Raw genomic sequence first — 230,686 nt, 5'->3', positions numbered from 1 at the left:
CAGGGACTTCTTCAGCCGTTCGGGCGGGAACGCCGCCACGTCGGCGATCGTGCCCAGCCCGAGCCGGCGCAGGTGCTCCTCCGTGCGGGCCCCCACTCCCCACAGCGCCGACACCGGCAGCGGGTGCAGGAACGCCAGGGTCTCCGCTGCCGGCACGACGACCATGCCGTCCGGCTTCGCCATGCCCGACGCCAGCTTCGCGACGAACTTGACCTTCGCGACGCCGACCGAGCACGTGATCCCGTGCTCGGCCTCGACCCGCGAGCGGATCCGCGCCCCCAGCGACGCCGGGGTCGCGCCCAGGCGCCGCAACGCCCCGCTGACGTCCAGGAACGCCTCGTCCAGGCTCAGCGGCTCGACCAGCGGTGTCAGCTCGCGGAAGATCTCCATCACCCCGCGGGAGACCTCGCTGTAGAGCCCGCCGGTCGGCGGGATGTTGATCAGGTGCGGGCAGAGCCGCTTCGCCGTCGAGAACGGCATCGCCGAGCGCACGCCGAACTTGCGCGCCGGGTAGTTCGCCGCCGCCACGACGGCCCGCGGCCCGCCGCCGGACACGACGACCGGTTTGTCCACCAGCTCGGGCCGGGTGCGCAGCTCGACCGACACGAAGAACGCGTCCATGTCGACGTGCAGCATCCCGCAGCCGGTGTCGTCCGGCGGCGGTTCACCCGGCCGGACGCGGAACCGGCCCATCCCGCCTGGCAGCTCAGCATTTCGCCCCACACCCCAGGACGCTACCGGCCACCACCGACAGTTTCGGATCAAGCGCGAGCGCGACGGCCGGAACCCGCCGGAAAGAGGTCAGGCGAGGCGCGCGACCGCGTGCAGCCGGCTCGCGACGTCCCGCAGCGCCGGCACCCCGGCCGACACCCGCTCGAACTCGGCCAGCTCGTCTTCGCGGACGTCGCCGCCGACCAGGTCCGAGATCACCCGGTCGCCCTGAAGCAGCGTCACGTCCAAGCCCGCGGCCACGAGCTGGGCGCGCAGCCCCTCGGCGTCGAACCGGCGCAGCACCGTGTCGCCCGGGACGATCCCGTCCGTGCTCTCGAGCAGCCGCTGGGCCTCGGAGACCCGGCCCGACAACGCGCGGTAGAGCACCGCCGCGTGCCGGTTCGCGACCAGCACCGACACCGCCCCGCCCGGCGCGACCGCCGTGGCCAGCGCGCCGAGCACCGCGGCCGGGTCGTCGACGATCTCCAGCAGCCCGTGCGCCAGCACCAGGTCGGCCGAGCCGGCCTCGACGTGCCGGCCGAGCGCGTCCGAGTCGTCCGCGACGACCGTGATCAGCTCGGAGACGCCTTCCTCCTCGGCCCGGCGCTGCAGCGTGGCCAGTGCGTTCGGGCTCGGCTCGACCACGGTCACCCGGCAGCCCGCCGCCGCGAACGGCACCGCCCAGCCGCCGCTGCCGCCGCCCACGTCCACGACGCGGGGGTGCTCGGCGCCCCGGGCGCGGGCGGCCTTCAGCTCGGCCTCGAGCACCCGGCGGACGGCGCCCGAACCCCGGGCCGCCACGGTCTCCGTCTTCATGCCGCACAGGGTAGTGCCCGCCCCGGCCCGCCTCCCCGGCTCCTCCCTTCGAGTGAACGCCCCTTGCCCGGCGGCGCGCCTCGCCCGCACCCGTAGGCTGGTGAACGTGCACACGGTCGCCGTACTCAGCCTCAAGGGAGGCGTCGGCAAGACGACGGTAGCTCTCGGTATCGCGTCCGCCGCCCTGCGTAGGGGCACCCGGACGCTGGTCGTGGACCTCGATCCGCAGGGCAACGCCACGACCTCGCTCGACCCGCCGTACACCGACGCGACCCTCGCCGACGTGCTCGAGAACCCGACGCGCGAGACGCTGGAAAGCGCCATCGCGCCGAGCGTCTGGAGCGAGGACGTCGACGTCCTCGTCGGCACCGAAGAGCTGGAACTGCTCAACGACCCCGACGCCGACAGCGAGCGGCTCGCCAACTTCTCCCGCGCGCTGGACGAGCTGCACCGCACGCCGCTGCGCGAGACGCCGTACGAGCTGGTGATCCTGGACTGCCCGCCGTCGCTGGGCCGGCTGACGAAGTCGGCGCTGGTCGGCGCGGACAGCGCGCTGATCGTCACCGAGCCGACGATGTACGCCGTCGCCGGCGCGAACCGGGCACTGGAAGCGATCGAGAAGATCCGCAAGGAGCTCAACCCGGACCTGCGCGCGATCGGCGTCCTGGTGAACAAGCTGCGCGTGCGGTCCTACGAGCACCAGTTCCGGATCGCCGAGCTGCGCGACAACTTCGGCTCGCTGGTGATGCCGACGGCGATCGCCGACCGGCTCGCGGTGCAGCAGGCCCAGGGCGCGTGCAGCCCGATCCACGAGTGGCACTCGCCGGGCGCGCAGGAGATCGCGCTGACGTTCAACATGGTGCTGGCGAAGATCCTGCGTTCCAACCGGGCGGGCCGCCACCGCATCGCCGGCGAAGAGCCCGAGGGTCCGGACTGGCCCGAGGGCCCGGCCCCGGAGACGCCCGAGGCCCCCGCCGAGGTGTCCGAATCCGCGGGGTGAGCCGTGCCCGAAGGTGACACCGTGTACCTCGTCGGGAAGCGCTTCGACCGGGCGATCGCGGGGAAGACGTTGCTGCGCGGGCAGTTCCGCGTACCGCAGCTGGCCACTGTGGACCTCACCGGCCGCGAGGTGCTCGGCGTCGGGACGGTCGGCAAGCACCTGTTCACCCGCTTCTCCGGCGACCTCACCCTGCATTCGCACCTGATGATGGACGGCATGTGGGACGTCTACCCGGCCGGCGCGAAGTGGCGCCGGCCCGGTCACCACGCTCGCGTGGTCCTGACCGCCGCCGACGTCCAGGTGATCGGCTTCCGCGTCCACGACCTCAAGCTCGTGGCAACGCCGAAGGAACGCGACCTCGTCGCCCACCTCGGCCCGGACCTGCTTGATCCACAGTGGACGGACGAGCACGCGGCCCGCGCGACGGCGGCGCTGGCCGCCGATCCCGGGCGCGAGCTGGGCCTCGCACTGCTCGACCAGCGCGTGATGGCGGGTGTCGGGAACCTCTACAAGTGCGAGATCGCCTTCCTGCTCGGCGTGACGCCGTGGACGCCGGTGTCCGAAGTGGACGCCGGCCGCACGGTCGCCCTCGCGCGCAAGCTGCTGCTGGCCAACGCCTCCGCCGGGCGCTTCGACCAGAGCACCACCGGCCACCTCGACCGCAACCGCAAGAACTGGGTGTACGAGCGCACCCGTCAGGGCTGCTTCCGCTGCGGTGGCAAGGTCCAGGTGCGCACCCAGGGCCACGACGTCCAGCGGCGGCCGACGTGGTTCTGCCCGAAGGACCAGCACGGCCCGGCTCCGGCGCAGTAGACTCGGCGCCGTGACGTCGTTCAAGCTCCCGCTCTACGGGGCCGACACCGAACGCGGCGACCTCGCTCCCTGAGCCGCCCGCGCGCTTTCCGTCACCCTTCTTCCGCCCCCCAGGGAGCACAGTCATGCCCGGAATCCGCCCCGGGCGGGCGCTGCGCGCGTTCGCGCACGCCCTGCCCAAGGTCGAACTGCACGTCCACCTCGTCGGCTCGGCGAGCCTGCCCACCGTCCGGGAACTGGCCCGGCGACGGCCGTCCGCCGGCGTCCCCACCGGTGAACGCGAGCTCGCGGAGTTCTTCACCTTCCGCGACTTCGCCCACTTCCTCACCGTCTACCTCGCGGTCACCTCGCTCGTGCGCGACCGCCACGACGTCCACACGCTCGTGGCGGGCCTGGCCGCGGACCTCGCCGCGCAGAACTGCCGCTACGCCGAAGTCACCGTGACGCCCTACAACCACCTGCTCGACGGCGTTCCCGGCGACGACCTGCTCGCCGGGCTCGCCTCCGGCCGGGCCCGCGCCGCCGAACTGGGCGTCGAACTCGCCTGGTGTTTCGACATTCCCGGCGAAAAGGGCACGAAGGCCGGGCAGGAGACGCTCGTGTTCGCGCTGCGCGAACGCCCCGAGGGCTTGGTGTCCTTCGGCCTCGGCGGCCCGGAGCTCGGTGTCGGGCGCGCGCGGTTCGAGCCGTTCTTCACCCGGGCCAGGGAAGCCGGGCTGCACAGCGTCCCGCACGCCGGGGAAACCACCGGCCCGGCCACGATCTGGTCCGCGCTGCACGACCTCGGCGCCGAGCGCATCGGCCACGGCACCAGCTGCGCCGCCGACCCGGCCCTGCTGGAACACCTTGCGGCACACCGGATCCCGCTCGAAGTCTGCCCGACGTCGAACGTGCGCACCGGGCAGGTCCCGAGCGTCGCCGCGCACCCGGTGCGGCGGATGCTCGACCACGGCGTCGTCGTCACGCTCAACACCGACGACCCGCCGATGTTCGGCGCCACGCTCACCGGCGAGTACGTCGCCGTCGCCGAAGCCCTCGGGCTGAGCGCGGCCGAACTGGTGCTGCTGGCGGAGAACGCCGTCGACGCGTCGTTCCTCGGCGAGGAGCGCAAGGCCGGTCTGCGGAGTGAGATCGGAGAAATGACATTGCCGGACACCGGGAACTTCGCCTAGCGTGGCAGTACACAAGAGAGGAGGTGGTCCTAAGTTGTATTCCAACAGGACTTGTGAGGTGGCTGTCCGCTAGCGGATGGCACGTGGAGGACTTTGAGCAGCGTTACAGCTGAGCCACCTTCGGCTCATCGCCTGCTCCACGTGATGCCTGATAGCGAATACCAGGCAGTCACCGTGCCCCCGGGGTTTCCGAGCACCAGTCCGGCTCGGGCTCAAGCGTTTGACGGCGCTTGAGAGACACCCCGGGGGTTCCTTAATGCGCTCATTTGTGCAGGTCAAACCGTCTGCCGACGCCGGACGACCGCCCGGCGATCCGGGCCCGGATTCGCTGAACGCAGAATGCCGTTCCGTCCCCCGGACGGCTGAAGGTCGCTAGCCTGGAAGCATGCTCCGGCCCGACTACCCGGTCACCACGGAACGCCTGCTCCTGCGCCCGTTCACGCCCGGCGACCTCGACGCGCTGAACTCCTTCCAGTCCCGTGCCGACGTCGCCCGCTACCTCTACTGGGGCCCGCGCAGCCGCGCCGAATCGGCCGCGGCGCTGGCGAAACGGGTGCACAGCTCGACGTTGACCAAGGAAGGGCAGTTCCTGGCCGTCGCGGTCGAACTGGCCGCGAACGGGCAGCTGATCGGCGACCTGAACCTGGAGTGGCTCAGCAGCGAGCACCGGCAGGGCGAGATCGGGTTCGTCTTCCACCCGGACCACCACGGCAAGGGCCTGGCCGCCGAGGCGACCACGGAACTGCTGCGGCTGGGCTTCGAAGACCTGGGGCTGCACCGCATCATCGGCCGGTGCGACGGCCGCAACGAAGCCTCCGCCGCGCTGATGGAACGCCTCGGGATGCGCCGGGAAGCGCACCTCAAGGAGAACGAGATCGTCAAGGGCGAGTGGACCGACGAGCTGGTCTACGCGATGCTCGAAGACGAGTGGAAGGACCGCGACTAGTGGTCCCGTTCACGCGGGGGTGACGCTCCGGTCGCGGCTTCCGCGCGGTTTGGCAGCATGGGGGCGTGTTCTTCGACAAGATCGTCCGCCCGGCGCTGTACCGGCTCTCCTACCACGACCCCGAGCTGGTGCACGAGCGCACGATCGGCGTCCTGGCCCGGCTCGGCAAGCTCGCCCCCGCGGTCGGCGGCGCCCTGCGGGTCGACGACCCGGTGACCGTGCTGGGCCTGCGGTTCCCCAACCGCGTCGGCCTCGCCGCCGGGATGGACAAGAACGGCCGCGCGCTGCCCGCGTGGGCCGCGCTGGGCTTCGGCTTCGTCGAGGTCGGCACGGTGACGCGGCTGGCCCAGCCGGGCAACCCGAAGCCGCGGCTGTTCAGCCTCCCCGCCAGCGACGCGGTGATCAACCGGATGGGCTTCAACAACGAGGGCGCGGAAGCGCTTGCGGCCAAGCTCGCCCGCGACGGGAAGCCGAGCGTGCCGCTCGGGGTCAGCATCGGCAAGTCGAAGGTCACGCCGCTCGAGGACGCCGTCGAGGACTACCGCTTCTCCCTGCGTGCGCTCTACCCGTACGCCGACTACTTTGCCGTCAACGTCAGCTCCCCGAACACGCCGGGGCTGCGGCAGCTGCAGGACCGCGCCGCGCTCGGCGAACTGCTCGGAGAGCTGCGCACGACGACCGCGGAGCTCGCCGGATCGGCCACGCCGACGCCGATCCTGGTGAAGGTCGCGCCCGACCTGACCGACGACGCCCTCGCCGAGCTGCTGGAGGTCGCGCTCGAGCACGGCGTCGCCGGGATCATCGCCACGAACACGACGCTCGCCCGCGGCGGCATCGCGCCCGCGGAGAGCAGCCTGGCCGGACAGGGGGGAGGCCTGTCCGGCCGGCCGCTGACCACCCGCGCGGCGGAGGTCGTGCGGTTCGTGCACGACCACACCGGCGGGAGCCTGCCGATCATCGGCGTGGGCGGGATCATGGGCCCGGACGACGCCATCCGCTTGGTGGACGCCGGGGCGTCGCTCGTGCAGCTCTACAGCGGGTTCGCGCTGCACGGGCCGGGCCTGGTGCGCCGGGTCAGCCGGGGTCTCGCGGCCCAGCGGTCGAGGTGAACCGGACGTAGCCGCGCCAGGATTCGTAGCGGTCCAGACCGGTCCCGCCGGTCGTCGCGGCGCACCGGACCGCGAGCGGCCGCGACCCGTCGTCGAGCTCGACGCGCTCCAGCACGAAGGGTTCCTTCAGCGTGGTGACGAACCGCTCGAACGCCGCCGGGGACAGCCGCCAGCTTTCGCCGTCGAGGCTGCTGCCCTCGGCGTGGTCCAGCACGCCCGGCTGCGGCGGTTCGGTGTCCAGCAGCACCATCCGGTAGCTCTCGGTGGTCCGGACCGGCCGGGTGAACCGGGCGCCGAGCTCGGTGAGCCGGGAGTTGAGCGGCTGGCCGCGCAGGTGCGCGCCGAACACGACGACGTCCTCACCCGCTTCCGGGTACGGCGTCATGGGCTCGTCGGTGCAGACCGTCGCGAGGTCGAGACCGATCTGGTCCTCGAACGCCCGCGTCAGGAAGGTGACGCCGAACGGGCGTTTGTCGCCCGGCAGCACCGGGACAGTGACCGCCGCCAGGTCGAGCAGGTTCGCGAAGGCGGTGCAGCCGGCGAGACGGTGGTTGACGGCGGCCGGGTCGGCCAGTGCCTCGGCGAGCTCCGGGTGGTCCGGCACGGTGGGCAGGAGGAGCGCGTCGAAGCCGTCGGGCACCCCTCCCGAGACGGTGACCGGTTCGAGGACGACTCCCGCTGCGGTCAGCCGCTTCACGGTGTTCTCGAACGCGATGGCCGCGGCGGGGCCCAAAGGCAGGTCGCGCGCGTACGCGACGCGCGGGTGCTCACCGGCGCCGAGGCGGGTGTCGGCGGGCCAGGTGCGGGACGGGGAGATGCCGTCCGGTCCGGTCATCAGGGCGAGCGCGCGGCGGCCGGCGACCAGGCCGTCCGTGTACACCGAGACGGCGTCGGCGGAGCGGACGCCGGTCATGGGCAGCAGGCCGCGGGTCGGCTTGAGCGCGACGACGGCGTTCAGGGCCGCCGGGACCGCGCCCGCGGTGCTCAGCGCCAGGTCGACGATGCCCAGCGCGACGGCGACGGCGGCACCGCGGCCGCCGGTCTTCGTCCGGTCCCAGGCCGAGGCCACGGTGGCGCACCCGGTCTTGCCCAGCACGACGGCGCCGGCGGCGGTGAGCCGCGAGACGACCGTGGCGCCGGTTTCGGGGACCGACCGGCCGGACGGCTGCCCGGCGACGTCGATCAGCTCCGGCACGGCGAAGACGGTGCCCGCCAGCGGCAGGTCCTCCCCCGCCTGGACGCGCTCTTCGACGGCCTTGGCGTCGACGAGGACGTCTTCGACGGCGCGGAGGGTGGACCAGAGTTCGGGACGGTTGGCCTCGGTGATGCGTTCGAAGGCCGCGATGACGCGCTGCGAGGCTGTGGGCGGGGTCGGCGGGGTGGGATCCGGGTCCGGCGGGAGCGTGTTCACGGGGCGTCCTTCCCTCGGCGATCGAGAAAGTCCACTGTGTACGGTCGGCACCGGCGATCCTCAAAGCACGGCGGGCCTCCCGGCGAGTGACACCTCTACATGCATGACAGAAACGTTAGGTGGTCGACGTTTCCGTAGCCAGCGGTTTCCGATTACGCGCGGGTTTCGGGACCAAGGGGTGAACAGGGCGCGAAGCCGGGGTGAAACGCACGATCACGCACGCCGGGTGACGAAGGGCGGAAACCGCCGGATCCGGCACCCGAACGGCCGAGTTTCAAATCCCAACGGCCCAGCGACGCCCGAATCCGCGTGATCAGGAGGTCGACACGCGTGATTGGGCGGTCGACACGCGTGATTCGGGGGTCGACACGCGTCATTCGGCCGTGTCGACCCTTCAATCACGCGTGTCGACCCGTCAAGCACGCCGGGGGTGGGTCAGGAGAGCTCGCGCAGGGCCATGGCCAGGCCGGCCAGGCGGTCGGTGGCGTCGGTGAGGGCCTGTTTGGACGTCACGAGGCCGTCGCTCGACGCGGCGACCGTGTGGCCGGCCGCGGCGACCAGGCCGCGGTAGCCCTCGAGGCCGTCTTCGAGCTGTTCGCGGAGCTTGCCGACCGCCGAGTCCAGGGCCGCCTGCTCGCGGGCCGGGGCGGAGTTGCGGCCGCGCTCGATCGCCTGGATGCGGCCCGCCAGGCCGCGCAAAGCGGCCGCGGCTTCGGTCGCGGTCTGCCCCGCGTCCGCGACGGACACTTCGGACACCGGCACCGTGCCCACCGAGGACGGAACGGAGAGCTGACGCAGCAGCTCACCCAAGGAGGCCTCGCACTCCGCCAGCCGTTCCATCGGCTCGCGCGCGGCGGACCCCGCGGGCGGCAGCGGCGGCGGGCCGGCCGGTGCGGCCGGGAGCGGGGTGCGCTTCAGTTCACGCAGCTTGAGTCCGCTTCGGACGCCGAACGTGCCGAACACGACGGCTCCGGCGAACGCCATGATCGCCTGCGGCATCATCGCGGCGCCGGTCGCGCTCATCCAGCCCAGCCCGGCCGAGACCGCGAGGACGCCGCACAGGATCGTCAGCAGGATCCACAGCGTCATCGCGCGCGACGTCCGGCGCTTGCGACGCTCGTGCTTCGCGGCCGGGTGGTTCCAGCGGTCCCACTTGGCCCGGGCCTCGGCGAACGCCGGGACCTGGTTCGCCATCGTCGAGAACGTCGCCGACACGTCGGGCCGGCGCACCGGCGGCCGCTGCAGCGGGTTGGGCCGGGGCCGCTGGGGTGCGGGCTTCCCGCCGGCCTGGTCGGCCGGCGGGAAGTACTTCTGCACCTTTTGGAGCTTTTCCTGGGCGCGCACGGCGTAGTCGGGCAGCTTCTCGATGTGCTTCTCCAGCTTCGCGCTGAACTCGCCGAAGTCGCGTCGTCTGCCCTGCTGCCCCATGCTCGCCCCCTTCGAACTCGCTACCCGCGTCAGGCCGGGTTCTTGCCCTGTTCGGCCTGCACGCGCGCCTGGATCTCGCGCTGGATGTCGGCCGAGCTGCTGGCCGGCTGCTGGGCCGCCTTGCCGCCGTCGGTCACCTGGGCGACCGAGTCACCGCGCATCGACGAGCGGATCTGCTCGAGCCGCGAGTGCCCGGCCAGCTGCGTCGTGGAGGCCTGGACCTCCATCATGCGCCCCTGGACCGAGTTCTGCGCCAGCTCCGCCGAGCCCAGCGCCGTGGTGTAGCGCTTCTCGATCTTGTCGCGGACCTCTTCCAGCGACGGCGTGTTGCCCGGCGCCGCCAGCTGGCTCATCTGGTTCAGCGAAGCGGAGACCTGCTCCTGCATCTTCGCCTGCTCCAGCTGCGAGAGCAGCTTCGTGCGCTCGGCCAGCTTCTGCTGCAGCATCTGCGAGTTGCGCTCCACGGCCTTCTTGGCCTGGGCCGCGGCCTGCAGCGACTGGTCGTGCAGCGTCTTCAGGTCCTCGATGTTCTGCTCGGCCGTGACGAGCTGCGTCGCGAAGCTCTCCGCGGCGTTCTCGAACTCGACGGCCTTCTGCTCGTCACCCTTGGACCGGGCTTCGTCCGCGAGGACGAGGGCCTGCCGGGTCGAGGCCTGCAGCTTCTCGACGTCGCCGAGCTGCCGGTTGAGCTTCATCTCCAGCTGACGCTGGTTGCCGATCACGGAGGCGGCCTGCTGCGTCAGCGCCTGGTGGTTGCGCTGCGCCTCCTCGATGGCCTGCTGGATCTGTACCTTCGGGTCGGCGTGTTCGTCGATCTTCGACGAGAACGCCGCCATCATGTACTTCCAGAACTTCACGAACGGGTTGGCCATCTCCTCCGCCTGCCTTCTTGCGTCCCACGGGCCTAGGTACTCGGGGTGTGGGGCGTCGCTCCCCTGCACATGCAACGCACCGACCCCGGCGTTGGGTTCCATCGTGTCAGGTCGGCCACGTCCGTTCCAGGCGACCCCGGGGGATTTCAGGGTTCGTCCCTGATCACCCCTGGTGGTACTGGGCCGTTCGTTACCAATCCGACCGCAGCCACGGCGGAAACCGACCGGTCGCGGAACGCGTCCGCCTGCCTCCGGTCGGAGTGATAACGCAAACGGCCCCGGGCGGGTTGCCCGGGGCCGTCTTCGCGTTCGATGCGCCCTACGCGGCGATCGTCGAGGCCATTTTCGGCTGCCCGATCGTCGTGCGCAGGGTCGTGTTCATCCGTGGCGCCGGGGAAACCCGCAGGTCGGCCAGGTCGTTGCCGATCAGCTCCGACATCAGGCGGCCGCCTTCGATGCCGGCCGAGGCACCGCGCTCGGGCACCTTCTCCCGGGGCGCGCCCTCACCGATCCGCTCGCCGACCGGTGCGACCTCGACGTTGTCGAGGGCCGAAACGTCCGCTGCCACTTTGTGCAGCAGTTCGCCGAGCGGAAGGTCCAAGGCCTGGCAGATGGACGCGAGCAGCTCGCTCGACGCCTCCTTCTGGCCCCGTTCCACCTCCGAGAGGTAGCCGAGGCTGACCCTGGCGGCGCGGGAGATGTCGCGCAGCGTACGACGCTGGTTGGTGCGGGCATGACGGAGCCGATCACCGATCGCCTCACGCAACAGCACGGTCATCACGCGCCTCCCTTCCGTACAAGTACCCCCTACGTTACCCAGAGCGGCGCCCCGAGCGCAGGAGTTGGTGTGCCCGTACGCCAAGGGCGAACGCCCGATTCACGTCAGATGTTCCCCGAGCAGGGAAAACGCCGCTCGGACCGAGTGGGTTCTGATCAAGTCCCGGTCGCCGTTGAGGGCCAGGGTACGGACTGTACGTGTTCCCGGCCCGGCGAGCCCGACGTGCACGGTCCCCGGCGCGACCCCGTCCTGGGCGGCCGGCCCGGCCACACCGGTGAGCCCGAGGCCCCAGGTGGCCCCGCACCGGTCGCGCGCGCCTTCGGCCAGCTGCGCGGCGACCTCGGGGTGGACGGCACCGTGCTCGGCCAGCAGCGCGGCGTCGACGCCGGCCAGCGCGGTCTTCAGCTCGGTGGCGTAGACGACGAGGCCGCCGCGCAGGGCGGCGCTCGCCCCGGGCACGCGGGCGAGGGTGGCGCAGACCAGCCCGGCGGTCAGCGATTCGGCGGCCGCGACGGTCTCACCCCGCCCGGTGAGAGCGGCGATCAGCGCGGCGGCTTGCTCGTCGCCTGGGCTCACGGCGGGTCGCGGAGGGGTCATTCGTGGGACTCCGGCCGGGGCGCCGGGCGTTTCGGCCCCGGTCTTCGGCTCGGCTTCGCCGGCCTCCGAACCGGCCACTTCGGCCACCTTCAGCTCCCGGTGACGCGGCGCCCGGCCGCGCGCAACCGCACGGCCCGGACCAGGTAGTCCACGCCCGTCACCACCGTCAGCACCAAAGCTAGCCCCATCAGCGCCCACCGCACCGGATCCGCTCCGGCCGGCAGTGGCAGCAAGTACGCCGTGATCGCGGCGATCTGGGCCATCGTCTTGGCCTTGCCGCCGCGGCTGGCCGGGATCACGCCGTGGCGGATCACCCAGAAGCGCAGCAGTGTGACGCCGATCTCGCGGACCGCGATCACGATCGTGACCCACCAGCCCAGCTCGCCCAGGATGCTCAGCCCGACCAGTGCGGCGCCGGTCAGCGCCTTGTCCGCGATCGGGTCGGCGATCTTGCCGAAGTCGGTGATCAGGCCGTACTTGCGGGCCACCCAGCCGTCCAGCTGGTCGGTCGCCGAGGCGATCGCGAACAGCCCGGTCGCGATCGCGCGCCAGGTGGTGTCGTGGCCGTCGCCGACGAACAGTGCCGCGATGAACAGCGGCACCAGGACCAGCCGCGACAACGTCAGCAGGTTCGCGAGGTTCAGGGTCGGAACCGGGGTCGGTTCGGGAACTTGCGCGGGTGCGTCGCCGGTGGCGTGGGTCAGGCCCTCGTCCGCGGCGTCGCTCGGGAGCGCACTCACCGGTCGGCGTCCGGTACCGCGCGGACGACCAGGTCCACGCCCGCCGAGTCCACGACCTCGCAGCGCAGGAAGTCACCGACCTGCACCTTCTCCGGCGCGTCGAGGATGACGCACTCGCCGTCGACCTCGGGGGCCTGGTGCGCGGCGCGGCCGGTGAGCTCGCCGTCGTCGTCCAGCTCGACGAGCACGTCGACGAAGGTGCCGATCCGGTCCTCGGCGCGCTGCGCGGTCAGCTCCTCGACCAGCGCGGAGATCCGGGTGACGCGGGCGGCGACCTCGTCGGCGTCGAGCTTGCCGTCGAAGCCCTCGGCCTCGGTGCCGTCCTCGTCGGAGTAGCCGAAGACGCCGACCGCGTCGAGGCGCGCGCCGGTGAGGAAGCGTTCGAGCTCGCTCAGGTCGTGCTCGGTCTCGCCCGGGAAGCCGACGATCACGTTGGTGCGGATGCCCGCCTCGGGCGCGTACTCGCGGATCTGCTCGGTCAGCGCGAGGAACGAGTCCGTCGAGCCGAACCGGCGCATCCGGCGCAGCACCTGCTCGCTGGAGTGCTGGAACGACAGGTCGAAGTACTCGGCGACCCCCGGGGTGGTCGCGATGGCCTTGACCAGCTGCGGGCGCGTCTCGGCCGGCTGCAGGTAGGAGACGCGGACGCGCTCGATGCCGTCGATCTCCGCCAGCCGCGGCAGCAGCCGCTCCAGCGCGGTGGCGCCGTCGCGGCCGAAGTCCTTGCCGTAGGACGTCGAGTTCTCGCTGACCAGGAACAGCTCCTTGACGCCGTGCTCGGCCAGCCACATCGCCTCGGCGACGACCTCGTCCGGCTGCCGCGAGACGAAGGAGCCGCGGAACGACGGGATCGCGCAGAACGAACAGCGCCGGTCGCAGCCGGAGGCGATCTTCAGCGCGGCCACCGGCGCGTCGTCGAGGCGCGTGCGCAGGACCCGCGGGCCCCAGCCGTGCTGCGCGTGGCCCGGGACCTCGACGGTCTCGGCCGCGGCGGGCCGCTGGACCGGGCTGATCGGCAGCAGCTTGCGGCGGTCGCCCGGGGTGTGCGAGGCGAGCTTGCGGCCCGCGACGACGTCGTCGAGCCGGTCGGAGAGCTCGGCGTAGTGGTCGAAGCCCAGCACCGCGTCGGCCTCGGGGAGGCTGTCGGCGAGCTCGTGGCCGTAGCGCTCGGCCATGCAGCCGACCGCGACGACCTTCTTGCCCGTGTCGGACGCCGCCAGCAGGGTGTCGACCGAGTCCTTCTTGGCCGACTCGACGAAGCCGCAGGTGTTGACCACCACGACGTCGGAGTCCTCCGGATCGGCCGCCAGCTCCCAGCCGCCGGCCGCCAGCCGGCCCGCCAGCTCCTCCGAGTCGACCTCGTTGCGGGCGCAGCCCAGGGTCAGCAGGGAGACGCGTCGGGTGGCGGCAGGGTCAGTGGCAGGAGAAGGCACGACGTTCAGGGTAGCCGCCGGTCCCGGGCGGGCCGACGACGGCGTGGCCCGGTCGCGACAACCGGGGCCGGGAGCTTCGCCGCCCGGACCCCCGAAAAGCAGTTGTGCCGGAGAAGCCGGCGCCGCGCGATGTGGCAGGGTTGACGATCGTGCCGTCCGCCTCCCCCGCCGTCCGCCGCGCGCGGATCGCCGACGTCCGCAAGATCAAGGCCCTGGTCGACTCGGACGCGGGTCGCGTCCTGCTGGAGAAGGACCTGGTCACGCTGTACGAAGCGGTCCAGGAGTTCTGGGTCGCCGAGGTGGGTGACGAGGTCGTCGGCGCGGCCGCGCTGCACGTGCTCTGGGAGGACATCGCCGAGCTGCGCACGGTGGTGGTCGACAAGGCCGTCCGCGGCCAGGGGGTCGGGCGCGTGCTCGTGGCCCGCCTGATCGACGAAGCGCGTGAGCTGGGTCTCAGGCGGCTGTTCGTGCTGACGTTCGAGACGAGCTTCTTCCTCGGGCACGGCTTCGTGGAGATCCAGGGGACGCCGGTCTCGCACGAGGTCTACGAGGAGATGCGGCGCTCGCACGACACCGGCGTCGCCGAGTTCCTCGACCTGCCGTACGTCAAGCCGAACACGCTCGGCAACTCGCGGATGCTGCTCCAGCTCTGACCACACGGGCGTCAGTACCACCCCTACTGCGCCCGAACTCTGAAAGTTTCCCGACAACATTCTTTCGGGCGGTGACGCGCGCCACCCGAGAGCCGATGCTGATCACGCACATCCGTCCCCTGATCAGCAAGGAAACAACACAACGATGCGTTCGACACTGCGGAACCTGGGGGCCACCATCGCGGTGGCCGCGACTGTCGGCGGAGGTGCCCTGCTGGGCGCCGGTACCGCGGCGGCCGTCGACATCCCGACGGTCACCGACCAGTACCTCTTCTCGACCTCGCTCTCGAACTTCGAGACGATCCGGGGACAGGCGCCCTACAACGGCCAGCTCGACTGGTCCTCGGACGGCTGTTCGTGGGCGCCGGACAACCCGTTCGGCTGGAAGTTCCTGCCGGGCTGCCACCGGCACGACTTCGGCTACCGCAACTACAAGAAGCAGGGCCGCTTCTCCGAGGCGAACCGCCTGAAGATCGACGACAACCTGTACTCGGACCTGAAGAGCGTCTGCGGCTCCAACGTGGCCTGCAAGGCCGCCGCCTGGACGTACTACCAGGCCGTGCGCAAGTTCGGCAGCTGACGCCCGGCGGCCCGGGCCGCGCGACCGGCCCGGGCCCGTCAGGATGGGTGCATGGACATCGACCACCTGCTCAGCACGACCCGCGCGGTCCGCCGGAAGCTCGACCTCGACCGGCCGGTGGAACCCGAGGTCATCGAGGAGTGCCTGAACCTGGCGCTACAGGCGCCGACGCCCGGCAACGTCCAGGCCTGGCGCTGGCTCGTGGTGCGCGACCAGGACGTGAAGAACCGGCTCGGCGCGATCTTCCGCGAAGTCGGCGAGGCCTACCTGGCGGAACGGGCGAGTGCCGCGCCTTCGCGGGCGCTGGCCTCCGGGCGGCACCTGATCGACGTGATCGAGCGCGTCCCGGTGTTCGTGATCCCGGTCGTGGCCGGCCGCCCGGCCGGGGACAACGCCGTCGACGCGGCCTTCTACGGCGGCATCTTTCCGGCGGTGTGGAGTTTCCAGCTGGCGCTGCGCTCGCGCGGGCTGGGCTCGACGCTCACGACGTACCACCTGGCGCGGGAGGCCGAAGCCGCGGAGATCCTCGGCATCCCGGACGGCCACACGCAGGTCGGGCTGCTGCCGGTGGCGTACACGACGGTGCCGGACTTCAAGCCGGCGCCGCGCACACCATTGTCCGAAGTGGCCTTCCTCGACCACTGGGGCACGCCCCTCAGCTGACCCGGACCGTCGTCGTCAGGCCGTCCTCGCTCACCGACACCAGCTCGACGCGGTTGGCGGCGAACGAGGTCGCCTGGGGGCCGGTGCGCGGGCCGCTGTGCAGCTCGGCCGTGGTGCTTTCGCCGCGGCCGGGCTCGCTCAGCAGGAAGGCGAGCGTCGCCTCGCCCTGCCAGATGCACGTCATATCCGGGCGGCACCGCGAGTCGCTCACCAGGCGCGTGTAGCGGACCGACAGGTCCTTCCCCTGGATCGCGGCTTCCTGGCCGAGGCGCAGGGTGACGTCGCCCTCCGGCGCGGTGCTGACGGTCGACGGCGCCGCCGGCCGGGCCGGGACCGGCTGCCCGGAGGCGACCGAGCTCCCGGCGCCCACCGCGACGACGGCGATGGCGAACAGTCCGGCTGCGATGCGCTGCGGGTCCATGTGCTCAGGACGGAACGAAGCCGCCGGCGGGTTGCACTACTCGTCGTCCGGGTCGGCCGGGACCGGGTCGCCGCCGCGGATCATGAACAGGACGCCTTCCAGCTCCTCCGGCTTGATCAGCACGTCGCGGGCCTTCGAGCCCTCCGACGGGCCGACGATCCCCCGGCTCTCCAGCAGGTCCATCAGGCGCCCCGCCTTGGCGAAACCGACCCGCAGCTTGCGCTGCAGCATCGACGTCGAGCCGAACTGGGACGTCACGATCAGCTCCGCCGCCTGCAGCAGGACGTCCAGGTCGTCCCCGATGTCCGGGTCGATCTCCTTCTTCTCGCCGGCCTTCTGCGCGGTGACGCCGTCCTGGTAGTCCGGCTGCGCCTGCTCCTTGGCGTAGTTGACGACCGCGGAGATCTCTTCGTCGCCGACGAACGCGCCCTGGATGCGGACCGGCTTGCCGGCGCCCATCGGCAGGTAGAGCGCGTCGCCCATGCCGATCAGCTTCTCCGCGCCCGGCTGGTCGAGGATGACCCGGGAGTCGGTCAGCGACGACGTCGCGAAGGCCAGCCGCGACGGCACGTTCGTCTTGATCAGGCCGGTCACGACGTCGACCGACGGCCGCTGCGTGGCCAGGACCAGGTGGATGCCGGCGGCGCGGGCCTTCTGGGTGATCCGGACGATCGCGTCCTCGACGTCGCGCGGGGCGGTCATCATCAGGTCGGCGAGCTCGTCGACGATCGCCATGATGTAGGGGTAGGGCCGGTACTCGCGCTCGGACCCCGGCGGCGCGGTGATCTCGCCGGACTTGACCTTCTTGTTGTAGTCGTCGATGTGCCGGACCTTGTTGACCTGCATGTCCTGGTAGCGCTGCTCCATCTCCTCCACCAGCCAGGCCAGCGCGGCGGCGGCCTTCTTCGGCTGGGTGATGATGGGCGTGATCAGGTGCGGGATGCCCTCGTAGGGCGTCAGCTCGACCATCTTCGGGTCGATCAGGATCATCCGGCACTCGTCCGGCGTCGCCCGCGCGAGCAGCGACACCAGCATCGAGTTGACGAAGCTCGACTTACCGGAACCGGTGGACCCCGCGACCAGTAGGTGGGGCATCTTCGTGAGGTTCGCCGTGACGAAGTGGCCCTCGATGTCCTTGCCGAGGCCGATCACCATCGGGTGGTTGTCCTTGACCGTGGTCGGCGCGCGCAGGACGTCGCCCAGCCGGACCATCTCGCGGTCGGAGTTCGGCACCTCGATGCCGACCGCGGACTTGCCGGGGATCGGCGCCAGCAGCCGGACGTTGTCGGTGGCCACCGCGTAGGCGATGTTCTTGGTCAGCGCGGTGATCTTCTCGACCTTCACACCCGGCCCGAGCTCGACCTCGTAGCGGGTGACCGTCGGGCCGCGGGTGAAGCCGGTGACCTGCGCGTCGATGCTGAACTGCTCCAGCACGCCGGTGATCGCCTCGATCATGGCGTCGTTGGCCTTGCTGCGGGACTTCGGCGCGTCGCCGAGCTTCAGCAGATCGGGCGGCGGGAGCTGGTAATCACCTTCGACGGTCCGCGTGACGGCGAGCGGCGGTTCCGGGGCCTTCTTCGGCTTCTTCTCGGGCACCTCGGCCAGCTTGGGGACGACTGTGCTCGCCTTGGGTGGCTTGATCGGCGTCGGCGGCTCGGCCAGCATCGCGTCGATGTCGAGCTGCTCCCCGTCGTGGTCGCCGCTGCTCTGGCGGCGGCGCGACGGCTTGCGCAGGCGCGCGGACTTCGGGTCGGCCTCGGTGACGGCGTCCTCGTCGGTGGCGAACCCGGACTGCTGCTCCGCCTCGGCGATCTCTTCCTCGTCGAGGCCCCAGTTGCGCAGCCTGGTCGGGATCTCCCGCACCGGCGTGCCGGTGAAGACGAGCACGCCGAAGACCAGCGCCAGGATCAGGATCGGGACGGCCACCCAGGTGGTGACGCCCATGGTCAGCAGGCCGCCGGAGAAGGCGCCGATGATGCCGCCGGCGTACATCCGGCCGTCGTTCGTGCCCGGGAGCGCGGTGAAGATGTGCAGCATCCCGAGCACGGACAGGACGACCATGATCGTGCCGATCACCATCCGCGGCCGCGTCTCGGGGTGCGGCTCGGACCGCATCAGCGCGACGGCCACGACGGTGAGGACCAGCGGGAGCGTCACGGCCCCGGCACCGAGGACGGACCGGGTGGCGATCTCGACGCCGGCCCCGATCGGCCCGGCGGCCCGCCACCAGACCCCGACGGCCGCGACGATGGCCAGCGCGATCAGGCCGAGCGCGAGGCCGTCCCGGCGGTGTTCGGCCTCGAGCTCACGGGTGCGGCCGACGGTCCTGGCCAGCGTGCCGATGCCCTTGGCCAGCAGGTTCCAGGTGCCGCGGACGCCCTTGCCGAAGATCCCGGGCGTCTTGCGGCGCGAGCGGGGAGCCGGCTTGCGAGCGGACGACGTCCGTGGCTTCGCGGGTGTACGCGGCTTACGCGCCGCTGCCCCCTTCGCGCCGCTTCCCGTGCTTCGCTTCCTCGTCGCCGACCCAGCCATGCCGTCAACGGTAACTGGCAATGCCAGTTAGTCCCATGCGCCACTCTCGACGCAGGGTGAACTTCTGCCTCACCGCCGTCCGTGAGCGACCATCCGGGTGAACCGATCCGGCCAGTGCGCATCCGGGTGAATCCGGCGTCTGCCATGCTCTGCCCCATGGTCGCGCTGCACTCCGACAACACCTCCCGCCGGGCCCCCGCCATCTGGCGGACCATGCTGAACATCGACCGCGGGCTGGTGAACCTCGTCGGCAGGCTCACCGTCTCCGGCCGGATCCCGGCGCGGCTGCGCGGCAAGCCGCTGCTGATGACCGCGAACCACATCGGCGTGTTCGACGCGTTCGTGCTGATGGCCGCGTGCAAGCGGATCGGCATCAACCCGCGGTTCATGCTGGCCGGTGGCATCCTGGACGCCCCCGTCATCGGGCCTGCGCTGCGGGTCAGCGGCCACCTGCGGGTCGACCGGAAGGTCGCCGCGACCGCCGTCGGGCAGTTCGCCGAGGCCGTCGAAGCGCTCAAGACCACGCGCGAGCCGATCATCGTCTACCCGGAAGGCCGGATCAGCCACGACCCGGGCCTGTGGCCGGAGCGCGGCAAGACCGGCGCGGCGCGGCTCGCGCTCGCCGCGGATGTGCCGGTGATCCCGATCAGCCAGTGGGGCGCGCACGAGGCCGTCTACTGGGGCACCGAGACCGTCAACGGCCCGGCCGACCTGCTCCCGCTCGCCCGCTCCGGGCTCAGCGCTCCCCTGCGCCGGCCTCGCTTCAGGGTCCACTTCGGTGACCCGGTCGACCTGTCGGACGTCGAGCCGGAGCGGCCGGGCGCGGGGGTGCGCGCGCACGCGAAGATCATGCAGGCGATCACCGACGGCCTGGTCCCGCTGCGGGCGGGCGAGCTCGACCGGCCCCGCTTCCACGACCCGACGCGGCCGACGGACACCGTCAGCCCGTGGAAACCTCAGCAGCCCGAGTCCGGATTCTGAGCCGGGGTTTCGCGCACCGGCTAAACCCTTCTTCCCGCCACGGACGTGAGTGCCGCGTTCTCGTCGGCGACGCAAAGACGGCACCGGCGAACGCCGCGGTGTCGTGCTCGGGGACGAAGACCTACGACAGCAGCAGCGGCACCCTCGGCTTGGGCGAGCTGACGATCTACTACAACAGCTCCGACGGCGGGACCAACAGCGCCTGCTTCTACCACCGCGGCGCCACCTACGGTGTGGCCGCGGAGACCTGGGTGAAGATCCAGCGCTGTGTCGAAACCAGCGGCGAAGGTCAGCTGTGCACCCCCGACCGCTCGTCGACTCCGGACACCGGCAACTACGCGTACTACGCGGGCCCCAAAGGTGTCACGGGCACGGCGAACCGCTGCGTGGCCGCCATCGGCTGGGTCTTTTGGCACGAGCAGTACTACGTGATCGACAGCGGCCGCCAGGGCTGCTGACGCCGTCCGGATCCTGGGACACCGGCGCGGGTGCCCCTAGAGTCGGCGGCGTGAGCACACGGATACTCGTCGTCTACTACAGCTCGACCGGGAACACCGCCGCCCTCGCCGAGTCGCTCGCCGCGGGCGCCCGCGAAACCGGGGCCGACGTGCGGGTGCGGACCGTGCCGGAGACGGTGCCCGCCGAGGCGATCGCGCAGAACCCGCGCTGGCAGGCCTGGATCGACTCGGGCCCGCACCACGCGCTGGCCACGCTCGACGACCTCGTCTGGGCCGACGGCCTCGCCGTCGGCAGCCCGACCCGGTTCGGCGGCCCGGCGGCCCAGCTCAAGTCCTATTTGGACAGCACGGGCGGGTTGTGGGCGAAGGGGAAGCTGGCCGACAAGGTCGCGACGTCGTTCACGACGGCGTCCACTCGCCACGGCGGCCTGGAGTCGACGCTGCTGGCGATCAACAACGTCTTCTACCACTGGGGCGCGATCGTCGTCCCGCTCGGCTACACCGACCCGCACCTGATGGAGTCCGGCAACCCGTACGGCGGCTCTTTCGTGTCGCGCAAGTCGGCCGCGCCGGACGAGCTGGCCCTCGGCGCGCTGCACGTCCAGGGGCGGCGGCTCGCGACGATCGCGACGCACGTCGCGACCGGGCTGAAGCAGGCCGAGTAACCGCAAAAAGCGCTTTGGCAGTGACGCGGCGGGCCCTACAGTCGCGGGGGTGACCACCGAGCTGCCCGTCCTCGCACCTGCCCGGGTCGCCCACCGCGGCCGCGGGACCACGCTCGTCCTGCTCGCGGCGCTGTTCTTCAGCACGTCGGGCACGCTGGGCAAGTCCGCGATGTCCGCCGGCTTCAGCCCGGAGCAGGTCGCCGCGATGCGGATCGGGCTCGCCGGGCTCGTGCTGCTCGCCGGGGTGGCGCTGGTGGCGCCGCGCAAGCTGCGGGTGCGCCGGAGCGAGCTGCCGGTGCTGGCCGGGTACGGCCTGCTGGGCGTCGCCGGCGTGCAGCTGCTGTACTTCGTCGCCGCGGGCCGGATCCCCGTCGGCATCGCGATCCTGCTCGAGTTCATCTCGCCGGTGCTCATCGCGCTGTGGGTGCGGTTCGCGCGGGGGCACCGGCTGCCGCGGTCGGTGTGGGGCGGCATCGCGCTGGCCATGGTGGGCCTTTCGCTGGTCGCCCAGGTCTGGCAGGGCGTCACGCTGAACGGCGTCGGGCTGCTGGCCGGCTTCGGCGCGGCACTGTGCTCGGCCGGGTACTTCCTGCTCGGCGAGCGCGCGGTGGCCGACATCGACCCGCTGGGCCTGGTCACCTGGGGCATGGTGATCGGCGCGGCGCTGATCAGCCTGGTCGCGCCGCCGTGGACGTGGCCGGTGGAGCTGCTCGCCGCCGACGTCGAGTTCGGCGCCTGGCACCCCCCGGTGTGGCTGCTGATGACGCTGCTGGTGCTGGTCGCCACCGTGTTCGCCTACATCTTCGGGATTTCGTCGCTGCGGCACCTGCCGGCGTCGGTGGCGAGCGTGCTCGGGCTGGTCGAGCCCGTGATCGTCACGGTCACGGCGTGGGCGCTGCTCGGCGAGGAGCTCACCTGGCAGCAGCTGCTCGGCTCGGCGATCCTGCTGGGCGGCGCGTTCCTGGTGCAGCGGAAGTCGGCGATCCTGACGAGCTGAACTCTTCACGGGATGGCACGCGAGTGCGAGAATTCCCCACCGTGACGTCTCAGGGACTGCGCCCCGAACTGCGCCAGCGGCACGTCCGGATGATCGCCCTCGGCGGCATCATCGGCGCGAGCCTGTTCATCGGCAGCGGGGCGGTGATCCACACCGTCGGGCCGGCGGCCGTGCTTTCGTATGCGCTGGGCGGACTGCTCGTCGTGCTCGTCATGCGGATGCTCGGCGAGATGGCGACGGCGGCGCCGGCACTCGGCTCGTTCATGGAGTACGCGCGCGACTCGCTCGGCGGCTGGGCGGGCTTCACGATCGGCTGGCTGTACTGGTACTTCTGGGTCGGCGTGGTCGCGTTCGAAGCGGTGGCGGGTGCGAAGATCCTGCAGGGCTGGGTTCCCGGCGTGCCGCAGTGGGTGTTCTCGCTGGCGCTGATGCTGCTGCTGACGGCGACGAACCTGGCGTCGGCGCGGTCGTTCGGCGAGACGGAGTTCTGGCTGGCGTCGATCAAGGTCGCCACCATCGTGGTGTTCCTGGCGCTGGGCCTGCTGTTCGTGCTCGGTCTCTGGCCGGGCGCGCACTTTTCGGTCGGCAACATCGGGCTCGACGGTCTCGTCGTGAACGGCGGGTTTTCCGTCGTCCACGGCGTGGTGATCGTGATCTTCTCGTATTTCGGCGCGGAGATCGTGACGATCGCGGCGGCGGAGTCGAGCGAGCCGGAGACGGCGGTCCGCAAGGCGACGTCGACGATCGTGTGGCGCGTGATCGTGTTCTACGTGGGTTCGGTGGCACTGCTGGTGATGATCACCCCGTGGCGCGAGATCCCGAGCGAGACGAGCCCGTTCGCGGCGGCGTTCGGCAGGTTCGGCGTCCCGGCGGCGACGACGATAGTGAGCGCGGTCGTCCTGACGGCGGCGCTGTCGGTGCTGAATTCGGGGCTGTACACGGCATCCCGCATGTTGTTCGCCCTGCACCGCCACGGCTGGGCCCCGGCGTGGGTGGCGGACACGAATCGGCGAGGCGTGCCGTGGAAGGCGATCCTGGTGTCGACGTCGGTCGGTTACGTGGCGGTGGTGATGAGCTACGTGTCCCCGGACAAGATCTTCTACTTCATCATCAATTCGGCGGGCGCGGTGGCCCTGTTCGTGTACGCGATCATCTGCGGCTCCCAGCTCCGAATGCGGCGGCGGCTGGAGACGGAAGCGCCGGAGACGTTGAAGCTGCGGATGTGGGGATATCCGTGGTTGAGCTGGCTGACGTTGGTGCTGACGCTGGTCGTGGTGGCTTCGATGCTGTTCGTGGACGACGACACTCGGGCGCAGCTGTACTTGAGCTTGATCAGCCTGGCGGTGATCTTGGCCGTCTACGCCGTCATCCGCCGGCGATTCGGCTCAATGCCCCGAAAAACACGTCCGTGATCTTCGCCGGGTCCGGGGCCACGAAGGCCTGACCACCCGTGGCCGCCGTCAGCTGGTCCAGCTCCGGTTTGTCCGCGTCCGGGCCGATGCCCACTCCGATCAGCGGGATCGGGCGGCGGGGGTCCTGCAGCTTTGCCAGCTCGGCCAGGAGCTCCGCGCGGGAAATCCCGTGGGGGTCCTCGTTTCTCCCGTCGGTCAGGACGATCACCAGGTTGAGCCGGCCCGGCTCCCACTCGCGACGGGCCGTGCGGTACGTGTCCAGCACGCTGTCGTACAGACCCGTTCCGCCGTCCGCCGTGGCCTTCACCTGGGCGAGCTTGTCCAGTGCGCCACTCGCCAGGTGCTGGGCCACCGAGGCCATCGGCAGCAGCTCGCGGTAGTCCTTGTCGCCGTCCAACCTCGTCGAGAACGCCAGCATGCGCAGCTGGGTCGTCGGCTTGAACAGGTGCAATGCCTTGGCCGTCGCCTGCATCGACAGCTGCATCCGGTTCAGCCCGGTCCCCGGCACCTGCGCGTTCATCGACCCCGACACGTCGACGAGCACCTGCACCCGCGCGCTCAGGTTGATCCCGGACCACTGGTTGAGCAGCTCCTCGACGACCGTGGCGGGTGGGAGGTTCGCGGCCCGGAAGCCGGACGTCGTCACGTGCGGGTCGTCGGCGTGCTCGCGCAGCGCCTGTCCGCCCGCCGCGCGCAGGCCCGTCTTCGCGATGGCGTCCGCGCCCGCGTCGCCGAGTGTCGCTTGCCGCAGCGCGTCGATGATCGGGCGTTGCTGCGGGGTGATCCCGCCCAGCTCGGCGAACGGGTAGTCCAATGTGGGCACCGCGGTCGAGTAGACGGCGACGAGCGGCGAGCTCGCGTCCTCGATGTTGTGGCGCAGCACGGAGTTCTCCGACGCGGGGAACGTCGTCACCGCCGCCGTGCCGCCGGTGCCGCTCGAGCCCGGCAGCCGCGCCATCAGGTCCGTCTCCGCGCCGAGCGTGTTGGCCGAGAACCGCCGCAGCAGCGCGACGTACGCGGCCGCCGGCTCGGTGGCCGTCTTGACGCTCTCCTTGAGGCCCAGCAGCGCCGCGACGCCGACCGAGTCCTGCGCCGGGTCGGACATCCCCGGGACGGCACCCGGCGACCCCAGGACGTCCGCCCAGGTGGCCGTGCGCTCGGGCCAGCCCATGCCCTTCGCGACGCCCTCGGCGACGGCCAGCACGACCGGCGAGCTGGCCACCGACGCCCCGGTCTCGGGGACGTCGGAAGCGCCGAACTGGCGGGCGCGGCGCAGCGCGAGGGTCGAGTCCGGCACCCACACCTGCGGCCGCGGGCTGCCGTCGGACAGGGCGAGCTGCTCGGCCGTGGCGGCCGGCTCCCTGGTCTGGACCTCGACGCTGCCGCACCGGAGGTCGAGACCACGCGCGACGAGCGAGAGCGCGGGCGCGATGTCGGCGGACGCGGTGACGAGGACCTTCGCCTGCTGCTCGCACGGGGGCTGGGCCGGGGTCATCCGCGAGACGGTGACCCAGGTCGCGGCCCCGAGGACGACCACGAGACCGGTCGCGAGGGCGGGCAAGAGCAGCCGGCGTCGTCGTCCGTCCGGCGAGTGACGTCCCATCGGGCGCGGCCTCTCTTCGGCGAGGCGGGGTGGGGATCAAGGCTAGCGCCCGGCAAACCACCGGTTCGTGGTCCGGATGGCCTAACAGCGGGCCTCATACCCGGGAGGGAGGCGAATCCCGTCCCGGAGTCGGATGTCCGCGCCCGATTCGCGCGCGACACTGGGGGCCTGACCGCTTGGGGGTACGCATGAAACCGACACGAGCCGACCAGCGCCGGGCGCGGCGGGCCCTGCTCCGCCAGACCGCCACCGTAGGCCTCGCCCTGCTCCTCACCAAACTGGGGCACTGAACGCACCGAAGGCCACCGTCCGGCGGACCGGATGGTGGCCTTCGGCGGCGGAACCTAGACCGGGATGACCGTCGGGACGATCATCGGGCGGCGGCGGTAGGTGTCGGCGACCCAGCGGCCGACCACCCGGCGGACCGCCTGCGCGATCCGGTGGGTGTCGGTGATGCCTTCGGCCTCGGTGCGCGCCAGCTCCATCTCCACCAGCGGCACGACGGCGGCGAGCGCCTTCGGGTCGTCGGAGAAGCCGCGGCCGGACACCGTCGGGGCGCTGACCGGGCGGCCGGTGGCCGATTCGATCGCGACGCTGATCGAGATGAACCCGCCCTCGCCGAGGACGAGCCGGTCGGACAGGGTCGACTCGCCGACGTCACCGACGGACAGGCCGTCGACGTAGACGTGGCCGACCTCGACGCGGCCGGTGCGGGACGCCTTGCCGTCGACCAGGTCGACGACCACGCCGTCTTCGGCGATCACCACGTTGTCCGCCGCGACGCCGGTGCGGATCGCCAGCTCGGCGTTGGCCTTCAGGTGCTTCCACTCGCCGTGGACCGGCATGACGTTGCTCGGCCGCACCGCGTTGTACAGGTAGAGCAGCTCCCCCGCCGACGCGTGGCCGGACACGTGCACCTTGGCGTTGCCCTGGTGCACGACGTTCGCGCCGAGCCGGGTCAGGCCGTTGACCACGCCGAACACCGCGGTCTCGTTGCCCGGGATCATCGAGCTGGCCAGCACGACGGTGTCGCCCGCGCGGATCGAGATCTGCCGGTGCTCGCCGCGCGCCATCCGCGACAGCGCCGAGAGCGGCTCGCCCTGCGAACCCGTCGAGACGAACAGGACCTTGCTCTCCGGCAGGGTGCTCGCCTGGTCGAGGTCGACCAGCAGGCCGTCCGGCACGTTGAGCAGGCCCAGCTCGGCCGCGATCCCCATGTTGCGGACCATCGACCGGCCGACGAACGCGATCCGGCGGCCGTGCCGGAGCGCGGCGTCGAGGACCTGCTGGACGCGGTGGACGTGGCTGGCGAAGCAGGCCACGATCACGCGCTGGTCGACGCGGCGGATGACGTCGTCGAGGACCGGGCCGATGTCGCGCTCGGGCATGACGAACCCGGGGACCTCGGCGTTGGTCGAGTCGACGCAGAAGAGGTCGACGCCTTCGTCGCCGAGCCGGGAGAAGCCGGCCAGGTCGGTGAGCCGACCGTCGAGCGGGAGCTGGTCGAGCTTGATGTCGCCGGTGTGCAGGACCACGCCCGCCGGGGTGCGGATGGCCACGGCCAGCGCGTCCGGGATGGAGTGGTTCACCGCGAAGAACTCGAGGTTGAACACGCCGACGTCGCGGCGCTCCCCCTCGCGGACCTCGATCAGCTTCGGCCGCTGCCGGTGCTCCTTGGCCTTCGCCGCGAGCAGCGCGTTGGTGAACCTCGAGCCGTAGATCGGCAGGTCCGGCCGCAGGCGCAGGAGGAACGGGACGGCACCGATGTGGTCCTCGTGCCCGTGGGTGAGCACCAGTCCTTCGATGTCGTCGAGCCGGTCCTCGATCGCGCGGAAGTCGGGCAGGATCAAGTCGACGCCGGGCTGGTCGTCCTCGGGGAAGAGGACCCCGCAGTCGACGATGAGCAGCCGGCCGCCGTACTCGAAGACGGTCATGTTGCGCCCGACCTCGCCGATACCGCCCAGCGCGACCACGCGCAGGGCTCCGGCGGGCAGTGCGGGCGGGGCGTTGGTGGGGCCTGGACCTGGGGGAAGTGAGCTCACCGAGGCAGGGTCCCAACGCTGGTGTGCGAGGTCGGCGCCACGTAGGCGGCCCTCGAATCTGCTTGTGCCACCCGCTCACCATGCCAGTCCCGGGCCGCCGTGTCGCCCAGGGGCACGCCGCCTTGCCCCAGATCACCGGCGATCAGGGCCGTCTGGTCGGCCGTCGGCGCGACGATCGGGAGCCGCGGCTCGCCGACGTCGAAGCCGCGCAGCCGCAGCGCCGCCTTGCTGAACGCGACCCCGCCGACCCGCGACATCGCGCGCAGCACCGGAAGCATGCCGCGGTGGTTGGTGCGCGCGGTGGACGTGTCGCCGTTCTCGTAGGCGTCGATCATCGCGCGGATCCGGCCCGCGACGACGTGACCGATGACACTCACCACGCCGGTGCCGCCGACGGAGATCCAGGGCAGGTTCAGCCCGTCGTCGCCGGAGTAGTAGGCGAGGTGGGTGTTGGCGATGACCTCGGAGCCGGCGATCAGGTCGCCCTTGGCGTCCTTGACCGCGACGATCCGCGGGTGCTCGGCCAGCCGCAGCAGCGTGTCGACCTCGATCGGCACGACCGAGCGCGGCGGGATGTCGTAGAGCATCACCGGCAGGCCCGCGCTGTCCGCGACCGCGGTGAAGTGCGCGTGCAGGCCGGCCTGGCTCGGCCGCGAGTAGTACGGGGTGACGACCAGCAGGCCGTGCGCGCCGGCCGCTTCGGCCTGCTTCGCCTGCTCGATGCTGTGCGCCGTGTTGTTGGTGCCCGCGCCGGCCACGATGGTCGCGCGGTCGCCGACGGCCTCGACCACGGCGCGGATGAGCTCCTGCTTCTCCGCGTCGCTCGTGGTCGGGCTCTCGCCGGTGGTGCCGTTGATGACGAGGCCGTCGTTCCCCAGCTCCACGAGGTGCTCGGCCAGCTCCTGCGCCCGCTTCAGGTCCAGCGCGCCGTCGGCGTCGAAGGGGGTGACCATCGCGGTGAGCACGCGCCCGAACGGCCGTCCGGGCGCTGCGGTAGGTGGGTTGGACATGCCCAGACGGTACCCCGTCCCCCCGACGAAAAACGCGCCGACCTGGCCACCTCGGCGGAAGTGCGGAGGATTTCCGGAACCCGGCCGCTCTTCGCGGAACTTCTACTTGACCTTGGTCACGATCGGCGCGGTGATCGGCCCGCCGTCGGCCCGGGCCAGCAGGCAGTAGTACTCGCGGGTGGGGGTTTCCCCGCTTTCGGACGGCTTGCGCTGCCACTCGGCCTCGGTGGGGATCAGCGCGCGGTAGGTCAGGTCCTGCCGCTGGGTCTCGGGCACGATCGACGAGCGGAACGCGGTCGCGCAGGCCGCCTCCGCGCTCGCCTGGATCGCGGTCTGCCCCGGGTAGTCCGCCACCTTCGCGTCGTCGGCGTTCCAGTTCTCGATCGACAGCACGTTGCCGATCTCGAAGATCTCCTGCGCGTGGCTGCGGTTGCACTCGATCTTGTTGTCGTCCTGGCTGATGATCCCGCCGTCCTGGATCGTGGCGTTGTAGCAGCGGTAGTAGTCGGTGATGTCGACGCGCAGCTGGCCGTTGACGCCGAAGGTCATGGTCGGCTGCTTCTGCTTGTCGACCGCGGGCGTCTCGTAGGCCTTGCCGGCGAAGAAGCCGCCGGCCAGTGCCCCGACGACCAGCACGGCGGCCAGGGACAGCCACAGGGCCCGCAGGTTCCGCTTGGGCGGCTGCGACGCGACCCGCGTCATCGGGCCGCCCTGCTGCAGCATCGCGGTGCCGTTCGGCGGCGTCGGCCGGACGCCCTGGGCCGTGGTCAGGAGGTTCTGCGCCTGGGCGGCGGTGAGGCGCGCGTCGGGGTTGGCGACGAGCAGGCCGAGGATGGCCGCGGCGATCGGGCCCTGGCCGCGGGTCAGGTACGGGATCTCGGTCATGATCGCGTGCAGCGTCGCGGCGGTGGTCGCGCGCTCGAACGGGATCGAGCCTTCGACGGCGAAGAACAGCGTCGCGCCGAGGGACCACAGGTCGGACGCGGGTAGGGCTTCGCGGCCCTCGACGCGCTCGGGCGCCATGAACGCGGGCGAGCCGACGATCATGCCGCTGGTGGTCAGCCGCGGGTCGTCGATGGCGTGGGCGATGCCGAAGTCGGTGAGCTTCACGCGGCCGTCCGGCGCGACGAGGATGTTCGCCGGCTTGACGTCGCGGTGCACGATCCCGGCGGCGTGCGCGGCCTGCAGGGCCGCCAGCACCCGCTCCCCCATCAGCGCGGCCTGCGCGGCGGGCATCGGGCCCCGCTGGCGCACGAGGTCGGCCAGCGACGGCGCCTCGACGAGCTCCATCACGATGAAGGTGGTGCCGCCGTCGGTGACGACGTCGTAGACGGTGACGACGGCGGGGTCGTTGAGCCGCCCGCCGGTGCGCACCTCGCGCAGCGCGCGCTCGGAGAAGACGGCGGCGGACTCCGCGTCCGGCAGCCGCAGTTCCTTGACCGCGACCTGCCGGCCGATGACCTGGTCCTGCGCCCGCCAGACGACGCCCATGCCGCCCCGGCCGAGTTCGCCGAGGAGGGCGTAACGGCCGGCGACAACCCGCTGACCAGGCGTGGCGGGCGCCTGCGGTGGGTACGGCCGGGTCTGTTCGTCGGTCACGGTGCTCCTTCAAGCGGCGGTCGCGCAGATGCTAGTCGGACCGTTCCGGAGCGTTCGGGGTTCCGCGGAATTCGTGACTCGACCGGCGACCACGGGACGCCGGGCGGGCCGTCGCTCAGCGGCGTGGGGCGTAGGCCTCGCCGCGGTACGGGATCCACCGGTAGCCCGGGGCGAAGTCGCTGAACGCGGCGCGCTTGCCGGTCGCGCTCCAGATGTCTTCGCTGACCACGAGACCGGGGAAGCGCGTCAGGTCGTTCTCGGCCATCAGCTCGTCGTACGTGCGGAACCGCTCGGTCTCCACCCCTGCCAGCGCGTACCGGTAGACCGGCGGAGCCGTGCGGAGCAGCCAGTAGAGCCGGCGCCCGGCGGCGGTCATGGCCGTCGCGTCCTCGGCGGACTCGATGCGCTTGTCGCCGAGGTCTTCGGGCGCGACCCCGCACCACCAGCCGCTGCCGCCGTCGGAGAAGACGCGGGCGGGGAACCCTTCGAAGTGGCGCGCGAGGTCCCGGGCGTGGGTCTCCCGCCCACCGCATTCGGCGTTGAGGGCGAAGATCCAGGCCATGGCCGCGGCCTCCCTGTTTCGTGGGCTCAACCGGTGAAGGTGAGATAGATCAGCACCAGGTTGAGCGCGATGATCACCACCGCGATCGAGGATGCCGCGATGGTCGTCAGCCTGCGGTTGGCGTCCGCGCCCATCAGATCACGGTCCGCCGTCAGCCGGATCAGCGGTACCAGCGCGAAGGGGATCCCGAACGACAGCACGACCTGCGAGACGACCAGAGCCGCGCTCGGATCGGCCCCGAGGGCGAGCACCACGATCGCCGGGATGAGCGTGACGAGACGGCGCAGGACCAGCGGAATCCGCTTGTGCAGCAACCCTTGCATGATCATCGCGCCCGCGTACGCGCCCACCGAGGTCGACGCCAGGCCCGACGCCAGCAGGCCGATCGCGAACAGCAGCGCGATGCCCGGGCCGAGCGCCACCGCGACCGCGGCGTGCGCGCCCTCGATGCTGTCGACGCCCGCCTGGCCCTGCAGGTTCGTCGCGGCGAGCAGCAGCATGCCCAGGTTCACCGCGCCGGCCAGCAGCATCGCCAGGCCGACGTCGGCGCGGGTGGCGCGCAGCAGGCGGCGGCGGGTGGTGACGTCCGGGAGGCCGTGGCGGTCGCGGACCAGGCCGGAGTGCAGGTAGACGGCGTGGGGCATGACCGTCGCGCCCAGCATCGCGGCGGCGATGAGGATGCTGCCGGAGCCGTCGAACATCGGCACCAGCCCGCCGAGCGTGCCCGACGCCGACGGCGGCTCGACGAACAGGCTGGCCAGGAACCCGACCGCGATGACCAGCAGCAGGCCGGTGACGACCCGCTCGAACGTCCGCTGGCCGCCGCGGTCCTGGACCGCCAGCAGCGTCAGCGAGACCGCGCCGGTGACCAGGCCGCCGGCCACCAGCGGCAGGTCGAACAGCAGGTAGAGGGCGATGGCGCCGCCGACGACCTCGGCCAGGTCGGTGGCGATGGCGACGATCTCGGCCTGCACCCAGTAGGCCAGCCGCGCCGGCCGGGACAGCCGGGCGCGCAGGGCCTCCGGCAGCGACATCCCGCTGACCAGCCCGAGCTTCGCCGACAGGTACTGCACGAGCACGGCCATCAGGTTCGCCGCGACGATCACCCAGACCAGCAGGTAGCCGTAGCGGGCGCCGGCGCTGATGTTGGACGCGACGTTGCCGGGGTCGACGTAGGCGATCGCGGCGACGAACGCCGGGCCCAGCAGGGCCGAGCCGGTGCGCAGGCGCGTCACGAGTCTCGGCCGGACAGCCTCGGTGACCGCCATGAAGCCTGCCTCTCAACCGGATGTCGGGGAACCCAAATCGAAGTTTAGGCGTGCCGAACTTTCGATTTCAAGGGTGACGGCTCCCACTCTCGTCCCCGGGGTACCCCGAACGGCTCAGGGATGCGCGACTTCGTGGCCGGACTCGCGCAGCGCCTTGACGGCGTGGCCGAGGTCGGTGGCGCGGACCAGGATGTGGTCGGTGTCGAACGTCGACATCGAGAACAGCGCGACCCCGGCCGCGGCCAGCTCCGAGGCCAGCGCGGCGATGATGCCGGTGAGCGTGAACTCCAGCGGCCCGCGGACCGAGAGCAGCCGCCAGCCGTCCTCGGACGCCGTGCCGCCGGACGGCTCCCGTCCGGCCGGGCAGATCACGGAGAGCTCTTCGGGCGTCCGGGTCACCGAGACGAACGCGGGCTCGCCGGGAGCGAGGAGCTCGGCGGGCACCGGGGCGTCGGCGGGCAGCCGCACGACGGCGTACTCGCCAGGGCGGACATCGATCGCGAGACGCTTCATCAGCCTTCGAACACCTTCGGGCTCGTAGCGATCTCGGTGCCGTCCGGCAGCGTCGAGATGGTGAAGTCGGCGAACACGTTCGCCGCGGCTTTCTGCAGGTGCCGCAGGCATTCCACGGCCAGTCCCCGGATCTCGACGTCGGCGTGCTCGGTGGCGCGCATCGCGACGAAGTGGCGCCAGGCCCGGTAGTTCCCGGTGACGACGATCCGGGTCTCGGTCGCGTTCGGCAGCACCGCCCGCGCGGCCTGGCGGGCCTGCTTCCGGCGCAGCGTCGCGCTCGGGACGTCGGCGAACTTCTCCTCGAGACCGGCCAGCAGCTCGGTGTAGGCGTCGACGCTCGCCTGCGCCGCGGCGAGGAACTTCTCGTGCAGCACGGGGTCGTTCGCGATGACGTCCGGCTCGACGATCTCGGCGTCGCGCTCGGGCACGTACCGGCGGGACAGCTGGGAGTAGGAGAAGTGGCGGTGCCGGATCAGCTCGTGGGTCAGCGAACGCGAGATGCCGGTGAGGTAGAAGGTCACCGATCCGTGCTCCAGCACCGCGAGGTGGCCGACGTCCATGATGTGCTCGAGGTAGCCGGCGTTGGTCGCGGTGGCGGGGTTCGGCTTGTCCCAGGACTGGTAGCAGGCGCGGCCGGCGAACTCCGCGAGCGCCTCGCCGCCGTCCGCGTCGGTCGTCCAGGGGACGTCCGCGGGCGGGAAGAACTCCGTCTTCGCGATCAACTGCACCCTCGGTGACACGGTTTCGGCCACGTCCGCACTCCCTTCGCAGGCTCCCGTAAGCAGCCTAACCGCGCACGGGCGCCCACTCCCGGGGGACACGTGACAGCACCACTTCCTTGACTGACACCACCGATGACGTCATAGTGGTGTCATGGACCTGACGCCGTACATCGCCAACCTTCGCGAGGACCTCGCGAACACGGCTGCCGCCGGGGACGAGCACACCCGGCGGGCGGCCGCGCTGCTGTCCTCCGCGCTCGAACCCGCCGTCCGCCTCACGCTGATGAATGCTCTCGCCGACCTCGCCGCCGAGGTCACGGCCGCTTTGCCCGGCCAGGTGGTCGACGTGCGGCTGGACGGCCGGGACGTCCGCGTGGTCGTCACCGGAGCCGCCGAAGAGGCGCCGCCACGCGAGACACCACGTGACACCACTCCGCCACCACCGATCGACGGCGGTGACATCTCGCGCATCACGCTGCGCCTGGTCGAGCAGATCAAGGGGCAGGCCGAGCGCGCGGCGCAGGCGCAGGGCGTCTCGCTGAACACGTTCGTCTCCCAGGCCGTCCAGGGGGCGCTGGGGCACGGCGCCCTCGGCGGGGGCGCCAAGCACCACGGCAAGGGCACCCGGCCCGGGTCGCACCTGCACGGCTGGGTCGAAGGCTGAGGGGATCGAAGATGAGTGACGAAGACACGACACCGGCCGAAGAGACGGCCACGCCCGCCGAAGAGCCGGCCGAGGAGCCCGCTGCCCGCGACGAGCTGGTACGGATCGACGAGTTCGAGACCGACGTCCCGCTGGAGCTGGACCTCGGCGTGACGATCGGCCGCGTCGCGGTCGTCCTGGAAGGCGACTCCGGCGCCCGCGTCGAGCTGCGGCACGACCAGGGCGAGCAGCAGCCGTGGGTCGCGGGGGTCAACAGCCTGCTCTCCTGGGTCGGCGAGCGCTTCGGCGACCAGCTGGGCGTCGACCCGTCGGGCGCCGACCCGGCCGAGGCCGTGCGGCAGAGCCGGATCGAGAAGCTCGGCAACCGCCTGGTCGTCCAGGCGCCGAAGGCGTGGCAGCTGCGCAACGTCGCGCTGTCGGTGACCGTGCGCGCCCCGGCGGGCTCGCACGTCGAGGTCCGGGCCGGCGCGGCGGACGTCACGGTGACCGGCTCGGCCGGGCGCGTCGACCTGCTGACCGGCTCCGGCGAGGTCAAGCTCGACCGCGCCGACGGCTCGGCGACGATCCGCACGGGCAGCGGCGGCATCAAGCTCGGCCCGACGCTGGGCGGGCTGCAGCTGCGCAGCGGCAGCGGCCACGTCGAGGCGTCGTCGATCGCCGGCTCCGCGACGCTGGCGACCGGCACGGGCGACGTCTGGCTGGGCGCGGTCTCGGGCGAGGTGATGGCCCGCACGGGCAGCGGCGACCTGTCGGTGGCCGAAGCGGCGTCGGGCACGCTCGACCTGATCACCGGCTCGGGCGAGGTCCGCATCGGTATCCGCGGCGGCACGGCGGCGGAGGTCGACCTGACCTCGAGCGGCGGCAAGGTGTCCAGCGAGCTGGACGTCGCCGACAGCGCCCCCGAGGGCGGCGTGAAGCTGAAGGTCCGGGCCCGCACAGGCTCCGGCAACGCCGTGGTGACGCGCGCGGCCGGCTGATGAAAAGGGGGGTGACGGGCCGTTCCCGGTGGGGGTTACCGGGAACGGCCCGTTTCTTTTTGTCTACTGTGGACGGCGCCCCGCTTCAGTGCACCAGTTTCTTCAGGGCCGGGGCCAAGTCGCCGCGGGCACCCACTGCCACGCCGGACAAGCCGAGCCACTCCGCCATGTGCCGCAGCTCCCCCGCCAGCTCCGGCAGCACTCGCGCCACGTCCGCGCCCTCCTCCGCGAATGCTCCTTGCACCCGAAGCACTCCCGCCGCGCGGTCGGACTTCAGGTCCACCCTCGCCACCAGCTCGCCGTCCAGCAGGAACGGGAACACGTAATACCCGTACACCCGCTTCGGCTCCGGGACGTAGATCTCGATGCGGTAGCGGAACCCGAACAGCCGCTCCGTGCGGGCGCGCTCCCAGATCAGCGGGTCGAACGGGCACAGCAGTGCCCTTCCCGTCACCGAGCGCGGCGTGCGCGCTTCGATGTGGCGGTACGCCGTCGCCTTCCAGCCGTGGACGGACACCGGCTCCAGGACTCCCGACTCCACCAGCTCCGACACCGCCTGGCGCGCCGGGGCCGGGCCAAGGCGGTAGTAGTCGCGCAGGTCCGTCTCCGTCGCCACGCCGAGGGCCCGCGCCGACCGCTCGATCAGGCCCCGCGCGCCCTCCTCCGCGGACACCGACCGGGACAGGACCTCCGGCGGGACCACCCGCTCGGTGAGGTCGTAGAGCCGCTCGAACGACCGGCGCGTGCCCGTGGTCAGCTGGCCGATGCCGAACAGGTACTCGCAGACGCGCTTGACCTCCGAGCGCTCCCACCACGAGCCCGGGCCGCGGCGCTGCGCGTCCGCCGCCACCTCGCGCTCGATGCCGCCGGCGCCGATCGGGCCCAGCTCCTTCACCACGGACAGGATCTCCTCGACCAGCCCCGGTGACTTCTCGATCAGCGGCCCGTAGTGCTTCCACCAGCCGTCGCGCTTCGCGCCGGACCGGATCAGCGGCCAGTCCTCGACCGGGAGCAGGCTCGCCTCGTGCGCCCACGTCTCGACCAGCATCCGGGGCTGGCGGGCCGAGTGCGACCACGCCGCGCCGTCCAGGAGCGCGGGCTCGTACGCGCCCAGCCGCGAGAACACCGGCATGTAGTGCGCCCGGACCGCGACGTTCACCGAGTCGAGCTGCAGCAGCTGGACGCGCGAGAGCACGCGTTTCAGGTGCCGCCGGGACGGCTCACCGGAGGGGCGCGGGTCACTGAAGCCCTGGGCGGCCAGGAAGGTCTTCCGGGCCGTCGGGACGCTGATCGTCTGCATGGTGCCGTCATGGTGCCACCCACCACCGACAAAAACGCGGCCCCGGATATCTTCAGCGCATGAGCGACGCCGCTGTCCGCCCCGCCGACCTGTCCGACGCCGCGGAGATCGCCCGCATCCAGCGCGACACCTGGCACGCCGCCTACGAGGACCTGCTCGGCAAGAGCGCGCTGGCCGAGCTGGACGCCGCCGACCTCACCGGCACCTGGACCGAGACCATCGACTACCCCGGCAGCCAGGTCTACGTCGCCACCGAGGGCGAGTTCGTCGTCGGGTTCTGCGTCGCGGGCCGGGCGCCCGAAGGCGAGGTCGCGGCCGCCGACGGCAGCCTGCCCGAGGACGCCGGCAGCACCGGCCTCGTCGCCACCCTGCTCGTCGAGCCGCGGTGGGGACGCCGCGGGCACGCCGGGCGGCTACTCGCGACGGCCGCCGCGGGCCTGCGGGCCGACGGCGCCGGCCGCGGCATCGCCTGGGTCGCCCAGGGCGACCACGCCTCCCTCGGCTTCTACCGCCGGGCCGGCTGGAACCCCGACGGCACGGTCCGCACCCTCGACACCGGCGACCGCATGGTCCGCGAGGTCCGCCTCACCGGCACCCTCGACCTCGAGCTGGCCTGAGCCGGCGTCCCGGAAGATCACCCACCGCATCACGGTGTACATGAACACGCCCTCGCAGGCGCCCGCGAGCACCCGCGCGAGGTGGTATTCGACGCCCAGCGCCGTCAGGCCCGCGCCCACACCCAGCAAAAACGCCGCGTAATTGACAGCAATCGCACCGATGTAAAGCGCCAGCTGGATTCCGACCGCGGCGTGGGAATGGAAGTTGAACGTCCGGTTCAGAACGAAGCTCAGCCCGAACGCGCACCCGTAAGACAGCGTTATGGAAAGCCAGAGCGGCCAGCCGGCGAGGCCGTGGAAAACGGTCAGCAGCCCCAGGTCGACGCCGAACGTGAACCCGTTGATGAGGCAGAAGCCGAGAAAGGTCGGGGCCACGACCCGCGACAACCCCAGTGGCAGTACCCGCACGATCGCCCGGCAGAGGGCACCGAATCGGTCAGCGGGCGTACGGGATTGCTCGGCGGCCACCCCGTCAGCGTTCCAGCGGGAGGTGACCGGAAACCGTCTTGCAGGTGATCTTCTGGTGCGACCCCCCTACCGCATAGGGGGGTTATCCCCCGTGACTCCAGGTTTCGCGCTGATAACTTGGAGGAACACGATCGAGCGCGGGAGGTGACACGATGAGCTGGATCCTGTTGACACTAGGGGTCGCTTTCGGTTCGGCCATCGTGCCGCTGATCAACGCCGAAGTCTTCCTGCTCGGGCTGTGCGCGAGCCAGCCCGGGCTGCACTGGCTGTGGCTCGGCGCGGCCGTGGCGGTCGGGCAGATCGCCGGCAAGACGCTCTACTTCCTCGCCGCGCGCGGCACGATCAAGCTGCCGAAGCCGCTGCACGACCGCCTCCACCGCGAGCGGCCGATGACGGCCCGGCGGGTGCGCTGGGAACTGCGGACCAAGCGGATCCGCGCCTGGATCGACCGCCTGCGCGACCGCTGCCACCGCCACCCGCACTGGATGGCGGGGACGTACGGAGTGAGCTCCCTGGTGGGCCTGCCCCCGTTCATGGCGACGAGCGTGCTGGCCGGCATGGTCCGGATGCGGCTCGTGACGTTCTTGACCACGGGCTTCGCCGGCAGGTGGATCCGCTTCAGCCTGATCGCCGCTTCACCCGCGGTGTTCGCGGGCTGGCTGCACCACTAGCGGTCGGCCGCTTCCAGCTCCACGGCCTTCTTCATCGTCTCGCGAGCCCGGCGCCGGTCGCCCGCGATGTCGTACGCGTACGCCAGCCTGTACCAGACGCGCCAGTTCTCCTGGTCCGCTTCGACCTCCGCGCGGCGGTCCTGGAACCACGCGTCGGCCGCGTCGCGATCCACGCGGCCCGAAGGACGGCGCGGCAGGTCGGAGACGTCCGGGAGCTCGCCCTCCGCGTCGAGCCGGCGGGAGAGCCGCTGGATCTGGACGCCGTTGCGCCAGGTCACGACGACGATCCAGATACCCAGGATCGGCAGCAGCAGGACCCCGACACCCAGTGCGATGCCCGCGCCCGTTCCCGACGCGAACAGGGCGAACGCCCGGTCGGCGAGCAGGACCAGGTAGACCACCAGCGCCGCCGTCATCAGCAGCGCGATGTTGCGAGCCTTCACAGGTCGAGGACGTTTTCCAGCCCGACCGTCAGGCCGGGCCGCGCCACCACCGTGCGCACGCCGAGCAGCACGCCGGGCATGAACGACGTCCGGTCGAGCGAGTCGTGGCGGATGGTCAGGGTCTCCCCCTCACCGCCGAACAGGATCTCCTCGTGCGCCACCAGACCCGGCAGCCGGACCGAGTGCACCCGGACGGCCTCGACCTCAGCACCGCGGGCGCCGTCGAGCTCGGACGTCGTCGCGTCCGGCCCCGGCGTCACGCCGGCCTCCGCGCGGGCCGCGGCGATCATCCGCGCGGTGTGCGCGGCGGTGCCCGACGGCGCGTCCGCCTTGCGGTTGTGGTGCAGCTCGATGATCTCCGCCGACGCGTAGAACTTCGCCGCCTGGGCCGCGAACCGCATCGCCAGAACCGCGCCGAGGGCGAAGTTCGGCGCGATCAGCACGCCCAGCGAGGGCTTCGGCTCCAGCAAGCCACGCAGCTCGGCCAGCCGCGCGGCGCTGAAGCCCGTGGTGCCGACGACCGCGTGGATGTCGTGCTCCACCAGGTACTTCAGGTTGTCCATGACGGCGTCGGGGTGGGTGAAGTCGACGACGACCTGGGCCTCGGCCAGCGCCGCGAAGTCGTCCCCCGCGTCGAGCGCCGCGACGACCTTCATGTCCGCGGCGTTTTCGACGGCGTTCACCACCGTCGCTCCCATCCGGCCGCGCGCACCGAGCACACCGACGTTGATGGTCATGAAGCGATCACCTCGTGCAGGTCGTCAGGAAGGTCGTCGGCGTGAGCGTACGGCCCGACGACCGCCGCCGCCGAGACCCCGCCCGGCCGCGCGAACAAAGTGCGAGCGAGCGCACACACCTCTTCGGTGGTGACGGCGTCGATGCGCGCGATCGTCTCGTCGACGCCCAGGTAGTGGCCGTAGTTGAGCTCGCTCTTGCCGATCCGCGACATCCGCGACGACGTGTCCTCGAGCCCCAGCACGATCCCGCCGCGCAGCTGGCCCTTGGCGCGGGCCACCTCGGCTTCGGTCAGGCCGTCGACGCCGACCTTGTCGAGGACCTCGCGGATGACGCCGGCGACGTCACCGAGCTTCTCCGGCTGGCAGCCCGCGTACACGGCCATGTGCCCGGTGTCGGCGTAGCTCGCGACCGACGAGTACACCTGGTAGGCCAGCCCGCGCTGCTCGCGGATCTCCTGGAACAGCCGCGACGACATGCCGCCGCCGAGCGCCGCGTTGAGCACCGACAGCGCGAAGCGGCGCTCGTCGTGGCGCGACAGCGAACGCAGGCCAAGCATGACGTGCGCCTGCTCGGTGTCGTCGGTGTGCAGGGCCAGCTTCGGGAGGGTCTTGATCCGGGCGCGGCCCTCGCGCGGCGCGACCGGCGTCGCGTCGCCCGTCAGACGATCGCGAAGCGCCTTGCGCACCAGCCGGAGCACCTGGCTGTGGTCGATGTTCCCGGCGACGGCCAGCACCATCCGCGGCAGCGTGTAGCGGCGCTTGTAGAACCCGCGCAGCGCGGCCGGGGACATTTCGATGATCGACTTCTCGGTGCCCAGCACCGGGCGGCCCAGCGGGTGCTCGCCGAGGATGGCGGTCACGAACGTCTCGTGCAGCAGGTCCTCGGGGTCGTCGTCGCGCATCGAAATCTCTTCGAGGACGACGCTGCGCTCCATGTCCATGTCACGGTCGGTGCAGAGCGCCTCGAACACGACGTCGGTGACCAGGTCCACGGCGAGCGGGAGGTCGGCGTCGAGCACCTGCGCGTAGTAGCAGGTGTGCTCCTTCGCCGTGAAGGCGTTGAACTCGCCGCCGACGGCGTCGATCTCCTCGGCGATCTGCGTGGCGTCACGGTTCTTCGTGCCCTTGAACAGCAGGTGTTCGAGGTAGTGCGCGGCACCGGCGACGGCGACCGGCTCGTCACGGGAGCCGATGCCGACCCACAGCCCGACCGTGGCCGAGCGGGACGCCGGGACGTGCTCGGTGATCACGCGCAGGCCGCCGGGCAGGACGCTGCGCTTGACGACCGCACCGTCCGGAGTGGACTCCAGCGTGCGGGTGGTACCGACGGGCTGCTCGTGCCCGGAAACCTGCCGTGCCATGGGTTCCTTACTTCCGCATGCCGTGAAGGCCCCCTCACCGGCCACAAACGCCGGCGAGGGGGCCTTCACGGACCTACAACGAGCTGTCTTACTTGGCGTCGGCCGTCTCGGCGTCGGCGGCGGGCGCCGGGGCCTCGGCAGCGTCGTCTTCCTGAACGACGATCAGGCTGATCTTGCCGCGGTTGTCGATGTCGGCGATCTCGACGCGGAGCTTGTCGCCCACGTTGACGACGTCCTCGACCTTGGCGATCCGCTTGCCGTTGCCCAGCTTGGAGATGTGCACCAGGCCGTCCTTGCCCGGCAGCAGCGAGACGAACGCGCCGAACGCGGCCGTCTTCACCACGGTGCCGAGGAAGCGCTCGCCGACCTTGGGCAGCTGCGGGTTGGCGATGGCGTTGATCAGGTCGATCGCCGCCTCCGCCGACGGGCCGTCGGCCGCGCCCACGTAGATCGTGCCGTCGTCCTCGATGGAGATGTCGGCACCGGTCTGCTCGGTGATCGAGTTGATCATCTTGCCCTTCGGGCCGATGACCTCGCCGATCTTGTCCACCGGGATCTTCACGCTGGTGACGCGCGGCGAGTACGGGCTCATCTCGTCCGGGCCGTCGATCGCCTCGGCGATGACCTCCAGGATGGTGAGGCGAGCGTCCTTCGCCTGCTTCAGCGCGGCGGCGAGCACCTCGGAGGGGATGCCGTCGAGCTTCGTGTCCAGCTGCAGGGCGGTGATGATGTCCTTGGTGCCGGCGACCTTGAAGTCCATGTCGCCCATGGCGTCCTCGGCACCGAGGATGTCGGTCAGCGCGACGTAGCGCGTCTCGCCGTCGACCTCGTCGGAGATGAGGCCCATCGCGATGCCCGCGACCGGCGCCTTCAGCGGCACGCCGGCGTTGTACAGGCCCATCGTGGACGCGCAGACCGAGCCCATCGAGGTCGAGCCGTTGGAGCCCAGCGCCTCGGAGACCTGGCGGATCGCGTACGGGAACTCGTCGCGCTTCGGCAGCACCGGCACCAGGGCGCGCTCGGCGAGCATGCCGTGGCCGATCTCGCGCCGCTTCGGCGAACCGACGCGGCCGGTCTCGCCGGTGGAGAACGGCGGGAAGTTGTAGTGGTGCATGTAGCGCTTGTGCGTCTCCGGGGACAGCGAGTCGATCTGCTGCTCCAGGCGAAGCATGTTCAGCGTGGTGACGCCCAGGATCTGGGTTTCGCCGCGCTCGAACAGCGCCGAACCGTGCGCCCGCGGGATCACGGCGACCTCGGCCGCGAGCGACCGGATGTCGGTGAGGCCACGGCCGTCCATGCGGATCTTGTCCGTGAGGACGCGCTTGCGCATGACCTTCTTGGACAGCGCCTTGAACGCGGCGCCGATCTCCTTCTCGCGGCCCGCGAAGGCTTCGCCCTCGCCGACGCCGACCTTCTCCAGGACGGCGGCCTTGACCTCGTCGGTCGCGGCGTCACGGGCCTGCTTGCCGGCGATCTGCAGCGCGTTCGCCAGGTCGTCGGTCGCGATCGCGGCGACGGCGTCGAAGGCGTCCTGCTGGTAGGCCAGGAAGACCGGGAACTCGCCGGTCGGCTTGGCGGCCACGTCGGCCAGCTTCTGCTGGGCCTCGCACAGCACCTTGATGAACGGCTTGGCGGCCTCGAGGCCCTCGGCGACCGAGACCTCGTCCGGCGCCTTGCCGCCCGCGGCGATCAGGTCGAGCGTGTTCTCGGTGCCTTCGGCCTCGACCATCATGATCGCGACGTCATCGCCGACGATGCGGCCGGCGACCACCATGTTGAAGGTGGCCTTCTCCAGCTGCGACCAGGTCGGGAACGCGACCCACTGGTCCTCGATCAGGGCGACGCGGACGCCGCCGACCGGGCCCGAGAACGGCAGGCCGGCGATCTGGGTCGACGCCGACGCGGCGTTGATGGCCAGCACGTCGTACGGGTCGTCCGGGTTGAGGCTCTGGACGGTGATGACGACCTGGATCTCGTTGCGGAGACCGTCGGTGAACGACGGGCGCAGCGGCCGGTCGATCAGGCGGCAGGTCAGGATCGCGTCGGTCGAGGGACGGCCCTCGCGACGGAAGAACGCGCCGGGGATGCGGCCGGCCGCGTACATGCGCTCCTCGACGTCCACCGTCAGGGGGAAGAAGTCGAAGTGGTCCTTCGGGTGCTTCGACGCGGTCGTCGCCGAGAGCAGCATCGTCTCTTCGTCGAGGTACGCGACGACGGCGCCGGCGGCCTGCTTGGCCAGGCGGCCCGTCTCGAAACGAACGGTGCGGGTACCGAACTTGCCGTTGTCGATCACGGCTTCGGTCTCGTGCACGGTGACTCCGGTGGAGTCGGTCATAGGGTGTTTCTCCTCTTTAGTTCCTTCTATACGGCGCGAGTCTCCCACCCTGGGACCCATTTCGCCTGAGGACGCTCGAGGAGTGATGCCGGTCTTCGATCGAAGCCCCCGGGACTCTTCCCGGAAGCCACTACCGAGGACCGGCGGACGGGTTCCCCGGGCGCGCTCGCGCCGTTCTTCTCTTAAAGCGAGGGGGAGCGACCGGCGGTCACTCCCCCTCGGGTTCAAGCTATCGGCGCAGGCCGAGACGCTGGATCAGCGCACGGTAACGCTCGATGTCCACCTTCATCACGTAGTTCAGCAGCCGGCGGCGACGGCCGACCAGCAGCAGGAGCCCGCGACGCGAGTGGTGGTCGTGCTTGTGAGCCTTGAGGTGCTCGGTGAGGCCGACGATCCGCTTGGTCAGCAGCGCGACCTGGGCCTCGGGGGATCCCGTGTCCGAGTCGTGCACGCCGTACTCGGCCAGGATCGACTTCTTTTCTTCGGTGGACAGCGCCACTTGTGTTGCTCCTCGAATGATCAGTGCCGTGCGGCCCCGGACGCGGAATGAACGCCGGGAAGTCGGTCACGGCCGCCACGGACTGCAGCCGAACCCGGTCACGACGTTACCAGCCCGCTGAACTGGGCCTTCAGGCGCCGTCCAGCTCGAAGGCACGGGCGACCCGGTAGCGGGTCGCGCCCCGTTCGCGTTCGCTGGTCATCAGCGCCACCTCGGTGGCAGGCCAGCGGCGGCTGGTGAAACCCAGCAGACGTTCGGTCCAACGCCCGGCGAGCCCCGGTTCTTCCCGGGGGAACCGCGCCAGCGTGAGGTGGGGCACGTACGGCCTCGCCTCGGCACCGGCCCCCGCGGCGAGCGCGAGCGGCGTCAGTTCGCTTCCGGCCGCAGTCAACCACAGCACCCCGGGGAACGTCGCGGCCTTTTCCAGCCGGACGTCGACGGCGGGCCGCCCGGCCAGCCGGTCCGCGAGCCACGCGGCGCGAGTGCCCACGTCGTCTTGCCCGTAGTAGGCGAGGGTGACGTGCCAGCGCTCCGGCGGCTCCCAGCGCAGGCCGTCCTCTACGTCACCGAGGGCTTCGGCGACCGCTTCGACGACGTCGTCGGGCGGAACCAGCGCGCTGAACAGGACCGGCATCAGGCGCCGTTGTCGGCCCGGCGCAGCAGGTCGGCGATGGCCGGGAACTCGTCGTCGAGCCGCTTGGCGGCTTCGCCCAGGTCCTCGTCCTCGGCCAGGTCACGCAGGTAGGCGAGGACCTTCGCGTCTTCGTTGACGACCGGGATGTTGTCGCGGCCGACGGTGGGCCGCGAGTCGCGGACGTCCTCCATCGCGGCCAGCATCGCGTCGCGGTTGCCGGCGGCGACCTCGGGCACCAGGATCTTGCGCTCGAGCATGATCATCCTGGCCAGCACGACCGGGTTGCCGATCTTCGCCCGCCGCCCGCTCATCACCTGGCTGAGCATGGGGGCGCTGATCCCGAGGACCTCGGCCAGGAACGCCTGCGAAACGTCGAACGCGACGACCAGCCGGCGGACCCGGTCGCCGAGCGGCTCCCCGTACCACTCGCGCTGCAACGCGATGTTCCGCTGGACGATCTTGTGGTCCTCCACCTGTTCCGCTCCCCTAGACCGCTTCGACCCGACTACCTGCGCGCACCGTCCGTGAGCATCTTGCCATCGCTGCCACGTGCGTGAACGCGAAACCGCCCTATTCGCCCCCGGTCGGGGCGTCCGGGGGCACCTGCAGTGCCTTTCTCGTCTCGACGACGTCGTCGTCGATCTGCGTGACCAGCCCGGCCGAGTCGGCGAACCGCACCTGGTCGCGCAGCCGCGTCACGAAGTCGATCGCCACGTGCTGGCCGTAGAAGTCCTCGTCGACGTCGAGGACGAACGCCTCGACGGTCCGCTCGCGCCCGGAGAACGTCGGGTTCGTCCCCACCGAGACCGCGGCGCGCAGCCGGCGCGACGGGTCCGCCGAGCGGGTGAACCAGGCGCTGTAGACGCCGTCGGCCGGGACGGCGGCGAAGCGCGGCGTCGACAGGTTCGCCGTCGGGTAGCCGAGCTCGTGGCCGCGGCCGTCCCCGCGGACGACGATGCCCTCCAGGCGGTGCGGGCGGCCCAGCGCCTCGGCCGCGGCGACGACGTCCCCGGCGTCGATGCACGACCGGACGTACGTGCTCGAGAAGGTGATCGCCGACTGGTCCTCTTCGGACAGTTCCTTGCCCTGCAGCTCGGCGCCGTACGCGGCGAAGCCGAACCGGCGGCCGAGGGTGCGCAGCATCGCGACGTCGCCCGCGGCCTTGGCCCCGAAGGTGAAGTTGTCGCCGACGACCACCGCGGCCGCGTGCAGCCGGTCGACGAGCACCTCGTGCACGAACTCCTCCGGCAGCAGCCGGGACAGCTCCAGGGTGAACGGCAGCACGCAGAAGACGTCGATGCCGAGGCCTTCGACGATCTCCGCCTTGCGCCGCAACGTGGTCAGCTGCGCCGGGTGGCTCCCCGGGCGCAGCACCTCCGACGGGTGCGGGTCGAACGTCAGCATGACGCTCGGCAGCCCGCGTTCGGCCGCCGCGGCCACGGTCCGGCTGACCAGCTCCTGGTGCCCGCGGTGGACACCGTCGAACACGCCGATGGTGACCACGCACCGGCCCCAGCCGCCGGGGAGGTCCCCCAGCCCACGCCACCGCAGCACGTCGAACTCCCGTCTCTCAGACGCCACCCTAGGCGGGCAGCAACACGACCACTGCCCGGGACACGCCTTCTTCGTCGGCGGCCAGGGCGAGCACCTTGCCGTCGGGACCGAAGAGCCCGTAGGTGCCCTCGACCCCGGCCGCCGGGATGCGCTGGCCGTGCCGGACCGCTTTCGCCGACGCGGCGTCCAGGTCGCGCCGCGGGAAGGCGGCGGCGACGGCGGCGTCGAGGTCGAGGCTCAGCTCGGGCGTCTCCTCGAGCCGGTCGAGGGTCTTCGCCTTGGCCAGGGTGAAGGGGCCGACCGTGGTCCGGCGGAGGGCTTGGAGGTGCCCGCCGACGCCTAGGTCGGCGCCCAGGTCACGGGCCAGCGCGCGGACGTAGGTGCCGGACGAGCACTCGACGACGGCGTCGACCTCGACGTGGTCCTCTTCGTGGCGGACGCCGAGGACGTCGAAGCGGTAGACGGTGACCGGGCGCGGCGGGAGGACGACCTCCTCGCCGGCGCGGACGCGGGCGTACGCGCGCTTGCCGTCGATCTTGACGGCGCTCACCGCGCTGGGCACCTGCTGGATGGCACCGGTCAGCTTCTCGACGCCGTTCGCGACGGCGTCGTCGGTGACGTCCTTCGTGTCCGCCGTCGTGAGGACCTCGCCCTCGGCGTCGTCGGTCGTCGTGCTGCTGCCGAGGCTGAGGGTGGCCAGGTAGGTCTTGCGGTCCAGCGCCAGGTGGCCGAGCAGCTTGGTGGCGCGCTCGATGCCGAGCACCAGCACGCCGGTCGCCATCGGGTCGAGCGTGCCGGCGTGCCCGACCTTGCGGGTGCCCATGATCCGGCGGGCACGGGCGACGACGTCGTGCGACGTCATGCCGGCGGGCTTGTCGACGATCACGAGACCGGGCGGCGGGGCGGGACGGCGGGGCGGTTTGGGGCTCGACACGCGGCAAACCCTAGCGGCCGCTTGTCGTGGTTCGATCAGGCCGCTCGGCCGGGCCACGATGGAGGCGTGACGGAGATCGAAGTCCGGGCCGCCCGGCCCGCCGAGTTCGAAGCGGTCGCCGCGCTCCGGTGGCGCTGGGTGGCCGAGCGGGACGGCCTGCCCGGCGACGGTCGCGAGGCGTTCGTGCGGGAGTTCGCCGCGTGGGCGCGGGAGAACGCGGCCACCCACCGCTGCCTCGTGCTGGTGCGCGGCCGCCAGGTGCTCGGGATGGCGTTCCTGGCCATCACCGCACGCGTGCCGACGCCGTCGGCGCCGTCGCGGGCCGCCGGGGACGTGCAGAGCGTGTACGTCGTCCCGGAGGCCCGCGACGGCGGCCTCGGCGGGCTGCTGATCGAAGGCGTCCTGCGGCTGGCCGGGGAGCTCGGGCTGGAGCGGGTCACCGTGCACTCGTCGGCGCGGGCCGTGCCGGCTTACGAGCGACGCGGGTTCTCGGTGGCGCCGCAGCTCATGCAGGCGCTGGTCAGGCGGCCACGATCGGCGTCTCGGGCAGAGCGGCGTCCCAGCGACGGCGGGTGATGCGCACCGGCAGCTCCTCGCCACGGGCTTCGGCGAGGAACAGCTGGGCGCGCGTCCGGCGCCACCACACGAGCAGCCGGGACGTGCCCAGCGCCAGGATCGCGACGATCGCCAGCAGCGAGAGCCGGAAGCTCCCGCCGGTCCACTGCAGCAGGACGCCGACGAGCAGGGCCGCGATGGTCGTCGCCACGAAGCCGCCGACGTTGACCACGCCGGTCGCCGTCCCGACGCGGGACAGCGGGTTGTAGTCGCGGGCGAGGGCGAAGCCGATCATCGACGCCGGCCCGCCGAGGGCGAGGAAGGCGAACGCGGGCACCAGCACCGCCACCGGCACCTGCCCGGGCCAGCTCAGCAGCACCGCCCAGATCAGCGCGGCCCCGCCGATGTACCCGCCGACCAGCGGCATCCGCAGCGACGGGTACCGGCCGATCACGCCGCCGAGCAGCGGGCCGCCGGCCATCGAGCCGAAGACGAAGACGGTCAGCAGCGCGCTCGCGGTGGCCATCGACTGCCCCTGGCCCTGCACCAGCCAGGGCACGCCCCACAGCAGCGTCAGGGCGTTGGGGGCGAACATCGTGCTGAAGTGGACCCAGAAACCCAGGCGCGTCCCGGGCGTCCGCCACGCCTCGGCGACCTGGTGGGCGAGCTGGCGCGCGCGGACGGCTTCGCGGACCGGCGGTTTCTCCCCGGCCGGGACGTCGCGGACCCGGAGCGTCACGACCACGGTGTACAGGACGGTGACGGCGCCGGCCGCGAGGAAGGTCGGGGTCCAGCCGGCGCTGTCGAGCACCAGCGAGAGCGGGACGGTGGCGGCGAGGTTGCCGATGTAGCCGACGGCCGCGGTGAACGAAGTCAGCAGCGCGTACTGGCGGCCCGGGAAGTGGGCGGCGACCAGGCGCAGCACGCTGACGAACGTGAGCGCGTCGCCGAGGCCGAGGACGCCGCGGGCGACCAGGCCGAGGCCGTAGGAGTGGGCGACGCCGAGCAGAAGCTGGCCGGCGCCGAGCACCAGCACCGCGACGGTGAGGACGCGGCGGGGGCCGTAGCGGTCGACCAGGACGCCGGTCGGGATCTGCATCGCGGCGTAGACACCGACCTGCAGCACGGTGAACGTCCCGAGCGCGGCCGAGCCGACGCCGAAGCGCTCGGCCGCCTGCAGCCCGGCGACGCCGAAGGAGGTGCGGTGGAAGACCGCGAGGAGGTAGACGGTGACGGCGGCGAGCCAGATGAGCCAGGACCGGGCGGTGGCGCGGCCGGTGGCGGGCGGCACAAGTTCCTCCAGGGTTTCGGCGTTCCGATCATACGGACGCCTGCAGTGCCGTCCCTACTACTTGTAGCGCCTAAGCAACGACGAAACATAGCTGTTATCCCGGTGGCGTTCGCCACATGGTTGTATCTGAATGTTCTTCACATTCGGGGGTGGTTTCGTGACCGGGCTGCACGGGGCGCACGCGGTGATCACGGGCGGGTCCAGCGGGATCGGCCTGGCGACGGCGGCGGCGCTGGCCGCGCGCGGCGCGTCGGTGTCGCTGGTGGCGCGGGACGAATCGCGGCTGCGGAAGGCTTCGGTGTCGCTGAAGTCACGCGGTGCCTCGGTCCGGACCGCCGTCGCCGACGTCTCGTCGCAGGCCGAAGTGGAGCAGGCGTTCGCGGAGCTGGTGGCCGCGGCGGGACCGTGCGACGTGCTGGTGACGTGTGCGGGCCAGGCGCGTCCGGGCGAGTTCCTGGAGCTGGACGACGAGGTCTTCCGGCGGATGGTCGAGGTCGACTACTTCGGGACGCTGCACGCGGTCCGGGCGGTGGCGCCGTCGATGGTCCGGCGGCGGTCGGGGTCGATCGTGGCGATCTCGTCGGCGGCCGCGGTGCTGGGGATCTACGGGTACACGGCCTACGCGCCGGCGAAGTTCGCGGTGCGCGGGCTGATGGAGGCGTTGCGGGACGAGCTGAACCCGGCCGGGGTGCACGTCGCCTGCGTGTACCCACCGGACGTCGACACGCCGCAGCTGGTGGAAGAGAACCGCTGGAAGCCGGCGGAGACGGCGGCGATCAGCGGGACGATCCGCCCGATGGCGGCCGAGGCCGTCGCGTCGTCGATCGTCCGGGCGGTGGAGCGGGAGCGGTACGCGGTCTACCCGGACCGGTCGGTGGCCCTGCTCGCGGCGTTGGGTCCGCTGGCCGCGCCGTTCCTGCGCCGGATGGTGGACCGCCGGGTCCGTCACGCCCGCCGAGCCCGAGCCTGAAGGGGCATCACGCGTGATCAGGGAGGCATCACGCGTGTCTGGAGAGGCATCACGCGTGATTGGAGGGGCATCACGGCGATGCCCGCCCAATCACGCGTGATGCCCCGCCAATCACATGTGATGCCCGCTCAGTCACGCGTGAGGCCCGTTCAAGCACGTCAGGCGGGGCGGATGGCGCCGGTTACCGCCCAGTTTCCGGAGCGCCAGCGGACCAGGACGAACGCCAGGCGGAGGACCATGAACAGCGAAAGTCCGGTCCAGATGCCCGTCAGGCCCCAGCCGAAGCCCAGGGACGCCCAGATCAGCGGCAGGAACCCCAGTGCCGCGCTGCCGAGGGTCGCGTTGCGGAGGAAGGCCGCGTCGCCCGCTCCCAGCAGGACGCCGTCGAGGGCGAAGACCACCCCCGCGATCGGCTGCAGTGCCACGAAGAACCACCACGCGTGCGGGATCTCCGCCAGCACCCCCGGGTCGGACGTGAACGCGTGCGGCAGCACCCACGACAGCGCCGCGAACAGCACGCACAGGAAGCACCCCAGCAGCAGCCCGTACCCCGTGATCTGCGCCGCCACCCCCCGTGCCTGCCGCGCCGCGTTCGCCCCCAGTGCCGCCCCCACCAGGGACTGCGCCGCGATCGCCACGGAGTCCAGCACCAGCGCCAGGAACGTCCACAGCTGCAGCACCACCTGGTGCGCGCCGACCGCCTCGGTCGACGTCCGGGCCGCGACGGCCGCCGCCGAGACGAAGCACGCCTGGAACGCCAGGCTGCGCAGCACGAGGTCGCGGCCGAGGCCGAGCTGCGCGCGCATCACCGTGAAGTCCGGCCGCAGGCCGACCTTCTCCCGCACCAGGGCCGCGATGAACAGCGCCGCCGAGATCACCTGCGCGACGACGTTCGCGATCGCCGAACCCTCGAGCCCCAGCCCGGCCCAGTAGACGAGCACCGGGCAGAGCACGGCCGAGATCCCGTTGCCCGCCAGGACGTACCGCAACGGCTTCGCGGAGTCCTGGACCCCGCGCATCCAGCCGTTGCCGGCCATGGTGACCAGGATCAGCGGCGCCCCGAACAGCGCGATCCGGATCCACGACACCGCCGCCGACGCGACCTCGTCGCTGCCCGACAGCACCCGCGCGATCGGCCAGGCCAGCAGCTGCCCGGCGACCAGCACGAAGAGCCCGACGAACACCGCGAGCCACGTCGCCTGCACGCCCTCGCGGACGGCGTCGGCCCGGCGGCCGGCGCCGTGCAGCCGGGCGGTGCGCGACGTCGTGCCGTACGACAGGAACGTCAGCTGGCTCGACACCTGGGCCAGCACGACGCCGCCGAGCGCGAGCCCGGCCAGCGGCAGCGCGCCCAGGTGGCCGACCACCGCGGTGTCGACCAGCACGTACAACGGCTCGGCGGCCAGCACCCCGAGCGCGGGCACGGCCAGGCCGAGCACGCGCTTCGCCGGGATCCGCTCCGCTTCCTCCACGTTCACCACGATCCGGACTCTAACCGCCGGGACCGACAGTTCCGGCCGTCGGGAAGCTCACAGCAGCGGCGCCCGCTCCAGCGCCTCCCGCAACCCGGCCAGGACCTCCTCGGCGGTACCCGCGATCGTGCAGCCCGCGGCCTGCCGGTGCCCGCCGCCGCCGAACTCCGCCGCCACCGCCGAGACGTCGATCCCGATGGAGCGCAAGGAGATCTGCCACTGCGAAGGGTTCGTCAAGTCCTGTTTGAGCACCGCCGCGACGGCCGCCTCGCGCACCGAGCGGACGACGTCGATCACCGACTCGACCTCTTCGGCGCGCACCGTCCGCGCCGCGTCGACGCGGACCACGGCGTGCACGAAACCCTTACCCTGCGCGGCATCCGGTTCCAGAGAAGCCTCCCGCAGCACGGACGAGAGCATCGGCAGCCACGCGAACGGCCGCTCGTCGACGATCTTCCGCACCACCGCTTCGGCGTCGACGCCCGCCTCCAGCAGCCGCGCCGCCATCCGGTGCGTCTCCGGGCTCGCGCGGCGGAACCCGCTCGTGTCGGTGACGATCCCCGCGTAGATCCCGCGCGCGATCGGCTCGTCGAGCTCCACGCCCAGCGCGTCCAGGATCCGGAACACGAGGATCGCGCTGGCCTCGGCGGACTCGTCGACGACGTTGCAGGTGCCGTAGAACGTGTTGGTCGCGTGGTGGTCGACCACCAGCACCGCGCCGGCCAGCTCGACGCGCCCGGCGAGCCGGCCCAGCCGCTTCGGCACCGGCGTGTCGACGCAGACCAGCAGCGCCTCGCTGTCGGGCAGGTCGTCCGGGTGGGTCAGCAGGCCGTCCTCATCCAGCCACCTCAGCGTCTCCGGGGCCTCGTCGGGCTCGCCAAAGGACACTCGGACGCGAGCGCCACGCTGGAGCAGCGCCCGGCCGAGGGCGAGCGCGCTGCCGAGGGCGTCCGCGTCCGGGCGGACGTGGCCGAGCACCGTCACGTCGGTGGCCGACGCGAGCAGGGCGGCCGCGTCCCGGATGTCCTGCGCCAAAGTAGGGGTCACGGTGCGTCACGCTACGCTCTGCGGGATGCCTGAGTACGTGATCCTGGTCCACCCGTCCGCCAATCGGGTCTACGCCGCCTCCTCCCCCGCGCTGCTGCGCGCCGAGCTGGCGGTGTTCGGCGCGGCGCTGTCGGCCGAGCTGTCCGGGATCGAGGAGGTCGAGCTCGGCGGCGTCGGCTACGTGCGCTTCACCAGTTCGGCGCCCCTGGGCGAGCCCGACCTCGCGCTGCTGTCGAACCTGTCGTCGCTGTACGCGCTGTTCGAGCTCGGTGACGGCGTCCTGCGCCCGGTCACCGTGACGCCGCTGGCGAAGGCCGACTCGGACCTGCTGACCATCCTGAAGTACGCGGGCAAGACCAACGAGACGTTCACGAAGCTCCTACTGAACGTGACGCTGCTGGCGACCGCGGACCCGTTCTCCGGCAAGGCCAAGTACCTGCTGGACCCGCTGTGCGGCCGCGGCACGACGCTCAACCAGGCGATCATGTATGGCCTGCACGCGACCGGGCTGGACGTCGACGCCAAGGACTTCGAGGCCTACGAGGCGTTCATCAAGACGTGGCTGCGGGCCAAGCGCGTCAAGCACACCGCCGACTCGGGACAGCTGCGGCGCAACAAGGTCCGCCTCGGGCGCCGGCTCGACATCGAGTACGCGCTGGACAAGGAAGACTACAAAACGGGCGACACCCGCAAGCTCACGTACTTCCAGGCCGACACGCTGACGACCGACGAGGTGCTGCGCGCGAACTCGTGCGACGTGATCGTCACCGACGCGCCGTACGGCGTGCAGCACGGCAGCCACCGCGAAGCCGGTCTGCAGCGCAGCCCGCGCGACCTGCTCGCGGCGGCCGTCCCGGTGTGGACGCGCGTCCTGCGTCCCGGCGGGGCGCTCGGCATCTCGTGGAACACGACCGTGCTGCCGCGCGAAGAGCTCGTCGAGGTGCTGCGGAAGTCCGGGCTCGACGTCCGCGAAGGCGGGCCGTGGGAAGAGTTCACCCACCGGGTCGACCAGGCCATCCTGCGTGACCTGGTCGTCGCGGTGAAGCCCGCCTCCTGAGTCGACAAAGCGCTACTGGGTGAGCTCACCCCGCGCCGGTGCCGGCGCCTGCCCGTTCTCCTCCGGAGCCACCGGGGCCGGCGCGGGCGGCGTGCCCAGCCCGCGCTTCACCGAGTCCAAGATGGACAGACCCTGGCCGACGAGCCCCGCGGCCATCTCGCCGAGACCGTCGGCGCCGTTGAGGATGTTGACGTTCGCGCCGGACAGCCCGCGTCCCGCCTCCTTGACGATCTGCGGCAGCTGGTCGATGAGCATCCGGTCGAGCGCGACGCGGTTGTTCGACGCGGCCGCCTCGGCCTGCACGCGCATCTTCTCCGCCTCGGCCAGCGCCAGGATGCGGATCCGCTCGGCCTCGGCGTCGGCGGGCTTGATCACCTCGGCGACCAGCTGCTGCTGCCGCAGCTCGGCCTCGCGCTGGGCCAGCTCGGTGCGCGCGTCGATGACCTCCTGCTGCGCCTTCGCCTGCGCGAGCGGCCCGGCCTGGGCGGCCTCGGCCTGCGCCGCCTCGACCTCGGCGCGGTACTGCGCCTGCACGATCGACGTCTGCCGGGCGTACTCCGCCTGCGTCCGCTGCGACTTCTGCTCGGCCTCGGCCGCCGTCTGGTTCGCCACCGCCTGGGCGATCTGGGCGTCCCGCTGGATCGCGGCGTTGTGCGGCGCGGCCATCGCGGCGATGTAGCCGAGCTTCATGTCGTCGATCGACTGGATCTGCAGCGCGTCGACGGTCAGCCCGATCTTGGCCATCTCGACCGCGGAGCCGTCCAGCACCTCGGTCGCGAGCTTCTGCCGCTCGGTGATGATCTCCTCGACGGTCATCGACCCGATGATCGAGCGCAGGTGCCCGGCGAAGATCCGGCCGGTCAGCACGGACATCTGGTCCTGGTCGGACAGGAAGCGCTGGCCGGCGTTCACGATGCTCTCGGTGTCGTTGCCGACCTTGAACGCGATCACCGCCCGGACCGTCAGCGCGATGGCCTGTTTCGTGACGCACACTTCGGTCACTTCGGCCTCGCACATGGAAAGCGTCAGGAACCGGACTTTCCGGAAGACCGGCATGACGAACGCGCCGTGGCCGGTGACGACCCGGAACGGCGACGACCCGCTGCTGTGCTTGCCCCCGGAGATGAGCATCGCCTCGTTGGGGGCGGGAACGCGATAACCGAACATCGCTGTCCTTCCGCGAACACTTAGGAAGCAGGATCCGAGGCGTCCCACGCCACGACGTCGACCGTGCGCCGGCCCCGGGCTTCCACGACCAGGACGGTCGTGCCCTTCGGCAGCTCCGTGTCGGACCAGGCCAGGAAGGTTTCCAGCCCACCCCGGATCCTGATCAGCACCTCCCCCGGGCCCCGCTGCCCGCGGGTGCCGACGAGGAGGACTCCGGTCCGGCCGGCCGGCGAAAGGTCGGAGTGCACGGGTGCCCGACCTCCCCTCGGTGGCCGCCTCGGTGCGGGTGAGCCCCCGCTGGTTCCCATTGTGCTCCCGGCGGACGCGGGCGGCGGGCACTGTGAGGTTCCGATCAGGAGGCAACCACGCGGGTCTCTCGCGCGTGGGGACGGATGTCCGGCTTGGCTATACTCCGGAGCGTGACGGTCGAGCAACGCCCCCTGCGCGCGGACGCCCGGCGCAACCGGGAGGCGCTGGTCGCGGCCGCGCGGGAGGTGTTCGGCGCCAAGGGCGTCGACGCCCCGCTCGACGAGATCGCCCGCCGCGCCGAGGTCGCGATCGGCACCCTCTACAACCGGTTCCCGACGCGGGCGGACCTCGTCGAGGCGGCGTTCCTGCCGACGCTCGAAGAAGCTCGAGCCGTGACCGAAGAAGCCCTCGCCCTCGACGACCCCTGGGACGGTTTCGTGCTCTTCCTCGAACGGTCGGTCCTGATGCAGGTCAGCGACCGGGGCTTCACCGAAGTCTGCTCACGGGTCTTCGATCCGGCGTCCGGACTGGAGAAAGCCAAGCACGCCAACGCTTCCCGGATGAACCGGATCATCACCCGGGCCCAGGAGGCCGGGGCGTTGCGACGGGACTTCCGCGGCGAAGACCTGGCGATCGTGTTCGCCGCGGCGACGGCGACCCCCGACTGGCGGCGCGCGCTCGGCATGGTCCTCGACGGGCTGCGCGCGCGATGAGCTGGCTCGCGGACACCCGCACGTCGTACGACACGGTCGCTTCGAGCTACGCGGAATTCGCCTCGGACGCCTTGTCTTCCCAGCCCTACATGCGGGCGGCGCTGACCCTGTTCGCCGCCGAGGTCGACGGCCCCGCGGTGGACGTCGGCTGCGGCCCGGGTCAGTTCACGGCGTTCCTGCACTCGCTGGGCGTCGACGCGTCCGGCATCGACCTTTCACCGGCGATGATCGACATCGCTCGCCGGACGCACCCCGGCCCGCGGTTCGAGGTCGGTTCGATGACGGACCTGGCCCTGCCGGACGCGTCGGTGGCGGGCGTGCTGGCGTTCTGGTCCCTGATCCACGTCCCGGACGACGACGTCCCGGTGACCCTCGGGCACTTCCGGCGCGTCCTGCGGCCGGGCGGCCTGCTGATGATCGGCTACCACGTCGGCGCGGGAACCCGGCTGAAGACCGAGGGCTACGGCGGCCACCCGATGCGGGTGAACGTCCACCTCCGGCAGCCGTGGTGGCTGGCGAAGCGGGTGCGCGCGGCGGGGTTCACGGTCGAGGCGGAGTGGTCGCTGAACCCGGAAAACAAGGTGTCGCAAGCGATCCTGTTCGCGCGCGCGTCAGCTTAGGCGCTGTCCCACGAACTTCAGGACGTCCGGCAGGATCCCGCGCCAGTACTCGTCCTTGTGACCGCCCGGCGAAAACTTCGACACCGCCGGGTTCGCGGCCTTCACCAGCTTGCGGTTCGCGCCCAGGAACGGATCCGCGTCGCCGCACCAGATGCCCAGCTGCTCCGCGCGCAGCTCTTCCGTGTGCAGCAACGGTTCCTCCGCGCGCCAGTTGTCCTCGCCGGAGAACACCTTGCGGCTGCGGGCATCCGGCCAGCTGACGAACAGCGCCGCGCTCGCCGTGGCGACCGCCTTCAGGTCCGGGTGGGCGCGGGCGAAGCGCAACGCGCCGAAGCCGCCCATGGAAATGCCGAACACCGCCGACGCCGGACGCAGGTCGCGGCCCGCCAGCCAACCCGGGACTTCGTCGGTGAGCATCCGCTGCGGGTCGTCGCCGGACCCGACGTCGGCCCAGTAGTGGTCGCCGTCGACCGCGGCCACCGCGAACGGCGGGGTGCCGGCGCGCACGGCCGCCGTCAGCGCGGCGGGGACGCCCAGTTCGAGGAACGTCCGCGCGCGAGCGCCGCGACCGTGCAGGGCCAAGCACACCGGCAAACCCGACGACGGAACGCCTTCGGGGGTGATCAGGACCAGGTCGACGTCCGTGCCGCGGGCGGCCGACGGCATGCGCTGGACCGTCACCGGCTCACGCACCGGGGACGGACCGGTCGGCGCCGGCACCGCGGGCGGGCCCGGCGGCGGCCCGGACGGGGAAGCCGAGCAGCCCGCCAGCAGCGCCAGTGCGCTGCCGGCGAGCAAGCCGCGGCGGGAGAGCACGGGTCAGCCCCGGCTCTCCTTCTCCGCGAACTCGTCGACCTCGACGTCTTCGGTGTCGTCTTCGTCGTCGGCGTCTTCGCGAGGCGCCTTGTACGGGTCGACATCGCCGGCGTGCTGGGCACCGGCCGAGCGACGCGCGACCTCCGCGTCGGCCTCGCGGGCCTTCGCGAGGAGGTCCTCGATCCGCTTCGACTCCTCGGGGATGGTGTCCGCGACGAACGTCAGCGTCGGGGTGTAGCGGACCCCGGTGCCCTGCCCGACCTTCGTGCGGAGCATCCCGCGCGCCGATTCGAGCGCGGCGGCGGCGCCGGCGAAGTCCGGGGGGACGTCCAGCTTCTCGCCGAGCACCGTGTAGTACACCGTGGCGTCGTGCAGGTCGCCGGTGACCTTCGTGTCCGTGATGGTCACGTAGTCGAGCCGGGTGTCCTTGACCTCGTGTTCGATCGCGGACGCCACGATCTGCGAGATCCGCTTGGCGAGCTTGCGAGCCCGAGCCGGATCAGCCATGTCGTTCTCCTAGAAAAGTCAGTCGTCCGGGCCGAGCAGCCGGCGGTGCGCGGAAAGCAGTTCGAACTCCGGCCTGCTCGCCACGTACCGCTCACACGAGTCGAGCACGTCACGCACGTGTTCGCCACCTTCGGCGACCACGGCCACCCCGATGAGGGTCCGGCGGTGCAGGTCGGTGTGCCCGGCTTCGGCCACCGAGACGTCGAAGCGCTTGCGCACCTCCGCCAGCACCGGACGGACCACGGATCGCTTCTGCTTCAGCGAATGGACGTCACCGAGCAGGATGTCGAGCTCGAGGGCTCCGACGAACATAGGCAATGGGTGGTGTCGTAGGAATGGGAAGCGAATCCCCGGGTGTGCGGCCGAAACCGCACACCCGGGGACACACGCCTTACGCGCGCGGCTTCTCGCGCTGCTCGTAGGTCTCGATCAGGTCGCCGACCTTGAGGTCGCCGTACGAGCCCAGCGTGAGACCGCACTCGTAACCTTCACGGACCTCGACCACGTCGTCCTTGAACCGCCGCAGCGAGCTGATCGGCAGGTTCTCCGCCACGACGGTGCCGTCGCGGAGCAGACGGGCCCGGGCGTTGCGCCGGATCTCGCCGGACATGACCAGGCAACCCGCGATCGTGCCGATCTTGGAGGACTTGAAGACCTCGCGAACCTCCGCGCGGCCCAGCTCGACCTCTTCGTACTCCGGCTTGAGCATGCCCTTGAGGGCCTGCTCGATCTCGTCGATCGCCTGGTAGATGACCGTGTAGTACCGGACGTCGACGCCCTCGCGGGTGGCCCGCTCGGTCGCCTTGCCCTGGGCGCGGACGTTGAACCCGAGGACGATCGCGTCGGACGCGGTCGCCAGGTCGATGTCCGACTCGGTCACGCCACCGACACCGCGGTGGACCACGTTCAGCTCGACCTCGTCGCCGACGTCCAGCTGGAGCAGCGAGGCTTCGAGGGCCTCGACCGTACCCGAGTTGTCACCCTTGATGATCAGGTTGAGGCTGTTCGTCTCCTTCAAGGCGGAGTCGAGGTCCTCGAGGCTGACCCGCTTGCGGCGCGACGCGTTGAGCGCGTTGCGCGTGCGAGCGGCGCGGCGCTCGGCGATCTGCCGGGCGACGCGGTCCTCGTCGACCACCAGGAAGGTGTCGCCCGCACCCGGCACCGAGGTGAACCCGATGACCTGGACGGGACGCGACGGCAGCGCCTCGGTGACGTCGACGTTGTGCTCGTCGACCATCCGGCGGACGCGGCCGTAGGCGTCACCCGCCACGACCGAGTCGCCGACGCGCAGCGTGCCGCGCTGGACCAGGACGGTGGCCACCGGGCCGCGGCCGCGGTCGAGGTGCGCCTCGATCGCGACACCCTGGGCCTCCATGTCCGGGTTGGCCCGGAGGTCCAGAGCGGCGTCGGCGGTCAGCAGGATCGCCTCGAGCAGGCCGTCGATGTTGATGTTCTGCCGCGCGGAGATCTCGACGAACATCGTGTCGCCGCCGTACTCCTCGGCGACCAGGCCGTACTCGGTCAGCTGCTGCCGGATCTTGTCCGGGTTCGCGCCTTCCTTGTCGATCTTGTTGATCGCGACCACGATCGGGGCCTTGGCGGCCTGCGCGTGGTTGATCGCCTCGACCGTCTGCGGCATCACACCGTCGTCGGCCGCCACCACGATCACCGCGATGTCGGTCGAGTTGGCACCACGGGCACGCATGGCGGTGAACGCCTCGTGACCCGGGGTGTCGATGAAGGTGATCAGGCGCGGGTTGCCCTCGAGCTCGGTCTCGATCTGGTACGCACCGATGTGCTGCGTGATGCCGCCGGCCTCGCTCTCGCGGACCTTCGTCTTCCGGATCGTGTCGAGCAGTCGGGTCTTACCGTGGTCGACGTGACCCATGATGGTCACGACCGGCGGCCTGACCTGCAGGTCCTCTTCGCCACCGGCGTCGTCGCCGTAGGTGATGTCGAAGGTCTCCAGCAGCTCGCGGTCTTCTTCCTCGGGGCTGACGACCTGAACCGTGTAGTTCATTTCGCCGCCGAGCAGCTCGAGGATGTCGTCCGACACGGACTGCGTCGCGGTGACCATCTCGCCGAGGTGGAAGAGCACCTGCACCAGCGAAGCCGGGTTGGCGTCGATCTTCTCGGCGAAGTCGGTCAGCGAAGCACCCCGCGGCAGCCGGATCGTCTCGCCCTGCCCCTTGGGCAGGCGGACGCCGCCGACGCTGGGCGCCTGCATGTTGTCCATGTACTCCTGGCGCTTCTGCCGCTTCGACTTGCGACCCTTGCGCGAGGGACCACCCGGACGCCCGAAGGCACCCGCGGTGCCACCACGGCCACCGGGGCCACCACGGCCACCGCCGCCGCCGCGGAAACCGCCGCCGCCGGCCGGGGCACCGGTGCCGCCACCCGGACGGAAACCGCCACCGCCGCCACCGGGACCGCCGCCGCCGGGGCCGCCGCGGAAGCCACCGCCGCCGCCACCGCCACCGGGACCGCCGCGGAAGCCACCGCCGCCACCGCCACCGGGACGACCGCCGCCGCCACCGGGGCCGCCACGGGCGCCGCCACCGGGACCACCGCGAGCGCCACCGCCGGGACCGGCCGGGCGCTGCGTGCGGCCCGGCATCATGCCGGGGTTCGGCCGCGGGGGCATGTTGCCCGGGCTCGGCCGGTTGCCACCGGCGCCGCCACCGGGACGGGGAGCCGGACGGTCACCGCCGCCACCGGTCCCGCCGGGACGCGGCGGGCGGTTGTCGCCGCCCTGGCCGCCACCCGGGCGCGGGCCCTGCGGACGCGGCGGGGCGCCGGAACCGACGCCGAACGGGTTGTTGCCGACCCGCGGGGTGCGCGGACCGGGCTTCGGACCGCCGGGCTTGGGGCCCTGCGGCTTCGGCGGGACGACCGAACCGGTGTTGCCCGAGGGCGCGGCCGGGGTCTCCTGCTTGGGTGCGGCGGGCGCTTCGGCCTTCGCGGCCGGGACCTGCTCCTGGGGAGCGGGCGCGGCCGGCTGCTGACGCGGGCCGGGACGCGGACCGGGGCCCGCGGGACGGCCACCCGGTGCGGCGGCCGGCTTCGAAGCCGGTGCCTGCTGCTGCGGGGCCGCCGCGGGGGCGGCCTTCGCCGCGGGCGCCTGCTGCTGGGGAGCGGGCGACGCGGGCTTGGGCGCGGGAGCGCCCGGCTTGGCGGCCGGGGGCCCGGGGCGCGCCGACGGACCGGGGGTCGGAGCGGGCTTCTTGGCGCCCTTGGGCGCGTACGCGTCCCGGAGACGGCGGGCGACGGGCGCCTCGACCGTGGACGACGCGGACTTTACGAACTCGCCTTGTTCCTTCAACTTCGCGAGAACGTCCTTGCTGGTAATGCCGAGCTCCTTAGCGAGCTCGTGTACTCGGGCCTTGCCTGGCACAGCTCTCCTCATCTAGGGGAGGCCAGGCGGAGAACCCGCTGACCTCGTCCTTATTGTCTCGCGTTCATGGCTTCAGCTTCACGGCTGACTCATGACGGGTCGACCTGCTTCCTTGGTTCCTCGCGAAGCCGGGTATGTCCCGGCCTCGTGGTGCGAAGTGGTGCGCCCGACGTGCTCGCCGACCTCGCGAACGTCGAGCGCCCCGGGAGCCCGCAAGGCTCTCGGGAAGGCTCGCCGCCGTTCGGCCTTGGCCAGGCAGTCCGGGTCGGGGTGCAGCCAAGCTCCCCGGCCCGGCAGCCGCCGACGTTCGTCGACGACCACCCGCCCGGCCACCGCGACCACGCGCAGCAGCTCACCGATCAATGCCCGCCGCTTGCAGCCGACACAAGTCCGCACCGGAGAATTCCGGTGGGGCTGGTGCTCGGCTACCCGCCGCGGGCGTTGAACCACTCCTGAGTCTAGCGCTTCGACCTTCACTCAGCCGAACCGGTTGCCGCGGCGGGCCGCGACGGACCGGCGTGGTCTTGATCACCCTCGTCGTCCACCGGTGCGGCGTCGCTGCGGATGTCGATCCGCCAGCCGGTCAGGCGGGCGGCGAGGCGGGCGTTCTGGCCCTCCTTGCCGATCGCCAGCGACAGCTGGAAGTCCGGCACCACGACGCGGGCGGTCTTCGCCCGCTCGTCCACTACTCGTACCGAAACAACCTTCGCCGGGGACAGGGCATTCCCCACGAACCGGGCCGGATCCTCCGAGTAGTCGATGATGTCGATCTTCTCACCGGCCAGCTCGCTCATCACGTTGCGCACGCGCGCGCCGACCGGGCCGATGCAGGCGCCCTTGGCGTTCACGCCCGCCACGGTGGACTTCACGGCGATCTTCGTGCGGTGCCCCGGCTCGCGCGCGACGGCGGCGATCTCGACCGTCCCGTCGGCGATCTCCGGGACCTCCAGCGCGAACAGCTTGCGCACGAGGTTGGGGTGCGAGCGCGAGAGCGTGATCTGCGGGCCACGGTTGCCGCGCGAGACGGTGACGACGTAGGCCTTGATCCGGCTGCCGTGCTCGTACGACTCGCCGGCCACCTGCTCCGCCGACGGCAGCACGCCCTCGGTGTCACCCACCTGGACCACGACCATGCCGCGGGCGTTGGCGCGGGCGTCGCGCTGGATCACGCCGGCGACGATCTCGCCCTCCTTGGTGGAGAACTCGCCGAAGGTCTTCTCGTGCTCGGCGTCGCGCAGCCGCTGCAGGATGACCTGGCGCGCGGTGGTGGCGGCGATCCGGCCGAAGCCCTCGGGGGTGTCGTCCCACTCCTCGTCGGTCTCGCCGTCGTGGGTCAGCGTGCGCGCCAGCACGCGCACCAGGCCGGTCTTGTGGTCGATGTCGATGCGGGCGTGCGACTGGTGGCCCTCGGTGTGCCTGTACGCGGTGAGCAAGGCCGTCTCGATGGCCTCGATCACCGTTTCGAAGGGGATGTCCTTGTCCCGTTCGATCGCCCGCAGCGCGGCGATGTCGACGTTCACTTCTGCCCCTTCTCCGTCTCGGCGGCGATCATGCCGGACGCGTCGTCTTCGAGCAGTTTCAGGTCCTCGGCGGGCGGCTGCTTGAACTCGATCTCCACGACCGCCTTCGCCACGTCGGCGTAGCGGACGTCGCGGATCTTGCCGCCTTCGAGGACGCGGGCGGCGTCCTCGCCCGCGTGACCGACCCGGCCCACGAAGGCCGTGCCCTCGGCCGGGGTGATCTTCACCAGGCGGAACCGCGCGCGCCGCCAGTGCCGCCGCTCGACGAGCGGGCGGTCGAGGCCCGGCGAGGTGACCTCCAGCGTGTACGCGCTCGCGAGCACGTGCTCGTTCTCGTCGAGCGCCGCCGAGACCTTGCGGCTGACCTCGGCGACCTCGTCCAGCCCGACACCGTCGTCGGAGTCGACGACGACCTTGACCAGCTGCCGCCGGCCGGCCTGCTGCACCTCGAACGAATCGAGGTCGAAACCCGCGGCGGTGACGGCTTCGGCCACTATCGGCTGAAGCCGGCTGGCGAGTTCTCCTGGCACGTGGGGCTCTCCTTGTTTCGGAACGCGGTGGCGCGGGTCGGTGGTGGACCAGCTTATCCGGTCGCCCCCTCGGCCCGCGCGAGCGGCGGGGCCACCTCGGGGCCTGGCAGGATGGGCCGACGTGACCGGAAGACCGACCGACCTGACCCGTCGTGCCGCCCTCCGCGCGGGGGCGCTGGCCGCGCTGGCCGTCCCCCTGGCCGCGTGCGGGCCCGGCTACGACGAGAGCCCCGACCCGTTGCAGCCGCTGCTGGCCGCCGCCGAGGCGGACGCCGCCGCCGCGCGGACGCTGGCCAAGGGCGAGAACGCCGACGCCGCCGGCCAGCTCGCCGACGCGCGCGCGGCCCACGCGGCCGCGCTGAAGTCCGAAGTGGACCGGCTGAACCGGCCGAAACCCTCGTCGTCGGCGACGCCGCCGGCGCCGGCCTCGCTGGGTGACCTGAAGGAGCGGCTGGCGACCGCGCGCAAGCAGGCCGAAGACCTCGTCGGCGGGCTGCCGCGCTACCGCGCCGGGCTCGTCGCGGCGGTGGCGGCGGGCTGTGCGGCGCTGCAGCGCACTGCCCCGGCGCTGGGCCCCGGCGAGGACGCCCCGGCGATCGCCGGGACCACCGGCGCGGTGCCGGCGGAGGCGGTGGACCCGCTGCAGACGGCGCTCGCCGCCGAGCACGCCGCCGTCTGGGTGTACGGCCTGGTCAGCGCGTTCCTGCCGGCCGACTTCGCCGAGGGCGAGAAGGCCGGCGCGGCGGAGCACGCCGTGCGCCGCGACCTGCTGCAGACGATGCTGTCCGCGTCCGGGGCGACGCCTGTCGCGCCCGAAGCGGCGTACGTGCCGAAGAAGCCGGTGACGGACGCGAAGTCGGCGTCACTGGTCGTCGCGACGGCCGAGGCCGACTGCGCGTCGGCGTGGCTGGCGGTGGTGAACCACACCGACGACGGGGCCCTGCGCACGACGGCCCTGCACGCGCTGGTGGCGGCTTCGCGACGCGGGACGCCGTGGCGGTCCGAGGCGGGCGAGAAGCCGGTGGCGATCGCGATGCCCGGCCAGGCGAGCTGAGCCCTTGCTGAAGCCGTGAAGGCCTGCTTACCGGCCTTCACGGCTTTCGGGAGAGCGGGTCAGCCCTTGAGGTCGGCCGACAGGCGCACGGCGTCGTCCGCGATGGCCTCGATCAGCTTCTTGTCCTTGTGCTTCGCGTAGAAGTCGGCCAGCACGATCGTCGTGTTCGTGCCGTCCACGCTCGACGCGTACGCCGCGTCCGAGCCGCTCACGCTCGGGACGTCGTCGCCGGTGAACGTCTTGTCCTTCACCAGGTCCGTGACGTTGCCGGTGCCGTCCTGCTCGGTCAGCGTCTTGAGCGCCTTCGCCTTCGTCGAGTCCGGCATCCCGACCAGCACCACCGACACCAGCGCCTTCGCGCCGCCCGACTCCGTCGTGTAGAGCGCGCGGACCAGCGACTGGCACTCGTTGTCCTGGAAGAAGTCGTGCGTCTTGCCGTACGACTTCGTGGCGCACTCGTTGGACTTCGCCGGCCCGGCGACCAGCGTGAACTGGTACTTCCCGGTGTTCTGGACCGGCGGCTGCGCGACCGGCCCGTCGGGCGTCGAGTCGTGCCGGATCAGGAACCACAGCAGCCCGGAGACGACGGCGATCGCGACCAGCCCGGCGCCCCTGATCAGCAGGGACCGGGTGTCGCGCGCCGGCGGTCCGGGCGCCGGGGGCCGGGGCTGCGGGGGAACCGCGCCCAGCGGGGCCGTGTCGGACGGGCCTGGGGTGAAATGCGCACCAACCACGGGGCCATACGGTAGTTCACCGTCCCGGAGCGGTTCACTCGAATGCGGGTAAGACGCGTTCGACGTCGTCAGCGGTGCTGTAGAGGTGGAAGCCGACCCGCACCCGGCCGCCGCGGACGCTCGAGACGATCCCCGCCGCCGCGACCCGCTCCGGATCGGCGTCGAGCGAGACGATCGCGCTGCCGCGCGGGGGCAGCCCGAGCTTCTCGAGCAGCAGGTCGGCCAGGCCGGTGTTGTGCGCCGCGACCTGCGCGAGGTCGAGGCCGCCGAGGTACTCCAGCGCGGCCGCGGCGCCGACCTGGGCGAGCCAGACCGGCGAGAGGTCGAACGCGCGGGCGTCGCCGGCCAGGCGCAGCGGGAGGCCGTAGACGGTGGCCCACGGGTCCTCCCCCGCGTACCAGTTCGCCGCGACCGCCCGGGTGCGCTCGTGCGCGTCCGGCCGCACGGCGAGCCACGCGCAGCCGCGCGGCGACAGCAGCCACTTGTACCCCGCCGCGACCACCCAGTCCGCCCAGGCGACGTCCAGGGGCAGCCAGCCCACGGCCTGGGTGGCGTCGAGCAGCACCGCCGCCCCGGCGGCCTCGGCGGCAGCCCGCAGCGCGGGGAGGTCCACGATCCGGCCGTCGGCGGACTGGACGACGCTCACCGCGACGACGTCGTGGCCCTCGACCCGCTCGGGCAGCAGCTCCAGCGGCACTTCGGTCACCGTGACGTCCTGAGCCGCGAACGGGAAGGTCACGCTGGTGAAGTCGCCCTCGGCGGCGAGCACGCGGGTGCCGTCCGGCAGCGCGGCGGCGACGTTCGCGACCAGCTGCGAGACCGACGCGCCGATCGCGACGCGCCCGGGTTCGACGCCGAGCAGCCGGGCGAACCCGGCCCGCGACCGGTCGACGTACTGGTCGAACTCCCCCGGCCGGGTCGCGCCGGTGCGCCAGCGTTCGACCGACTCGGCCACCGCGGCGGCCACCGGGGCCGGCGGGATGCCGACGCTGGGCGTGTTGAGGTAGCCGGGCGGGACGGCGAAGTCGGTTCCGAAGGCGCGCATGCCTTCGAGCCAAGCAGACCCGCGCGGGACAGTTCACCCCTTACAGCAGCGCGACGACGTCGGCGTAGCCCGGCGGGCTCAGCGGCAGCGCACCGCCGTCGCGGACCGCCAGCGCCGTCTCCGCGGCGGCCCGCAGCGCCATCCGGTAGGGCAGCGAGCCGAGGCTGACCCGCGCGACGCCCAGCTCCGCCAGCCCGGCGAAGGTGACCTTCCCGGGCAGGAACAGCAGGTTGACCGGCAGCCCGGCGGCGACGACCCGCTCGACGTCGGCAGGGTCGGCCAGGCCGGGCACGAAGACTCCGTCGGCGCCGGCCGCCGCGTAGGCCTTCACGCGTTCTTCGGCGGAGTCGATCGAGCGGTCGCCGGACCAGTGGGTGTCCGTGCGGGCGTTGAGGAACAGGTCCGGGACGCGGTCCTTCACCGCCTCGACCAGCGCTATTTGGTGTTCGACCGGCGCGAGCGAGCCGTCCGCACGGCCGTCTTCGAGGTTGACGCCGACGGCACCGGCGTCGGCGAGCTCGGCGGCCAGGTCGGCGACGGCGGCGGGATCGGCGCTGAAGCCGTCGGCGATGTCGACGCTGACCAGGACGTCCAGCCGGGCGAGGCGGCGGGCCAGTGCGACGGTGGCGTCCCGCGTCGACGGCGCGCCGTCGGGCTCACCGGCTGCCGCGGAGACGCCGAGGCTGGTGGTGCCGAGGGCGCGGAAACCCTGCGCGGCGAGGAAGGCGCCGACGCCGAACTCCCACGCGTTCGGCAGCAGCAGCGGGGACCCGGGTACGTGCAGGGCACGGAATTCGTCCATGGCCCGAACCTAGGCGCGCGACGCTTCGGCGGGCGCCGAACTCACGCGCTCGCGGGGGTGTGCTCCGCGTCGTAGGCGTCCCGGGCGTCCTGGACCGCCGTCATGTGCTGCCGGGCCCACTGGTCCAGCATCTCCAGCGGCTCGGACAGGTTGCGGCCCAGCGTCGTCAGCTCGTACTCCACCTTCGGCGGGATCACCGCGTACGCCGTGCGGGTCAGGATCCCGTCGCGGACCAGGCTGCGCAGCGTCTGGGTCAGGACCTTCTGCGAGATCCCGTCGACCCGGTGCCCGATCGCCGTGAACCGCAGCGGCCCGTCCTTCAGGGCGCCGACGATCAACACCGTCCACTGGTCGCCGATGCGGTCGAGCAGCTGACGGGTCGGGCAGTTGCGATCGTACGGGTTCGACAGCACGGCACGTCTCCTTACTTTCCCAGGGAGAGTAACACGCCGTTCAGGCGGTAGCGGCCATCAAGGTGGTGAACAGGAGGCGCAGGTGCCGGCGGCCGCGCTCCCAGCGGGCCTCCAGCTCCTCCTGGTCCCGCGTCGCCCAGCTCGCGATGAGGATGCCGCGCACCACGTCCATCGCCGTGTACACCGCGTGCAGGAACTCGTGGTGCGCCGCGTGCTCCGGCAGCAGCGCGCGGCCGAACTCGACCAGGCTGGACGTCGCGATCGGCTCGACCTCCGCCATCTGCCCGCGCAGCTCCGGGTCCGTGCGGGCGGCGACCCACAGCTCGACCGTCGCCGAGAACACCGGGCCCTGGTGCATCTCCCACATCAGCTGCAGCGCGTCGCCGACCGGGTCGCTGGACGCGCGGAGGCGGTCGAGCTCGGCCATCGCGACCTCGGTGCGCTTGCGGGCGAGGTGCCGGATCGCCGACGTCACCAGGTCGGCCTTAGTCGGGAAGTGGTGCACCTGCGCGCCGCGCGTGACGCCGGCGCGATCGGCCACCCGGGTGGTCGTCGTGCCCGCGTAGCCGTACTCGACGAGGCAGTCGATCGTCGCGTCGAGCAGCCGGACGCGCATCGCCGCGCTGCGTTCCTCCTGCGTGCGGCCGGTCGTTCCCCGTCGTGGCGCTGACATGCGCCCACTTTATGGGGCCGCGCGCACCCCGGCCGCGTCGACCAGCCCGGCGACCACCCGCCCGATGAAGCGGCCGAGGAACCGGCGGTAGAACCAGCCGGTGCCGGGGATCTTCGCGGTGAAGGTCGAGTGCCAGTGGATCTCCGTGCCACCGCCGTCCACCGGGGACAGGTCCACGTAGGCGACGTAGTCCCGCAGCGGCAGGCCGTGGTCGAGCGCGTAGCCGAACCGCCGGCCGGGCTCGAGGGCGACGATCTCCTCGTACGAGCGGAGGCCACCGGTCCGGAACAGCCGGATCGCACCGAGGCCTTCGGGCTCGTCGACACCTTCGCGGACCAGCTCGAACGACCCCAGCGGCGACCAGCGGGGCCAGCTCGCACCGTCCCGCAGCAACGCGTAGACGGTGTCAGCGTCCGCGGTTGTCACCCTGCGAACCGAAATTCTCTGTACCATTTGGTACGTGTACCATATGGTACATGATCGACACAAGCCCGCGCGCGAAGCTCCTCGACGCGGCGATCGCCCACATCGCCCACCACGGCGGGGCGGAGCAGAGCCTGCGGACACTGGCCACCGGGATCGGCACGAGCCACCGCATGCTGATCTACCACTTCGGCTCCAAGGAAGGCCTGCTCACAGCGGTGGCGCGCGAGGTAGAGGCCCGGCAGCGGAAGGCACTGGCCGGCCTAGACCCAGCGGAGTTCTGGCGCCGGCTGACGGCGGACGACCTGCGCGCCAACGAGAAGCTCTTCTTCCAGCTCTACGGCCAGGCCCTAGGCGGCGCCCCAGGGACGGCCGAGTTCCTCGACGGCATCATCGAGGACTGGCTGGGCCCGATCGAGGCACTGCTGGCGGAGCGAGGCGTCCCCGAAGCCGACCGGCCAGCGCAGGCGCGGCTCGCCCTAGCCGTCACGCGCGGGCTGCTGCTCGACCTCGTGACGACGGGCGACCTGGACGCCGTGAACGCAGCGATGGAGCAGTTCGCGGCGCGCTACTAGCAAGCAAGGGTCACGGAGAACGAGGACGAGCGAGAACCCAGACCTCCCCCGCACCCCGATCCGAAGCCAGAACACGGCCGGCAGTGCCGGGTCAAGGCATCTTTCCCGCCTTGACGCGGCGCGGCCGGCCGTAGTCACAATCAAGCTTCGGGGTGCCGGAGACACCGACGGGCAGCCGTTCGACCCCGCGGACGTCGGTCACCATCGGCCTTACAAACCCCGAACACTGGGCGGACGCCGCCCGTACACCGTCCGGCCAGAGTTCTCCTCGTAAGCACGACACGAGGGAGACACCATGCGAGGAACCACCTGGACGCGGCTGGCGCTGGCGGGCGGCGCGAGCGCGGCCTGCCTGCTGGTGGCGGCGCCGCTGGCCTCGGCCCAGACCACGTCGCCGGCGCCGGTCGCGCCGATCACGCTCAGCCCCGAGGAGTCGCAGCAGGTCTGCGGCGACTGGGTGCCGAAGCTGCAGAAGAAGGCCGCCAACCTCGAGAAGCGGATCAACGGCGGCGCCGAGGTCGCCGGCTCGGTCGCCAACCTCAAGGCGCGGGCCCAGGACCAGCGCACCGCGGGGCACGAGGACCGGGCCAAGAAGCTCGACGACCGCGCCACCAAGCGCCAGGGCCGGATCGGCGAGCTGAACACGGCGAAGCAGAAGCTCGACGCCTTCGCCACCGCCCACTGCAAGCCGGCCAAGTGAGGGGCGCGAGGGTCGCGGCGGCGGTCGGGGCCGCCGCGCTCATCGCGCTCGGCTGCTCGGCCTGCCGCGACAACCTGATGGGCTCCCCGGACTCCGGGAGCGCGCCGGCGTCGTCCGAGCTGAGCGGCGTCGAGTCGACACTCAACGGCATCGAGTCGGACATGAACAGCGATGGCTCGCCCTGACCGGCTAGCGTCTCCCCTCTGACAGCGGCGGAGACGGGAGCAGGCATGGGGTCACCGGGGCGCGGCCTCGTCCTCGTGGTCGAGGACGAGGCCGCGATCGCCGAGCTGGCGGCGTTGTACCTCAAGCGCGACGGCTTCGGCGTGCACGTCGAGGCGGACGGCGGGCGGGCGCTCGACGCCGTCCGGCGGCTCAAGCCGGTGGCGATCGTGCTCGACATCGGACTGTCCGGAATGGACGGTATCGAGATCTGCAAGGCGCTGCGCGCGGCCGGGGACTGGACGCCGGTGCTGTTCGTCACCGCCCGCGACGACGAGCTGGACCGCCTGCTGGGCCTGGAGATCGGCGCCGACGACTACCTGACGAAGCCGTTCAGCCCGCGCGAGCTGGCCGCCCGGGTCCGGACGGTGCTGCGCCGCGCGTCGGGGGCGACGCCGGCCGCCTCGGTGCTGACCGTCGGCGGCGCGCGCGTCGACCTCACCAGCCGTCGCGCCTGGGCGGGGGACGCCGAGGTTTCCCTTACTTCGACGGAGTTCGACCTCCTGACGCACCTGCTCCGGCACCCCGGGCAGGTGCTTTCGCGCGACCAGCTGCTGAGCGCCGTCTGGGGGTACGCCGCGGCGGCGGGGACGCGGACGGTGGACGTCCACGTGGCGCAGCTGCGGGCGAAACTCGGCCTCGCCAGTCCGATCAGGACGGTGCGCGGCATCGGCTACGCGGCGGACCCGGCATGAGGTACCGCGGCACCCTGGCCGGGCGGATCACGCTGGTCTGCCTCGCCGTCGCGGGCGTGGCGGTGATCGTGGCCGGGCTCGTCGCGGCCCGGCTGATCCGGACCACGGCGGACAACGTGCTGCAGTCGTCGCTGGCCGCGCAGGCCGACGTCGTCGCGTCGCAGCTCGACGAAACCGGCATCGGGAACCGGCTCGGCGTGGGCAAGGTGGCCGACGTCGTGCGCGGGCAGGGCATCTCCGTGGTGGTCCGGCGCGCGGGCGGGCAGGCGGCCGGGGACGCGGTCGCCGTGCAGGCCGCGGGCAAGCTCGGGCTCGGCGCGGACCACTCCGGGCGCGTCACGGCCGGCGGCGCGCAGTACCTCGTCGAGACGCGGGTGGTCGGCACCCGCGGGGCGGCGTTCGCGCTGGTGCAGCCGGCCCGCAGCGCCGAAGCGACGCAACGCGCGCTGGTGCGCAACATCGCGCTGGCGCTGGGCATCGGGCTGCTGGTGGCCGCGCTCGCGGGCTGGGTTTCCGGCCGGCTGCTGGGCCGTCCCCTGCGCCGGGCCGCGCTCGCGGCGGGATCGCTGCGGGCGGGGCGGCGGGACGTCCGGGTGCCGGTGCAGGGGCCGCGCGAGGTGGCCGAGGTCGCCGGGTCGCTGAACTCGCTGGCCGACGCGCTGGCGGTGAGCGAAGCGCGGCAGCGGGACTTCCTGCTGTCGGTGTCGCACGAGCTGCGGACGCCGCTGACCGCCGTGACCGGGTTCGCCGAGGCGATCGCGGACGGCGTCGCGTCGGGGGACGACGCGGTCCGCGCCGGGCAGACGATCCAGCGCGAGGCCGCGCGGCTGGAGCGGCTGGTGTCCGACCTGTTGGAGCTGGCGCGGCTGGGCGCCGACGAGTTCCGGCTGGACGTCACGTCGCTGGACCTGGGCGCGCTGGTCCGCGACTGCGCCGACGTCTGGCAGCTGCGGTGCGCGCGCGAGGACGTACGGCTGTCCGTTTCGGTGCCCGCGTCCCCGGTCCCGGTGCTGGCGGACGCGCGCCGGCTGCGTCAGGTGGTCGACGGGCTGGCGGAGAACGCCCTGCGCGTGACACCGGCCGGCGCGCCCATGGTGTTTTCGCTGTCGGTGTCCCCTTCGGAGGCGTCCCTGTCGGTCCGCGACGGCGGCCCCGGCCTGGCCCCGGAGGACTACCCGGTGGCGTTCGAGCGCGGGGTCCTGAACGCCCGCTACCGCGACCGCCGCCCGGTGGGGTCGGGCATCGGCCTGGCCCTGGTCCACGGCCTGGTCACCCGCATGGGCGGCGGCCTGACAGCCGGCCCGGCCCCCGAGGGCGGCGCCGCGTTCACGATCACGTTCCCCCTGGCCGCCTCAGCAGCCACAGTCCCCCTCCGCCGCCCCCGAACACCGTGATGCCCCTCTAGACACACGTGATGCCCCTCCAATCACAGGTGATGCCCCTCCGGTCACACGCGATGCCCCGCGGCGCACGAGCACCCGGTGTGCGGAGCCGGGCATCACACGTGATTGGCCGGGCATCACGCGTGATTGAGCGGGCATCACGCGTGATTGGAGGGGCATCACGGGTGGGCCGTAGGGTTTGGGGCATGGAGATGCTGCACCTGCGCTACTTCGTCGCGGTCGCCGAGGAACTGAACTTCTCCGCGGCCGCGCGGAAGCTGCACATGGCCGCGTCGCCGCTTTCCCAGCGGGTCAAGGACCTCGAGCACGAACTGGGGCAGCAGCTTTTCGACCGCAGTACCCACCACGTCACGCTCACCGCCGCCGGGACCGCGCTGCTGCCGCTCGCGCGGGACGTCCTCGAGCAAGTGAGCGCCATCCCGTGGCGGCTGAAGGAGGCGACCGAGCCGCAGCGCAGCACCGTCTTCCTCGGCATGCCCGCCGGGGTGCACCCCGACCTGCGGGATCGCGTCAACGCCCTCGCCGGGCGCGTTCGCGACCGGTACGAGCTCAAGCGCTGGCCCGGGACCACCGCCGACCTCGTCCAGGGTGTGCACGAGGGGAAGCTCGCCCTCACGCTGGCCCGGCTGCCGGTCACCGACCCCGCGCTGGAACAGGTGCCGGTGATGTCGGAACGGCTCGGCGCCGTCGTCCCCGCCGACCTCTTCGCCGGGCGGGACTCGGTGAGCCTCGCCGAGCTGACCGAATTCCCGTACGTCGCCTCACCTGGGGAAATCACGCCGGCGTACTTCGACCAGCTCGATCACCAATTGGCCGAACTGGGCGTCAAGAAACGCATCCGCCTGACCAACACCGGTTACGGCGGGATGTCCGAAATCATTTCCAGCGGCGAGGCCTTTTCCATTTCCATGCTGGACGACAAGAGCCCGATGCACGGCTACCGGCTCGACAACGTCATCGTCCTGCCCTTCACCGACTTCCGCCCCCAGCTGGACACCGGCCTGCTCTGGCGCCGCGATCGGACCGACGGCGACCTGCGTGAGCTCGTCGAAGCCGCGAAAGACGTCTTCAAAGACCCGATCAGCACCTGAAAGAATGGTATGACCACCGCGGTCATACCATTGTGCGCATCATGATCATTCCCTTTTGCCTCGCCCGCGCCTACGTTCGCAAGTAGAGCGAAGAGCGCGAAAGGACGAAATGATGACGGACATCACCACCGGCCCCCTCGACGGCGTTCGGGTGATCGACCTCTCGACCGTGGTCATGGGCCCGTACGCGGCCCAGATCCTCGGCGACCTCGGCGCCGACGTGATCAAGATCGAGTCCCCCGCGGACACCGTGCGGGTGGGCCAGTACCGCACCACGCCGGGCATGACCCCGCTGAACCTGAACGTCAACCGCAACAAGCGCAGCGTGGCCCTCAACCTCAAGGACGAGACCGAGCGCGAGCAGGCCCTCAAGCTGATCGACACCGCCGACGTGCTGATCACCAACATGCGCCCCGGCGCGCTGAGCCGCCTCGGGCTGAACTACGCCGACGTCGCCGAGCGCAACCCGCGCCTGGTCTACGCCCACGCGCAGGGCTTCCGCGGCGACTCCGACCGCGCCGGCAACGCCGCCTACGACGAGACCGTGCAGGCCTCCTCCGGCCTGGTCGACGTCGCCAACCGCGCGCTCGGCGAGCCGGTCTACCTGCCGACGATCATCGGCGACAAGGTGTCGTCGCTGACCATCGCCTACAGCGTGCTCGCCGCGCTGGTGCACCGCGACAAGACCGGCCAGGGCCAGCAGATCGAGATCCCGATGACCGACACGCTGCTCGCGTTCAACCTGGTCGAACACCTCGCCGGGCACACCTACGAGCCGGCCGAAGGCCCCACCGGGTTCGCGCTGTCGATGACGAAGGGCCACGCCGCGGTCCGCACGAAGGACGGCCTCGCCTGCGTCATCCCGTACAACCCGAAGAACTTCCGCGACTTCTTCGCCGCCGCCGAGCGCCCCGACCTGGCCGAGGACCCGCGCGTGAACGGCGAGGCCATCGACCGCGCCGACAACGAGTGGCTGACCGAGCAGATCGCGGCCTGCGCCCCGGCGCTGACCACCGACGAGTGGGCCGAGGTCTGCGCGAAGCACAGCATCCCGATGGCGCCGGTGCTCGAGCTGGACCGGGCCCACGAGGACCCCTACGTCCGCGACGGCCACCTGCTCGACACCGTCGAGCACCCGAGCGAGGGCGCCATCCGCACGGTCGGCATCCCGGTGAAGTTCTCCGCGACGCCCGGCTCGATCCGCCGCCTGGCCCCGCTGGCCGGCCAGGACACCGCCGAAGTCCTCGCGGAACTGAACTGAAAGAAGCAAGACCATGGACGTACGTACCGAGCGGATCGGCAGCACCCTGCTGATCACGATCGACCGGCCCCAGGCCCGCAACGCGGTCAACGCCGCCGTCGCGGCCGGGCTGGCCGCCGCACTGGACGAGCTGGAAGCCGATCCGACGCTGCGAGCGGGCGTCCTGACCGGCGCCGAGAACACCTTCAGCGCCGGCATGGACCTCAAGGCCGCGTTGAAGGGCGAGTCGCCGGAGATCCCGGGACGCGGCTTCGGCGGCCTCACCGAAGCCGAGCTGGCCAAGCCGCTGATCGCCGCGGTCGAAGGGTTCGCGATGGGTGGCGGGTTCGAACTCGCGCTCGGCTGCGACCTGATCGTCGCCGCCGAAGACGCCCAGTTCGGCCTCCCGGAAGTGAAGCGCGGCCTGATCGCCGCCGGTGGTGGCGTGCTCCGGCTGCCGAAGCGGATCCCGCACCACCTGGCGATGGAGTTCCTGCTCACCGGCGAGCCCGTCACCGGCCGTCGAGCCGGCGAGCTGGGCCTGGTCAACCGCGTGACCCCGGCCGGCGACGCCGCCGCCGTCGCGCTCCAGCTGGCCGAGAAGCTGGCGGAGAACGCGCCCCTCGCGCTCGCCGCCGTCAAGAAGATCGTGCGCGCGGCGGATCCGAAAGCCGTGCAGCGCGAGGAAGTCAAGAAACTGATGCAGTCCCGAGACGTCCGCGAGGGCATGACCGCCTTCGCCGAGCGCCGCGCTCCGAAGTGGACAGGCGAATGAAGATCGAAGAAGTCCGCAAGCACGTGACCACTCCCCTGACCGCCCCGGCGTTCGCGCCCGTGGTCCCGAGGTTCACGAACCGCGAGTACCTGAACATCGTCTACCGCACCGACGCCGAGGCGCTGCGTGCCGTCGTGCCGGAGCCCCTTCAGATCGAAGAACCGTTGGTGCGCTTCGAGGTCATGAAGATGGGCGACGTCTCCGGCTACGGCCCGTACACCGAGTCCGGCCAGGCGATCGAGGTCAGCTTCGACGGCGAGCGCGGCGAGTACCTGCACGCGATGTACCTCGACAACTTCCCGGCGACGGCGTCCGGGCGCGAGGTCAGCGCGTACCCGAAGACCATCGGCCGCCCGGACCTCTACGCCGACAACGGTGTTCTCGTGGGCACCTTGGACTACGGGACGCTCCGGGTGGCGACCGCGACCATGGGCTACAAGCACCACGAGCTGGACGTCCGCGAAGCCGAGCGGCAGATCACGGTCCCGACGTTCATGCTCAAGACGATCCCGGGCTACGACGGCGCGCCGCGCGTGCAGGAGCTGGTCCGCACCGAGATCACCGACGTCGTGGTCAAGGAGGCCTACACCGGCCCCGCGCGGCTGCAGCTGTTCCAGCACGTCCTGGCCCCGCTGGCCGACCTGCCGGTGCTGGAGGTCGTCTCCGCGAGCCACATCCTCACCGACCTGACGCTCGCCCCGGTCAAGCCGGTCTTCGACTACTTGAAGGGAGCGCGGTCATGAAGAACGCCGCAGTCATCGGTGCCGGAACCATCGGCCTGTCCTGGACGGCGCTGTTCGCCCACCACGGCCTGACCGTCCGCGTCACCGACCCCCGGCCCGACCTCGCCGACGCCGTCGCCGACGCGCTGGCGAAGTTCGCCCCGCACCTCGGCACGACCGCCGAGGACCTGGCGAGCCGGGTGAGCATCGCCGCCGACGTCACCGAAGCCGTGCGCGACGCGGATGTCGTGCAGGAGAACGGTCCCGAAAACGTCGAGTTCAAAAAGGACTTGTTCGCGAAGCTGGTTGAGGAAGCCCCGAAGCACGCGCTGCTGCTGAGCTCGTCGAGCGCCATCCCCTCGACGGCGTTCACCGGCGAGATCGACGGCAGCCGTGTCCTCATCGGACACCCGTTCAACCCGCCGCACCTGATCCCGCTGGTCGAGGTCGTCCCCGGTGAGCAGACCAGCGACGAGTCCGTGCGAAGCGCCGTCGAGTTCTACACCGCACTCGGCCGGACGCCGGTCGTGGAGCGCAAGGAGATCCCCGGCTTCGTCGGCAACCGGCTGCAGAACGCGCTCAGTCGCGAGGCGATCTACCTCGTCGAGCAGGGCGTCGTGACGCCCGAAGAACTGGACGCCGTGATCACGAACTCGCTCGGGATCCGCTGGGCGACCGTCGGGCCGTTCCTCGGCTCGCACCTCGGTGGCGGCCCCGGCGGCTACCGGCACATGGCCGAGCACATCGGCAAGTCCATGAAGAAGATGTGGGCCGGGCTGGGAAACCCCAGCCAGAGCCCGGAAGAGCAGGAACGGCTCATCGAAGCCGTCGAAAAGGCTTACGGCTCCTCCACGTACTCGGAACTCGCCGAGACGCGCGACCGCAAGCAGCTCGCAGTGTTGACCGCAGTGGAGGAGAACTGACATGGAACCGCTCGAGGACAAGCTGACCGCCGACTTCTACGACTTCGAGGCGCTGCTGCCCGACGACGAGCGCAAGCTGCTCGTCAAGGCGCGCGAGTTCATGACCAACGACGTCAAGCCGCTGGTGAACGAGAACTGGGAAGCCGGCACCTTCCCGAAGGAACTGATCGGGATGTTCCGCGAGAGCGGCCTCGCGGGCCTGCCGTACGAGGGCTACGGCGAGCACAAGCCCGCGGTCAGCCACCTGCTCACCGGCATGATGGCGATGGAGATGAGCCGCACCGACGCGTCCGTGGCGACGTTCTTCGGTGTCCACAACGGACTCGCGATGTACTCGATCTACAGTGGAGGAAGCCAGGAGCAGCGGGACCGCTGGCTCCCGGAGATGGCCGCCATGGACAAGATCGGCGCGTTCGCGATGACCGAGCCGCTCGGCGGGTCCGATGTGGCCGGTGGCATGCGCACCACGGCCAAGCGGGACGGTGACACCTGGGTCCTCGACGGCGCCAAGAAGTGGATCGGCAACGCGACCTTCGCCGACTACATCGTGGTCTGGGCGCGGGACGTCGACGACAACCACGTCAAGGGCTTCGTCGTCGAGAAGGACATGCCGGGCTTCGTGCCGGAGAAGATCGAGGGCAAGATCGCGTTCCGGATCGTCGAGAACGCCGAGATCACGCTGACCGGCGTCCGCGTGCCGGAGGCGAACCGCCTGCAGGGCATCGACTCCTTCCGCGACGTCGCCGAGATCCTGCGTGCCACCCGCGGCGGCGTCGCGTGGCAGGCGCTCGGCGTGGCGATCGGCGCCTACGAAGCCGCGCTGGCCTACGCGCAGGAGCGCCAGCAGTTCGGCCGGCCGATCGCGCGGTTCCAGCTGGTGCAGGACCTGCTCGTGAAGAGCCTCGGCAACATCACCGCGTCGTGGGGCATGCTCGTGCAGCTCGCCCGCCTGCAGGACGCGGGGATCTTCAAGGACGAGCACTCGTCGCTGGCCAAGGCGTTCGTCACGTCGCGGATGCGCGAGGTCGTCGCCTGGAGCCGGGAGATCTTCGGCGGCAACGGGATCGTGCTCGGCTACGACGTCGCGCGGTTCTTCGCCGACGCCGAGGCGATCTACTCCTTCGAAGGCACGCGCGAGATGAACACGCTGATCGTCGGGAAGGCGATCACGGGACAGTCCGCGTTCGTCTGAGCATTCAGCTCACGCAGCCGGCGGCCGCACTGGTCGCCGGCTGCTTCGTGGTGCCTGGCGTCTGCGTCGCGGCGACCGGCTTCACGCCGCCGGCCGTGTCGTCGCCCGAGGCCTGGACCGCGGGTGTGCTGATCGCGGTGCGCACGAACTGCTGCACCTGCGCCGGGTCGACCTTCACCGCGTCACCGTCGGACGGCGTGGCCAGCGACAGGCTCTGCACCGGGATCGTGGCGAACGCGATCGCCCCCGAGCTCATCCCCCGCAGCTGCTGCGCGAAGCTCAGGACGTCCCAGCCCCGGTCCAGCACCACGGACCCCTGCACCGCGTCGACCAGCGCGGACAGCTTCGCCGGGTTGGTGAACGTGCCCGCGCTGAGCACCTTCTGCGCCATCCCGGACAGGAACGCCTGCTGCCGCGCGATCCGGTCGAGGTCGCTGGTCAGGCCGTGGCGCTGGCGGACGAACGCGAGTGCCTGCGGCCCGGACAGCGTCTGCGTCCCGGCCGGGAAGTCCGCGCCGGAGTACTTGTCGTGCACCGGCGCCTTGAGGCAGACCTCGACGCCGCCGACGGCCTGCGACAGCGCGTCGAAGCCGGCGAGGTTGATGGCCGCGTAGTGGTTGATCGTCAGCCCGGTGAACTTCTCGATCGTCTGGATCGAGGTCTTCGCGCCGGCCTCGTTCGCCGCCATCTCCAGCTGCGCGCCGGAGAGGCCCTGGGACCGCAGCCCGGCCATCGCGGCGTTCTTGCCGCGGCTGTACGCCGAGTTGATCTTGTGCTTGCCGTACCCGCCCGCGATGTCCACATAGGAGTCACGCGGGATCGAGATCGCCGTCGCCGCGGCCCCGCCGGCCGGGATGTGGACCACGATCATCGTGTCGGTGGTGTCGCCGCCGTCGTCGCCGCCGCCGGCGTGCAGGGCGTCGAGCACGTTCTGCGGCAACGGGTTGCCGTACGCGTCGGTGCGCGCGTCGATCCCGACGAGCAGGACGTTCTGCGCGACCTTGAGCGGTTCGCCGGGAATGGTGTCTTCGTCCTCGACCTGCCCCGACGGCGAAATGACGTTGGCGGTCACGAGACCGTGGTCGAGCTTGCTCAGCTGCGACCAGGCGTACCCGGTGGCGCCGAGCACGAGCGCCGACACGACGCCGAGCGCGACCCGCACGCCAATGCGACGCCCCCGGGACGACAGCAGCACGACACTTCCCCTTGCTTCCCTGTGGTGAACCTCCGACCCCGCCTTCGAGGATCACCGGGTTAGCTGGGAATCAGCTGAGAAACTTGTTGAAAGCTCGTGACGTTGCCCGATCGGCCGAGCTGTTTCCAGCCGATCGGCCGGTTTCGCGACGGAAAGTACCGGCGCGCACACGAGAACGTGCTGTGGCGGTGGACACAGCTAGCGCGGCAGCCGGCGCCAGACCGCGCGCGGCAGCAAGCGCATTCCGAAGAAGACCGGACGGAGCACACCGGGCACCCAGACGACCCCGCGGCGCTTGCGCAGCGCGGCGACGGTCGCGTCGGCCACCTGCTCCGGCGTGCTGGAGAACGGCGCCGGGCTCATGCCCTCGGTCATCCGCCCGACGACGAAGCCGGGGCGGACGAGCAGGAGGTGGACACCGGAGCCCACCAGGGCGTCGGCGAGGCCGCTCGCGAAGCCGTCGAGGCCGGCCTTCGCCGAGCCGTAGACGTAGTTGGCGCGCCGCACGCGGACCCCGGCGACGGACGAGAACACGACGAGGCTGCCGTGGCCCTGGGCGCGGAGCAGGTTCGCGGCGTGGGTCAGCACGCCGACCTGGGCGACGTAGTCCGTGTGGACGATCGCGGCGGCGTGGGTGGCGTCGGCTTCGGCGCGGGCCTGGTCGCCGAGGATGCCGAAGGCGAGCACGACGACGTCCAGGGGCCCGTGCTCGGCGGCGACCTTCTCGAGGAAGGGACCGTGAGAGGCGAGATCGTCGGCGTCGAACTCGGCCGTCTCGACGGCCTCGGCGCCGGCTTCGCGGAGGGTTGTCTTGGCGGCGGTCAGGTCCGCGCCTGGGCGGGCGGCCAGCACGACCTTCCCGTGGTCGCCGGCCAGGCGTTCCGCCACGGCCAGCCCGATCTCGCTGCGTCCGCCGAGTACCAGCACCGTTCCGCTCACGGGGGCAGTCTCGCAGCCGGCGGTGGCCGCGGTGCGGGCGCCCGCCGGTCTCGGCCCGGAGGTCGACGGCGCGGAGGTCGACGGCGCCAGCGCGGACCTACGCGCGGGAGATCGCCTGCCAGTCTCGGCCCGGGGCGGACCCACGCGCGGGAGATCTCTCGCCAGTCTCGGCCCGGGGCAGACCCCAACCCGGGGAGATCTCCCGCCGGTCTCGGCCCGGAGAGTCCACAGTCCCGGGGCGGACCCACGCGCGGGAGACCTCTCGCCAGTCTCGGCCCGGGGAAATCTCCCCGCCGGTCTCGGCTCGGCGGGTCCACGGCGCCGGGCGGACCCCGCCCGGGGAGGTCTCCCGCCGGCCGGGCCGCGGCGCCCGAACCTCGGTCGCTCGCACCCGGGATCCCCAGCGGCCCGGCGGAACCTCGCGAATCGGGTGGCTGGCAGCCAGCCTGCGGAACCGAGGCCCGGAGCGCGGGAACTGCGCTAGCGTGCCCGGGTGGGTCACGCTCCGGATTTCGAGACGGTCGTCGCGCGGCATCGGCGGGAGATCCAGGTGCACTGCTACCGGATGCTCGGCTCGCTGAGCGATGCCGAAGACCTCGCCCAGGAGACCTTCCTGCGCGCTTGGAAGGCCCGCGACCGGTTCGAAGGCCGGGCCAGTGTGCGGACCTGGCTGTACCGGATCGCGACCAACGCCTGCCTCGACGTCCTCGCCCGGCGGCCGCGGCGGGTGCTGCCCGATCAGCTCGGGCCCGCCGGCGAGCCCGACGGGCCCATCTCCGCCGTCGATCTGCCGTGGCTCGAGCCGGTCCCGGACCGGCTGCTGGACGAGGCCGGGCCGGACGCGCTCGTCGTCGAGCGGGAGACCATCGAGCTCGCCTACCTCGCGGCCGTCCAGTACCTGCCGCCGCGGCAGCGGGCCGCGCTCGTGCTGCGCGACGTCCTCGGCTGGTCGGCCAAGGAGACCGCGGACCTGCTGGAGACGAGCGTCGCGTCGGCGAACAGCGCCCTGCAGCGCGCCCGGGCGACCCTGCGTGAGCGACTGCCCGCGCACCGTACCGAATGGACGGCCGGCGATCCGACGGCCGCGGAAACCGCGCTGCTCAAGCGTTTCATCGAGGCTTACGAACAGGGCGACCCCCAAGCGGTCGCCCGGCTGCTGCACGCGGACGCCCGCGCGGTCATGCCGCCGTACGAGCTGTGGTTCGACAGCGGCGCGGCGATCGTCCGGGCGTTGTCGCTGTCGCTCGACCCCGCGTCACCGCACTGCGTCGGCCGCTTCCGGATGCGGGCGACGCGCGCCAACCGCCAGCCCGCCGTGGCGACGTGGCTCCGGCGCCCGGGCGCGGCCGACTACACCTGGTTCGGGGTGTCGCTGCTGACGATCGAGGACGGCCTGGTCACGGAGCTGGCCGCGTTCGAGTCCGTCCCGGCCGCGGTGTGGGGGCTGCCGGAGATCTGGCGCGACGAGTGAGCACGATGACCCCGGGTCGCCACAACCGTCACCGCGCACCGATGACCGGCGCGTGCATTCGGTAGTGCATCGCGCACCCCGGTCGGGCGTGAAAAAGCCCGGGCGGGTGATTCACGGGGAATCACCCGCCCGGGCGCACACCACTCGGAATGAAATTCTTCCGATTTCGGTGTTCGGCTTCCTGGCCGCCGGGAAGAGGTCACCGGCGGCGGGTCAAGCTGCTCGGTGCCGCTGCGGCGCGGTGCGCGTCAACCGGCGTCGGTCCTCGGCGGTGGTCCCGCCGAAAACACCGTGGTCCAGGCCGTTGTCGAGCGCGTAGCCGAGGCATTCGCCGCGCACCGGGCAGCGCGCGCACACGGCCTTGGCCTGCGCCGTCTGCCGGGCACCGGGGCCCATCGCGGAGATCGGGAAGAACAGTTCCGGGTCCTCGTCCTTGCAGGCCGCGAGGTCCGCCCAGCCCGTCATCGTGGCTTCCATTTCCTTCGTTCACCTCCCTCAGCTTCTACTGTTTCCCATTGTCGTGACGCGTCAACCGACTTGACCGCGGCGGACGCGCGAGCGTATCCGCCTGGGTCAAGGGGGTTTTGGCGTCGGTCCCCGGCTCACCCTCCGGGCAACCAAGACTGCAACACATGAGAGTACGCCTTCCTTCCCGGGATCTCGATGTCGATCACGTCACCCGATCGGCGAGATCGCGCTCCGGCGCGACCCGCGCGAGGGCCGCCCGCCCGTCGAGGGCGACGAGCTCCGCGGCCCGCCCGGCGGGGCGGGCTTCTCCGCACCCCGCAAGGCTTTCCGATCCGGCTCCGGCCGCCGCGGCCGCACCTTCCCGGCCCCGGCGGGTCCGGGTCCCGGCACCTTCGCCGTGAGCCCGGCCGGCGTCCGGAATCCGCCGTTCGCGGCCCGGCGCCCGCGTCTCCGGTCGCCGCCGGCGAGGGCCGCCTCGATCCGGATCGAGAGCGGCGGGCGCCGGCTCGTGTCCCACTGGGTCATCGAACCCCGGGTACCCGAGATACCCGCACCCATTCGTCACCGGCCGTCACCATCCGGAGCAGGCCATTACTCCTCCTGTGCAGTCTTGATCGAATCGTTACACGTAGCGGTCACCTCAGCGCACTTGTTCCAGTGGAGGCGAGGGGTGGTGAGGGGTCCGTGTGCGCTGGCGACGATTTCGACGCGTTCTTCCGCGCCGACTTCCCCCCGCTCGTGGCGTTCCTGTGCAAAGCCGGGTTCGAGGCCGAGCTGGCCCGCGACATCGCCACCGAGGCGATGCTGCACGCGCTCGAGGCGTGGCCGACCCTCGAAGACCCGCGGGCCTGGGTCCGCCGCGTCGCCGGGCGGCTGCTCGACGACGCGCGCACGGACTGGACCCGCGCGGCCGACCCGCAGGACGACGAGAAGCTGGCCGCACTGGTCGACCAGCACGCGGGGCTCATCGACCTGCTCGCCTCCCTCCCCGGCCAGCAGCGGACGGTCCTCGCCTGGTCCCTCGACGGCTTCACGCCCACAGAGATCGCGACGGCGCTGCGCATCGCGCCCGCGACCGTCCGCTCCAACCTCCGCCACGTGCGGGAACGCCTCAGGCGCCACCGGGCCGCTCGACCCGGCGACCAGCGGGACAGGGAAGGGTGAGCACCATGCCGGCAACCGAGTACGGGGACCCCGCGATCACCGAGCTGCTGCGGGAGTCCAACGCCGCGCTGCACGACTCGCTGCGCGTCGGGCTCGACGTGGAGGGCACCCTGCTCCGGGTGCGCAGCCGCGCCCTCGTCCGTGAGATAGCCGCGGCGCAGCCCCCGGAGGCGTTCCCCGCCCACTGGCGGCGCCACGACGAGCCGGTCGCCGACGCGATCGGCGGCGACCACGCCGCGACCGCCCGCCTGCTCGCCACCATCCGGCCGCTGGTGGTGCGCTACTGCCGGGCCCGCGTCGGCCGGCACGAGCGTTCGTTCGCCTCGGCCGACGACGTCGCCCAGGAGGTGTGCGTGGCCGTGCTGACCGCGTTGCCCTCCTACCGCGACCAGGGCCGTCCGTTCCTCGCGTTCGTCTACGGCATCGCCCAGCACAAGGTCGCCGACGCGCACCGCTCGGCGGCCCGCAACCGCTCCGACCCGGTGCCGGAGGTCCCCGACGGCGTGTCCGAAGCGGACGGCCCGGAGCAGCGCGCCCTGCGGTTCGAGCTGAACGAACGGCTGGCGCGGCTGCTGGACGTGCTGCCGGCGAAGCAGCGGGAGATCGTCGTGCTGCGGGTGGTCGTCGGGCTGTCCGCGGAGGAGACGGCCGCGGCGGTGGGCTCGACCCCCGGCGCCGTCCGCGTCGCCCAGCACCGCGCGCTCGCCCGGCTCCGAAGGTTGCTGAAAGGGGAAGAGGACTAGCGGCGGACGCTGTCGAGGACGAATTCTTCCAGCGCCGCCGCCGGGCCCTCCATCGATTCGCGGGCCAGCAGCATGAACTCGATTTCGCCGGGCTCGGGGAGGCCGTCGAGCTCGACGAGGTCGGCCGGCACCAGACTGCGCGCGTGCAGGGTGACGCCCAGCCCGGCCGCCGCCGCGGCCCGCAGGCCGGTGAGGCTCGACGTCTGGCACGCGGCGCGCCATTCCAGGCCGGCTCGTTCGAGGCACTCCACCGCGAGCTGCCGCGTGATCGACGGCATCGGGTACTGCACCAGCGGCACCGGCCGGCCGGGCTCCAGCACCGTCGCCGCCGAGCCGATCCAGACCAGGGGCTCGCGCCAGAGCAGCCGGCCGTGGTGGGCGCCCGGGCGGCGCTTGCCCAGCACCAGGTCCAGCTGACCGGCGCGCAGCCGCTGCGCGAGGACGTCCGAGAGCTCGACGGTCAGCTCGACGTCGACCAGCGGATGGCTGCCGCGCAGCCGGTGCAGGATCTCCGGCAGCTCGCCGAGCGCGAAGTCCTCCGAGACGCCGAAGCGCACGCGGCCGCGGAGCTCGGCCCCGCGGAAGTGCCGCTCGGCGCGCTCTTCGGTGTCGACGATCGTCTGCGCGAAACCCAGCATCGCCTGCCCGCGCGCGGTGAGCTCGACGGTGTGCGTGTCGCGGGCGAAGAGCAGCCCGCCCGAATCGCGCTCAAGGCGCCGGACGTGCTGGCTGATTGTGGGCTGGCCGACCCCCAGCCGCCGCGCGGCCGCGGTGAAGCTGCGCGTCTCGGCGACGGCGAGGAACGAACGGCACAGGCGCGGGTCCAGCACAGGGTCACTTTATCGTGATTCGCGATGACAGTCAGTCCGGTCATCGGGGTTCACAATGAGCGAGGTCTCGCCGAGAATTGTCGGGGAAGGAGATCCATGTCCCGGTTACGTCTCGACCCGTTCGTCGTCGCCATCCTCGCCACCGTCGGGGTCGCCACCCTCTTGCCCGCTTCCGGCGTCGTGGCCGACGGTTTCAGCCTCGCCACCACGATCGCCGTCGGCTTGCTGTTCTTCCTCTACGGCGCCCGGTTGTCGACGCAGGAGGCCCTCGACGGGCTGCGGCACTGGCGGCTGCACGCGGTCGTGCTGGCCGCGACGTTCGTCCTGTTCCCGCTGCTCGGCCTGGCGCTGTTCCTGCTGCCGCCGTCGGTGCTGCCGGCCCAGCTCGCCGCCGGGGTGCTGTTCCTGGCCGTGCTGCCCTCGACCGTCCAGTCGTCGATCGCGTTCACCTCGATCGCCCGCGGCAACGTCGCGGCGGCGATCTGCAGCGCGTCGCTGTCCAACCTGGCCGGGATCGTGCTCACACCGCTGCTGGTCGCGCTGCTGCTGTCGGGAGACGGCGCCGGCGTCGACGGGTCGGCCGTGCTCGGGATCGTGCTGCAGCTGCTCGCGCCGTTCGTCGCGGGACAGCTCGCGCGGCGCTGGATCGGCGCCTGGATCACGCGCAACTCCGCGCCGCTCAAGCTGTTCGACCGCGGGTCGATCCTGCTGGTCGTCTACACGGCGTTCAGCGCGGGCATGGTCGAGGGCATCTGGCACCGGCTCGACGCCGGTCACCTGCTGGTGCTCCTGGGCGTGTGCTGCGTGCTGCTCGCGGCGGTGCTGGGCGCGACCGGCTGGGGTGCCCGCGTGCTGGGCTTCGCCCGCGCCGACCGGATCACGATCGTGTTCTGCGGGTCGAAGAAGAGCCTGGCGAGCGGGTTGCCGATGGCGACGGTGCTGTTCGGGCACGCGCAGGTGGGGCTGATCGTGCTGCCGCTGATGCTGTTCCACCAGATCCAGCTGATCGTGTGCGCGACGCTGGCGCGCCGGTACGCGGCTTCTTCGGAGCTCGTCCCGGCTTGACCGATGACTTTTCCGGGCGGCGCCCGTCGGTAAGGGTGACCCTCTACCGGAAGGCGCCACCATGGCCAAGGTCCTCTACCACATCACGATGTCCCTCGACGGCTTCGTCGCCGGCCCCGCCGACGACATGACGTGGATGTCCGGCCTGCACGCCGGGCCGAGCCCGGTCGTTTCGCGGCTCCTCGGGCAGATCGGGGCGGTGGTGATGGGGCACAACACGTACGCGCCGGCGACGACGGCCGAGGGCAGGGTGTACGGCGGCAGCTGGGAGGGCCCGATCTTCGTGGTGACCCGCGACGCGGCGCCGTCACCGGGCTTCACCCTGGTCGACGACTTGGGCAAGGCGGTGGCGGCGGCGTCTTCGGCGGCCGGCGACGGGTATGTCGCGGTACTGGGCGCCACGACGGCCCGCCGCTGCCTGGAAGCCGGACTGCTGGACGAGGTGCTGGTGCACATCGCCCCGATCCTGCTCGGCGACGGGGTACGGCTGTTCGACCACCCCGGCGGCACCCGGGTGCGGCTCGAGCCCGTGGAGCTGAGTACTACCGGGGCGATCGGGAACTTCTGGTACCGGGTGGCCTGACCCGGCACCGTCCACTGTGTACGGCGTAACGGCGAGGGCGGGCCGGACGACTCCGGGGTCCCGAGGGAGGAGATCGTCATGACCCGAACCGCATTCGCAGCAGTGGCCGGCGCCCTGGTGGTGACGGCGGGCGCGGTGGCCTTCGCCGGCGCTTCGGCCGCCGTCGGGCCGTCGCCCGCACCGATCGTCCAGGCGGCGCAGGCCACCTGCGTGACCGACGGCAACGGCTTCTGCACGGTGACGCACGGCCTCGGCAAGGTGCCCGAGGCGATCGTGGTGTCGCCGAACACGCCGAGCCCGTTCAACGGGTTCACGCTCAACACGGTGTTGGGCTCCTACACCGCGACCACGTTCCAGGTGCGGGCGATGTTCGCGCAGACCACGCCGAAGACGTTCGGCCAAATCTGGTTCACCTACGCGGCCTACGGTGCGCCGGCGCCGCCCCCCACTACTTCGACGCAACAGGAAACGACGCCCACCACGCCCACGACCCCGGGAAACTGAGCGGAATCCGCACTCTCACCGCGGCCGAGGGGACGGCTTCCGCAGTTCTTCGGCGAAAATCGCGTCCACGCGGCGGTTCGCTCGGCGCAGGACTCGGGCCGCCGCGCGGAGGGCGTAGCCCAGCGCGAACGCGAACAGCAGACCCAGGCCGATGGCCGCGAGGTTCGCCACGAGCGTCTCCCGGTACTGGTGCGCCAGGTAGCCCAGGCCCGCCCCGGCGATGAGTGCGTCCAGCAGCGCCAACCGAAGCGCGTACGGGCCGTGCGGAGTGGCTCGCGGTACCGTGACCATCGCCCACCCTCCCGCCGTTCCGTTCAGCGGTGACGCCCTTGCAACCTAGACGAGGCTGCGCCGGTCGGTGGGCACTTCAACCTGTTTGGCCTACCGGATCTGCCCGGATGGCCGCTGTGATAGCTTGAAGCGAACTGAGTCTTCTGTGCGAATGCAAATCCCGGGGGCGGTAGCTCAGTTGGTTAGAGCAGGGGACTCATAATCCCTTGGCCGCGGGTTCGAGCCCCGCCCGCCCCACCCGAGGCGGCTCCGGCTGCTCGGTGCTGACGCACCTTCGCCGGTGCCCGCAGTATCTACCCGGGGGACAACCCCCGGACCCCCGGCACGTGGTGGTCGCGTTTCGCGGTTCGGCCACACCGTCCACAATGGACGTCAATGCATGCGGTCGTAGACCGCTGCCGTCTCGCCTTGGTCGCCCGTTTCGTGGTGGGTCAGGCGCCACTTCGACGCCGGTAGGCCGTCGTCGAACAGGCGGGGGCCGCCGCCCGCTATCTCCGGGCAGGTCATCAGGTACAGGCGGTCGAGCAGGTTCGCCGACAGCAAAGCCTTGATGATGCTTGCGCTGCTGTTGACCAGGATGTCACCCGATAAGGTGGCTTTCAGATCCGCGATGACGTCCGCGGCCGGGGCGTTCACCACGCGGGTGCGCTCCCACGGCGACTCGGTCAACGTCGACGAGAACACCACCTTTTCCACGTCCACCAGCCACTTCGCGTAACCGCGGTCGCGCGGGTCGGCGTTCTCGTCCGCGGCCACCGTCGGCCAGAAGCCCAGGAAACCTTCGGCGTTGAGACGGCCGAGCACCGCCGTCGTCGCGCCCTCCCAGATCCGCGTCAGGTGGCGGCGGGCGACGTCGGTGGTCGCGTACGAGACGATCGCGCCCATGTCGCCGGGCCCGCCGGGGCCGCGGTAGCGCCCGTCGAGCGTGAGGCTCAGGTTCGCGGTGACCCTGCGCTCGGTCATGGTCGTCAGCTCTTTCCCTGGGTGAGCACTTCGGTGAGGTGGTCGAGCACCTGGTCCCAGCCGGTTTCGATCCCGGCGATGGCGGAGACGGCGCCGACCGTCGTCGCGGTGATGCGCAGGCCGAGCCGCAACCGGGTGCCGCCGGGCACCGGCGTCAGCTCGAGGTCGTAGTGGCCGGTGAAGGACGCGGCGCCCGTGACCGCCAGGTCGAACGCGAGCCGCCCGGGCTCGCCGGCGAGGCGGACCCACCCTTCCGAGTGGTATTCGCCCTCGGCGTCGCGGTAGGCGAGCACCGCGCGCCCGCCGGTCCGCGGCTCGAGGACGCAGGCGGTGACCGTCATCGACGGCGGGACCCACCACGACGCCAGCAGCTCCGGGTCGGTCCAGTGCCGCCAGACGGCCTCACGCGGCACGGCCAGCAGCCGCTCGAACGCGAACTCCCGCCCGTCCGCCCACTGGTCGCGGTCCGCGGCCGCGGCGTCCTCTTCGATGGCCGCGCGGTACCGCATCACGACGTCCCGCTCGCCTTCGTGCGCTTCGGTCGCCTTCGCCAGCTCCGTCAGCTTCCCCGCGAATGCCGCCAACGGCTCGGCCTCGAGGGCGTAGACGCGACGCTGCCCGAGCGGGAAAACGGTGACGAGCCCGGCCCGGGCGAGGGTCTGGAGATGCTTGGTGGCTTGCGGCTGCCGGAGACCGGTCAGCTCGGCCAGCTCGCCGACCGACCGAGGACGCTCGGCGAGGAGCTCGACGATGCGCCACCGCGCCGCGTCCCCCAGTGCTGCCGCGATCCCGTCTTCCATGCCCCCAGTATTCACAAGCCGAAGTATTTACAAGCCGAAGTATTTACAAGCCGAAGTATTTACAAGCCAAAGCATTCACATCAAAGAATATTCAAGTCAAGGAATATCACTCAGGGACTTTCCTGGGGCACCCAGCGCAACCCGTAGGCGTAGCCCAGCTGCGGGGCCTTGAACTCCTGCGCCACCTCGTACGCGCCGTCGAGCCTCAGCGCCGGGCCCGGCTTGGCGGGGTCGGCGAGCACCGAGGGCGGGACCCGGTCCAGGCGCCACACCGTCCACGGCAGCCGCTGCGGGTCGAACCGGACCCGCACGGTGAACGACTCGCACGTCACCAGCGGCAGGAACGCGTACGACGGCCGGATCGGCAGGCCGTCCCGGACCCGGATCACCAGCGCGTACGTGTGGGTGTCCCCGCGCGCCAGCGGCCGCGGGAGGTCGAGCAGCCAGCGGAAGTGCCGCTGCCCCACCCGCTTGGCATCGGTGATCCGGACGCCGTGCTGGGCGTCCGCGGCCACCAGCCGTTCGCCGTCGCCGCCGTCGTCGACGCGGGGCACGGTGAACTGCGCGGAGATCCGGCTCAGCCCGTCGCGCGTCGCGACGATCTGGCGTTCTTCGATCAGCTCCGGCCCGTCGGTGTCCAGCCGCACGATGGCGCGCAGCCGCTTGACGAACCAGCCCTGGTCCGGGTCGTCGGGCGCCCCGTCACCGGGCCGCAGGCCGGCCTCGATCTCGGCGGCCAGGCGCGCGAACGACCGGTCGATCCGGCGCCGGGCCGTGCGCGCGGACACCCGCAGCTGGTCCGCGAGCACCTCGACGCGGTCGCTGAGCAACGCGTGCTGCGCGCCGGGAGCGATGCCCAGCGCGACGTTGACCGCCAGCCGGTCGTCCGCCGGGAACTCGGCGATCGCGGCGGAAATGGCGTCACGCAGCACCCGCCGCGCTTCGCGGTCGTTCGCCGTCCGGTGGATTTCACACCAGCCGGAAACGAGCGGCCCGAGCCGGCCGCGCAGCCGTTCGGTTTCCAATCCCCAGCCGCGGCGCAAAGTGGTGAGCTCGCGGAGCAACCCGTCCTCGTATGCCATGGGATTTCGATTGTGACACGCGGACTTCCGGGCGATCGGCGGTGCGGGCTGCGCCGATCAGGTGATTCCGGAGTGGCCAGTGGCTGGCCAGTTCCGGCGCTATTCGGCCAGGCGGCGGCCTTTTCCGGTTCCCCGGCTGACCGACCATTTCCCCGTCGACGACATCCGGGGAGGACAAGTTGCTCGACACCACTTTTCCGACGACCGGACCGGCCGACGTCGCCGGGGTCCGGAAGCTGGCCCGCGACGGCAGGCTGGCGGACTCGGCCTCGGCCGCCCCGCCCGGCGACCGCGCCCGCCTGCGCGGCGCGGTCTACTCCGTCGCCTGGCCGCTGGTCTTCGCCCGGATCACCAAGCCGCTGGAACGGCAGCGCCGGCACCCGGACTGCGCCCGCGGGCTCGAATGGCTGCGTCCCGACTGCCTCGACCGCTTCCACGACGACGTCGAGGCCGTCGTCGAGCACGCTTTGCGGCGCGCGACGGACCCGATCGAGAACTTCGACGGCTGGCTGGCGACCCGCCTCAGCCCGGCGACGGTCGACGCGCACCGGCGGCGTCGCGGCGAAATCGGGGCCCTGCAACGGCCCCGGCTGCCGGCCTGGCTGGGCGAAGCCCTCGGCGGCGACCGGTGGCTGTGCGACCTCGCCCTCCAGATCCTGGTGTGGGCGGGGGTGCCGGCGACCGCGGGCGCGGAGCTGTGGCCGCTGGACGGCTGGGCCGCCCGCCGCGCGGAGGTCACCGGGGCGCCACCGGCCGGCCGCGACACGCGCGACACGCTCGACCGCGAGGTGCGGACGGTCCTGACCGCGATGCGCAGCCGCCCGAAGTGGTACGCCGAGCACGTCGAGCGCCCCCTCGGGCACAAGCGGGCGCCGGTCGCGCCGATGCCGGCGGACGGCGCGGCCGAGCCGGCCCCGCTGCGCCTGGTCGACCCGGACGAAGCCGACGACGCCCGCCTCGCCGGCCAGGCCGAGGAGGCACTGCGCGCGATCGAGGCCCGCCTGGACCGCGCCGAGGATCCGCGGACGGCGGTCACGGCGGTCGTCCGGCGGGTGTTCGGGTCGGGTGGGAGTGCGCTGGACCGGTTGCCGCACAACGGATCCACCCGCGACGACTGGCTGGCGGCGGCCCTCGCCGACGAGGCGACGCTCGACCGGATAGTGTCGACGGTGCTGGCCATCCTCGGCCGCTGAGCGCGGGCCGGTTGGGTTCAGACAGCGCCCTGGCCGACTCGGCCGGGCTCGCAACGTCGGCCCGGACATCCTCGACGCTGAGCGCAGGCACCGGCCCGGCTCCGACACGACCCTCACCGACAAGGCCGGGCTCGCAACGACCACCCGGACATCCTCGACGCCGAGCGCAGGCACCGGCCGGGCTCCGACACGACCCTCACCGACTCCGCCGGGCTCGCGACAGCCGCCCCGACTCCTCGGCCACCGAACGCAGCGGCACCCGGCCAGGTTCAGGCACCACCCTGGCCGACCAGTCCGGGCTCGCAACGACCGCCCTGGACCCTCGGCCATCGAGCGCGGTCGGCTGGGTCTCAGGCAGCACCCTCGCCGACACGGCCGGGGCTCGCAACGTCGGCCCGGACATCCTCGGCCACCGAACCCAACCGCACGCACCGGCCGAGGCTCAAACGCCACCCTCGCCGACGAAACCCGGCTCACAGCAACCATCCCGGGCATCCTCCGCGACCAACCGCAGCCGCGCGTCCAGGATGTCCGACAGCACTTCCGGTGGGCAGCCCTCGGCTCGCGCGCGCGTGCCGGCGGAGGTCAGCTCCGCCAGCAGCACCTCGCGCACCGCTGCGCGGGTCTCGTGCGGGAGTCTTGTGGGCGGGACAGCTGATGTGGCCACCCCGGCCTCCTTTCGCCCGGCGCCGGGTTCGGCCGGCCCAGCCTTCCCCTGACGGACGGCGTTCACCGCCACCACGACGGCGGGGGTACCGGGAGCCGCAGGGGGCAGCCCGGGTGGCGGCCCGCCCAGGAGTCGGCCAGCCAGCGGGTCAGCGACACCGGCCCGAGCAGGCTGTCCTCCCACACCGGGGTCAGCTCGCCCGCCCGGCGCAACATCGTCTCCGCGGTGGCACAGAAGGAGATGATCGCGGCGACGGCGGCGTCGGCCCGCTCCACCGGCCAGGCGACGGCGGCTCCGGGCAGCCGGGCCGGGATGGCCAGGCCCGTGCCGACAGTGCAGTTGCGGGCCAGCTGGACGGCGAGATCGAACTCGACCGATTCGGCGTGGCATTGCCGGACCCGCCAGCGAGGCGAGGCCGCGGCGGCGTGCAGCCCGGCGAGCCGGGCGGCGACCAGCCCGTCCCACACCGTCAAAAGCACCCCTCGGGTATCGGCCGGGTGAATTCCGGCGAGGTCGAGGGTGACGGCGCTGAGCCAGGCACACGGGTCCTTGACTTGACGATCAGCGGCGACGGTCACGGCAGCCAGTCTCGCACCGGAAAGCACGTCCGGCAGCAAGATGATCATGGTTCGCGGCAGGACCACCCGGTCGGTGGCGAACCGTTGAGCGGCTGGGTAATTCCTTCGGGCACTGCGGGTGACCGGACCGTGACAGGTGTGTCATCATGTCGGCGCTCAGTGCCGAGCACGCCCCCCTCGTTTTTCCTTCTCCGAAAGGCCGTCGCAGCGTGATCAAGACCAGCAAGAGCCGGGCCGGCGCTCAGCGGGTGACGTTCAGCCTCCCCGCCGGGGCACCCCCCGGCCGCGTGAGCGTGGTGGGCTCCTTCAACGACTGGACGCCCGGTCGCCACCACCTGACCACGCGCTCCAACGGCCGCCGGTCGGCGTCGGTGGACGTGACGCCGGGGACGGTCATCCAGTTCCGGTACCTCGGCGAGGACGGCCTGTGGTTCGACGACCCCGACCTGCCGGACCGCGCCGACGGCAACTGCGTCTACTCGACGAACTGAGGCGCGGCCGGCGGTCAGGACTTGCGGCGCGGCTTCCCGCGCTTGGGCGCGCCGCCGCCGGTTCGGCGGGCCGGGCGCTTCCCCGTCGACTTCGCCGGCGCGGGCTTGCGTTCCGGGCGCTTCTTCTCCTCCGGCGCCGGTTGCGTGCGTCCGCGCGTGCTGTTGACCGTGCGGCCGCGCACGATCCCGATGAACGTCTCCATCAGGTCCGTCGTCTCGTCTTCGAGCCACGACAGCGCGACGCTCGACTGCGGTGCGTCCGTGATCGTCCGGTACGTCAGGTCGCGGCGGTGGTGCAGGCGGGCCAGGGACTGCGGGACCACCAGGACGCCGACCCCCGCGGCGACCAGCTCGATCGCGTCCGCCGTCGTCTCCGGGCGGGACACCGCGGGCCGGCCCGGGAGCGCAGGCCACTCGATCGTGTCGTCCGACGGATGCAGCACGACCTCGTCCGCCAAGTCCGCTGTGGACACTTCGTCCGCCGCCGCGAGCAGGTGGTCCTTGGCGACCACGACCACCGTCGTCTCGGTGTAGAGCGGGATCGCGTGCAGGCCGTCGCGGTCGATCGGGGACCGCAGCAGCGCCGCGTGCGCGCCGCCCTCGCGGAGCAGGCCCGTCGCGTCGGCCGCGGCGACCGGGACCAGCTCGAGCGGCACGTCCGGCTGCCGCTCGCCCCACGTCCGCACCCACTTGGCGGGGGTCGCACCCGGGACGTACGCGAGACGGAACGAGGTCACCGGGTCAGGCTACCGGGCGGGGCGCTGGCTACCCTGGACGGCATGACGTCGCACAAGACCTCCCAGACGATGAAGCCCGCGACGGCGGCGAAGAAGCTGGGTGTGTACCTCGAAGCCACGCCCCCCGAGTTCCAGGAGGGCGTCGTCTCGCGCGACGAGCTGAACGCGCTGCAGACCGACCCGCCCGAGTGGCTGCGCGAGCTGCGCCGCACCGGCCCGCACCCGCGCCCGGTCGTCGCGGCGAAGCTCGGCGTCTCCATCGGCGGCCTCAGCCGCGGCGGGATCACCGAGGCCCTCACCACCGAGCAGATCGACGCGCTGAAGACCGAAAGCCCCGACTGGCTGGTGCGGGAACGCGCCACGCAGGCCGAGGTGCGCAAGGAAACCGTACGGGTCCAGGAGAAGGACCACTGACCACGCTCGAGGAGGCCCGGCGCCTCGACGCCGCGGACGAGCTGGCCGCGTTCCGGGACCGCTTCGTCCCGATCGCCGACCCCGGCGTCGTCGCCTACCTCGACGGGAACTCGCTGGGCCGCCCGCTGCGCGCCACCGCCGAACGGCTGCGGGAGCTCGTCGCCGACGAGTGGGGCGCGCGGCTGATCCGGTCCTGGGAAGAGCGCTGGCTCGCGCTGCCCGAACGGATCGGGGACGAGCTGGGCCGCGTCGCACTGGGCGCCGCGCCCGGCCAGACCATCGTCGCCGACTCGACGTCCGTGTGCCTGTACAAGACGCTGCGGGCGGCGGCCGCGCTCCGGCCGGGGCGCGACGAGATCGTCACCGACTCCGCCAACTTCCCCACCGACCGGTTCCTCGTCGAGAGCGTCGCCGCGGAGCTCGGGCACACGGTCCGGTGGATCGAAGCGGCCGACGTCCGCCCGGACGACGTCGCGGCGGTCACCGGGCCGCGGACCGCCGCCGTGGTGCTGTCCCATGTGGACTACCGCACCGCCGCGATCGCCGATCTCGCCGGGATCACGCGGCTGGTGCACGACCGCGGCGCCCTCACCGTCTGGGACCTCTGCCACAGCGTCGGCTCGATCCCGGTCGAGCTGGACGCCGGCGGGGCCGACTTCGCCGTCGGCTGCACGTACAAGTTCCTCAACGCGGGGCCCGGCGCGCCCGCCTTCCTCTACGTGAACGCCCGCCACCACGCGGACTTCGGGCAGCCGATCACCGGCTGGATGGGCGCGGCCGACACGTTCGGCATGGCCGAGCACTACGTGCCGGCGCCCGGCATCCGCCGCGCGCTGTCCGGCACCCCGCCGGTGCTGGGCATGGTGGGCGTCCAGGAAGGCGTCGCGCTGCTGGCCGAGGCCGGGATCGACCGCGTGCGGGCCAAGGCCGTCGCGCTGGGACGCTGGGTGCTCGCCCTCGCCGACGAGTGGCTCGTCCCGCTCGGCTTCAGCGTGGCCTCGCCGCGCGAAGACGCCCGCCGCGGCGGGCACGTCACCCTGCGGCACCCGGACGCCGAGCGGCTTTCCCGCGTGCTCATCGAGCACGGCGTGCTGATCGACTTCCGCCGTCCCGACGGCATCCGCGTCGGACTGAGCCCGCTGACCACCAGGTTCACCGAGGTCCGGGCGGCCATGGACCGGATCCGGGAGCTCGCCGGACAGTAGCCATGTACTTAGTAGCCATGTACTGTATTTGACATGAGCACCCCCGGCCATCTCGTCTGGCGACTGTCCATGAAGTGGCGGGTGGCCGTCGACCGCGCCCTCGCGCCGGTCGGGCTGACGCACGCCCAGTACGTCTTCCTGGCTTCGCTCTCCGGCCTCGAACGCGCCGGGGAAAGCCCCAGCCAGCGCGAACTCGCCGACCACACCGGCCTGGAAACGCTCTACGTCTCGAAGCTCGCCCGCGCCCTCGACGCGGACGGTCTCGTCGAGCGCACCCGCGACACCGCCGACACCCGGACGGTCCGGCTGAGCCTCACCGCCCGCGGCCGCGACGTCGTCGAGCCGGCGATCGCGACCGTGGCCGAGCTGCTCGACCGGCTCCTCGCGCCGCTCGGCGGCCGGGACGGGGACCGCACCGCGGCCCTCACCCGCGAGCTCACGCTCCTCCTCGACACCCCGCTGGCTCCCTGAAGGGACAGACATGGACCTCCACTACGAAGAATCCGGTTCCGGCACCCCGATCGTCTTCCTGCACGGCAACCCCGGCTCGTCGCACGGCTGGCGGAACGTCCTCCCCCACGTCGGCGGCGGCCGGCTGCTCGCGCCCGACCTCATCGGCATGGGCCGCTCGGCCAAGCCCGACATCGCCTACTCGTTCGCCGACCACGCCCGCTACCTCGACGCCTGGTTCGACGCGCTCGGCCTGGACGACGTCGTCCTCGTCGGCCACGACTGGGGCGGCGCGCTCGCCTTCGACCACGCCGCCCGCCACCCCGGCCGCGTCCGCGGGGTGGCGTTCTTCGAAGCCATCGTCAAGCCGCTGGCCTGGGACGACCTGTCGCCACAGGCGGTCGAGCGGACACGGAAGATCCGCACGCCGGGCGTCGGCGAAGAGCTGGTGCTGACGCAGGACCTGTTCATCCGGCAGGCGTTCACCGGCGGCGTGCGCACACCGGTGGCCGACCTCGAGCCGTACCTCGCGCCGTTCCCCACCCCCGAGAGCCGCCGGCCGGTGCTCGCGTGGGCGCGGCAGCTGCCGCTCGGCGGCGAACCGGCCGAGCTGATCCCGCGCATCGAGGCCTACGACGAGTGGCTGGCCACCAGCACCGGCACGCCGAAGCTGCTGATGACGTTCGAGGGCTCCCCCACGCTGTCCATCGGCGAGAAGGTGGCGCGGTGGTGCGAAGAGAATATCGCCGCGCTCGACGTCGTCCCCGGCGGGGAGGCCGGGCACCACGCGCAGGAGGACCGGCCCGAGGCGATCGGCACCGGGATCTCGGCGTGGCTGGACCGCCGCGGCCTCCGGTGAGTCAGCGGTGCCGCAGCGGCGGGGTCGCGTCCACGCCGAGGACGCGGGCCGCGACCCAGGCCAGGGAGTCGGCGGTGCGGGCGGGGGTGTCCGACGGCTGCATGACGTGGCTGAGCACCGTGCGCACGACGATGTCGATCACGACGGCGACCTGCTCGTCGGCGAGCGGGGGGCGGTAGGCGGCGACGCGCGCGGTGAGCATCACCTTCGCCCGCGTCAAGAGCGTGCCCGCTTCGGTGGTCAGCAGCGGGAGCAGCTCGGGGGCGGTGCCGTGCGTGGCGGAGGCGATCGCGCGCAGCAGGATGTTGTCGTCGGCCAGCTCGAGGACCGCGCGGACGGCGTCGTACATCGCCTCGACCAGGTCGTTCTCGTGCCGGTCGAAGGCCGCGACGACGACCGAGAGGAACCGGTCGAGCTCGTGGGTGACCATCGCCTCGGCCAGCGCGGCCTTCGAGCCGATCTCGTTGTAGACGGTCTGGCGGCTCACGCCGACGACCTCGGCCAGCCGCGCCATCGTGACCGCCTGCCAGCCGGACCGCGCGGTCAGCTCGATCGCCGCGGTGATGATCGGCTGCCGGTGCTGACCACCTTCGGGCGCCGCCGGAAGTGCCGCACTCATGGTCGCCATCCTAGGCCGCACCCGCGAAGGCCAGCGCCTCGATCCAGGCGGCCCGCGCGGCCACGCGCCGGCGGTACTTCATGATCTCGCGCGGGCGGTCGACGGTCAGCGCGCCGACGAGCCGGTCGCCGCGCCGGTACAGCGTCACCCCGCCCGCGGACACGACCTCGTCGGCGCGCGAGGTGCCGACGAACTGGATCCGGTGGCCGTACCAGTCGGACCAGAAGTACGGCACGGCTTCGAGTGGCCGCGCCGACGCCGGGTCGAGCGCGTGCCGGGCGGCGGCCGCACCCTGCTCGGCCGCGTTCGTCCAGTGCTCCGGCCGCATCGGCTCGCCGTCGAACAGCGGGTTCGCCACGTGCGCGACGTCGCCCGCCGCGTAGACACCCGGCGGTCCGGCCGACAGCGTCGCGTCGCACACCACGCCGCGGTCGCGCTCGTGCAGCGTCAGCCCGCTCCCCTCGAGCCAGCCGGTGGCCGGCGCCGCGCCGATGCCGGCGACCACGAGGTCCGCGGGCAGGACTTCGCCGGTGGCCAGCCGGACGCCGTCGCCGCCGACGCCGGTGACCTCGGTGGCGAGCCGCAGCTCGGTGCCCGCTTCGCGGTGGAGCGAGGTCAGCTCCGCGCCGGCTTCCGGCCCGACCGCTCGGGCGAGCGGGACGGCCGACGCCTCCACGATCGTCACCGGCAGGCCGCGCTTGCGTGCCGCCGACGCGACTTCCGAGCCGATGAACCCGGCGCCGATCACGACCGTGCGCGCGCCGTCGTCCAGCGCCGCGCGCACCGCGAGGGCGTCTTCGGCCGTCCGCAGCGTGCGCGCCCCGGGAAGGCTTCGAGCGGTCGCGCCGGTCGCGATGACCAAAGCCTCGTAGGCCACGGCCGTGCCTGCGACGGTCACTTCGCGCGCGCCGGTGTCGAGGCTTTCGGCCGGAGCTCCCAGCATCAGTTCGACGCCGAGCTCGTCCCGCAGCGCGGTTTCGGAGTGGAACGGCTTGACGCGGCCGGGCCCGCCGGCGTCGAGGAACGCCTTCGACAGCGGGGGCCGGTCGTAGGGCAGGTGCTCCTCGGCCCCGGCCAGCACGATCCGGCCGCGGTACCCGTTGCGGCGCGCGGACTCCACCGCGCGCAGCCCGGCCAGCGAGGCGCCGACGACGAGGAGGGTCACAGCAGCTTCAACGCCAGCACGGGACAGGAGTCGACCGCCGCGGCGAGGTCCGTCCGGTGTTCCTCGCCGGGGCGCTCGTCGAGCACCACGACCGTGCCGTCGTCGCCCACCTCGAAGAAGTCCGGCGCCATCGCCTCGCACATGCCCAGGCCGTCGCACTTGCCGCGGTCCGCTTCGATCCGCATCACGCACCCACCCGGCCCGGCGCGACGAAGTCGACCTTCTCGCGCACGCCGCAGTCCGGGCAGCACCACGAGTCCGGGATCGCCGACCACGGCGTGCCGGCCGGGAAGCCCTCGCGCGGGTCGCCGAGCTTCTCGTCGTAGACGTAGCCGCAGCCCGGGCACATGCCGCCCTCGCTGGCGTCGCCGCGGGTGTCGGCCGTCTCCCGGACATCCCTCGTGACGCGGGTCCCGTAGCGCGCGAGGAGCTTGTCCCGCTTGCCCGGCTGGAGGTTGGCCCGGGAGAGGTCGCCGTCGAAGTGGGCGAGCACGCGCGGGTCCATCACCCGGCGCCACAGCGGCGGGACCAGCGCCAGCACGATCATCCCGGCGTACCCGGTGGGCAGCACCGGCGACTCGGCGAAGTCGCGCAGCGTCTGGTAGCGCCGGGTCGGGTTCGCGTGGTGGTCGCTGTGCCGCTGCAGGTGGTAGAGCAGGACGTTGGTGGCGATGTTGTTGGAGTTCCAGCTGTGGCTGGGATCCACGCGCTCGTAGCGGCGCTTCCCGGGCGCGCCGACGCGCTGCCGCAGCATGCCGTAGTGCTCCATGTAGTTGACGACCTCCAGCAGCGAAAACCCGATGACGGCCTGGATCACCAGGTACGGCAGGATTTCCACGCCGAGCCACGCGATCATCGCGGCCCAGAGGACCGCCGACATCAGCCAGGCGTTGAGGACGTCGTTGCCGAGGCGGTACGGGTGCTTGTCCCGGCGGGCGTAGCGCTTGCGCTCCAGGCGCCACGCCGACTTCAGTGAGCCGAAGACGGTGCGCGGCCAGAAGCGGTAGAAGCTTTCGCCGACGCGGCTGCTCGCCGGGTCCTCCGGCGTCGCCACGCGGACGTGGTGGCCGCGGTTGTGCTCGATGTAGAAGTGGCCGTAGAAGCTCTGCGCCAGCGCGATCTTCGACAGCCAGCGCTCGTGGCTTTCCTTCTTGTGGCCCAGTTCGTGCGCGGTGTTGATGCCGATCCCGCCGATGCAGCCGATCGACGCGGCGAGCCCGATCTTGTCGGCGACGCCCAGGTCGCCGCGGGCGATCAGCCAGAACGCGGCGGCGAAGCCGAGGTACTGCACGGGCAGGAAGGCGAAGGTGATCCAGCGGTAGTAGCGGTCCTGCTCCAGCCGTTCGAGGACGTCGTCGGGCGGGTTGCTCTGGTCGAGCCCGGCGAGCAGGTCGATGACGGGCACGATCACGAGGATCACGATGGGCCCGATCCAGAACCAGACGGACCAGCCCGTGGCCGCGTGCAGGCCGATGGCGAGGAACGCCAGGGACGGCACGACCAGGCCGATGAGCCACAGGTAGCGCTTGCGGTCGCGCCACCGCTCGGTCGACCCGGCGGGGATCGTCGCTCCGATCATCACACCCTCCTCCGTTGGCTGGGTTTACAGAACAATAGGGGATGTACAGCTCGATTGACAAGAGCTCGCCTGATGTAAAGCTCGGCGGAATCGGCTCTCGCCGCTCGTGACGAAGATCATCTTCTCGGCGGGGCAGCACGCTCCGTTGCCACGAACAGGCCGTCAATGGCGGTCGCCCGGGCACCGCCCCTGCCCGTTCTTTCTCGCCCCGTGAACACCCCGGCGCGGCGAACCGGACTACTTCACTTTCACCCGTTCGGCCCAGTGTGCAAGAGCCGGAAAAACCGCCCGGGCCCGTTACCAGAGGAAATGCGGGTAATCGCCCGGACGCACTCGGTAAACACTGTTCAACAGCCGGCGGACAACCGTCCGGAGACCAGGCCAGGACCACCGCGGCTCAGTGGTTCGTGGTAAAAAACGGACCCTGATCGATTCCGCGGCAACACGGAGGGTGAGGCGAAGACGGGTGACGGCGGCAGCTGTGTCCCATCGTCGTGTCCGCTTCCTCGTCCGGGTCCCCGTTTATCGCCGACCGTCACTCAGGAGTTCGTGAACCGCCGTGCAGAACAAAGACGCTCAGGACGAGTCGGACAAGCCGTACGACAAGTCGATCCGCAAAAGGCTGACCAGGACCGTTCTCATTCCCAGCGTGACCCTGCTGGTGCTGTGGATCGCGGTCTCCTCCTACTTCCTCTTCAACGGCGTTTACGTCCGGCTGGTCGCGGCGTCCGTGCGCGAGGTGTCCATCCCCGCCGCCACGGCGCTCGCCGAGTTCCAGAAGGAACGCCAGACCGCGCTGCAGTACCTCGACGACCCGGCGCTCGGCCCGGGCCGGCTCCAGGTGCAGCAGAAGGCGACCGACGAAAAGCTCGGTGCCCTGCAGGACGCGTTCGCCGCGACGATCTCCAACGCACCGGACGAGATCGCGGCCAAGGTCAACGCGCTGAAGTCCCAGTTCGACCAGCTGCCCGTGCTGCGCTCGCAGATCAGCTTCCGCAGCATCGACCGCGGCCAGGTCAACAACTACTACAACGGCGTGATGGACACAGCGTCGAACCTCTTCGACACCCAGGCCCGCGTCGTGCCCGACGCCGACGCGGCGACCGGTGGCATCACGGCGACCTCGGTCTTCCGCGCCGGTGACGCCATGTCGCGCGAGACGTCGCTGGTGTCGACGGCCTTCTCGGCCGGCACCTTCGCGCCCGACGACTTCGCCCAGTTCGCGCAGCTGTCCGGGACCTACCGGACGCAGCTGGCGCAGATCGAGCCGTTCCTCGACCCGAGCGTCCGCACCAGGTACCAGACGCTGACCAAGAGCACCGCCTGGCAGCAGCTGGCCACCGCCGAGGTGGGGATCGTCAAGCACGGCCCGTGGTCGCCCAGTGAACAGAACTCCGTGCCCGTGTCCGAAACGGACTGGCTGAACGCGACCAACCAGGTCGCCCAGGGGCTCAACGACCTCGCGATCACCCAGGCGGACAAGGTTTCCGCGGCCGCGATCGACTCCGGTGACGCCCAGCTGCGCAACGTGATCATCGGCAGCATCCTGGCGCTGCTCGCGTCGCTGGCGGCGATCATCGTCGCGGTGCGGGTGTCCCGCTCGCTCGTCGACCGCGCCCTGATGACGCGCCTCGCGCGGCTGCGCAACGACTCGCTCGACCTCGCCCGCAACCGGCTCCCGGACATCGTGGCGCGGCTGAAGAACGGCGAAGCCGTCGACCTGAAGGAAGAGCTGCCGCAGCTCGACCACGGCCGCGACGAGATCGGCCAGGTGGCCGAGGCGTTCAACACCGCCCAGCTGACCGCCGTCAACGCCGCGGCGAGCGAGGCGAAAGCCCGCAGCGGCGTGCACAACGTGTTCCTCGGCATCGCGCACCGCAACCAGGTCCTGGTCCACCAGCAGCTGCAGATCCTCGACGAGATGGAAGCCCGCGAGGACAACTCGACGCAGCTGGCCTCGCTGTTCCAGCTCGACCACCTCGCCGCCCGCGCCCGCCGCACCACCGAGAACCTGATCATCCTCGGCGGCAAGCAGCCGGGCCGCCGCTGGCGCAAGCCGGTGGCGCTGATGGAGGTCCTGCGCGCGGCCGTCTCGGAAACCGAGCAGTACGCCCGGGTCCAGGTCGAGCAGGTGCCCGACGTCGCGATCGTCGGCGCCGCGGTGGCCGACACGATCCACCTCGTCGCCGAGCTGGTCGACAACGCGACGTCGTTCTCGCCGCCCGGGTCCCCGGTCGAGGTCACCAGCCGCGCGGTCGCGCGCGGGATCGTCGTCGACGTGTCGGACCAGGGGCTCGGCATGAAGGACGGCGTCCGCGAGTGGGCGAACGCAATGATGGCCGAGGCGCCCGAGTTCGACGCGATGGCGCTGCGGGCCGACTCCAGCCTCGGCCTGTTCGTGGTCGCGCGGCTGGCGGCGAAGCTCGGCATGACCGTGACCTTCGACCCGTCCCGCTACGGCGGTCTCCGGGCCACCGTGCTGATCCCGTCCCAGCACCTGGCCGGCCAGCAGGAGGAGCTCCCCGCCGAGCCCGGCTCGTCCCCGGCCGAGACCACCGCGGTCCTCGCCCCGGTGGGCGCGCCCGCCGCCGCGGAGAGCTCGAGCGGTTCCCTGGACTCGCCCAGCTCGTTCACCGGCCAGATCCCGATGAAGCGAGAGGCCAAGCCGAGGCCGTACCCGGCACGCGCGCTCACCCCGCCCGACCCGCTGCCCGCCGTGCCGGTGGCCACCCCGCCGCCCGCCGCGGAGCCGGCACCGGCGGCCGCCGCACCGGCCGGCCCCACCGACGACCGGCCCCGGCTGCCCCGGCGCGAACCGCAGCAGAACCTCGTCGCCCAGCTCGAAACCGAACCCGACGAAAGCGACGACGTCGTCGCACCCGGCGAGGGGACCGCCCGCACGCTCGCGGCGTTCCACAAGGGCACGCGCCGGGGGCGGGTCCGGTCGGACGATGCCTGATCCCCGACAGCACACAGAAAAGTCCTTAGAGGAAAGTCAAGGTCTCTGACGCATGAACGAGTACGGGAACCCCAAACCCGATCTCAACTGGCTGCTCGACGACGTGGTCAACCGCGTGGTCGGCGCGCAGAACGCCATCGTGCTGTCCGCCGACGGGCTGCTGATCGGCAAGTCGGCCGGCATGAGCAAGGACGACTCCGACCAGCTGTCGGCCATCGCCTCCAGCCTGCAGAGCCTGGCCAAGGGGGTGAGCAAGCAGTTCAACCGCGGCCCCGTGCTGCAGAACATGATCGAGATGGAGCGCGGCTACCTGTTCGTCTCGGCCGCCGGCGCGGGCGCCTGCCTCGCCGTGCTGGCCGCGGACAACGTCGACGTCGAGATGATCGCCTACGAGATGAGCCGCCTGGTCAAACGGGTCGGCGACTACATGGTGTCGGCGCCGCGCGAAGCGGCGCAGATCCTGCGGGAGGCCACGTGAGCGACGAAGGCTGGTACGACGAGGCCGCCGGGCCGCTGGTCCGGCCCTACACGATCACCAGCGGCCGGACGCCGTCCGACGCGGCGCGGCTCGACCTGTCGACGCAGGTGATGACGCTGCGCTCGGAGCAGGAGCCGGTCGGGCTGGGCCCGGAGCACGTCGCGATCGTGCAGCTGTGCCGCCACCCGGTTTCGGTTGCCGAGATCGCCGTCTACGTGAAGATCCCGCTGGGGGTCGTGCGCGTGCTCGTCGGCGACCTGATCGAACGCGGCCTCGTGATCACGCGCTCCCCCACCCACAACCCGGCGCAGTCGCCGGACCTCGAAACTCTCCAGGCGGTTCTCGATGGCCTCATCAAGTACTGACGGCACCGGGGCCGACATGGTCCCCACGCCCGTCAAGATCATCGTCGCCGGCGGGTTCGGTGCCGGCAAGACGACCATGGTCGGCTCGGTCAGCGAGATCCCGCCGCTGACCACCGAGGAGGTGCTCACCGAGGCGAGCGCCGGGGTGGACGACCTGTCCGGCGTCGAGCGGAAGACCACGACGACGGTCGCGCTCGACTTCGGCCGGATCACGATCTCGCCGCGGCACGTGCTGTACCTGTTCGGCACGCCGGGCCAGGCGCGCTTCTGGTTCATGTGGGACGACCTCGCACGCGGGGCGATCGGGACGATCGTGCTCGTCGACACCCGGCGGCTGGAGACCAGCTTCGCCGCGATCGACTTCTTCGAGCGCCGGAAGATCCCGTTCGTCGTCGCGGTGAACTGCTTCGACGCCGCCCCGCGCTACACCGCGGACGAGATCCGGGAGGCCCTCGTGGTCCCGGATCGGGTGCCGATCGTCATGTGTGACGCGCGTGACAGGGATTCGAGCAAGCTCGCGCTGATCCGGTTGGTCAAGCACGCGATGACGGTGGTGCCGGTGCGGGTCTGAGACCTGCGCTTTGTCCGCTCCCTGTCCGGTCCGGACAACGCCGGTGTCCGATGTGTCCGAGCGTGTCCACCTCGGACACCGGCAAACCCACATGGCCCAATTGGTTGGACCACCCGGGTGCAGCTTTTTAGTTGAGCAAGCATCAAACTGATAGCATCCGCACGTGACGATTCACGTGCCGAAGTTTCCTGAATATATAAGGGAAAACTATCCGGCACAGGGTCGTCTCTTCGGTGACTTTCTGTGCGGGCTTTGGGCGACCGCCTGTGAAGCGCTCGAGGTTCCGGTGGAGCAGTCCGTCCGGACCACGCGGATGCTGCGCGCCCTGCTGCCGCCGTGGGCGCACGAACGGATCGGGGCCGAGCCGGCCGAGCCGTCCTATGTGGCGGACGACGGCTTCCCCGCCGAGATGTCGGTGAACTGGTCCGGGGGGCAGCCGGAGCTGCGGGTGCTGTTCGACAGCCTCGGCCACGACGTGGGTCACCCCGCGGAGAGCGGTTTCCCCCGGCTGCACGAGGTCCGGGAGATCTTCACCCCGCGCGGCGGCCGGCCGTCGCCCGCTCCCCTGTGGCACTCCATCGCCTGGCGTCCGCCGTCGCGGATCGTCCACAAGACCTACTTCGGGCTCTACCTGTGGCCGCACAGCCAGCGCGAGGCGGCGGTGGCCGAAGCCATGGCCCGGCTCGGCATGGCGGCGGCGTGGGACACCACCCGGCGCCGGGTCGAAAGCGTCGAAGGCACCCGGGAGATCGAGTTCTTCGCGGTCGACCTGGCCGACGAGGCCGCGGCCAGGGTGAAGATCTACTACCGCAACCACGGCGCCGGCCTGGCCGAGGTGAACCAGGTCGCTTCGGTGGCGCTGCGCCACGACGCCGACGACGCGCGCGCCGCCTACCGAACCCTGACCGGTGGCCGGGAAGACGCCGGCAAAGCGGCTTTGAGCTGCTTCGCGTTCCGGTCCGGACAGGACCGGGCCGCCGAGTCCACGACCTACCTGCGCCTGCCCGATCTCGCCGCCAGTGACGAAGAAGCCGTCGAGCGCACCGCGAAGCTGCTGCACCGCGAAGGCGTCGACCCGGGCCGGTTCCGCCTCCTCACCGCCGCGCTGGCGCCGGGACCGTTGTCCGGGACGGACATCCTCGAGCTGGTGAGCTACCGCACAGCGGGCCGCCGCGGCGACGTGACCACGTACTTCCGGTTCCCCGTGTACGACCGCTCCCGCACTCCTGTTGATCTTGCCTGAAGTCCCGGGAAAGATGATTTCCGCGCAGCACCAAGGTAAGGAGCAGACCGTGACCCAGCAGGACGTCGAGCGCGTGGCCCAGCACAACGAGCAACGGCAACGGGAGTACGAAGGGTCGGACCTGATCCGGCTGCTGACCGACGCGAGCACCACCGACGACACGAAGAAAGCGGTGCTCACGTACCTGCAGCCGTGGTCGAACGCCTTCCAGCGAATGATCAGCGCCCGGGTCACCTTCGAGAGCGATCCCGAGCTGCGGGCCCTCGCCCTGGAACACCAGGAGGAGGAGATCGGGCACGACAAGATCCTGGCCCGCAGCCGCGCGGACGACCGGCAGCTGGTCTGGGACCCGGTGATCGAAGCCGGCGCGTCGTGGTTCGTCGACCAGTTCGGGATCCTGCCCGGGGTGCAGCGCGCGGTGCTGGCGCACCTGGCCCTCGAAGCCGGCAGCCTGGTGTTCAGCCAGGCCGGCACGCGGGCGTTCCCGCGGGACGAATACTTCGACCTGCACGACGAAGCCGACGTCGAGCACCTCGAGATGGGCTACGAACTGTTGCGCCGCCGCGAAGACTGGACGGTCGACGGCGTCGTCGAGGTGCTCGACCGGGCGTGGCAGGTGATCGGCGTCGTCTCCGACCGCATCGCCGAGTGCGCGCGCCGCGATACGGTGGCGGCATGACCACGACCGACCCGGCTTCGGCCGCTCGCGAAATCGCCGCCGAAGCCGCGCAGGCCTACCAGGAAGCCTTGGGAGAGCGCCTGATCGGCGCGTACCTGCTGGGCAGCCTGTCCTACGGCGGCTACGCGCCGGCGGCCAGCGACATCGACCTGGCGCTCGTCCTGACCGACGCCGACGGCGCGTCGATCGCGGACACGACGGCGGCACTGCAGGAGCGGAGTCCGTTGCACCGCAAGCTGTCGGTGTTCTGGGCGTCGTTGCCGGCGTTGCGCGAAGGCCGCGACGACGGCCGCTTCCCGGCGCTGGACCGCCTGCAGCTGGCCGACCACGGCCGCGTCCTGCTCGGCTCCGACGTCCTCGCGGAGATCGCCCGCCCGGCGGCTTCCGAGCTGCTGCTGGAGAGCGCTTCCTTCGCCATCGCCGTCCTGGCGACGCCCGAGGTGACCGCGGAGTTCCGCGAGCCGCGCCGGCTGCTGGTGGACACGGTGTGGTTCACGAAGGCGGTGCTGTTCCCGGTCCGCTTCCTGTACTCGGGAACGCTGGCCTCCGGTCGTGCGGCGAACAACGACGAGGCGATCGAGTGGTACCTGGCCCGGCCGGACGCCCCGGCGAAGTCGCTGGTGCGGCTGGCGTTGCGGGTCCGGGAGGGGCATCCGCTGGACGCGGACGAGCTGCGCCCGGAGCTGGCGGCGGGGCTGGTTCCGTTGTACCGCTACTACATCGAGGACCAGCTGCGGCAGCTGAAGGAGATCGACGCGCCGGCCGAGCTGGTGGCGGCGTTCGCCGACTGGGACGCACGGCTCGGCTAGCGCCGGAAGACCTGGGCCGCCCAGGCGGCGACCTGGCTGCGCGAGTCGAACTCCAGCTTGCGCAGGATCCGGTTCACGTGCCCCTCGGCCGTCCGGCGGGAGATGACCAGCTTGTCCGCGATCTCCTGGTTGGACCGCCCGTCCGCGATCAGGAGCGCCACCTCGTGCTCCCGGTCCGTCAGCGGTGTCGGCCGCGCCGGGCCGGGGGCCGGTGACGGCGTCGCGTCGCCCAGCGCGTAGGAGATCGCTTCCTCCAGGCCGAACTCGCGTCCCCGGCGGAAGGCCGCGTCGAACGGGCCCTCCCCCAACCCCTGGCGCGCCCGTGTCTCGCACTCCCCGTGCGGGGCGCCGAAGTACCGCGAGCCGAACATCGGGAACCCGACCGACTGCCAGATCGGCTGGACGGACCCGAGCATCGTCGCCGCCGGTTCCCAGTGGCCGCGGGCGGCTTCGTTCCAGGCCAGCACCTCGATCGCCAGCACGATGCCCAGCAGGTCGTGGAACTTCCGCTTGACGCGCAGGCAGTGCCGCCCGTGCTCGGCCGCCGCCGCGAAGTCGCCGCGAGCCATGGCGACCAAGGCCTGCACGAAGATCGCGTACGCCTGCGCCCACTGCTCACCGTGGGCGACACCGGTCGCGCACGCCTCTTCGCACAGCTCGCCCGCGCGGTCGAGGTCGCCCAGGAAGATCGACGCGACCGCCAGCTCGATGCCGGCCAGCATCACGTTGCTGTTGAGCTCGCCGAGCTGCCGGTACCGGGCCTGCGCCTCCTCGAAGAGCGCCTTCGCGTCTCCGACGTCGTCGCCGACCAGCAGGTTGCAGCCGAGCCGGTGCGTCGCGTACGCCAGCGCCACGTCGTCACCGGTCTGCCGGGCGTACGCGCGGCACTCCTCCAGCATCGCGACCGCGCCGGCGTTGTCGCCCTGCAGCGTCGCGACGTACCCGTTGACCCACAACGCCTTCGCGCGTTCGCCGCCGGGTTCGGGGGAAAGCGCGAGCGCGCGGTCGAGCCAGTGGCGGCCTTCGCCGAACACCCCGCAGCCCGCCCAGTAGAACCAGAGCGTCGAGGCGAGGCGGAGGCCGGTCTCGAGCTCGCCCGGCACCGTCAGGCTGTACTCCAGCGCGGCCCGCAGGTTCGCGTGCTCCAGGCGGGTCCGGCGGAAGGTCTCGGCCTGCTCCGGGCCGAACCACTCCCGTTCGCTGCGCACCGCCAGGTCGAGGTAGTGGTCCCGCATGGACCGCAGGACGGCGTCCGCCTCCCCGGACGCGGCCAGCTTCTCCCGGCCGAACTGCCGCAGCGGCTCCAGCAGCCGGAAGCGCCCGGCTTCGCGGATCAGCACCGACTTCTCCACCAGCCCGGCGAGCCCGGCCCGGACGTCCTCGCCCGGGCAGACGCGCTCGGCCGCCGGCAGGTCGAAGCCCCCGGCGAACAGCGACGTCCGGGCCCACAGGCGCCGTTCGGCCGGGTCGCACAGCCGGAAGCTCCAGTCGACGGCGGCCAGGAGCGTCTGGTGCCGGGGCTCACCGCCCCGCTTCACCGTCCCGGGCAGCCGGAAGCAGTCGCCCAGCCCGGATTCCAGCTCCGCCAGCGTCAGCACCCGCAGGCGCACGGCCGCCAGCTCGATCGCCAGCGGGATGCCGGCCAGCATGCGGCACACCTGCGCCACGCGCTCCTGGTTCTCCGCGGTGACGGCGAACCCCGGGTCGACGGCGACCGCGCGTTCGGCGAACAGCGTCAGTGCCGGGTACCGCAGCCAGGCCCCGCCGGCCAGGGGACGGCCGGGTTCCGGCAGCGGCAGCGGCGACACCGGCCAGAGGTGCTCGGCGGCCAGCGCGAGCCGCTCCCGGCTGGTCGCGAGCAGCCGCAGTCCGGGCGCGGCCCGCAGCAGGTCGTGCGCGAGCGCGGCGCAAGGTTCGAGGACGTGCTCGCAGTTGTCCAGGATGACCAGCAGCCGCCGGTCCCGCAGGTGCTCGGCGAGCACCCGCGCCGGCGCCCGGCCGGTTTCGTCGTGGACGCCCAGCGCTTCGAGCACGGTGTGCGCGACGAGCGCCGGATCCTGCAGCCCGGCGAGCTCGACCAGCCAGACGCCATCGGGAAACGCCCGCGACAGGCCGGCGGCGGTCTGCACGGCCAGCCGCGTCTTGCCGACGCCGCCCACGCCGGTCAGCGTGACCAGCCGGGCCCGTGTCAAAAGGTGCTTGACCTCGGCCACCTCGGACCTGCGCCCCACGAAGCTCGTGGTCTCCGCGGGCAGGTTTCCCGTCACGCCGGACTTCCCCACCCGTGCACCGTAAGGACGCCCGCGCGGGCCGGTCAATGCGGACCCCTCGGAGGAAGCAACCGCTGCGGGTGGCGGGGAGGTGGTTCGGGGGTGGGTGAGCTGGTGCGGCTGGTCGGCTCCTGACGACGCCCGGCCACCGGAGCCGCACGGCCGCGGCTAGGTGCCTCACGCGGCACAGCGCGGGCACAGCCCACCCGCTCCCCACGCCCGGCCACCGGCGCTGGGCGACCGGCCGGGCGCCTCAGCCGGCCCAACGCGGGTGCGCTGGTGGACCCACCGGCACCGCACGGCCACGACCGGGCGCCTCACGAAGAAGCAACCGCCGCAGGTGGCGGGGAGGTGATTCGGGGGTGGGTGCGCCGGCGCGGCTCATCGGCTCCCGGCGCCGCGCGACCACCGGCGCCGCGCGGTCACGACCGGGCGCCCGAGGCGGCGCAGCGCGGGTGGACCGACTCCCCACGCGCCGCCCGACCACCCGCGTCGCGCGGCCACGGCCGGGCGCCTCACGCGGCACAGCACAAGCGCGCCGCCCGACCCACCGGCGCCCAGCGACCCAGCCGGGCGGCTCAGGCGTCGGGGAGGCTGTACAGCGTGGGTGCGTCGCCGCCGTGCATTGCCGACAGGCTCGTGCGGCATGCCTGGCGGACCTCGCGGTTGGCCGCCGAGTCGGCCTGGCCGCAGCGGGGGCAGTACAGGTGGACCGCGCCCGGTGGTGTCTCGTCGACGGCCACGTCGACCGGGCACTCGCAGCGGCGGCACCAGCGGTGGCCGGTGACGACGAGGACGTGCAGCGCGTTGCCCACGCACTGGTGCGCCCAGCACCGGTGGACGTAGCAGGTGCTGCGGGTGTGCGGGTTGAGGCCGTGCTCTTCCGCCGTGTCCTCGGCGGCCAGGATGGCGGCCAGCCGCCGGTCGTCGAGGTCGGCGTAGCGGTCTCTCGGCTCCGAGGTGGCCGGTCGCGGCTCCGGGACGTCCGCGGGGGCAGCGACGACCCGGAGAAGGGGACGCGACCGGCCGTGCACCATGGGTTGTCCGACCTCCTGCGGTCGTCGGGGGCCCGCCCAGCTTGCGCCGGGGGCGCACGCGGCCACACCCGTACAAGTACCTGACTCCATACCTGTCCCACCCTCACGTGCCGCGCCCGCGGCGCTACTGTCCGCCGTCGCGTCGGTCGCGGGGCGGCTTCACGGCTACGCCCGACGTCGAACCCGTGCGCACGTCGCCGGCCCTGCGCGGCCGAGCCGCTCAAGTCCGTCCGCGCGCTCGGTGGGCACGCCGTGAGCTCGGCGCCCGTCTGAACGCCGTCACCGCAGCGTCAGCGACGTCTCCGACTCGACGCGGGTCAGCTTCTCCGGGTTGCGCACGTAGTAGAGGCCGGTGATGCGGCCGCCCTCGACGCGGACGGCCATGACGCCGTCGAGCTCGCCGTCCAGGTGCAGGGCGAGCCCGGGGTTGCCGTTGACGACCGTGAGGGCGCTGGTGAGCTTCGCTTCGGTGCGGCTGATGCCGCCGGTCATGAACCGGACCACCTTGTCCGCACTCGCGATCGGCCGCAGCGCCGCCTGCTTGACGCCGCCGCCGTCGCTGACCAGGACGACGTCCGGGGCGAGGACGTCGAGCAGGCCCTGCAGGTCCCGGGTCTCCATCGCGCGCTGGAACGACGCCAGCACGGCCCGGGTCTCGCCGGCGGAGACGGTCTCGCGCGGGCGGCGGGCGTCGACGTGCTTGCGGGCTCGGTGCGCGATCTGGCGGCAGGCCGCCTCGGTCTTCCCCACGGCGCCGGCGATCTCGTCGTAGCCGAAGTCGAAGACCTCCCGCAGCACGAAGACGGCGCGCTCGGTCGGCGACAGCGTCTCGAGGACGAGCATGAGCGCCATCGACACGCTCTCGGCGAGCTCGACGTCCTCGGCGACGTCCGGCGCCGTGAGCAGCGGTTCGGGCAGCCACGGCCCGACGTAGGCCTCCCGGCGGCGCTTCACCGTGCGCAGCCGGTTGAGCGACAGCCGCGTCGTGATGCGGACCAGGTAGGCGCGCTGGTCGCGCACCTGCCCGAGGTCGATGTCGGCCCAGCGCAGCCAGGTCTCCTGGAGGACGTCCTCCGCGTCGGCGGCCGACCCGAGCATCTCGTAGGCGACGGTGAAGAGCAGGTTCCGGTGGGCGACGAAGGCTTCGGTCGCGCTCACGCGCGCCCCCAGGCCACGAAGACGGCGATGGCGAGGTAGGTCAGGTTCAGCGCGACGAACTTCGCCTCGCCGTGGCGCAGGTGCGTGATCATGGCCCCGATCATGAGCAGGACCCAGCAGCCGGCGGTCACCGGGACCAGGGCGGGGGCGATGCCGAGCGCGGCGGGCAGGATCAGGCCGGCCGCGGCCAGGAGTTCGAGCACCCCCAGCGTCTTGACGAAGCCGACGCTGCGTTCGGCGGTCCATTCCCCGCCGGGCGCCGCGGCGAGCTTCGCCTTCGGCACGAACGTCTTGCTGGCGCCGCCGGTCAGGGCTACGACGGCGAGCAGGCCGGCGGCGATCCAGAGTGCGATGGTCATGAGGTCTCCTTTGGTCGGCCTCAAGACACCGGGTCCGCCGTCGCTGTGACAAAGCATGACGCGGGTCACCCGGCCGGCCGCCCCGCGACCGGTTCCAGCAGCCGCCGTGGTGCGGCGAACGCGGCCGACACCGGGTCCGGCTCGCCCGCCTGGGGCTCGTAGCCGGGCCCCGGCTCGATGCGGATCTCCGGGACCGGGACCAGCGCCCCGCACTCCGCACAGCGGCCGTCCGGGTCGAGGCGGCCGCCGTCGGCGTCGTGGCGGGTCGTGCGCTTCTCGCCGGCCGGAGAGTAGAACGTGTCACCCCAGCCCATCAGCGCGCGCACGATCGGCCACAGCGCGAGGCCCTTGTCGGTCAGCCGGTATTCGACGACGCCATCGTCCTCGCGGACCAGCACGCCCTCCTGCACCAGGGACTTCAGGCGGCTGGTCAGGACCGCGCGCGGGATGCCGAGCTGGGTGGCGAAGTCGCCGAACCGCCGGACGCCGAAGAACGCGTCGCGGACGATCAGGAGCGTCCAGCGCTCGCCGACGACCTCCAGGGAGCGCGCCAGCGAGCAGTTGCGGTCCGCGTAGGTGCTGGGGAGAGCCATGCCCCCAGCGTACACCGGGTAGTTCGTTCATTGAACTGGATCGTGCTACGGTGAGGTAGTTCAGTGAATGAACTCCCCCTCTGGAGGGTCCCGTGTACCAGTTCCTCGTCTCCTTCACGGTCCGGCCGGACCACCACGACAACTTCGTCCGCCTGGCCGCGAAGACCGCACGCGACTCCCTCGCGCACGAGCCGGGCTCCCGCCGGTTCGAGGTCATCGCCGACGAGGAGAACCCCGACGTCTTCTACCTCAACGAGGTCTACGCCGACGTCGCCGCCTTCGACGCCCACGCCGGCGGCCCCCACTTCGGCGCGTTCTTCGCCGAGGCCGCCACCTACGCCGAAGGCCCGACCTGGCTCATGCGCGGCACCCTCGTCGGCGAAGAGGCGGCCTGAGATGGCGCTCTTCCTCGTCACCGGCGCGGCCGGCAAGACCGGCGGCGCGACCGCCCGCCTCCTGCTCGCCCGCGGCCACCGCGTCCGGGCCATGGTGCGCCGGGAGGACGACCGCTCACGCGCGCTCGCCGCGGCGGGTGCCGAGGTGGTCCAGGCGGACTTCCTCGACCTCGACGGCGTCACCGCCGCCCTGCGCGACGTCAGCGGCGCCTACTTCTGCTACCCGATCCGCGAGGGGCTGCTCGAAGCGACCGTCAACTTCGCCCAGGCCGCAACGGAAAACGGCGTCCGCTCGCTCGTCGACATGTCGCAGATCTCCGCCCGCCGCGAGGCGCGCAGCAACGCGGCCCGGCAGCACTGGCTGGCCGAACGCGTGCTGGAGCGCACCGGTCTGCTGACGACACACCTGCGGCCGACGTTCTTCGCCGAATGGCTCACCTCGTGGTGGGAGCTGCGCGACGGCGAAGGCCTCCTGCGGCTCCCCTTCGGCGACGGACGGCACGCGCCGATCGCGTCGGCCGACCAGGCGCACGTGATCGCCGCGGTCCTGACCGACCCCGAGCCGCACGACGGCGCCGCGTACACCCTGCACGGCCCGGTCGAGCTCGACCACCACGAGATCGCCGGGATCATGGCCACCACCCTCGGCATCCCGGTGCGCTACGAGCCGATCAGCGTCGAAGAGTTCACCGCGGCCATGACCGCGCGCGGGCTGCCCGCGCACCTCGTCCAGCACCTCGGCAACGTCGCCGTCGACTACCGCGACGGCGTGTTCGCCGGCACCAACGACGTCGTCGAAAAGATCGGTGGCGTGACGCCGCAGTCGGTCGAGCAGTTCGTCCTGGCGCAGAAGGACACCTTCACCACCAACGGCCCCAACTTCGTCCCCTGAGGAGCACCACCATGTCGTCCGTACTCATCACCGGCGCGTCCAAGGGCATCGGCCGCGCGATCGCGCTCGAGCTGTCCCGCCGCGGCCACCGGGTGATCGCCACCGCGCGGAACCCCGAAGCGCTGGCCGACCTGCCCATCGAGCGGCGGCTGCGCCTCGACGTCACCGACCAGGACAGCGTCGACCGCGCCGTCCGGGACGCCGGCGAGGTCGACGTCCTGATCAGCAACGCCGGCGAGACCGTCCGCGCGCCGCTGGAAACCGTGCCGCTCGACGAGGTCGAACGGCTCTTCCGGCTCAACACGGTCGGCGCGCTGCGAGTGGCGCAAGCCGTGCTCCCCGCGATGCGCGAACGCGGATCGGGCCACCTCGTCTTCGTGTCGAGCATCCAAGGGCGGCTCGTGCTGCCGATCATCGGCCCGTACGCCGCCAGCAAGTGGGCCCTGGAGGCGATCGCCGAGACGCTCGCCATCGAGACGGGCCACTTCGGCGTCGACGTCAGCATCGTCCAGCCCGGCGCGGTTTCTTCGGGCGGCGGCGAGCGCGCCAAGGTCTTCTTCGGCGACGACGACCCGTACACCCCGCTGTACGACCAGCTTTCCGCCCTGCGCGGCGAGGTGGTGACGCCCGAAGAAGTGGCCGTCACGGTGGCCACGACGATCGAGCAGGCCGCGCCTCCGCTGCGCGTGCCGGTCGGGGCGCCCGCCGAGAAAGCCTTGCGGGCACGCAAGGAAGCTCCGGAGAACGAGCCGTTCCTCTTCGCGAAGATCGACTGGTAGCCCGAGTCACGCGGCCGCTCCGGCGCTCGCCTGAAGTCCGGACCTACTTGAACGAGCAACTAAACGGGAGTACTACTGGCATCAGGAAGATCCATTCGTTCTTCAGGGGAGAGTTCATGCAGTTGGGGTTCAGCCTGCCGGTCTTCGGCAAGGCAGCGGCCACACCGGGCGGGATCGCCCGGTACGCGCGCGAGGCCGAACAGGCCGGGGCAGCCGGTCTCTGGGTCGGTGACCGGCTGCTGTCGCCGGTCGCTCCCGTCGTCGCCTACCCGGGTTACGACACCATGCCCGAGGAGTTCCACACCGCCCAGGACCCGTTCACCGCGCTGGCCGTCGCCGCCGCCGTGACCGAGACGGCGATCCTCGGCTCCAGCACCATCAACGCCACCCAGTACCAGCCCGCGAACTTCGCGCGGCTGCTCACCAGCATCGACGTCGCCAGCAACGGGCGGCTGCTGCCCGGCCTGGGCATCGGCTGGTCGCCCGACGAGTACACCGCCGTCGGCATCCCGATGAACGAACGCGGGAAGCGGCTGGACGACCTGCTCGACCTGCTCGAGACCTGGTGGACCCGCGACCTGGTCTCGCACGACGGCGTCGGCTATGCCATCGCCGAGTCGCACGTCGACCTCAAGCCGGTGCGCAAGCCGCCGGTGCACCTGGCCGGGTTCGGCGAGAAGTCGCTGCGCCGGGTCGCCGAGCGGGCCGACGGCTGGCTGCCCGTCTGGTCGGTCCCCGAGCAGTTCCCCGCGGACGTGCTGATCTCGACCCTGGCCAAGATCCGCGCCGACGCCGAAAAGGCCGGGCGGGACCCGGAGGCCATCGGCACGGCGCTGCGCGTGAACGCCGCGCCGGGCACGGAACCGGAGCTCATCGCCGAGTCGGTGAAGAAGATCGTCGAGGTCTTCGAACCGGACCACACCTTCGTCGACATCAGCTACCTGACGAGCAGCGTGGACGAGCACCTCGACCTCACCGGCAAGCTGCTGGACCTGGTCGCCCGGGACTGATCGACACCGCGTCGCACTGTCCGGGCGGAGGTGGCCCGGACAGTGCGATACTGCGGGGTGTGCGCACCCAAGGGAAAGACGACAGCGTGATCCGCCTGGTGATCGTCGACGACGAGCCGATGGTGCTCGCGCACCTGCGTACGGTGCTGACCTCCGCCGGCGACATCGAGATCGTCGGGCAGGCGCAGGACGGCGCCGAGGCCGTCGAGGCCGCGGGCCGCTTCCGGCCGGACGTCATGCTGATGGACCTGCGGATGCCCGGCGTCGACGGGCTGACCGCGATCGAGCGCATCGTCAAGCTCCCCAACCCGCCGTCGGTCGTGGCGCTCACGACGTTCGACACCGACAGCTACGTCCTCAAGGCGCTGCGGGCCGGGGCATCGGGCTTCCTGCTCAAGTCGACGCCCCCGGAGGACCTGATCGGGCTGGTGCGCGTCGCCGCCGACGGGCACACGGTGCTGTCGAAGGAGGCCGCGCGCCGGATGGTCACCGCGTCGGCCGGCGAGCACGAGCGTTCGCAGGAGGCCCGGGAACGCACGTCCGACCTCACCGACCGCGAGCTCGACATGCTGGTCTGCCTCGGCGAGGGCATGTCGAACGCCGCCATCGCGGCCAAGCTGCACCTGTCCGAGGCGACGGTGAAGAGCTACGTCTCGCGGATGCTGACCAAGCTGGGCTGCGCCAACCGCACCCAGGCGGGTCTGCTGGCCCACGAAGCGGGTCTCGCGGGCTGACTCAGGCGCTGCTGCGCGCCCCGAAACCCCACGCGCCGAAGACTTCGGCGAGTTCCGCGCGACCCGAGATGCCGAGCTTCCGGTAGCAGTTCGTCAGGTGCTTCTCGACCGCGCGGCGGGTCACGTTGATCTCCGCCGCGATCTCGCCGTTGGTCAGCCCGTCGAGGGCGAACGCGACCACCCGGCCCTCCGCCTCGCTGAGCGCCGCCGACGGCCCGGCGGCCGCGGTCGTCTCCTCGGCCGTGCGGCAGGTGAGCCACGGCGCGCCGCAACCCTCCGCGAGCCGGTAAGCCTCGCGGAACCGGTCGTCGGCCTCCGCCTTTCCGGTGCCGCGCAGCAGCGCGCCCTCCGCTAGCAGGGCGCGGACCAGCTCCAGCCGGTCCCCCGACGCCCGGGACGTCACGATCGACTCCGCCACCATGCGGTCGGCCTCGGCACCCGAGGACAGCGACGCCTTGATCCGCAGCGCGCGGCCGATCGGCGCCGGCGCGCCCCAGTGGCGGGCCCAGCGGACCTCGTCGTCGATCAGCTCGCCGGCCGAGACGGGGTCGCCGAGCCGCCGCTGCAGCCACGCGCTCCACGTCCGCCACGGGAAGAGCGCCGGGTTCCGCCAGCCCGCCCGGTGCAGGGCCGCGCCGCAGTCGAGGAACTTCGCCAGCGCGCCCCGGGGGTCTTCGACCGCCGTGGCGGCCCCGCGCAGCATCAGCAGCGCGGCCCGGACGTGCAGGCCGGTCCGCGCGAGCGCGTGCTCGTCGTAGTGCTCGACCAGCGTCGCGGCGAGCCGCTCGTCCCGGGTGACCACCGCGATCGCGACGAGCGCCATCACCAGCGACTCGGGGGCTTCCCCCAGGTTCCCGCCGATCAGCTCGTACGCCTCCCAGGCGCTCGACCGGGCGCGCGTGAGCTGCCCGGTCTGGGCCAGCACCGCCCCGCGCGTGGCGATCAGCGAGGCCGGGCGCGCCGGCCGACCGCGGACCGGTTCGCCCGCCGCGCTCTCCAGCCACGACGACGTCGTGTCGAGCGCACCCGCGGTGAGCGCGGAGATGATCAGCAGCGGCGCGGTGCCCGCGAACTCCGCGGACGACGCGGGGGCGCAGCGCAGCAGCCGGTCGGTCAGCTCGGCCACGGTCGCCGCGGGCAGCCCGGCGCTCAGCGTGGCCGCGTGGAGCAGGACCGCGAGCAGCTCGCGTTCGGCGAGGGTGGCGAGCGACGGCTCCGGGCCCAGCTCGCGCAGGCGGTCGACCGCGACGGCGAGCTGCGCGGGGTCTTCGCAGCGGGTGAGCCGGATCCGCGCCTCCAGGCGGAGTCCGGACTGCGCACCGGCGTCTTCTTGGGCGACCCCGGCGACGAGGACGGCGGCTTCCGGGCGGAGGAACGCCGAGAGCGGCAGCAGGGTGACCGCTTCGGCCCGTTCGCGCGGGGTGGGCAGCAGCCCGATCGCCTGCGTGAGGTGCCGGATCGCGGCGGAGATGTCGAACGCGGCTTCGGTGAGGGCGAGGTCCACCAGCCGCCAGCCGCGCTCCGGGCCGTCGGGCGGCAGGTCGAGCAGCGCGCGGCGCAGGTACCGCGCCGCCGTCTCGGGCTCCCCGCGCTTGGTCGCGGCGTCGGCGGCCGTGCGCAGTTCCTCCGGCATCCACGGCGACGGCGACGGTGCGGGCACCTCGAGCAGCTGGACGGCGACCGTCTCCGCGGCGAACCCGGCCTCGTGGAACACGGTCGCCGCGCGCACCCGCAGCCGCAGGTCCTCCTGCGCGGTCATCGACGCTTCGATCGCGGTCCGCAGCACGGGCGCGGCGAACCGCGGCGGGCACGCCGGGGCGAGCACCCCCAGCCGGTCCAGCGCCCGCACGGCTTCCGCGACGGCGACCGAGTCGGCGCCGGTGAGGTGTTCGACCAGCCACGGCTGGGCGTGCTCACCGAGCACCGCGATCGCCCGGGCGCAGTCGCCGACCTGCGGAGGCAGCACGGCGAGCTGAGCGGAAAGCCGTTCCCGCAGCACCGACGGCCCCCGGTGCGGCCGGCCGCCACGCACGACTTCGGTGAGGTACAAGGGATTTCCGGCACTGGCCGCGTGACAGGCGGCGACGGCGCGCGGGTCACCGGCCCGGCCGTCGGACACCGCGCGCAGCACGGCCGCCACGCCGTCCTCGGACAGGTTCGCCGGCCGGATCCGGGTCTTCGCCAGCTCCCACAGCTCACGGATCGCGGGCCGGTCGGCCCCGGGGTCCCCTTCCCGCACGGCGACGACGAGCGCGCAGCGCAGCTCGTGGATCCGCCGAGCGCAGTGCCGCAGCCAGGTGAGCGACTGCCGGTCGGCGACGTGCAGGTCATCGACCAGCACGACGAGCGGCCGGTCGGCGCTGATCGCGGCGAGCAGGCCGAGCAGCCCGTGCACGGTCAGCACATCGTTGTGGTCACCGGGTTCCCACCCGGGCCAGCCCGGAGCCCCGGGGAACAGCCACCGCGCACCCCCGGCAGCCCCGGCGAACCACCGATCGGCGTCCGAGGCGTCCGCTTCGGCGACGAGCGGTTCGAGAATTTGGCAGGCGATGCCGAAGTCGAAGTCTTGTTCAGTGCGGCTGGCGGCGGCGGTGAGCACCCGTGGCCCGTCGGGGTCGGCTTCGGCCGAGCGGAGGAGTTCCTTGAGCAGAGCGGACTTCCCGACACCGAGCTGCCCGGTGACGACGGTGACCGAGCCATCACCTACCCGGGCGGCGGCGATGGCGTCTCGCAGCCGTTGCAGTTCGGCCTCACGTTCCGGCAGAGGCACGGTCAGCCCTCCCCGCCGGCGGTGGTTGGCTGCCGCTTGCCGTTGGTCGGGTGGCGCCCAACCGTCTGCCGGGTCACCGCGATCCCGGCGCCGGAGATTCCTGCCGCAACCTCGGTCAGGTGCGGCCCGCACCACCGCACCCGGCCCCCAGCCGCACCCCTCCCGCACTCCGCCGACGCCACGGCTACCCCTCCTCGCCGGCACCGGCGAGTGCCTCGGCCAGCTGGCGGCGGCCGTCGATGCCCAGCTTGCGGTACACGTTCGTCAAGTGGAGCTCGACCGTCCGGCGGGTCACCGCCAGCTCCACCGCGATCCCCGCGTTGGACGTGCCCGCCGCCGCGAGCTTCGCCACCCTGCGCTGGGCCTCGGAAAGCCCGCCACCGTCCGCCGCCGGGCCGCCGGTCAGCTCCCGCAGCCGGTCGAGGATGTGACGCCAGCGGTAGCGCGCCGCCAGGGTGCTCGCCTCCTCGAGGTGCTCGGCCGCCCCCGTCGCCGCCAGCTCTACCAGGGCCGTCGCGTGGCGCAGGTCGCTGCCGCTGCCGCGCAACAGCCCGGCCGCCTGCCCCAGGTGTCCCGCCCGGTCCGGGTCCGCCGGGCCGAGGGTGAGCGCCGCGGCCAGGTGGGCGCTGCCGACCGCGGCCCGCGTGCCCCACGCCGTCGCGGCCGCCAGCTCCTCGGCGAGCAGCAGACGGGCGGCTTCCCGCTCGCCGCCGGCCACCAGGCACTGGGCCGCGGCCGATCGCCACGGCAGGACTTCCGGGTTTTCCCAGCCCCGTGCGGAAAGCCGGCGGCCGCACTCGCGCAGCGGGGCGAGCGCCGGGCCCGGCCGGCCTTCGCCGAGCAGTACCGCTCCCTGGGCGTACAACAGGAACGCGCTGCCGAGCCCGGGTCCCGGCTCGATCGCGTCGCGGTCGAGCGCCTGCCGGGCGAGGTCGGCGCGGCCGGCTTCGAGGTGCACTCGCGCCTCGGTCGCGACGACCCGGGCGCGCAACGTCGAGTGCCAGTGCCGGGGCGGCACCAGCTCGTGCGCGTCGGCCAGGTCGGCCGCCGCCTCGTCGAGGGCCCCCGTCGCGAGGTGCCGTTCGGCTCGCTCGGCGAGCGCGCGGGCGACCAGCGTCCGGGAGCGGCGACGCCGTGCCTGGGCGAGCACGTCGTCGCCGTGGGGCCCGGCTTCGGCGAGGTCGCCGGTGAGGACCAGTGCGCGGACCGCCGCGGCGCGCACGGTCAGCGAGCTCACCTCCGCCATCGGCTGCGCCAGCGCGGCGCGCGCGAGCCCGCGCACCCGGGCCGGCTTCAGCCCGCGCCGGGCGAGCAGCACCGCGGCCACGGCCGCCTGCGCCGGGTCCGACGGCCGTTCGGGCAGCGGTGGCATGCCGTAGCCGCCGACCGTCGACCGGTCCTGCGGGTCGCCGTCGGCCAGCCAGTACAGGCCCAGCAAAGTGTCGCGCTCGGCCGCCGAGACGTCGGGGCGGCGGAAGGCGGCGGCGAGGGTGCGCGCGCTCAGGCCGCCCCGCGCGTTGAGCAGGTCCGCCGCCAGCAGCCGGTGCCCGCCGGGGCCCGCACCATCCACTTCGGACAGTACCTGGGCCAGGTGACGGTCGCCCGCGTCCTGGTCGAGCAGCAGCTCCGCGGCGCCGAGGTCGAGGAGCACGGCCGCGCGCCGCGCCGGTTCGAGCGGTTCCTGCAGGGCTCGCTTGAGCGACGCGATCGCCTGCCCGTCGCGGCCGCCGGCCTGCCCTAAGCGGGCGGCCGCGCGCAGCACCTCCACCACCCAGGGCTCACCGATCACGCGGGTCCGCCGCAGGATCGCGGCGACGGCGGCGTTCGCGACGCCGTGTTCGTGGCCCAGCTTCGCCGCCCGGGTGAAGAAGGCGTCACGGTCGCCCTCGGTCATCCCGCCCAGCACGCGCTGGCCGACGTCCGGTCCGGCCAGGCCGCCGTCCGCGGCCAGCAGGCCGAGCGCCCGCAGCCGCGCGAGGTCCCCGGCCAGCCGCTCCGGCGGGCACCCGGCCAGCTCGGCCAGCAGCGCCGGGCCGAAACGGTCCTGGCACACCGAAACGGCGCGCAGCACGGCGGCGAGCTCGGCGGGCAGGTCGTCGACCAGGCGCAGCAGGCGTTCGCCGGCGATCGCGGTGAACAGCCCTTCCTGCTCCCGCGCGAAACCCGGTTCCATGCGCAGCCGGTTCAGGCCTTCGGTCAGCACCGCCGGGTTCCCGCCGCTGCCGCGCACCGCGTGCTCGACCAGCTTCTCGCCGGCCGCCGCGCCCAGCCGCTCGCGCACCAGGCCGGCCGCCGCGGCGTCGCCGAGCGGGCGCAGCCGGACGCGGTGCGCGGTGCTCGCGCGGGGACACCACGTGTCCAGCCCGCTGGCCTGGCTGACCACCAGCAGGACGGGAACCTCGGCCGGCAGCCCGGAAAGCGTATGCAGCCACGCCCGCGACGCGGCATCGGCCCAGTGCAGGTCGTCGACGGCGAGCACGAACGGCCGGCCGTCGGCCGCCTCGGCCAGGTCCCGGCACAGGCCGCGCAGGACCCGGGCGCCCGCGCCGTCCCCGATCGCCGCCGGGGGCAGCGCGGCCCCGAGCGCGGTGAAGACCTGGTGCAGCACGGTGAAGGGCCGGGTGCCGTCGGACGGGCAGCACGGCACGTGGGCGACGCGCAGCCGCGCCTGCCGGGCGGTCGCCGCGACGGCGGCCAGCAGCGCACTGCGGCCGGTGCCGGGCGCGCCGGTGACCGTGACGACCGCCGGACGTCCGTCGCGCACGTCGTGGACCAGCCCGGTCAGCAGCGCGGACTCCTCGTCCCGCTCGGCCAGCGATGGCCCGGGCACGCCGCGCTGGGGCGGCACACCGGCCGCCTCGGCGGGCGTCGGCTCGGTGCGCACCGCGCCGTCTTCGCTACCCGGCGAGCCCATGGGTCCTCTTCGGTGCCCCGGGGGCGGCCGAGCCCGCGCTCGCCCGCAGCGCGTCGGCCAGTTCGGCCCGGCTGTCGACGGCCAGCTTGCGGTAGACGTTGGTCAGGTGCAGCTCGACGGTCCGCGGCGAGACGAACAGGGTGCCCGCGACGTCGCGGTTGCTCGCCCCGCCGGCGACCAGCCCGGCCACTTCGCGTTCGCGCTGGGTCAGCACGTCGGCCCGCGGTTTCCGCAGCCGGCCGCCCGACTCCTCGAGCAGCTCCCGGGCGAGCGCCCCGATCGAGCACCAGCCCGAACAGGCGGACAGCATCGCGGCCTGGCGCAGGTGCTGGCGCGCGGCCTTGCGGTCACCGGTGCACGTCAAAGCCTTGCCCAGCAAGTACTCCGTCCGCGCGTACTCGACCCGGCACGGCGAGGTCGCCAGGACCCGGCCCGCCTCCGCCAGCAGCTCGACCGCCCGCGTTCCCGACGCGACGACGCCGCGCGCGGCCAGCACCAAGCCGCGGGCGGTCGGCGTCGGCCAGCTCTCGGCGAGCTCCTGCCCGCGTTCGGCGTACGCGGCCGCTTCCGCGTGCCGGCCCTGCCGGGCGAGCAGCAGCGTCGCGGCGTACCACCACGGCGCGAACACCGGGTTGCCGATGCCGGCCTCGTCCTGCCGGCGGCCGGATTCGAACAGCAGCTCCAGCGCACCGTCCACATCGGACCGCTGCACCCGGATCCTGGCCAGGCCGAGCAGCCAGAGGTGGTGCTCCGCCGGCGCGGCGGCCAGTTCGTCCGGGCGTGCCGCGCGCAGCAGCGCTTCGGCGGCGGCCGGTTCGCCGTCGTCGCACAGGGCGGTCGCCAGCGCGGTGCGGACCTCGAGGCCCGGGCGCTGTCCCGCGGTCGCCAGCGCCGCGACGCGGATGTCGGCGAGCGCGCCCTCGCGGTCGCCGCTCTCCCGCAGCGCGCGGTAGCGGGCGGCCAGCGCCCGGCCGAGCCCGGCCCGGTCGCCGCGCACGGCGGCCTCGGCCACCGCCTGGTCGAGGGCCCGCAAGGCGTTCGGCGCGTCGTCGACCAGCCGCAGGGTCCGCGCGGCGGCGAGCAGGTCGTCGCTCGACGCGGCCGCCACCGGCAGCCGGACCACGGCGCGGGCGCAGGCCGCGGCGACCTCGCTGCCGCGGCCGGCCAGCGCGAGGCCGGCGGCCCGGTCGACGAGGTCCCGGGCACCGGGGTGGCGGGCCGCGGCCGCGCGGGGGGCGGTCGCGGCCCGGTCCCGCAGCAGGCCGCGTGCGGCCTCCCGGGTCGTGGCCGCGGCGGCGAGGGCCGCCACGGGCACCGCGGGCGAGTTCGTGCCGAGCCGCGCGGCCAGCCGGTCGACCAGGCCGCCGAGCGGTGCCTGCCGCCGGCCCGCGGCGTCCGCGGCGGTGGCCGCGAGCGCGAACAGCACGGCGATCGCGCAGTGCGCCCGCGGGTCGCCGGCCTGGCCGGCGGCCGTGCGCAGCTCCGTCATCGCCGCTTCCGGGTCGAGCTCGAGCCGGGCGGCGGCCAGCGCCAGCCTGACGTCGAGCCGGCCCGGCTCGGCGGCGGCCGCGCGGGACAGGTGGGCGACCGCGGTCGCCGGGTCGCCGCGGTGCTCCGCGGCGGTCGCGGCTTCGAGCGCGAGGTCGATCATCCAGCGCTCGTCGAGCCGCGGCAGCGCGCCGAGGTGCGGGGCGACCTCGGCGGCGGGCCGCGCGTCGTCGTTGAGCACCCTGGCCGCGCGTAAATGCAGGTGAGCGAGTTCTTCGGCGGGCGTTTCCGCGAGCAGGCGGGATCGGACCGACCGGTCGAGCACGCTGCCGGCGAACAGATTCGCTCGTCGAATTCCGTCGATGGCGATCCGCACCGGGCGCGCGGGCAGCCCGCACAAAGCGGCCACCCTGGTCACATTCTGTTCGTCGAGGACGGCGACGGCGGTGGCCACGGTCCGCGCCTGAGCGGACAACCCGGCCAGCGCGTCGACCGGGCTCGACGCGGCGACTTCCCAGCGGTGGCAGCGGTCCTGGGCACCGATCTGCCCCAGTGCCCAGCTGCCGGGGCCGGCCTCGTCGGGGCGGCGGCAGAGGACGAGCAGAAACCGCTCTCCGCGACCGCACCGCAGCAGGAAGTCGAAGAACCGCACCGACGATTCGTCGCACCATTGAGCGTCTTCGACGACGATCACGACATTCTTTTTCCGCAATATCCCGGAAAGGAGAAACGACCGCAGTGTGCGGAATTTCCGGTGCAGCGCGGAACCGTCTTCCGCGGGCATTTCCAGCGTGCGCGCAATGACCCCGCCGGGATCGGCGTGACCCGCGAACAGTTCGGTGAGCGTGTGGAACTCGGCGGGCTCGCCGACCGCGTCACCGGAAAGGCGAATAAAATTCGCAGACCGGCCCGTTTCCGTCGCTTCGAAGCCCTTCAGCAGGGCGCGGACGCCGCCGTCGGGCACCCCGTCCACCAGCGCGGCCTGCGCGGACTCCGTCCACGCGAGTGCCGCACACCGGGACAATGCGCCCGAATACCCGGCGAAGACCGGATTCGGAGTGGGATCCGACATGCCGCCATCGACCTTTCCTGCGAACCCGGCAAAACCGAGCCCTTTCCCGCAGCCCCCAGAGCCGCCGAAGGACCTGACCGTTCGAACGCTATTGACACCGCCGCCGGGATGAAAACCACCGTCGGTGCCCGATCTGTGCCACTTCCTCCACTAACGAGTGACCGTACCAGGCGCGACGCATGCTGTCAGCGAAGACCACCACCCGGACGGGTGACATACTTGTAGCATTACCGAGAGCCCAAAACTGGACATTTAACCAAGACTTGAGGTCCCCGTTGTTACCCGTGGGCCGACGGGGTGAAGGGGAACCAACGAAAGTTGTCGGTCCGTCCACCAGGGGGCAACTTTCGTCGCTAGTCCGGCCCGGAACCGGCGATCCCCGTCCGGGACGGGGACCCGGGAGCTACCGTGGAGCCCGTGTCGGACGTCACTCCAGGTACCCGGGCCACGCTGCGCGAGCAGCTTGGCACCCGCGCGGGGCCCAAGCACGAACTGGCGACCCTGCTGAGCCTGGCGGTGATCTTCGGCGCGCTCGACGTGGCAATCAGCGTCAACAGCCACCCCACCACCGGCTGGGCCGGCCCCCGCGCCGACCTGATCCTCCAGCTGCTGGTCGACGTCTCGGTGCTCGGGCTGCGGCGCTTCCCGAAGACGGTGGCGAGCATCGCGCTGGCGGTCACCTTCGCGACGGTGCTGGCCGACGCGTTCGCCCCCGGCCTGCTCTCCCCGGAGGACCCGGCGAGCCCGCTGATCCTGCCCCGCATCACGCCGGTCATCGTGATCTTCCTGGTCCGGACGCAGAGCCAGCGCGTCGCGTACACCTTCGTCGGCGCACTGGCGATCGTCGGCAGCGAGCCGTGGGCCCCCAGCTGGACGATCACCCCGGTCGGCCTGCTCAGCACGATCGGCCCGGCCGCGGTCGTCCTCTACCTGGGCGCGCGCAAGCAGCTGCTGCAGGAGCTGCGCGACCGCGCCGAACGGGCGGAACGCGAGACACACCTGCTGGCCGAGCAGGCCCGGTTCGAGGAACGCCGGCGGCTCGCCTCGGAGATGCACGACGTCCTCACCCACGGGCTCAGCCTGATGGTCCTGCACGCCGGGGCGCTGGGCATCAGTTCGAAGGAACCCGACGTCCGCAAGGCCGCCGAGGAGATCCGCGCGCGCGGCGCGATGGCGCTCGACGAGCTGCGCGACCTGGTCGGGGTGCTGAACACGACGTCGGCCGACATCTCCGAGCGGCTGGCGAGCCCGAGTCCCCGGACCGGCCCGGCGGGCCCGCCGGAGCGGCTGCCCGACCCCGCCACGCTGGTCGCCGAGTCGGTCTCGGCCGGGATCCCGGTGGAGCTGGACGTCGAGGGCGAGCGCTCGCAGATGTCCCCGACGATCGCGCGCACGGTCCACCGGATCGTGCAGGAAGCACTGACCAACGCCCGCAAGCACGCGGCGGGCGCCGAAATCCGCGTCGAGCTGCGCTACCGGCCGGACGGTGTCGGCATCCGCGTCGTCAACACCCCGCCCCGGCGGCAGCCGGACGAGGTGCTCGCCGGCAGCGGCTCCGGGATGGGGCTGTCGAGCCTGCGCCACCGCGTCGAGCTGGTCGGCGGGACCCTGCAGGCGGGGCCGGCCCCGGACGGCGGGTTCCGGATCGCGGCGGACCTGCCGGCGTACGTGCCGACGACGGAGACCCGGCAGCAGGCCGCCCACCGCTGAACCCGGGCCAGGACTGGAGATTCTCCTACTAGTCCCGCGCTTAGGGTCGGGCCGGACGCGATCCTTCCCGACCAAGAACGTGGGGCCCACATGAAAGGCATCATCCTGGCCGGCGGCAGTGGCTCCCGACTGCATCCGGTCACGCTGGGCGTCTCCAAGCAGCTCGTTCCGGTCTACAACAAGCCGATGATCTACTACCCGCTCTCGGTCCTGATGCTCGCCGGCATCACCGAGATCCTGCTCATCTCGACCCCGCACGACCTGCCCGCGTTCAAGCGGCTGCTCGGCGACGGCGCCGAGCTCGGGCTGCGGCTCAGCTACGCCGAGCAGGCCCACCCGAACGGCCTCGCGGAGGCCTTCATCATCGGCGAGGAGCACGTCGGCGACGACACGTCCGCCCTCATCCTCGGCGACAACATCTTCCACGGGCAGGGTTTCTCGGACGTGCTGCGCGCCGCGACGCACGACCTCAAGGGCTGCGTCCTGTTCGGCTACGAGGTCTCCGACCCGCACCGCCACGGCATCGGCGAGTGCGACGCCGACGGCAACCTGATCTCCATCGAGGAGAAGCCGGCCAACCCGAAGTCGAACCGGGCGCTCACCGGGCTGTACTTCTACGACAACGACGTCGTCGAGATCGCCAAGGGGCTCAAGCCGTCCGCGCGCGGCGAGCTGGAGATCACCGACGTCAACAACGTCTACCTCGACCGGGGCCGCGCGAGCTGCGTCGACCTCGGCCGCGGCTTCGCCTGGCTCGACACCGGCACGCACAAGTCGCTGCTGGACGCCGGGCAGTACGTGCAGACGATGGAGGCCCGCCAGGGCGTGCAGATCGCCTGCCTCGAAGAGATCGCGCTGCGCATGGGCTTCATCGACGCCGACCGGTGCTACGCGCTGGGCGAGCGGATCGGCAGCTCGGGCTACGGCGAGTACGTCATGGACTTCGCGCGCCGCGCGCGGCCGCTCACCACGGTCTGAACCCCGGAGGATCCTTCCCATGCGCATGGTGGTCACCGGCGGCGCCGGTTTCATCGGCTCGGCCTACGTCCGCAACGTGCTTTCCGGCCACTACGCCGGATTCGAGCCCGACGAGCTGGTCGTGCTCGACAAGTTCACCTACGCGGGCAACCGCGCGAACCTGGCGCCGGTCGCCGCCGACGAACGCCTGCGCGTCGTCGTGGGCGACATCTGCGACCCCGAGGTCGTGGAGAAGGAGCTGACCGGCACCGACCTGGTCGTGCACTTCGCCGCCGAGTCCCATGTGGACCGTTCGATCGCCGGGTCGGCGGAGTTCGTCCGCACCAACGTCCTCGGCACGCAGACGCTGCTGCAGGCCGCGCTGGAGCGCGAGGTCGGCAAGTTCGTGCACGTCTCCACCGACGAGGTGTACGGCTCCATCGACGAGGGCTCCTGGCCCGAGGACCACCCGATCGCCCCCAACTCGCCCTACTCGGCCTCCAAGGCGTCCTCCGACCTGCTGGTCCGCGCCTTCTTCATCACCCACGGGCTCGACACCTCGATCACGCGCTGCTCCAACAACTACGGGCCGTACCAGTACCCGGAGAAGGTCATCCCGCTGTTCGTCACCAACCTGGTCGACGGCCTCCAGGTGCCGCTCTACGGCGACGGCCTCAACGTCCGCGACTGGCTCCACGTCGACGACCACTGCCGCGGCATCCAGCTCGTCGCCGAGCGGGGCCGCGCGGGCGAGGTCTACAACATCGGCGGCGGCACCGAGCTGACCAACCGGGAGCTCACCGAGCGGCTGCTCGAGATCACCGGCCGGGACCACACCGCGATCCGGCCCGTCGAGGACCGCAAGGGCCACGACCGCCGGTACTCGGTGGACATCACGAAGATCTCCACCGAGCTCGGCTACTCGCCGCGGGTCGGCGTCGACACCGGCCTGCGCGACACCGTCGACTGGTACAAGAACAACCGCGACTGGTGGGAGCCGCTCAAGGGCTGAGCTACTGCGTCCGCAGCTGGGGCCACAAGGCGTCCCACGCGGTGTGCCGTCCACTGAAGACGGTCATCAGCTGCGGCACGACGTCCTGGTGCCGGTCGAACGCCCCGGCGACCAGCGGGCTCGCGTCGCCGACGAACAGGACGCTGTCGACGCTCTCGTCCGGGTGCCCGAAGTAGAAGTACCCGCGGTGCGCGCTGTAGACGTCCGGCAGTCCGCGTTCGGCGCCGAAGAGCTGGAGGTCGGCGGCGAAGGCGTAGCTGTCGGTCATGATCGCCGTCCGCGCGCGCTGCTCCGGCGGCAGCGAGGCGTAGACCTTGACGACGGCGTCGGAGAGCTGGCCGAGCTGACCGTCGGACTGCACGAAGACCTTCGCGGTCAACGGCACCAGCGGCACGTCGGGAATGCGCTGGGCCCAGGACTTCGGGTAGATCGGCAGCGCGACGAGCGCCTGGACGATCGACACGGCGACGAGCAGCCAGCCGGCCGCCTTCGCGGCGGTGGGCCACTTGACGTCCTGCAGGCCGACCGCGCCGGCCGCGAACAGCAGCGCGTACAGGCTGTAGACGTAGTAGGACCGGCCCGACGTCAGCAGGTACGCCACGATCAGCAGCAGGAACGCGACGCCGAGGAAGCGGTACGGCCGCAGGTCACGGGCGAGCAGCAGACGCCCGAAGCCGAACAGCGCGAGCGGGACGCCGATCACCAGGCCGGGCCCGGACAGCAGCTCGAGCAGGAACTCACCGGTGCCGGGGAACTCGGCCGCGACGACCTCGGACATCCGGGCGTACGGCCAGCCGTGAATGGCTTGCCAGACCAGCGTCGGCACGGTCGTCAGCGTCGCGACCAGCGCACCCGCCCACAGCAGCGGGCGGCGCACGAGGTCACGCGGCCCGAAGACCAGCGACGCGGCGGCCAGCGCCACCCACAGCGCCGGGACCAGGAACTTCGTCTGCAGCGACACGGCGGTGACGAGCCCGGCGACGAACAGCAGCCGGTCGTCGCGCACCCGGACCCACCGCACGACCAGCCAGACGATGAGCGACCAGAAGAACGGGTCGATCGAGTAGGTCGCGAGGTAGTGGCAGATCAGCGTGGCGCCGGACATCGCATACGCCGCCGCGGCGACGGTCTGGGCGACCCGGCGGCCGCCCAGCTCGCGGGCGGTCAGCGCGCTCAGCACGATCCCGCCGACGGCGGCCAGCGTGGCGGGCAGCCTCAGGGCGACCAGCGAGCCGGGGAACAGGTGGTCCAACCCCGCGGCCAGGAACGGCACCAGCGGGGGCTGGTCGAAGTAGCCCCACGCGGGGTGGTCGCGGCCGGCCACCACGAAGTAGGCCTCGTCGAAGGAGAACCCGTAGTTCCGGCTGGCGATGAGGAGCAGGGCTCCGGCGACTCCCGCGATCAGGAGAACCGGGGTCCGCGCGAACGCCGGGCGCGTGCGGCCCGGCCGGCTGTCGGTGGTTCCACTGGTAAGGGTCATGGCTCAAGTAGACCCGGATGGACCTTGCGTTCTCGACGGCCGGGAGTCATCGACCCGAGCAACGAAAGTCGCGCGAGCCGCGCGGATCCGCAACCTTCGTAGTCACTCAGAAGTGATGTTTAAGCACGGAAAGTGAGGGTAGAGATTCCCCTAGACTTCGCTTCCGAACCGGCTCTGAGCTGCGGTTTCTCGCGATAATCCAGCCATGACCCAGGGCCGGCACATCATGTTCTTCAGCTTTCCGGGCGTCGGGCACATCAACCCGATGCTGGGCCCGGTCGAGGCGCTCGCCGCGCGCGGCCACCGGGTCACGTTCGTCGTCGCCGAGCAGTTCGCGAGTCTGCTGCGCGACAGCCCGGCGGACGTGCTGCCGTACCACTCGGACTTCCCCGCGGCGGTCACCAAGGTCGACAGCGCGGACGACGCGGTGACGATGATCATCGACCTGATGCGCGAGGGCTTCGCGGCGCTCGGACCGGCGCTGGAGCGGCTCTCCGGCGACCGGCCCGACCTCATCGTCCACGACACCATCAGCGGCAACGCCGCCCGCGTGCTCGCGCGCGCCTGGGACGTCCCGCTCGTCGAGAGCTGTCCCGTCTTCATCGAGAACGACGACGACGAGATCCCCGGCTCGCCCCAGCCGCCCGAAGACCACCCCGCGGCCACCGATTTCGACCACCAGGACCCGCGTCTCGCGCGGTTCGGCGAGGAGTTCGGCGCCGACGTCTCGGCGTTGCTCACGCGGCACGGGCTGGACCCGAACCTGGCGATGGCCAGCCTGAGCGCGACCGGCGACGAGCCGCGTCTGGTCTACATCCCCAAGGCGTTCCACTACGGGAGCGAGACGTTCGGCTCGCGGTACCTGTTCGTCGGCCCGACCGCGGACTGCCGTCCGCTCGAAGGCCACTGGACCCCGCCCGGCGACGGCCTGCCGGTGGTGCTGATCTCGCTGGGCACGTCGATGAGCAAGGACCTCGGGTTCTTCACCGGCTGCATCGAGGCCTTCCGCGGCGAGCCGTGGCACGTGGTGCTGACGCTGGGCCGCGGCGCCGACCTGGCCGCGCTCGGCGAGCTGCCGCCGAACGTCGAGGCGCACAACTGGATGCCGCACCCGTCGGTGCTGAAGCACGCGACGGCGCTGGTCTGCCAGGCGGGGATGGGCAGCGTCCTGGAGGCGCTGCGCTACGAGGTCCCGGTGGTCGCGGTCTCCCACAGCGGCGAGACCCTGGCCAACGCCCACCGCGTCGCGGAACTGGGCCTGGGCCGGCACATCCCGGTCACCGAGGCGAGCGGCCCGGCGATCTTCGCCGCGGTCGAGGCGATGGCGGCCGACGACTCGCTGCCCGCCCGTCTCGCGCTGATGGCCAAGGAGATCGAGCAGGCCGGCGGAGCGGCCGCAGCCGCCGACGCCCTCGAAGCCCTGCTCCCGTAAGCAGTCTGCCGCGGCCGGTCGTGAGTGAGAAACAGGGTTAGAACACTGTTTCTCACTCACGACCCCGCCGCGGCAGGCTCGAGAAGGGGGTCAGGCGGAGCGGCGGAAGCCCCGGGTGGCGACGATCGCGCCGGTGATCCCGATCAGGCCGGCCGCACCGAGTGCCGCCAGTCCGCCGATGCCCACCGGGTTGCCCAGCGCCAGGTTCCGCGACGCGTCCACCGAGTACGTCAGCGGGTTCACCGTCGCCACCGCGCGCAGCCACGCCGGCAGCGACGACAGCGGGACGTAGGCCGAAGACGCGAACATCAGCGGGAACATCACCATCGACGTGACGCCCTGCATCACCTCGACGTTCGAGATCCAGACGCCGATCGCCATGAACATCCAGCTGAGCGACCAGCCCACCGCGATGCACATCAGCCACGCCAGCAGCACGCCGGTGAAGCCGCCGCCGGGTGAGAACCCGAACAGCGTCGCCGCCAGCACCAGCATGATCGCCAGCTGCAGCGCGTGCCGCACGACGTCGGCGAGGCTGCGCGCGACCAGCACCGACGCCGACGCGATCGGCAGCGTGCGGAACCGCGCCACCACGCCGTTGCGCATGTCGTCGAGCAGGCCGACACCCGACTGCAGCGCCACCGACAGCGAGCCCATCACCAGCACCGCGGGCATCAGGTAGTCGATGTAGGACACCCCGGCCGGGAACGAGCTGGTGCCGGCCAGGCTCGCGAACACCTGGCTGAACAGGATCAGCATGATGAGCGGCTGCAGCAGGCCCAGCAGCACCAGCGCCCGCGACGCCACCACCGCCCGCAGCGAACGGCCGGTGAGGATGATGATCTGCATCGGCACCGAGGTGCCCCGCCACGGACCGCCGCCCGGTCCGGCCACAGTGGACCGGTCCGGAGTGGACAGCGTCGTCGGTGCGCTCATGGGTCAGTGCCTCTCGGTGGGGGTGGGGGAATCGGCCGGCCCGCCGGAGAGCGCGAGGTACACGTCGTCGAGGCGGGGGTCGACCAGCGCCAGCTCGACCGGCTCGACCTTGACGTCGTCGAGCGCCCGGACCACCCGCACGAGGTCGGTGGACTTCTCCACCGGCACCGTCAGCGCGAGGCCGGCCAGATCGTCCACTCCGGACTCCCGGGGGGCCATCCCGGCGAGGCGGACCGCGTCCGCGGCGCGCTCGGTGTCGGCCGGGTCGGCCAGCGTGAGGGTGACCGTGCGCTTGCCGACCTGCGCCTTGAGCGAGGCCGCGGTGCCGGCGGCGATCACCTTTCCCTGTGCCAGCACGACGATCTTGTCGGCGAGCCGGTCGGCTTCGTCGAGCATCTGCGTGGTGAGCAGCACGGTCGAGCCGTCGCGCACGAGCTGTTCGACGATCTCCCACATGGCGATCCGCGCCGCCGGGTCGAGGCCCGTCGTCGGCTCGTCGAGGAAGATCACGTCGGGGTGGCCGACCAGGCTGGCGGCCAGGTCGAGGCGCCGCCGCATGCCACCGGAGTAGGTCTTCGCCGGGCGCCCGGCCGCTTCGAGCAGGCCGAACGCCGTCAGCAGCTCGTCCGCCCGTTCCTTGGCCGCCTTGGTGGAGGCGCCGAGCAGGCGGGCGATCAGGATCAGGTTGCGGAAGCCGGAAAGCTGCTCGTCGACCGAGGCGAACTGGCCGGTGAGCCCGATGCGGCTGCGCAGGGCCACGGCGTCGCGCTGCACGTCCAGCCCGGCGACGCTCGCGCGGCCCGACGTCGGCGTCACCAGCGTCGTCAGCACGTTGACCAAAGTGGTCTTGCCGGCGCCGTTGTGGCCCAGCAGCCCGCACACGGTGCCGCGCGGCACCTGCAGGCTGACGTCGTCCAGCGCGCGGACCTTGCCGAAGGTCTTGGTGATCCCCTCGGCCTCGACGAACAGGCTCACGGCCGCTTCCTTCCGCTGCGCCGAATCGGACATGGCAACAGTTAACACAGGAGGAACGCCCTTTTCCCTGCTCACCGCGGGACCCGAGGGGTTCGCCTAGACATGGTTGACTGCCCGCCGCGCGCGACTAGCTTTCGATGCATGACTCCCCCGCCGGGAAGCCACATCGCCTTCCTCAACTATCCCGCCCACGGGCACGTCAACCCGACGCTGCCCGTGGCGGCCGAGCTCGTGCGCCGCGGCCACCGGGTGAGCTACGTCGTGGCCGAGCAGTACGCCGATGCCGTGCGCGCCACCGGCGCCACCGTGCTGCCGTACGAGTCCCACGTGCCGAAGTCGTGGGACACCGTGGCGATCCCGGAAAAGATCACCGGTGACGTCGTCGCGGAGGCGGGGCTCGCCCAGGCGCTGGAAGGGTTCGCGCCGCTGCGGACCGCGCTCGGCGCCTTCGAAGCCGACCGGCCGGACGTCTTCCTGTACGACGCTTTCGGTTACCCCACCGGACGTCTGCTGGCGCGCAAGTGGGCGATCCCGGCCATCCTGTCGTGTTCGACGTTCGTCGCGAACGAGCAGTTTTCGCCCTACGCCTCGATGGCGGGCAAGGTCCCCGCGCCCGACCCGGACCACCCCGCGCTCGTCAAGGCCGCGGCGGTCGTCGGGGACGTGCTCGCCGAGCACCTGCCCGGCACGTCCGCGGCGGAGCTCGCGGAAGCCCGTGAGGACACCAAACTCGTGTTCCTGCCGCGGGAGTTCCAGCCCGGCGGCGACACCTTCGACGACGGGTTCGCTTTCGTGGGGCCGTGCCTCGGCGACCGCGCGGGCGGCTGGACCCCGCCGGACAGCCGACCGGTGCTGCTGATCGCCATGGGCAGCTTCGGTTACCACCACCAGCGCGAGTTCTTCGCCTCCTGCCTCGAGGCGTTCGCCGGGTCGCCGTGGCACGTCGTCATGACGATCGGGCGCCTGGTCTCGCCGGCCGACCTCGGCCCGGTGCCGCCGAACTTCGAGCTGCACCCGTGGGTGCCGCAGCCCGCCGTGCTGAGCCGGGCGAGCGGGTTCGTCTCGCACGCCGGGATGGGCAGCACCATGGAGTCCCTGGCCCTGGGCGTCCCGCCGGTGGTCGTGCCCCGCACGCTGGAGCAGGAGATCGTCGCCGACCGGCTCGCCGAGCTCGGCCTCGGCGTCCGGGTGGCTCCGGACGACGTCGACGCGGCGTCGCTGCTGAAGGCCGTCACCGGCCTCGCCGAGGACGCCGGCGCGCACGAGCGCGTGGCGCGGATGCGCGAGCACATCACCGGCGCCGGAGGTGCCGCGGCGGCCGCGGACCGCGTCGAGGCCCGACTGACCGCCTGATCCCTGGGAGTGATTTCGAAGTGGACACCACCGAGCCGACCGCTGCCCCGGAGATCGCCCCGGACGGCGGCGCTTCCCTGCTGACCTGGCTGGAGAAGATGCGGGCGGACACGCCCGTGTGGCAGGACGAGGCCGGCGCCTGGCACGTGTTCCGCTCCGCCGACGTCCGCCGCGTCAGCACCGACGCGCAGCTGTTCTCGTCGGACACGACGCGCCTGACCTCGCCCGGCGACCAGGCACCCCCGGGCACCCTGCTGGTCATCGACCCGCCCGAGCACCGCAAGCTGCGCCGCCTGGTCAGCCAGGCGTTCACCCCCAAGGTGGTCGCCGACCTCGCACCGCGGATCACCGAGCTGACCCGGGAGCTGCTGGCCGCGGTCGAGCCGGACGCGACGGCGTTCGACCTGGTCGACGTGCTGGCCTACCCGCTGCCGGTGATCGTCATCGCCGAGCTGCTGGGCGTGCCCGCCTGCGACCGGGAGCTGTTCCGGGGCTGGGCCGAGGCGCTGATGGCCCTGCAGGTCGACGACCCCAGCACCGGTGAGAAGCTCGCCATCGCGATCGAGGAGATGGAGGCGTACCTCAACGCCCAGATCGCCGCCCGGCGCGCCGAGCCCCGGGACGACCTGCTGACCCGGCTCGTGGAGTCCTCCATCGACGGCGAGCGGCTGACCGACGAGGAGGTCGGCAACTTCACGGCGTTGCTGCTGCTCGCCGGGCACGTCACCACCACCATGCTGCTCGGCAACGTGCTGCTCTGCCTGGAGGACGCCCCCGGCGTCTACGAGCAGGTCCGGGCGGAGCCGGCGCTGGTGGAGCCGCTGCTCGAGGAGGTGCTGCGGCTGCGGCCGCCGTTCCCCCGGGTGGTCCGGGTGACCACGGAGGACGTCGAGGTGGCCGGCACGGTGATCCCCGCCGACTCGATCGTCTGGGCCTGGGTGGTGTCGGCGAACTACGACGAGCGCGAGTTCACCGACGCGTGGCGGTTCGACCTGACCCGCAAGCCGAACACCCACGCCGCGTTCGGGCACGGCATCCACTTCTGCCTGGGCGCGCCGCTGGCGCGGCTCGAGGGGCGGATCGCGCTGGAGCTGCTGTTCGAGCGGTTCGAGCACCTGCGGATCACCCCCGGTGCGGACGTGCCGTTCCACGCCGGCGGCGTGTTCGGCGTCCAGCAGCTGCCGGTCACGACGACCGCGGGCTGACCCGCCGGCGAACCGCTCGCGAGCGCAGAGTGAACGGGCGGATACCGCACTACCGAAGGTGCGCCCGCGGGTGCCGTACCTCCGGCCGGGCGGACCCCAGTGTTAGCCCCCAACCCCCCGACCGGCATTGACGGGCCATAACCCGTTGGCTAGCGTACGAGACGTCGTTTGGTTTGTTTCCAACGAAACGGACCGAAGCGGATCAGTCCGGGTGGACTCGAGGATCCTTCTGGGGAAGGGCTCGAGGTTTCCGCTGGGGTGGTGTGAATAACCCATCCGGGCCGGTGCCGTTGACCCTCTTGAGGGGAGCTCGGGGGTCGTAGACGTCTTTTGTCCGTGGACAATGCCTACGAAACGTAGAACGAATCTGGGGGTTCGAACTCGATGAACACGCGTGTCGATTCCTTGGTCGAGCGGCCGGCGGCGGTTCCGCACGGTCTGCCGCCCGTCGCCGAAAGACAGAACCAGAGCGTCCCCGCCTTCGACCTGTCCGATGTCTGCATCGCGAATCTGGGACCCGACCTCCGGGTGATCGAGGCCAATGGCGATTTCCTCCGCCAGCTGGGCCGGACCGCGTCCGACGTTTTTGGACAGAGCTTTGTGGACTTCGTGCACCCGAGTGCCAAACAGTTCACCCTCCAGCAGCTGGCGCGGCTGAACGAAGGCCGCCGCGACCGCTTCAGCGCCCGTCTGGTGGGCGTGCGGCCCGCGCAGCCGGTGCTCTCGGGCGGCCTGACCGGCATCGCGGTGCGCAGCCAGTCGGGCCAGGTCACCACGATCGTCGTGCTGATCAAGCCGGACCGCGCCGCGGAGGCCCCGCGGCCGGCGATCGAGAAGACCAAGCTGCTCAGCGAGCTCGACGCGAAGGTCCTCGAGGGCGTCGCGGCCGGGATTTCGACCGTGCAGCTGGCCTCGAAGCTGTACCTGAGCAGGCAGGGCATCGAGTACCACGTCGGCGCGATGCTGCGGCAGTTCAAGTCGCCGAACCGCTCGGCGCTGGTCTCGAAGGCGTACTCGCAGGGCATCCTGTGCATCGGCCAGTGGCCGCCGAAGGTGACCCCGCAGTACATCCGCTGAGCACCGCTTTCCCCAGGGCCGGCCGGGCCGCCCGGGTTGGGTTCGATGTCCGGTTTACGCCGGTATCGACACCGGCCCCGGCGACCCGGCCGGCCCTTTTCCCGCGAGGCGGGAACCCTCCGGGAAATACCCTGAATGCGGGTCGCGAAGGGTGCGCCCGGCAGTACCCTGCGCTATCCTGCGAAGGCACGGATCGATTTGCGATGATGGGTCGGCGCAAAGAAAGGACCGAGGCAGTGGGTGTTTTCGGAAAAAAGGAAGATGATTCCAAGAAGAAGCCGTCGGACTCGAAGGCGGACAACGCCAAGGCTGACGACGAAAAGAACCGCAAGCGCCGCAGCCGCCTTTTGGGCGGCGCGTACGGCGGCGGCAGCGGCGGCTGAGCCGGCGCACCGCTGACCGGGTGAATCGGGTGGGACGAGGGCGACCTCGGACCACCCGATTCGCGTTTCCGGGGCCCTGCGCGGTGAGTTCACGGGGTTGTTGGTCAGTTTCCACCTGAAGTTCGGAGCGGCTACCCTGTGACAGGTACGGTCGCACCGGGAGTGACCGGAGTACGGCGTTGTGGGCGATTCACGGGGTGGTCCGGTGTGGTCCGCAGGGGTTCGGTTCGGTAGGGGTGCGAAGGTCAGCCGCTGTCACGGACAGTCGCGCTCGTCCGCTGCCGGAGAGCTTGCCGGTGCAGTTGCGCGGCCGACCCGGGCTAGCTCACTCGGGGGAGTTCCGGCGGTAGCAAGCCGCACTGCAGCGAGCAGGCGAACGCCCAGCACCCGCACCCGGCCGCGGCCCCAGGCACCCGCCCCGCTACGCCCCGAGGCGGCCGCCCCGGCACCACCCCACCTCGCCCAGCCCAGCCCCGCCCCGCTACGCCCCGAGGCACCCGCCCCGGCACCGCCCAGCCCCGCCTCGCCCCGCCCCGCCCCGCCCCGCCCCGCCCCGAGCACGAAAAAGCCGCCCCCACCAGACCTCGTCCGGTGAAGGCGACCTCCGAACCCCACCTCACCCCTTGGGCACGACCGGCTCAGCCCACTCCGGCACGTCCAGGATCTCCACCACCGCGCCGGCCACGCTGACCCCCGGCGCGATCCCGACCATCAGCACGTGGTCGCCCGGCCGCAGCTGGCCCGTCCCGAGCATGTTCGCCAGCGACGCCACCTGGTCGCTCGCCCCCAGGTGCCCCAGGCCGCGGCCGAAGTCCCAGTTCGACTTCTCCAGCGGGATGCCCAGCATCGCCAGCAACCCGTCCTCGACGTACTTGCGCGAGCCGTGGTTGTACGCGATGCGGCTGACCTCGTCGATGCCGATGCCCGCCTCCGACAGCACCCGGTCGATCAGCTCCGAGCGCGTTTTCAGCAGGTTGAGGCCACTGTGGAGCATCGTGTCGCGGTTCTCGAACCCGAAGAAGTCGATGCGCTCGGCGAAGTCCATGAACCGGCCGATCGTCGCGCCCGGGGGGAACATCGGCTCGTCGCCGCGGTGCATGCCCTCCAGCTCGGGCACCGTGATCGAGCTCGCCGATTTCAGGCGCGCGAAGCCGGACGTCGTGTTCAGCACGACCGCCGTGGCGCCGTCGCCGATGACGAAGTCCGGGCGCAGGCAGCGCCAGCGGTTCACCAGCGGGGACGTCGAGTTGTCCGACGCGACCGTCATCGCCGTGCCGCCGCCGCGGGCGATCAGGTACGTCGAAGCCAGCTCCAGCGCCCCGAACATGCCGTTGCAGCCCTGACGCAGCTGCGCCGCGAGCAGGTCGCCGCCGACCAGGTGCCGCTGCAGCCAGAACTGCGGGAACCAGCCGTCCGGACCGGAGTGGTAGTTGTCGGCGTACAGCAACACGTCCAGGGACTCCGGGTCGACGCCCGCACGGGCCACGGCTTCCTGCCCGGCCCACAGCGCCATGTCCGGGGCCGGGGTCTCGCCGGCGCAGGCCGCGCCGGTCAGCCCGGACGTCTCGGCGTCCTCGGCGGTCATCCACCCCTGCTCGATCGCCGCCTCGACGCCGGTGGTCGCCGGCACGTACGCACCGATCCCGCTGAGGTAGACCTCCGCCAGCTTCACTTCGCCTCCACTTTCGCTCCGAGCCACGATTCGACGGCGTCGGCCGCCCGGGTCTCCCCGCCGGCCAGCGCGACCTGCTCGCTCATCCACCGGACGCGCTCGGCGACCACCGGGTCGGACGCGGTCGTGGTGACGGCTTCGAGCAGCTCCGCTTCGGTGACCTCGGTGCGGGACACCACGCGGCCGAGGTCGAGGTCCGCGACGCGGGCCGCGGTCACCACCTGGTCGCTCTGGGACGGCGTCATCACCATCGGCACGCCGTAGTGGAGGCTCTCCATGGTGCTGCCGAGCCCGCCGTGCGTGACGAAGACCTTGGTGTGCGGCAACAGCGCCGCGTGCGCGACGAACGGGTGCGCCTCGATGTTGTCCGGCAACGGTCCGAGTTCGGCCGGGTCGACCCACCGGCCGAGCGTCAGCACGACGTGCCACGGCTGCCCGGTGAACGCGCGCACGCACTTGCGGAAGAACCCCACCTGCTCACGGCTGCGCGAAGTACCCAGCGAGATCAGGACGAGCGGCAGCCCGTCCTCGGGCGGGGTCCACTCCCCCGGCGGCGCCGTCCGGTCGAAGGACGGCCCGATGAACGCGAAGCGGTCGTCGAAGGTCTCGCCGCGGATCTGGAACGCCTTCGGCAGGTAGACGAGGTGGTAGCCGGGGTCGCCGCCGCCGGTGTCCACATCGGACAGACCGTGCTCGGCGAGCAGCCGCTGGGTGTCCGCCACGAACGCGGTAAGCGCGGGGTCGGTGAGGTCCGGCGGCCGGGCCGAGTCAGACTCGGCCTGTGCCTCGTTCAGGCGGAAGTGCTCGTTGGACGCGAACTCCGGGACCGACTGCACCACCGGCGCCGACCACTTCCCCGCGATCAGCCGCGCGGTCTCGGACGCCGCCAGGTCGTGGATCACCAGGTCCGGCGGGTCGTCGGCGAACCGTTTCATCGCGGCCGGGAGCGGCGCGAGGCCCTCGCCCATGAACGCCAGCATGGCCCGCAGCGCGTACCCGTCGGACGCGGTGTCGCCCAGCCCGGTCGCCCACGGGAACGTCGAGGTGTAGGGCAGCACCTCCGCACCGGTCGCCGCCACCTTCCCGGCGAACTCGTCGACCACGGCGAAGGTGACCCGGTGGCCGCGGCGCACCAGCTCGGCGACGATCGGGAGGACCGGCGCGACGTGCGCGTACGCGGGGAAGCTGAAGACCGCGATATGCCTGCTCACCGCTGCATCGTCGGCCACCGGCGCCGCGTGTCGCACCGGCTACCACGCAAGTTCTGGCTATTTCCCCCCAAAAGCGCTTTGAACGTTTCTACGCCGGGACGACTAGGGGCTTCCACAGAGTTTCCCGGCAAGATCCGTCAGTCCCGCGCGGCGTACCTATCCTGCAGACGACCGTTCGAGGGGGATCTCAACAGCTGTTGTAAAGCAACGAAATGCACGTCATCGCGGGAAAGGGCAGACCGCGACCCCTGGGGAAGGACCTTTCATGAAGACGAGCGTTGACGACCTGGCGCTGTTCGGCGGCCCGATGGCCTTCGAGAAGACCCTGGTGGTCGGGAAACCGAGCACCGGGGACCGGGCGAAGTTCTACGAACGGCTCGAAGTGGCCCTCGACAGCGGGCGCCTCACCAGCGGCGGCCCGCTGGTCAAGGAGTTCGAGGCGCGGATCGCCGAGCACGCCGGGGCCAAGCACTGCGTCGCGACCTGCAACGGGACGATCGCGCTCGAGGTGATGGCCCGGGCGGCCGGCCTCACCGGCGAGGTCATCATGCCGTCGATGACCTACGTCGCGACCGCGCACGCGATGCGCTACCTCGGCCTGACGCCGGTCTTCTGCGATCTCGACCCGGCCACCGGGTGCATCGACCCCGAGCAGGTCGAGCGCCTGATCACCGACCGCACGACCGGTCTGGTCGGCGTGCACCTGTGGGGCCAGCCGGCCGCCATCCAGGAGCTGGAGAAGATCGCCGAGCTGCACAACCTGACCCTCTTCTTCGACGCCGCGCACGGCATCGGCTGCAGCTTCGGCTCCCAGCCCCTCGGCGGGTTCGGCAAGGCCGAGATGTTCAGCTTCCACGCGGCGAAGGTCGTCACGACGTTCGAGGGCGGCGGCATCGTCACCAACGACGACGACTTCGCCCAGCTCGCCCGCTACACCCACAACTTCGGCTGGGGCGAGGAGCACGTCACCGAGTTCGCCGGCACCAACGCCAAGATGAGCGAGGCGTCGGCGGCCATGGGGCTGACCTCGCTCGACGCGCTGCCCGCGACCATCGCCGCCAACCGCGCGCACTACGAGCAGTACACCGCCTTGCTGGACGGGCTGCCCGGCCTGGAGATGCACCGCTACGACGAGGAGAACCGCAACAGCTACCAGTACAACGTCGTGAAGGTCGACGAGGAGGAGTGCGGGCTGTCCCGCGACACCCTCCTCGACCTGCTGCGGGCGGACAACGTGCTGGCGCAGCGCTACTTCTCGCCGTGCGTGCACGAGTGCGAGCCCTACCGCACCGAGCGGCCGGTCTCGCTGCCCGCCACCGACGCGTTCTCCCGGCGCGTGCTGACGCTGCCGACGGGACCGTCCGTCACGAGCGAGCAGGTCCGCGAAGTCTCGGCCCTGGTGGCCTTCGCGATCGAGCACGCCCCGGAGATCCGCCGCCGCCTGGGTTGAAAGAGGTCGTGAGTGAGAAACAGGGTTCTAACCCTGTTTCTCACTCACGACCGCTCGGCGACCAGCTTCTCCAGGTCCACGACCAGCTCGGCCGGGGTCGGCTGGGCCAGCGCGAGGTCGCGCAGGCGACGCGAGTTGGCCGCGAACTCCGGCTCCCCGACCAGCCGGGCCACCGCGGACCGCAGGTCGTCGGCCGTGAAGCCGTTGTGGGTGAACAACAGTCCCGCGCCCTCGTCGACCAGGCGCTGCGGACGCAGGAGGTGGTCGGCGATCGGCGTGGTCACCGTCAGCTGCGGGACCCCGGCCACCAGCGCCGCGCCGTAGCTGCCGAACCCGCCGTGGTGCACGATCGCCGCGCAGCTCGGCAACACCGTGTGCAGCGCGACCGACTCGACGACCCGGACGTTGGCCGGCACCTCGGTCAGGGCCTCGCGCTGCTCGGGTACCAGCGCGGCGACCACCTCGATGTCCAAAGTGGACAAGGCGGCCAGTATCTCCGGGATCGAGACGTAGTCGCCACCGAAAGCGTCCGTATTGGACGAACCCAGCGTCAGGCACACCCGCGGCCGCGACGGCGGCGTGCGCAGCCAGTCCCAGACCACGGCCCGCCCGTTGTAGGGCACGTGCCGCACCGGCAGCCGCCGGACGCCGGAGCGCGCGCCGAGCGACTCCGGCAGCGGGTCGATGGTCGCCTGGCCGGTGACCAGCTCTTCGTCGAAGTCCACCCCGTACGGCCGGCCGGTCAGCTCCAGCCAGTCGTACAACGGGTCTTCCTGCTCCTCGGCCGGCTGTTCGGCCATCACCTTCAGAAACGTCGCGCGCATGGCGCACCAGACGTCGGCCCAGCACAGCTGCCGGACGTGCGCCGCGCCGCACGCCTTCGCCGCGATCGCCCCGGCGTAGGTCAGCGCGTCCCAGACCACCAGGTCGGGCTGCCACTCCAAGGCGTGGGCGACCAGGTCCCCGACCATGTCGTCGTTGTAGATCGCGAACCCGGCCCACACGGTGAAGGTGTACCGCTGGTGCAGCGCCTCCCACGTGTGCGACGCCGGGTCCGTGTCGTTCCAGTTCGCGATGTCGGCTTCCTGGGCGTCGCGGTTCTGCTTCATGCCCTCGTGCATCGTGTTGTCCACGCCGACCGGCACCGCGGTGAGGCCGGTGCCGGTGACGACGTCGGTGAACCCCGGCGACGCGGCCACCCGCACCTCGTGCCCGGCCGCGACGAGCGCCCAGGCGGCCGGGACCATGCAGTACAGGTGGGACTTCTCGTCCAGCGTCACGAACAACACGCGCACGGCAGGCTGCCTTTCAGTGGTGGCCGGACAAGGTGCCCGTGAGCCGCGCGGAGATCAGCCGCAGCACCTCGGGCTGGTGGTCGGCGAGGAAGAAGTGCCCGCCGCCGAACACCTTCAGCTCGAACTCGCCGTCGGTGTAGTCCTGCCAGGCGCGGGCCTCGGCCAACGTGGTCTTCGGGTCGGCGTCGCCGGTCAGCACGGTGATCGGCGTGGCCAGCTTCGGTCCCGGCTGCCGGATGTAGGTCTCCGCGGCCTTGTAGTCGTTGCGGATCGCGGGCAGCGCCATCCGCAGGATCTCTTCGTCGCCCAGCACGGCCGCGTTGGTACCGCCGAGCTTGCGCATCTCGGCGATCACGCCGTCGTCGTCGAGCTTGTGCACGGACTCGTCGCGGCGGCACGCGGGTGCGCGCCGACCGGACGCGAACAGGTGCAACGGCGTCACGCCCGCCTGTTCCAGCCGGGTCGCGACCTCGAAACCGAGCGTCGCGCCCATGCTGTGGCCGAACAGCGCGAACGGCCGCCGGGTCCGCTCCGCCAGCACTTCGACGACCCGGTCCGCGAGCTCGGGCAGGTTGTCGATCCCCGGCTCGAGCCGGCGGTCCTGGCGGCCCGGGTACTGCACGGACAGGACCTCGACCGAGCGGCCGAGCCCGGCGGACATCGGGAAGTAGAAGCTGGCCGAGCCGCCCGCGTGCGGCAGGCAGAACAGCTGGACGGCGCCTTCGTCCGCGTCGTGGTAGCGGCGGAGCCACAGCTCCGGGTTCTCAGTCATGCGTGAACTCCGTCCTCAGCGTGGTGTCCAGCCACCCGCGCACGGTCTCGGCGGTGGTGGCGGCGTGGTCTTCGACCATGGTGAAGTGGTTGCCCGGCACGTCGACGACGGTGTCGGCGGTGTCCCAGTGCGTCTGCCACTCCTCGGGGGCGAGCCGCCCGCCCGCGACCGGCGGCTCCGACGAGCGGACGAGCAGGAGCGGCACCGACAGCTTCGCGGGCGCCCAGCCCGCCATCAGCCGGAAGTACCAGCTCATCGCCGACAGCCGGGCGACGTCCATCGGCGCGAACACCTCCTCGCGGTCGAACATGCCGCCGAACAGCTCGTCGCGGAACCGATCCAGCGGCGAGTCCTCGCGCGGCAGGTAGCTGTCGAGCAGCACGACGGCCAGCGGCGGCGTGCCCCGCTCTTCGAGAACCTCGGCGGCAGCGTGCGCGAGCATCCCGCCCGACGACGACCCGAGCAGCACGAACGGCGCATCGCCGGCGACCCGCAGCACCGAGTCCGCCTGGACCTCGGCGACCGCGCGGACGCTGTTCGGCAGCGCCTCGCCCTTGACGAACCCCGGTGCCGGCAGCGCGTGCACGTCGAGGTCACCGCGGAACGGCGAAGCGAACCGGGCGTACTGGTGCACCCCGGCCAGCGCGACGTACGAGCTGAAGCAGATGAGCTTCGGCGTGCGCTCCCCGGCCGCGAGCTGCACCGACCCCGGCTGCTCGGCCAGGTCGGCGGCGGTGTCGAAGGTGGGCCGCAGCAGCGCCGCGTTCTGCAGCAGCTCGAAGCCCTCCTTCATCTTGCCGAGTTCGCAGGCCGTCCGGAACAACGCACTGAGCGTCTCGCCCGAGTCCACAGTGGACGTCTTCGGCGCGGCGGCGCCGACGTTCAGCTCGGCCCGCAGGTGCGCGGCGAGGTCCGCCGGCGCCGGGAAGTCGAAGACCAGTGTCGGCGGCAGCCGCAGGCCGGTGGACGCGCCGAGGGCGTTGCGCAGCTCGACCGCGGTCAGCGAGTCGAAGCCGGCGACGAGGAACCCGACGTCCGGCCGCACGGCGTCGGGGCCGGCGTAGCCCAGCACCGTGGCCGCGGTGGCCCGGACCAGGTCCAGCAGGATCGCCAGCTGGTCCGGCTCCGGTTTCCCGGCCAGCGCGGCGCGCAGGGCGGCCTCGCCGGACACCGGAGCGGCCGCCGAGGCGGCCCGCCGGGCCGGGCGCACGAGTCCCTTGAGGACGGACGCGACCCGGTCGCCCAGCCCCGTCAGGTCCAGCTTCGCCGGGACCAGCGCGGGTTCCGCGAGCGACGTCGCGGTGGCGAACAACGCCAGCCCCTGCTCGACGGGCAGCGCGTGGACGCCGCCCCGCGACATCCGCTTCCGGTCCGCCGAGTCCAGCGCGAAGCTCATCCCGGTCTCCCACAGGCCCCAGGCCAGCGCCTGGGCGGGCAGGCCGCGGGCGGCCCGGTGGGCGGCGAGCGCGTCGAGGAAGGCGTTCGCCGCGGCGTAGTTGCCCTGCCCGGGTCCGCCGAAGGTGGCCGAGACCGAGGAGAAGAGCACGAACGCCGAGAGGTTCCGGTCCGCGGTCAGCTCGTGCAGGTGCCAGGCGGCGTCGACCTTGGGCCGCAGCACGGCGTCCATCCGGTCCGGCGTGAGCGAGGACAGGACGCCGTCGTCGAGCACGCCGGCCGCGTGCACGACCCCGCCGAGGTCGGGGATGTCCGCCAGCAGCGCGGCGAGCGCGACCCGGTCCGCGATGTCGCAGGCGGCGAGCCGGACGTCGGCGCCGAGCGCGGTCAGCTCGTCCCGCAGCTCGGTGGCGCCGGCCGCGCTCCGGCTGGTCAGCACGAGCCGCCGGACGTCGTGCGCGGTGACCAGGTGCCGGGCCAGCACGCGGCCCAGGCTGCCGGTGGCGCCGGTGAGCAGCACCGTGCCGTCGGGCCCGAACGGGCGCTTGCCGGTGGCGGCCTCGCTGGTGGCGCGGGTCAGCCGGGCGGCGAGCAGGGCACCTTCGCGGACGGCGAGCTGCGGTTCGTCGGCGAGGACCGCTGCCGGAAGGGCCGCGGCGGACTCGTCGTGGTCATCGAGGTCGATCAGCCGGACCCGGCCGGGGTGCTCGGACTGCGCCGAGCGGACCAGGCCCCAGACCGGCGCGCACGCCAGGCCGGGGACATCGTCACCGGCCGCGGCGGCGACCGCACCCCGGGTCACGACGACCAGGCGGGAGGCGGCGAACCGGTCGTCGGCCAGCCAGTCCTGCAGCAACGAGAGCACGTCGTGCGCGGCCGTCCGGGCGACGTCGGGCAGCTCGCCGGCCGCCGGGGTGCGGACGGCCAGCACCGCTTCGGGCACGGCCATGCCGAGACCGACCGCGGCACCGAGCGCCTTGAGGTCCACATAGGACTCGCAGGTGACGCCGGCCGCGTCGAGCACCGGCCCGACCTCGAGGCCGTCGTCACCGACGACCGCCCACCGCCGGGCCACGGCTTCGACCGGCCGCCAGTCCAGCGTGACTCCGGCGGCGTCGAGCATCGGCCCGACCTTGGGGTCGTCGCCGCCGACGACCGCCCGCCGCCGGGCCACGGCTTCGACCGGCCGCCAGTCCAGCCGGAACAGCGACTCGTGCGCCTTCCGGACCGGCCGCACCGCCCCCGCGACGAGCGGACGCAGCACCAGCGCGTCGATCGACGCCACCGGGCCGCCGGTGGGGTCGGCCAGGCTGAGCCGCACCGTGTCGTGGCCGTTCGGGGTGACCGTGACCCGGACCGCGGTCGCGCCGCTCGCGTGCAGCGTCACCCCGCTCCAGGAAAACGGGAGGTAGTTCCGGCCCGCCCACTCGGCGACCGTGCCGAGCACGTGCAGCGACGCGTCCAGCAGCGCCGGGTGCAGCCCGGACCGGGCCGCGTCCGCGTGCTCCTCGGGCCGCAAGGCCACCTCGGCGTGCACCTCGTCGCCCAGCCGCCAAGCCGCTCGCAGGCCCTGGAAGGCCAGGCCGTAGCCGAAGCCGCCGTCCGGGCCCTCGGTGTAGAGGCCGTCGAGGTCCAGCGGCTCGGCCCCGGCCGGCGGCCACTGCGTCAGGTCGTCGGGGACGGGACCGGGTTCGGCGGCCAGCCGCCCACTGGCGTGCCGGGTCCACGGTTCGTCGTCGAGTCGCGAGTGGACGGTGACTCCCCGCGTCCCCGACTCGTCCGGCGCGCCGAGGACGACCTGCAGCTGGACGCCTTCTCGCTCGGGCAGCGACAGCGGCGTCTCGATGACCAGCTCTTCGATGCCGCCCGCGCCTGCCTGTTCGGCCGCGCGCAGGACCAGCTCGACGAACCCGGTGCCGGGGAAGAGCGTGCTACCCGCGACGACGTGGTCGGCGAGCCACGGATGGGTGCGCGACGAGACGCGGCCCGTGCACACCACGACGCCGTCCTCGGCGTTCGTCACCGACGCACCGAGCAGTGGGTGGTCGGGGCGGTCGAGGCCCGCCATCGTGACGTCACCGGCCGGCGTCAGCGAGAACTCGGGCCAGAACCGCTCGTGCTGGAAGGCGTACGTCGGCAGCTCCACCGGTTCGCCGGTGCCGCCGAGCACCGCGCTCCAGTCCACTGTGGACCCAATGACGTGCAGCTTCGCCAGCGCGGTCAGCAGTTCGCGCGGTTCGTCGCGGTCCTTGCGCAGCAGCGCGATGGTCAGGGCATCGACGGTGGACGCGGCCATCGCGGTGAGGACGCCGTCCGGGCCCAGCTCCACGAACCGGGTCACGCCCAGCCCGGCGAGGGTGGTGACGGCGTCGGCGAACCGGACCGTCCCTCGCGCCTGGCGCAGCCAGTACTCCGGCGAGGTCAGGTCGGTCGCGGGCTCACCGGTGAGCGTCGAGACGATCGGAATGGCGGGCGGCGCAAATGTCACTGCCCCGATGACCCGGCCGAACTCCGCGAGCATCGCGTCCATGGCCGGCGAGTGGAAGGCGTGCGAGACGCGCAGCCGCCGGGTCTTGCGCCCGGCCCAGTGCCGTTCGACTTCCAGAACGCCGTCTTCGGCACCGGAAACCACCACGGCCGCCGGTCCGTTGACCGCGGCCAGCTCGACGCCGGCGGGCAGCGTCGGGACGACCTCGGCTTCGGTCGCCTCGATCGCGAGCATCGCGCCCCCGGCGGGCAGCGCCTGCATCAGGCGGCCCCGCGCGGCGACGACGGCGCAGGCGTCGGGCAGCGACCACACCCCCGCGACGTGCGCGGCGGCCAGTTCGCCGATCGAGTGCCCGGCGAGCCGGTCGGGGCGGACGCCCCAGGACTCCAGGAGCCGGAACAGCGCCACTTCGACCGCGAACAGCGCGGGCTGGGTGTACCCCGTCTGGTGAAGGAGGTCGGTGTCGACGACCTCCAGGAGCGGCCGGTCGAGGTGCGGGTCGAACTCGGCGCACACCTCGGCGAACGCGTCGGCGAACACCGGGAACTCGCGGCGCAGCCCGGCACCCATGCCGAGCCGCTGCACACCCTGACCGGTGAACAGGAACGCGGTGCCACCCTCGGCCCGCACGCCCGTGCTGACGCCGGGCGCCGGACGGTCGGCAGCCACAGCGGCCAAGCCCTTGACCAGCTCGTCGCGGTCGGCGCCCACGACGACCGCACGGTGGGCGAAGACGGTGCGAGCCGCCAGTGCGGTGCCGATCTCCGCCGGGTGGGTCTCGACATGGGCCAGCAGCCGCTCGGCCTGTCCCCGCAGAGCTTCCGGGGAGTGCCCCGACACGGTCCACGCCGTCAGCTCGCGCGGCTCGGCAACTTCCGTCGCGACCAGGCTCGGCACGGACTCGACGATGACGTGGGCGTTGGTGCCGCTCACCCCGAACGACGAGACGCCGGCACGGCGGACGCGGTCGTCGTCCGGCCAGGGCACGGACTCCGCCAGCAACCGCACGGAACCCTCGTCCCAGTCCACATGGGACGACGGCACGGCGGCGTGCAAGGTCTGGGGCAGCAGGCCGTGACGCAGGGCCAGCACCATCTTCATGACCCCCGCGACGCCCGCCGCCGCCTGCGTGTGCCCCAGGTTCGACTTGATCGAACCGAGCCACAGTGGACGGTCGCGGTCCTGGCCGTAGGTGGCGATGAGCGCCTGGGCTTCGATCGGGTCGCCCAGCGACGTGCCCGTGCCGTGCGCCTCGACGGCGTCCACATCGGACGGCGTCAGGCCCGCGTTCGCCAGCGCCGCCCGGATCACCCGCTGCTGCGAAGGACCGTTCGGCGCGGTCAAGCCGTTGGACGCACCGTCCTGGTTCACCGCGCTGCCGCGCACGACCGCGAGCACCGGGTGCCCGTTGCGGCGCGCGTCGGAAAGCCTTTCCAAGACGAGCATTCCGGAGCCCTCACCCCAGCCGGTGCCGTCGGCGTCGTCGGAGAACGCGCGGCAGCGACCGTCCGGCGACAGGCCCCGCTGCCGGCTGAACTCGACGAACGAGCCCGGCGTCGACAGCACGGTGACCCCGCCGGCGAGCACGAGCGAGCACTCCCCCGCGCGCAGGGCCTGGATCGCCCAGTGCATCGCGACCAGCGACGACGAGCACGCCGTGTCCACGGTGACGGCCGGGCCTTCGAGCCCGAGCGCGTAGGAGATCCGGCCCGAGAGCACGGAAGCGGCGTTGCCGGTGCCGAGGTAGCCTTCGGCGCTCTTCGGCGACAGCGCGAGCAGCGCGGGGTAGTCCTGGCCGTTGGTCCCGGCGAACACGCCGACGGGCTGGCCCCGCAACGACTCCGGGTCGATGCCCGCGCGTTCCAGGGCCTCCCAGGACGTCTCGAGCAGCAGCCGCTGCTGCGGGTCCATGGCCAGGGCTTCCCGGGGTGAGATCCCGAAGAAGCCGGGGTCGAACAACGCGGCGTCGTCGAGGAAACCGCCGTCGCGGGCGTAGGACGTGCCCTCGCTGTCGGGGTCCGGGTCGTAGAGCGCGTCGAGGTCCCAGCCGCGGTCGGCCGGGAAGCCGCCGATCGCGTCGCGGCCTTCGGCGAGCAGCGTCCACAGCTCGTCCGGGGTGTGGACGCCGCCGGGGAACCGGCAGGCCATCGACAAGATCGCGATCGGCTCGTCGTCGGTCCGGGCCGTGGCGGCGACGAGCGCCGGTCCCGCGTCGCCGGCCAGGTGCGTGGCCAGGGCCTTCGGGGTGGCGTAGTCGTAGATCAGGGTGGCGGGCAGCCGCTGCCCGGTCGTCGCGGCGAGCCGGTTGCGGAGCTCGACGGCGGTCAGCGAGTCGAACCCGAGGTCCTTGAACGCCCGGTCGGGCTCGACGGCCGCCGCGTTCGCGTAGCCGAGCACCAGCGCCACGGCGGTCCGGACGACGTCGAGCACGTCGGCCGGCCGGTCGGGAACGGGCTCGGCGACCGGCCGCGGCGGGACGAGCCCGGCGAACACCGGCGGCAGGACCGGGGCGGCGCCGAGCACGGCGAAGTCGAACCGGATCGGCAGCACCGCGGGCTCCCCGGCGCGGCAGGCCGCGTCGAACAGCCGCAGACCGTCCGCAGTGGACAGTGGGATCATGCCGGTGGCGCCCAGCCGGCGCCGGTCGCGGTCGGCGAGGGCGTCGGTCATGCCGCCGGTCTGCTCCCACAGGCCCCAGCCGAGGGCGAGCGCGGGCAGGCCGTGGTCCCGGCGGTGGCGGGCCAGCGCGTCGAGCCAGACGTTGGCCGCCGCGTAGTTCGCCTGGCCGGCCGGGCCGAGCGTGCCGGAGATCGAGGAGAACACGACGAACGCGGTCAGGTCCGCCTCGGCGGTCAGCTCGTGCAGGTGGGTGACGGCGTCGATCTTGGGCCGCAGCACGGCGTCCAGGCGCTCGGGGGTCAGCGCGGACACGACGCCGTCGTCGAGGACGCCGGCCACGTGGACGACGCCGGTCAGCGGCCGGTCCGCCGGGATGCCCGCCAGCAGCGCGGCCAGCGCCGTCCGGTCGGCGGCGTCGCAGGCCGCGACGACCGGTTCCGCACCCAGCTCGGTCAGGTCCGCGACCAGCTCGGCCGCGCCGTCGGCGGCGGGACCGCGCCGGCTGGCCAGGAGCAGGTGCCGCACCCCGTACCGGGTGGCCAGGTGGCGGGCGACGAGGGCACCGAGCGCCCCGGTCCCACCGGTGACGAGCACCGTCCCTTCCGGACCGAAGGACGCCGACGGGCCGGGCTCGGACGAGGTCGTCTTCGCCAGGCGCGCCACCCGGATTTCGCCGTCACGCAACAGGAATTCGGGTTCGCCGGTGGCGAGCGCGGCGGGCAGCAGCCGCGCGGACGCCGGGTCGTCGATGTCGGCGAGCACGAACCGGCCGGGGTTCTCGGCCGCGGCCGAGCGCACCAGGCCCCACACGGGTGCCTGCGCGAGATCCTCGATCCCGTCGGCGACGGCGGCGTGCCGCGTCAGGACCACCAGGGTGCGGCCGTCGAACCGCTCGTCGGCCAGCCACGACTGCACGAGCCGCAGCGCACGCCGAGCCGCCTCACCCGGCGTTTCGCACCGGAACGGGGCGACCAGGACGTCGGGCAGCGCGCCGGCTTCCGCGACGCCGTCGAGGTCGGGGTGGCAGGCCAGCGCGCCCAGCTCGGCGAACAGGGCGGCGCCGAGCTCGCGGTGACCGGAGCCGAGCACGGCCCACGCCGCCGGGACCGGCTCCGCCGCTTCGACCGCCACCCAGTCGAGCTTGAGCAGGCTGTCGCGGGTCGCGCCGCCGACCGGGCGCGGCAGCTCCGGCCAGTAGGTCTCGCGCTGGAAGGCGTAGGTCGGCAGGGCCCGCGCCCGCGCGCCGGGGAACAGCTCGCCCCAGGCGGCTCGCGCACCCTGGACATACACACTCGCGACGGCGGCCAGCGCGGTCCGGACCTCGTCGCGGTCCTTGCGCAGCAGCGACGCGACCGTCGCGCCGGGCAGGCACTCTTCGGTCATGGCGGCGAGGACGCCGTGCGGCCCCAGCTCCAGGAACCGGGTGGTCCCGAGGTCCGCGAGCGCCGCCGCGGCGGTGGCGAACCGGACGGGCTCCCGGACCTGGCGCACCCAGTAGTCCGGAGTGGTCAGGTCGTCGGCGATCGGAGCGCCGGTCACCGTCGAGACGATCGGGAGCCGCGGCCGCGCGTAGGTGATCCGGGCCGCGACCTGGGCGAACTCCGCCAGCATCGGGTCCATCAGCGGGGAGTGGAAGGCGTGGGAGACGGTGAGCCGCCGGGTCCGGCGGCCGAGGGCGGCGAAGTGCCGCTCGATCTCGCCGGCGGCCGCTTCTGCGCCGGACACGACGACGGCGTCCGGGCCGTTGACCGCGGCGAGGGAGACGGCGCCGGTGAGCAGCGGCATCACCTCGTCCTCGGTGGCCTGGACGGCGACCATCGCCCCGCCGGCCGGCAATGCCTGCATGAGCCGACCGCGGGCCGCGACGAGCTCGGTGGCGTCGGCGAGGGAGAACACGCCCGCGACGTGCGCCGCGGCGAGTTCGCCGATGGAGTGTCCGGCGAGGTGGTCGGGCGTCACGCCCCAGGACTCGAGGAGCCGGAACAGCGCGACCTCGACCGCGAACAGCGCGGGCTGGGTGTAAGCCGTCTCGTCGAGCCGCTCACCCGAGTCGATGACCGTCTTGAGTGGACGGTCGAGGTGCCGGTCGAACTCCGCGCAGATCTCGTCGAAAGCGTTTGCGTACGCCGGAAAACGCTCGTACAGCTCCCGGCCCATGCCGGCGCGCTGGGCGCCCTGGCCAGTGAACAGGAACGCGGTCAGCCCTTCGGCGACCGCACCGCGGACGAGCCCGGGGAGGTCGTCGCCCTTCGCGAGCGCGCGCACGCCCTCGGCCAGTTCGGCCGCGTCGCCGACCAGCACGGCCCGGTGCTCGAACGCCGAGCGGGTCGTCGCGAGCGCCAGCCCGATCCCGGCGGGGTCACCCTCGACGCCGGCGAGCCGGGCGGCCTGGGCGCGGAGCGCGGCCTCCGACCGTCCGGAAAGGACCCACGGGACGACGGCGGGCGAGGGCGTTTCCGGGGCGGCTTCCTCGGCCGGGGGTGCGGCCAGGAGCACATGTGCGTTGGTGCCGCTCACGCCGAACGCCGAGACGCCCGCGCGGCGCACCCGCCCGTCCGCCGGCCACGGGACCGGCTCGGTCAGCACGCGGACGTCGCCGGCCGACCAGTCCACGCGCGACGTCGGCCGCTCGACGTGCAGGGTCTTCGGCAGGACGCCGTGCCGCAGGGAAAGCGTCATCTTGATGACGCCGGCCACGCCGGCGGCGGCCTGGGTGTGCCCGAGGTTCGACTTGATCGAGCCGAGCCACAGTGGACGGTCCGCCGGCCGGTGCTCGCCGTAGGTGGACAGCAGGGCCTGCGCTTCGATCGGGTCACCCAGGCTCGTCCCGGTGCCGTGCGCCTCGACGGCGTCCACATCGGACGGAGAGAGACCGGCGTCGGCGAGCGCGGCGCGGATGACCCGTTGCTGCGACGGGCCGTTCGGGGCGGTGAGCCCGTTCGACGCGCCGTCGGAGTTGATGGCCGAGCCCGCGACGATCGCGAGCACGGGGTGGCCGTTGCGCCGGGCGTCGGACAGCCGTTCGAGCAGCACGACGCCGGCGCCCTCGCCCCAGCCCGTGCCGTCGGCGCCGTCGGCGAACGCCTTGCACCGGCCGTCCGCGGCCAGGCCCTGCTGCCGGCTGAAGCCGATGAACGCGCCGGGTGTGGTCATGACGGTGACCCCGCCGGCGAGCGCGAGGGCGCACTCCCCCTCGCGCAGCGCGTGCGCCGCCCAGTGCAGGGCGACCAGCGACGACGAGCACGCCGTGTCGACGGTGACGGCCGGGCCCTCCAGGCCGAGCGCGTACGAGATCCGTCCGGAAAGGACACTCGCGGCGTTGCCCGTGCTCTCGTAGCCGTCGCCGACGCCGGGCGCGAGGCTGAGCAGCCCCGGGTAGTCCTGGCCGTTGGTCCCGGCGAACACGCCGACCGGCGCGCCCCGCAGCGACTGCGGGTCGATCCCGGCGCGTTCCAGTGCTTCCCACGACGTCTCGAGCAGCAGCCGCTGCTGCGGGTCCATGGCGAGGGCCTCGCGGGGCGAGATGCCGAAGAAGGCCGCGTCGAACGCGCCCGCGTCGCGGACGAACCCGCCCTGGTCGACGTAGCTCGTGCCCGGGTGGTCCGGGTCGGGGTGGTAGACCGCGTCGAGGTCCCAGCCGCGGTCGGCCGGGAAGTCCGTCAGCGTGTCGGTGCCGGTTTCGAGCACCCGCCAGAGATCCTCGGGCGTCTCGACGCCACCGGGGAACCGGCAGGCCATCGCCACGATCGCGATCGGCTCGGGTGTCGCGGACTCGGCCTCCCGCAGGCGTTCCCGGGTCTCGTGCAGGTCGGCGGTGACCTTGCGCAGGTACCCGAGCAGCTTCTCCTCGTTCACGTCGCACCCCGCCCGCCGGCGAACCCGCGCGTCACGCGAGTCCCAGCTCGTTGTCGATGAAGTCGAAGATCTCGGTCTCGCTGGCCGTCTCGAGCTTCTGCCGCGTGTTTTCCGCCGGGCCCGTGGCCAGCCGGCCCAGCAGCGCCTGCAGCCGGGTGGTGATCCGGGTGCCGGCGAGCTGCTCGGCGGTCAGCGCGGCGAAGGCCGCTTCGATCCGGTCGAGCTCGGCTTCGGCCGCCGCGGCCGGGTCGGCCGGACCGAGCTCGCGGCCGAGGAACTGGGCCAGCGCCGCCGGGGTGGCGTAGTCGAACCCGAGCGTCGCGGGCAGGGACAGGCCGGTGGCGGCGGCAAGTCCGTTGCGCAGCTCGACCGCCGTGAGCGAGTCGAGCCCCAGCTCCTTGAACGCGAGGCCGGGATCCACTGTGGACGGACTCGCGTACCCGAGCACGGCGGCGACCTCGGCGCGCACCAGCTCGAGTAGCGCGCGCTCCCGCTCGGGCCCGGTGAGCGCGTCGAGCTTCGCCCGGAGGTCCGGCTTCTGCACGGTGGTGAGGGCCCGGCGGGCCTCGGGCAGGTCATCGAGCAGCCGCGCGGCGCGGACGGTGGAGGCGAACACGGCCCAGTCGACATCGGCCACGGCGACGACGGGCTCGTTTCCGCTCATGGCGCGGTGCAAAGCCGCGGTGGCAAGCTCGGGAGCCAGCGGACGGATCCCGCCACGTTCGGCGCGGGCGCTGGCCCCGTCGGCCATGCCGGCACCGGCCCACGGACCCCACGCGATCGAGGTGGCGGGCAGGCCGAGCCCGGCCCGGTGCTCGGCGAGCGCGTCGAGCACGGCGTTGGCGGCGACGTAGTTGCCCTGTCCGGCCGCGCCGAGCGTGGCCGCCAGGGAGGAGAAGAGCACGAACGCGGACAGGTCGCGGGTCAGTTCGTGCAGGTTGATCGCCGAGTCTACTTTGGACTTCATAACTGTCGCGAGCCTTTGTGGTGTCAGGGAGTCCAGGACGCCGTCGTCGAGAACGCCGGCGGCATGCACGACGGCGTCGAGGCCGGGAAGAGAGTCGAGCAGCTCGGCGGCGGCATCCCGGTCGGCGAAGTCACAGGCGGCGATGGTCACCTTGGTGCCCAGTGCGCTGAGCTCGGCTTCCAGTTCGGCGGCGCCGGGAGCGGCGGGACCCCGCCGCCCGGCGAGTACGACGTGCGGCGCCCCGGTGCGTGCGAGCCACCGGGCGACCTCGGCACCCAGGGCGCCGGTACCGCCGGTGACCAGCACCGGACCTGTCGGGGTCCAGGGCTCATTTGTCTCTGCACCCGGGGCACGGACGAGCCGCCGGGCGAAGGTGCCGGCGGGGCGGATCGCGAGCTGGTCTTCGCCGTCGGTACCGGCGAGGGCGGCGATGAGGCGGGTCAGCTCGGGTTCGCCGGGGTCGGCGGGGAGGTCGACGAGGCCACCCCAGCGGTCCGGGTGTTCGAGCGCGGCGGTCCGCCCGAGGCCCCAGACCCCGGCGGCCAGGGGGTGCGCGGGAGTCTCACCTTCGAGGGCGACGGCTCCCGTGGTGATGGACCAGAGCGGCGCGTCGATGCCGGCGTCGCCGAGTGCTTGGAGGAGGGTGGTGCTCAGCGCCAGGCCGAGAGGCACGGACGGCTGGCCGGGGGTGGCGTGGACGGCCAGGCCCAGCAGCGAGAGGACGCCGGTGATCGGGCCGGGTGCGCCGAGCGATCCGGGGGTGGGCTCGGCTCCCGAGCTGCCAGGCACGCCGAGCAACTCGGCCGCGACCGCGTCGCGATCCGGCACTCCGAGCGTCACCGGCACCGGCTCGGCACCCGCCTCCACCAGCGCCGGGAACACCACCTTGACCAGCGGCTCCTCCTCGCACCCAGCCGGAACCACCACGAGCCAACGACCGGACAACCCCACCCGAGCCCGCTCCGCCACGGGCCGCCAAGACACCCGATACTGCTTACTGTCGACCGGCGACGTCACCGGCACCAAGGGCTCCGGCCAGAACACCTGCCGCTCGAAGGGGTACGTCGGCAGCGGGATGTTCCGGCTCCCGGACACCAGCGACGTCCAGTCCACGACAGCCCCACTGACGTGCAGCGAAGCCAACGCCGACAACGCCGTCGACGGCTCCGGACGGTCCTTGCGCAACATCGGAGTCGCCCCCGCCAGTGCCGACAACGTCCCGTCCGGGCCCAGCTCCACCAGCCGGGTCACCCCGACCGACCTCAGCCTCGACACCGCATCGGCGAACCGGACCGGCTCGCGCACCTGCCGGACCCAGTACTCCGGGTCCGTGACGTCCGCGTCGGGACTAACCGTGGACACGACGGGGATGCGCGGCTCGGCATACCCGATCCCGCGCGCCACCTCGGCGAACTCCTTCAGCATCGCGTCCATACGCCTCGAGTGAAACGCATGCGAGACCCGCAAATCCCTAGACTTCACCCCGCGCCCGGTCAGCTCGGCCGCGATCTCGGCCAGCACCTCGGCGTCGCCGGACAGCACCGTCGACTGCGGCCCGTTCACCGCGGCCAGGTCCGCGCGGTCCGCCGCGATCTCGAGAACTTCCTGCTCCGATGCCTGCACGGCGAGCATCGCGCCGCCGGCGGGCAACGCCTGCATCAAGCCCGCCCGGGCAGCGACCAGCGTGCCGGCGTCCGCCAGTGAGAACACCCCGGCGACGTGCGCCGCCGCCAGCTCGCCGATCGAATGGCCGGCCAGGTGGTCCGGCCGGACGCCCCACGACTCCAGCAGGCGGAACAACGCCACCTCGATCGCGAACAGCGCCGGCTGCGTGTACCCCGTCCGGTCGAGCGCCGCCGCGTCGCCGAACACCACCTCGCGCAACGGCCGGTCCAGCGCCGGGTCCAGCACCGCGCACGCCGCGTCGAACGCGTCCGCGAACACCGGGAACCGCGCGTACAGCTCGGCCCCCATCCCGACGCGCTGCGATCCCTGACCGGCGAACAGGAGGCCGGTCGCGCCGTCGCCGGCCTGTCCGGTGACAACGCCCGCGCCCGAGGCGCCCGCGGCGACCGCGGCCAGCCCGGCGAGCGGGTCGGTGCCCGTCACGACCGCCCGATGGTCGAACACCGCCCGCGCGGCCAGCGACCGGCCGACGTCGGCGAGGTCGGCGTCCGAGGCGGAGACGAACTCCAAGAGACGCGCGGCTTGAGCCCGCAGCACCCCTTCCGAGCGGCCCGACAACGGCCAGACCACGTCCGAAACCGAAGCGTCGGCCACTTCGAACGAAGGCGGCTGTTCGAGGATGACGTGCGCGTTCGTCCCGCTGAAGCCGAACGACGACACGCCCGCCCGGCGCGGCCGCTCCGAACGCGGCCAAGGCGTGGCCGACGTCAGCAAAGCCACGGCGCCACTCGACCAGTCGACGTGCCGCGACGGCCGGTCCGCGTGCAGCGTCTTCGGCAGCACGCCGTGCTCCAGCGCGAGGACCATCTTGATGACACCCGCGATCCCGGCCGCCGCCTGCGTGTGCCCGATGTTGGACTTCAGCGAACCCAGCCACAACGGCTGCGAACGGTCCCGGCCGTAGGTCGCCAGCAACGCCTGGGCCTCGATCGGGTCGCCCAGCGCGGTACCCGTGCCGTGCGCCTCGACGGCGTCCACATCGGACGGTTCCAGGCCCGCGTTCGCCAGCGCCGCCCGGATCACTCGCTGCTGCGACGGACCGTTCGGGGCAGTGAGGCCGTTCGACGCGCCGTCCTGGTTCATCGCCGAGCCGCGCAGCACCGCCAGCACCGGGTGCCCGAGCCGCCGCGCGTCGGACAGCAGTTCGACCAGCACGACGCCGGCGCCTTCGCCCCAGCCCGTGCCGTCCGCGTCGTCGGCGAAGGCCTTGCAGCGGCCGTCCGCCGCGAGCCCGCCCTGGCGGGAGAACTCGACGAACGCGCCGGGCGTCGCCATCACCGTCACGCCGCCGGCCAGCGCCATCGCGCACTCGCCCGACCGCACCGACTGCGCCGCCAGGTGCAGCGCCACCAGCGACGCCGAGCACGCCGTGTCGATGGTGACCGCCGGGCCGCCCAGGCCCAGCACGTACGACACGCGGCCCGACACGACCGACGCCGCGTTCCCGGTGCCTACGAACCCGCCGAAGTCCTCGCCCGAGCCCGCGAGCACCGCCGGGTAGTCCTGCCCGTTGGTGCCGAGGAACACGCCGACGTCCGGACCACCGGCCGGGTCGACCCCGGCGCGTTCCAAGGCCTCCCAAGCGGTTTCCAGGACGAGCCGTTGCTGCGGGTCCATCGCCAGCGCTTCCCGTGGCGAGATGCCGAAGAAGGCCGGGTCGAACTCCGTGACGCCGTCGACGAACGCACCCGCGCCGGTGACGACGCCGGCCGCCGCGAGGCCCCCGACGTCCCAGTGCCGGTCGGCGGGGAAGCCCCCGACCGCGTCACCGCCGGAGATCAGCAGCTCCCACAGGTCCTCCGGGGTCCGCACGCCGCCGGGGAACCGGCAGCCCATCGCCACGATCACGATCGGGTCCTCTGTGGACGCTGCTTCCCGCTCGACGACCGGCGCTTCGTCGGTCGTGCCCGCCAGGTGCGCGGCCAGGTCGGCGGCCGTCGGGTAGTCGTAGATCAGCGTCGCGGGCAGGTCCGTTCCGGTGGCCGCGCCGAGCCGGTTGCGCAGTTCGACGGCGGTCAGCGAGTCGAACCCGAGATCCTTGAACGACTTGTCCGCGGCGACCTCCTCGGCGTACCCGAGCACCGCGGCGACCTGGCGCCGGACCAGCGTCAGCATGTCCACATCGGACACTTCAGCTTCCGGAGCACCGGCCGCCTCGGGCAGTTCGGTCAGCAGGCGGCTCGGGCGCACGGCGGTGAGGCCGGGACCGAAGACCGGCCAGTCGACGTCGGCGAGCGCGATCGCGACGTCCCCGGCACCCAGTGCCCGGTCGAGCGCGGAGAGCGCGAGGCCGGGGTTCAGCGGCGAGAGCCCGCCGCGCCGCAGCCGGTCGCGGACGGCCTCGTCGGCCGCCATCCCGGCCTCGGCCCACGGCCCCCAGGCGAGCGAAGTCGCCGTAAGCCCGCGCGAACGCCGGTACGCGGCCAGCGCGTCGAGGTACGCGTTCGCCGCCGCGTAGTTGCCCTGCCCGGCCGATCCGACGGTGCCCGCGAGCGACGAGAACAGCACGAACGCCGAGAGCTCGCGGCCGGCGGTGGCCTCGTGCAGGTGCCAGGCGGTGGTCGCCTTGGCCCGCAGCACCCGGTCGAGCTTGTCGGGGGTGAGCCCGTCGAGCACGCCGTCGTCGAGCACGCCCGCCGCGTGGACGACGGCGGTCAGGTCCGGCAGGGAATCGACGAGCGCGGTGACCGCGTCCCGGTCGGTGAAGTCGCAGGCCACGACCGTGATCTCGGGCATCGCCGGTTCGGTCGCCGACGGGCCACGACGGCTGGCCAGCACGACGCGCGACGCGCCGCGCTCGACCGCCCAGCGCGCGAGGTGCCCGCCGAGGGCGCCGGTGCCGCCGGTGATCAGCACCGTCCCCGTGACCGTCCACGGAGGACATTCGCCGGTCAGCGGTGCCCGCACGAGCCGCCGGGCGAAGACCCCGGAGGGCCGGATGGCGACCTCGTCCTCGGCGCCGTCGGCGAGCACTCCGCACAGCCGGTCGAGCGCTCGTTCGTCGAGCGTCTCGGGCAGGTCGACCAGGCCGCCCCAGCGGCGCGGGTGTTCCACGGCGGCGGATCGGCCGAGGCCCCACACCTGCGCCTGCTCCGGGTGCGTGAGGGGGTCGGAGCGGCCGGTCGAGACCGCGCCCCGGGTCGCGCACCACAGCGGCGCGGACCAGCCGAGCGTCCCGAGAGCCTGCACCAGCGCGAGGGTGTCTTCCACCGCCAGCAGCGCGAGGACGCCGGCGGGTTCGTCTGCCGGCAGGGCGGCGCCGGCCGGGACGGGCAGCACGTCCGCACCCCGGTCGCGCAGGCCCTCGACGACGTCGTCGGCACCGTCGCCCACCACGAGCCAGCGGCCGGACAACCGGGTCGCGGTCGTCCCGGTGACCGGGCGCCAGCCGATCCGATAACGCCAGTTATCCACTGTGGACTCGTCGTGCGCGCGACGGCGCCACGCGGCCAGCGCGGGGACGACGTCGCTCAGCGGGGTCTCCGAAGGCACGTCGAGCGCGGTGGTCAAGGCGGCGAGATCCTGCCGCTCGACCGCCGACCAGAACTGCTCCGCGCCGGTGTCCACGACCTCGGCGGACTCCGGCGAGGTGAGCCAGAAGCGCTCGCGCTGGAAGGCGTACGTCGGCAGGTCGACCCGCCGGGCGCCGTCGAGCAGCGCGGTCCAGGCGGGCGTTCCGCCCCGCACGTACAGCTCGGCCAGCGCGGTCAGGACCGACTCCCGCTCGTCACGCCCCGCGCGCAGCATCGCCACGACCGGGACGCCCGCCAGCCCGGCGAGGGTCCCGGCCGGGCCGATCTCGACGAACCGCGCGGTGCCCCGGCCTTCGAGCGCCGTCACGCGGTCGGCGAACCGGACCGGTTCGCGCACGTGTCGCACCCAGTACTCCGGGTCGGTCAGGTCGGCGGGTTCGCCGGTGACGATCGGGATCTTCGGCGCCGAGAAGGTCAGCCCGGCCACGACCTGGCGGAACTCGGCCAGCATCGGATCCATCAGCACCGAGTGGAAGGCGTGCGACACGGCGAGGCGCTTGGTCTTGCGCCCGCGGGAAGCCAGTTCGGCCGCGGCCGCGAGGACGGCGTCCTCGTCGCCGGACAGCACGACGGAGTCGGCCGCGTTGACCGCGGCCAGGTTCACCCGCTCGCCCAGCAGCGGCGTGACCTCGGCTTCGGTGGCTTGGACGGCGACCATCGCCCCGCCCGCGGGAAGGGCCTGCATCAGCCGGGCGCGCGCGGCGACCAGCTTGCCGGCGTCGGCCAGTGAGAGGACCCCGGCGACGTGCGCCGCCGCCAGCTCGCCGATGGAGTGCCCGGCCAGGAAGTCCGGCTTCACACCCCAGGACTCCAGCAGCCGGAACAGCGCCACCTCGACGGCGAACAGCGCGGGCTGCGTGTAGCCGGTGTCGTTCAGGGAGTCGCCCGAGATCGCTTCGGCCAGCGGGAAGTCGAAGCCCGCACACACCTCGTCGAAGGCCGAGGCGAAGGCCGGGAACTCGCGACGTAGTTCGGCACCCATGCCGATCCGCTGGGATCCCTGGCCGGAGAACAGGAAGGCGAGCTTGCCGGTCTTGCCCGCCACACCGTCCACAAGGGACGCAGACGGCGCGTCGGCGGCGAGAGCGTCGAGGGCCGTCGCAGCCTCGGCAGCGTCGGCGGCCAGCACGACGGCCCGGTGCTCGAACGCCGATCGGCCGGTGACCAGCGACAACGCGGTGTCCGCGAGCGGCTGGCCCGCCGTCAGGTGTTCCCGAAGCCGAGCGGCCTGCTCGCGCAGGGCTTCGCGGGAGCGCGCCGAGAGCGCGAGCGGCACCGGTCCGCCGACCGTGGTCGCCGCGGCGGCGGGCGTGGCGTCGTAACTTTCCAGGACCACGTGCGCGTTGGTCCCGCTGATGCCGAACGACGAAACGCCGGCGCGGCGCGGAGTCTCGCCGGCCGGCCATGCGACGTTCTCGGTGAGCAGCTCGACCGCCCCGGCCGCCCAGTCGATGTGCGGCGACGGCGAGTCGACGTGCACCGTGCGCGGCAGCACCCCGTGCCGCATGGACAGCACCATCTTGATCACGCCGGCCACGCCCGCGGCGGCCTGGGTGTGGCCGATGTTCGACTTGACCGAGCCGAGCCAGAGCGGCCGGTCGCGGTCCTGGCCGTAGGTCGCCAGCAGCGCGTGCGCCTCGATCGGGTCGCCCAGCGTGGTGCCCGTGCCGTGCGCCTCGACGGCGTCCACTTCGGACGGTTTGAGTCCCGCGCTCGCCAGCGCGGCCCGGATGGCCTGCTGCTGCGCCGGGCCGTTGGGGGCGGTGAGCCCGTTGGACGCGCCGTCGGAGTTGACCGCGGAGCCGCGGACCACGGCCAGCACCGGGTGCCCGCTGGCCAGCGCGTCGGACAGCTTCTCGACGAGGACGAGGCCGACGCCCTCGGACCAGCCGGTGCCGTCGGCCGCGGCCGCGAAGGGCTTGCACCGCCCGTCGGGCGCGAGCCCGCGCTGGCGGCTGAACTCCAGGAACATGCCGGGGGTCGACATGACGGTGACGCCGCCGACGAGCGCGAGCGAGCACTCGCCGCGCCGCAGCGCCTGGGCGGCCCAGTGCAGCGCGACCAGCGACGACGAGCACGCGGTGTCGACGGTGACGGCCGGGCCCTTGAGCCCGAGCTGGTAAGCGACGCGGCCGGAGATGACCGCGGTCGAGTTGCCGGTGAGCAGGTGCCCTTCGACGCCGTCGGGCAGCGCGGTGAGGCCGGAGCCGTAGCCGGTGGACGTGCCGCCGACGAACACCCCGGCTTTCGTACCGCGCAGCGACAGCGGGTCGATCCCGGCGCGTTCGATGGTCTCCCACGCCGTTTCGAGCAGCAGCCGCTGCTGCGGGTCGGTGGCCAGCGCCTCGCGCGGGCTCATCCCGAAGAAGCCGGGGTCGAACTCCGCCGCGTCGTAGACGAACCCGCCCTCGCGGACGTAGCTGGTGCCCGCCTGCCCGGCGTCGCCGGAGTACAGCGCCGCCGGCCAGCCGCGGTCGGTCGGGAAGCCCGCCATGCCGTCGCCGCCGGCGGCCAGCAGCTGCCACAGCTGGTCGGGGGTGCGGACGCCGCCGGGGAAGCGGCAGCCCAGGCCGATCACGGCGACCGGCTCGGCGTCCCGGTCCTCGACCTCGCGCAACCGCTGGTTCGCCGCCCTCAGGTCGGTGGTGACCTTCTTGAGGTAGTCGAGCAGCTTCTTCTCGTTGTCGGAGGTCACGCCCCGAACTCCTTGTCGATCAGGTCGAACAGTTCGTCGGCGGACGCGGCCGCGACGTCGTCCGACGGGGCTTCTTCGGGGGCGGTGCCGGTCCACCACGCGAGCAGGCTCTGGAGCCGCTCGGTGATCTCGTCACGGCCTTCATAGCCCTCGGGCAGCGTCGCGAGCGAACCGCGCAGGTCGTCGACCAGGCTGTTCGCCGACGGCGCCGCCGGGGCGATCTCGGCGAGCAGGTAGCCGGCCAGCTCGAGGACCGTCGGGTAGTCGAACACCAGCGTCGCGGGCAGCCGTTTCCCGGCGACCGCGCCGAGCCGGTTGCGCAGCTCGACCGCGGTGAGCGAGTCGAAGCCCAGCTCGCTGAACGCCTTGCCGGCGTCGATGTCCACTGTGGACGCGTGGCCCAGCACCGCGGCGACCTGGCCGGAGACCAGGTCCACCACCAGGTCCTCGCGGTCCGCGACCGGGGTCGTGGCCAGCCGCTCGGCCAGGCCCGCCGGCTCGGCCTTCGCGACGGACACGGCCGCCCGCCGCGCCGGGGCGGTGACGAGCCCCCGGAACAGCGGGGCCACCGCGCCCGAGGACGCCAGCGCGGCCGTGTCGACCCGCATCGGCACCACGGCCGCCTCGCCAGACGCCACGCCCTCGTCGAGGAGGGCGAGGCCGAGTTCGGCCGACAGCGGCAGCAGCCCGGCGCGGGCCATCCGGCCCAGGTCCGTCTCGGTCAGGCCGCTGGTCATGCCGACGGCGGCCGACCACGGGCCCCACGCCAGCGCCACCGCGGGCAGCCCGAGAGCGTGCCGGTGGGTGGCGAAGGCGTCCACGAAAGCGTTTGCGGCCGCGTAGTTCGCCTGTCCCGCGCCACCGAACAGGCCGGCGGCCCCGGAGAACAGCACGAACGCGGTGAGGTCGGCGTGGCGGGTCAGCTCGTCGAGGTGGACCGCGGCGTCGACCTTCGGCCGCAGCACCTTGTCGAGACGGGCGGCGTCCAGCGAGCCGACGACGCCGTCGTCGAGCACCCCGGCGGTGTGCATGACCGCCCGCAGCGGGTGCTCGGCGGGGATGCCGTCGAGCAACGCGGCCAGCGCGTCGCGGTCGGCCGCGTCGCACGCCGCCACGGTGACGGTCGCGCCGAGTCCGGTCAGCTCGTCCCGCAGCTGCTCGGCTCCCTCCGCCGCGAGGCCGCGACGGCTGGTGAGCAGCAGGTGCCGGGCGCCGTGCTCGGTGACCAGGTGCCGGGCCAGCAGCCCGCCGAGACCGCCGGTGCCGCCGGTGATCAGGACCGTGCCCTCGGGGTCGAGCGAGGCGGGCACGGTCAGGACGACCTTGCCGACGTGCTTGGCCTGCTGGAGGTGCTTGAACGCCGCCGGTGCGCGGTGGACGTCCCACGCGGTGACCGGAATCGGCCGCAACACACCCTGGCCGAGCAGGCCGAGGACCTCGCGCAGCATCTCGGCGATGCGGTCAGGCCCGGCTTCGATGAGGTCGAACGCCTGGTAGGCGACGCCCGGGTGGGCGGCGGCGACGTCGGCGGGGTTCCGGACGTCGGTCTTGCCCATCTCCAGGAACCGGCCGCCGCGGGGCAGGAGCCGCAGCGACGCGTCGACGAACTCCCCGGCCAGGGAGTCGAGCACGACGTCGACACCGCGGCCCTCGGTGGCCGTGAGGAACCGGTCCTCGAAGTCCAGGGTCCGCGAGGACGCGATCCGGTCGTCGGCGAGGCCGTGCCGGCGCAGTGCGTCCCACTTGCCGGCGCCCGCGGTGCCGAACACGTCGGCGCCGAGGTGCTTCGCGAGCTGGACGGCGGCCATGCCGACGCCGCCCGCGGCCGCGTGGACCAGCACCGTCTCCCCCGCTCGCACGCGGCCGAGGTCGACCAGCGCGTAGTAGGCGGTGAGGAACACGATCGGCACGGACGCCGCCTCGGCGAACGACCAGCCGTCCGGGACCCGGGCGACGAGCCGCTGGTCGGCGACCGCGAGGGGCCCGAACGCGCCGGGGAACATGCCGAGCACGCGGTCGCCGACGGCGAGTCCGATGACGCCGGGGCCGACCTCGGTGACGACGCCCGCGCCTTCCAGGCCCATCTGCCCGGCCTCGCCGGGGTACATGCCGAGCGCGTTGAGGACGTCGCGGAAGTTGACGCCCGCCGCGCGGACGGCGATCCGCACGTGGCCGTCCGGAAGGGGCGCGGCGACCTCCGGGCACGGCAGCAGGGTGAGGTTCTCCAGCGTGCCCTTGTCGACGATGTCGAGCCGCCAGGGCCCGTCCTTCGGGGCGCTGAGCACCCCGCCGGCCGCCTCGGCGCGGACCAGGCGGGCGGCGTGCGGCTCACCGTCGCGAATGGACAGCTGAGGTTCGCCGGTCGCCAGCGCGGCCGGGACGGCACCGTAGGACGCGTCCTTTCCGTCGACGTCGACCAGCAGGAACCGGTCCGGGTTCTCGGCCTGGGCCGAGCGGACCAGGCCCCAGACGGCGGCGTTGGCCAGGTCGGTCACCTCGCCGCGGTGCGCCACCGCGCCGGAGGTGACGACCACGAGCTTCGCGCCTTCCAGTGCGTCTTCGGCCAGCCAGCGCTGCACGGTGGCGAGCGCCGATCCAGTCGCCGCGCGCACCTCGCCGGGCAAGTCCGCCGCGCGGCCGGGCACGAGCGGTGCGAAGACGACCTCCGGTGGCGTGCCGCCCTCGGCGAGCAGGGTGTCGATGTCCACATAGGACTTCAGCGGGCCGGACGTGCCGAGCTGGACGCCGAGCTTGTGCGGGTCCGGGCCGAGCACGGCCCACGACCCGGTGTCCGGTTCGGACCCGGTGCCCAGCGGCGTCCAGTCCACCTGGAACAGCGAGTCGCGCAGCCCGCTGGGCTCGGCCGCCAGCTGGTCCGCGGACACCTGGCGCATGGCGAGGGAGTCCACAGTGGCCACGGGGTGGCCCGCGGCGTCGGCGATGGTCAGCGCCAGCGCGTCCGCTCCGGCCAGGCTCAGCTTGACGCGGAGCGAGTCGGCGCCGGACGCGTGCAGCGTGACCCCCGACCAGGAGAACGGGAGCCGGCTCTGCCCGGACCCGGCCAGCGGCAGGTAGAGCAGGGCCTGCAGGGCCGCGTCGAGCAGGGCCGGGTGCAGCCCGAAGCGGCGCGCGTCGGCGCGAGCCGACTCCGGCAGGGCGATCTCGGCGAACACGTCGTCGCCGGCCCGCCAGGCGGCGGTCAGGCCGCGGAAGGCGTCCCCATAGGCGAACCCGCCCGCCGCGTAGGTGACGTAGAAGTCCGCCACAGCAAGGGTTTCCGCCTTCGCGGGCGGCCACTCGGACAGTGGTTCGCCGGGCTCCCCGGCGTCGACGGCGAGCAGGCCGCTGGCGTGCTGGACCCAGTCCTCGGTGCCTTCGATCCGCGAGTACGCGCTGAAGGTGCGTGTCCCGTCCTCACCGGGTGCGCCGACCGAGCACTGCAGCTGGACGCCGCCCCGCGCGGGCAGCACCAGCGGCGCGGCCAGCGTCAGCTCCTCCACCCGGGCGCAGCCGGCCTGGTCCGCGGCGCGGACGGCCAGCTCCAGGAACGCCGTGCCCGGCAGCAGGACCTGGCCCATGACCTCGTGGCCGGCCAGCCACGGGTGCGTGGACAGCGCGAGCCGGCTGGTGAACAGCAGCTCGTCGGACCCGGCCACGGACACCGCCGCACCGAGCAGCGGGTGGTCGACCGCGGTGAGGCCGGCGGCGGTGACGTCCCCGAGGGGCATGCCGGACAGGTGCGGCCAGAAGCGCTGGTACTGGAAGGCGTACGTCGGCAAGTCGACCCGGCGCGCGCCGGTGCCGGCGAACACGGCCGTCCACTCGGGACTCTGGCCGTGGACGTGCAGCTCACCGATCGCGGCCAGCACGCTGACGCGTTCGTCCCGGCCCTTGCGCAGGGTGGGCACCGCTACGGCCGCGTCGACCATCGGCGTGAGGACGGCGTCCGGCCCGATCTCGACGAACCGGTTGACGCCCAGGCCGTGCAGGGTCGTGACGGCGTCGGCGAACCGCACGGCCGCGCGCACCTGGCCGACCCAGTACTCCGGCGTGACCACGGACGTGACCGCACCGGTCACCGTGGACACGATCGGCAGGTTCGGTTCGGCGTAGGTGACCTGCTCGGCCACCTTCGCGAAGTCGGTCAGCATCGGATCCATCAGCGGCGAATGGAACGCGTGGGACACCGTGAGCCGCTTGGTCTTGCGGCCCAGTGCGGTGAAGTGCTGCTCGATTCCGTCGAGGTCGTCGCCGGAGACGACGATCGACGCCGGCCCGTTGATCGCGGCGATGCTCACCGTGTCCGTGAGCAGCGGCGTGACCTCGTCCTCGGTGGCCGACACGGCCAGCATGCCGCCGCCACGCGGGAGTGCCTGCATCAACCGGCCACGCGCGGCGACCAGGCGGCACGCGTCGGCCAGGGAGAACACCCCGGCGACGTGTGCGGCGGCCAGTTCGCCGATCGAGTGCCCGGCCAGGTACTCGGGCCGGACGCCCCAGGATTCGAGCAGGCGGAAAAGTGCCACTTCGACCGCGAACAGCGCGGGCTGGGTGTAGCCGGTCTCGTTCAGCAGGTCCTCGTCACCGAAGACGACGTCGGCCAGCGGCCGGTCCAGCTCGGTGTCGAAGTGCGCGCACGCGGCGTCGAACGCCTCGGCGTACACCGGATATTCGGCGTACAGCTCGCGGCCCATGCCGAGCCGCTGCGCGCCCTGTCCGGTGAACAGGAACGCGATCCGGCCTTCGCTCGCCGGGCTGGGGAGAGGCCCGTCGGCGAGGTCGCGCAGACTCCGCAGCAGCTCCTCGGTCTCGGTGCCGACCACGACCGCGCGGTGCTCGAACGCCGAGCGGCCGGTGGCCAGGGACCAGCCGACGTCGGCCGGCCGCTCGTCGGCCAGGCGGTCGGCGAGCTGTGCGGCCTGCGCCCGCAGCGCCGCCTCGGACCGGCCCGAGAGCACCCACGGCACCGGACCCGACCACACCGACTCGGCCGCAGCGGGCTCTTCGGGGGCCTGCTCGACGATCACGTGGGCGTTGGTGCCGCTGACGCCGAACGACGAGATCCCGGCGCGGCGCGGGTGCCCGTTGGGCGACCACTCGACGGCGTCGGACAGCAGCCGGACGTCGCCCGCGGTCCAGTCCACATGGGACGACGGGACGTCGGCGTGCAGCGTCTTCGGCAGCAGGTCGTGGCCGAGCGACAGGACCATCTTCATGATCCCGGCCGCTCCCGCCGCAGCCTGCGTGTGCCCGATGTTGGACTTCACCGAGCCGAGCCACAGCGGCCGGTCGCGGTCCTGCCCGTAGGTGGCGAGCACGGCCTGGGCTTCGATCGGGTCGCCCAGCACCGTGCCGGTGCCGTGCGCTTCGACGGCGTCCACTTCGGACGGTGCCAGCCCGGCGTCGGCCAGTGCCGCGCGGATGACCCGCTGCTGCGAAGGCCCGTTCGGGGCGGTGAGGCCGTTCGACGCGCCATCCTGGTTGACCGCACTTCCGCGGACCAGCGCGAGCACCGGGTGCCCGTTGCGGCGGGCGTCGGACAGCCGTTCGAGCAGCACCATCCCGGCGCCCTCGCCCCAGCCGGTGCCGTCCGCGTCGTCGGAGAAGGCCTTGCAGCGGCCGTCGAGCGCGAGGCCGCGCTGGCGGCTGAACTGGATGAACCCGGACGGCGTCGACATGATCGTGACGCCGCCGGCCAGCGCGAGCGAGCACTCCCCCGACCGCAGCGCCCGCGCGGCGAGGTGCACCGCGACCAGCGACGACGAGCACGCCGTGTCGACCGTGACGGCCGGGCCTTCGAGGCCGAGCGCGTAGGAGATCCGGCCGGACACCACGGATCCCGCGTTGCCGGTCATGGTGTAACCCTCGACGCCCTCGTCGTCGCCGAGCGCGAGCAGCGGGGTGTAGTCCTGGCCGTTGGAGCCGGCGAAGACGCCGACCGGGCCGCCGCGCAGCGACGCCGCGTCGATCCCGGCACGTTCGATGGCCTCCCAGGCGGTTTCGAGCAGCAGGCGCTGCTGCGGGTCCATGGCCAGCGCTTCGCGCGGGTTGATGCCGAAGAACGCGGCGTCGAACCGGCTGGCGCCGTCGAGGAACCCGCCGCGGCGGGTGTAGGACGTGCCCTGGTGGTCGGGGTCCGGGTCGTAGAGCGCGTCGAGGTCCCAGCCGCGGTCGTCGGGGAAGTCGGTGATCGCGTCCGCGCCGCCGGACAGCAGGGCCCACAGGTCTTCCGGCGAGCGCACGCCGCCGGGGAACCGGCACGCCATCGAGACGATGGCGATCGGGTCGTCCTCGACGGCCTTCGGGGTGACGTCCACAGTGGACGTCGTCTCGACCGGTTCGCCCAGCTCGCCCTTGAGGTGCGTGACCAGGGCGGTCGTGGTCGGGTAGTCGAAGATGAGCGTCGCGGGCAGCTTGAGCCCGGTGGCGGCGCTGAGGCGGTTGCGCAGGTCGACCGCGGTCAGCGAGTCGAACCCGAGGTCGGTGAATGCCCGGTTCGGCTCGACGTCACCGGGCCCGGCGTACCCGAGCACACCGGCGACCTGCGTGCGGACGAACTCGAGGACGTCACGCTCGCTCAGCCCGACGGCCGGGGTGGTCTCCCCCGCGGCTTCGATCGCCGCGCGGGCCTCGGGGATGCCGAGCAGCAGCGGGCTCGGCCGGACGGCGGTGAACGACGGCACGTACCGCGCCCAGTCGACGCCCGCCACGGTGAGGGTGGTCTCGCCGTGGTCGAGGGCCTGCTGCAGCGCCGAGATCGCCAGCTCCGGGTCGAGCGCGTGGATGCCACCGAGCCGCTGCCGTTCGGCGACGGCGGTGGCGTCGGCCATGCCGGTGTCGGCCCACGGGCCCCAGGAGATCGAGGTCGCGGCCAGCCCGAGCGAGCGCCGGTGCTCGGCGAGCGCGTCGAGGTAGGCGTTGGCGGCGGCGTAGTTGCCCTGGCCGGGGCCACCCCAGACGCCCGCGGTCGAGGCGAAGGAGACGAACGCCGTCAGGTCGAGGTCCTTGGTCAGCTCGTGCAGGTGGAACGCGGCGAGGGCCTTGGGCTTGAGCACGCCCATCAACCGGTCCGGGGTGAGCGAGTCCAGGACGCCGTCGTCGAGGACACCGGCCGCGTGGACGACGGCGGTCGGCGGGTGCTCGGCCAGCACCGCGGCGAGTGCGTCGCGGTCGGCGACGTCGCAGGCCACGACGGTCGCCTCGGCACCGAGCGCGGCGATTTCCGCGCACAGCTCGGCCGCGCCCGGGGCGTCCACGCCGCGACGGCTGGTGAGCACCAGCCGTTCGGCGCCACGCCCGGCCAGCCAGCGGGCGACCTTGGCGCCCAGGCCGCCGGTACCGCCGGTGATCAGCACGGTTCCTTCCGGCGTCCATTCGCGGGCCGGCGGCGTCGAGCCGAGCGGCGAGCGCAGGAGCCGTCGGGCGAAGACGCCGGACGCGCGGACGGCGACCTGGTCTTCGTCACCGGAGAGCGCCGCCACCACCCGGGCGGTCGCGCGGTCGTCGAGGTCGGCGGGCAGGTCGAGCAGGCCGCCCCAGCGGCCGGGGAGTTCGAGCGCGGCGACGCGGCCGAGGCCCCACACCGGCGCCTGGGCGGGGTTGCGGAGCGCGTCGGCCTTGCCGGTCGACACCGCGCCGCGCGTGAGTGTCCACAAGGGAGCGTCGCCGATCGCTTGGATCAGGGTCAGCGTGTCGACGAGCCCGCGGTAGGACACGTCGGTCCCCAGCAAGGAGACGATCCCCGCCGGTTCGATGTCCCCGATCCGCTCGGCCAGGGTGGCTCGATCGATCCCGGACTCCACCTCGACCGTGACCGTCTCGGCACCGAAGCGGTCCAGCGGCAACGCGGTCTCATCGCCCGGGCGGCGCACGACGAGCCAGGTGCCCTCGAGGCGCGGCGAGGCGTCGGCCGTGACCGGCTGCCAGCCGACGCGGTACCGCCAATTGTCCACTGTGGATTCTTCACGGCGCTGCCTGCGGTAGGCGGCCAGCGCGGGCAGCAGGTCTTCGACGGCTCCCGCGTCGATGCCGAGCGTCTTCGCCAGCTCACCGGCGTCGTCGCGTTCGACGGCCGACCAGAATCCGGCGTCGGCGGCGTCCGAGGCCGCGGCGACGTCACCCGGGCCGGGCAGCGTCGGCCAGTAGCGCTGCCGCTGGAACGGATACGTCGGCAGGTCCACCATGGACCCGCTCAGCGCGAAGTCCACGTCGACGCCGCGCGCCCACAGCTCGCCGGCCGAGGTGAGGAAGCGGGCGAGCCCACCCTCGTCGCGGCGCAGCGAACCGGTGACGACGGCGTCGTCGAGGGTCCCGGCGATCGCGGTGCCCAGCACGGGGTGCGCGCTGGACTCGACGAACACGCCGAAGCCCTGCTCGCCGAGCGCGACGGTGGCGGGCGCGAACAGCACGCGCTGCCGCAGGTTCCGGTACCAGTAGGCGGCAGTCAGCTCGGTGGTGTCGAGCCAGTCGCCGGTGACGGTCGAGTAGAACGGGATCCGGGCTTCACGCGGGGTGACCGGCGCGAGGACGTCCAGGAGCTCGGCCTCGATCGCCTCGACGTGCGCGGAGTGCGACGCGTAGTCGACCGCGACCTTGCGAGCCCGGACGCCGTCAGCGGCGTAGCGGGCCACGAGTGCGTCGACCTGGTCCGGGTCGCCGGAGACGGTGACCGCGGCGGTGCCGTTCAGCGCGGCGATGGACAGGCCGTCCGGTAGTTCGATCTCCTCGGCCGGCAAAGCGATCGACGCCATCGCGCCCCGACCCGCGAGCGACGCCCGGATCACCTTGCTCCGCAACGCCACGACGCGCGCACCGTCCTCAAGGGACAGTCCACCGGAGACGCAGGCGGCGGCGATCTCGCCCTGGGAGTGCCCGATGACGGCGTCGGGCCGGATGCCGTAGGACTCCCACAGCGCGGCGAGCGACACCATGACCGCCCAGCAGGCCGGCTGCACGACGTCGACCCGCTGGAGGGCTTCCGCGTCACCCAGGACGTCGGCGAGCCGCCAGTCCACGAACGGTTCGAGCGCGGCGGCGCACTCGGTGAGCCGCTCGGCGAACACCGGCGCGGCTTCGGCGAGGTCGAGGGCCATGCCGACCCACTGCGAGCCTTGGCCGGGGAAGACGAACACGGTCTTGCCGGGCGTCCCGGCGACCCCTCGCACGGCGGGATCGGTCAGGCCGGCCAGCAGCGAGTCCCGGTCGGCGCCGACGACGACGGCCCGGTGCTCGAACGCCGACCGCGTGGAGGCCAGGGAAGCGGCGACACCCGCGATGTCCTCCGTGGACAAGACGGCGGCCAGCCGTTCGGCCTGGCGCTGCACGGCGTCGGCCGTCCGGCCGGACAGCAGCAGCGGCACGACGGACTCCGAGCGTTCGGACCGCTCGGTGGTCGGCTGCGAGAACTGCTCCAGGATCACGTGCGCGTTCGTCCCGCTCATGCCGAACGACGAGACGCCCGCCCGGCGCGTGCCCTCGGGCCACGGCCGGGTCTCGGTGAGCAGGCTGACGTCGCCCGCGTCCCAGTCGACGTGCGGCGACGGGACCTCCGCGTGCAGCGTCTTCGGCAGCAGGCCGTGCCGGATGGCCTGGACCATCTTGATCACGCCGCCGACGCCGGACGCCGCCTGCGCGTGCCCGACGTTCGACTTGAACGAGCCCAGGTACACCGGCCGGTCCGCGGGCCGCTCGCGGCCGTAGGTGGCGATGATGGCCTGCGCCTCGATCGGGTCACCCAGCTTGGTGCCCGTGCCGTGCGCCTCGACGACGTCCACATCGGACGGTGTCAGCCGCGCGTTGGCCAGCGCCCGCCGGATCACCCGCTGCTGCGACGGCCCGTTCGGGGCGGTGAGGCCGTTCGACGCGCCGTCGGAATTGATCGCGGAACCCTTGATCACCGCGAGCACGCGGTGGCCGTTGCGCTCGGCGTCGGAAAGCCTTTCCAGTAGCAGCATCCCGGCGCCCTCGGCCCAGCTCGCGCCGTCGGCGTCGGCCGAGAAGGGCTTGCTGCGCCCGTCCGCGGCCAGCGCGCGCTGACGGCTGAACTCCACCAGCGAGACCGGGGTGGACATGACGGTCACGCCACCGGCGAGGGCGAGGGTGCAGTCGCTCTCCCGCAGCGACTGGCAGGCCCAGTGGATCGCGACCAGCGACGACGAGCACGCCGTGTCGATCGAGACCGCGGGGCCTTCCAGGCCGAAGGTGTAGGCGACGCGGCCGGACAGCACGCTCGGCGAGTTGCCGGTGCCGAGGAAGCCCTCGAAGCTGTCGGTCGCGGCGCCGAGCAGGCCGCCGTAGTCCTGGTAGGTGATCCCGGCGAAGACGCCGGTGCGGCTGCCGCGCAGCGTGGCCGGGTCGATCCCGGCGCGTTCCATCGACTCCCAGGACACTTCCAGGAGCAGGCGGTGCTGCGGGTCCATCGAGACGGCCTCGCGCGGGCTGATCCCGAAGAAGCCGGGTTCGAACGCGCTCGCGTCGTGGAGGAACCCACCCTCGCGGGCGTAGCAGGTGCCCGGCGCGTCGGGGTCGGTGTCGTAGAGCGCCTCGAGGTCCCAGCCGCGGTCGGTGGGGAACGGCGAGATCGCGTCACGGCCCTCGGCGACCAGCCGCCAGAGCTCGTCGGGGTCGGTGATGTCGCCGGGGTAGCGGCAGGCCATGCCGACGATGGCGATCGGCTCGTCGACCGCCCGGGTGACGGCCTCCTCGGCGACGTCTTCCTCGCCGAACAGCTCGGCGTGCAGTGCCTTCGCCAGCGCGACCGGGTTCGGGTGGTCGAAGACCGACGTCGCGGGCAGCCGCAGGCCGGTCACGGCGTTGAGGGCGTTGCGCAGCTGGACGGCGGTCAGCGAGTCGACGCCCAGTTCCTTGAACGCACGGTCGGCGCCGACGGCTTCGGGTCCATCGTGCCCCAGGACCAGCGCGGCTTCGGTGCGGACGAGGTCGAGCAGCGCCCGGTGCCGGTCGGTCTCGGGCAGCCGCGCGAGCTTCTGGTGCAGGGCGTTGCCCGCGTCGGCCACCTGCGCGACGACCCGGCGCGTCTTGGCCTTCGCCGGGGTGTGCTCGACGACGCGGAGCGCACCCCGCGTCCCCAGCAGGTCGAACGTCTCATCAGGACGGCAGGCCAGCGCACTGTGCGCGACGGCTTCGAGCACCGCGGTCTGCGCCGCGACCAGGCCGGCGCCGCCCGCGGCGGTCAGGACCACGAGGTGGACGTCCAGCTCGGCGAGGTTGAGGGCGATGTCCGCGCGGTCGCGCAGGTCGGCCGGTCCCTCGGCGAGTCCGATGTGGACGGCCGTGGTCACGTCCGGGATGGACCGGAGCGCGCGCGTCAGTTCGTACCGGTCGGCGGGGTCGCAGGCGACGAGCTCGGCGCCCGGCGGGGCTGTCTCGCCCAGCACGACGAGCCGCTGGACGCCCCGGTCCTCGACGAGGTGCCGCGCGACGGCGGCGCCCAGGTCGCCGGACGCCCCGGTGAGCAGCACGGTCCCCTCGGGCTTCCAGGCGTCCGGGGTGACCGCGGCGGTCCGTGGCTCGTAGCCGACGTCGCCGCGCACCGCGAACCGATCCGCGACCGGCTCGACGGCGGCGCCATCGACGAGGGCGAACCGCCCGGGGTGCTCGGCCAGCACCGGCTCCACGGCACCCCAGACGGCGGCTTCCACCACGTCGGGGACTTCGCCGTCGGTCACCGCCACCGCGCCTCGGGTGACGAAGACCAGTCGCGACGCGGCGAACCGCGGGTCGGCCAGCCAGGACGTGACGAGCGCCAGCGCCCGCTGCGCCGACGCCCAGACGGCCCAGGTGAGGTCATCGGTGTCGTCGGGCCGGCAGGAGGCGAACACGACCTCGGGCACCTCGCCGGCGGCCGCCAGCTCCGCGAACTCCTGGTAGGTGGGCAGCTCCCCCAGCCCGGGGTCACCGATCGCCGCGGCCGGTCGTGAGTGGGAAACCGGGTTAGAACACTGTTTCTCACTCACGACCCACTCGACGCGGTGGTGCGTGGTGGCCGCGCGACGGGTGGCGGGGCGCAGGGTGACGGCGTCGGCTGTCGCGACGACCTGGCCCGTCGGGTCGGCCAGCGTCAGCCGGACGGCGCTGCCCGTCCGGCGCAGGCGGACGCGCAGCTCGGTCGCGCCCGTCGCGTGCAGGCTGACGCCCGACCACGAGAACGGCAGCATGTCCGGCAGGTCGGCGAAGGCCAGCGCGTGCAGCGCCGCGTCGAGCAGCGCCGGGTGCAGGCCCCACTCCGCGGTGGCGGTTCCGGCGGGCAGGGCGACCTCGGCGAACACGTCGTCGCCCACGTGGTACGCGGCCCGCAGGCCCTGGAACGTCGGCCCGTAGGCGAACCCGGCCGCCGCGCGCTGGGTGTAGAAGTCCTCGACCGGCACGGCACCCGCCGGCGGCCACTCCGTCAAGGTGTCCGAAGTGGACAGACCGGCGGCGAGGGTGCCGGCGGCGTGCCGGACCCAGCCGTCGCCGCGGGTGTGGATGCCGAACACACGCCTTCCGGCACCGTCCGGGGCCTCGACGCGGACCTGCACCGGCACGCCGCCGCGCTCGGGCAGGACCAGCGGGGCTTCCAGGACCAGCTCTTCGACCTGGTCGCAGCCGGCCTCGTCGGCCGCGCGCAGCGCCAGCTCCACGAAACCCGCGCCGGGGAACAGGATCTCGCCGTCGACGCGGTGTTCGGCCAGCCACGGCGCACCCTCGGCCGACAGGAGCCCGGTGAGCACGACACTGTCCGCACCGGCCAGTTCCACCGCGGCCGACAGCAGGCCGTGCGACGCGCCGGACTGCCCGAGCGACGCGGGGTCGCCGTCGACGTCCGGCACCTCCAGCCAGTACCGCTCGCGTTGGAAGGCGTAGGTGGGCAGCTCGACGCGCACGCCGTCACGCAGGACCTGCGCCCACTCCACCCCGGCGCCGTCGACCTGCAGCTCGGCGAGCGCCGACAGCAGCGTGCGGACTTCGGGACGGTCGGCCCGCAACGCCGGCACGGCGAGAGCTTCATCGGAACACTCCGCGACCATCGCGGAGAGGACCCCGGCCGGGCCCAGTTCGAGGAACCGGGTCACGCCGCGCCCGGCCAGCGTCCGGACGCCGTCGGCGAACCGGACGGTCGCGCGGACCTGGCGGGCCCAGTACTCCGGGTCGCCCAGCTCGGCCGCCGAAGCGAGCGAGCCGGTGACGTTCGACAGCACCGGCACGGCCGGCTCGTGGTAGGTCAGCCCCGCCGCGACCGCGCGGAACGCGGCGAGCATGCCGTCCATCCGGGCCGAGTGGAACGCGTGGCTCACCCGCAGCCGCCGGGTCTTCTCGAACCCCGCGGCGACCGTCAGCACGGCGTCTTCGTCACCGGAAAGCACGACCGACGACGGCCCGTTGACCGCGGCCAGCGACACGCCGTCGGTCAGCAGCGGCGTGACCTCGTCCTCGGTGGCCGCGACGGCCACCATCGCCCCGCCCTCGGGCAAGGCCTGCATCAACCGCGCGCGGGCGGCGACGAGCGTGCACGCGTCCTCGAGGGACAGCACCCCGGCGACGTGCGCGGCGGCGAGCTCGCCGATGGAGTGACCGCCGACGAAGTCGGGCCGCACACCCCAGTCTTCGAGCAGCCGGTACAGCGCCACTTCGACCGCGAACAGCGCGGGCTGGGTGTATTCGGTCCGGTCCAGCAGCTCGCCGGCCTCGATGACGCCTCGCAGCGGTCGGTCCAGCTCGGCGTCGAAGTACGCGCACACCGCGTCGAACGCTTCGGCGAACGCCGGGAACTCGCGGTACAGCTCGCGGCCCATGCCGATCCGCTGCGCGCCCTGGCCGGTGAACAGGAACGCCGTGCGGCCGGGCGCGGCCGTCCCGCGCACCACCCCGGCGGACTTGGTCCCCTCGGCCAGCGCGGCGAGCCCGGCCCGCAGTGCGGCGTCGTCCTCCGCCAGCACGACGGCGCGGTGCTCGAACGCCGAGCGGGTCGTCGCCAGTGACCAGGCCAGGTCGGCCGGGTCGGTCTCCGGGAGCCCGAGCAGCCGCGCGGCCTGCGCCCGCAGCGCCTCCGCCGACCGGCCGGACAGCGCCAGCGGGACGAGCCCGGTGCGGCGCGGGCGCGGCAGCTCCGGTTCGGCCGCCGGGGCCTCTTCGATGATGACGTGCGCGTTGGTGCCGCTGACGCCGAACGCCGACACCCCGGCCCGGCGCGGCGGACCGCCGGCCGGCCACGGCATCGCTTCGGTCAGGAGCGAGACGCTGCCCGCCGTCCAGTCCACTTCGGACGACGGCCGCGCGGCGTGCAGGGTCTTCGGCAGCAGCCCGCCTCGGAGGGCGAGCACCATCTTGATCACCCCGGCGACCCCGGCCGCGGCCTGGGTGTGCCCGAGGTTGGACTTCAGCGAGCCGAGCAGAAGCGGGCGGTCGCGGTCCCGGCCGTAGGTGGCCAGCAGCGCGTGCGCCTCGATCGGGTCGCCGAGGCGGGTGCCCGTGCCGTGCCCCTCGACGGCGTCCACATCGGACGCTTCGAGTCCGGCGTCGGCGAGCGCGGCCCGGATCACCCGCTGCTGCGACGGGCCGTTCGGGGCGGTGAGCCCGTTGGACGCGCCGTCGGAGTTCACCGCGGAACCGCGCACGACGGCCAGTACGGTGTGGCCGAGCCGCTGGGCGTCGGAAAGCCTTTCCAGCACGAGCATGCCGACGCCCTCGGACCAGCCGGTGCCGTCGGCGCCGTCGGCGAACGCCTTGCAGCGGCCGTCCGGCGCGAGGCCGCGCTGCCGGCTGAACTCGACGAACGCGCCGGGGTTGGCCATCACGGCGACGCCGCCGGCCAGCGCCAGCGTGCACTCGCCCGAGCGCAGGGACCGGGCGGCGAGGTGCAGCGCGACCAGCGACGACGAGCACGCGGTGTCCAGCGTGAGGGCCGGGCCCTCGACGCCGAGGTGGTAGGCGATCCGTCCGGAAAGGACACTGCCCGCGTTGCCGGTGAGCAGGTGCCCGCCGAGGCCTTCGGGGGCTTCGCGCAGGCCGGCGGCGTAGCCCGAGACGCCCGCGCCGACGAACACGCCGGACCGGCTGCCGGCCAGCGACCGCGGGTCGATGCCGGCCCGTTCCAGGGCCTCCCAGGAGCTTTCGAGCAGCAACCGCTGCTGCGGGTCGGTGGCCAGCGCCTCGCGGGGGCTCATCTCGAAGAAGGCCGCGTCGAACTCGCCGGCGCCGGTCAGGAAGCCGCCGTCGCGGGAGTAGCTCTTGCCCTCGGCGTCGGGATCCGGGTCGTAGAGGCCCTCGACGTCCCAGCCGCGGTCCTCGGGCCAGGCCGAAATGGCGTCGCCGCCGTCGGCCAGCAGCCGCCACAGGTCTTCCGGTGAGGTGATCCCGCCAGGGAGGCGGCAGCTCATGCCGACGATCGCGATCGGCTCGTCGGCGTCCTCGACCCGCTGGACGGGGACGGTGGATGTTTCGGTGCCGAACAGCTCGCGGCCCAGGAAGTCCGCGAGGACGGTGGCCGACGGGTGGTCAAAGACGAGCGTCGACGGCAGCTTCAGCCCGGTGACCGCGCTCAGGCGGTTGCGCAGCTCGACGGCGGTCAGCGAGTCGAAGCCCAGGTCGCGGAAGGGCCGGTCCACCACGACCGACGCCGGGTCGGCGTGCCCGAGGGCGGCGGCGGCTTCGCGTTGGACGAGGTCCAGCAGCTCGCCGGCGGTCAGCTCCCGGGCCGGGGCGGCGGCGACCGCGACGTCGAGCGCGGCGCGGACCTCGGGCAGGTCGCCGAGCAGCGCGCTGGCGCGGACCGAGGTGAAGCCGGGGGCGAACCGCGCCCAGTCGACGTCGGCGACGGTCACGGCGGTGTCGCCGGCCTCGATGGCCTGACGCAGTGCGGTGATCGCGAGGTGCGGGTCGAGGGGCCGGAGACCGCGGCGGCGCAGGTGGTCCTCCGCGCCCTCGTCGGCCAGCATGCCGCCGCCCGCCCAGGGGCCCCAGGCGACCGACGTCGCGGCCAGCCCGGCCGCGCGGCGGCGGCGGGCGAGGCCGTCGAGGTAGGCGTTCGCGGCCGCGTAGGCGCTCTGGCCACCGCTGCCCCAGACGCCGGCGATGGAGGAGAACAGCACGAACGCGTCGAGCTCGCGGCCGCCGAGGACGGCGTCCAGGTTCGCGGCGCCGGCGAGCTTCGCGGCGGTGAACCCGGCGAACTCGGCCACGCCGAGCCCGGCCAGGGGCGCGGACTGGGCGACCCCGGCGGCGTGCACGACGGCCCGCAGCCCGTCGAGGCCGTCGACCAGCGCGGCGACGGCTTCGCGGTCGGTGACGTCGCAGGCCGCGATGGTCACGGTGACGCCGAGCGCCGTCAGCTCGTCACGCAGTTCGGGCGCGCCGGCGGCGTCGAGGCCGCGGCGGCTCGTCAGGACCAGGTGCTCGGCTCCGGCACGGGCCAGCCAGCGGGCGACCTCGGCGCCGAGCGCCCCGGTCCCGCCGGTGATCAGCACGGTGCCGCTCGGCCGCCACGACGTGCCGGACGTCGTCGCGGGAGCGCGTTCGAGGCGTGCGGCGAAGACGGCGGAGTCGCGGACGGCGACCTGGTCCTCGGCGCCGCCCAGGACGCTCGCCAGCCGGGCGACCGCGCGGTCGTCGAGGACGGCGGGCAGGTCCACCAGGCCGCCCCAGCGGCCGGCGTGTTCGACGGCGGCGGTGCGGCCGAAACCCCAGAGCGCGGCCTGGGCCGCGCTGCGGACGGTGTCGGCGCGGCCGACGGAGACCGCTCCCGAAGTGGCGCACCACAGCGGCGCGGCGTCGCCGAGCGCCTGCACGAGCTCCAGGGTCGCGGCAAGGCCGACCGTGATCTCCGGTGCGTCCGGCGCGGGACGCTCGTCGAGGGCGAGCAGCGACAGCACGCCCGCGAAGTCACCGTCGACGCCGGGCAGGTCGGCGGGGCGCAGCGGGACGCAGTCGATCCCCGCGGTCAGCGCGGCCAGGACGTGCGGCTCGACGCCGCGCTCCGGGAGCACCAGCAGCCAGGTGCCCGGGGTTCCCTCGGCCGGCTTCAGCGGCCGCCAGTTCACGGCGTAACGCCAGTTGTCCACAGTAGACAGGTTCGCGCGGTCGCCGTGCCACCGGGCGAGCAGCGGCAGGGCGGTTTCGAGACCGGACAGCTCGGCCTCGGCGACGTCCAGGGTCGTGGCGAGCGCGGACAGGTCCGCGGTCTCGACCGCCGACCAGAGCTCGCCATCGACGACGTTCGCCGTCGCCGTTGCGGCTTCGGGTGTGCGGGGCCAGTAGCGTTCGCGCTGGAAGGGGTAGGTGGGCAGCACGACGAACGACGCCGGGCGCAGCACCGCGGCCCAGTCCGGGCCGTGCCCCGAGACGTGGAGGTGGGCCAGCGCGGCGAGCAGCGTCCGCTCCTCGGGCCGGTCCTTGCGCAGCGTCGCCGTCGCGGTCAGGGTTTCCTGCGCCAACGCGGTGAGCACGCCGTCCGGGCCCAGCTCGACGGACCCGGTGACGCCCAGTCCGCTCAGCGCGGTGACGGCGTCGGCGAACCGCACCGGCTCGCGGACCTGACGCACCCAGTACACCGGCGTCAGGATCTCGTCCCCGGCCAGTCGACCGGACACAGTGGACACCAACGGGATCTTCGGCGCGTGGAAGGTCAGGCCGTCGGCGACGGCCGCGAACGCGTCCAGCATCGGGTCCATCAGCGCCGAGTGGAACGCGTGCGACACCGTGAGCCGCCGGACCTTCCGGCCCAGCGCGGCGAAGTGCCGCTCGATTGTCTCGACGGCTTCGACCTCACCGGACACGACTGTTGCTTGTGGACCGTTGATCGCGGCGAATCCCACGTTGTCGCCCAGTACGGCGGCGACCTCGTCCTCGTTCGCCTGAACCGCGAGCATCGCCCCGCCCGTGGGCAGCGCCTGCATCAGGCTCGCCCGGGCCGCCACCAGCGTGCAAGCGTCCTCAAGGGACAGCACTCCGGCGACATGCGCGGCGGCCAGCTCGCCGATCGAGTGCCCGGCCACGTAGTCCGGCCGGATTCCCCACGACTCCAGCAGCCGGAACAGAGCCACCTCGACCGCGAACAACGCGGGCTGGGTGTACCCGGTCTCGTCGAGTGCCGAAGCATCCCCGAAGACGACCTCGCGCAACGGCCTATCCAACGAAGAGTCCACCAGCGCGCAGACCCCGTCGAACGCGTCCGCGAACACCGGGAACCGCTCGTACAGCTCCGCACCCATCCCGACGCGCTGCGAACCCTGGCCCGAGAACAGGAACGCCGTCTTGCCGGCGTTCTGCTTGCCCCGCAGGAGGTTCGCCGCCGGACCGCCGGCCGCGAGGGCTTCGAGGCCGGTCGCCAGCTCGGCGGAGTCCCCGCCGAGCACGACGGCCCGGTGCTCGAACGCGGCGCGTCCGGCCAGGCCGGCGGCCACGTCCGCGACGTCGGCGTCGCGCAGCCGCAGCAGGTCCCGGGCCGCGTCCCGCAGGGCCGCCTCGGACCGTCCGGAAAGGACCCACGGCACGAGCCCGGCCTCGGCACGCGGCATTTCGGCCGCGGGCACGCCTTCGAGGATGACGTGGGCGTTCGTGCCGCTGACGCCGAACGACGACACGCCCGCGCGGCGCGGTCCGTCGTGCTCCGGCCAGTCCCGTGACTCGGTCAGCAGCGCCACCGCGCCGCTGTCCCAGTCGATGTGCCGCGACGGCCGGTCGACGTGCAACGTCTTCGGCAGCAGGCCGTGGCCGAGGGAGAGGACCATCTTGATGATCCCGGCGACGCCCGCCGCGGCCTGGGTGTGCCCGATGTTGGACTTCAGCGAACCCAGCCACAGCGGGTGTTCGCGGTCGCGACCGTAGGTGGCCAGTAGCGCCTGAGCCTCGATCGGGTCGCCCAGCGTCGTGCCGGTGCCGTGGGCTTCGACGGTGTCCACATCGGACGGTTCGAGGCCCGCGTTGGCCAGCGCCGCACGGATCACCCGCTGTTGCGAAGGACCGTTCGGGGCGGTCAGGCCGTTGGACGCGCCGTCCTGGTTGACGGCGCTGCCCCGGACGATCGCGAGTACCGGGTGCCCGTAGCGGCGGGCGTCGGACAGCCGCTCGACGAGGATGAGGCCGACGCCTTCGCCCCAGCCGGTGCCGTCCGCGCCGTCGGCGAACGCCTTGCACCGGCCGTCTTCGGCCAGGCCGCCCTGCTTGCTGAACTCCAGGAACGCACCCGGCGTCGTCATCACGGTCACGCCGCCAACGAGCGCCATCGACGACTCTCCCGAGCGCAGCGACTGCGCGGCCCAGTGCAGCGCCACCAGCGACGACGAGCACGCCGTGTCGACCGTGACCGCGGGACCTTCCAGACCCAGCACGTACGAGATCCGGCCGGACACGACCGAGCCGGCGTTCCCGGTCCCGGCGTGGCCTTCCGAGCTGCCTTCGCCGGACTCCCGCAGCAACGCGGCGTAGTCCTGGCCGTTGGTTCCGATGTAGACCCCGACCTGCGAGCCGCGCAGCGACAGCGGGTCGATGCCCGCGCGCTCGAACGTCTCCCACGACGTCTCCAGCAGCAGCCGCTGCTGCGGGTCCATCGCGAGGGCTTCCCGCGGCGAGATCCCGAAGAAGCCCGCGTCGAAGTCGGCGACGCCGTCGAGGAACCCGCCGTGGCGCGTGTAGCTGGTGCCCTCGTGGTCGCGGTCGGGGTGGTACAGGTCGGCCAAGGGCCAGCCGCGGTCCTCGGGGAAGGTGCCGACGGCGTCGCGGCCGCCTTCGAGGAGGTCCCACAGGTCTTCGGGCGACCGCACGCCGCCGGGCAGGCGGCAGGCCATCGACACGATGGCGAGCGGCTCGTCCTCGACGGCCGTGGCGGACCGCGTCACGACCGGCGTCGCGGCGGATCCGGCCAGCTCTTCGCGCAGGTAGGTCGCGACGGCGGCCGGGGTCGGGTAGTCGAACACCAGCGTCGCGGGCAGCGCGCGCCCGGTCGCGGCGCCGAGGCCGTTGCGCAGCTCGACGGCGGTCAGCGAGTCGACGCCGAGGTCCTTGAACGCCCGCTCGGGGTCGACCGCGTCCGGGCCCGGGTAGGCGAGCACGGCGGCGGCCTGGGTGCGGACGACGCCGAGCAGGAGCGCCTGCTGGTCCTCTGTGGACAGTGCGGCCAGCCGAGCGACCAGAGGCTGCTCTTCGCGGGTGGGCATCGCGTCCCGCGCCTCGGGCAGGTCGCCGAGCAGCGGGCTGGGGCGGGTGGTGGTGAACCCGGGCACGAACTTCGCCCAGTCGACGTCGGCGACGATCGGGTTCGCTTCCCCGCCGCCGATCGCGCGGCGCAGGGCGGCGACGGCCAGGCGCGGGGCCATCGGCGGCACCCCGCCCCGGCGCATCCGGTCGGCGACCAGGTCGTCGGCCGCCATGCCGCTGCCACCCCACGGGCCCCAGGCCACGGAGGTGGCGGGCAGCCCGGCGGCGCGGCGCTGCCCGGCCAGCGCGTCGAGCCCGGCGTTGGCGGCGGCGTAGGCGGCCTGCCCGACCGCGCCGAGACTCCCCGCGAAGGACGAGAACAGCACGAACGCGGACAGCGCGCGGTCGCGGGTCAGCTCGTCGAGGTGGCGGGCGCCGTCGACCTTGGGCCGGAAGACAGTGTCCAGCTGCTCGGCGGTGACGCCGTCGAGCACGGCGTCGTCGAGGACGCCGGCGGTGTGGATGACGGCGTCGAGGTCGGGCAGTCCGTCGAGGAGCCCGGCCACGGCGTCGCGGTCGGCGACGTCGCAGGCGGCGACGGTGATGCGGGTGCCGAGCGCGGTCAGCTCGTCGCGCAACGCCGTCGCGCCCGGGGCGTCGAGACCGCGGCGGCCGGCCAGGACGAGGTGCTCGGCCCCGGCCTCGGCGAGCGTGCGCGCGACGACCGCGCCCAGCGCGCCGGTGCCGCCGGTGATCAGCACGGTCCCGGCGGGTGCCCACGGCTCGGCGGCCGGGCCGGTGGTCCGGGTCAGGCGGCGGCCGAAGACCCCCGAAGAGCGCAGGGCGACCTGGTCCTCGGCCGAGGCCAGGACGGCCGTCAGCCGGTCGAGGGCTCGCTCGTCCAGCTCGGCGGGCAGGTCGACGAGACCGCCCCAGAGCTGCGGGTACTCCAGCGCGGCGACCCGGCCGAGGCCCCACAGCGGCGCTTGGCCGGGCGCGGTCAGCGGGTCGGACTGCCCGGTGGAGACGGCACCTTGGGTGGCGACCCAGACGGGGGCGGTCGTGGTGCGGACCAGCTCGATGGTGCGCAGCAGGGCCTCGGTGTCCCAGGCCAGCAGCGAAAGCACACCGTCCACAGCGGAGTGCTCGGCCAGCTGGTCGAGGGTGACGGGGACGAACCCGCGGCGCGCCAAGGCGTCGAGCACCGGCGACGTGAAGTCCGCCGAAGGGACGACCGCCAGCCAGGTCCCCGAGAGCGGCTTCTGCGCCGGGGAAACTGGAGCCCAGCCGATCCCGTACCGCCAGGCGTCCACAGTGGACTTTTCCTGGCGCTTCGCGCGATAGGCCGACAGCGCGGGCAGCAGGTCGCCGGCGGCGCCCTCGGGCAGGTCCAGCACCTCGGCGAGAGTCCCGGCGTCCACAGCGGACCAGAACTCGTCGTCCCCGGTTCCGGTGGGGACCGACGGCTCCAGCCAGTAACGCTGACGCTGGAAGCGGTACGTGGGCAGGTCGACCCGGTGGCCGCCGCCCAGGACGGCCGCCCAGTCGGGTCCGTGGCCGGACACGTGCATCCGGGCGAGCCCGGTCAGCGCGGCGGTCGTCTCGGGACGGTCGCGGCGCAGGAGCGCGGCCACGGCCGCACCGGCGGGCAGGCAGTCCTGGGCGAGCGCGGCCAGCGCGCCGTCGGGGCCCAGCTCCAGGAAACCGGTCACCCCGGCCTCGGTCAGCCAGCCGACGCCGTCGGCGAAGCGCACGGCCTCGCGGACGTGCGAGACCCAGTACTCGGGCGAGGTCAGCCGGTCGGCGAGGGTGCCGGTGACGTTGGAGACGACCGCGATCTTCGGCGGGTGGAAGGTGAGGCCGTCGAGGACCCGCCGGAACTCGGCCAGCATCCCGTCCATGCGCGCGGAGTGGAACGCGTGCGAGACGTCGAGGCGTTTCGTCTTGCGGCCCAGCCCGGCGAACCGCTCGGCGGCGGCCAGCACGACGTCCTCGTCGCCGGAGAGCACGATCGACGACGGACCGTTGACGGCGGCGATCGAGACCCCGCCGGCCGGCACCACCTCGTCCTCGGTCGCCTGCACGGCGACCATCGCGCCCCCGGCGGGCAGCGCCTGCATGAGCCGGCCGCGCGCGGCGACCAGCGTGCAGGCGTCGGCCAGGGAAAGCACGCCGGCCAGGTGCGCGGCGACCAGCTCGCCGATGGAGTGGCCCAGCAGGTAGTCCGGCCGGTAGCCCCAGGATTCGGCCAGCCGGTAGAGCGCCACCTCGATCGCGAACAGCGCGGGCTGGGTGTACGCGGTCTCGTCGAGACGCTCAACCGAGTCGATCACCGTCCGCAGTGGACGGTCGAGGTGCCGGTCGAACTCCGCGCACACCTCGTCGAAGGCGGTGGCGAAGACCGCGAACCGCGCGTGCAGCTCGCTTCCCATGCCGAGGCGCTGGGAACCCTGGCCGGTGAACAGGAAGGCCAGCTTCCCCGGCCGGATCGCGCCACGCACCAAACCCGGCGCGACGCCGTCCGCGGCGATGGCGTCGAGGCCGCGCAGCAGCTCGTCCCGGCCCTCGGCGAGGATGACCGCGCGGTCGTCGAGAGCGGCCCGGCCGGTGCCCAGCGACCAGGCGAGGTCGGCCAGGTTTTCCGCTGAGGCAATGGCCCGGATGCTCGCGGCCTGCTCGCGCAGGGCGGCCGCGCCGCGCGCGGAGACCAGGAATGGCCAGGGTCCGGCCGTGGCGGGGACTTCTTCGGTCGCTTCGGCCGCGGGCGGTTCGGAGAGCAGGACGTGGGCGTTGGTCCCGCTGACGCCGAACGCGGACACGCCGGCGCGGCGGGGCGCGTCGCGCTCCGGCCACGGCATCGGCTCGCCCAGCAGCTCGACCGAACCGGCCGTCCAGTCCACGTGGGACGACGGCTCGTCCAGGTGCAGGGTGTGCGGGAGATGCCCGTGCCGCAGGGCCAGCACCATCTTGATCACGCCGGCCGCGCCGGAGGCGGCCTGGGTGTGCCCGATGTTGGACTTCACCGCGCCGACCCGCAGCGGCCGGTCCGCCGGGCGGTTCTGCCCGTAGGTGGCCAGCAGCGCCTGGGCCTCGATCGGGTCGCCCAAAGTGGTGCCGGTGCCGTGCGCCTCGACGACGTCGACGTCGGCGGGCGAGAGCCCGGCGGTGGCCAGTGCCGCGCGGATCACGCGCTGCTGGGACGGACCGTTCGGGGCGGTCAGGCCGTTGGACGCGCCGTCGGAGTTGACGGCCGAGCCCTCGATGACGGCGAGCACGGGGTGGTTGCGGCGGCGCGCGTCGGACAGGCGCTCGAGCAGCAGCAGGCCGACGCCCTCGCCCCAGCCGGTGCCGTCGGCGGCCTCGGCGAACGGCTTGCAGCGGCCGTCACCGGACAGGCCGCCCTGGCGGGCGAACTCGAGGAAGACGGCCGGGGTCGACATGATCGTCGCGCCGCCGGCCAGGGCGAGGGAGCACTCCCGCTTGCGCAGGGCCTGGCAGGCGAGGTGCAGCGCGACCAGTGCCGACGAGCACGCCGTGTCGACGGTGACAGCGGGCCCTTCCAGGCCGTAGCTGTAGGCGAGCCGGCCGGACAGGACGCTGCCCGCGTTGCCGGTGAGCAGGTGGCCGGCGACCTCGCCGGTCTCGCTGCCCAGGCCGTAGCCGGACGGCGTCGAGCCGACGAAGACCCCGGCGGACGTGCCGGTCAGGGAGCCGGGGTCGATCCCCGCGCGTTCGAAGACCTCCCAGGACACCTCGAGCAGCAGCCGCTGCTGCGGATCGGTGGCCAGGGCCTCACGCGGGCTGATCCCGAAGAACGCCGGGTCGAACGTCGTGGCGGTGTCGATGAACCCGCCGGTGCGCGCGTAGTCGCCGCCGGAGACGTTCCAGCCGCGGTCGGCGGGGAACGCGGACATCGCGTCGGTCCCGGCGGAGACCAGGTCCCAAAGATCCTCCGGGGAGGTCACGCCGCCTGGGAACCGGCAGCCCATCGCGACGATCGCGATGGGCTCCTTCTCCCCCGCCTCCAGGTCCTGGAGGCGTTGCCGGGTCTCGGCGAGGTCGGTCGTGACCCACTTCAGGTAGTCCCGGAGCTTCTCTTCGTTCACCAGCGCCCTCGCCTGTGGTCCTCCACCGGCGAGGGCATCTACGACCTGCCGAGCTCCCGGTGGATGAAGTCGAAAATTTCGTCGTCCGTCGCGCCTTCGAGCTGCTGGGCGGCCCGGGGACGCCCGTCGGACGCCCGGGTCTCTCCCAGCTTGTTCAGCATGGTCTGAAGTCGGCTGGTGATTTGCCCAAAGGCGTCATCGTCTGGGGAAACCCCTGAAACCAGCGCCTCGATCCGATCCAGCTCACCCAGGACCGAGACCGCCTCGCCGACCAGCGCCGACAGCAGGAACCCGGCCAGCGCGGACGGCGTCGGGTGGTCGAAGACGAGGGTGGCGGGCAGCTTGAGCCCGGTCGCCGCGCGCAAGCGGTTGCGCAGCTCCACCGCGGTCAGGGAGTCGAAGCCGATCTCCTTGAACGGCCGGTTCGCGTCGATCTCCTCGGCGCCCGCGTGCCCGAGCACCCGGGCGATGGCGTCGCGGACGTGGTCGAGCACCACGCGTTCCTGCTCGACGGCCGGCAGGCCGGTCAACCGGCTCGCGAAGTCCGCCGTCTCGGCCTCGGCCGGCCGGGCGTCGAGGGCCCGGCGGACCGCGGGGAGGTCGTCGAGCAGCGGGCGCGGCCGCGCGGCGGTGAAACCCTGGACGAACCGCTCCCAGTCGACGTCGGCGACGGTGAGGACGGTCTCGTCCCGGTCGATCGCCTGCCCCAGCGCGACCAGGGCCCGCTCCGGCGGCATCGCGCCCACGCCCCGGCGGCGCAGGTGCTCCTCGGCGTCGTTGTCGCCCGCCATGCCCGCGCCCTGCCAGGCGCCCCACGCGACGGAAGTCGCGGTGAGCCCGCGGTCCCGACGGCGCTGGGCGAGCGCGTCGAGGAACGCGTTGCCCGCCGCATACGCGCCCTGGCCACCGCTGCCCCAGACGCCGGCGTTGGAGGAGAAGAGGACGAACGCGTCGAGGTCGTCGAGGAGCTCGTCGAGGTGCGTGGCGCCCGCGACCTTGGCTTGGACGACTTCGGCGAACTCGGTCAGCTCGGTGTCGTCGAGAGCGGTGCCCTGGACGATCCCGGCCGCGTGGAAGACGGCCCGGACGGGCTCGCCCAGCCCGTCGAGCAGCGCTTTCAGGGCCGTCCGGTCGGCGACGTCGCAGGTGGCGATCGTCGTGTCCGCGCCGAGGGCGGTCAGCTCGTCGCGGAGTTCGGCCGCGCCGGGTGCCGCTTCGCCCCGCCTGCTGGTGAGGACCAGGCGCCGGGCGCCGCGGCCGGCGAGCCAGCGCGCGACGTGGGCGCCGAGCGCGCCGGTGCCGCCGGTGATCAGCACGGCGCCGTCCGGTCGCCACTCGCGAGCCAGCACGGCGTCGCCGAGCGGGGCCGGCACCAGGCGGCGGGTGAGCACCCCGGACGCGCGGACGGCGACCTGATCCTCGTCGCCGGCCGCGGCCAGGATCGACGTCAGCCGCTGCCGATCGCGCTCATCGGTCGTTGCGGGCAGGTCGACCAGGCCGCCCCAGCGGTCGGCGTGTTCGAGGCCGATGACCCGGCCGAGCCCCCAGACCTGGGACTGCGCCGCGTCGGTGACGGCGTCGGCGCGGCCGGTGGCCACCGCGCCCGCCGTGGCGAGCCACAGCGGGGCGGCGATCCCGGCGTCGCCGAGTGCCTGGGTCAGGAGCAGGGTGTTCGCGACGCCGCGTGGGAGCACCGCGTCTCCGGTCCCGTCGAGGGCCAGCAGGGAGAGGACGCCGTCCACCGGGGGGAGGTCGACCAGTCGCTTGCCGAGCGCGGCCCGGTCGGTGGCCCCGACGGTGAGCGGGACGACGGTCGCGCCCTCGACAGCCTGACGCGCCGCCTCGATCCAAGGGTGGTCGCTGCCTTCGGGCGTCACGAACAGCCAACTTCCCGGCAGGGGTTTCTGTTCGGTGGCGAGCGGTTTCCAGGTGATGCGGTACCGCCAGCCGTCCACAGTGGATTTCTCAAGCCGGGTGCGCCGCCAGGACGCGAGCGCGGGCAGGACGTCGCCGAGGGGTTCCGGCGCGACGGCGAGGGTGCCGGCGATCGACGCCAGGTCCTCGCGTTCCACCGCGGCCCAGAAGCTGTCGTCGACCGGGTCGCCGGTGGCCGCCACGGGGGTCTTGGGCTTCGGCCAGAAGCGCCGGTGCTGGAACGGGTAGGTGGGAAGGCCGACCGTGCGCGTCTCCGGGACGAAGGTCCGCCAGTCGACGTCGTGCCCCTGCGTCCACAGCTCGGCGACCGAGGTCAGGAACCTGTGCCGGCCGCCTTCGCCGCGTCGCAGCGTGCCGACGACGACACCCGGGGTGTCGTCGAGGGTCTCCTGGATCGCGCTGAGCAGCACCGGGTGCGCGCTGACCTCAACGAAGAAGCGGTGCCCCCGCTCGACGAGCGCGCGGGTCGTGTCCAGGAAACGGACCGGCTCGCGCAGGTTCCGGTACCAGTATCCGGCGTCGAGGGAGGCGGTGTCGACCGGCTCGGCCGTCACCGCGGAGTAGAACGGGACGTCACCCGTGCGGGGGCTCAGACCCGCGAGGACCTCGTGGAGTTCCTCGCGGATGCCCTCGACGTAGACGGAATGGGAGGCGTAGTCCACCGGGATGCGCCGGGCGCGGATGTCCTTTTCGGTGCACTGGGAGATCAGCTCGTCCAGGGCGGCCGGGTCGCCGCACACGACCGTCGACGTCGGGCTGTTGTAAGCCGCGATCGCGACGCCGTCCGGCAGCAGGTCCGTGACGCGGCCGACGTCGAGCGCGATCGAGGCCATGCCACCCCGGCCCGCGAGCCCGGCGGCGATCGCCTTGCTGCGCAGCGCGACGACCTTCGCACCGTCCTCGAGGGACAGTCCACCCGCGACGACCGCGGCCGCGATCTCGCCCTGGGAGTGCCCGGCGACGGCGTCGGGCTCGATCCCGTGCGCTCGCCAGAGTGCGGCCAGGGACACCATCACGGCCCAGGACGCGGGTTGCACGACGTCGACCCTGGCCAGTGCGTCCGCATCGTTCAGGACGTCGGTCAGCGACCAGTCGACGTGCGGGGCCAGCGCGGCGGCGCATTCGGCGATCCTCCGCGCGAAGACCGGCTCGTCGAGCAGGTCGACGGCCATCCCGACCCACTGCGCACCCTGACCGGGGAAGACGAACACCGTCTCCCCCGCGGCCCCGGCTGTCCCGGTGACGGTCACGGCCGGTTCGCGGTGGTCGGCGAGGATGACCGCGCGGTGCTCGAAGGTCGAGCGGGTGCTCACCAGCGACCAGGCGATCTCGGCGACGCTCCCGGGCACCTCGGCCAGCGCGGCGACGCGGTCCTGGACCGCTGCCGCCGAGCGGGCGGAGATCACCCACGGAGCTTCTTCGCCATCCACTGTGGACTCGACCGGCGCTTCGGGAACCTGCTCCACGATGATGTGCGCGTTCGTGCCGCTGACGCCGAACGACGAGATCCCGGCGCGACGCGGTCCCTCGTGCTCGGGCCACGGCCGCGGCTCGGTCAGCAGGGCGACCGCACCGCTGTCCCAGTCGACGTGCCGAGACGGCTCGCCGACGTGCAGGGTCGCGGGGAGCACGCCTTGGCGCATGGCGAGGACCATCTTGATGACCCCGGCAACGCCGGCCGCGGCCTGGGTGTGCCCGACGTTCGACTTGATCGAACCCAGCCACAGCGGTTCTTCGCGATCCCGGCCGTAGGTCGCCAGCAGGGCCTGCGCTTCGATCGGGTCACCCAGCGTCGTGCCGGTGCCGTGCGCTTCGACCGCGTCCACATCGGACGGTGCCAGGCCCGCGTTCGCCAGCGCCGCACGGATCACGCGTTGCTGCGACGGGCCGTTCGGGGCGGTCAGGCCGTTGGACGCACCGTCCTGGTTGACGGCGCTGCCACGAACGATCGCGAGTACCGGGTGCCCGTTGCGGCGCGCGTCCGAAAGCCGTTCGACGAGGACGACGCCGACGCCCTCGCCCCAGCCGGTGCCGTCGGCCTCGTCGGCGAACGCCTTGCACCGGCCGTCCTTCGCGAGGCCGCGCTGCCGGCTGAACTCGACGAACAGGCCGGGGGTGGACATGATCGTGACGCCGCCGGCCAGCGCCAGCGAGCACTCGCCCGCGCGCAGCGACTGGGCGGCCAGGTGCAGGGCGACCAGCGACGACGAGCACGCCGTGTCGACGGTCATCGCCGGGCCTTCCAGCCCGAGCTCGTAGGCGATCCGTCCGGAAAGGACACTGCCCGCGCTGCCGGTGGCGAGGTAGCCGTCGACGCTCTCCTCGCCGAAGTGCAGCGCCGCGGTGTAGTCCTGCCCGTTGGTGCCGGCGAACACGCCGACCGGCGCGCCGCGCACGGCCAGGGGGTCGATGCCCGCGTGCTCCAGGGCCTCCCAGGAGGCCTCCAGCAGCAGCCGCTGCTGGGGGTCCATGGCCAGCGCCTCGCGCGGCGAGATCCCGAAGAACTCGGCGTCGAACCGGTCGGCACCAGCCAGGAAACCGCCTTCGCGCACGTAGGTCGTCCCCGCGTGGTCGGGGTCCGGGTCGTAGAGCGCGTCGGTGTCCCAGCCGCGGTCGGCGGGGAACTCCGAGACGGCGTCACGGCCCTCGGCGAGCAGCGCCCAGAGCTCGTCCGGGTTGCGGACCCCGCCGGGGAACCGGCAGCTCATCCCGACGATGGCGATGGGCTCGTCGGTGTCCTTCGCGACCACTACCGACGCTTCTTCGGCTTCGCCCAGCAGTTCCGCGCGCAGGTACGCCGCCAGCGCGGTCGCCGTCGGGTAGTCGAACGCGAGGGTGGCCGGGAGCCGCAGCCCGGTGGCGGTGTCGAGGCGGTTGCGCAGCTCGACGGCGGTCAGCGAGTCGAACCCCAGCTCCTTGAAGGTGCGGCCGGCCGCGACGTCGTCGGCCGAGCGGTGGCCGAGTGCGTGCGCGACCTGCTCGCGCACCAGCTTGAGCAGGAGCCGGTCGGCGTCCGTAGTGGACAGTCCGGTGAGCTCGAGCGGGTCCGCGGCGGCGGGTGCGAGCTGCCGCACCTCGGGCAGGGCGGCGATGAGCGGGCTCGGGCGGTGCGCGGTGAGCGCGGCCGCGAACCGGGCCCAGTCGACGTCGGCGACGGTGACCGCCGGGCTACCGCTCTCGATCGCGGCGCGCAACGCGGCGATCGCCCGGTCGGGCCGCAGCGGGGCGAGCCCGGTGCGTCCGAGGTGCTCCTCGGCGGCCGCCGCCGTGGCCATCCCGCCGTCGGCCCAGGGTCCCCAGGCGACCGACGTCGCGACCAGGCCCTGGGCGCGGCGCTGTTCGGCGAGGGCGTCGAGGTAGGCGTTGGCGGCGGCGTAGTTGCCCTGCCCGGCCGCGCCGAAGGTGCCCGCGAAGGAGGAGAAGAGGACGAACGCGTCGAGCCCGGCGGTGAGTTCGTGCAGGTGCCGGGCGGCGACGGCCTTCGCGTCGACGACCTCGGCCAGGCGTTCCGGGGTGAGGGCTTCGAGGACGCCGTCGGCCAGGACACCGGCGGTGTGCACGACGGCGGTGAGTTCGCCGACGGACTCCAGGGTCGCTTCGAGTGCGGCGCGGTCGGTGACGTCGCAGGCCACGACGTCGACGCGGACGCCGAGCCGGGTCAGCTCGGCTTCGAGGTCGCCGGCACCCGGCGCGTCGGGACCCCGTCGGCTCGTCAGGACGAGCCGCTCGGCACCGGCGCCGGCCAGCCAGCGCGCGACGTGCTTGCCGAGCGCGCCGGTGCCACCGGTGACCAGGATCGTGCCGCTGGGCTGCCACGGCGTCGCCGGACGCGGGGTGCGACGGACGAGGCGGCGGGCCAGTACCCGCGCCCCGCGGACGGCGACCTGGTCTTCGCCGGTCGCGCCGCCGAGGATCGCGCGGACCGTCTCCTCGTCGGCGTCGGCGGACAGGTCGACGAGCCCGCCCCAGCGGTGCGGGTGCTCCAGCGCGACCGTGCGCCCGAGGCCCCAGACCATCGCCTGGACGGGGTCCGGCACGTCCCCTTCGGCCGCGGCGACCGCGCCGCGGGTGACGCACCACAGCGGCGCGTCGATCTCCGCGTCGCCGAGGGCTTGCACGAGTGCCAGCTGACCCTCGACGTCCAAAGCGGACAGAACGCCGTCGAGGTCGCGGCCCCGCAGTCGCTCGGCGAGGGACGCACGATCGTCCTCGGCGGTGACTTCGAGGACGTCGTCGAGGAGATTCGTGTCCGCGCCGGCGGGGACCACCGCGAGCCACCGGCCGTCGAGCCGAGCGTCACCGGGGTCGACGGGCGTCCACGTGACTTCGTACTGGCCGGCCGGGGCCTGGCCACGCTCACGCCAGGCCGCCAAGGCCTCGACGTCGGCGCTCTCGACGGCCGCCCAGAACTGCGCGTCCGGCGTCGGCCGGCTCTCCAGCCAGAAGCGCGTGCGCTGGAACGGGTACGTCGGCAGCGTGACGTCGCCACCGGAACGCCCGGGGTGCGCCGCGTGCAGGACCGCCTGCCAGTCGACCGTGTGGCCTCGCGTGTGCGCGTCGCCGAGGGCGGTCAGCAGGCTCGCGTACTCGGCACGGTCCTTGCGCAGCAACGGAACCGTGGGGAACGCGGCCAGCGCCGAGAGCACGCCGCCGTGGCCGAGTTCGAGCCCGCGCGTGACACCGAGCCCGGCGAGCGCGGCGGACGCGTCGGCGAACCGCACCGGCTCGCGGACCTGACGTACCCAGTATTCCGAGGTCAGGATCTCGTCTCCGGCGAGGCGTCCGGACACAGTGGACACCAAGGGGATCTTCGGCGCGTGGAACGTCAGGCCGTCGGCGACAGCCGCGAACGCGTCCAGCATCGGGTCCATCAACGCGGAGTGGAACGCGTGCGACACCGTGAGCCGCCGGACCTTCCGGCCCAGCGCGGCGAAGTGCGCCTCGACCCCGTCGACCTCGCCGGACACCACCACGGCGTCGGGTCCGTTCACCGCGGCCAAGCTCACGCCGTCGCCCAGAGCGGCGACGACCTCGTCCTCGGTGGCCTGCACCGCCAGCATCGCGCCACCTTCGGGCAGCGCCTGCATCAGGCTCGCCCGCGCCGACACCAGCGTGCACGCGTCCTCAAGGGACAGAACTCCGGCGACATGCGCCGCCGCGATCTCACCGATCGAGTGGCCCGCGACGTGGTCCGGGACCACTCCCCACGATTCCAGCAGCCGGAACAACGCCACCTCGACCGCGAACAACGCGGGCTGGGTGTACCCCGTCCGGTCGAGCGCCGGAGCGTCGCCGAAGACGACCTCCCGCAACGGCCTATCCAACGACGAGTCCACCAGCGCGCAGACCGCGTCGAACGCGTCCGCGAACACCGGGAACCGCTCGTACAGCTCCGCACCCATCCCGACACGCTGCGAACCCTGACCCGAGAACAGGAACGCCGTCTTGCCCGGCTCCGCGAGTCCGGGAGTCGTCGCGGCGAGGCCGGCGAGCAGATCGTCACGACCGTCTCCCACGACCACGGTCCGGTATTCGAAGGCCGACCGCGCGGCCAGCGCCAGCGCGATGTCGGCCGGGTCGCCGTCCGGCAGCGCGCGGACGGCGTCACGCACCGCCTGTTCGGTCCGGCCGGAAAGCACCCACGGCACAACGCCTTCGGAAGGTGCATCGTGGACGGCCGGAACCGCGGGCGGCTCCTCGACGATGACGTGCGCGTTGGTCCCGCTGACCCCGAACGACGACACGCCCGCCCGACGCGGCCGGTCACCGCGCGGCCACTCCTGGGCCTCGGTCAGCAACCGCACCTCGCCGGACGTCCAGTCGACCCGGTCCGACGGCCGGTCGACGTGCAGCGTCCTCGGCAGCGTCGCGCCGCGCAGGGCGAGGACCATCTTGATGACGCCCACCGCACCCGACGCCGCCTGCGTGTGGCCCACATTGGACTTCACCGAACCGAGCCACAGGGGCCGCTCGCGGTCCTGGCCGTACGTCTCCAGCACCGCCTGCGCCTCGATCGGGTCGCCCAGCGTCGTGCCCGTTCCGTGCGCCTCGACCGCGTCCACATCGGACGGTGCCAGGCCCGCGTTCGCCAGCGCCGCGCGGATCACGCGCTGCTGCGACGGGCCGTTCGGGGCGCTCAAGCCGTTGGACGCGCCGTCCTGGTTCATCGCCGACCCGCGCAGCAGCGCGAGCACCGGGTGGCCGAGGCGTCGCGCGTCCGACAGGCGCTCGACCAGCACGAGCGCGACGCCCTCGCCCCAGCCGGTACCGTCCGCCGCCTCGGCGAAGGACTTGCACCGGCCGTCGCTGGCCAGGCCGCCCTGCCTGGCGAACTCCTGGAACGCGCCCGGCGTCGCCATCACTGTCACGCCGCCGGCCACCGCCATCGACGACTCGCCGGAGCGGACCGACTGGGCGGCCAGGTGCAGCGCCACCAGCGACGACGAACACGCCGTGTCGACGGTCACCGCGGGACCTTCGAGACCGAGCACATAGGACACCCGGCCGGACACGACCGCACCGGCGTTCCCGGTGAGCAGGTGCCCTTCGACCTCTTCCGCGGCCTCGGCGTGGCCGGTCGCGTAGCCCTGCGTGCCGCAGCCGACGAACACCCCGGCCGCACTGCCGCGCAGCGAGCGCGGGTCGATCCCGGCGCGTTCGAAGACCTCCCACGCGCTCTCCAGCAGCAGCCGCTGTTGCGGGTCCATGGCCAGGGCTTCCCGCGGGGAAATCCCGAAGAAGCCGGCGTCGAACTCGTCGGCGTCGTGGACGAACCCGCCGACGCCGTCGACGTCCCAGCCTCGGTTCACGGGGAAAGCCGACAGCCCCTCGGCGCCCGCGGAGACCAGGTCCCACAGGTCCTCCGGCGAACGCACGTCGCCGGGCAGGCGGCACGCCATCGACACGATCGCGATCGGCTCGTCGACGTCCACCTGGGACACCAGCTGATCGGCCGCCACGGGGCCGGCGTCGAGCAGCTTGTGCCCCAGCAGCGCGGCGAGGCGCCGCGGGTCCGGGTGGTCGAACAGCACGACGGCGGGCAGCTTGAGCCCGGTCGCCGCGACGAGCCGGTTACGCACCTCCAGGGCGATCAGGGAGTCCACGCCCAGGTCGCGGAAGGCCCGGTCCGGCTCGACCGAACCCGGCCCGGGGTAGCCCAGGACGGCGGCGGTCTCGGCCCGCACGAGATCGAGCAACGCCTCCTCCCGCGCCGACTCCGGCAGGCCGGAAAGCCTTTGCACCAAGGAAGAATCCGCCTCGACCGGCGCCGTCGTGAGGGCGTCGCGGACCTCGGGCAGCTCGTCGAGCAGCGGCCGCGGGCGGGCCGCGGTGAAGGCGGGGACGAACCGCGCCCAGTCCATGTCCGCGACGGACAGGAACGTCTCGTCCGCGTCGAGCGCCTGACCGAGCACGGTGAGCGCCAGCGCGGGATCCATCGCGCGGATGCCGCGGCGGCGCAGCTGCTCGCCGGAGTCGTCGCCGGTCATGCCCGCGCCGGCCCACGCGCCCCACGCCACCGACGTCGCGGTCAGGCCGCGGTTCCGGCGGTGCTGCGCCAGCGCGTCGAGGGCGGCGTTGGCCGCGGCGTACGCGCCCTGGCCGCCGCCACCCCAGACACCGGCGTTGGAGGAGAACAGGACGAACGCGTCGAGGTCCCCGGTGAGCAGGGCGTCGAGGTTGGCGGCACCCTCGACCTTCGCGCGCAGCGTCTCGGCGACTTCGGCGCGGTCGGTGTCGGCGAGGGCGCCCGAGCGGCCCACGCCGGCCGCGTGCACGACGGTGCGGGGTTCGATGCCGGCGAGCAGGGCGGCCAGCGCATCGCGGTCGGCGACGTCGCAGGCGGCGATGGTCACCTCGACGCCGAGCGCCGTCAGCTCTTCACGCAGCTCGGCGGCGCCGTCGGCGTCGGCGCCGCGACGGCTGGTCAGGACGAGGTGCTCGGCACCCGCGCCGGCCAGCCAGCGGGCGACGTGCGCGCCGAGTGCCCCGGTACCGCCGGTGACCAGCGCGGTTCCGCTCGTCCGCCACTCGCGGGCGGTGCGGCCGAGCGGCGCCGGGACCAGGCGGCGGACGAGCACCCCGGCCGCACGGATCGCGACCTGGTCCTCGCTCGCCTCGGCGAGCACCCGGGCCAGGCGGCCGACCGCGCGGTCGTCGAGGGTTTCGGGCAGGTCGACCAGGCCACCCCAGCTGTCCGGGTGCTCCAGGCCGACGACCCGGCCCATGCCCCAGATCTGCGCCTGCGCGGGGTGGGTCAGCCGGTCGGAGCGGCCGGTGGAGACGGCGCCGCGGGTCAGCAGCCACAGCGGGGCGGTCACGGCGCGGACCAGCTCGATGGTGGCGTAGAGGCCGTCGTCGGCGAAGGCGAGCAAGGACAGGACACCGGTGACGCCTTCGGTGGGCAGCTCCGGGAGCTGAGCGCCGGGTTCGACGGTCAGCAGGACCGGCTCGGCGCCGTGCGCGGCCAGGCCCTCGACGAGGGCGTCGGCCGGGTATCCGGTGGGGGCGACGACCAGCCAGCGGCCGGTGAGCTCCGCCGCGGGCGGGTTCGCCGGCTGCCAGGCGATGCGGTAGCGCCAGCTATCCACAACGGACTGTTCGGTGCGGCGCTTGTGCCATTGGGCCAGCGCGGGCAGGACGTCGGCGATCGCCGTCGCCTCGACGTCCAATGACGCGGCGAGAGCGTCGGCGTCCCCACTGTCCACAGCGGACCAGAACTGGTCGTCGGCCGCGCCCGCGGTCTTCTCGGCAGCGGTCAGCCAGAAGCGTTCGCGCTGGAAGGGGTAGGTGGGCAGGTCGGTGAGCCGCGCGCCGGGGAACAGCCCGGCCCACTCCACCGACGCGCCACGGCTCCACAGCTCGGCCAGCGACGTCAGGAAGCGCGGCAGGCCGCCTTCCCCGCGGCGCAGCGACCCGACGACGATGGGCTCGTCCAGAGTGTCTTCGACGGCGGCGACGAGCACGGGGTGGGCGCTCACCTCGACGAACGTGGTGAACCCCGCCGCGGCCAGGCCGCGCACGGCCGTGTCGAACAAGACCGTCCGACGCAGGTTCCGGTACCAGTAGGCGGCGTCCATGACGCTGGTGTCGATCCGCTCGCCCAGCACCGAGGAGTGGAGCGGGAGCACGGCTTCGCGCGGGGTGATCGGGGCGAGCGCGGTGAGCAGCGGGGCCTCGATGGCCTCGACGTACGCGGAGTGCGACGCGTAGTCCACCGGGATCCGGCGCGCGCGGATTCCTTCTGCGGTGAGGGTTTCGACGAGTGCGTCGAGGGCTTCCGGCTCGCCGGAGAGCACGACCGAGCCCGGGCCGTTGACCGCCGCGACGCTGATCCGCTCGTCGAGTCGCGCGGTGATGTCCTCAAGGGACAAGGCGACGGAGGCCATCCCGCCCTTGCCTGCGAGTTCTTCGGCGATGAGCTTGCTCCGGAGGGCGACCACGCGCGCACCGTCCTCAAGGGACAGTCCACCCGCGACGACCGCGGCCGCGATCTCGCCCTGGGAATGCCCGACGACGGCGCCGGGCCGCACCCCCGCCGCCTGCCAGAGCGCGGCGAGCGAGACCATCACGGCCCAGGAGGCCGGCTGCACGACGTCGACCCTGGCCAGCGCGTCCGCGTCACCCAGGACGTCGAGCAGCGGCCAGTCGACGTGCGGCGCCAGCGCGGCGGCGCACTCGGCCATCCGGCCGGCGAAGACGGGCTCGTCGAGCAGGCCGACGGCCATCCCGGCCCACTGCGCGCCCTGGCCGGGGAAGACGAAGGCCGTCTTGCCCGGCGGCGCGGCGACACCCCGGACGACCTCGGCCGACGGCGTCGCGTTCGCGAGCGCGTCCAGGCCGCGGACCAGGTCCTCGACGGTGTCGCCGACCACGGCGGCGCGGTGTTCCCACGCGGTGCGGGCGGTGGCGAGCGTCAGGCCGACGTCGCCCGGCCGGACGGTCCCGGTGACGTGCTTGCGCAGGAGGTCGGCCTGCTCGCGCAACGCCTCGGCGCTGCGTGCGGACAGGACCCAGGCCGCCGGGCCCCGCGGCGCTTCGGGTTCCTCCGGCGACGGCTCGGCCGCTTCGAGGACGACGTGGGCGTTGGTCCCGCCGACGCCGAACGACGAGACGCCGGCCCGGCGAGGCGCGCCGGTCTCGGGCCAGGCGGTGTGCTCGGTGAGCAGCTCGACCGAGCCGCGCGTCCAGTCGACCTGGCTGGACGGCTCGGTGACGTGCAGGGTGCGCGGCAGCTCGCCGTGACGCAGGGCCAGGACCATCTTCATCACGCCGGCCACGCCGGCGGCGGCCTGGGTGTGCCCGATGTTGGACTTGATCGAGCCGAGGCGGAGCGGGTGTTCGCGGTCGCGTCCGTACGTCGCGAGCAAGGCTTGCGCCTCGATCGGGTCGCCCAGTGTGGTGCCGGTACCGTGCGCCTCGACGGCGTCCACTTCGGACGGTTCGAGGCCGGCGTTGGCGAGCGCGGCGCGGATGACGCGTTGCTGCGAAAGGCCGTTGGGAGCGGTGAGGCCGTTGGACGCGCCGTCGGAGTTGACCGCGGAGCCGCGCAGGACGGCGAGCACGGGGTGGCCGTTGCGGCGCGCGTCGGACAGCCGCTCGACGAGCAGCACGCCGGCGCCCTCGCCCCAGCCGGTGCCGTCGGCGGCGTCGGCGAAGGACTGGCAGCGCCCGGACGCGGAAACCCCGCCCTGGCTGGTGAATTCGACGAACACGACGGGCGTCGCCATCACGGTGACACCGCCGGCGAGCGCCATCGAGCACTCCCCCGCGCGCAGCGCCTGCACGGCGAGGTGCAGCGCGACGAGCGAGGACGAGCAGGCGGTGTCGACGGTGACGGTGGGGCCTTCGAGGCCGAAGGTGTAGGCGATCCGCCCCGAGGCGACGGACACGGCACTGCCGGTGAGCAGGTGGCCGCGGACTTCGTCGGGCAGGCCGTCGAGGTCGGTGGAGCCGTAGGCCTGGTTGCTGCAGCCGATGAAGACGCCGGTGTCGCTGGCTCGCAGTGCGTTCCGGTCCAGCCCCGCGCGTTCGAAGGTTTCCCATGAGACTTCCAGGAGCAGGCGTTGCTGCGGGTCCATGGCGAGGGCTTCGCGCGGCGAGATGCCGAAGAAGCCGGGGTCGAAGTCGGCGGCTCGGTCGAGGAAGCCGCCCTCGGCGGTGTCGCTGCCGGCGAGTTCGGCGGCGGTCCAGCCGCGGTCGGCGGGGAAGCTCCCGATGGCGTCGGTGCCGTCGCGCAGGAGGTCCCAGAGCTGTTCGGGGCCGGTCACGCCACCGGGGAACCGGCAGCCCATGGCGACGACGGCGATCGGTTCCCTGGAGGCGGCCGCGAGCCGGTCGTTCTGCTCCCGCAGCCGCTTGTTGTCCCGCAAGGACGCCCGGAGCGCTTCGACGACCTTGTCCTTGTCCGAAGACAGTGCCACCAGGTACCTCCAGGTTCACGGCGTGGTCGCCTCGAGTGAAACGCATGCGGCACCCGCAAATCCCTAGACTTCGCTGCCCTCGGCGGGGTCGTGAGTGGGAAACAGGGTGAGAACACTGTTTCCCACTCACGACCAGCCGCGGCAGACCGGCTCAGTCGAGGTCGAGGTCGTCGATCAGGGCGAACATCTCGTCGTCCGTTGCCGACTCCAGCTTCTCCTCCACCGCCGTGACCGTGGTCGAAGCACCGTTCACCCTCGCCAGCAGCTCCTGCAGGCGGGTGCCGAGAGTCGCCCGGGCCGAAGAATCCGCCAGCAGCTCCGGCAGCGCGAACTCCACCCGGTCCAACTCGGCCAAAGCGGGGAGGATCGCCGCCGGGACGTCCGGGACCAGCTCGGACCTCAAGTACTCCACCAGGACCGTTGTCGACGGGTAGTCGAACAGCAACGTCGCCGGCAGCCTCAACCCCGTTGCCGCGCCCAGCAGATTCCGCAGCTCGACCGCGCTCAGTGAGTCGAAGCCCAGCTCCAAGAACCCTCGGTCCGGCTCGATCGCGTCCGGGCCCGCGTAGCCCAGGACCGTTGCCGCGTGGGTGCGGACCAGGTCCAGCAACGCTCCGTCGCGTTCCGCCTCCGACATTCCCGCCAGCCGGTGGGTCAGGCTGTCCGCCGGGTCGGCCGGGGCCGTCGTCGCGCGGACCGCTCGCCTCACCGGGGTGCGGATCAGGCTGCGGAGGATCACCGGGATCGCGTCCTCGCCGACGCGGTCGCGCATCGCCTCCACCACCAGCCGGACCGGCAGCAGGACCGCCTCGTCGAGGGTGCAGGCCACGTCGAACAGGTCCAGCCCCTCCTCCGACGGCATCGGCTCGACGCCGCCGCGGGCCAGCCGCGACAGGTCCGCCTCGCCGAGCTTCCCCGTCATGCCGCTGCGCTCGGCCCAGAGGCCCCACGCCAGCGACAGCCCCGGCAGCCCCTGCGCCCGGCGCACGTGCGCCAGCGCGTCGAGGAACGCGTTGGCCGCCGCGTAGTTCGCCTGGCCCGTGCCACCGAATGTACCGGCGAGCGACGAGAACACCACGAACCCGGCCAGGTTCATCCCGGCCGTCAGCTCGTGCAGGTGCCAGGCCGCGTCGACCTTGGGCCGCAGTGCCGTGTCCAACTGGCGGGTCGTCAGCGCCGACACGACGCCGTCGTCGAGGACGCCCGCCGTGTGCACCACCGCGGTCAGCGGGTGCTCCGCGGGCACCGACGCGAGCAGCGCGGCCAGCGAGTCCCGGTCGGCCACGTCGCAGGCGGCCATGGTGACGTCCGCACCCCACGCCGTCAGCTCTTCGACCAGCTCACGAGCGCCTTCCGCGGCCGGCCCGCGCCGGCTGGTCAGCACCAGCCTGCGCGCGCCCCTGGCGGTCACCAGGTGCCGGGCGACCAGCGTGCCGAGCGTCCCGGTGGCGCCGGTGATCAGCACCGTGCCCTCGGGGTCCCACTCGGTGACCGGGGCCGGGGCGGTAGCCGGGACCCGGGCGAGGCGGGGTACCTGGATCGCGCCGATCCGGACCGCGACGTGCGGCTCGCCGCACGCCACCGCCGACGGGAGCGCCGCGTAGGAGACTTCGCGGTCGTCGAGGTCGACCAGCACGAACCGGCCGGGGTTCTCCGACTGCGCCGAGCGGACCAGGCCGACGACCGCCGCCGTCGCGAGGTCGGTGATGCCTTCGCCGACCCGCGTCGCGATCGCGCCCCGGGTGACGAACACCAGCCGCGAACCGGCGAACCGCTCGCTCGCCAGCCACTCCTGCACCTGCTCCAGTGCGCCGTGGGTGGCGGTCCGGACGGCGCGCGCGACGTCCTCGTCGTGCTGCGGGCCGCTGGTCATCACGACCACCTCGGGCACCGGGGCACCCGCCGCCACGGCCGCGCCGAGCGCGTCGAAGTCCGGGTAGGACTCCACCGGGACACCTGCGGTGCCGAGGGCCTTGGTGACGCGGACGCCGACGTCGTGGCCGACGACCGCCCAGCGTTCGGCCGCCGAGTGGCTGACCGGGGTGATCGGGGCCATCACCCAGCCCACCCGGAACAGCGACTCGTGGTACGCCGACCGCGCGACGTCGAGCTGCTCGGCCGAGACCGGCCGCAGCGTCAGCGAGCCGATGGTGGCCACCGGCAGGCCGTCCTGGTCGGCGACCGCCAAGGCCACCGTGTCGTCGCACTGCCCGGTGACGCGCACCCGCAACGCCGACGCGCCGCCGGCGTGCAGGGTCACGCCGGACCAGGTGAACGGCAGGACCGCCCGGCTTTCGTCGCGCAGGGCGACGGTGTGCAGGGCCGCGTCCAGCAGCGCCGGGTGCAGGCCGAAGCGTTCGGCCTCCGCCCGCTCCTCCGCCGGCAGGTCGACTTCGGCGAAGATCTCGTCGCCGACGCGCCAGGCGCGGTGCAGGCCCTGGAACGCGGGCCCGTAGGCGAACCCGTTGGCCGCGATGCGGTCGTAGAGCCCGTCGAGGTCGATCGGCTCGGCGCCGGCCGGCGGCCAGGTCCCGGTCAGGTCACCGGCCGCGGGGGCCGCCGCCGCGGCGAGGGTGCCGCTGGCGTGCGTGGTCCACGGCTCGTCCTCCATGGCCTCGCCGGGACGGGAGTAGATGTCGATCGAGCGGGTGCCGAACCGGTCCGGCCCGCCGACGGCGACCTGCAGCCGGACGCCGCCGCTCTCCGGCAGCACCAGCGGGGCGGCGAGGGTCAGCTCGTCGACGCGTTCGCAGCCGACCTTGTCCGCCGCGTGCACGGCCAGTTCCATGAACGCCGTCCCCGGCAGCAGCACGCTGCCGAGCACGACGTGCTGGGCCAGCAGCGGGTGACTGGTCGCCGACAGCAGGCTCGTGAACAGCGCGCCGTCCGAACCGGCCAGCGACACCGCCGCGCCCAGCAGCGGGTGGTCCGGTTCGCTGAGCCCGGCGCCGGTGACGTCGCCGGCCACGGCCGGGACGTCGAGCCAGTACCGCTCCCGCTGGAACGCGTACGTCGGCAGTTCGACGTGCCCGCCCCCGGCGAGCACCGCGGCCCAGTCGACGTCGGCGCCGGCGGTGTGCAGCCCGGCGAGCGCGGTGAGCAGCGACCGTTCTTCGTCGTGTCCCTTGCGCAGCACGGCACCCACGCTCAGCTCGGCCGGACCGGCGCAGTCCGGGACGAGCGCGGCGAGCACCGCGTCCGGGCCCAGCTCGACGAACCGGGTGACGCCCTCCGCGACCAGCCCGCGGATGCCGTCGGCGAACCGGACGGCCTCGCGCACGTGCCGCACCCAGTACCCCGGCGTCGCGACGTCCCCGGCCGCCACGACCGGGATCCGCGGCTGGTGGTAGGCCAGTTCCTCCGCGACCGCGGCGAACTCGGCGAGCATCGGGTCCATCAGCGGTGAGTGGAACGCGTGCGAGACGTCCAGGCGCTTGGTCTTGCGGCCCAGCGCCGCGAAGTGCTCCTTGAGCGCCAGCACGGCCTCGGTTTCGCCCGAGACCACCACGGCCTCCGGTCCGTTCACCGCGGCCAGGGACACCCGCTCGTCGAGCAGCGGGACAACCTCGTCCTCGGCCGCGGCGATCGCCACCATGGCCCCGTCCGAAGGCAGGGCTTCCATCAGTCGGCCGCGGGCGGCGACCAGCTTCGCCGCGTCGGCCAGGGACAGCACCCCGGCGACATGGGCGGCGGCCAGCTCACCGATCGAGTGCCCGGCGAGGAAGTCCGCGTGGACTGCCCAGGTTTCCAGGAGCCGGAACAACGCCACTTCGAGGGCGAACAAGGCGGGCTGGGTGAAGCCGGTGCGGTCGAGCCGGGCGGCCTCCTCCCCGAAGACGACGTCGAGCAGCGGCAGGTCGAAGTGCGCGCACACCGCGTCGAAGGCGTCGGCGAAAGCCGGGAACCGCTCGTACAGCTCGCGGCCCATGCCGAGCCGTTGCGCGCCCTGGCCGGTGAACAGGAACGCCGTCCGGCCGGTGCGCGCGGTGTGCACACCGGGCCGATGCGCCAGCGCGGCCAGTCCGTCACGCAGTTCGCCGAGGTTCTCGCCGACGACCACCGCGCGGTGCCCGAACTTCGCGCGGGCGGCCAGGGAACGGGCGACGTCGGCCGCGTCCACTTCGGACTCGGTCGCCGCCAGCAGGCGCTGGGCCTGGCCACGCAGGGCGGCTTCGGACCGCGCCGACACCGGCCAGACGCTGAACCGTTGCGCTGTAACGGCTTCCGCCGGCTCTTCCGAAGCGGGAGCCTCCTCGATGATCGTGTGCACGTTGGTGCCGCTGACGCCGAACGAGGACACCGCCGCGCGGCGCGGGTGGCCGTTCGCGGCCCATTCGACCGGCTCGGACAGCAGCCGCACCTGCCCGGCGGACCAGTCGATGTGCGGCGACGGCGTCTCGGCGTGCAGCGTCCGTGGCAGGACGCCGTTGCGCAGCGCCTGCACCATCTTGATCACGCCCGCGATGCCGGACGCGGCCTGGGTGTGCCCGATGTTGGACTTGACCGAACCCAGCCACAAAGGACGGTCACGGTCCTGGCCGTAGGTGGCGATCAGCGCCTGCGCTTCGATCGGGTCACCCAGCGTGGTGCCCGTCCCGTGCGCCTCGACGGCGTCCACATCAGACGGTGTGAGGGCCGCGTCGGCCAGTGCCGCGCGGATGACCCGCTGCTGTGCGGGCCCACTGGGCGCGGTCATGCCGTTGGACGCGCCGTCCTGGTTGACGGCGCTGCCCCGCACGACCGCGAGCACCGGGTGCCCGTTGCGGCGGGCGTCGGAAAGCCGTTCGACCATGACCATGCCGACGCCTTCGGCCCAGCCCGCGCCATCGGCGTCCGCGGAGAACGCGCGGCACCGGCCGTCCGGCGACAGCGCGCGCTGCCGGCTGAACTCGACGAACGTGTCGACCGACGAGATCACCGTGACGCCGCCGGCCAGCGCGAGGTCGCACTCGCCCGACCGCAGGGCCTTGACCGCCCAGTGCAGCGCCACCAGTGACGACGAGCACGCCGTGTCGACCGTGACCGCCGGGCCCTCGAACCCGAAGGTGTAGGCGATCCGGCCGGACGCGACACTGCCCGCGCTGCCGGTCGCCAGGTGCCCCTCGAACTCGCCGGGCGCGTGCCGCACGCGGGCGCCGTAGTCGTGGTAGTTGGAGCCGACGAACACGCCGGTCCGGCTGCCGCGCAGCCGAGCCGGGTCGATGCCGGCGCGCTCGACGGCCTCCCACGACGTCTCCAGCAGCAGCCGCTGCTGCGGGTCGATCGCGGGTGCCTCGCGCGGCGCGATCCCGAAGAAAGCCGGGTCGAACTCCGCCGCGTCGTGCAGGAAGCCGCCGCCGCGCGTGTAGAAGGTGCCGGGCTTGTCCGGATCGGCGTCGAAGAGCCCTTCGACGTCCCAGCCGCGGTCGGCCGGGAACTCCCCGACCGCGTCGACGCCGCCGGCGACGAGCCGCCACAACGCGTCGGGATCGGTGACGCCACCGGGGTAGCGGCACGACATCGCGACGATGGCGATCGGCTCGTCGGCGACCGCCGTCACCGGGGCGGCGGTTTCGGTCACGGTGTCGTCTACGTCACCCACCAGCTCGCGCCGGACGTGCGCGGCGAGCGCGACGGCGGTCGGGTGGTCGAAGACCAGCGTGACCGGTAGCCGCAGGCCGGTGACCTCGCCGAGCCGGTTGCGCAGGTCGACGGCGGTGAGCGAGTCGAAGCCGAGGTCGCGGAAGGCGCGGTCCGGCTCGATCGACTCGGGTCCGGGGTAGCCGAGCGCCACCGCCGCCTGGGCCTGGATCAGCTCGAGGACCAGCCGGTGCTGCTCGTCCTCGCCGAGCCCGGTCAGGCTCTCGGCCCAGCCGGCTTCGACGGCCTCGGTTTCCCGCGCGGTGGCTTCGGGGATGCCCAGCAGCGCGGCACTCGGCCGGCCCTGGGCGAGGGTCTTGCGGTAGCGGTCCCAGCGGATGTCGGCGACCGCGAGCACGGTCTCGCCGGAGTCCAGGGCCTGCTGCAACGCGTGGATCGCCAGCTCGGGCGCCATCGCGGGCAGGCCTTGCGCGGCCAGGCCCTCACCCCGGCCGCCGCTCCACGCGCCCCACGCCACCGCCGTCGCGGGCAGGCCCGCGGCGCGACGTTCGCGGGCGAGCGCGTCGAGGTAGGTGTTGGCCGCGGCGTAGCTCGCCTGGCCCGGTCCGCCGAGCGTGCCGGCCAGCGAGGAGAACAGGACGAACGCCGAAAGGTCGCGGTTCGCGGTCAGTTCGTGCAGGTGCCGGGCGGCATCGGCCTTGGGCCGCAGCACGTTCGCGATGCGCTCGGGAGTGAGACCGTCGAGGACGCCGTCGTCCAGGACGGCGGCGGCGTGCACCACCGCGGTCAGGTCCGGCAGGCCGGAGAGGAGCTCGGCCAGCTGGGCGCGGTCGGCGACATCGCAAGTCGCGACGGTCAGCTCGGTGCCGAGGTCGGCCAGTTCGGCGGTCAGCTCGGGGAGGTCCTGGCCGCGCCGGCTGGTGAGGACCAGCCGTTCGGCTCCGGCGCCGGCGAGCCAGCGGGCGAGGTGCGCGCCGATCCCGCCGGTGCCGCCGGTGAGCAGCACGGTGCCGGACGGCTGCCACGGCGTCGTCGTGCCGCGGGCCGGTTCCGCCCGGACGAGCCGGCGGCCGAAGACGCCGGACGCGCGGACGGCGACCTGGTCCTCGCCGGGCGACCCGAGTACGGCGGCGAGCCGGGCGACGACGCGGGCGTCGAGGTCGGCCGGGAGGTCGACGAGGCCGCCGAAGCGCTGCGGGTACTCCATGGCCGCGATCCGGCCGAAGCCCCAGGTCAGGGCCTGTTCGGTGGCGCGGATCGGGTCGGTGGCGCCGGTGCTGACCGCGCCGCTGGTGGCCCACCAGAGCGGCGCGTCGCTGCCGGCGTCGCCGAGGGCGTGCAGCAGCGTCAGGTTCGGGACGAGACCGTCGAGCAGGGAGAGCACGCCCTGGAACGGTCCCGCCTCGCGAAGCAGCTCGGCCCACCGCTCACGGTCCACTTCGGACGGCAGCTCGAGCGCCCGCGCACCGAGGCCATCGGCGAGGCCGTGCGGGTCGGGTCCGACGACGAGCCAGCCCGCCACGGTGGTGTCGGTCGCGACGGTGAGCGGCGTCCACTCGACCCGGTACCGCCAGCTGTCCACAGTGGACCCGGCGTGCCGCTTCGCGCGCCAGGCGGCGAGTGCCCCGAAGTCGGACTGCTCCACGGCGGCCCAGAACGCGTCGTCCAGCGGGTCGGTGGCGGCGGGGACGTCCAGCCAGTAACGCTGGTGCTGGAAGGCGTAGGTGGGCAGCGGGATCGTCGCGGCGCCCGGGAAGACCGGCGCCCAGTCGACGTCGACGCCGCGGACGTGCAGTTCGGCCAGCGACGTGCGGAAGCGCGTCAGGCCGCCCTCGTGACGCCGGAGCGTGCCGGTGGCGATGGCGTCCGGGACGGCTTCGGCGATCGCCGACGTAACGACCGGGTGCGGGCTGACCTCGACGAAGACGGTGTGCTCGCGCGCCGCCAGCGTCTCGATGGTCTGGGTGAACAGGACCGGCTGACGCAGGTTGCGGTACCAGTACCCGGCGTCGAGGGCTGCCGTGTCGATCGGCTCGGCGGTCACTGTCGAGTAGAACGGGACATCGCCGGTCCGTGGCTCGACCGGGGCCAGGACTTCACGCAGTTCGTGCTCGATCGCTTCCACGTGCACGGAGTGCGACGCGTAGTCCACCGGGATCACGCGAGCGCGGACGCCGTCGGCCACGCAGCGCGCGACCAGGGCTTCCAACGCCGCCGGGTCACCGCAGACCACCGTCGAAGCCGGGCTGTTGAACGCCGCGATCGAAATCCGGTCGTCGAGCAGGGCGGCCACGCGAGACGCGTCCAACGCGATCGACGCCATCCCGCCCCGGCCCGCGAGTCCCGCGGCGATCGCCTTGCTGCGCAACGCGACCACGCGGGCACCGTCCATCAGCGACAGTCCACCTGCGACCACAGCGGCGGCGATCTCGCCCTGGGAGTGCCCGACGACGGCGTCCGGCTCGACACCGTGCGACCGCCAGAGCGCCGCGAGGGAGACCATCACCGCCCACGACAGGGGCTGCACGACATCGACCCGGTCCAGCGACCCGTCGCGCAGTTCGGAGAACGGCGACCAGTCGACAAAGGACTCCAGCGCCGCCGCGCACTCCGCGAACCGCCCGGCGAACACCGGCGACGAATCCAGCAGCTCCACGGCCATGCCGGCCCACTGCGCGCCTTGGCCCGGGAAGACGAACACCGTCCGGCCCGCCGCGGAGGCCACGCCGGTCACCACGGACGCACTCGGCGTCCCGGCCGACAGAGCGTGCAAGCCGGCCAGCAGTTCTTCGCGGTCGTCGCCGAGCACCACGGCCCGGTGCTCGAACGCGGTCCGCGTCGAGGCCAGGGACCAGCCGGTGTCGGCGATGTCCGCGGGGCCGAACGCCGCCAGCTTTTCCGCCTGCGCGGCGACGCCGGCCGCCGAGCGGGCCGAAAGCACCCACGGCACCGGCCCGGCCACCGGCTCGCGCACGATTTCCGGCTCGGGCGCGGGATCGTGTTCGAGCACGACGTGGGCGTTGGTGCCGCCGACGCCGAACGAGGACACGCCGACGCGGCGCGGTCCCGGCTTGTCCGGCCACGGCGTGGCCGCGGTGAGCAGTTCGAGCGAGCCGGCGGACCAGTCGACGTGCGGCGACGGGTGTTCCGAGTGCAGCGAGCGCGGCAGGACGCCGTGCCTCATGGCCAGCACCATCTTGATGATGCCCGCGGCGCCCGCGGCGGCCTGGCTGTGCCCGATGTTCGACTTGACCGAGCCGAGCCACAACGGCGCTTCGCGGTCACGGCCGTAGGTGGCCATCAGGGCCTGGGCCTCGATCGGGTCGCCCAGCGTGGTGCCCGTGCCGTGTGCCTCGACCGCGTCCACTTCGGACGGTTCGAGGCCGGCCGCGGCGAGTGCGGAGAGGATCACGCGCTGCTGCGACGGGCCGTTCGGAGCGGTGAGCCCGTTGGACGCGCCGTCCTGGTTGGTGGCGGTGCCGCGGACCACGGCCAGCACCCGGTGCCCCTTGCGCTTCGCGTCGGAAAGGCGTTCGACGAGCAGCATGCCGACGCCCTCGGCCAGGCCCATGCCGTCGGCCTCGGCGGAGAACGGCTTGCTGCGGCCGTCGGCGGCCAGCGCGCGCTGGCGGCTGAACGCGACGAACGGTGCCGGGGTCGACATCACCGCGACGCCGCCGGCGAGCGCGAGGTCGCACTCCCCCGACCGCAGGGCCTGGCCGGCCAGGTGCAGCGCGACCAGCGACGACGAGCAGCCGGTGTCGATCGTGACCGCCGGGCCTTCGAGCCCGAAGGTGTAGGCGACGCGCCCGGACGTGACGCTGCCCGTGCCGCCGGTGACGAGGTGGCCTTCGACGCCTTCGGGGACTTCCCGCAGCCGCTGGCCGTAGTCGTGGCCGCTGGCGCCGACGAACACGCCGGTGCGGCTGCCGCGGACGGCGGCCTGGTCGAGCCCGGCGTCTTCGAACGCCTCCCACGAGGCTTCCATGACGACGCGCTGCTGCGGGTCCATCGCGAGGGCCTCGCGCGGGCTGATGCCGAAGAAGCCCGGGTCGAACTCGGCCGCGTCGTAGAGGAACCCGCCGGCGCGGGTGTAGCTGTGCCCGACGCTGTCGGGGTCGGCGTCGTAGAGCGTGCCGGGGTGCCAGCCGCGGTCGCCGGGGAACTCGCCGATGGTGTCGGCCTCGGCCATCATCAGGTCCCACAGCTGCCGCGGGCTGCCGATGCCGCCGGCGAACCGGCAGCTCATGCCGACGATGGCCAGGGGCTCGTCGGTCGCGGTGACCGGCGCGGCGATGGTGGTGGCAGCGGAATCGCCGAACACCTCGGTGCGGACGTGCCGGGCGAGGGTCGTCGCGTTCGGGTAGTCGAACACGAGGGTGGCGGACAGCTTGAGGCCGGTGGCGGCGGTGAGCCGGTTGCGCAGCTCGATCGCGGTCAGCGAGTCGAAGCCCAGCTCGCGGAACGCGCGCGAGGCGTCGACGTCGTCCGGCCCCGCGTAACCGAGCACGGTGGCCGCGTGCTTGCGGACCAGGCCGAGCAGCTCGCGGTCCTGCTCCACTTCGGACAGTGCGGACAGCTTGGCGCGCAAGGCACCCGCCGCCCCGGTCTGCTCCTCGGTGACCTCCGACTCGGCGGCCAGCACGGCCGCGACCTCGGGCACCTCGGACAGCAGCGGCCGCGGGCGCGCGGCGGTGAAGACCGGGACGAACCGCTCCCAGTCGATGTCGGCGACGGCCAGGAACGGCTCGTCGTGGTCGAGCACCTGGCCGAGCCCGAGCAGGGCCGGAGCCGGGGCCATGAACGGGATCCCGCGCCACTTGAGCTGGTCGGCGACGACGTCGGAGACCATGCCGTCGCCGGCCCAGATACCCCAGGCGACCGAGGTGCCGGCCAGCCCGCGGGCGCGGCGGCTCTCGGCGAGCGCGTCGACGAAGGCGTTGGCGGCGGCGTACGCGCCGTGGTCGCCACTGCCCCACACGCCGGCGACCGAGGAGTACAGCACGAACGCGTCGAGGTCGGCCTCGCCGAACAACGCGTCCAGGTGGCGGGCGCCGGCGAGCTTCGCGCGGGCGCCCTCTTCGAACTCGGGCAACGTCGTGTCGGACAGCGGGGCCAGGAGGCCGACGCCGGCGGTGTGGACGACCGTGCGGATGCCCGGCAGGCCGCTGACCAGCGACGACAGCGCCTCGCGGTCGGCGACGTCGCAGGCGGCGATGGTCACCTCGACGCCGAGGGCCGTCAGTTCTTCGCGCAGTTCGACGGCGCCGGGGGCGTCGGGACCGCGGCGGCTGGTGAGGACGAGGTGCTCGGCTCCGCGGCCGGCGAGCCAGCGGGCGACGTGCGCGCCGAGCCCGCCGGTGCCGCCGGTGATCAGCGCGGTGCCGCTCGTCCGCCACTCGGGGGCGGTGCCGTCGACCGGCGCGCGGCGCAGGCGGCGCTGGTACAGCCCGGACTCGCGGACGGCCAGCTGGTCTTCGTCGCCGATGCCGGCGAGGACGGCGCAGAGCCGGGTCGCGGCCTGCTCGTCGAGGTTCTCCGGCAGGTCGACCAGGCCACCCCAGCGGTCGGGGTGTTCGAGGGCGAGGACACGGCCGAGGCCCCAGGTCGTGGCCTGACCCGGGTGCGGCAGCTCGTCACCGGGCACGACGACGGCGGTGCCTTGGGTCGCGAGCCACAGCGGCGCGGTGACGCCGGCGTCGCCGAGAGCCTGGGAGAGCAGGAGGTTCGCCGCGAGACCGGCCGGCAGCACCGGGTGCGCGGCGTGCGCACTCTCGTCGAGCGCGAGCAGCGAAAGCACCCCGGCGACGTCGGACTCGCCGCGCAGCCGCTCGGCCAGCGACACGCGGTCGTCGGTCTCGTCGATGCGCAGGGTGCGGACCGTCGCACCGGCTTTCTCCAGGGCGTCGAGGCAGACGTCGGGCGCGTGCACGACCAGCCAGGTGCCGGACAGCGCGGGTGCCGGCTCGGCGACCGGGTGCCAGGTGATCCGGTAGCGCCACTGATCCACTGTGGACAGTTCGGTGCGGCGGTGGCGCCAGTCCGCCAGCGCGGGCAGCACCTCCTGCCACGGCGTTTCGGCGGTGACACCCAGCTCGTCGGTGAGGGCGCCGTCCTCGACGGCGTTCCAGAACTCCCCGTCCGACTCGGCGGCGGCTTCGACGGGGGTCTCGAGCCAGTAGCGCTGCCACTGGAAGGGATATGTCGGCAAAGCGACCGGCCGCGCGTCCGGGTGGACGGCCGCCCAGTCGACGTCGCGCCCCTGCGTCCACAGGTGCGCCACCGAGGTCAAGAACCTGGTCAGGCCGCCTTCGCCGCGCCGGAGAGTGCCGACGACGGCCGCCGAACCGGGGTCGAGCACGTCGTCGAGGGTCTCCTGGAGGCCGCCGCCGAGGACGGGGTGCGGGCTCGACTCGACGAAGAACCGGTGCCCGTCGGCGATGAGGGTCCGGGTGGCGTCCTGGAAGCGCACGCGCTGCCGCAGGTTGCGGTACCAGTAGGCGGCATCGAGCGTCTCAGCGGCCGCGCCGGTGACGCTGGAGACGAACGTGACCCGCGGGGCGCGGGGTTCGAGGTCCGCCAGGGCTTCGAGCAGTTCGGCTTCGAGGACTTCGACGACGGCGGAGTGCGAGGCGTAGTCCACCGGGATGCGACGCACGCGCAGCCCGTCGGCTTCGGCGCGCGCCAGGACGTCCTCGACCGCGGCGATCTCGCCGGAGATCACCACCGACGCGGGTCCGTTGACGGCCGCGATGGAGACACCGTCCGCGAGCAGCGCTTCAACCTGCGTTTCGGGCGCCGCGACCGACGCCATCGCACCGAGCCCGGCAAGCCGTCCCGCGATCAGCTTGCTGCGCAGCGCGACGACCTTCGCGCCGTCGGACAGCGACAGCGCGTCGGCGACGACGGCGGCCGCGATCTCGCCCTGCGAGTGCCCGACGACAGCGTCCGGCGTGACGCCGTGGGCCGCCCACAGCGCGGCGAGCGACACCATGACCGCCCACGAAACCGGCTGCACGACGTCGACGCGTTCCAGGGCCGCCGCGTCGCCGAGGACGTCGGTCAGCTTCCAGTCGACAAAAGCTTCCAGAGCCGACTCGCACTCGGTCATCCGGGCCGCGAACACCGGCGATTCACCGAGGAGCTCGACGGCCATCCCGGCCCACTGCGCACCCTGGCCGGGGAAGACCAGGACCGTGCCGCCCACGGCCTGAGCCTCGCCGCCGACGCCCGCGGCCGTGCCGGATTCGGCGATCTCGCGGACGCCCGCGAGCAGTGTGGGCAGGTCCCGGCCGACCACGGCGGCGCGGTGCTCGAACGCCGAGCGCGTGGCGGCCAGGGACCAGCCGATGTCGGCGATGTTGGCGTCCGTCAGCTCGGCCAGCTCCGCCGCGCGAGCCTTCAGCGCGGCGTCGGACCGCCCCGACAGCAACCACACCGCGGTGTCCACAGTGGATTCTTCGAAGTCGGCGGGTTCCTCGGTGACGCCTTCCAGCACGACGTGGGCGTTGGTGCCGCTGCCGCCGAACGACGACACCCCGGCCCGGCGCGGCGCACCCGTCTCCGGCCACTCCTGCTGCTCGGTCAGCAGCGAAACCGCGCCGTCGGACCAGTCCACGTGCGGGGTCGGCTCGCCGACGAACAGCGTCTTCGGCAGGACGCCCGCGCGCAGCGCCAGGACCATCTTGATCACGCCGGCGACCCCGGAGGCCGCCTGGGTGTGGCCGATGTTCGACTTGACCGTGCCCAGCAGCAGCGGGCGCTCGCGGTCGCGGCCGTAGGTCGCCTGCAAGGCCTGGGCCTCGATCGGGTCGCCCAGCTTGGTGCCGGTGCCGTGCGCCTCGACGACGTCGACCTGCTCCGGCGCGAGCCGCGCGTTGGCCAGCGCCGCCTCGATCACGCGCTGCTGGGAAAGCCCGTTGGGGGCGGTCAGGCCGTTGGACGCGCCGTCCTGGTTGATCGCGGTGCCGCGGATGACCGCGAGCACGGGGTGGCCGTTGCGGCGCGCGTCGGACAGCCGCTCCAGCAGCACGACGCCGACGCCCTCGCCCCAGCCGGTGCCGTCGGCGTCGGCGGAGAAGGCGCGGCAGCGGCCGTCGGCGGAGAGGCCGCGCTGGCGGCTGAACTCGACGAAGTTGCGGGGGTTGGCCATCACGGTCGCGCCGCAGGCCAGCGCCATCGTGCACTCGTCGTTGCGCAGCGCGGAAACCGCCAGGTGCAGCGCGACCAGCGACGACGAGCACATGGTGTCGACGGTGACGGCCGGGCCCTCCAGCCCGAAGGTGTAGGCGAGCCGGCCGGACAGCACCGCGGCCGAACCGCCGGTGAGCAGCAGCCCTTCCAGGCCCTCGGGTGCGGTGACCATGCCGCCGGCGTAACCCTGGTTGCTGGCCCCGACGAACACGCCGGTCGAGCTGCCGCGCAGGGCCGCCGCGTCGAGCTTCGCCCGTTCGAAGGCCTCCCAGGTGGTCTCCAGCAGGAGCCGCTGCTGCGGGTCCATCGCCACGGCTTCGCGCGGCGAGATGCCGAAGAACGCCGGGTCGAACTGCGCGGCGTCGGTCAGGAAGCAGCCGTCGCGCACGTAGCTGCGGCCGATCCGCTCGGGGTCGGGGTCGTAGAGCTCCGGGTCCCAGCCGCGGTCGGCGGGCCACGGCGAAACGGCGTCCCGGCCCTCGGCGAGCAGGTCCCAGAGCTGCTCGGGGTCGGTCACCCCGCCTGGGAACCGGCAGCTCATCGACACCACGGCGATCGGTTCCGCGCGGCGCTCGGTGACGTCGTGCAGGCGGCGGTTGGCCAGCTTCAGATCGGCCGTGACCCGCTTGAGGTAGTCACGGAGCTTGTCCTCGTTGCGCATCTGCGTCCGCTCCTGGTTTTCGGTCACGTCAAGAGATTCCGAGTTCTCGGTCGATCGCCGCGAACATCTCGTCGTCGGTCGCCGTGTCGAGCTCGATGCCGTCGTCGTCTTCTGGGGCGTCTTCGCCGGCGTCGTCCCACTTCCACAGCAGCTTCCGCAGCCGGGCGATGACCAGCTCGGGGGGAAGGGCGGCCAGCGCGGCCTCGATCCGGTCGAGCTCGTCGTCCGCGGTCTCCCCGGTGAAGAGCCCTTCGAGCAGGTGCTTCGCGACGGCGGCCGGGGTCGGGTAGTCGAAGACCAGCGTGGCGGGCAGCTTCAGCCCGGTCGCCGCGCTGAGCCGGTTGCGCAGGTCGAGCGCGGTCAGGGAGTCGAATCCGAGCTCCTTCAACGTCTGCGTGGGCCGGACGGCGTCGCGGCCGGGGAAGCCGAGCACGGTGGCGGCCTCGCCGCGGACCAGGTCGAGCACGACCCGCTCGCGTTCGTTTTCCGACGCCGCCCGCAACCGCTTCGCCAGCTCGCCGTCACTGTCCACAGAGGACTCCTGCTGCGCCTCCGGCAGCTCCCGCAGCAGGGGGCGCTGCCGCGACGCGGTGTAGAGCGGGGTGAACTTCGCCCAGTCGATGTCGGCGACGACGCCGGTCGGGCTACCGGTGTCGACCGACGGCTGGATCGCGGTGACGGCCAGCTCGGGCCGCATCATCGGGACGCCCCGCCGTTCGAGCTGCGCGCCGACGTTCTCGTCGACCATGCCGCCGCCCGCCCAGGCACCCCAGGCGATCGACGTCGCCGGGACCCCGCGGTCGCGGCGCTGGTGGGCGAGCGCGTCCAGGAAGGCGTTCGCGGCGGCGTACCCCGCCTGGCCCGCGTTGCCCCAGACCCCGGCGCCGGAGGAGAACAGGACGAACGCGTCGACGTCTCCGCACAGCTCGTCGAGGTTGCGCGCGCCCCGGACCTTGGCTTCGGCCAGCTCGGCGAAGTCGGCCAGGGTCAGGGCCGTGATCGGCCGTTCGACGTCCACTGCGCCCGCGGTGTGGACCACGGCGTTGACCGGCGGCAGCTCTTCCAGGAGTTCGCGCAGTGCGTCGCGGTCCGAGACGTCGCAGGCGGCGACCGTCACCTTGGCGCCGAGTGCGGACAGCTCGCCCGCGAGCTCCGCGGCACCGGGCGCACCTTCGCCCTGGCGGCTCACGAGCACCAGGTGCTCGGCGCCGTTCGCGGCGAGCCAGCGGGCGACCTGCCCGCCGAGCGCGCCGGTACCGCCGGTGACCAGCGCCGTGCCGTGCGGCCGCCAGCGGACGGGCGGGGACGTCGCGGCGCGGACCAGCCGCCGGGCGAACAGCCCGGACGGCCGCAGCGCGACCTGGTCCTCGCCGTCGCGGCCGGTGAGCACGGCCGCGAACCGGCCGGCGGTCGAGGCGTCGGGGACGGACGGCAGGTCGACGAGGCCACCCCAGCGGTCGGGGTGGTCGAGCCCGAGGATCCCGCCGAGACCCCAGGCCATCGCCTGGGCGGCGTTCACCAGGGGCTCGCCGGGGCCGGTCGAGACGGCGCCGCGGGTCGCGAACCACAGCGGGGCCGCGATCCCGGCGTCGGCCAGCGCCTGGGTGAGCAGGACGTTGCCGGCGAGCCCGGCGGTGAGCACGGGGTGCGCGGCGTGCGGCTCGTCGTCCAGCGCCAGTAGGGAGACGACGCCGGTCGGCGGCGCTTCGACGGCCAGCAGCTCCGCCAGCTCCTCACGGTCCTCCGTGGACACTTCGAGCAGCCGCACGTCCGGGCCGAGCAGGTCCCGGAAGTCGTGGCCGGCGGGCACCACGGCGAGCCAGCCGGCGTCGAGCGTGGCGGCCCGCGGGGTGGTCACGGGGCTCCACCGGACCTCGTAGCGCAGTTCGTCCACAGTGGATCGGACGACCGGGGCCGCGGCCTTCGGTTCGAGCCAGAACCGCTGACGCTGGAACGGATAGGTGGGCAGCGCGACCGTGCGCTTGACCGGGTGGAGGACCGCCCAGTCGACGTCGTGGCCGTGCGCCCACAGCTGGGAGAGGGAGGTCAGGAACCGGCGAAGGTCACCCGCGTTGCGGCGCAGGGTGCCGACGACGGCGGCCGCTTCCCCGGTCTCGTCGAGGGTCTCCTCGATCCCGCCGCCGAGCACCGGGTGCGGGCTGACCTCGACGAAGAACCGGTGCCCGGTTTCGATGAGCGTCTTCGTGGCGTCGTGGAACCGCACCGGCTGCCGCAGGTTGCGGTACCAGTACCCGGCGTCGAGCGTTCCGGTATCCACCGGGGTGCCGGTGACGCCGGAGATGTACGTGATCGCCGAGGTGCGGGGCCGGACCGGCGCGAGGACCTCGCGCAGCTCGGCCTCGATCGCCTCGACCGCGGCCGAGTGCGAGGCGTAGTCCACCGGGACCCGGCGGACCCGCAGCTCGCGGGCCTCGGCGTCGAGCACGAACGCGTCCAGTGCGTCGACCTCACCGGAGACGACGACCGAGCCGGGCCCGTTCACCGCGGCGACGCAGATCCGGCCGTCGTACGGCTCCAACAGCGGAGCGACATCGGCCTCCGGGGCGGCGACCCACGCCATCCCGCCGCGTCCCGCGAGCCCGGCCGCGATCGCCCTGCTGCGCAGCGCCACCACCCTGGCACCGTCCTCGAGGGACAGTCCACCCGCGACGACGGCGGCCGCGATTTCCCCTTGCGAGTGCCCGACGACCGCGTCCGGTTCGACGCCGTGCGCGCGCCAGAGCGCCGCGAGAGACACCATCACCGCCCACGACGCCGGTTGCACGACGTCGACCCGTTCGAGGGCGTCCGCGTCGCTCAGGACCTCGGTCAGCGACCAGTCCACGTGCGGAGCCAGCGCGGCGGCACACTCCGCGATCCGCTCGGCGAAGACCGGCTCGTCGAGCAGGCCGACCGCCATGCCCGCCCACTGCGCACCCTGGCCGGGGAAGACGAAGACGGTCTCGCCCGCGGTCGCGGTGTTCACAGGTCCGCCCGCGGCCAGCTCGCGCAGCCCGGCCCTCAGCTCGTCCCGGTCGCCGACGACGGCGGCCCGGTACTCGAACGCCGACCGCGTGCTGACCAGGGACCAGCCGACCTCGGCGACGCCGTGCTCGGTCTCCGCCAGCGCTGCCGCCTGTTCACGGACGGCCGCCTCGGACCGGGCCGACAGAACCCACGAACCCACGGTGTCCGGCAAGGCCTCCACCGGCGCCGCTTCGGGCGCCTGTTCCAGGATCACGTGCGCGTTGGTGCCGCTGATGCCGAACGCCGACACGCCCGCACGCCGCGGGGCGCCGGTCTCCGGCCACGCCCGGTCCTCGGCCGCCAGCTCGACTACGCCGGACGACCAGTCGACCTCCGCGGTCGGTTCGTCGAGGTGCAGCGTCTTCGGCAGCTGCCCGTGGCGCATCGCCTCGACCATCTTGATCACGCCGGCGACGCCGGACGCGGTCTGGGTGTGCCCGAGGTTCGACTTCAGCGAGCCGACGAGCAACGGCCGTTCGCGGTCCGGCCCGTACGCGGCGATCAAAGCCTGGGCTTCGATCGGGTCGCCCAGCGGGGTCCCGGTGCCGTGCGCTTCGACGACGTCCACTTCGGACGGTCGCAGGCCCGCGCCGGCCAGTGCGGCGCGGATGACCCGCTGCTGCGACCCGCCGTTCGGGGCGGTCAGGCCGTTGGACGCGCCGTCGGAGTTGATCGCCGACCCGCGCAGCACCGCGAGCACCGGGTGCCCGTGGCGGCGCGCGTCGGACAGCCGCTCGACCAGCAGGACGCCGACGCCCTCGGCGAGGGCGAACCCGTCGGCGGCGGCGGCGAACGGCTTGCAGCGGCCGTCGGGCGCGAGGCCGCGCTGGCGGCTGAAGCCGAGGAACTGGCTCGGCGTCGACATCACCATCGACGCGCCGGCGAGCGCCATCGAGCACTCGCCGGAGCGCAGCGACTGCGCCGCGAGGTGCAGCGCCACCAGCGACGACGAGCACGCCGTGTCGACCGTGACAGCCGGGCCCTCCAGGCCGAGGACGTAGGCGATCCGGCCGGAGGCGACGCTGGACACCGCGCCGGTGACCAGGTAGTCCTCGCCCTCGGTGCCGCCCGAGCCGTACGCCTGGTCGGTCATGCCGACGAAGACACCGGCCGGGGTGCCGTGCAGCGCGGCCGGGTCGATCCCGGCGCGCTCGAACACCTCCCAGCAGACCTCCAGGAGCAGCCGCTGCTGCGGGTCCATCGCGACGGCTTCGCGCGGCGAGATCCCGAAGAACGCCGGGTCGAACCGGGTGGCGTCGGCGAGGAACCCGCCGTGACGGGCGTAGGTGGTGCCGGGCCGGCTCGCGTCGGCGTCGTAGAGCGAGCCGAGGTCCCAGCCGCGGTCGGCGGGCAGCCCGGAGATCGCGTCGACGCCGTCGGTCAGCAACGTCCACAGCTGTTCTGGCGTGGTGACGCCGCCGGGGAAGCGGCAGCCCATCGCGACGATGGCGATCGGGTCGTCGTCGGCCGCCGCGACCGGGACCGGCGTGGCGTCCACAGTGGACTCCGGGGCGACCTCGGCGAGGAGGTGCTCGGTCAGCAGCGCGGCGGTCGGGTGGTCGAACACGAGGGTGCTCGGCAGTTTCAGCCCGGTCGCCGCGCTCAGCCGGTTGCGCAGCTCGACGGCGGTGAGCGAGTCGAACCCGAGGTCCTTGAACGCGCGCCGGACGTCGACGTTCTCCGGGCTCGAGTGCCCGAGCGCGGCCGCGACCTGCTGGCGGACCACAGTGGACACGAACTTTTCGCGCTCCGGCCCGGTGAACGCGGCGAGCTGATCACCCCAGCCCGACGTTTCCGCGGACTGTTCGCGGAGCTGCTTGACCGCGGGCTGTTCGGCGAGCAGCGGGCTCGGCCGGACGGCGGTGAAGACGTCGGCGAACACCGGCCAGTCGATCTCGGCCAGCGCGACGAACGCCTCGTCGTGGTCCAGCGCCTGCCCGAGGCCGGCCAGGGCGGGCTCGGGCTCGATGACCGGGACGCCGCGGCGCGCGAGGACGTCGTGCAGGGTTTCGGCGATCATGCCGCCACCCGCCCAGGGACCCCAGGCGATCGACAGCGCGGTCCGGCCGAGCGCCCGGCGGCGCAGGGCGAGTGCGTCGAGGTAGGCGTTCGACGCGGCGTAGGCGGCGTGGTCGGCGACGCCCCAGACGCCGGAGATCGAGGAGAAGAGGACGAAGGCGTCCAGCTCGCGGTCGCCGAGGAGATCGTCGAGGTGCCGCGCGCCGAGCACCTTGGCCCGCAGGACCTCGGCGATCGCGGCCGGGTCGGTGTCATCGAGCGGGGCGAGCGTGCCGACGCCCGCCGCGTGGACGACGGTCCGGAGGTCGTCGAGGCCGTCGACCAGCTCCCGGAGGGCGTGCGCGTCGGTGACGTCGCAGACCACGACGCTCACCCGGGCGCCCAGCTCGGCCACGTCCGCGTCGCGGCGGCCGGTCAGGACGACGTGCTCGGCTCCGCGCTCGATGAGCCACCGGGCGAGGTGCCTGCCCAGCGCACCTGTGCCGCCGGTGACCAGGGCCGTGCCGCCGGTCTCCCAGGTCCGGGCCGGGGTCTTCCCGCGTACCGACGCGGGGACCAGCCGGCGGGCGAACACCCCGGACGGCCGGATGGCCACCTGGTCTTCGTCGCCGGTCAGCACGGCGGCCAGCTTTTCGAGGGTTTCGGCGTCTGGCGTTTCCGGCAGATCGATCAGCCCGCCCCAGCGGCCGGGGTGTTCCAGCGCCGCCACCCGGCCGAGGCCCCAGACCGCGGCCTGCGCCGGGTCCGGCGCGGGGTCGGTGTCGAGTGCGACCGCGCCGCTGGTCAGGCACCACAGCGGCGCGTCGATCCCGGCGTCGCCAAGCGCTTGGACCAGCATGGCCGCGCTGGTGACGGCGTGGATCGGGTCGTCGGAGGTGGTCAGCGCGAGGACGCCGTCGGGCGTCAGTCCGGTCAGCCGCTCGGCGAGGGTGGTGCGGTCGTCGTCCGCGGTGACGAGCACCTCGACGCCGAACCCGGTGAGCGCGCCCGCGGTGGGCGTGAGCACGAGCCAGGTGCCGGTGAGCGGGGTGGCGGGCGGCTCGGGCAGCGCGCGCCAGGCGATGCGGTGGCGCCAGGTGTCCAGGTCGGCTTGGTGTCGCCAGCGGGTCAACGCGAGCCGTGCGTCGCGCCAGGGCGTGTCGTCGGCGAGGTCGAGGGTGTCGAGCGCGGTCCAGAACCCGCTGTCGTCGTCGGACTTGGTCGCCGGTTCGAGCCAGAAACGCTGCCGCTGGAAGGGATACGTCGGCAGGCTCACCGTGCGCCGGCTCGGGTAGAGCCCCGACCAGTCGACGTCGTGACCGTGCGCCCACAGCTGGGCCGCGGACAGCAGGAACCGGCGGAGGCCGCCTTCGCCGCGACGCAGTGTGCCGACGACGGCCGCCTCTTCGAGGGTCTCCTGGAGCCCGCCGCCGAGCACGGGGTGCGGGCTGACCTCGACGAAGAACCGGTGCCCGCGCTCGGCGAGGACGTCGGCGGTGTCGCGGAACCGCACCGCCTGACGCAGGTTGCGGTACCAATAGCCGGCGTCCAGGGTCACGGTGTCGACCGGCTCGGCGGTCACGGTCGAGTAGAAGGGAATGTCGCCCGTGCGCGGCCGGATCGGAGCCAGGACCTCGCGCAGTTCGGCTTCGATCGCCTCCACGTGTGCCGAGTGCGACGCGTAGTCCACCGGGATCAGCCGGGCGCGGACGCCGTCGCTCTCGCAGCGTGCGACCAGTTCCTGCAGGGCGGCGGGATCGCCGCACACGACGGTCGACGACGGGCTGTTGAACGCCGCGATCGAGATCCGGTCGTCGAGCAGGGCTTCGACGCGTCCGGCGTCCAGCGCGATCGAGGCCATTCCGCCCTTGCCCGCCAGCCCGGCCGCGATCGCCTTGCTGCGCAACGCGACCACGCGGGCACCGTCCTCAAGGGACAGTCCACCCGCGACGACGGCCGCGGCGATCTCGCCCTGGGAGTGGCCGACGACCGCGTCCGGCGTGACGCCGTACGACTGCCACAGTGCCGCGAGCGACACCATCACCGCCCACGACATCGGCTGGACCACGTCGACCCGGTCCAACGCGCCTTCGCGGAGGACGTCGAAAGGCGACCAGTCGACAAAGGACTCGAGCGCCGTCGCACAGGCGGCGAACCGGGCCGCGAAGACCGGTGACTCGTCGAGTAATGCGGCCGCCATGCCGACCCATTGGGCGCCCTGGCCGGGGAACACGAAGACCGTGCGTCCGATCGGACCGGTGACGCCGGTGACCACGGAGGCTCCCGGGGTCCGTGCGGCGATCTCGTCCAAGCCCTGGAGAAGGTCGGCGCGTTCGCCGACCACCACGGCCCGGTGCTCGAACGCGGTGCGCGTCGACGCGAGGGACCAGCCGACGTCGGCGACGCCGTGCTCCGTCTCGGCCAGCTCCGACGCCCGGTCCGCGACCGCGGCTTCCGTGCGTCCGGACAGCACCCAGACGCCCAGTCCGTCCTCTTCGGACACCTCGGGCGCGGATTCCGGGGCCTGTTCGACGATGACGTGCGCATTGGTGCCGCTGATGCCGAACGAGGACACCCCGGCTCGGCGGGGTGCGCCGGTCTCCGGCCACGACTGCTCGGCCGAGGCGAGGGTCACGGCGCCGGCGGACCAGTCCACCTTCGGGCTGGGTTCGTCGGCGTGCAGGGTCCGCGGCACGACGCCGTGACGCAAGGCCTGGACCATCTTGATCACGCCGCCGATGCCCGCCGCGGCCTGCGTGTGGCCGAGGTTCGACTTCAGCGAGCCGAGCAGCAGCGGCCGTTCGCGGTCCTGGCCGTAGGTGGCGATCAGCGCCTGTGCCTCGATCGGGTCGCCGAGCGGGGTCCCGGTGCCGTGCGCTTCGACGACGTCCACTTCGGACGGTGTGAGTCCGGCGTCGGCGAGCGCGGCGCGGATCACGCGTTGCTGGGACGGGCCGTTCGGGGCGGTGAGGCCGTTGGACGCGCCGTCGGAGTTGACCGCCGTGCCGCGCACGACGGCGAGCACGGGGTGGCCGAGCCGCCGGGCGTCGGACAGGCGCTCGACCAGCACGACGCCGGCGCCCTCGGCCCAGCCCGTGCCGTCCGCGTCGGCCGAGAAGGCGCGGCAGCGGCCGTCGCGGGAGAGGCCGCGCTGGCGGCTGAACTCGACGAGCATCCCGGGGCTGGCCAGCACGGCCGCGCCGCCGGCGACCGCCAGCGTGCACTCCCCCGCGAGCAGCGCGCGCACGGCGAGGTGCAGCGCGACCAGCGAGGACGAGCACGCGGTGTCGACGGTCAGCGCCGGGCCCTCCAGGCCGAGGACGTAGGCGATCCGGCCCGACGCGACGCTGCCGGTGGTGCCGGTGAGCAGGTGCCCGTCGAAGCCCTCGCCGCCTTCGAACAGGCGCGGGCCGTACTCGGACGTCGTCGCGCCGACGTAGACGCCGGTGCGGCTGCCCTTCAGCGACGCCGGGTCGATGCCCGCGTGCTCGAACGCCTCCCACGTGGTCTCCAGCAGCAACCGCTGCTGCGGGTCCATGGCGAGGGCTTCGCGCGGGGAGATCCCGAAGAAGTCCGCGTCGAACCCGGCGACGTCGGCGAGGAAGCCGCCGTGGCGCGCGTAGGACTTGCCCGCTTTGCCCGGGTTGGCGTCGTAGAGGTTGTCGAGGTCCCAGCCGCGGTCGGTGGGCAGGCCGCCGATGACGTCCCGGCCGTCGGCGACGAGCTGCCACAGCTCGTCCGCCGACCGCACGCCGCCGGGGTACCGGCAGCTCATCGCGACGATCGCGATGGGCTCGTCGACGGGGGCCGCGACGGCCGGTTCGCTCGCGGTCGGGTCGGCGCGCAGCGCCGCGGCGAGGCGGGCGGGGGTGGGGTGGTCGAAGACCGAGGTGGCGGGTAGTTTCCGGTCGGTCGCGGCGGAGAGGCGGGTGATGAGCTCGACGCCGATGATCGAGTCGAAGCCGAGGTCCTTGAACGACGTCGTGGGGTCGATGGCGTCCGGGCCGGGGTGGCCGAGGACCAGGGCCGTGTGGGCGCGGACGGTCTCGAGGAGGTCCTGCGGGTGTGCCTCCGGGCCCCGGTTTCCAGCGTAGCGGTGGGTACCGACAGTTTCGGCGGAACCGTTGGGGCCCGCGGTGTCGGTGGTGGCGGCGGAGCTAGCGGTGTCGGCGGAGCTGTTGGCGCCAGCGGTGTCGGTCGTGTCGGCGGGGTCGGCGGAGCCGCTGGAGCTAGCGGTGTCGGCGGAGCCGTTGGCGCCAGCGGCGTCGTTGGAGCCGGCGGCGTCGTTGGAGCCGGCGGAGCCGTTGGAGCCGGCGGAGCCGTTGGACCTAGCGGTGTCGGTCGTGTCGGCGGGGTCGGCGGGGTCGGCGGAGCCGCCGGAGCCAGCGGTGTCGGCGGAGCCGTTGGAGACAACGGTGTCGGCGGTATCGGCGGAGCCGTTGGAGCCGGCGGCGAGCCAGAAGCGCTCGCGCTGGAAGGCGTACGTTGGCAAGTCGACCGGGCCGCCGCTGGAGAACGTCGCCGTCCAGTCGACTCCGCCGCCTCGGGTCCACAGCTCCGCGACCGACCTCGCGAAGCGCGCGGGGCCGCCGTCGCCTCGGCGGAGCGTGCCGACCGCCGCGGCCGGGCGGTCGTGGTCGGCCGCCGTTGCCAGGATGCCGCCTACCAGTACCGGGTGGGGGCTTACCTCGGCGAACACGCCGATCCCCGCGTCCAAGGCGGCTCGGATCGCCGGGGCGAACAGCACCGGCTGCCGCAGGTTGGCGAACCAGTGGCCGGCGTCGAGTCGTTCCGTGTCTAGCAGGCCGCCCGCGGTCGAGGAGTAGAACGGCATGCGCGTTGCTCGCGGCCGGATTCCGGCGATCAAATGCAGCAGCTCGTCCTTGAGCGGCTCGGCCTGCGCGGAATGCGACGCGTACGCGATCGCGATCCGGCGGCAGCGCACCTCGCGCGCGGTCAGCTCCGCCTGCAGCTCGTCGAGAGCGTCGAGGTCGCCCGACACCGCCGTCGTCGCCGGGCCGTTGACCGCGCCCACCGACAGGCGGCCGGGGTACGCCGCGAGGAGTTCGGTGACGGCCGCTGCCGGCAGGTCGACCGACAGCATGCCGCCGTTGCCCGCCATCCGTTCGGCCAGCAGCTTCGCCCGGAGCGCGACGATCCGCGCCGCGTCGTCCAGGGACAGCGCGCCCGCGACGACGGCGGCCGCCAGTTCGCCCTGGCTGTGTCCGAGTACGGCGGCGGGTTCGACCCCGTGCGCCCGCCACTCGGCGGCCAAGGACACCGCGACCGACCAGAACACCGGCTGCAAGACGTCGGTGCGGTCGAGCGAAGGCGCACCCGGAAACTGGTGGAGGACATCGATTACGTCCCAGTCGAGGTGCGGCGCGAGCGCGTCGCGGCACTCGGCCAGTCGCGCGGCGAACACCGGCGACCCCTCGAGCAACTCGGCGGCCATTCCGGCCCACTGGCCGCCCTGGCCGGGGAAGACGAAGACGACGCGGTCGTCGCTCGTGGCGGTGACGCCCTGGGTGACGCCCATGCCGTCCGCGATCGCGCGCAGGGCGTCCCGGCTGTCGGCGACCGCGCGGTGCTCGAACGCCGTGCGGCGGTTCGCCAGCGACCACCCGATGTCCACAGGGGACAGTTCCGGGTGGTCGTCCACATGGGACAAGAGCGCGGTGGCCTGGGCCTGGAGGGCCGCAGCGGTGCGGGCCGAGAGCAGCCACGGCGCCGCGGTATCCGTTGTCGAGCGGGGTGCGACGGGGTCGGCCGACTCCAGCACGACGTGGGCGTTGGTCCCGCCCATGCCGAACGAGCTGACGCCGGCGATCCGGCGGCCGGACCACTCGGCGTTCTCCGTCACGACGTGGAGGTTCAGCTCGTCGAGGGGGATCGCCGGGTTCGGCGTCGCGAAGTTGAGGCTCGCGGGCAGCGTCGCGTGGCGCAGCGCGAGCAACGCCTTGAGCAGCCCGGCGATGCCCGCCGCGCCCTCCAGGTGCCCGATGACCGTCTTGACCGACCCGACCGGCAGCGGCTCGGCGCGGCCGGCGGCGAAGACCTCGCCCAGCGCGGCCGCCTCGATCGGGTCGCCGACCCTGGTCCCGGTCCCGTGCAGCTCGACATAGCCGACGGCGGACGGCTCGATCCCGGCGTCGGCGTGGGCGCCGCGCACGACCGCGGCCTGGGCCCGGGCGTCCGGGACGGTCAGGCCGTCGCCGGCACCGTCGTTGTTGACCGCGGTGCCGCGGATGACGCCGAGGATCTCGTCGCCGTCGGCCCGGGCGCGCGAGAGCGTCTTGAGGACGACGAGCCCGCCGCCCTCGCCGCGCACGAAACCGTTGGCGCGGGCGTCGAAGGTGAAGCACTCGCCGTCCGGGGAAAGCCCGCCGAAGCGAGCCGTGGTGACGGCGTTGCCCGGCGAGAAGATCAGGTTGACCCCGCCGGCCAGCGCGACCGGGCACTCGCCGCGGCGCAGGCTCTGCACCGCCAGGTGGACGGCGACGAGCGAGGACGACTGCCCGGAGTCGATCGTGAAGCTCGGGCCGTGCGCGCCGAGCAGGTGGGAGACGCGGTTGCCGAGCAGGCTGCGGTGGACGCCGGTGATGGTGTGGTGGGTGATCGCCGCGGGGTCACTCGCGTGCACGAGCGCGGCGTAGTCGTCCCACATCGCGCCGACGAACACGCCCGCGGCGCTTCCGCCGAGGCTCGCGGGCACGATCCCCGCGTGTTCCAGGGCCTCCCACGCGAGCTCCAGTACCAGCCGCTGCTGCGGGTCCATCGCGGTGGCCTCGCGCGGCGAGATGCCGAAGAACGCGGCGTCGAAGCGGTCGACGTCGTCGAGGAACCCGCCTCGGCGGACCCCGGTCGCCGCGGCGTCCCACCGGCCGGCGGGGACGTCGGTGATGGCACTGCGGCCTTCGGTCAGCAGCCGCCAGAAGGCGGCGGGCCCGGCCGCGCCCGGGAGGCGGCAGGACAGCCCGACCACGGCGACCGGCTCGCCCGGAGTGCTCGCAAAACCCGTCATCTCACGCTCCATCGGCGGGCGGCTTCCTTCCTGTGGCGACTGCTCGGCATCCACGGCAACACAGGCGCGACAACGCTGTCCACGGCGGACAGGTCAGGTCTAGTGCGGTGCCTAGAGGACTCAGGAGGTCCAGCTGACGGGAAGGGCGTGCACCCCGTAGTGCAGCATGTCGTCGCGCAGCGGGACCTGTTCCTGAGGCACGGCCAGCCGCAGCGTGGGGAAGCGCATGAAGAGCGCTTCGAACCCCACCTGCATGGTGAACCGCGCCAGGTGCTGGCCGATGCACTGGTGCACGCCGTGGCCGAACGCGACGTGGCCCTGGGTCACCCGGCCGATGTCGAGCCGGTCCGGGTCCGGGAAGCGCCCGGGGTCACGGTTGGCCGCCGGGAGCGCGACGACCACCGTCTCGCCCGCGCGGATCACCCGCTCCCCCAGCTCGACGTCTTCCAGCGCCGCCCGGCTCGCGCCGAGGTGCGAGACCGTCAGGTAACGCAGCAGTTCTTCGACGGCGTTGGGCCACAACGCGGGCTCGGCCCGCAGCCGCTCGAGCTGGTCGCGGTGCTCGAACAGCGCGAAAGTGCCCAGCGCCAGCATGTTCGTCGTCGTGTCGAACCCGCCGCCGACGAGCGCCCAGGCCAGGTTCACCAGCTCCGGCCGGTCGAGCTCGCCGGTGCGGGCCAGCTCGCCGAGCATGTCCTCGCCCGGGTTCTCGAACGCCGCGTCGACGAGCCGTTCCAGCGTGCCGCCGACGACGGTGATCGCGGCGATCAGCTCTTCCAGCGAGTACCGCATCCGGGCCACGACGTTGAGGTGGTGCAGCAGTTCCTCGCGGTCCGCCTCCGGGACGCCGACCAGCTCGCACATCAGCCGGGTGGCCAGCGGCTCGGCGTAGGCGGTGACCAGCTCGGCTTCCGTGCCCCGCGCCGCCATCGCGTCCAGCAGCTCGCCGGCGATCCGCTCCGCGGCGGGCACCAGCTCTCTCGTGCGCCGCACGGTGAAGTACTTGGCGATCAGCTTCCGGTACCGCGCGTGGTCCGCGCCGTCCATCTTCGGGAACGCGCCGGGCGCGGCCGGTTCGGGCTCGTAGGTGTCCATCGGGAACGGCGGGGGCACGGCGAGCGCGACGAGGTCGTTGCGGTGGCTGAACCGGGCGTCGGCCAGCACCGCGCGGACGTCGGACAGCTTGGTCACCAGCCAGCCGGTGGCCGGGCCGGGACTGACGTCGAACGCCAGCGGGCTGATCCCCGGCCGGGCCCGGTACTCGTCGGGCGGGTCGAACGGGCAGCTCCGCTTGACGGGCAACGGCGACGGCTCGGTCACTTCCGGCTCCCTCCGGCCGGGCGCACGGCGGCGGCCCTGGCCTCGATCTCGTCGGCGGCGCGGGCGGCCCCGCCCGCGGCGTGCACCTCGCGCCGCATGAGCCCGACGCGCCGGCGCACGGCATCGTCGCGGTCGACGGCGAGCACGGTGTCCCGGATCAGCCCGGCGGTCACGGTCTCCTTGTCCAGCGACGCACCCAGGCCGAGCCGCCGGATCTGCCGCGCGTTGATGTGCTGCTCGGGGTGGTGCGGCACGGCGATCACCGGGACGCCGAAGGACAGCGCCTCCATCAGGCTGCCCATCCCGCCCTGGCACAGGAACACCGAGCAGTGCGGCAGGACGTCGCCGTGCGCGACCCAGCGATGAGCCTCCACATTGGACGGAAGCCGTCCCAGCGTCGCCGGGTCCACGCGCTTGCCGAGGGTGAGCACCACCTGCCACGGCACGTCCGCGAACGCCTCGGCGCAGGTGCGGAAGAACTCCGGCCGGTCGTTGACGGTCGTGCCCAGGGTGATCAGCACGACCGGCCGCCCGTCGGCGGGCGGCCGCCACGACGCCGCGTCCGGCCCGGCCGACGGTCCCACGAAGGCGAATCGCTCGTCGAAGGTCTCACCCGCCGGCTGGAAGGCCCGCGGCAGGAACACCAGCGTGAACTCGTCGCCGCCGGTGAAGAACTCCTCCAGCGTCAGGTCCCCGAGGCCGTGGGCGGCCAGGTGCTCGCCCAGCCTCGTGACGAACCGGGCGATCGCCGGGTGGGCCGGGTCGACCGCCTCGCCGTAGGTCTGGTTCTCCTTCGTCAACGAGAAGTGCTCGTTCGACGCCACGGTGGCCGAGAGCTGCACGGCTGGCAGCGCGTGCTTGCGGGCCAGCAGCCGGCCCGGCGCCCACAGCGTCGTGTCGTAGACGAGCAGATCCGGCGCGGGCAGGCGTTCCACGGCGGGCAGCACGGCCATGCTCTGCTCGAGCAGGTGCAACGGCGCCCGGGCGGCCTCGTCGGCGTTCGTGATGTCCGGCTGCGCGGTGGAGAGGTCGCAGCCGTAGTCCGCGGCGCGGGCGCCGGTCGCGGCGACCCGGTCGGCGAACTCGCCGGAGGTGAAGCAGGTGACCTGGTGGCCGCGGCGCACGAGCTCGGCGACCACCGGCAGCGCCGGCGTCATGTGGCCGTAGGCGGGATAGGGCAGGAAGGTGATGTCGGGCATGACCGGCTCCTACGCGGCCGGCAACGGTTCCGCGGGCCGGCGCTTGTACCGCTCGATCAGCGTCAGCGCGGGCGAGGTGGCCACGGTGGTCACCAGCGTCATGACCACCAGCATCGCGAACATCGTCGGGCTGATCACCTTGAGGTCGAGGCCGATGTTCAGCACCGCCAGCTCGGTGAGCCCGCGGCAGTTCATCAACGCGCCCAGCGACCACGCGTCCCGCCTGCCGATGCCGGACAGCCGCGCGGCGGCCAGGCTGCCGCCCCACTTGCCCAGCATCGCCACGACGACGATCAGCAGGCACCAGAGCCACAGCGTCGGGTCGGTGCCGATCAGGTCGAACTTCGTGCGGAGTCCCGTGTAGACGAAGAACAGCGGCAGCAGCAGCGTGACGGTCAGCGCGTGCATCTGGTCGGTGGCCTGGCGGATCGGCAGCGAACCGCGCGGCGTCACGGCACCGAAGAGGAACGCGCCGAAGATCGGGTGGATGCCGATCGCGTTGGTGGCCAGCGCGGACAGCAGCAGCCCGGCGAGCAGGACGGACACCACCGCCGTCGTCGGCAGCGCCTTCTGGCCCTGCTCGGTGGGCGCGAACAGCCGGCGCAGCAGCGGGCGCACGACGAACAGCATCAGCGCGAAGAACGCGATCGTGAGCCCCACGGTCACCAGGGTGGCGGCCATGGAGGTCGCGCTCGCGATGGCGACGACGAGCGCCAGCAGGCACCACGCGGTGATGTCGTCGACGGCGGCGCAGCTCAGCGCCAGCGCGGCGATCGGCAGCTTCGTCATCTTGCGGTCGGTGATGATCCGCGCCAGCACCGGGAACGCCGTGATGCTCATCGAGATCGCGAGGAACAGGGCGAACGGCAGCCGCGCGACGCCGGCGCCAAGGGTCGGGTGGAGGACGAACGCGAGCACCACCCCGGACAGGAACGGGATCGCGACGCTGACGTGGCTCACCAGCACCGCGGCCTTGCTGCGGCGGCGGACCAGCTCGACGTCGAGCTCGTAGCCGACCAGGAACATGAAGATGACCAGGCCGATCTGGGCGAACGTGTTGATCGTCGAGGCCAGGAAGTCGGGGAAGATCCAGTGGTAGGCCGCGGGCCACACCCAGCCGAGGAACGACGGCCCGAGCAGGATCCCGGCGAAGATCTCGCCGATCACCGTCGGCTGCGCCAGCCGCTTCGCGAGCGCGGAAAGCAGCCGGCAGGCCAGGAAGATCACCGGCAGCGCGAACAGCAGCTTGGCGACCGGGTCGGCCGCGCCGCCGGTGTGCCCGGTCGGCGCGTGGCCGTCACCGCCCCCGGTGCGCAGCAGGAAGAACGCGGCCGCGACCGGGAGGACCACCATGGCCAGGTAGGAGATCCACGTCCGGCCCTTCGGGGTGGCCTCGGGCGCGGGTGACTCGGTGGTGCGCTCGTCGAGCGATGACATGACGGGTCTCTCCGATCGGACGCAGCCGGTCGTGAGTGGGAAACAGGGTTAGAACACTGTTTCTCACTCACGACCGGGAGGTACTGCCTAGAACAGGGCCAGTGCCGAAGAAGAGGCCTTGAGGCTGCCGAGGTGCCCGTGCCACAGGTGCGTGGGGTCGGCTTCGACGGCGGCGACGTATTCCTTCATCGCGGTCAGGGCCGCCGGCTCCTCGGCGTCGTAGACGTCGCCCTGGAGCATCTGGATGACGTCCTTGCGGTAGCGGTCGTCATCGATGAACGCGGTGAACAGCACGTTCAGCCGGTAGTACATCGAGATGAAGTCGTACCAGATGTTGACGCCCTTGCGGAGGGTGTTGACGTAGTTGTCGAACCGCTCCCGGCGGAAGTCGCCCGCCTGGTGCGCGGCGATGACGTCCTTGGCCGCGAGACGCGCGCTGTTCATCGCGACGCTGACCCCGCTGGAGAAGATCGGGTCGACGAAGCGGGCGGCGTCGCCGATGAGCACCAGCGCGTCGCCGGCGATCTGCTTCATGCCGTAGCTGTAGTCACCCTCGGTCTTGAACTTCCGCACGCGCTTGGCGTTCTTCAGCGCGTCCAGCATCTCCGGCCGGGTGCCGACGGAGTTCCAGAAGAAGCCCTCGAGGTCGTCCTTGTGCTCCTTGAACTTCTCCTTCTGGGTGACGACGCCGATCGAGGTGATGGTCTCGGTGATCGGGATCTGCCAGACCCAGGTGTTCTCCTGCGGCAGGAAGTGCACGTGGATGTAGTCGGCGTCCTCGGGACGGCGCGCCAGCGACGCGCGGTCGAGACCCTCGAACCACGTGTGCACCGCGTACTGGTTGAAGACCTTGTCCGGCACCTTGACCTTGAGCTGCTGGCCCAGCAGCGTCTGGCGGCCGGACGCGTCGAGCACGACGCGGACGGCGACTTCCAGGGGCTGCTCGCCGATCTTGGCCTGCAGCACCGGGCGGTCGCGGTCGGTGAAGTCGACGCGGTTGACGCGGACGCCCTGGTAGACCTTGGCGCCGAGCTCTTCGGAGTGCTTGAGCAGCAGCGAGTCGAACTGGCCGCGGTCGACGTGCCAGGCGTAGACGCGGTCGACGCCGTCCTGGTCACGCTCCTCGTACGCGATCTCCGCGACGCCGAGTCCGTGCGACCCGGCGTCGAAGTCCAGCGTGCTGGTCGGCCGGGTGTCCGAAGACGTCCACGCGGCGCCGTACTTGCGGGGGAAGCCGGCCGCCTCGACCTTGCCGATGACCCCGATGTCGTGCATCACGGGGATGACCGCGGGGACGAGGGACTCGCCGACGTGCTCGCGAGGGAACGTTTCGCCCTCGAAGACCACCACCGAAAGGCCGGCCTTCGCCAGGTAGGACGCCGCCGTGGAACCGGCCGGGCCACCGCCGATGATGCCGACATCGTAGTCGTAAGACACAGGTTCTCCGTTCAAGATCCGAGACAGGGGTCAGGCGACCGGGGCACGCAGCGAGGTCACCAGGTCGGCGATGCTTTCGATGTCCTTGAAGTGGCGGGCCACCATCTCCGTGGGGGGAACCCGCACGGAGAACTCCTCGC

General features: G+C 72.8%; 155 protein-coding genes, 1 tRNA gene and 2 pseudogenes (2 of these 158 only partly in view). 68 read left to right on the top strand and 90 right to left on the bottom strand.

Annotation, left to right across the window (positions count from 1 at the left end):
- Both dinB and ACZ7PG_RS49610 read right to left on the bottom strand, forming a co-directional pair.
- Nucleotides 1-693, bottom strand: partial view of a DNA polymerase IV gene (gene dinB / locus ACZ7PG_RS49615; RefSeq protein WP_470246495.1) — the 5' portion only. Its footprint begins 522 nt before the window's first position; 693 of the gene's 1,215 nt are visible here — the first part of the coding sequence; the start codon lies at nt 691-693; the stop codon falls past the left edge of the window.
- 108 nt (nt 694-801) lie between these two features.
- Entirely contained in the window at nt 802-1,527 is a 726-nt protein-coding gene (locus tag ACZ7PG_RS49610; protein WP_470246215.1) for a methyltransferase domain-containing protein, read from the bottom strand.
- 106 nt (nt 1,528-1,633) lie between these two features.
- On the opposite strand from ACZ7PG_RS49610, the gene ACZ7PG_RS49605 reads away from it, so the two are divergent.
- The 5 genes from ACZ7PG_RS49605 (at nt 1,634) to ACZ7PG_RS49585 (ending at nt 6,567) form a co-directional block, all read left to right on the top strand.
- On the top strand, nt 1,634-2,527 hold the full coding sequence (locus ACZ7PG_RS49605) for a ParA family protein (RefSeq protein ID WP_470246214.1): 894 nt from the start codon (nt 1,634-1,636) through the stop codon (nt 2,525-2,527).
- A gap of 3 nt (nt 2,528-2,530) precedes the next feature.
- The gene (locus tag ACZ7PG_RS49600; RefSeq protein WP_470246213.1) at nt 2,531-3,340 is read left to right on the top strand and encodes a DNA-formamidopyrimidine glycosylase family protein; all 810 of its coding nucleotides are present in this window, start codon (nt 2,531-2,533) and stop codon (nt 3,338-3,340) included.
- 125 nt (nt 3,341-3,465) lie between these two features.
- Nucleotides 3,466-4,512: an adenosine deaminase gene (gene add / locus ACZ7PG_RS49595; RefSeq protein ID WP_470246212.1), complete on the top strand. Its 1,047-nt coding sequence runs from the start codon at nt 3,466-3,468 to the stop codon at nt 4,510-4,512.
- A gap of 385 nt (nt 4,513-4,897) precedes the next feature.
- Nucleotides 4,898-5,458, top strand: coding sequence for a GNAT family N-acetyltransferase (locus ACZ7PG_RS49590; RefSeq protein WP_470246211.1), 561 nt, complete (start codon nt 4,898-4,900; stop codon nt 5,456-5,458).
- Nucleotides 5,459-5,523: 65 nt separating this feature from the next.
- Nucleotides 5,524-6,567, top strand: a complete 1,044-nt coding sequence (locus ACZ7PG_RS49585; RefSeq protein WP_470246210.1) for a quinone-dependent dihydroorotate dehydrogenase — start codon at nt 5,524-5,526, stop codon at nt 6,565-6,567.
- On the opposite strand, the gene ACZ7PG_RS49580 is transcribed toward ACZ7PG_RS49585, so the two are convergent.
- The 7 genes from ACZ7PG_RS49580 to rimO all read right to left on the bottom strand — a co-directional run bounded on the left by ACZ7PG_RS49580 (nt 6,533) and on the right by rimO (nt 13,826).
- A complete protein-coding gene (locus tag ACZ7PG_RS49580; RefSeq protein WP_470246209.1) occupies nt 6,533-7,978 on the bottom strand; it encodes an allophanate hydrolase-related protein in 1,446 nt (481 codons plus the stop codon). The two genes, ACZ7PG_RS49585 and ACZ7PG_RS49580, sit on opposite strands and share 35 nt — an antisense overlap.
- A gap of 435 nt (nt 7,979-8,413) precedes the next feature.
- Nucleotides 8,414-9,406 (bottom strand): phage shock envelope stress response protein PspM, encoded by a 993-nt coding sequence (pspM, locus tag ACZ7PG_RS49575; protein ID WP_470246208.1) that lies wholly within the window; start codon nt 9,404-9,406, stop codon nt 8,414-8,416.
- A gap of 29 nt (nt 9,407-9,435) precedes the next feature.
- Nucleotides 9,436-10,278, bottom strand: a complete 843-nt coding sequence (locus ACZ7PG_RS49570) for a PspA/IM30 family protein (RefSeq protein ID WP_470246207.1) — start codon at nt 10,276-10,278, stop codon at nt 9,436-9,438.
- Between the two features lie 319 nt (nt 10,279-10,597).
- On the bottom strand, nt 10,598-11,056 hold the full coding sequence (locus tag ACZ7PG_RS49565; RefSeq protein ID WP_470246206.1) for a helix-turn-helix domain-containing protein: 459 nt from the start codon (nt 11,054-11,056) through the stop codon (nt 10,598-10,600).
- 99 nt (nt 11,057-11,155) lie between these two features.
- Entirely contained in the window at nt 11,156-11,653 is a 498-nt protein-coding gene (locus tag ACZ7PG_RS49560) for a CinA family protein (RefSeq protein ID WP_470246205.1), read from the bottom strand.
- Between the two features lie 89 nt (nt 11,654-11,742).
- Entirely contained in the window at nt 11,743-12,393 is a 651-nt protein-coding gene (gene pgsA / locus ACZ7PG_RS49555) for a CDP-diacylglycerol--glycerol-3-phosphate 3-phosphatidyltransferase (RefSeq protein ID WP_470246204.1), read from the bottom strand.
- On the bottom strand, nt 12,390-13,826 hold the full coding sequence (rimO, locus tag ACZ7PG_RS49550; protein ID WP_470246203.1) for a 30S ribosomal protein S12 methylthiotransferase RimO: 1,437 nt from the start codon (nt 13,824-13,826) through the stop codon (nt 12,390-12,392). The genes pgsA and rimO overlap by 4 nt, the downstream gene beginning before the upstream one ends.
- Nucleotides 13,827-13,975: 149 nt before the next feature.
- Between rimO and ACZ7PG_RS49545 the strand changes: the two genes are divergently transcribed.
- From ACZ7PG_RS49545 to ACZ7PG_RS49535, 3 genes are all read left to right on the top strand, one after another.
- Entirely contained in the window at nt 13,976-14,479 is a 504-nt protein-coding gene (locus ACZ7PG_RS49545; RefSeq protein ID WP_470246202.1) for an amino-acid N-acetyltransferase, read from the top strand.
- 145 nt (nt 14,480-14,624) lie between these two features.
- On the top strand, nt 14,625-15,059 hold the full coding sequence (locus tag ACZ7PG_RS49540; RefSeq protein ID WP_470246201.1) for a phospholipase: 435 nt from the start codon (nt 14,625-14,627) through the stop codon (nt 15,057-15,059).
- A gap of 51 nt (nt 15,060-15,110) precedes the next feature.
- The gene (locus ACZ7PG_RS49535) at nt 15,111-15,722 is read left to right on the top strand and encodes a nitroreductase family protein (RefSeq protein ID WP_470246200.1); all 612 of its coding nucleotides are present in this window, start codon (nt 15,111-15,113) and stop codon (nt 15,720-15,722) included.
- Here ACZ7PG_RS49535 and ACZ7PG_RS49530 read toward each other — a convergent pair.
- Nucleotides 15,715-16,143, bottom strand: coding sequence for a hypothetical protein (locus tag ACZ7PG_RS49530; protein WP_470246199.1), 429 nt, complete (start codon nt 16,141-16,143; stop codon nt 15,715-15,717). The two genes, ACZ7PG_RS49535 and ACZ7PG_RS49530, sit on opposite strands and share 8 nt — an antisense overlap.
- A gap of 36 nt (nt 16,144-16,179) precedes the next feature.
- The gene (locus ACZ7PG_RS49525) at nt 16,180-18,675 is read right to left on the bottom strand and encodes an FtsK/SpoIIIE family DNA translocase (protein WP_470246198.1); all 2,496 of its coding nucleotides are present in this window, start codon (nt 18,673-18,675) and stop codon (nt 16,180-16,182) included.
- 156 nt (nt 18,676-18,831) lie between these two features.
- Here ACZ7PG_RS49525 and ACZ7PG_RS49520 point away from each other — a divergent pair, with 156 nt between their 5' ends.
- The 5 genes from ACZ7PG_RS49520 to ACZ7PG_RS49500 all read left to right on the top strand — a co-directional run bounded on the left by ACZ7PG_RS49520 (nt 18,832) and on the right by ACZ7PG_RS49500 (nt 23,188).
- Nucleotides 18,832-19,656, top strand: coding sequence for a lysophospholipid acyltransferase family protein (locus ACZ7PG_RS49520; RefSeq protein ID WP_470246197.1), 825 nt, complete (start codon nt 18,832-18,834; stop codon nt 19,654-19,656).
- A gap of 98 nt (nt 19,657-19,754) precedes the next feature.
- Nucleotides 19,755-20,114, top strand: coding sequence for a hypothetical protein (locus tag ACZ7PG_RS49515; RefSeq protein ID WP_470246196.1), 360 nt, complete (start codon nt 19,755-19,757; stop codon nt 20,112-20,114).
- A gap of 50 nt (nt 20,115-20,164) precedes the next feature.
- The gene (gene wrbA, locus ACZ7PG_RS49510) at nt 20,165-20,779 is read left to right on the top strand and encodes an NAD(P)H:quinone oxidoreductase (protein ID WP_470246195.1); all 615 of its coding nucleotides are present in this window, start codon (nt 20,165-20,167) and stop codon (nt 20,777-20,779) included.
- 49 nt (nt 20,780-20,828) lie between these two features.
- Entirely contained in the window at nt 20,829-21,776 is a 948-nt protein-coding gene (locus tag ACZ7PG_RS49505; protein ID WP_470246194.1) for an EamA family transporter, read from the top strand.
- Between the two features lie 89 nt (nt 21,777-21,865).
- Nucleotides 21,866-23,188 (top strand): amino acid permease, encoded by a 1,323-nt coding sequence (locus tag ACZ7PG_RS49500; protein ID WP_470246494.1) that lies wholly within the window; start codon nt 21,866-21,868, stop codon nt 23,186-23,188.
- Here the strand turns inward: ACZ7PG_RS49500 and ACZ7PG_RS49495 are convergent.
- The 8 genes from ACZ7PG_RS49495 to thyX form a co-directional block, all read right to left on the bottom strand.
- Nucleotides 23,142-24,791 (bottom strand): VWA domain-containing protein, encoded by a 1,650-nt coding sequence (locus tag ACZ7PG_RS49495; RefSeq protein ID WP_470246193.1) that lies wholly within the window; start codon nt 24,789-24,791, stop codon nt 23,142-23,144. The genes ACZ7PG_RS49500 and ACZ7PG_RS49495 overlap by 47 nt on opposite strands.
- Before the next feature lie 344 nt (nt 24,792-25,135).
- Nucleotides 25,136-26,833: a ribonuclease J gene (locus ACZ7PG_RS49490; protein ID WP_470246192.1), complete on the bottom strand. Its 1,698-nt coding sequence runs from the start codon at nt 26,831-26,833 to the stop codon at nt 25,136-25,138.
- The gene (gene dapA / locus ACZ7PG_RS49485; RefSeq protein ID WP_470246191.1) at nt 26,830-27,843 is read right to left on the bottom strand and encodes a 4-hydroxy-tetrahydrodipicolinate synthase; all 1,014 of its coding nucleotides are present in this window, start codon (nt 27,841-27,843) and stop codon (nt 26,830-26,832) included. Before dapA ends, ACZ7PG_RS49490 begins: the two co-directional genes overlap by 4 nt.
- A 102-nt stretch (nt 27,844-27,945) precedes the next feature.
- Nucleotides 27,946-29,442, bottom strand: coding sequence for a serine/threonine-protein kinase (locus ACZ7PG_RS49480; RefSeq protein WP_470246190.1), 1,497 nt, complete (start codon nt 29,440-29,442; stop codon nt 27,946-27,948).
- 115 nt (nt 29,443-29,557) lie between these two features.
- Nucleotides 29,558-30,004, bottom strand: a complete 447-nt coding sequence (locus ACZ7PG_RS49475) for a hypothetical protein (RefSeq protein WP_470246189.1) — start codon at nt 30,002-30,004, stop codon at nt 29,558-29,560.
- A gap of 26 nt (nt 30,005-30,030) precedes the next feature.
- Entirely contained in the window at nt 30,031-31,272 is a 1,242-nt protein-coding gene (locus ACZ7PG_RS49470; protein ID WP_470246188.1) for an Nramp family divalent metal transporter, read from the bottom strand.
- Between the two features lie 114 nt (nt 31,273-31,386).
- Entirely contained in the window at nt 31,387-31,785 is a 399-nt protein-coding gene (locus ACZ7PG_RS49465) for an ACT domain-containing protein (RefSeq protein ID WP_360669000.1), read from the bottom strand.
- Nucleotides 31,785-32,537 (bottom strand): FAD-dependent thymidylate synthase, encoded by a 753-nt coding sequence (gene thyX / locus ACZ7PG_RS49460; RefSeq protein ID WP_470246187.1) that lies wholly within the window; start codon nt 32,535-32,537, stop codon nt 31,785-31,787. Before thyX ends, ACZ7PG_RS49465 begins: the two co-directional genes overlap by 1 nt.
- Nucleotides 32,538-32,658: 121 nt before the next feature.
- Here thyX and ACZ7PG_RS49455 point away from each other — a divergent pair, with 121 nt between their 5' ends.
- Both ACZ7PG_RS49455 and ACZ7PG_RS49450 read left to right on the top strand, forming a co-directional pair.
- On the top strand, nt 32,659-33,171 hold the full coding sequence (locus ACZ7PG_RS49455; protein ID WP_470246186.1) for a toxin-antitoxin system HicB family antitoxin: 513 nt from the start codon (nt 32,659-32,661) through the stop codon (nt 33,169-33,171).
- Between the two features lie 11 nt (nt 33,172-33,182).
- The gene (locus ACZ7PG_RS49450; protein WP_470246185.1) at nt 33,183-34,148 is read left to right on the top strand and encodes a DUF4097 family beta strand repeat-containing protein; all 966 of its coding nucleotides are present in this window, start codon (nt 33,183-33,185) and stop codon (nt 34,146-34,148) included.
- Nucleotides 34,149-34,233: 85 nt separating this feature from the next.
- On the opposite strand, the gene ACZ7PG_RS49445 is transcribed toward ACZ7PG_RS49450, so the two are convergent.
- Complete coding sequence (locus ACZ7PG_RS49445) at nt 34,234-35,448, bottom strand: winged helix-turn-helix domain-containing protein (RefSeq protein ID WP_470246184.1); 1,215 nt, start codon at nt 35,446-35,448, stop codon at nt 34,234-34,236.
- A gap of 59 nt (nt 35,449-35,507) precedes the next feature.
- On the opposite strand from ACZ7PG_RS49445, the gene ACZ7PG_RS49440 reads away from it, so the two are divergent.
- Nucleotides 35,508-36,065: a GNAT family N-acetyltransferase gene (locus ACZ7PG_RS49440; RefSeq protein WP_470246183.1), complete on the top strand. Its 558-nt coding sequence runs from the start codon at nt 35,508-35,510 to the stop codon at nt 36,063-36,065.
- 24 nt (nt 36,066-36,089) lie between these two features.
- Here ACZ7PG_RS49440 and ACZ7PG_RS49435 read toward each other — a convergent pair.
- Nucleotides 36,090-36,440: pseudogene (locus tag ACZ7PG_RS49435) on the bottom strand (GtrA family protein); the annotation flags it as partial.
- Nucleotides 36,441-36,685: 245 nt separating this feature from the next.
- Between ACZ7PG_RS49435 and ACZ7PG_RS49430 the strand changes: the two are divergent.
- Nucleotides 36,686-37,204, top strand: coding sequence for a hypothetical protein (locus ACZ7PG_RS49430; RefSeq protein WP_470246182.1), 519 nt, complete (start codon nt 36,686-36,688; stop codon nt 37,202-37,204).
- On the opposite strand, the gene ACZ7PG_RS49425 is transcribed toward ACZ7PG_RS49430, so the two are convergent.
- From ACZ7PG_RS49425 to truB, 9 genes are all read right to left on the bottom strand, one after another.
- Nucleotides 37,201-37,647: a tetratricopeptide repeat protein gene (locus tag ACZ7PG_RS49425; RefSeq protein ID WP_470246181.1), complete on the bottom strand. Its 447-nt coding sequence runs from the start codon at nt 37,645-37,647 to the stop codon at nt 37,201-37,203. The two genes, ACZ7PG_RS49430 and ACZ7PG_RS49425, sit on opposite strands and share 4 nt — an antisense overlap.
- Nucleotides 37,644-38,384, bottom strand: a complete 741-nt coding sequence (gene dapB, locus ACZ7PG_RS49420; RefSeq protein ID WP_470246180.1) for a 4-hydroxy-tetrahydrodipicolinate reductase — start codon at nt 38,382-38,384, stop codon at nt 37,644-37,646. The genes ACZ7PG_RS49425 and dapB overlap by 4 nt, the downstream gene beginning before the upstream one ends.
- The gene (locus ACZ7PG_RS49415) at nt 38,381-39,745 is read right to left on the bottom strand and encodes a M16 family metallopeptidase (protein WP_470246179.1); all 1,365 of its coding nucleotides are present in this window, start codon (nt 39,743-39,745) and stop codon (nt 38,381-38,383) included. Before ACZ7PG_RS49415 ends, dapB begins: the two co-directional genes overlap by 4 nt.
- 88 nt (nt 39,746-39,833) lie before the next feature.
- Entirely contained in the window at nt 39,834-42,080 is a 2,247-nt protein-coding gene (locus ACZ7PG_RS49410) for a polyribonucleotide nucleotidyltransferase (RefSeq protein ID WP_470246178.1), read from the bottom strand.
- 229 nt (nt 42,081-42,309) lie between these two features.
- Nucleotides 42,310-42,579 carry a 30S ribosomal protein S15 gene (gene rpsO / locus ACZ7PG_RS49405; protein ID WP_003084034.1) on the bottom strand — a complete coding sequence of 90 codons (270 nt, stop codon included), beginning with the start codon at nt 42,577-42,579 and terminating at the stop codon, nt 42,310-42,312.
- 130 nt (nt 42,580-42,709) lie between these two features.
- Nucleotides 42,710-43,213: a 2'-5' RNA ligase family protein gene (locus ACZ7PG_RS49400; RefSeq protein WP_470246177.1), complete on the bottom strand. Its 504-nt coding sequence runs from the start codon at nt 43,211-43,213 to the stop codon at nt 42,710-42,712.
- Complete coding sequence (locus tag ACZ7PG_RS49395) at nt 43,213-43,686, bottom strand: XRE family transcriptional regulator (RefSeq protein WP_470246176.1); 474 nt, start codon at nt 43,684-43,686, stop codon at nt 43,213-43,215. The genes ACZ7PG_RS49400 and ACZ7PG_RS49395 overlap by 1 nt, the downstream gene beginning before the upstream one ends.
- 97 nt (nt 43,687-43,783) lie before the next feature.
- Nucleotides 43,784-44,767 carry a bifunctional riboflavin kinase/FAD synthetase gene (locus ACZ7PG_RS49390; RefSeq protein WP_470246175.1) on the bottom strand — a complete coding sequence of 328 codons (984 nt, stop codon included), beginning with the start codon at nt 44,765-44,767 and terminating at the stop codon, nt 43,784-43,786.
- Nucleotides 44,768-44,795: 28 nt separating this feature from the next.
- Complete coding sequence (gene truB / locus ACZ7PG_RS49385; protein ID WP_470246174.1) at nt 44,796-45,701, bottom strand: tRNA pseudouridine(55) synthase TruB; 906 nt, start codon at nt 45,699-45,701, stop codon at nt 44,796-44,798.
- A gap of 66 nt (nt 45,702-45,767) precedes the next feature.
- Here truB and ACZ7PG_RS49380 point away from each other — a divergent pair, with 66 nt between their 5' ends.
- Nucleotides 45,768-46,277 (top strand): GNAT family N-acetyltransferase, encoded by a 510-nt coding sequence (locus ACZ7PG_RS49380; RefSeq protein ID WP_470246173.1) that lies wholly within the window; start codon nt 45,768-45,770, stop codon nt 46,275-46,277.
- Here the strand turns inward: ACZ7PG_RS49380 and ACZ7PG_RS49375 are convergent.
- Nucleotides 46,222-47,547: an MFS transporter gene (locus ACZ7PG_RS49375; RefSeq protein WP_470246172.1), complete on the bottom strand. Its 1,326-nt coding sequence runs from the start codon at nt 47,545-47,547 to the stop codon at nt 46,222-46,224. The two genes, ACZ7PG_RS49380 and ACZ7PG_RS49375, sit on opposite strands and share 56 nt — an antisense overlap.
- A 157-nt stretch (nt 47,548-47,704) precedes the next feature.
- Between ACZ7PG_RS49375 and ACZ7PG_RS49370 the strand changes: the two genes are divergently transcribed.
- Nucleotides 47,705-48,517 (top strand): SDR family oxidoreductase, encoded by an 813-nt coding sequence (locus ACZ7PG_RS49370; protein WP_470246171.1) that lies wholly within the window; start codon nt 47,705-47,707, stop codon nt 48,515-48,517.
- A gap of 158 nt (nt 48,518-48,675) precedes the next feature.
- Here the strand turns inward: ACZ7PG_RS49370 and ACZ7PG_RS49365 are convergent, their stop codons facing one another.
- Nucleotides 48,676-49,995 (bottom strand): MATE family efflux transporter, encoded by a 1,320-nt coding sequence (locus tag ACZ7PG_RS49365; RefSeq protein WP_470246493.1) that lies wholly within the window; start codon nt 49,993-49,995, stop codon nt 48,676-48,678.
- Nucleotides 49,996-50,046: 51 nt separating this feature from the next.
- The gene (locus ACZ7PG_RS49360) at nt 50,047-51,036 is read right to left on the bottom strand and encodes a DHH family phosphoesterase (protein WP_470246170.1); all 990 of its coding nucleotides are present in this window, start codon (nt 51,034-51,036) and stop codon (nt 50,047-50,049) included.
- Between the two features lie 25 nt (nt 51,037-51,061).
- Between ACZ7PG_RS49360 and ACZ7PG_RS49355 the strand changes: the two genes are divergently transcribed.
- On the top strand, nt 51,062-52,093 hold the full coding sequence (locus tag ACZ7PG_RS49355) for a TRM11 family SAM-dependent methyltransferase (protein WP_470246169.1): 1,032 nt from the start codon (nt 51,062-51,064) through the stop codon (nt 52,091-52,093).
- A gap of 12 nt (nt 52,094-52,105) precedes the next feature.
- On the opposite strand, the gene ACZ7PG_RS49350 is transcribed toward ACZ7PG_RS49355, so the two are convergent.
- Together ACZ7PG_RS49350 and ACZ7PG_RS49345 are read right to left on the bottom strand one after the other, a co-directional pair.
- Nucleotides 52,106-53,260 carry an SPFH domain-containing protein gene (locus ACZ7PG_RS49350; RefSeq protein ID WP_470246168.1) on the bottom strand — a complete coding sequence of 385 codons (1,155 nt, stop codon included), beginning with the start codon at nt 53,258-53,260 and terminating at the stop codon, nt 52,106-52,108.
- 20 nt (nt 53,261-53,280) lie between these two features.
- Nucleotides 53,281-53,508, bottom strand: coding sequence for a hypothetical protein (locus ACZ7PG_RS49345; RefSeq protein ID WP_470246167.1), 228 nt, complete (start codon nt 53,506-53,508; stop codon nt 53,281-53,283).
- A 171-nt stretch (nt 53,509-53,679) separates the two neighbouring features.
- On the opposite strand from ACZ7PG_RS49345, the gene ACZ7PG_RS49340 reads away from it, so the two are divergent.
- Complete coding sequence (locus ACZ7PG_RS49340; protein ID WP_470246166.1) at nt 53,680-54,222, top strand: TetR/AcrR family transcriptional regulator; 543 nt, start codon at nt 53,680-53,682, stop codon at nt 54,220-54,222.
- Nucleotides 54,219-54,842 carry a class I SAM-dependent DNA methyltransferase gene (locus ACZ7PG_RS49335; protein ID WP_470246165.1) on the top strand — a complete coding sequence of 208 codons (624 nt, stop codon included), beginning with the start codon at nt 54,219-54,221 and terminating at the stop codon, nt 54,840-54,842. Before ACZ7PG_RS49340 ends, ACZ7PG_RS49335 begins: the two co-directional genes overlap by 4 nt.
- On the opposite strand, the gene ACZ7PG_RS49330 is transcribed toward ACZ7PG_RS49335, so the two are convergent.
- From ACZ7PG_RS49330 to rimP, 7 genes are all read right to left on the bottom strand, one after another.
- Nucleotides 54,834-55,658: an alpha/beta hydrolase gene (locus tag ACZ7PG_RS49330; RefSeq protein ID WP_470246164.1), complete on the bottom strand. Its 825-nt coding sequence runs from the start codon at nt 55,656-55,658 to the stop codon at nt 54,834-54,836. The genes ACZ7PG_RS49335 and ACZ7PG_RS49330 overlap by 9 nt on opposite strands.
- Nucleotides 55,659-55,661: 3 nt before the next feature.
- Nucleotides 55,662-56,165 (bottom strand): 30S ribosome-binding factor RbfA, encoded by a 504-nt coding sequence (gene rbfA / locus ACZ7PG_RS49325; protein ID WP_470246163.1) that lies wholly within the window; start codon nt 56,163-56,165, stop codon nt 55,662-55,664.
- Between the two features lie 18 nt (nt 56,166-56,183).
- Nucleotides 56,184-56,477, bottom strand: a complete 294-nt coding sequence (locus ACZ7PG_RS49320) for a DUF503 domain-containing protein (protein WP_470246162.1) — start codon at nt 56,475-56,477, stop codon at nt 56,184-56,186.
- 79 nt (nt 56,478-56,556) lie between these two features.
- Complete coding sequence (infB, locus tag ACZ7PG_RS49315) at nt 56,557-59,559, bottom strand: translation initiation factor IF-2 (protein WP_470246161.1); 3,003 nt, start codon at nt 59,557-59,559, stop codon at nt 56,557-56,559.
- A 78-nt stretch (nt 59,560-59,637) separates the two neighbouring features.
- The gene (locus ACZ7PG_RS49310) at nt 59,638-59,955 is read right to left on the bottom strand and encodes a YlxR family protein (RefSeq protein ID WP_470246160.1); all 318 of its coding nucleotides are present in this window, start codon (nt 59,953-59,955) and stop codon (nt 59,638-59,640) included.
- A gap of 77 nt (nt 59,956-60,032) precedes the next feature.
- On the bottom strand, nt 60,033-61,079 hold the full coding sequence (gene nusA / locus ACZ7PG_RS49305) for a transcription termination factor NusA (RefSeq protein ID WP_470246159.1): 1,047 nt from the start codon (nt 61,077-61,079) through the stop codon (nt 60,033-60,035).
- Nucleotides 61,076-61,609, bottom strand: coding sequence for a ribosome maturation factor RimP (rimP, locus tag ACZ7PG_RS49300; protein WP_470246158.1), 534 nt, complete (start codon nt 61,607-61,609; stop codon nt 61,076-61,078). Before rimP ends, nusA begins: the two co-directional genes overlap by 4 nt.
- Before the next feature lie 121 nt (nt 61,610-61,730).
- Between rimP and ACZ7PG_RS49295 the strand changes: the two genes are divergently transcribed.
- Nucleotides 61,731-62,663 (top strand): ferritin-like domain-containing protein, encoded by a 933-nt coding sequence (locus ACZ7PG_RS49295; protein ID WP_470246157.1) that lies wholly within the window; start codon nt 61,731-61,733, stop codon nt 62,661-62,663.
- Nucleotides 62,664-62,722: 59 nt separating this feature from the next.
- On the opposite strand, the gene ACZ7PG_RS49290 is transcribed toward ACZ7PG_RS49295, so the two are convergent.
- The 6 genes from ACZ7PG_RS49290 to ACZ7PG_RS49265 all read right to left on the bottom strand — a co-directional run bounded on the left by ACZ7PG_RS49290 (nt 62,723) and on the right by ACZ7PG_RS49265 (nt 66,783).
- Nucleotides 62,723-63,397 (bottom strand): hypothetical protein, encoded by a 675-nt coding sequence (locus tag ACZ7PG_RS49290; RefSeq protein ID WP_470246156.1) that lies wholly within the window; start codon nt 63,395-63,397, stop codon nt 62,723-62,725.
- Between the two features lie 34 nt (nt 63,398-63,431).
- On the bottom strand, nt 63,432-64,442 hold the full coding sequence (locus ACZ7PG_RS49285; RefSeq protein WP_470246155.1) for an aminotransferase class V-fold PLP-dependent enzyme: 1,011 nt from the start codon (nt 64,440-64,442) through the stop codon (nt 63,432-63,434).
- Between the two features lie 40 nt (nt 64,443-64,482).
- On the bottom strand, nt 64,483-65,244 hold the full coding sequence (locus ACZ7PG_RS49280) for an isocitrate lyase/PEP mutase family protein (protein ID WP_470246154.1): 762 nt from the start codon (nt 65,242-65,244) through the stop codon (nt 64,483-64,485).
- Nucleotides 65,245-65,285: 41 nt separating this feature from the next.
- Nucleotides 65,286-65,657, bottom strand: coding sequence for a winged helix-turn-helix transcriptional regulator (locus tag ACZ7PG_RS49275; protein WP_470246153.1), 372 nt, complete (start codon nt 65,655-65,657; stop codon nt 65,286-65,288).
- Between the two features lie 40 nt (nt 65,658-65,697).
- A complete protein-coding gene (locus ACZ7PG_RS49270; protein ID WP_470246492.1) occupies nt 65,698-66,273 on the bottom strand; it encodes a TetR/AcrR family transcriptional regulator in 576 nt (191 codons plus the stop codon).
- Nucleotides 66,274-66,339: 66 nt separating this feature from the next.
- Nucleotides 66,340-66,783: an SRPBCC family protein gene (locus ACZ7PG_RS49265; RefSeq protein WP_470246152.1), complete on the bottom strand. Its 444-nt coding sequence runs from the start codon at nt 66,781-66,783 to the stop codon at nt 66,340-66,342.
- Nucleotides 66,784-66,806: 23 nt separating this feature from the next.
- On the opposite strand from ACZ7PG_RS49265, the gene ACZ7PG_RS49260 reads away from it, so the two are divergent.
- The 11 genes from ACZ7PG_RS49260 to ACZ7PG_RS49210 all read left to right on the top strand — a co-directional run bounded on the left by ACZ7PG_RS49260 (nt 66,807) and on the right by ACZ7PG_RS49210 (nt 76,291).
- Entirely contained in the window at nt 66,807-67,328 is a 522-nt protein-coding gene (locus tag ACZ7PG_RS49260; protein WP_470246151.1) for a TetR/AcrR family transcriptional regulator, read from the top strand.
- Between the two features lie 295 nt (nt 67,329-67,623).
- Nucleotides 67,624-68,028 (top strand): hypothetical protein, encoded by a 405-nt coding sequence (locus ACZ7PG_RS49255; RefSeq protein ID WP_470246150.1) that lies wholly within the window; start codon nt 67,624-67,626, stop codon nt 68,026-68,028.
- Nucleotides 68,025-68,213 (top strand): hypothetical protein, encoded by a 189-nt coding sequence (locus ACZ7PG_RS49250; RefSeq protein ID WP_470246149.1) that lies wholly within the window; start codon nt 68,025-68,027, stop codon nt 68,211-68,213. The genes ACZ7PG_RS49255 and ACZ7PG_RS49250 overlap by 4 nt, the downstream gene beginning before the upstream one ends.
- A gap of 45 nt (nt 68,214-68,258) precedes the next feature.
- Complete coding sequence (locus ACZ7PG_RS49245; protein WP_470246148.1) at nt 68,259-68,945, top strand: response regulator; 687 nt, start codon at nt 68,259-68,261, stop codon at nt 68,943-68,945.
- A complete protein-coding gene (locus tag ACZ7PG_RS49240; RefSeq protein WP_470246147.1) occupies nt 68,942-70,339 on the top strand; it encodes a sensor histidine kinase in 1,398 nt (465 codons plus the stop codon). The genes ACZ7PG_RS49245 and ACZ7PG_RS49240 overlap by 4 nt, the downstream gene beginning before the upstream one ends.
- 194 nt (nt 70,340-70,533) lie before the next feature.
- The gene (locus ACZ7PG_RS49235; protein ID WP_470246146.1) at nt 70,534-71,439 is read left to right on the top strand and encodes a LysR family transcriptional regulator; all 906 of its coding nucleotides are present in this window, start codon (nt 70,534-70,536) and stop codon (nt 71,437-71,439) included.
- Between the two features lie 112 nt (nt 71,440-71,551).
- Nucleotides 71,552-72,700: a CaiB/BaiF CoA transferase family protein gene (locus tag ACZ7PG_RS49230; protein ID WP_470246145.1), complete on the top strand. Its 1,149-nt coding sequence runs from the start codon at nt 71,552-71,554 to the stop codon at nt 72,698-72,700.
- Between the two features lie 13 nt (nt 72,701-72,713).
- The gene (locus ACZ7PG_RS49225) at nt 72,714-73,454 is read left to right on the top strand and encodes a crotonase/enoyl-CoA hydratase family protein (RefSeq protein WP_470246144.1); all 741 of its coding nucleotides are present in this window, start codon (nt 72,714-72,716) and stop codon (nt 73,452-73,454) included.
- Nucleotides 73,451-74,197: an acetoacetate decarboxylase gene (locus ACZ7PG_RS49220; protein ID WP_470246143.1), complete on the top strand. Its 747-nt coding sequence runs from the start codon at nt 73,451-73,453 to the stop codon at nt 74,195-74,197. Before ACZ7PG_RS49225 ends, ACZ7PG_RS49220 begins: the two co-directional genes overlap by 4 nt.
- Entirely contained in the window at nt 74,194-75,099 is a 906-nt protein-coding gene (locus ACZ7PG_RS49215; protein ID WP_470246142.1) for a 3-hydroxyacyl-CoA dehydrogenase NAD-binding domain-containing protein, read from the top strand. Before ACZ7PG_RS49220 ends, ACZ7PG_RS49215 begins: the two co-directional genes overlap by 4 nt.
- A gap of 1 nt (nt 75,100) precedes the next feature.
- Complete coding sequence (locus ACZ7PG_RS49210; RefSeq protein ID WP_470246141.1) at nt 75,101-76,291, top strand: acyl-CoA dehydrogenase family protein; 1,191 nt, start codon at nt 75,101-75,103, stop codon at nt 76,289-76,291.
- A 4-nt stretch (nt 76,292-76,295) separates the two neighbouring features.
- Here ACZ7PG_RS49210 and ACZ7PG_RS49205 read toward each other — a convergent pair whose 3' ends face one another.
- Nucleotides 76,296-77,486, bottom strand: coding sequence for an LCP family protein (locus ACZ7PG_RS49205; RefSeq protein ID WP_470246140.1), 1,191 nt, complete (start codon nt 77,484-77,486; stop codon nt 76,296-76,298).
- A 198-nt stretch (nt 77,487-77,684) separates the two neighbouring features.
- Nucleotides 77,685-78,425, bottom strand: coding sequence for an SDR family NAD(P)-dependent oxidoreductase (locus ACZ7PG_RS49200; RefSeq protein WP_470246139.1), 741 nt, complete (start codon nt 78,423-78,425; stop codon nt 77,685-77,687).
- 493 nt (nt 78,426-78,918) lie between these two features.
- On the opposite strand from ACZ7PG_RS49200, the gene ACZ7PG_RS49195 reads away from it, so the two are divergent.
- Nucleotides 78,919-79,896 carry an RNA polymerase subunit sigma-70 gene (locus ACZ7PG_RS49195; protein ID WP_470246138.1) on the top strand — a complete coding sequence of 326 codons (978 nt, stop codon included), beginning with the start codon at nt 78,919-78,921 and terminating at the stop codon, nt 79,894-79,896.
- 213 nt (nt 79,897-80,109) lie between these two features.
- On the opposite strand, the gene ACZ7PG_RS49190 is transcribed toward ACZ7PG_RS49195, so the two are convergent.
- Complete coding sequence (locus tag ACZ7PG_RS49190; protein ID WP_470246137.1) at nt 80,110-80,373, bottom strand: WhiB family transcriptional regulator; 264 nt, start codon at nt 80,371-80,373, stop codon at nt 80,110-80,112.
- 198 nt (nt 80,374-80,571) lie between these two features.
- Nucleotides 80,572-80,889: a hypothetical protein gene (locus tag ACZ7PG_RS49185; RefSeq protein ID WP_470246136.1), complete on the bottom strand. Its 318-nt coding sequence runs from the start codon at nt 80,887-80,889 to the stop codon at nt 80,572-80,574.
- A gap of 159 nt (nt 80,890-81,048) precedes the next feature.
- Here ACZ7PG_RS49185 and ACZ7PG_RS49180 point away from each other — a divergent pair, with 159 nt between their 5' ends.
- Together ACZ7PG_RS49180 and ACZ7PG_RS49175 are read left to right on the top strand one after the other, a co-directional pair.
- Nucleotides 81,049-81,528: an RNA polymerase sigma factor gene (locus ACZ7PG_RS49180; protein ID WP_470246135.1), complete on the top strand. Its 480-nt coding sequence runs from the start codon at nt 81,049-81,051 to the stop codon at nt 81,526-81,528.
- A gap of 146 nt (nt 81,529-81,674) precedes the next feature.
- A complete protein-coding gene (locus ACZ7PG_RS49175) occupies nt 81,675-82,271 on the top strand; it encodes a sigma-70 family RNA polymerase sigma factor (protein ID WP_470246491.1) in 597 nt (198 codons plus the stop codon).
- Here the strand turns inward: ACZ7PG_RS49175 and ACZ7PG_RS49170 are convergent.
- Nucleotides 82,268-83,101 (bottom strand): LysR family transcriptional regulator, encoded by an 834-nt coding sequence (locus tag ACZ7PG_RS49170; RefSeq protein ID WP_470246134.1) that lies wholly within the window; start codon nt 83,099-83,101, stop codon nt 82,268-82,270. The two genes, ACZ7PG_RS49175 and ACZ7PG_RS49170, sit on opposite strands and share 4 nt — an antisense overlap.
- Nucleotides 83,102-83,197: 96 nt before the next feature.
- On the opposite strand from ACZ7PG_RS49170, the gene ACZ7PG_RS49165 reads away from it, so the two are divergent.
- The 3 genes from ACZ7PG_RS49165 (at nt 83,198) to ACZ7PG_RS49155 (ending at nt 85,253) form a co-directional block, all read left to right on the top strand.
- The gene (locus ACZ7PG_RS49165) at nt 83,198-84,166 is read left to right on the top strand and encodes a bile acid:sodium symporter family protein (protein WP_470246133.1); all 969 of its coding nucleotides are present in this window, start codon (nt 83,198-83,200) and stop codon (nt 84,164-84,166) included.
- 61 nt (nt 84,167-84,227) lie between these two features.
- The gene (locus ACZ7PG_RS49160; protein WP_470246132.1) at nt 84,228-84,749 is read left to right on the top strand and encodes a dihydrofolate reductase family protein; all 522 of its coding nucleotides are present in this window, start codon (nt 84,228-84,230) and stop codon (nt 84,747-84,749) included.
- A 78-nt stretch (nt 84,750-84,827) separates the two neighbouring features.
- Complete coding sequence (locus ACZ7PG_RS49155) at nt 84,828-85,253, top strand: hypothetical protein (protein ID WP_470246131.1); 426 nt, start codon at nt 84,828-84,830, stop codon at nt 85,251-85,253.
- Between the two features lie 15 nt (nt 85,254-85,268).
- Here ACZ7PG_RS49155 and ACZ7PG_RS49150 read toward each other — a convergent pair whose 3' ends face one another.
- A complete protein-coding gene (locus tag ACZ7PG_RS49150; RefSeq protein WP_470246130.1) occupies nt 85,269-85,544 on the bottom strand; it encodes a hypothetical protein in 276 nt (91 codons plus the stop codon).
- 163 nt (nt 85,545-85,707) lie between these two features.
- Between ACZ7PG_RS49150 and ACZ7PG_RS49145 the strand changes: the two genes are divergently transcribed.
- Nucleotides 85,708-85,781 (top strand) — tRNA-Ile (locus ACZ7PG_RS49145).
- A gap of 135 nt (nt 85,782-85,916) precedes the next feature.
- Here ACZ7PG_RS49145 and ACZ7PG_RS49140 read toward each other — a convergent pair.
- The 3 genes from ACZ7PG_RS49140 to ACZ7PG_RS49130 form a co-directional block, all read right to left on the bottom strand.
- A complete protein-coding gene (locus tag ACZ7PG_RS49140) occupies nt 85,917-86,507 on the bottom strand; it encodes a dihydrofolate reductase family protein (RefSeq protein ID WP_470246129.1) in 591 nt (196 codons plus the stop codon).
- Between the two features lie 5 nt (nt 86,508-86,512).
- Complete coding sequence (locus ACZ7PG_RS49135; RefSeq protein WP_470246128.1) at nt 86,513-87,307, bottom strand: metalloregulator ArsR/SmtB family transcription factor; 795 nt, start codon at nt 87,305-87,307, stop codon at nt 86,513-86,515.
- Between the two features lie 110 nt (nt 87,308-87,417).
- Nucleotides 87,418-88,389 carry a hypothetical protein gene (locus ACZ7PG_RS49130; protein WP_470246127.1) on the bottom strand — a complete coding sequence of 324 codons (972 nt, stop codon included), beginning with the start codon at nt 88,387-88,389 and terminating at the stop codon, nt 87,418-87,420.
- A 179-nt stretch (nt 88,390-88,568) separates the two neighbouring features.
- Between ACZ7PG_RS49130 and ACZ7PG_RS49125 the strand changes: the two genes are divergently transcribed.
- Entirely contained in the window at nt 88,569-89,582 is a 1,014-nt protein-coding gene (locus ACZ7PG_RS49125; RefSeq protein ID WP_470246126.1) for a hypothetical protein, read from the top strand.
- 442 nt (nt 89,583-90,024) lie between these two features.
- Here ACZ7PG_RS49125 and ACZ7PG_RS49120 read toward each other — a convergent pair whose 3' ends face one another.
- Both ACZ7PG_RS49120 and ACZ7PG_RS49115 read right to left on the bottom strand, forming a co-directional pair.
- On the bottom strand, nt 90,025-90,249 hold the full coding sequence (locus ACZ7PG_RS49120; protein WP_470246125.1) for a hypothetical protein: 225 nt from the start codon (nt 90,247-90,249) through the stop codon (nt 90,025-90,027).
- A gap of 62 nt (nt 90,250-90,311) precedes the next feature.
- A complete protein-coding gene (locus ACZ7PG_RS49115) occupies nt 90,312-90,827 on the bottom strand; it encodes a hypothetical protein (RefSeq protein ID WP_470246124.1) in 516 nt (171 codons plus the stop codon).
- 209 nt (nt 90,828-91,036) lie between these two features.
- On the opposite strand from ACZ7PG_RS49115, the gene ACZ7PG_RS49110 reads away from it, so the two are divergent.
- A complete protein-coding gene (locus tag ACZ7PG_RS49110; RefSeq protein WP_470246123.1) occupies nt 91,037-91,318 on the top strand; it encodes an early set domain-containing protein in 282 nt (93 codons plus the stop codon).
- 14 nt (nt 91,319-91,332) lie between these two features.
- On the opposite strand, the gene ACZ7PG_RS49105 is transcribed toward ACZ7PG_RS49110, so the two are convergent.
- Entirely contained in the window at nt 91,333-92,055 is a 723-nt protein-coding gene (locus ACZ7PG_RS49105; RefSeq protein WP_470246122.1) for a LysR substrate-binding domain-containing protein, read from the bottom strand.
- A 42-nt stretch (nt 92,056-92,097) separates the two neighbouring features.
- Between ACZ7PG_RS49105 and ACZ7PG_RS49100 the strand changes: the two genes are divergently transcribed.
- Genes ACZ7PG_RS49100 through ACZ7PG_RS49085 form a run of 4 tightly spaced genes read left to right on the top strand, consistent with a single transcriptional unit; the run spans nt 92,098 to nt 94,983 of the window.
- On the top strand, nt 92,098-92,469 hold the full coding sequence (locus ACZ7PG_RS49100) for a DUF5997 family protein (RefSeq protein WP_470246121.1): 372 nt from the start codon (nt 92,098-92,100) through the stop codon (nt 92,467-92,469).
- Nucleotides 92,466-93,674 carry a kynureninase gene (locus ACZ7PG_RS49095; protein ID WP_470246490.1) on the top strand — a complete coding sequence of 403 codons (1,209 nt, stop codon included), beginning with the start codon at nt 92,466-92,468 and terminating at the stop codon, nt 93,672-93,674. Before ACZ7PG_RS49100 ends, ACZ7PG_RS49095 begins: the two co-directional genes overlap by 4 nt.
- A gap of 33 nt (nt 93,675-93,707) precedes the next feature.
- Complete coding sequence (locus ACZ7PG_RS49090; protein ID WP_470246120.1) at nt 93,708-94,145, top strand: MarR family winged helix-turn-helix transcriptional regulator; 438 nt, start codon at nt 93,708-93,710, stop codon at nt 94,143-94,145.
- Between the two features lie 10 nt (nt 94,146-94,155).
- Nucleotides 94,156-94,983 carry a haloalkane dehalogenase gene (locus tag ACZ7PG_RS49085; RefSeq protein ID WP_470246119.1) on the top strand — a complete coding sequence of 276 codons (828 nt, stop codon included), beginning with the start codon at nt 94,156-94,158 and terminating at the stop codon, nt 94,981-94,983.
- A gap of 1 nt (nt 94,984) precedes the next feature.
- On the opposite strand, the gene ACZ7PG_RS49080 is transcribed toward ACZ7PG_RS49085, so the two are convergent.
- Genes ACZ7PG_RS49080 through ACZ7PG_RS49065 form a run of 4 tightly spaced genes read right to left on the bottom strand, consistent with a single transcriptional unit; the run spans nt 94,985 to nt 98,346 of the window.
- Nucleotides 94,985-95,611 (bottom strand): TetR/AcrR family transcriptional regulator, encoded by a 627-nt coding sequence (locus tag ACZ7PG_RS49080; protein WP_470246118.1) that lies wholly within the window; start codon nt 95,609-95,611, stop codon nt 94,985-94,987.
- Between the two features lies 1 nt (nt 95,612).
- A complete protein-coding gene (locus ACZ7PG_RS49075; protein WP_470246117.1) occupies nt 95,613-96,767 on the bottom strand; it encodes an NAD(P)/FAD-dependent oxidoreductase in 1,155 nt (384 codons plus the stop codon).
- The gene (locus ACZ7PG_RS49070) at nt 96,764-96,952 is read right to left on the bottom strand and encodes a ferredoxin (RefSeq protein WP_470246116.1); all 189 of its coding nucleotides are present in this window, start codon (nt 96,950-96,952) and stop codon (nt 96,764-96,766) included. The genes ACZ7PG_RS49075 and ACZ7PG_RS49070 overlap by 4 nt, the downstream gene beginning before the upstream one ends.
- Nucleotides 96,952-98,346, bottom strand: a complete 1,395-nt coding sequence (locus tag ACZ7PG_RS49065) for a fatty acid desaturase (RefSeq protein ID WP_470246115.1) — start codon at nt 98,344-98,346, stop codon at nt 96,952-96,954. Before ACZ7PG_RS49065 ends, ACZ7PG_RS49070 begins: the two co-directional genes overlap by 1 nt.
- 559 nt (nt 98,347-98,905) lie before the next feature.
- Between ACZ7PG_RS49065 and ACZ7PG_RS49060 the strand changes: the two genes are divergently transcribed.
- The 7 genes from ACZ7PG_RS49060 (at nt 98,906) to ACZ7PG_RS49030 (ending at nt 105,450) form a co-directional block, all read left to right on the top strand.
- Nucleotides 98,906-101,305 carry a sensor histidine kinase gene (locus ACZ7PG_RS49060; protein ID WP_470246114.1) on the top strand — a complete coding sequence of 800 codons (2,400 nt, stop codon included), beginning with the start codon at nt 98,906-98,908 and terminating at the stop codon, nt 101,303-101,305.
- A 52-nt stretch (nt 101,306-101,357) separates the two neighbouring features.
- On the top strand, nt 101,358-101,783 hold the full coding sequence (locus ACZ7PG_RS49055) for a roadblock/LC7 domain-containing protein (RefSeq protein ID WP_257919794.1): 426 nt from the start codon (nt 101,358-101,360) through the stop codon (nt 101,781-101,783).
- Nucleotides 101,780-102,148 carry a DUF742 domain-containing protein gene (locus tag ACZ7PG_RS49050; RefSeq protein ID WP_470246113.1) on the top strand — a complete coding sequence of 123 codons (369 nt, stop codon included), beginning with the start codon at nt 101,780-101,782 and terminating at the stop codon, nt 102,146-102,148. Before ACZ7PG_RS49055 ends, ACZ7PG_RS49050 begins: the two co-directional genes overlap by 4 nt.
- 16 nt (nt 102,149-102,164) lie before the next feature.
- Nucleotides 102,165-102,719, top strand: coding sequence for a GTP-binding protein (locus ACZ7PG_RS49045; RefSeq protein WP_155547369.1), 555 nt, complete (start codon nt 102,165-102,167; stop codon nt 102,717-102,719).
- 286 nt (nt 102,720-103,005) lie between these two features.
- Nucleotides 103,006-103,962 carry a tryptophan dimethylallyltransferase family protein gene (locus ACZ7PG_RS49040; protein ID WP_470246112.1) on the top strand — a complete coding sequence of 319 codons (957 nt, stop codon included), beginning with the start codon at nt 103,006-103,008 and terminating at the stop codon, nt 103,960-103,962.
- A 49-nt stretch (nt 103,963-104,011) separates the two neighbouring features.
- Nucleotides 104,012-104,641, top strand: a complete 630-nt coding sequence (locus ACZ7PG_RS49035; RefSeq protein ID WP_470246111.1) for a hypothetical protein — start codon at nt 104,012-104,014, stop codon at nt 104,639-104,641.
- Nucleotides 104,638-105,450 carry a hypothetical protein gene (locus ACZ7PG_RS49030; protein ID WP_470246110.1) on the top strand — a complete coding sequence of 271 codons (813 nt, stop codon included), beginning with the start codon at nt 104,638-104,640 and terminating at the stop codon, nt 105,448-105,450. The genes ACZ7PG_RS49035 and ACZ7PG_RS49030 overlap by 4 nt, the downstream gene beginning before the upstream one ends.
- Here the strand turns inward: ACZ7PG_RS49030 and ACZ7PG_RS49025 are convergent.
- The 5 genes from ACZ7PG_RS49025 to ACZ7PG_RS49005 form a co-directional block, all read right to left on the bottom strand.
- On the bottom strand, nt 105,447-107,732 hold the full coding sequence (locus ACZ7PG_RS49025; RefSeq protein WP_470246109.1) for an ATP-binding protein: 2,286 nt from the start codon (nt 107,730-107,732) through the stop codon (nt 105,447-105,449). The genes ACZ7PG_RS49030 and ACZ7PG_RS49025 overlap by 4 nt on opposite strands.
- A 566-nt stretch (nt 107,733-108,298) precedes the next feature.
- Nucleotides 108,299-108,757, bottom strand: coding sequence for a hypothetical protein (locus tag ACZ7PG_RS49020; RefSeq protein ID WP_470246108.1), 459 nt, complete (start codon nt 108,755-108,757; stop codon nt 108,299-108,301).
- A 279-nt stretch (nt 108,758-109,036) separates the two neighbouring features.
- Nucleotides 109,037-109,915, bottom strand: coding sequence for an RNA polymerase sigma-70 factor (locus tag ACZ7PG_RS49015; protein WP_470246107.1), 879 nt, complete (start codon nt 109,913-109,915; stop codon nt 109,037-109,039).
- A complete protein-coding gene (locus ACZ7PG_RS49010; protein ID WP_470246106.1) occupies nt 109,912-110,274 on the bottom strand; it encodes a DoxX family protein in 363 nt (120 codons plus the stop codon). The genes ACZ7PG_RS49015 and ACZ7PG_RS49010 overlap by 4 nt, the downstream gene beginning before the upstream one ends.
- A gap of 65 nt (nt 110,275-110,339) precedes the next feature.
- Nucleotides 110,340-110,867, bottom strand: a complete 528-nt coding sequence (locus ACZ7PG_RS49005) for a winged helix-turn-helix transcriptional regulator (protein ID WP_470246105.1) — start codon at nt 110,865-110,867, stop codon at nt 110,340-110,342.
- A gap of 92 nt (nt 110,868-110,959) precedes the next feature.
- On the opposite strand from ACZ7PG_RS49005, the gene ACZ7PG_RS49000 reads away from it, so the two are divergent.
- From ACZ7PG_RS49000 to ACZ7PG_RS48980, 5 genes are all read left to right on the top strand, one after another.
- Nucleotides 110,960-111,262 carry a putative quinol monooxygenase gene (locus ACZ7PG_RS49000; RefSeq protein WP_470246104.1) on the top strand — a complete coding sequence of 101 codons (303 nt, stop codon included), beginning with the start codon at nt 110,960-110,962 and terminating at the stop codon, nt 111,260-111,262.
- A gap of 1 nt (nt 111,263) precedes the next feature.
- On the top strand, nt 111,264-112,154 hold the full coding sequence (locus ACZ7PG_RS48995; protein WP_470246103.1) for an NmrA family NAD(P)-binding protein: 891 nt from the start codon (nt 111,264-111,266) through the stop codon (nt 112,152-112,154).
- A gap of 11 nt (nt 112,155-112,165) precedes the next feature.
- Nucleotides 112,166-112,933, top strand: coding sequence for an SDR family oxidoreductase (locus ACZ7PG_RS48990; RefSeq protein WP_470246102.1), 768 nt, complete (start codon nt 112,166-112,168; stop codon nt 112,931-112,933).
- Nucleotides 112,934-113,049: 116 nt separating this feature from the next.
- Nucleotides 113,050-113,943, top strand: coding sequence for a TIGR03619 family F420-dependent LLM class oxidoreductase (locus ACZ7PG_RS48985; RefSeq protein WP_470246101.1), 894 nt, complete (start codon nt 113,050-113,052; stop codon nt 113,941-113,943).
- A gap of 86 nt (nt 113,944-114,029) precedes the next feature.
- A complete protein-coding gene (locus ACZ7PG_RS48980; protein WP_470246489.1) occupies nt 114,030-114,677 on the top strand; it encodes a response regulator transcription factor in 648 nt (215 codons plus the stop codon).
- A 1-nt stretch (nt 114,678) separates the two neighbouring features.
- Here ACZ7PG_RS48980 and ACZ7PG_RS48975 read toward each other — a convergent pair whose 3' ends face one another.
- The 3 genes from ACZ7PG_RS48975 to ACZ7PG_RS48965 form a co-directional block, all read right to left on the bottom strand.
- Nucleotides 114,679-117,447, bottom strand: coding sequence for an ATP-binding protein (locus ACZ7PG_RS48975; protein WP_470246100.1), 2,769 nt, complete (start codon nt 117,445-117,447; stop codon nt 114,679-114,681).
- A 184-nt stretch (nt 117,448-117,631) separates the two neighbouring features.
- Nucleotides 117,632-120,361 carry an AAA family ATPase gene (locus tag ACZ7PG_RS48970; RefSeq protein WP_470246099.1) on the bottom strand — a complete coding sequence of 910 codons (2,730 nt, stop codon included), beginning with the start codon at nt 120,359-120,361 and terminating at the stop codon, nt 117,632-117,634.
- Complete coding sequence (locus tag ACZ7PG_RS48965; RefSeq protein WP_470246098.1) at nt 120,345-122,921, bottom strand: helix-turn-helix transcriptional regulator; 2,577 nt, start codon at nt 122,919-122,921, stop codon at nt 120,345-120,347. Before ACZ7PG_RS48965 ends, ACZ7PG_RS48970 begins: the two co-directional genes overlap by 17 nt.
- Before the next feature lie 417 nt (nt 122,922-123,338).
- On the opposite strand from ACZ7PG_RS48965, the gene ACZ7PG_RS48960 reads away from it, so the two are divergent.
- From ACZ7PG_RS48960 to rfbB, 3 genes are all read left to right on the top strand, one after another.
- Entirely contained in the window at nt 123,339-124,631 is a 1,293-nt protein-coding gene (locus tag ACZ7PG_RS48960) for a sensor histidine kinase (RefSeq protein ID WP_470246097.1), read from the top strand.
- A gap of 90 nt (nt 124,632-124,721) precedes the next feature.
- Nucleotides 124,722-125,609: a glucose-1-phosphate thymidylyltransferase RfbA gene (rfbA, locus tag ACZ7PG_RS48955; RefSeq protein ID WP_470246096.1), complete on the top strand. Its 888-nt coding sequence runs from the start codon at nt 124,722-124,724 to the stop codon at nt 125,607-125,609.
- Between the two features lie 19 nt (nt 125,610-125,628).
- On the top strand, nt 125,629-126,600 hold the full coding sequence (gene rfbB / locus ACZ7PG_RS48950) for a dTDP-glucose 4,6-dehydratase (protein WP_470246095.1): 972 nt from the start codon (nt 125,629-125,631) through the stop codon (nt 126,598-126,600).
- Nucleotide 126,601: 1 nt separating this feature from the next.
- On the opposite strand, the gene ACZ7PG_RS48945 is transcribed toward rfbB, so the two are convergent.
- Complete coding sequence (locus ACZ7PG_RS48945; RefSeq protein WP_470246094.1) at nt 126,602-128,080, bottom strand: ArnT family glycosyltransferase; 1,479 nt, start codon at nt 128,078-128,080, stop codon at nt 126,602-126,604.
- Between the two features lie 205 nt (nt 128,081-128,285).
- On the opposite strand from ACZ7PG_RS48945, the gene ACZ7PG_RS48940 reads away from it, so the two are divergent.
- A complete protein-coding gene (locus ACZ7PG_RS48940) occupies nt 128,286-129,512 on the top strand; it encodes a macrolide family glycosyltransferase (protein WP_470246093.1) in 1,227 nt (408 codons plus the stop codon).
- A 90-nt stretch (nt 129,513-129,602) separates the two neighbouring features.
- Here the strand turns inward: ACZ7PG_RS48940 and ACZ7PG_RS48935 are convergent, their stop codons facing one another.
- Both ACZ7PG_RS48935 and ACZ7PG_RS48930 read right to left on the bottom strand, forming a co-directional pair.
- Nucleotides 129,603-130,448: an ABC transporter permease gene (locus ACZ7PG_RS48935; RefSeq protein ID WP_470246092.1), complete on the bottom strand. Its 846-nt coding sequence runs from the start codon at nt 130,446-130,448 to the stop codon at nt 129,603-129,605.
- Between the two features lie 3 nt (nt 130,449-130,451).
- The gene (locus ACZ7PG_RS48930; RefSeq protein WP_470246091.1) at nt 130,452-131,456 is read right to left on the bottom strand and encodes an ATP-binding cassette domain-containing protein; all 1,005 of its coding nucleotides are present in this window, start codon (nt 131,454-131,456) and stop codon (nt 130,452-130,454) included.
- 108 nt (nt 131,457-131,564) lie between these two features.
- Between ACZ7PG_RS48930 and ACZ7PG_RS48925 the strand changes: the two genes are divergently transcribed.
- The 4 genes from ACZ7PG_RS48925 (at nt 131,565) to ACZ7PG_RS48910 (ending at nt 135,441) form a co-directional block, all read left to right on the top strand.
- Nucleotides 131,565-132,776: a macrolide family glycosyltransferase gene (locus ACZ7PG_RS48925; RefSeq protein ID WP_470246090.1), complete on the top strand. Its 1,212-nt coding sequence runs from the start codon at nt 131,565-131,567 to the stop codon at nt 132,774-132,776.
- A gap of 98 nt (nt 132,777-132,874) precedes the next feature.
- Nucleotides 132,875-133,981, top strand: a complete 1,107-nt coding sequence (locus ACZ7PG_RS48920; protein WP_470246488.1) for a cytochrome P450 — start codon at nt 132,875-132,877, stop codon at nt 133,979-133,981.
- A gap of 384 nt (nt 133,982-134,365) precedes the next feature.
- On the top strand, nt 134,366-135,058 hold the full coding sequence (locus tag ACZ7PG_RS48915) for a helix-turn-helix transcriptional regulator (protein ID WP_470246089.1): 693 nt from the start codon (nt 134,366-134,368) through the stop codon (nt 135,056-135,058).
- 236 nt (nt 135,059-135,294) lie between these two features.
- On the top strand, nt 135,295-135,441 hold the full coding sequence (locus ACZ7PG_RS48910; protein WP_155545886.1) for a hypothetical protein: 147 nt from the start codon (nt 135,295-135,297) through the stop codon (nt 135,439-135,441).
- Between the two features lie 616 nt (nt 135,442-136,057).
- On the opposite strand, the gene ACZ7PG_RS48905 is transcribed toward ACZ7PG_RS48910, so the two are convergent.
- Nucleotides 136,058-137,113, bottom strand: a complete 1,056-nt coding sequence (locus ACZ7PG_RS48905) for a ketoacyl-ACP synthase III family protein (protein ID WP_470246088.1) — start codon at nt 137,111-137,113, stop codon at nt 136,058-136,060.
- Nucleotides 137,110-138,324 carry a macrolide family glycosyltransferase gene (locus ACZ7PG_RS48900; RefSeq protein ID WP_470246087.1) on the bottom strand — a complete coding sequence of 405 codons (1,215 nt, stop codon included), beginning with the start codon at nt 138,322-138,324 and terminating at the stop codon, nt 137,110-137,112. The genes ACZ7PG_RS48905 and ACZ7PG_RS48900 overlap by 4 nt, the downstream gene beginning before the upstream one ends.
- Before the next feature lie 265 nt (nt 138,325-138,589).
- On the opposite strand from ACZ7PG_RS48900, the gene ACZ7PG_RS48895 reads away from it, so the two are divergent.
- Entirely contained in the window at nt 138,590-139,774 is a 1,185-nt protein-coding gene (locus ACZ7PG_RS48895; protein WP_470246086.1) for an aminotransferase class I/II-fold pyridoxal phosphate-dependent enzyme, read from the top strand.
- Nucleotides 139,775-139,818: 44 nt separating this feature from the next.
- Here ACZ7PG_RS48895 and ACZ7PG_RS48890 read toward each other — a convergent pair whose 3' ends face one another.
- From ACZ7PG_RS48890 to ACZ7PG_RS48830, 13 genes and pseudogenes are all read right to left on the bottom strand, one after another.
- Entirely contained in the window at nt 139,819-141,069 is a 1,251-nt protein-coding gene (locus ACZ7PG_RS48890) for an activator-dependent family glycosyltransferase (protein ID WP_470246085.1), read from the bottom strand.
- A 13-nt stretch (nt 141,070-141,082) separates the two neighbouring features.
- Nucleotides 141,083-141,841, bottom strand: coding sequence for a thioesterase II family protein (locus ACZ7PG_RS48885; protein ID WP_470246084.1), 759 nt, complete (start codon nt 141,839-141,841; stop codon nt 141,083-141,085).
- A pseudogene (locus ACZ7PG_RS48880) lies at nt 141,834-152,195 on the bottom strand (type I polyketide synthase); the annotation flags it as partial. The pseudogene ACZ7PG_RS48880 and the gene ACZ7PG_RS48885, both read right to left, overlap by 8 nt.
- Before the next feature lie 34 nt (nt 152,196-152,229).
- Nucleotides 152,230-161,079, bottom strand: coding sequence for a type I polyketide synthase (locus ACZ7PG_RS48875; protein WP_470246083.1), 8,850 nt, complete (start codon nt 161,077-161,079; stop codon nt 152,230-152,232).
- Entirely contained in the window at nt 161,076-185,315 is a 24,240-nt protein-coding gene (locus ACZ7PG_RS48870; RefSeq protein ID WP_470246082.1) for a type I polyketide synthase, read from the bottom strand. Before ACZ7PG_RS48870 ends, ACZ7PG_RS48875 begins: the two co-directional genes overlap by 4 nt.
- Nucleotides 185,316-185,353: 38 nt before the next feature.
- Nucleotides 185,354-198,670 carry a type I polyketide synthase gene (locus tag ACZ7PG_RS48865; protein WP_470246081.1) on the bottom strand — a complete coding sequence of 4,439 codons (13,317 nt, stop codon included), beginning with the start codon at nt 198,668-198,670 and terminating at the stop codon, nt 185,354-185,356.
- A gap of 151 nt (nt 198,671-198,821) precedes the next feature.
- Nucleotides 198,822-213,104 (bottom strand): type I polyketide synthase, encoded by a 14,283-nt coding sequence (locus tag ACZ7PG_RS48860; protein ID WP_470246487.1) that lies wholly within the window; start codon nt 213,102-213,104, stop codon nt 198,822-198,824.
- Nucleotides 213,105-213,132: 28 nt separating this feature from the next.
- Complete coding sequence (locus tag ACZ7PG_RS48855; RefSeq protein WP_470246080.1) at nt 213,133-225,153, bottom strand: type I polyketide synthase; 12,021 nt, start codon at nt 225,151-225,153, stop codon at nt 213,133-213,135.
- Nucleotides 225,154-225,273: 120 nt separating this feature from the next.
- Nucleotides 225,274-226,473 (bottom strand): cytochrome P450, encoded by a 1,200-nt coding sequence (locus ACZ7PG_RS48850; RefSeq protein ID WP_470246079.1) that lies wholly within the window; start codon nt 226,471-226,473, stop codon nt 225,274-225,276.
- Nucleotides 226,470-227,672: a macrolide family glycosyltransferase gene (locus ACZ7PG_RS48845; RefSeq protein WP_470246078.1), complete on the bottom strand. Its 1,203-nt coding sequence runs from the start codon at nt 227,670-227,672 to the stop codon at nt 226,470-226,472. The genes ACZ7PG_RS48850 and ACZ7PG_RS48845 overlap by 4 nt, the downstream gene beginning before the upstream one ends.
- 9 nt (nt 227,673-227,681) lie before the next feature.
- Nucleotides 227,682-229,109 (bottom strand): cation:proton antiporter domain-containing protein, encoded by a 1,428-nt coding sequence (locus ACZ7PG_RS48840; protein WP_470246077.1) that lies wholly within the window; start codon nt 229,107-229,109, stop codon nt 227,682-227,684.
- 87 nt (nt 229,110-229,196) lie between these two features.
- Nucleotides 229,197-230,546, bottom strand: a complete 1,350-nt coding sequence (locus ACZ7PG_RS48835; protein WP_470246076.1) for an NAD(P)/FAD-dependent oxidoreductase — start codon at nt 230,544-230,546, stop codon at nt 229,197-229,199.
- 30 nt (nt 230,547-230,576) lie between these two features.
- Nucleotides 230,577-230,686 carry the final stretch of an acyl carrier protein gene (locus ACZ7PG_RS48830; RefSeq protein ID WP_155545874.1) on the bottom strand. It continues 163 nt past the right edge of the window, so the window shows 110 of its 273 coding nt (coding positions 164-273); its start codon lies beyond the right edge, outside the window — the gene reads right to left on this strand; its stop codon occupies nt 230,577-230,579.

It is taken from the genome of Amycolatopsis sp. NPDC114504 (assembly GCF_055633595.1).
The sequence above is the reverse complement of the archived record's forward strand: the minus strand, read 5'-3'. Positions and strand labels throughout refer to the sequence as shown.

Excerpts from the sequence above, each read along its gene's own strand:
- ACZ7PG_RS48885 (WP_470246084.1), bottom strand. The coding sequence starts at position 141,841 with ATGACTGAGAACCCGGAGCTGTGGCTCCGCCGCTACCACGACGCGGAC.
- ACZ7PG_RS48935 (WP_470246092.1), bottom strand. The coding sequence starts at position 130,448 with ATGAGCGCACCGACGACGCTGTCCACTCCGGACCGGTCCACTGTGGCC.
- ACZ7PG_RS49565 (WP_470246206.1), bottom strand. The coding sequence starts at position 11,056 with ATGACCGTGCTGTTGCGTGAGGCGATCGGTGATCGGCTCCGTCATGCC.
- ACZ7PG_RS48895 (WP_470246086.1), top strand. The coding sequence starts at position 138,590 with ATGAAGACGAGCGTTGACGACCTGGCGCTGTTCGGCGGCCCGATGGCC.
- ACZ7PG_RS49215 (WP_470246142.1), top strand. The coding sequence starts at position 74,194 with ATGAAGAACGCCGCAGTCATCGGTGCCGGAACCATCGGCCTGTCCTGG.
- ACZ7PG_RS48860 (WP_470246487.1), bottom strand. The coding sequence starts at position 213,104 with ATGCGCAACGAGGACAAGCTCCGTGACTACCTCAAGCGGGTCACGGCC.
- ACZ7PG_RS49590 (WP_470246211.1), top strand. The coding sequence starts at position 4,898 with ATGCTCCGGCCCGACTACCCGGTCACCACGGAACGCCTGCTCCTGCGC.
- ACZ7PG_RS49410 (WP_470246178.1), bottom strand. The coding sequence starts at position 42,080 with ATGACCGACTCCACCGGAGTCACCGTGCACGAGACCGAAGCCGTGATC.
- ACZ7PG_RS49160 (WP_470246132.1), top strand. The coding sequence starts at position 84,228 with ATGGCCAAGGTCCTCTACCACATCACGATGTCCCTCGACGGCTTCGTC.
- ACZ7PG_RS48915 (WP_470246089.1), top strand. The coding sequence starts at position 134,366 with ATGAACACGCGTGTCGATTCCTTGGTCGAGCGGCCGGCGGCGGTTCCG.
- ACZ7PG_RS49430 (WP_470246182.1), top strand. The coding sequence starts at position 36,686 with ATGAGCTGGATCCTGTTGACACTAGGGGTCGCTTTCGGTTCGGCCATC.
- ACZ7PG_RS49520 (WP_470246197.1), top strand. The coding sequence starts at position 18,832 with ATGGTCGCGCTGCACTCCGACAACACCTCCCGCCGGGCCCCCGCCATC.
- ACZ7PG_RS49080 (WP_470246118.1), bottom strand. The coding sequence starts at position 95,611 with ATGGCGACCATGAGTGCGGCACTTCCGGCGGCGCCCGAAGGTGGTCAG.
- ACZ7PG_RS49130 (WP_470246127.1), bottom strand. The coding sequence starts at position 88,389 with ATGGCATACGAGGACGGGTTGCTCCGCGAGCTCACCACTTTGCGCCGC.
- ACZ7PG_RS49135 (WP_470246128.1), bottom strand. The coding sequence starts at position 87,307 with ATGGAAGACGGGATCGCGGCAGCACTGGGGGACGCGGCGCGGTGGCGC.
- ACZ7PG_RS49350 (WP_470246168.1), bottom strand. The coding sequence starts at position 53,260 with ATGTTCGGTTATCGCGTTCCCGCCCCCAACGAGGCGATGCTCATCTCC.
- ACZ7PG_RS49070 (WP_470246116.1), bottom strand. The coding sequence starts at position 96,952 with ATGCGGATCGAAGCGGACCGCGGCAAGTGCGACGGCCTGGGCATGTGC.
- ACZ7PG_RS48970 (WP_470246099.1), bottom strand. The coding sequence starts at position 120,361 with ATGGGCTCGCCGGGTAGCGAAGACGGCGCGGTGCGCACCGAGCCGACG.
- ACZ7PG_RS49210 (WP_470246141.1), top strand. The coding sequence starts at position 75,101 with ATGGAACCGCTCGAGGACAAGCTGACCGCCGACTTCTACGACTTCGAG.
- ACZ7PG_RS48985 (WP_470246101.1), top strand. The coding sequence starts at position 113,050 with ATGCAGTTGGGGTTCAGCCTGCCGGTCTTCGGCAAGGCAGCGGCCACA.
- ACZ7PG_RS49560 (WP_470246205.1), bottom strand. The coding sequence starts at position 11,653 with ATGACCCCTCCGCGACCCGCCGTGAGCCCAGGCGACGAGCAAGCCGCC.
- ACZ7PG_RS48945 (WP_470246094.1), bottom strand. The coding sequence starts at position 128,080 with ATGACCCTTACCAGTGGAACCACCGACAGCCGGCCGGGCCGCACGCGC.
- ACZ7PG_RS49495 (WP_470246193.1), bottom strand. The coding sequence starts at position 24,791 with ATGGGACGTCACTCGCCGGACGGACGACGACGCCGGCTGCTCTTGCCC.
- ACZ7PG_RS49085 (WP_470246119.1), top strand. The coding sequence starts at position 94,156 with ATGGACCTCCACTACGAAGAATCCGGTTCCGGCACCCCGATCGTCTTC.
- ACZ7PG_RS49355 (WP_470246169.1), top strand. The coding sequence starts at position 51,062 with ATGCCTGAGTACGTGATCCTGGTCCACCCGTCCGCCAATCGGGTCTAC.
- ACZ7PG_RS49450 (WP_470246185.1), top strand. The coding sequence starts at position 33,183 with ATGAGTGACGAAGACACGACACCGGCCGAAGAGACGGCCACGCCCGCC.
- ACZ7PG_RS49140 (WP_470246129.1), bottom strand. The coding sequence starts at position 86,507 with ATGACCGAGCGCAGGGTCACCGCGAACCTGAGCCTCACGCTCGACGGG.
- ACZ7PG_RS48840 (WP_470246077.1), bottom strand. The coding sequence starts at position 229,109 with ATGTCATCGCTCGACGAGCGCACCACCGAGTCACCCGCGCCCGAGGCC.
- ACZ7PG_RS49065 (WP_470246115.1), bottom strand. The coding sequence starts at position 98,346 with ATGATCGGAGCGACGATCCCCGCCGGGTCGACCGAGCGGTGGCGCGAC.
- ACZ7PG_RS48925 (WP_470246090.1), top strand. The coding sequence starts at position 131,565 with ATGACTCCCCCGCCGGGAAGCCACATCGCCTTCCTCAACTATCCCGCC.
- ACZ7PG_RS49005 (WP_470246105.1), bottom strand. The coding sequence starts at position 110,867 with ATGGCTCTCCCCAGCACCTACGCGGACCGCAACTGCTCGCTGGCGCGC.
- rfbB (WP_470246095.1), top strand. The coding sequence starts at position 125,629 with ATGCGCATGGTGGTCACCGGCGGCGCCGGTTTCATCGGCTCGGCCTAC.
- ACZ7PG_RS49535 (WP_470246200.1), top strand. The coding sequence starts at position 15,111 with ATGGACATCGACCACCTGCTCAGCACGACCCGCGCGGTCCGCCGGAAG.
- ACZ7PG_RS49020 (WP_470246108.1), bottom strand. The coding sequence starts at position 108,757 with ATGGTGCACGGCCGGTCGCGTCCCCTTCTCCGGGTCGTCGCTGCCCCC.
- ACZ7PG_RS49455 (WP_470246186.1), top strand. The coding sequence starts at position 32,659 with ATGGACCTGACGCCGTACATCGCCAACCTTCGCGAGGACCTCGCGAAC.
- ACZ7PG_RS49150 (WP_470246130.1), bottom strand. The coding sequence starts at position 85,544 with ATGGTCACGGTACCGCGAGCCACTCCGCACGGCCCGTACGCGCTTCGG.
- ACZ7PG_RS49445 (WP_470246184.1), bottom strand. The coding sequence starts at position 35,448 with ATGCAGACGATCAGCGTCCCGACGGCCCGGAAGACCTTCCTGGCCGCC.
- ACZ7PG_RS49415 (WP_470246179.1), bottom strand. The coding sequence starts at position 39,745 with ATGGCACGGCAGGTTTCCGGGCACGAGCAGCCCGTCGGTACCACCCGC.
- ACZ7PG_RS49010 (WP_470246106.1), bottom strand. The coding sequence starts at position 110,274 with ATGACCATCGCACTCTGGATCGCCGCCGGCCTGCTCGCCGTCGTAGCC.
- ACZ7PG_RS49440 (WP_470246183.1), top strand. The coding sequence starts at position 35,508 with ATGAGCGACGCCGCTGTCCGCCCCGCCGACCTGTCCGACGCCGCGGAG.
- ACZ7PG_RS49230 (WP_470246145.1), top strand. The coding sequence starts at position 71,552 with ATGACGGACATCACCACCGGCCCCCTCGACGGCGTTCGGGTGATCGAC.
- ACZ7PG_RS48990 (WP_470246102.1), top strand. The coding sequence starts at position 112,166 with ATGTCGTCCGTACTCATCACCGGCGCGTCCAAGGGCATCGGCCGCGCG.
- ACZ7PG_RS49285 (WP_470246155.1), bottom strand. The coding sequence starts at position 64,442 with ATGCGCGCCTTCGGAACCGACTTCGCCGTCCCGCCCGGCTACCTCAAC.
- ACZ7PG_RS48940 (WP_470246093.1), top strand. The coding sequence starts at position 128,286 with ATGACCCAGGGCCGGCACATCATGTTCTTCAGCTTTCCGGGCGTCGGG.
- ACZ7PG_RS49235 (WP_470246146.1), top strand. The coding sequence starts at position 70,534 with ATGGAGATGCTGCACCTGCGCTACTTCGTCGCGGTCGCCGAGGAACTG.
- ACZ7PG_RS49530 (WP_470246199.1), bottom strand. The coding sequence starts at position 16,143 with ATGGACCCGCAGCGCATCGCAGCCGGACTGTTCGCCATCGCCGTCGTC.
- ACZ7PG_RS48995 (WP_470246103.1), top strand. The coding sequence starts at position 111,264 with ATGGCGCTCTTCCTCGTCACCGGCGCGGCCGGCAAGACCGGCGGCGCG.
- ACZ7PG_RS49270 (WP_470246492.1), bottom strand. The coding sequence starts at position 66,273 with ATGCGCGTCCGGCTGCTCGACGCGACGATCGACTGCCTCGTCGAGTAC.
- ACZ7PG_RS49245 (WP_470246148.1), top strand. The coding sequence starts at position 68,259 with ATGGGGTCACCGGGGCGCGGCCTCGTCCTCGTGGTCGAGGACGAGGCC.
- ACZ7PG_RS48845 (WP_470246078.1), bottom strand. The coding sequence starts at position 227,672 with ATGCCCGACATCACCTTCCTGCCCTATCCCGCCTACGGCCACATGACG.
- ACZ7PG_RS49220 (WP_470246143.1), top strand. The coding sequence starts at position 73,451 with ATGAAGATCGAAGAAGTCCGCAAGCACGTGACCACTCCCCTGACCGCC.
- ACZ7PG_RS49030 (WP_470246110.1), top strand. The coding sequence starts at position 104,638 with ATGACCACGACCGACCCGGCTTCGGCCGCTCGCGAAATCGCCGCCGAA.
- ACZ7PG_RS48920 (WP_470246488.1), top strand. The coding sequence starts at position 132,875 with ATGCGGGCGGACACGCCCGTGTGGCAGGACGAGGCCGGCGCCTGGCAC.
- ACZ7PG_RS49280 (WP_470246154.1), bottom strand. The coding sequence starts at position 65,244 with ATGGACGAATTCCGTGCCCTGCACGTACCCGGGTCCCCGCTGCTGCTG.
- ACZ7PG_RS49265 (WP_470246152.1), bottom strand. The coding sequence starts at position 66,783 with ATGGTACAGAGAATTTCGGTTCGCAGGGTGACAACCGCGGACGCTGAC.
- ACZ7PG_RS49570 (WP_470246207.1), bottom strand. The coding sequence starts at position 10,278 with ATGGCCAACCCGTTCGTGAAGTTCTGGAAGTACATGATGGCGGCGTTC.
- ACZ7PG_RS49540 (WP_470246201.1), top strand. The coding sequence starts at position 14,625 with ATGCGTTCGACACTGCGGAACCTGGGGGCCACCATCGCGGTGGCCGCG.
- ACZ7PG_RS49470 (WP_470246188.1), bottom strand. The coding sequence starts at position 31,272 with ATGGCGGTCACCGAGGCTGTCCGGCCGAGACTCGTGACGCGCCTGCGC.
- ACZ7PG_RS49400 (WP_470246177.1), bottom strand. The coding sequence starts at position 43,213 with ATGCCGGTCCTGTTCAGCGCGCTGGTTCCGCCCGACGACGTCGTCGAA.
- add (WP_470246212.1), top strand. The coding sequence starts at position 3,466 with ATGCCCGGAATCCGCCCCGGGCGGGCGCTGCGCGCGTTCGCGCACGCC.
- ACZ7PG_RS48930 (WP_470246091.1), bottom strand. The coding sequence starts at position 131,456 with ATGTCCGATTCGGCGCAGCGGAAGGAAGCGGCCGTGAGCCTGTTCGTC.
- dapB (WP_470246180.1), bottom strand. The coding sequence starts at position 38,384 with ATGACCATCAACGTCGGTGTGCTCGGTGCGCGCGGCCGGATGGGAGCG.
- ACZ7PG_RS49240 (WP_470246147.1), top strand. The coding sequence starts at position 68,942 with ATGAGGTACCGCGGCACCCTGGCCGGGCGGATCACGCTGGTCTGCCTC.
- ACZ7PG_RS49225 (WP_470246144.1), top strand. The coding sequence starts at position 72,714 with ATGGACGTACGTACCGAGCGGATCGGCAGCACCCTGCTGATCACGATC.
- rbfA (WP_470246163.1), bottom strand. The coding sequence starts at position 56,165 with ATGGCTGATCCGGCTCGGGCTCGCAAGCTCGCCAAGCGGATCTCGCAG.
- ACZ7PG_RS48855 (WP_470246080.1), bottom strand. The coding sequence starts at position 225,153 with ATGACGGGTTTTGCGAGCACTCCGGGCGAGCCGGTCGCCGTGGTCGGG.
- ACZ7PG_RS49525 (WP_470246198.1), bottom strand. The coding sequence starts at position 18,675 with ATGGCTGGGTCGGCGACGAGGAAGCGAAGCACGGGAAGCGGCGCGAAG.
- pspM (WP_470246208.1), bottom strand. The coding sequence starts at position 9,406 with ATGGGGCAGCAGGGCAGACGACGCGACTTCGGCGAGTTCAGCGCGAAG.
- ACZ7PG_RS48965 (WP_470246098.1), bottom strand. The coding sequence starts at position 122,921 with ATGTCGGATCCCACTCCGAATCCGGTCTTCGCCGGGTATTCGGGCGCA.
- ACZ7PG_RS49190 (WP_470246137.1), bottom strand. The coding sequence starts at position 80,373 with ATGGAAGCCACGATGACGGGCTGGGCGGACCTCGCGGCCTGCAAGGAC.
- dapA (WP_470246191.1), bottom strand. The coding sequence starts at position 27,843 with ATGTCCAACCCACCTACCGCAGCGCCCGGACGGCCGTTCGGGCGCGTG.
- ACZ7PG_RS49610 (WP_470246215.1), bottom strand. The coding sequence starts at position 1,527 with ATGAAGACGGAGACCGTGGCGGCCCGGGGTTCGGGCGCCGTCCGCCGG.
- ACZ7PG_RS49045 (WP_155547369.1), top strand. The coding sequence starts at position 102,165 with ATGGTCCCCACGCCCGTCAAGATCATCGTCGCCGGCGGGTTCGGTGCC.
- rfbA (WP_470246096.1), top strand. The coding sequence starts at position 124,722 with ATGAAAGGCATCATCCTGGCCGGCGGCAGTGGCTCCCGACTGCATCCG.
- ACZ7PG_RS49055 (WP_257919794.1), top strand. The coding sequence starts at position 101,358 with ATGAACGAGTACGGGAACCCCAAACCCGATCTCAACTGGCTGCTCGAC.
- ACZ7PG_RS49500 (WP_470246494.1), top strand. The coding sequence starts at position 21,866 with ATGATCGCCCTCGGCGGCATCATCGGCGCGAGCCTGTTCATCGGCAGC.
- ACZ7PG_RS49465 (WP_360669000.1), bottom strand. The coding sequence starts at position 31,785 with ATGAAGCGTCTCGCGATCGATGTCCGCCCTGGCGAGTACGCCGTCGTG.
- ACZ7PG_RS49255 (WP_470246150.1), top strand. The coding sequence starts at position 67,624 with ATGCGAGGAACCACCTGGACGCGGCTGGCGCTGGCGGGCGGCGCGAGC.
- ACZ7PG_RS49475 (WP_470246189.1), bottom strand. The coding sequence starts at position 30,004 with ATGGCCTGGATCTTCGCCCTCAACGCCGAATGCGGTGGGCGGGAGACC.
- ACZ7PG_RS49100 (WP_470246121.1), top strand. The coding sequence starts at position 92,098 with ATGACGTCGCACAAGACCTCCCAGACGATGAAGCCCGCGACGGCGGCG.
- ACZ7PG_RS49335 (WP_470246165.1), top strand. The coding sequence starts at position 54,219 with ATGAGCTGGCTCGCGGACACCCGCACGTCGTACGACACGGTCGCTTCG.
- ACZ7PG_RS49320 (WP_470246162.1), bottom strand. The coding sequence starts at position 56,477 with ATGTTCGTCGGAGCCCTCGAGCTCGACATCCTGCTCGGTGACGTCCAT.
- ACZ7PG_RS49260 (WP_470246151.1), top strand. The coding sequence starts at position 66,807 with ATGATCGACACAAGCCCGCGCGCGAAGCTCCTCGACGCGGCGATCGCC.
- ACZ7PG_RS49090 (WP_470246120.1), top strand. The coding sequence starts at position 93,708 with ATGAGCACCCCCGGCCATCTCGTCTGGCGACTGTCCATGAAGTGGCGG.
- ACZ7PG_RS49185 (WP_470246136.1), bottom strand. The coding sequence starts at position 80,889 with ATGACCCAGTGGGACACGAGCCGGCGCCCGCCGCTCTCGATCCGGATC.
- ACZ7PG_RS49165 (WP_470246133.1), top strand. The coding sequence starts at position 83,198 with ATGTCCCGGTTACGTCTCGACCCGTTCGTCGTCGCCATCCTCGCCACC.
- ACZ7PG_RS49155 (WP_470246131.1), top strand. The coding sequence starts at position 84,828 with ATGACCCGAACCGCATTCGCAGCAGTGGCCGGCGCCCTGGTGGTGACG.